Raw genomic sequence first — 230,686 nt, 5'->3', positions numbered from 1 at the left:
AATCTCCAACTTGATTTTCATAAAGTTTTTTGCTTTCGTAAACAACTCCGTTTTTGGCTAAGAGCTTGGTTACTTTTTTTCTTTTATCTAATGTTTTGTATTTATAACAAAAAACCAAAACGGTTGTAGACATCGGATTTTCTACATAATGCTCAATTTTATCAATAGTTCTGGATAAATCCTGTGCTTCTTTGACTATAACCACTTGACGATCTGCCATCATCGGATATCGTTTGGCTGTCGAAACTACATCTTCAATAGTAACATCTCTACCATATAAAACAGTTTGATTGAATCCTTTTTCTTCTTCGGATAAAATATTTTTTTCGATATATTCAGCTAATTTGTCAATATAATAGGGCTCCTCTCCCATCAAAAAATAAATGGGTTTGATATTTCCGGCTTTTATATCATTAACAATCTTTATAACTTCGTCCATATTTTGGGTTTCGGGTTTCGGGTTTAAAGTTTCAAGTTAGATCCTGAATCTTTAAACTTTAAACTAAATTAACTAATTTCGCAACATGCAAAAACTCAATTTTCCTTCTTATTCATTTCGTTTCAAAAATAGCGAAAATAAAGTATCTATTTTTGATAGTATAAGGAAAAAATTCATCATCCTTACGCCAGAAGAATGGGTTAGACAACATGTAGTTCACTATTTATTAGAAGAGAAAAAGTTTCCAAAATCCCTTATAAACGTTGAGAAAGTATTAATGGTTAACGGTTTGCGTAAACGGTATGATGTAGTTGTTTATAATTCTAATGGTTCTATTTTTTTATTAATCGAATGTAAAGCTCCTGAAGTAAAAATTACTCAGGCTACTTTTGATCAAATAGCAAGATATAATATGACAATGGAAGCTGAATTTTTGATGCTTACCAATGGACTAAATCATTATTTTTGCCAAATGGATTTTGAAAATGAAAAATATACTTTCCTCGAAAATCTGCCAAAATATAACCATAAAAGTATTTAGATTCTAAAAAACTAAATACCCAATATCTAAAAATCTCGAATGAAAATAGCCGTAGTTATTTTGAATTGGAATGGCATAAAACTTTTAGAACAGTTTTTGCCATCAGTTATTCAATTTTCACCAGAAGCAACTGTATATGTTGCCGATAATGCATCAACTGACGAATCAGTTGCATTTGTAAAAAAGAATTTTCCTTCTGTAATGATTGTGCAAAATAAAACCAATCAAGGGTTTGCAGGTGGCTACAATGATGCCTTGCACTCTATTGATGCAGATATTTATGCATTGGTGAATTCAGATATAGAAGTGACTAATAATTGGTTAAAACCCATTTTAGAAACATTTGAATCTGAAACGGAAACGGCTATTATTCAACCTAAAATATTGGATTTCAAAAAGAAAAACTATTTTGAGTATGCAGGTGCGGCTGGCGGATTTATAGATCAATTTGGTTATCCATTTTGCCGTGGGCGAATTTTTGATACTTTAGAAAAAGACAACGGTCAGTATAATGACAAAGTAGATATATTTTGGGCTTCGGGAGCGTGCTTTTTTATTCGCTCTACTGTTTATAAAGAATTAAAAGGTTTTGACGAAGATTTTTTTGCACATCAAGAAGAAATTGATTTATGTTGGAGAGCAATTAATAAAGAATATAAAATAAAATACATTTCTGATTCGATTGTTTATCATGTTGGAGGCGCCACTTTGCAGCAAGCCAATCCTCAAAAAACCTATCTCAATTTTAGAAATTCATTATTAATGTTAACCAAGAATTTACCGCAAAATACTTTATTTCAAGTACTTATAATCCGAATGTTGCTGGATGGAATCGCAGGTATTAAGTTTGTTTTTGAAGGTCAATTTACTCATTTTTGGGCAGTTATACGTGCACATTTTTCTTTTTACAGCTTATTTTTAAAGAATTATAAAAAAAGAGAAAAAAATCAAGTTAAAATATACTTTAAAACTAGAAGTGTCGTTTTTGAATATTATGTTAAAAATGGCACAGTTTTTGTTGATGTAATTTAACAATAAATTACATTTAAATTTAACATTTAAAAACTAACTTTGTAAATCACATGTTTAATTAAAATATGCATTCTATGAAAAAAATAATGATTACGCTATCCGCTTTAGCACTTCTAACTTCTTGTGTATCCAAAAAAGAATATGCAGCTTTGGAAGCTAAAAATAAGGAAACACAGGATTTGTTAAATACATGTACAGTAAAACTAAATTCTTGCTTAGAAGAAAGAGCTGGTCTTAAAGCTACAGTAGATGGTTTAAAAGAAACCAACCAACATTTGATAAGTACTTCTAAAGATATGACCGTTTTATCAACTAAAGGTGCTGAAAATATTGAAAAAGCTTTAGAATCTATCAAAGAAAAAGATTTGAAAATTAGCAGAATGCAAGATGCATTAACTAAAAAAGACAGTGTTACTCTTGCTGTTGTAACTAGTTTGAAATCAGTGGTAGGATTAGATGATAAAGACATCGAAATTAACGTTGATAAAGGTGTTGTTTTTATTTCAATATCTGATAAAATGTTATTCAAAAGCGGTAGTTATGAAGTTAGCGACAAGGCAAAAGGCGTATTAGCTAAAGTGGCTAAAGTAGTAAACGACAAACCCGATTTCGAATGTATGGTAGAGGGACACACCGATTCTGATGTTTTGAAAGGAAATGGTGTTTTACTTGATAACTGGGATTTGAGTGTAAAACGTTCTACTTCTATTATTCGTTTATTAACAAATGAATTAGGAGTAAAACCAGAGCAATTAATTGCAGCAGGTAGAAGTTCATTTGTACCTTTAGTTCCAAATGACTCTCCTGAAAACAAATCAAAAAACAGAAGAACTCGCATCTATGTAATGCCAAAAATAGATCAGTTTTATGATATGGTTGAAAAAGAAATGAAAAAGCAACCAGGAGCAACTGCAGAACCGGTTCAGAAATAATAAATTCATTTTATTTTATATTAAACGCCTCGATAGTCTCGAGGCGTTTTTTTGTTTAAACCCAGAATCCGCATTAGAAATCTGGGTTAAATCATATTCATTATGACTTTTATTATTATGAATATATTTATTTAAAGATCGTTTGATTTTTTAATACTGTGGATTTTAACCTTTTCATTGCGCCAAAACATAAAATACAAATTATCTATTTTATAAATACCAATGTACATCTACTCAACAAAGAGCATAAAAAAAGCAGAACCGAAGTCCTGCTTTTATGAATCCCTAATTTTTTCTTTAACAACCAATTAAATATAAATTAAGAATTTCATTCTATGAATTCTAAAAAAAAGTATTAATTATTTAAATATTTTACTAATTAAATACATTATTCCGTACAAAACAATTTTTTTGTAAAAAAATTATATAAAATTTAATATATTTTTAAATAATATCAAGACTTCCCTTACCTTCTCTTATCACAATTGGCTCATCTCCAGACAAATCTATAATAGTAGAACCTATATTATCCCCATAACCACCATCGATAACTATGTCGACTAAATTTTGCCATTTTTCAAAAATAAGTTCAGGATCAGTTGTGTATTCAATTACTTCGTCTTCATCTCGAATAGAAGTTGAAACGATAGGATTTCCCAATTGACGTACAATTTCTAACGCAATCGAGTTATCAGGAATCCGAATACCAACAGTGGTTTTCTTTTTAAACTCTTTGGGTAGATTATTGTTTCCTGGAAGAATAAAAGTATAAGGACCTGGTAATGCTCTTTTGAGTAATTTAAAAGTAGAAGTATCAATCTGCTTCACATAATCGGATAAATTACTTAAATCGTGGCAGATAAAAGAAAAATTGGCTTTTTCAAGCTTAACCCCTTTTATTTTGGCTATTTTTTCGAGTGCACGGGAATTGGTAATATCACAACCGAGTCCATATACGGTATCAGTTGGATAAATTATCAAACCACCATCTTTTAAAACCTTAACGACTTTGGCAATTGCCGCTTCGTTTGGTTTGTCTGGATATATTTTTATTATTTGAGCCATATCTTTTTTGTTTAAAGTTTAAGAAGTTTAAAGGCTTAAAGTTCAACTGAATTAAACTTAAAACCTTAAACCTGAAACATTTTCTTATCCAATAATATCCAATTTTGCAAAACGTAACAGCAATTTTTTTAAACCACCTACCTCAAATTTGATTTCTGCTTTTTTGTCAGCACCTACTCCTTCTAGTCCAATTACTTGTCCTTTTCCAAAACGTTCGTGCATAACAATATTTCCCGGAATCAATTTGTTGTCAAATAAATTAGCCGATCCTGCAGCAGTTGGATTACTGACTGATACTGGTTTAAGTTTTCTAATATTTAAATCCGGTTTTACTCCCCCTTCGGTCGTTGGAGGATTTCCCCCTATCGGTTTTGCCAATCGCAATTTTGATTTATCTACATCTCCAAAAATATCACTGTCAATCGTTGGCTTATAGCGGTAATTACTCTCTGCAGGAGTAAGATATTCGAGGTACTGACCATCAATTTCTTCAATAAAACGGGAAGGTTCACTATCTGTCAATTTTCCCCAACGGTAACGTGATTGAGCATATGTCAAATAGGCTTGATGCTCTGCACGTGTTAAAGCTACGTAAAATAAACGACGTTCTTCTTCTAATTCGCTTCGTGTACTCATACTCATGGCACTTGGAAACAAATCTTCCTCCATCCCTACCACAAATACATGAGGAAATTCTAATCCTTTCGCCAAGTGAATGGTCATTAAAGCCACACGGTCTTCATCACTGGTATCGTTATCAAGATCGGTTGCAAGAGCCACATCTTCCATAAATTCGGATAAAGCACCACGCGCGCCATCAATTTCTTTTTGCCCCTCTGTAAAATCTTTGATACCGTTTAATAATTCTTCAATATTTTGAATTTTTGCCATTCCTTCAGGAGTAGCATCTTTCTTTAATTCTTGAACTAATCCTGTTTTTTTGGCCACATGATCAGCTAGGTAAAAAGCATCTTGATTCTCATTAATTACTTGAAAACTTTGTATCATAGTCACAAAATCAAGCAATTTATGTTTTGTCCCTGCATTCAGTTTCAAATCAATGCGCTCTATGTTTAGCATTACCTCAAAAATGGATCTTTTGTAATGATTGGCCGCAATTGTTAGTTTTTCGATGGTTGTATTTCCAATTCCACGTGCTGGGTAATTGATAACACGAATCAAAGCTTCTTCGTCTTTTGGGTTAATCACTAATCGCAGGTAACACAATACATCTTTCACTTCTTTGCGTTGGTAAAAAGACAAACCACCATAAATACGGTATGGAATATCTCTTTTTCGCAATGCATCTTCCATGGCACGGGACTGCGCGTTGGTTCTGTATAAAATGGCAAAGGCACCATTATGTAACTGGTTTTTCATTTTTTGTTCCCAAATTGTGCTGGCAACAAAACGGCCTTCTTCATTATCGGTAATACTCCGATTTACTTTTATTTTTGGACCAAATTCATTGGCTGTCCAAACCACTTTATCCAGTTTTACTTTGTTTTTGTCAATAATAGTATTGGCTGCTTCTACAATATTTTTGGTCGAACGGTAATTTTGTTCTAGCCTAAAAGTTTTTACCCCTTCATAGTCTTTTTGAAAATTCAAAATATTATTGATATTTGCTCCACGAAAGGCATAAATACTTTGCGCATCATCTCCTACCACACAAATATTCTGAAATTTATCCGATAAAGCGCGAACAATCAAGTACTGAGAATGATTGGTATCTTGGTACTCATCTACCAATAAATAACGAAAACGGTTTTGGTATTTAGCTAGAACTTCAGGAAAACGAGTCAATAATTCATTGGTTTTCAATAATAAATCATCAAAATCCATTGCTCCAGATTTAAAGCAACGCTCGACATAATTTTGATATATTTCACCCATTCTAGGCTTTTTGCTCATGGCATCGGCCTCTTGTAAATCAAGGTCATTAAAATAGGCTTTAACTGTAATCAAACTATTCTTAAAGTTCGAAATTCTACTCAAAACCTGTTTCGGTTTGTACACATCCCGATCGAGTTGCATTTCCTTGATTATTCCAGAAATAGCTCTTAAAGAATCTTGTGAATCATAAATCGTAAAATTGGAAGGATATCCCAAATGCTCCGCTTCAGAACGCAAAATTCGAGCAAAAACAGAGTGAAAAGTTCCCATCCATAGATTTTTAGCTTCACTGGCTCCCACGATGTCCGAGATACGTTTCTTCATTTCTCGCGCTGCCTTATTGGTAAAGGTAAGGGACAAAATACTGAAAGGATCCACGCCTTGATGCATCAAATATGCAATCCTGATGGTAAGCACACGAGTTTTTCCTGAACCCGCACCAGCAATAATGATCATAGGACCATCCTTTTGCAATACAGGTTCACGTTGTGCCTCGTTAAGTTGTTCTATATATTTTTGCATGAAATAACTACTGTTTGATGCAAAAATAAGAATTTAAGAATGAATAAACGAGCCTTAACAGAATTCAAATAACATAATTTGGATAGCAGTTTTCTGTAGGTAGTTTTTAGATGGTAAACTCTTAATCCGAATACCGAAATTTACATTTGACCTTTGTATTCTAAAATTATCCATTTATGATTACATTGTTTTAAAATGCAAACAATTATAAAAAATATTCGTATCTATATTCATAGCTTTTTATCGTTATGATTTTCAATTAAATATAAAACAATAAACCCCAATTTTTTGTAAATTAGCAATGACTATTGTCACAATTATTAACTAAAAAATTATTACCATGAAAAAACTAGGTCTATTTTGTTTACTGTTGGTTTGCATTGGGCTCCAAAATTGTAAAAAGAAGGAGACACCAAAAGATATTGAAACTATCAAAGCTGGGGATGAAAAACCAATTAGTGTAACATGCTACAAAGCACTTTATGAACAGGATACAATTGATCTGAAAATGAATACTTTAAAAAATGGAAAAATAAATGGTGATATGGTAATGAAAATTATCGATATGCCTGAAAAATCAGGAAAAATCACTGGTGAATTTCATGGAGATACTTTATTTGTTGACTATACGTTTATTCAAGGAACCAACGATAAAAAAGTATTCAAAAATCCGATGGCATTGTTAAAAAAAGACAATCAGCTCATTTTGGGTAGTGGAAAAATTGAAACTTATTTAGGAAGGTCTTATTTTGTTAAAGATACTCCAATAGATTTTGAAAAAGTAAAATATAAATTTTCTACTGTGGAGTGCGCCATTAAATAATTAAAATTCAATTAGGTTTTATTAGTCCTAGCAATTTTTGATAGTTATCTGATTTTGCTAGGACTTTTTTTTTCGATTAAAAACTTATTTTTTGCATTGTAAAACATCCTACCGATGGAGAAATTCTGATATTAAGATAAGTTCATCGTAGTACCTGCCATAACTTTGAAAATGGTATTGTTTATTTTGATATAAACATTAATGGCGCTTGTATTGGTCACTATATTTTTATCTATCGAGAATTTCAGGTTTCTAAACGCATTGATATAATCAACCAAATCAATTTGTTTGGAGTAATATATTGCTTCATTATTGGCTAATACTTTAAAGAATTTTTCGGTTTCATTCCATTTGTTTTGGTCCGTTCCCATTTCCCAACTGTGTCCCCAAATATCTAATACAGCCAATTCTTTGGTTTGCAAAAAATCTTTAATAACGGTATAAAAATGTGCCATTTCTTGAGCATCTTTCTCTGGTTGGTTGGATTCCCAATACGCCTTCGCAAATTGATGCATCGTTGGAAACCATCTTAAAAAATCTTTTGGGATTTCAAAATTGTATGTATCTCCAACGGTTCTGGCGTATTCAATTCCCAGTCCATTCATGGCATCAATTACAAAATCGTTGGTATTACCAAAAGGATAAGCCATTCCTCTCACGGGATATCCCATCAAGCGTTCGAGCTCTTTTCGATCTTCTACAATTTCATAAATGACGTCTATCTTAGAAATATCAGGTAAATTGGGATGATTAGCCGTATGTACTGAAACTTCGTGACCTTTATAAAGATCCTTCATTTCAGTTCTATCAAGATAACTGGTTGTGCCTAGTTTGTTAGAATTTAAATGAAAAGTTCCCACAAGATGATATTTATTCATCAATTTTACCAATTGTCGGTCTTCGGTTCTGCCATCATCATAACTCAAAATTAGTGCTTTTGTTTTCCCTTCTGGAAAAAGTATTTCAATTCTGGTAGCACTTTTAGCAATTTCAGGATTGGTTTGAGCAACCGTAGAAAAAGCAATCAATAACAGTAATAGGGATATTTTTTTCATAAGTATATAATGTTTGTGTTTAATTATCCAACCATTTTTTGAAATCATTAACGCGATCCCGGCTTACAATTCTAGCATCAGTATCCAGAAATTTTGTAGCAATAGATAAGCGGCTGTTAAAATACGTACTGACTTTCTCTATCGAATGAATATTTAGGATTATTTTCCTGTTGATTCGGAAGAAATTTTTGGGTTGCAACATTGTTTCTAGTTGGTCTAAGGTATAATCAATAAGATGGTGATTTCCTTTTTTCGTAACTAAAAAAGACAAACTTTCTTTGGTTTCAAAATGATGAATTTCATCAATTGGAATAGTATCAATGGTTTGACCAGATTTGACTAAAAAACGTGTTTTAAATTCTTTATTCAGTTGTTGATACGCTGTTGCAATACTCGAAATAAGATCTTTGTTTCCTGATTTTTGTTGCTTTTTAAATTTCGCTATAGCAAATTCTAATTCTTGTAATCCTATGGGTTTTAGCAAATAATCAACGCTGTTTTGCTTAAAAGCTTGAATGGCATAATTATCGAAAGCGGTGGTAAAAATAACAGGAATATCTAGATTTATTTGATTGAAAATCTCAAAACTATTCCCATCCGCCAGATGAATATCCATGAAAATTAAGTCGGCATTTAAGCCTTCTCGGAAAGCTGCTACCGAAGTTTTAATCGTATCGAAATACTCCATTACAATTATAGCTGGGTCTATTTTCTGCAAGAGAACCGTCAAATGTTCTGCTGATAATTTTTCGTCTTCAATAATGACAACTTTCATCTGGTTCTATTTATTGTTTTTTATTGGTCGGATGGAATGTCCAGTTCCTCTTATTTTTTTGACTAATTAATGCAATTGGCATTTCATCTTCTTTGGATTAAAGGTAAAATTACTTTAAAAATTTTGCCGTTGTTAGAAATGATAACTTTGTCATCAGTAAAAAATGAGTAGCGTTTTTCTATATTTTTCAAACCTGTTTTTGTGCTGTCGGCAACGTTGCTTCTTGGCAAAATGGGGTTTTCGATTATTAATGAATTGTTCTCCGTGTAAATTAAAACTTTCAACGGATTGGCTTGCGAAGTTTCGTTATGCTGAATGGTATTTTCGACCAGCATTTGCAAACACATTGGTAATAGAAAATCATTTTTCTTGCTTTCTTCTATTTTTATTTCAAAAAGTATACTTTCTTCAAATCGAATTTTTCGCAGATAGATATAATGATTTATAAAATCCAATTCTTCTTTTAAGGGTACTAATTCTGAATTTTTATTATCCAAAACATAACGATAGACTTTGGATAATTCATTGATAAAATGAGCGGCTTTGTCTTGATTTTTATAAACCAACGAAGTCAAAACACTGAGATTATTGAACAGAAAATGCGGATTCAATTGATTTTTTAAATTTTCCAATTGTGCATTGGCACTTTCTGTTTTGTATTTTTCGACTTCAAGCAAGCTATTTTTTAAGGCATTAAAAAACTCAGTTCCGATTTTTATGGATAAAAGTGCAAGAGTAAAGAGTATGGCTGGAGGAAATATTTCCATCATTTTACGATCGATAATCCTACCATCACCAAATCTTAATTGATGAAGCGTATACATCAATGTAAATAAGGTAATTGAGGTAAAAATAACCGAAAGAAAACTCTGAACAATCAACCTTTTTTTAGCATTTTCAATCCAAGGATGTCTCGTATTTAGAAAACCGTCGATAGCTTCATTTCCTTGCCAAATAATCAGTACAATTGCTGTAATAAATACTAAATCCCACTCAAAAAAATCCTCAATCCGAAAAAAGACAATTTTAAAAAAGAGTGTTATTGCAACCGCAATCCCTAATTTTTGTGTTATTTTAAATTTTGAATTCTTCATTTTTTTCTTGAAACTGCAATTTATAAATAAAATTTGTAAAGAAATCTGGTTTACAGATTAGTTATTTATTGAAAACCTATTTTGTAGTCGTTTGTTAAGCTGTTTTTTACTTGGGAGGATTTCCTTCGTGTGGTGGACGAGTCGATTTTTCGAGTTCGAGATACTTTACAAATACATTTTCAGGGATGACTTTTTTTACTTTGGAATCTCTAATTTTTGCAAGTGCCTCTACTTTCGGTTTTTCCGGCATACGGGGTGGATTAGATTTAAAATCAATTAACTTATCCATTTCTGTAAAAAACTCCTTGTAGGCAACACTTATTTTTGCCGTTTGGTTTTTGTCGAGTTGGAGTGGTTGACAAATTTTTTCGTTTACCATTTTTAATCGTTCTTCAATGGTGGGGGGTTTACGTCCTTTGCCATCAGCTTGGGGCTGGGCAAAGCAAAAACCTGTAAATAACACAGTAAATAAGGTAGTTGTTACAATAATTGATCTCATAATTATTTGATATTTAATTGGTATTGATTTTGGCTCTAAAATTTTACTATAGTATTTGTTATCAGTGGTCTAACTTTCTTTTAAATCCAATTTTGAAACCTCGCCTTAATTAGGGCTGTTTGCGATAGTTTATCGATCACAATTCCGCGAATATTCTGCTTGTTATTTTGAGCAAATGTAGCAGTAGAAAGGAACAGAAGAAAAAGTAATTTTTTCGCCCCAAGTGTAGGCTTTATTCGTTTGAAAAATAGCACAATACTTAACAGTAGCACTATTAATAAACCCCAAAAAAATAAAGGCGACATTGCTTTGTCTGAATTTGCAGCTGTTGATTTCCATTTCCCATTTTCTAAAACCAAATTAATTTCTTGCTTATTTTCGTTATTCAAAACGAAAAGTTGGTTGGGCAAGCCTTTTTTTAAAATAATCAAGGAGCTCTGATTGTGTGGAATATCCATAAAAAGTGTATTTTTAAAATACATCGATGTGATTTTTTTTGGAAAACCAAATACCTCTGCTACCAATTTAGTTTCATGTCCTAACAAAACTTGTGGTTTACCAAATTTAAGCGTGTCTTTTGCATTACAAATAAACAAAACACTTTTGTTGAAATGGGCTATTACTAATGCTCGGAATTCTTCGGGTGTTTTGTATGCATTTTTTGAATATTTATAATCAACCTCACCTTCAAAAGCGGTTAATGAACTGTAGAACTGCAAAAAGCATTTCCCTGTTTCATCTTGATAAATCATTACGGTTGACAAATCCGGCTGATGTGCAAATATTGAAAAACTATAAAAAAGGAACAGAATTCTAATTGTATATTTTTTCGTTGTTTTGGGATTAAAATAATTAGTTAACATAAGCTCCTTTCAAACAATTAATAAAATTATTTGCTCCAGCTTTGTCTACATGATAATGATATCCTCTTATTGCATCACTATGTCCTCTGCATTCATCGAGATCGGTTGATTCAGCTCCTTTTGTATCCAGTCTTGCATACAATCCATGACCATCAATTGCATAACCAATCATAGGTGCATGTCCATCCGTTTGGGCAATTTCTTTCGATTTTCCATTGGCTGCATGATAATGGTAACCCGCTCCCAAATTGATATGTCCACCGGCATCGTCAAATGGTGCTAGTGTATATGCTGCCAAAATAATGCTAACCGGTGCCGGAGCATCAAATCGAACTCCGTTAAAAGCAATTCCTCTTAGACTAGGTCCAGAAGATTGTGGCCCCATTCCGAATTGTATGGAATTAGTTAGTTTAACAGGACTTACTGGGAGATAATAGGTTTGAGTTAAATTAGCAACGTACGAAGGTAAACATTCCACACAAAAATTTTTGTATTCTGGTCCTACACTTGGGTTTGCTGCTGCCTGGCATTCGGCTTGTGTTTTGGTTTTAATCACTTCGCCTGTACTACTTTTGTACATCATCCAAGTAGGATCAGAAAAAAAAGTGGCTAAATTTTTTATAAATGCACCATCCACATCATATACATTTCCGTCTTTTAACCAAATTCCACCAGCATCTGCTCCATCCGAAATATTTGTGGGACACCATGGACCCATCGCATGATCAGTGGGAGTACCTTTGCTAACAATTTTATAACAATCCACAGTTGTTCCATTTGAGAGTGTCTTGGAAACAATACTTATTGGTTCCGCTAATCCTGCAAGAATAAAATTATCCGAATTTACTTTTACAACGGTGCTAACAGTTGTGTCAACTGCATTTTCACTGTCTTTGCTACATCCGAAAGTAATTAATACTATTACAATTAGCACTGCTATTTTCTCGATTTTAAATTTTTTGTTTTTCATATTAAGTTTTTTTAGTAAGTTTCTTTTTCTAAAGTTTTAATATCGTCTAGCATTTGTTGCATTTCCAATTCCAAAGTTCCGTTGTAAATGCCTCTTATTCTTTTGGTTTTATCCACCAAAATAAAATGTTCTGTATGCAGGAATTCCGAGCTGTCTTTACTAAAACCAATGTCTTCTTCGGCAAAATAGGATTTGCGGGCCAAAGTGTAAATGTCATTTTTAGAACCCGTCAGAAAATGCCAATTTGGATTCGATATTTCATTTTTAGCTTTATAATTTTTTAATACAGTCGGTGTGTCAATCCAAGGCGTAACCGAATAGGAGAGCATTACAATATTGGAATGGAATTTTAGGCTGTCGTTTACAATTTTTAAGTTGGTTGTCATTTTTGGGCAAATGCTGCCACAGGTCGTGAAGATAAAATTGGCAATGTGAATTTTCCCTTCAATCGATTTTTGAGAAATCAGAATACTATCTTGATCCCAAAAAGAAAAATTAGCAATCGTGTGTTTGATTTTAGATTCCATTTCGGATTTATCGGTAAGGAATATTGGCGTGAAATCGGGCTCGTTATAATAAGGTAAAGCAATGGCTTCGGCTTTTTTATTCGAACAATTAACCAATATTAAACTACTGAACAACAAAAACACTATCCGATACATTTTTACAATTTTTAGTTCCCAATAAACCATATCTTTTTCCTTTTATAATTACATAGTTGGCTCTAATTTTGCCATTGTCATACCATAATTTTTGACTTCCTTCTTCCTGACCGTCTTTGAAATGTGCCAAATGAATTAATTTTCCATCGAACGTCCATTCGCTCAATTCGCCTTCATATCCATCATTTTTGGCAATGAATTCAAACCGTTTGTTTCCGTTTTCCCAATAAGCCAATTGTTTTCCGTTCTTTTTCCCATTGAAATAAAAACGTGATTCCATCAGTTGTTTGTTGGGATACCATTTTTGGCAAACGCCACTCAATTGACCGTTGATAAAACCTTCTGAAGAAATAGTATCTTGATTGGGATATAATTCAAATAAAAAACCGGAATATTTTTCTTTATTTAAATAGACAACATCATTCAAAACCGTAATTTCTTTGGATGATTTTAGGCTATAGATTTTAGGTACTTTTGACTCATTCTTGGAACAGGAACAAGCCAAAAGAAACAGAAAATAAATTTTGAAAAATTTCATTTATTGTGAAATAGTTCCAGGTGTTCCGTAAAATCCGTTTCCGTTTAAATAGGGTGCTTCATCGGTAAAATGGTAATGATAAATACCATTTGGATAATCAACAGTTGCGTGAGTATGACCGTGATAAACATCTAAAGCGGCATTGGTAACCACCGTTCCGTTCTCTTCTTGTGGGCCATAAACAGGAAAACCATCCAATAAAAATCCTATCAAACCCGATTTTGTCGATTTTACAGTAGTTAAATACAAAGGCTCCACGTGATAATGATACACTCCTTGTTGTTGTGGATGTCCATAATATTTGTCGAAAGTGGCAATTTCGCCTGTCAAAGCTTGGTTGTTAGGTCCTGCATATTGGTTGAAAAGCGCCACTCCATTTATAGCTACACCAATTGCACCTAAAGGCGTAGCAGCATGTGTCGAAGCCACTACAGGATTTAATGGTATTTTGATTGTAGCGGTTTGTTCAATTATCGAATTTGGATTTTTGACAAAAGTATTACCACCAAAAGTGGTTCCAGAATAGGATTCGTATAAGGCATTAGTTGTTGGATAATAAGCACTTTTATGATCTGGCAGATCTTTTGTTTTAATGTAAATATAGGTTCCATCACTGGTAATGCTGGTCGCTCCATATATTTTTTTGTAAACAGATGGGATTTCAGTTGTTGCTGTGGTTGTATTTGTTATGGTATCTTCGCTGTCATTATTACTGCAACTTATAATGCTGCCAAAAGCAATTCCAATTACTAACAAAGCACTCATTTTTATATTTCTCATACTTGAATATTTTAAAGTTTATTCAAAAGTATTTCTTGTATTCGCTTCTAAAAAGTTAGTTTTGGTTGAGTTGTAGAAAAATCGTGTTGAGTCGTTATAAAGACACAGTTTGCAAAATTTGCAAAGGTAGTTTCGAGAATTTTTTTTTTGCAATCCTAACAAAGCAAACTGACAATGTTAATTAAGCACTTTCTTCATTGAATGGGCGTTAATTCGGGTCAAATTTTTGTCAAGTCTAAATTGTGACGACTTTCAAAACAATAATAAAAAATTAATCTTAAATACTTCATCGTCTAGTTGTTATAAAATAAACTATTTAATAACTTTATGGTTGCCATGAAAAAGCTGTCACAATACCGACTATCCAAAGACGAATCGGCTTTCGTCCAAGGACCTTTGTCTCGTTTTAAGGAGTTGGTTTTTACTTTCAAGGTACAATATAACTTTATCAAGGCTTTTCGTAAAATGCACTTTATTGGGCCTTGTGTCACGGTTTTTGGGTCGGCACGTTTTGGTCCGGAGATGGATCATTATCAGGATGCGGAACGAATTGGAGCTGCAATGGCAAAGCTGGGTTTTACCGTAATGACTGGTGGCGGCCCCGGTATTATGGAAGCTGCCAATAAAGGCGCTTATGAAGCAGGTGGCTATTCTGTGGGTTGTAATATTGTACTTCCCGTGGAGCAAAAACCAAATCCGTATCTCCACAAATGGATTTATATTCCGTATTTTTTTGTTCGAAAAGTGATTCTTGTGAAATATTCCTTCGCCTTCATAGTGATGCCTGGCGGAATTGGCACTTTGGACGAATTGTTTGAAGCCCTGACTTTAATTCAAACCAAAATAATTGCCGGATTTCCCGTCGTGATTTTTGATACTGAATATCATAAAAATTTGTGTGAACATATTGATATGATGGTGCAACACGAAAGCATCAGTCCTGCAGATTTGCAATTATTGTTTGTAACGGATTCCGTTCCCGATTTGGTAGCGCATATCGAAAATCACGCCATTAAAAAGTTTGGACTGAGGAAGATTCAGTATAAACCAAAATGGTGGTTTGGAGAGCGTAGCAGGTAATGTATTTGTTTTTTCTTTTTGGAGTAGTAAGGCAATTGGGTGATTTAGCAGAGCTTTCCTAGAATTAAATAGAATTTGTTTTTTTTTAGAAATACTTCGGGGAGTGGGTTTTCAATAAGAATGTAGTTATAGTAGTTTTCTAATGATAAATCTAGGTTTAAGTCTACTTTCAAAATAAGTTTTAATTATTTTTTTAAAAACACATCGTAAGCAAATCGAATTAATGTACCTAATACAACGACTAAAAAGAAGATTCGGATGAATTTATTACCTCGATTGATGGCTATTTTGGCCCCTATCCAACCACCAGTTGCATTACTGGCAGCCATCGGTAAGGCGATAGCCCAGATGATTTTACCTTTGAGCATGAATAAACAGATAGAACCAAAATTTGTTGCCAGATTTACCATCTTGGCATTGGCAGAAGCGTGCAAGAAGTCAAATCCCATTAAGGCGATAAAGGCAACAACAAGAAAGCTTCCCGTGCCAGGACCAATAAATCCATCGTAAAATCCTACCACAATACTGATTCCAACGCCATTCAAAATTTGGGTTCTTGGAGAAATATCTCTAACTTGATGTTGTCCAAAATTTTTCTTTGCATAAGTATAAATTGCCAATAAAGAAAGAACCACCAGTAATAATGGTTTCATGAAATCATTGCTCACATAGGTTAATACTGTCGACCCCAAAAAGGCAGCTGGAAAGGCCAAGAGCATCATGATAATGAGGATTCGCCAATTGATTGTGACTTTTTTCATGTATTGATAAGCGGCGAATGAAGTACCACTAAAGGCTGGAATTTTCAAGGATCCTATCACTGTAGATACGGGAAGATTAGGTAATAAGATAAGTCCCACCGGAGTTTGTATGAGACCGCCACCACCTACAATTGCATCAATAAAACCTGCGAAAAAAGCAGCTAAACAAAGTAAAACGATGATGTAGGTCTCCATATAATTTGAATTCGATTTGGTATTTCTCTCTTGCAGATTAACTTAGAAAATAAGATTTTTTTTTAAAACTTTACGGTTGTTCGATTTTAAGACAGATAACAAAAATACTATTCCACATTCTATTATTGCAAAAAATTAGCTATTGATTTCGTTTCAAAAACATTATTTTTGCTTTTTTAAAAAATAGAACAAAATGGATATTTCAAAAATACTAGAATTATTGAGTTATACTTTACCCGCAATTATCACAGGGATGGTTGCTTATTACTTTTTTAATTTACATACCAAAAATGAAGAAGGAAGGCGTCGCTATTTATTGATGAAAGACGGGCAAAAAAACTCCATGCCTTTGCGTTTACAAGCTTACGAGCGTATGACCCTGTTTTTGGAACGCATTAGTCTTTCTAATTTACTGACTCGTATTTCTCCTATTTCGACCGACAAAAATGATTACGCCAATTTTGTTATTGCTCAAATCGATCAGGAATTTGAACATAATTTGGCACAACAAATTTATATGACCGATGAGTGTTGGACAATTATTACGACTGCCAAAAATGCTACAATCCAAATGATTCGAAAAGCGGCTATGAGTCCAATTGTAAATAATGCGGATCAATTGAGAGAAACTTTGTTGAATGATTTACTAGAAAGGCAAACGCCAAGCAATGCAGCTTTGGGTTATATCAAAAAAGAAGTGAGCCAGATGTGGTAATTTTAGTTGCTTAGATTCTAAGAGGCTAAGTTTCTAAGTTTTTGTTTTAGAAACTTAGATTTTTTTTGTTCTTTTATAAAATTCTTATAGTCATAGTAACTTAGAATCTTAACCTCTATTCTTTAAGTAATCGATCCAATTGAAATTGTTCTTTTTCATTCAAACTAGGCAATATCGTTTGAAAAGAAGTTCTAATTTCAGGATTTTTTAATAATACTCGAATATTTTCTCTCCCAAATTTTGAAAATTGCCACATATGGTGCGTGGTGGCATTGACTAAATTTTTTAAAATTGCTTCATTGATTATATTGAAATTAATTAAGTATTCTAAAGCATTTTGTCTGGTTGTAGCTTCATAATTGGGAGAAGAATAATTGACCAATTCCTGAATGAATTTTTCTTTATTAACACTATATTCGGGTGTTGAAATGGCTAATGATAACCATAAAATCCTCAAATTTAAATCATTAAATCCGATCCAGTTTTTTGATTTGTCTAAATACACATTTCTTTTATTTCCAAAATTATTCCATAAATTATACAATGCGAATTCTTGAGTTTGATACGACTTATCATCGAGTAACGTTTCATATTCGATTCTGAATTCTTCAGGTATTTTTTGAAGAGTACTTGCCACGGCCTGACGAACTTGAATGTTTTGAGTTTTCAACGCCAGTCCCAATAATTGCTTTTTGTCTTCAAAGTTCTCTTTCATAAGTTGGCCTACAATTGCTTCTTTTACGGTGAAAAACACATTAGATTGCAATGTTTTTTCGAAAAAGTTATATTTCTCTGCCAATGGTTTGTTTCTGAGTTTATCAACTTCAAGTTGTACTTGCATTGCTTTGTTTTTGGCTAATAATGTATTGGCTACTTCGCTATTAAAACCAGAAGATTCTAGCCATACTTTACTGAAATTTGCCAAATCATAATCAGAAACTTTCTTAATCTCGTCAAAGAAATTTTGTGTAGTTACATTTTGGTAAGCATACTTATTCAGATAACTTTTTACCGCTTTTTTGAAGGCTTTCTCCCCGATTCCATCTCTTAAAACGTGTAATGCCCAAGCTCCTTTTTGGTAAAATGACAGAGAGCTGGCTTTAGCATTCAACACCGGAATGGTATCCGTTTTGGAGGCCTGTTTGAGTTGCATGGATGATTCGTATAATTTGGAATAAAAATAATCCTCCCCGTAGATTTCTTTTTCGGCTAGCAAAGCATAATAGGTGGCAAAACCTTCCTGAAGCCAATGATCTTTTCCGCTTTGAGCAGTTATTAAATCGCCAAACCATTGATGTGCTAATTCATGTGCATTAACATTGGTATAACTTCTATCTTCAAAACCAACTTCATCGACTACATAACGGGTTGTAAATAAAGTTGCACTAGTATTTTCCATACCAGCATACAGAAATTCTGAGACAGGAATTTGTCTATAAATTTTCCAAGGGTACTTCACTCCTATTTCTTTTTCCAAATAATCAAAAATTTCCTTAGAATAGCGATAAGTAGGTTCTTGTTTGCTAATGTCTTTTGGATTAATGTACATATCTAATGGAATTCCAGATTTAGATTTTTGGTGGCTTTTGTTAAAATTTCCTATTGCAATCATCAACAAATACGAACTCATTGGTTTTTTCATTTGGTAACTCCAATGTGTCATGTCTTTTTCGTTATATTTTTTTTTCAAAACTCCATTGGACAAAATTTGGTATTTAGAATCAAATATTATTTCCATATTAAAAATTACTTTTTCGTTGACATCATCAAAACTAGGAAACCAATGACTGGTATATTTTCCTTGTCCTTGTGTCCAAATTTGTAAGTTTTGGGTTGTTTCTGAACCTACAAAATACATTGTTTGTTTGGGTTTGGCCTGGTATGAAAACTGTAAGTGATTTTTGCCTTTGTGGAAAGGATAAATCAGCAATAATTCTTTTCCGTTGGTTACAAAAGGAATCTTTTTGTTGTTTAGTTCCACTTCAGAAAATGTCATATTTTGTGCATCAATTTTGATGGTGTCAATCGGTTTTAAGACTTTAAAAACATAGGAAACTGCGCCTGTAACACTTTTTGTATTTGGATTGACACTTATTTTACCGTTAACAGTTTTGAAATCAACCGATTTGGTTTGTTGTGCAAATGTAAATAGAGATAGAAGCAGGAAAAGGTATTTCATTATAATTAAATTTGGTACTAAAGATATTCAAAGTTACAAAGGTTTGATTAACAAATCGAACATAATTTGTAAGTTTACTGCCAAAATAAACTAATATAATACCATTGAAAAAGAAAGCCTTATTTAATTGGAGCAGCGGTAAAGATTCTGCTCTAGCATTATACAAAATCTTGCAAGGAGAAGAATTTGAAATTCACTGCTTATTAACCAGTGTAAACCAACAATTTCAGCGTATTTCTATGCATGGTGTTCGAGTAGAATTATTGAAACAACAAGCCAAAAGCATTGGATTGCCACTTGAAATAATGCAAATTCCCGAAATGCCAACTATGGAAGTGTACGAAGCAGTTATGCAAACTACACTTGCCAAATTAAAGGAACAAGGTGTAACGCATTCCATTTTTGGCGATATTTTTCTAGAAGATTTAAGAAAATACAGAGAAGATAAATTGGCTGAAATAGGTTTTGAAGGCGTATTCCCGTTATGGAAAGTTCCTACCCAAAATTTGATTCAGGAATTTATTGCATTGGGATTCAAAACTATTGTAGTTTGTGTCAACGTGCGTTTTTTGGACAAGAGTTTTGTTGGTCGCATCATCGATCAGGATTTTATTAATGATTTACCCGAAAATGTTGATGTATGTGGTGAAAACGGTGAATTTCATACGTTTACTTTCGATGGACCGATATTCTCCAAGCCCATAGATTTTGAAATTGGTGAAACCGTATATCGTAAATATGAAAAACCAGAAAACAAAGAGAAAACTAATACGGCATGTGATACATCAGCTTCTGATGCCTTTGACTTCGGGTTTTGGTATTGTGATTTGTTGAATAAGCAGTAATTAAACCCTTTTTGTATTTGAATATTTGGCTCTTTAAAACGATAAAAGAGTTGTATTATATAGAATTTTAAAAAATAGAAACCATAACTGATAATGAAGAAATGGTTTCTATAGTGTTATAATTAAGATTTAAAACTTAATCTATTTCAGGTAAAATAAAATCATTCAAAACACTTTTTTCAGACATGAGAGCCTCTATTTTATTTGATTTTCTAGGTGCAATTTCAGATAAGTTTATTGGACTTCCATTAGTTACTAAAATATTGTCTTCTATTCGAACAGCAATTCCCCACCATTTTGGATCGCAATTACTGCCAATCGGAATATATATCCCGGGTTCAACTGTAACCACCATATTTTTTTCAAATGTTAAAAATAAACCAGGATCATGAACATCTAGTCCAATATGATGTGTTGTTCCATGTGGGAAGTATTTTCTAGAATCTTCTGCTTTTTTAATAATGCCCAATTGTAATAATCCATTTGTAATCACTTTTCGCGCTGCCTGATCGGATGCTGTAAAAACATTTCCAACTCGTACTGATTCAATTCCTTTTTCTTGTGCTTCGTAAACCAAATCATAAATTATCTTTTGCTCTTCAGAAAATTTACCATTGGCAGGAATAGTTCGGGTTAAATCGGCAGTGTAACCATGATATTCAGCACCAAGATCCATTAATACGAGTTCGTTTTCAACTTTGATTTTACTGTTTTCACTATAATGTAATACGCAACCATTATTTCCTGCACCAACTATTGATGGGTAACCCTCATATTCGCTTCCATATTTTTTGTAAATAAATTCATGAACACCTTGAATTTCTGCTTCAGACATTCCTGTATGCATGGCTTTCATTATTTCGCGTTGTCCCATTGCAGAAATTCGAATGGTTTTTGTTAATAATTGAATTTCTTCATCGGATTTTATTTCACGCAAACTGGCCATGTACGTATTTAAAGTTTTTGTATCTATCTTTGCTTTTTTAGGTACAATTCCATTACTATTTGTATTATTCGTTTCCAAATTTGTAGAGTACCCAATTTGTTTTTTAAATGAATTTACTAATTTAAAAATATCAGCTTCTTCATTTTTTAAATCGCGGTAATCTTCTTTAAATTCTGTAAAAAACACATTGTCAAAGCTATAAAAATTTACACTTTCCTTTAGAAATTCTTTTCCATTGAGAGCATTGTCAAATCCTAATTTTTTTACGGCACCTTCAATTCCTAACCGTATACCGGTCCATTGTTCTGCTTTTGGATTTTTTTCTTGAATATATAATTGTTCGTTATAAATTTTACCAAATTTATCAGTTTGTTTATCTGAAAAAATCAATAAAACACAGTTTGATTCTTTATAACCAGTTAAGTAATAGAGGTTTGGATCCTGATGATACACAAAATCGACATCATTGGCTCTGTTATGTATTGGATTTCCAAAAAATACTGCTACACTATTTTTCGGCATTTTTTTACGCAATGCTTCTCTTCTTGCTTTATGAAATTGAGGTGTTAAATAATCATTAGGATTGCCATTTTGTGATATTGCTGTATATACAATTGTGATAATTAGGATGATAGAAAATTTGATTTTCATTTTAATTGGTTAACTATTAGTAGAGAGGTTTTTTTGTTAGAAAAAATGTAAATATATATATTTTTAGTTATGATTTTTTTCTAAAGAAATGATTTTTGAAATATCACTCAAAAAAAAAAGAGAACAATAAAGTAGCTATACTTTAAAGTTCTCTTATAAGAATGTGCAATAATTGAAATTAACCAAACATCAATTTATTAGCCAAACTCTCTAAACGTATCTTGTTTGAATACTTTTGTGTATTCCAATAAAAAATACAGGTATTTTGAATAGAATAATTAAAACTCAGTTTCAAAATATTTAGTTTAGTTAATAGTATAGATGGCATAATTTGTAAAAGGTTGCGTCAATTTTTATAATTATTATTTTTCTTCATAAATTTTAAACAACTGCGACACAGTATTCCAATTGCGAATAGTTGCCGTTACATTCAGTTTTTTCTCGATGTATTTTTGATCAAATCTTGTTTTTCCCGCTCCTACAGCATACTTAATAAAAATTCGATTTTCATCAATATGTGCTTCATCGGGTTTTACCTGACTCATTTTTAAATCATTGATAGAATCACTTCGCAACGCAATGGAAGTAAAAGCTACATATAATTTTTTAGTGTCAACATCTTTCTCTTTCAGAAATGGATTGTTTTTGAGACTTTTTTCTAAATCCGATTTTCCAATTACAACAATAGGAACTTCATGACCAAAAGCTTTGAAGATTTCTTGTTTGATTTGAAAACCCACTTTTGCAGCATTTTCTTCTTCGGTATCCACAAAAACATTTCCGGATTGTATATACGTTTGCACATTCTTGAAACCAATAGCTTCTAAAGTTGCTTTCAAAGCGTCCATTTTCATCATATTGTGCCCTGAAACATTGATGCCACGAAGAAGTGCGAGATGAGTTGTCATTTTTTTATTTTTAGAATTGTAAAAGTATTGTGTTTATAAGGAACTATATAAAAAGTTTATTAAATTTTTACCTTTACCACCACTTTTTTTACTTTCGAAATTTGATCTGCTTTTACACTAGGCCTGTGAAGATCTTCTGGAAAAAACAACGTAAACATTCCTTCCTCTACTCTAAACATTGACGTTTCTCCTTGATAGAAAGTATAATCTTTTTCTAAATTTTCTTCCACAACCTCCTGATTTGTTAAAGGAGTAAATCCCATAAGTTCGACCCCCTGAATAACATATTGAATGTCAGTGTATTTATGATGTCCTTCCAGAACACAATCTTGAACTTCTTTGGTATCATACTCCTGAACGATTGCAAAAATATCTTCGTTGTCAATTTCGTATTTGCCAGGTTCTATTGCTACTAAATCAGTGTTTGTAATGAATTCAAATCCTTTGGCCAATCTTTTGGTAAGGGTACTGTATAATCTGTAGTTTTCTATTTTGTCAATAACCATTATTTTCGGGTGTGTTTTTTTAATTTAAATCTATTTTGGTTTGCTAAAGTCTATTGGCAAAAATAAGGTTTCTTTTTAGAATAGTATTGCTTGTACTTTCATCTTTTAAATTCAATATTTTTTTTAATTACTTAATTTTCTGCAGATAATCCTGAATAATTTTATAATCTTTATTTTTAACAATTATTCGAAAATCGCCTTTGTCCAAAATTAAATCTAATTTTTCATCTTTATTCGTTATTTAAATAACATCAGCTGGAATTCCTTCTTGCTCGAATTCATCCTTTCGATAAGCCATAACTAGAACAGGATATTCTGAAATTGAATTGGTAGTGAAATGAAAAGCTTTTCTTTGTCCATCTAATATAAGCCAATTTGGTCTTTGATTGATATACGTACTTACTGGGAAAATAATGCTACAATCTCCTCTTTCACTCCCAATTTTACCATTATACAATTTTCCTTGAGCATTTACCATTATTGAAGGTTTTTTTATATCAGCCATTTGAATATAAGGAGTATTAAATTTTAAATCTCCCTTTTCAGAACATGGTATTTGGTCAATTGTAAACGGATTGATTCCTGTTAAATCATGTACTCTAGAAGCCATTGCTTTTTCCCATTCTTTTATACCTGGAATTCCTTCGTTGAGATGATCATAACCGCAGTGAATCAAAAACTTTGCATTGGGGTTTTTGACCATTACTTTTGCAATATTTTCTGCTTCTTCAATTTCTCTATCCTTTTGTGTTTTGCCTTTGACCCATTTATATTCATAATTGAATAAAGTAAAACCTACATCCAATGCTTCTTTGATTAAATTTGCATACTGAGATTCATGGATATACATACTTCCACTCTTTAAAACAGGGAATTTTCTTCGATTTATTAATGTGTCTGCAAGTGCTTCAATTCCCAAAAAACGGTATCCATTTTTATATAATCCTTTTAATAATGATTTAGTGAATACCCTATGTCTGGAATTATTGTGAGCTTCATTAATTATGATAAGCTTTTCATTTTTTGAACAATTTAAAATATATTCTTTAGCATCTTGAGGTTTAAATTCTTTAAAATAAGAACTGTCTTGAGCAGTAAGGGAAGGTACTTTTGACATCGTTTTGTCCCATGTTTGCAATGCCTTTCTATAATTTCCGCATATTGAATAATAAGTTGCTCCATATTGAAATCTCCATGGAACAGTGTCTTTTTCCATACAAGTCTCAATATCGCCAGAGAATTTATAGTTTTCTTTACTTACTTGAGCGTTTAAATTGATGATGAAGATAAGCAAAACTAATACAGTGGTTAGGGTTAATTTCATTTAGGTTATTATATTAAAAATTGTTGTATTTTTCAAATATAATAATTTTCTTATTGTATTTCCTAAACAATCCCATTTCCAAATTTCCAAACAAAAAACTATCTTCGCTTCAAAAATAAAAATCCGTTTTCATCAGCGCTTTTGTATTTGCAAATTTGTTTAATCCGTGTACAAGAAAAATGTCCAATAATCTCCTAGATACTCCCATAGAATTTCTCAAAGGCGTTGGTCCCAATCGGGGCGCGTTGTTGCGTAAGGAATTGGGGATTTTTAAATATGGTGATTTAGTCAATTTTTTTCCAAATCGGTATATTGACCGCACTCGGTACTATAAAATTAATGAGTTGCAAAATAATATTGCCGAAGTACAGATTATTGGTAAAATTATCAATATCAAAACGGTTGAATTTGGTCGTAACCAAAAACGTTTGGTCGCTACATTTGTTGATGATACAGGACAAATGGATCTCAACTGGTTTCAAGGACACAAATGGATTAAAGAGAGTTTGAAGCTCAATGAAGTCTGTGTTATTTTTGGAAAATGTGCCCAATACGGAAATCAATACAGCATGGCGCATCCCGAAATCGAGTTGTTGAGCGAGCACGAAAAAAGTCTGCGTTCGGCCATGCAACCCGTATATCCATCCACTGAAACTTTGGCCAATCGCGGCATTACAAATCGGGTGATTAACAAAATCATGCAGCAATTGTTTCTGGAAACACAGGCCTTATTTAGTGAAACTTTGCCTGCTTATTTAACAAATGAACTTAAGCTGATTCCCAAGAATGTAGCTTTGTTCAATATTCATTTTCCCAAAAGTGCCGAAATTTTGGCGAAATCCCAATTCCGACTCAAATTTGAAGAATTATTTTTTATTCAATTGCAATTGATAACGAAGAATCTAATTCGGAAACATAAAATAAAGGGACATCCTTTTTCAATAGTAGGGCAATTTTTCAACGACTTTTATCAAAATCATTTGCCTTTTGAATTGACAAATGCCCAAAAAAGAGTAATTAAGGAAATTCGAACTGATATGGGAAGCAATGCCCAAATGAACCGATTACTCCAAGGTGATGTGGGTTCTGGGAAAACCATTGTTGCTTTTATGAGCATGCTTCTGGCACTTGATAATGGTTTTCAGGCCTGTTTAATGGCACCAACAGAGATTTTGGCGAATCAGCATTTTATAGGATTGTCTGAATTGGCAGCTTCTTTAAACATCAATATAAAAATACTGACGGGTTCAACCAAAATCGCTACACGTAGAATTATACACGAAGAACTGGAAAATGGTACTTTGCAAATCCTTATCGGTACCCATGCTTTGCTGGAAGACAAAGTAAAATTCCAAAATTTAGGACTGGCGGTTATTGATGAACAACATCGTTTTGGCGTAGAGCAACGCTCCAAATTATGGAAAAAAAATGTTATTCCACCGCATATTTTGGTGATGACGGCAACTCCTATTCCGCGAACTTTGGCAATGAGTTTGTATGGAGATTTAGACATTTCGGTGATTGACGAATTGCCTCCCGGAAGAAAACCTATTCAAACCGTGCACCGCTTCGATTCCAATCGATTAAAAGTATGGAAATTCATTCGGGATGAAATCGCTTTAGGACGCCAAATTTATATTGTCTATCCATTAATTCAAGAATCAGAAAAAATGGATTATAAAGATTTAATGGACGGTTACGAAAGTATTTCTCGTGATTTTCCATTGCCTACCTACTCCATTTCAATCCTTCATGGCAAAATGAAACCCGTCGAAAAAGATGCAGAAATGAAACGTTTCTCCGAAGGAAAAACTAATATTATGGTTGCAACAACCGTAATTGAAGTCGGTGTTAATGTACCCAACGCCTCTGTAATGATTATCGAAAGTGCCGAGCGTTTTGGATTATCGCAACTGCACCAATTGCGCGGTCGTGTTGGGCGTGGTGCCGATCAAAGTTATTGTATCTTGATGACTTCATTTAAATTGTCCAGTGACAGTAAAACCCGTATGGAAACGATGGTGAGAACCAACGACGGTTTCGAAATTGCCGAAGTCGATTTGAAATTACGTGGACCCGGTGATTTAATGGGAACCCAGCAAAGTGGTGTGCTCAATCTTCAAATTGCTGATATTGTCAGGGATAGAGAAATCCTATTATTGGCTAGAAATTATGCCATTCAAATTCTCAAAGACGATGCCCCTTTACAAAAACCTGAAAACGCAATCCTTAAAGCCGTTTTTATAGAATTAACCAAAAAGAAAAACATTTGGAATTATATTAGTTAGTTTTTAAAGTTGCTAAGAGGTTAAGAATCTGAGTTTCTATTATTATAAGAAAATTTTTTTTCAACTCACAACATATTTTTCTAATCTTAGTTTCTCAGTATCTCAATTTTCAATATTTGTATGTACAAACGTTAAATAATAATCAACAATTCTAATATTCCCAATTCTATAACCTAAATTTGCATTTAACTAAAATTTCTGAAACCTAACCCTATTTTTATATCTAATTTATATAAAGATAAATAGCTCTCCCCATGAAAATAAAAAACATCATTTACACCCTATTAATAATTGGATTTGTTGGATTCATTGGTTATAGAATTGCTTCAAATAAAGCAAAAAACAGCGAGCCAAAAGACAAAGAAGGAAAAGATAAACCAATTACAGTAACAGGAATAGTTGTTCATCCTAAAACTTTTGACAATAATTTATCACTTTCCGGTTCTATTGAGGCAAATGAACAAATTGAGATTCGATCAGAAGTATCAGGAATTGTTGAAGGTATTTATTTTCAAGAAGGAAGTAATGTATCCAAAGGGCAATTGTTGTTCAAAGTAAATGATACAGAGTTAAAAGCACAATTAACGCAAACCAGTACCAAAGAAGGTTTAGCCGCAGAAAATGAGAGAAGAGCAAAATTATTGTTGCAAAAAGAAGCGATAAGTCAAGAAGAATATGATTTTGCAAGAGCCGATTATAAATCTGCACAAGCCCAAACCCAATTAATTAAAGCTCAAATTGCCAAAACTGCTGTTCGTGCTCCTTTTTCAGGAAAAATTGGACTTCGTTCTATTTCACCAGGAACTTATATAACTCCAACAGTTTTAGTCGCAAAATTGGTTAACAGCAGTAAATTGAAAATCACTTTTTCGATTCCAGAGAAATATGCTTCCCAAGTAAAGACAAACACAACTTTGAGTTTTACAGTCGAAGGTTCGGATGAAAAATTCACTGCCAAAGTATATGCTATTGAACCTGAAGTTGCTATTACTACTAGAACTCTTCAAGTTAGGGCAATTACCGAAAACAGTCAAGGGAAATTATTGCCAGGAACATTTGCTAATGTACTTTTGCCGCTGAGTGTCATAAAAGATGCAATTGTAGTTCCAACCGAAGCTATTGTTCCTGTTCAAAATGGTAAAAAAGTATATATTTCTAAAAATGGAATGGCCAAAGAGGTTATGGTTGAAACTGCCAATAGAACAGATGCTTCTATCTTGGTGCTTTCGGGCTTAAAAGCGGGAGATACTTTGTTGACAAGTGGAGTAATGTCTTTAAAAGATGAAGCCCCTATTAAGGTGATTTTAAATTCAAAAAATTAGATTTTTGATTTTCGAGAAACAATCCTTTATTTCAAATTTATATGAAGTTGTATATAAAGAATTGTTTTTTTTAATCTAAAATCTTTGTTTATAAATCAAAAGTTTACAACGCACCCAATTGATAACTAGCTAAATTGTGTTTAAGTGATTCAAAACTTAATTCAGCAAATTTTAATAGTTTAAAAAAAGAATATTCATTGCTAGCAGAAACATCATAAATCTAAAATCTGCGTTTTAAAATCTAAAATCTTTTAAATGAGTTTATCTACATTAAGTATAAAAAGACCTGTAATGACAATCGTTATGAATTTAACGATTATTTTATTTGGTATTATCGGTTACACTTATCTAGGTGTGCGGGAATTTCCATCTATAGATCCTGCTCAAATTTCGATACGAACCAATTATACAGGAGCCAATTCGGATATTATAGAATCACAAATTACTGAACCTCTAGAAAAAGCAATCAATTCGATAGATGGTATTCGAAATGTAACATCTTCTAGTATTCAAGGAAGTAGTAATATAACAGTTGAATTTAATTTGAATAAAAATCTAGAGGAAGCTGCTAATGATGTTCGAGACAAAGTATCTCAAGCCATTCGAGATTTGCCGCAGGATATAGATGCTCCTCCAGTTGTTTCTAAGGCTGATGCCAATGGAGATGCAATTATTTCGATGACCGTTCAGAGTGATTCCAGAAATGCCTTGGAACTAAGTGATTATGCAGAAAATGTTATAGGCCAACGATTAGAAACAATACCAGGTGTAAGCGGAATTCAGATTTGGGGACAAAAAAGATACGCTATGCGTTTATGGATTGATCCAGTTAAATTAGCTTCGTATGGATGTACAGTATCGGAAGTTAGAGAAGCATTAAACCAGCAAAATATTGAATTACCTTCTGGAAAATTAACGGGAAGCAACACGGAACTTACTGTAAAAACGGTCGGAAATCTTTCTAAACCAGAGGAATTTAATAATATTATTATTCGCTCAGATGGAGAGAAAATTGTTCGTTTTAGCGATGTTGGTTCTGCAATTTTGGGACCCGAAAATGTAGAAACCAAAATGAGCCAATCTGGTTTACCATTGGTAGGTGTTGCCATCGTACCACTTCCGGGAGCTAATTATTTGGACATTTCTAAAGCTTTTTATAAACAATTTCAAAAGCTTAAAAAAGATTTACCCAAAGATATTAAACTAAATATTGTAATTGACAATACTATTTTTGTCAAACAATCGGTAATTGAAGTAGCTGAAACATTAGGGATTTCGATTATTTTGGTGATTTTGATTATTTTCTTGTTCTTTAGGGATTGGGCAATTGCTTTTAGACCATTAATTGATATACCAGTTTCTCTTATTGCTACATTTTTTATTATGTGGCTTTTTGGCTTTTCTATAAATGTGCTTACTTTATTGGCAATTGTTCTTGCAACTGGTTTAGTTGTAGATGACGGTATTGTTGTAACCGAAAATATTTACAAAAAAGTCGAAGAAGGAATGTCACCAATTGAAGCGGCAATTAAAGGCTCGAATGAAATATTTTTTGCGGTAATTTCTATTTCAATCACCTTAGCTGCGGTATTTTTACCGGTTATTTTCCTCGAAGGTTTTGTCGGGCGATTGTTTCGGGAATTTGGTGTAGTGATTGGTGCAGCCGTTTTAATTTCAGCTTTTGTTTCTTTAACTCTAACACCCATGCTCAACGCTTATTTAATGAAAAGCGGAGAACAAAAAAAATCTAAGTTTTATATACAAACAGAACCGTATTTCGAAAAATTAAATAGTTCATATGCTGATGCTTTGAATCGTTTTATGAAGAAAAAATGGTTGAGTTTTCCCATTCTAATAGCTTGTTTTGGACTGATTTATTTGTTTTTTAATATAATTCAAAAAGAAACGGCTCCTTATGATGACCGTTCGGCTATTGTCATGTCTGTAACAGCTCCAGAGGGTTCTTCCTATGAATATACGGATCGATTTATGCAAGAAATTTCAAAATTGGTAGATGATTCTATTCCAGAAAAAAAAGTCGCTTTGGTGATAACTTCCCCAGGTTTTGGCGCTTCAACCGTAAACAGCGGTAGAGTACGTATTGCTCTAGTGGATCCTTCTGAAAGAAAGTTGAAACAAAAAGAAATTGCCGAAAAATTAACCAAAATCACTAAACAATATTCAGTTGCAAAAACGTCAGTTATTGAACAGCCAACTATTGCGGTAAATAGACGTGGTGGTTTACCCGTACAATATATTATTCAAGCACCAAATTTTGAAAAATTAAGAGAAAAAATTCCATTATTTATGGATGAAGCTGCCAAAAATGAAACTTTTTCTATAACAGATGTGAATTTAAAATTTAATAAACCCGAAATAAATGTTTCAATAAATAGAGAAAAAGCAGAGAGTTTAGGCGTTTCCGTAAAAGATATTGCTCAGACTTTGCAACTTTCACTCAGCGGACAACGTTTTGGATATTTTATGAGAAATGGAAAACAGTATCAAGTTATTGGCCAGTTTGAAAGACAAGATCGTTCTAAACCTTTGGATTTAACTTCAATGTATGTAAAAAATAGCAAAGGACAACTCATTCAAATGGACAATGTGGTTACTATTGAAGAGCAAAGTAATCCGCCACAATTGTATCATAATAATAGATATATGTCGGCGACAGTTTCTGCAGGTCTCGCTCCAGGCAAAAGTATAAGCGATGGAATTGATGCAATGAATGAAATTAAAGCCAAAGTACTCGATGATTCTTTTACAACCGATTTAGGGGGAGAATCTAGAGATTTTGTTGAAAGTAGTTCGAATACTTCTTTTGCTTTCGGATTGGCATTGTTACTAATATTTTTAATATTAGCAGCACAATTTGAAAGCTTTATTGATCCTTTTATTATTATTTTGACTGTTCCAATGGCCGTTGCGGGTGCTTTATTTTCACTTTGGTTGTTCAATCAAACTTGGAATATTTTTAGTCAAATTGGAACCATTATGTTGATTGGATTAGTAACCAAGAACGGAATACTAATTGTGGAATTTGCCAATCAATTGCGTGAACAGGGAAAACCAAAATTAGAAGCAATTCTAGAAGCTTCGGAAGCGCGATTACGTCCTATTTTAATGACAAGTTTGGCTATATCCTTGGGGGCATTGCCTATTGCTTTATCTTTAGGAGCAGCATCAACCAGCAGAATTGGAATGGGAGTTGTCATTGTAGGAGGTACTATTTTTTCATTGGTGCTTACTTTATTTGTAATTCCGGCTTTGTATTTAATGTGGTCTAAAGCAAGAAAGCATTATCCTGAATTTGACCATATTGACGAATATGAAAACGAAGTAAAAAAATAAATTTTCAATTGATTAAAGAAATGGTTTTAATTCAAAAAAAATCAATTCTTTGATAATATAAATGAAAGTAAATAATTATGATAAATACCAAACTATTTTTTAGAAGTCTACTGTTGCTTTTCTTTTGCTTTGCAATAGGAAATGCACAAGGAATTTTAACATTAGAAAATGCCATTAAAATTGCATTGGAAAACAATTATGAAATAAAAATTGCCGACAATAATTTAAAAATGGATAAAACCAATGTTGCCATTGGTAATGCCGGAATGCTAACATCAATTAGCGCCAATGCATCTGATAATAAAAGTGTTCAAAATACTTCGCAAACTCGTTTAGATGGCACTACAGTTGAATTAAAAAATGCTCAGAATAATAATTTAAATTATGGTGTAGGTCTGGACTGGACTATTTTTGATGGTTTAAAAATGTTTGCCCGATTCGATCAATTGAAAGAATTACAAAATTTGAGCGATGCACAGTTAAAAAAGACCATTGTAAATACGGTAAGTAGTGTAAATTCTGTTTATTATGATTTGATTCAAGAACAACAAAAACTAGAAGATTTGGATTCTACAATTGTAATTTCCAAGAAAAGATTAGAATTCACAAAAAATCGTTATACCATAGGAAAAGGTTCAAAACTGGATGTTTTAAATGCTCAAGTTGATTTGAATACCGATCTCGGAAATTTATTAAAAGAAAAACAGATTTATGCCAACGCAAAAACACTTTTAAATAAAATATTGGCTAGAGATTTAAAAAGCGATTTTATTGTTTCTAAGAATATAACTGTTGATAGAAAATTGCAGCTATCAGAATTATTAGCATTGGCAGAAAAACAAAACCCTGAATTGATCATTCAAATCATTAATAAAAAGGTATCAGAATTGGATTTAAAGCAAATTAAAGCGGATCGCTATCCAGTTGTACAAGTAAATACGGGATACAATTTTAATGAATCAACTTCTAGCCTTGGTTTTAATACCCAATCTTCTGCGCGCGGATTGAATTATGGTTTTACAGCTTCATTAAATTTATTTGATGGAAATGCTCAAAACAGAAATGAGAAAATTGCTAAAATGCAAGTAGAAAATTCAAAGTTAGTAATTGAACAGCAAACAATTAACTTGCAGAGTAACTTGACAGTGGCTTTTCAAATTTATTTAACCAATTTAGATTTGATTGATTTAGAAGAAAACAATACAGCCATTTCAAAACAAAATCTTGATATTACAGCTGAAAAATTCAAAATAGGAACAATAACTTCTGTTGAATTTAGAGCCGCTCAATTGAATTATATCAATTCAAAAATTCGTTTGAGTACAGCACAATTTCAAGCAAAATTATCCGAAATTACTTTAAGGGAACTCGCAGGAAATCTTCAATTTTAAGAGATTTTCTTAATTAAAATACACGATTCTTATAACCTTTCTATAGAATTTGATACTTTTTTTGGTTTTTATAGATCGCGTTCAACTACATTAAAAATTAAAAATATAAAAAAACATATTGAGGAAAAAATTTAAATACAGCGTTGAATTTTGTTGTAATAGTTTTAAACTTTGATACAAACTAGCTTTGACCCTCAAGAAACATTGATTATATTTGCAGTCTTAAAAATTTTACAATTTAATTACAATTATTCCAAAACAACCTGGAATCAATAGTAGTGGTACTTATTAAATAAAAAACAAATATTAGCTTCGCATGAAAATATCATATAACTGGTTAAAACAGTTCATTAAAATAGATTGGAAATCAGATGAAACAGCTGCATTGCTTACTGATTTAGGACTTGAAGTTGAAATCGTAGAAAAATACCAATCCGTAAAAGGTGGATTAGAAGGAATTGTAGTGGGACATATTCTTACTTGTATTCCACACCCGGATGCCGATCGATTGAAAATAACCACTGTTGATCTTGGAGATGGAGTTCCTTTGCAAATTGTTTGTGGTGCCAGTAATGTTGACGCGGGACAAAAAGTGCCTGTAGCTACTATCGGTACTGTATTATATGATAAAGATGGAAGTTCTTTTACCATTAAAAAAGGAAAAATAAGAGGACAAGAAAGCCATGGAATGATTTGTGCCGAAGATGAATTGGGTCTTGGCGAAGGTCATGAAGGAATTATGGTGCTTGATAATGCAATTCCAGCAGGTACATCGGCTTCTACAGTTTTTAAAATTGAAAATGATGAAGTTTTCGAAATTGGTTTAACACCAAACCGTGCTGATGCAATGAGTCACTTTGGAACAGCACGTGATTTAAGGGCTGGATTAATCCAAACAGGTATTAATGTAGAATTAATTACTCCATCTGTAAGTAATTTTAGAGTCGATAAAAGAACTCTAAAAATTGATGTTGATGTAAAAGACATTCAATTGGCTCCAAGATATTGTGGAGTAACTATTTCAGGAATTACTGTTAAAGAATCTCCAGATTGGTTAAAAAATAGATTAAAAGCTATTGGAATCAATCCAAAGAATAATATTGTTGACGTCACTAATTATGTATTACATGATTTAGGTCAACCTCTTCACGCCTTTGATGCTGGAAAAATTACTGGAAAAATCATAGTGCAAACCCTTCCGGGCGGAACAAAGTTCACAACATTAGATGATATAGAAAGAACTTTGCATGAAGAAGACTTAATGATTTGTGACGAAAAAGGCCCTATGTGTATCGCTGGTGTTTTTGGTGGTAAAAAATCTGGAGTTTCTGAAACTACTAATTCTATCTTCCTTGAAAGTGCCTATTTTAATCCAGTAAGCATTCGAAAATCAGCCAAAAGACATCAATTAAATACCGATGCTTCCTTTCGATTTGAAAGAGGTATTGATCCAACAATAACAGAATATGCTTTAAAAAGAGCAGCCTTATTAATACAAGAAGTAGCGGGGGGGGAAATTACATCTGACATTGTTAATATATACCAAAAGAAGATCGAAGATTTTGCCGTGTTTTTAAATTTTAAAAATGTAGCAAGAATTATCGGACAAGAATTACCTAAAGATACAATTAAACAAATTTTAGCTTCGTTAGAAATTAAAGTAAATAGTATTTCAGATGCTGGTTTGGGATTGACTATTCCTGCATATAGAGTTGATGTACAAAGAGAAATCGATGTTATCGAGGAAATTTTGAGAGTGTACGGATATAATAATATTCTGTTCTCCAAAAAATTGAATGCTACCGTTTCAAATTCTCCACGAAATGAGGATTATAAAGTGCAAAACATTGTTGCTTCTCAATTAAACTCACAAGGATTTAATGAGATGATGGCCAATTCATTGACAACAGCTTCTTATGTACAACTTTCTGAAATGTTAAAAGAAGAATATAATGTAACAATGCTTAATCCATTAAGTAGTGATTTGGCAACGATGCGTCAATCTTTGCTTTTCTCGGGATTAGAAGCTATATCGTATAACATTAACCGAAAAAATTCCGATTTAAAATTATTTGAATTTGGGAAATCGTATCATAAATTCCTATCCGGTTATGAGGAAATTAAACATTTAACATTATTTCAAACAGGAAATAGAAACCAAGAGAATTGGACAAGTCCCCAAAAACCTTCCGATTTCTTTTTGTTCAAAGGATATATTGAAGGAATTTTATCAAGATTAGGAATTTCAAATGCAAAAAATGTTGCAGTAAATACAGATGTGTTTTCAGAAGGAATTGCTTTAGGAATAGGTAGTGATATTTTGGTTGAATTTGGTGTTGTTAAGAAATCAGTTCTAAAACATTTCGGAATCAAACAAGAAGTTTTCTATGCCGATTTTAATTGGGCTATAGTTTTAAAATTAATGTCTAGTAAAATTAAATACACTGAAATTCCAAAATATCCTGAAGTTCGCAGAGATTTGGCTTTATTAGTAGATCAAAGTGTATCATATGATTCAATTTATAATATTGCAAGACAAACCGAAAAGGCATTGTTAAAAGATATTAATTTATTTGATGTCTACGAAGGACAAAATTTACCAGAAGGTAAAAAATCCTATGCTTTGAGTTTTATCATACAAGATACAACCAAAACGCTAGAAGATGCTCAAATTGACAAAATTATGAATAAACTGAAAAAGAATTTTGAAACAGAACTTGGTGCAAGTTTGAGATAAACTCTTTTTACTATTTATGAAAAACCTAATTTCAATTAAGAAATTAGGTTTTTTTTATATCTAAAAATCTGTGCCAATCTGTGAAATGGGTGTCGTTTTTTTTTGATAAATTATAAATTCTTAATCACAAATTCACTTCTTCTGTTTAATTCGTGTTGCTCTTCATCACAGGAATCTTCTGGAATGCATTTTACAATTGGAACCGATTCACCATACCCTTTGGCAGAAATTCTATTTTTGGGTATTCCTTGTTCCAAAATATAGGTTCTTGTAGCATCTGCTCTTTTTTGAGAAAGATCTTTGTTGAATTTATCATTCCCGCGATTGTCAGTATGCGAACCAATTTCAACCACCATTTCTGGATATTTATTCATCAGTTCCACTACACGATTTAATATTTTTTTGGATTCTTTTCGAATGTACCACATATTATAATCAAAATAAATAGGATCAGTTTTGATGATTAAACGGTCTCTATCTTTTACAACATCTTTCTCGGCGGAAACAATGGCTGCTGTTTTTTCTTTTTTCTTAACTTCTGCAATTTCTTTAGCCTTTTGATCTGCAATCAATTTGTCTTTTTTCAATTGTTGCACTGCTGCTATATCTGCCAATTTCCTCGCTTCAAGTGCAATAGTATCCTCTTTTTTCTTTTGTTTTAGAGCAATGGCATCCGCAATTTTCTTTTCCTGTAAAGCAATTGCATCTACTTTCTTTTTCTTTTCCAAAGCAACCAATTCGGCAGCTTTCAATTGTTTCGCTATAAGTAAATCGGCAGCAACTTTTTTATCCAAAGCCACTTGCTCTTCCTTTTTGATAATTTCAAAGGAACGAATTTCCATAGAACCATCATTTACTTTGTTTCTTTCTCCTGAAATATTGAAGCTTTTTGAATTTTCAGTATAATTTTCTTTGGTAGCAAATACCGAATAATTGGATTCACATCCTATTGCAAAACTAAATTTTCCATCCGATGATGTGTATACTTTTCCAAGCTCTTGATTCGAAGTGTTTTTCAAGATTACAATTGCATTTTCAAGCGCTACATGTGAATCCACATCAGTAATAATACCAGCAATATATTGTTTGCAATCTTCAATGAGTAAATCTTTGGTTTGTTTCAAAGAATAAATATCATCTTTCCCTTTACCTCCTAGCCTGTCGGATGAAAAATAACCTTCCTTGGAGTCTGAATCAATATAATAAGCAAAATCGTCATAACCCGAATTTACAGGTAATCCTACATTTGAAGCTTTGGAATACGAATTACTTTGAATATCGGAAACAAAAATATCTAAACCACCATAACCTTCAAGCCCATTGGAAGAGAAGTACAATTTGTTATCTTTAGAAATAAATGGAAATTGTTCTCTCTTGGATGTATTTATCTTATCTCCTAAATTTATTGGAGTACCAAAACTAAAACCATCAACAGTTACGCTAAAAATATCCAATGAACCCAAAGTTCCAGGCATATCCGATGCAAAATACAATGTTTTTTCATCTGGACTTAAGGCAGGATGTTCGACTGAATAATCTGGGCTATTGAAAGGCAAAGCTTTAATATTGATCCATTTGCCGTTGACTAACTCAGCTCTAAAAATCTGAATATTCGAAATTTTGTCTGCATTCTTTCCTCTTCTTCCATTATTAGAATTGTTTCGAGTAAAATACATTGTTTTGCCATCTTTGGTAAAAATAGCATTGGATTCGTGCATAGGCGATTTTAAATCTTTAGAAAAATAGCTTACTATAGAATCATTTGCATTTATATTTTTTAATGAAACACTAACTAAATTAAGATATGATTCATTATTCCATTTGTACTTTTTGTCCAATAGAGTTGGTTTCTTTTTAACCGCTGCAAATACTAAATTATCCCCCAAAACAACCCCTCCAAATTCTGAATTTTTTGTGTTTAATGCCAAATTTTGAATCGAAAATCGTTCGCCAATAGCAGTCACATTTTTAAGTTCTTTTATATCCCTTTCTAATTTTTCAATCGCTGCTTTATTATTTGAACCCAAATAAAATTTTCGCATTAAATCATTTGCTTCTGCGTATTTTCCCCTGGCTTTCAGCGTTTGAGAATATCTAAAATAATATCCTTCGTCCAAATTTTTGTTTTGAGCTAATAAGGAATATTGTTCTTGAGCTTTATTATAATCATTAGTAAAGTAATAACAATCACCTAGTTTTTGAATTACTTCAACAGTCTGATTTTTAACACTTACCTTTTCATACAAAGGTATAGCAGCGCTATAATAGGTTTTACCAAATAAAACATTTGCCCTTTGCAAATCCTGCTGTTGGGCTTTTGCAAATTGGATTGAAAATACGAAAAGGAGTATGTATATATATTTCATGTTTACTTTTTTAGAAGAACCTAGGTGATTTATCATACCCTTTACCCAATAAATCCAAATTGTATAAGAGTACAATTTCGTGAGAACCCGAATTAAACTGACTTAGATTTGAGGTGGTGTAATCATAAGAATACCCTATTCTTAAACTAGGTGTTACATTGACATTCATTAGTATACTAACCGAATCACCAAATCGATAAGCTGCTCCAAGTTCAAATTTTTCATTGTATAACACATTGGCTGTCAGGTCAACAGAAACCGGAGCACCTTTTACAAAAATAGACATAAAAGCAGGTTTGAATTTGAAGTTTTCATCAATATCAAAAACATAACCTCCAGTAAAATAAGTATGTATTTCTTGTGGTCCAAACGAATTAATTGGAGCTCTTGATTTGATGTGTTCTGCCGAAAGCAAGTTGGGTATCGAAATACCAACATAATAATTATTGGTAAAATAATACCCTCCTACTCCGATATTGGGTACTGTTTCATTTGTGTTTTGAGAAAATGCATCATCGGTAGAAATATTACCACTATTCAATTGAAAGCCATTAAAATTGGTGCTTATGGAAGAAAAACCAGCTTTTAGTCCAAATGAAAGTTTTTGTTTTTCATTCAATTGAAGAATATAAGCAAAATCAGCAAAGAAATTGGTTTCCTTTTTGGCGCCATCACCAATATCATCAGAAATTAAAGAGAAACCTGTTTCTATCTTTTCATTTATCGGTGTATGAGCAAAGAGTGTTACCGTTTTTGGAGCTCCTTTAATTCCAGACCATTGGTAACGGTACAAACTTCCTAGATTAAGTATAGAAGGTGTGTTTGTTACATAGGCTGGGTTTACTGCACTCATATTTGTCATATACTGCGTAAAATGAGGGTCTTGCTGTGCGGATGCCTTTAGTATAGAAAGGAAAAAAAACACTAGAAGTATTATTTTCTTCATTAGAATAAATTTTATAAGTAAAAAATTGAATTATCGGTTTAAATAAAGTTGGCCTTGTTTTGGAGACAAATTGTCTTTATTATAATTGATAACATAAAAATAAACTCCTGTTGGTGCGTCACCATTAATAAAGCTGGAATTGGAATTTTTCCCGTCCCAAGCAGGTTTGTTGATATTGCCTTTAAACATCAAATTCCCATAGCGATTGTAAATTTCTAAAGTATAATTAGGGAATAAAAATTCGATATCAACTATTTCAAAGGTTTCATTTACTCCATCTCCATTTGGTGAAAATCCATCAGGAATCAAGAAGTTATCTTCTGTTGCGGTACAATCGGTTAGAGTAACCGTTGCTACCAATGGATTGGAATAACAGTTTGTATTTGTATCTAAATTAAAACCATAATAAGTTGTTCCTTCCAAAAGTAACTCGCTATTAGCAAGTACTGTGCCATTTGTAGCTGAATCATACCAGGTTAAGTTATTATTCGAATTGGTATTATTGGATAAATTAAGAATAGTAGGTTTATCTATTCCGCAAAATTCTTGTCCGTTTTGATTTAAAGTTGGAGAAGGCACAACATTTATAAGCACATTAATTGAAGCCGCAGCTGATTCACATCCAGTTGTACCATTAGCTTCTTTTACATAATAAATACCTGAAACCAAAAGTTTATTACTAGCCAATGGTGTTGAATTAGAAAGCGAATCGTACCATTTGTATTGATTTCCATTTGGATTTAAACTGGCTACCGTTTTTAAATCTGTCTCGCAAAATTTTTGATCAGTTGCAATTGGAATAGTAGGGATTATATTTATAGCAAAACTTTTGGATATTGGGCTTGGAAATAGTGCCGAACAACTATTTGATACATTGGTTAAATTGTTTATATCCAAAGTATTATTGCCAGTTGCAGAAAGCGAAGATGCTGGAATTATAAAGTTTGTTTTACCCCCGCTTACCGCCAAAGAAACTGTTTGAGAACCTATTGTATTAGTTCCATTTACAGCATAGCTCAATGTAATATTCGTTAAAGTTCCCAATCCAGTAATGTCAACATTTACATCCTGACCCAAACACCCATCTTTGACAGTCACAACCATATTTGTGACATCGGGTACCGCATTGACAACAAAAACTTTCGTTAGAGTAGAACTGTTGGTACAAAGTGTCACTGAGTTTGTGATATTGGTAATTGATATAGTAGTATTTCCTGCATTTGCAATTAAGTTGGAAGCAATTGGAAACAATCCCAAACCTCCAGTGATAGTCAAGATCGCAGATTTGGCAGAAGCAATATTAGCGCCTGTTAAATTGTAAAGAATATCATAATCCCCATCCGCCAAATTGGAAGTTCCAGAAAAATTGACTACCGCATTGAATCCTTGGCAAATAGGTACAATTGTTAATGTTGCAGTGTTGATTTGTGGAGTAGAATTGATTTGCACTGCAATCATTTTTAAAGGAGATTCACATTTTGTCAACGCATTTACTTCTTTTACAAAGTAATTTCCAGATAATAATGGAGTTGTACTTATTAATGGAACTGTACTTACTGCAGAATCGAACCATTGGTATTGTGTACCTTGTGGTTGCAAATTGGTAACTGTTGGAGTATCAGCAGTACAAAATTTTTGGTCTATTGCAACAGGAATTGCTGGAATTGGATTTACAGTAAAATCTTTAGGAAATAATATTGTAATCGAACAACCAGTTAATACATTGGTCACTTTGGTAATGGTAAATGTCGTCAATCCAACATTTGGAATATCTGTCGCTGGAATAGCAAAACTCTTTGTGCCTCCAACAACAGTCAACGCTAAAGTTTGAGTTAATACAGAATTGACTCCAGAAATAGTATAATCTATAGAAATATCCGTCAAAGAACCTAAGCCAGTCAGGTCAATTGTTGCAGGCAGTCCTTGACAAATATCTTTTATGACAATGGCCAAATTTGAAACATCTGGTAAAGGATTTACGGTAAATTCTTTATTCAATGTCGACGAATTGGCACAACCAGTTGCAGTATTAGTGATTTTGGTAATGGTAACAGTCGTTTTACCTGATTTAGGTATTAAACCACTTGGAATTAGAAAAGAAGAAATTCCTCCAATAACATTCATAACACCCGAAACGCTACTTACTATATTTAATCCAGTTAAATTGTATAAAATAGCATAAGTTCCATCGGTAAGATTTGAAGTTCCAGAAAAAGCTACCGTTGCATCTTCATTCTGACATACAGGATTAATCGTTAGTGTCGCATTGTTAATTTTAGGAATTGGGTTAATTTGAATTACTCTCGAAATTAAAGGAATTATATTGTTACAAATGTTAAGTGTTGACCCACTAACAATATTTGTAACGGTTATGGTATAATCTCCAGAAGCAGAAAAATTACTCCTATCAATTGGAAAAGTCAAAACATTATTAAAAAAGCTACTAGTTTTAGTTATTGGTGATCCATTACCCGATATTGTATAGGTCACGGAATAGGTTCCGTCTGGAATATCATTAACATTTTGTATAGTTCCAGAAAATGCAGTTGTTGCAATTTCATTTTCACAAATTGGAGTATTTAAGTTTAAAGTGGCTCCTGTATAATCAAGTAGTTTTTCTATTGTGATATCGACATTCGAGGTTTCATCATCACAAACATTATTATCTGTGAATACCGTATACGTAAAACGATAACTTCCTGGACCTTTGGTATTATAAATATTTTGGATATCAACAGTAGAATCTGTATCGTCGTTATTGTCAATTTCATCAGTTAAGACTTCGGTCCAAACTCCACCTTGGTCTTCACCTGTTAATAGATCATTTAAATTAAAATTGGTATAAGAACTTAACCCATTAGAGCACAATCTTAAATCAGTAGGAATTCCAGGTTCCGGAGAACGATAAATTGTAACAAAAACTTTAGCATCAGGAGGTGCCGCACAAGAACCTATAGCGGGTATTGAATACGTATATTCGTAAGTAGTATCATAATTTAAATTTGTAGCATTTAGAATATTTTTGGTTAAACCCACAGCACTTGTATTTCCAACCCAAGTGCCTCCAGACTGAGGTGCTAGAAAGCTACCATTAAAAGCCTCAAATAAATTATAGGCCATATTGGCATTACAAATCGAAGAATTGAGCGCAGGTACCCCTGTGTATCCTCCAATGGTAACGGTTACAATGGCAGTGTTATCAAGACAACCAGAAACTCCAGTAACGGTATAAGTATAATGATACACACCACTTTTTCTGATTAATTGTGCATTTAGAATACCCGTTGTTTTATCAAATCCTCCTGATTTATCATCATCTTTCCATGTTCCTCCAAGAGTATGACCTAAGTCTAATATTAGATTAAGATCAATATTTTGACTAGCAGGATTTGTAATATCACAAACATCAATGGATTTGTCATTTCCTGCACATTGCGCATTTACTTTTGTAGAGCATAAAAAAAATATATAGAAACTTAAACAAACGTAGCATATAAAATGTTTTGACGAAAATAGTTTTGGAATCATATAAAATGTAGGATTTTCCCAAAAATAAACATTTTCTCATAACTTAACATACATTTAACTTAATATTTAAGATATTTTTTTTTAATAATACATTCTTTAGTGAAATAATTCAAAATAGTAGTTGATATAAATAATTATACTTTCGTCATTTAATAGTAATATAAGAACTGAAATTTATTGTGATTAAATATAGCACAAAAAACAGCCCCACATTGCTGTGGGACCTTCTATATTCAAAAAATCAAGAAATTATTTTTTTTCTGATTTTTTTAAAATTTAGTTTTTTATAAACTTCATACTTGAACTTCCTTTGTCTGATTTTATTTTTATAAAATAATTTCCAGAACTTAAATTAGATACATCAATTTTTGAAGTATTTTTTAAATTAGGAAGCGCAATTACCATTTGTCCCAAAATGTCATAAACAGCAATGGATTGAATTTCGACATTCTGAATTTCAGAAATGTTTAAAACTTCATCTGCTGGAATTGGATACACTTTAAAATAATTAGAAAATTCAAAGTCTTGTGTTCCTAAAGTTGTCGCAAATTTAGTTGTCGCTTTATTAGTTAACACAGGGAAATTATAATCAAAATAGATGTTAGCTTCATTATCAAATGAATCTCCTACTTTCAAAGTCGATTTGGTTTTGATCTTAAAAGCAATATAACCGTCATTGTTGGCATCATCAAAAGGAAGATTAATATTCTCAAAAATAAACTCCACTTTATTGCCGTCAGAAATTTTAGTGATGTACGAATGGCTGGCATCATTTGGAACCAAAGTCGAAATATCGAATTTTGATAAGTCAATCATATCTTTTACAACAATATTCTGTGCAGCATAATTTCCAGTATTTTCAAAACGGATTAAATAATGTACATATTCACCAATTAAACTCGGAGTAATAACATCACCTTCTAAACACGTTTTGTCATTTGGATCTAAAGAACCTACAACTGTATGATTCAAAACAAACATATTGTCATTTGGATTTTCATCAACATCAGCTGAGTTTACTGTTGCTGTATAATGCAAAACAGTGCCGCTATTTACTGCTGGAGTTTCCATCGGACTATTTACATTTAAAGTAAAGGTAATTTCACGAGTTTCAAATGGCTTTAAATCGGAGAAATTCCAAGATAAACTATTTGTGTTTTGACTAGAAACTATAGGATTCGAAACCACTACATCCAAAACAGCATCGTCAAAAGATAAATTAACAGTTCCTGATTGAGCTACATTTCCTTTGTTTTTGTAAACTAGTTTATACTTTGAATCAAAACCAGGTCTAGCCACTTCTAATGGAATTAAGGTGATTTCTAAATCAGGATGTACACCATTTGCAGTAATACAAAAATCTTGAATAAATGGACTCGTTTGTGATGGGAAATCAACATTTACTGTTGAAGGTGATACACTAAAAAATGATGAATTTTCTACAATAATAGGGGTAATAATATGTTTTCCTTCTTGAGGATGAAGGTTGTAGTTTCCTGATTTATCACTTATGAAATCTTGAGTTATTATTCCGTTTGTAATATTAAATTTCAGGAATGGATATATAGGATCTTCATTATCACATCCATTATTATTAGAATCCCATTTCTGACTACCATTTATACTATAAGATATTCCGCCTGGTATAAAAGTACAATAGGAGCTTATCACACATTTACCTCTTAATTCAGGATAGTTATAATCCATTCCAGCCTTCATATTTTCTAATTGAAATTCATCTACACAAATGTATTTTAATAAATTTTCACCTATGTTATTTCCTATATATATACTTTCGTAACTTCCGTTTTTTACAAATACAGAATTTAATAGATAATTATTGGAAAGATAAATGATTTTAGCACTATGCATTTCAGAAGCATCAAGTGTTGTAAGTTGATTGTCTCTACAATCTAAATATTCCAATTTATCAATTCCTGACATTTTTAAATCAGAAATATTTGAACCTCTACAATCAATATCTATTAGACTTGGTAGATTTTGCAATAATAAAGTGGTTGAGATTATATAGCTATTTGATTCATTAAATCCTACACAATGAACTGTCTCCAAGGAAGGTAAATTTGCAATTGTTAAATCGTTAAGGGCATTATGTGCACAATTTAAACTTTTAAGAGCGGTAAGTCCTGTTAAATCTAATTTAGCAATTCCATTATTATAGCAGTTCAAATAAGTTAACTTTGAAAGCCCAGCAAGATCTAACATATTTAAACGAGTAGAATTGCAATCTAAATACTGTAAATTTTTTAAATTTGAAATATTAATTTTTTTAAGGTTAACATTCCCTTGTATTTTAAGAGACCTGAGATTAGTGAAATATTCTATTCCTGTTATATCAGTTATATAGGGATGATTTTCTTCAACAATGCCATACGCATCTAACGCTTCAATAACATCAATTTCTTTGTCCCCATTTTTATCAAGTTTAATATCTTCTCCATTAATACCCTTAACAGCATAATAATTTACAACATTATTTTTAAATGATGCATCGGGAAAATTAATAATCTGTGCACTCAATCCATTAAAAAAACAAAAAGCCAGAACTAAAAAGTAGATTTTTTTCATAAGTAAATATTTAGAAAAGCAAATATATACTTTTGAAATTATTTAACACTTTTTCTTATTAAAAAAAATATAATAATAACAAAAAAAAAGCCCCACATTGCTGTGGGGCTTTCTATATTCAAAAAATCAAGAAATTATTTTTTCTCTGATTTTTCCATTTTAGCTTTCAATGCAGCCAATACATCATTGTTATCTCCTAAAGTTGCAGCTGGTGCGTTTGTAGATGATGCAGATGAAGTATTTTCAGTTACAGCTTTCACGTTTTTCTCTTCTTCTTCACGGAAGATAGCAGTGTGAGATGCAACTACTCTTTTGAATTCTTTGTTGAATTCAATTACTTTGAAATCAGCAGTATCACCTTTTTTCAATTTCTTACCGTCTTCTTTTTCAAGGTGACGAGTAGGAATGAAAGCAACGATATCATCTCCGAATTCTACAGTAGCTCCTTTGTCAACGATTTCAGAAATTTCACCATTGTGGATAGTTCCTACAGCGAAAGAATCTTCGTATTGATCCCAAGGATTAGCAGTAGTTTGTTTGTGACCTAAAGATAATTTACGTCCATCAACATCTAATTCTAATACAACTACGTCTAATTTTTCACCAACATTTACAAATTCAGATGGGTGTTTGATTTTCTTAGTCCAAGATAAGTCAGAGATGTAAATTAATCCATCAATTCCTTCTTCTAATTCTACGAAAATTCCAAAGTTTGTAAAGTTTCTAACGATACCTGTATGTTTAGAACCTACTGGGTATTTAGCAGTGATATCAGTCCAAGGATCTTGAGTCAATTGTTTGATACCTAATGACATTTTACGGTCATCTCTGTCAAGAGTTAAGATAACAGCCTCAACGACATCTCCAACTTTTACGAAATCTTGAGCAGAACGTAAATGAGTTGACCATGACATTTCAGAAACGTGGATTAAACCTTCAACACCTTCAGCAACTTCAATAAATGCACCGTAATCAGCGATTACAACTACTTTACCGTTTACTTTGTCACCAATTTTCAAATCAGCGTTCAAAGCATCCCATGGGTGAGCGTTCAATTGTTTCAATCCTAATTGAATTCTTGTTTTCTCATCATCGAAATCAAGGATTACAACGTTTAATTTTTGGTCTAATTCAAGAACTTCACTTGGGTGGTTGATTCTACTCCAAGAAAGGTCAGTAATGTGAATTAATCCATCAACACCACCTAAGTCAATAAACACACCATAAGAAGTAATGTTTTTAACAACACCTTCTAATACTTGTCCTTTTTGTAATTGACCGATGATTTCTTTTTTCTGTACTTCAATATCCGCTTCAATAAGCGCTTTATGAGAAACAACAACATTTTTGAATTCGTGGTTGATTTTTACCACTTTGAATTCCATCATTTTGTTTACATATACATCGTAGTCTCTAATTGGTTTAACATCAATTTGAGATCCTGGTAAGAAAGCTTCAATACCGAAAACGTCAACAATCATACCACCTTTAGTTCTGCATTTTACAAAACCATTAACGATTTCTCCTGTTTCGTTAGCCGAAATAACTCTATCCCAAGATTTGATAGTACGTGCTTTTCTGTGAGATAATACCAATTGACCAGTTTTGTCCTCACGGATGTCAATTAATACTTCTACTTTATCACCTACTTTTAAAGCTGGGTTGTAACGGAATTCGTTTAATGAAATAACACCTTCCGATTTTGCGTTGATATCAACGATAACGTCTCTATCTGTGATTCTTACAACTACTCCTTCAACTACTTCTTCTTGGTCAGTTGCGATGAAAGTTTTTGATACTAGTTCTTCGAATTCTAATAAGTTTTTCTCATCTACTGCATCGATACCTTCTTCGAAGTTATGCCAGTTAAAATTTGCTAAAAACTCTTCTTGTGATTTTAATTGTTCAGACATGCTGATAAAAAATTTGTATTCTGTTTTTCTTGAGTTTCTCAAAGCGATAGAAAAAACAGAAGTTGTTTTACTTAAATTGTTGATACCTAAAGGAAACTCCTATCCACCAAAAGGTGTGCAAAAGTAATTCATTTATTTAATATGGCAAAATATTTAAAGCGAGATATTTATTAGGAACACAAAAAGAAGCAATAAAAGGTTTTGGAGCGAAAAATTAGGCGTTTTTGGAGGTATAGTTCCCGCTGTCCTTCCAATCTTTTATAAGCTTAGTCAAAGTTTTGAACTTTGACAAAGCTTATAAAAGGATTTTCCCTCCCATCTGGGCTAGTTAGGCAATATTGTGATGTTTCGGCAATAAAAAAAACAATTTCAAAAACGAGAGCATGTTAATTCAGTAATCTTTGTCAAAGTTCAAAATTTTGACAAAATTATCCTTTAGTTTTGAAAAGTCTTAACTAAAAACCCGTCTCGTTTTTTAGAACGAGACGGGTTTATTTGAAATTTTTACTGTTATTTAATGATTTAAATTCTCCATTTCATTTGGATCATGTTTGTGTTTAAACAAAATAGCAAATGCTATAGCAATAATCAATGAATAAATTGCAAATGCCAACCAAATGGTATGCCAATCCTTCATTAATAAAGCCGAATCCAATAATCCATCAGTAGAAATCACTTTGCCTTGACTTTTTACAAATTCTAACATATTCGGATTTGTAACATCTGTTTGTAAAAAAGAAGCTAAGTCAGTAGTCGTGGTAAAAGACTTCGTAAAAAAGCGATCAATAGCCCATCCCGAAGTAAAACTTCCCAATATCGCTCCTACTCCATTGGTCATCATCATAAACATCCCTTGAGCTGAAGAACGATTTTTGGCATCCGTATGTGTTTCCACAAATAAAGAACCAGATATATTGAAGAAATCAAAAGCCATTCCGTATACAATACAAGACAAGATAATCATCCATAATCCATCTACTGGATTCCCAAACGAAAATAATCCAAATCGCAACACCCAAGCCAGCATACTGATCAGCATCACTTGTTTGATTCCAAAACGTTTTAAGAAAAAAGGAATTGCCAATATAAATAAAGTCTCCGAAATCTGAGAAATCGACATGATAATAGTAGAATATTTTACCACGAATGAATCAGTATATTTTGGAAAATGTTTGAATTCATCCAAGAAAACATCTCCATATGCATTGGTAAGTTGTAATGCACCTCCCAAAAACATAGAAAATATAAAAAATAAAGCCATTTTGTAATCAGCAAATAGTTTAAAGGACTCCAAGCCTAAAGTTTCCATCAACGATGCATTCTCTTTGGTCAATCGTTGTGGCTTACATTTGGGCAAACTAAACGCATAAAGACCTAATAAAACTGCTGCTATTCCTGCGATATAAAATTGGTAAGCATTTGCTTTATTTCCTGTTAAGTTGGTAATCCACATAGCGACTATAAAACCAATTGTTCCAAAAACCCGAATTGGAGGAAAACTTTTAACAACGTCTAAGCCATTTGTTTTTAAGGCATTATATGAAATTGAGTTGCTTAAAGCAATAGTTGGCATATAAAAACACATGGCAACCAGCATTATATAGATAAAAGTTGTTGGCGTAGTAACTTCGGGTAAATAAAATAAAACAGCACCATACAAAATATGTAAAACACCATATAATTTCTCAGCATTAATCCACCTATCAGCAATAATTCCTGTAAGAGTTGGCATAAACAAAGAAGCAATTCCCATGGTGCTAAATACCAACCCAAATTGTGTTCCTTCCCAATTTTTGGTGCCAAACCAATAATTTGCAATGGTAATTAACCAAGCTCCCCAAACAAAAAATTGAAGAAAACTCATTAATGTTAACCTATTTTTAATTCCCATAAAATATATTTTTATTATAAAAAAGTATCAGCTTGTAAAACTACTATTTAAAATTAAACTTGCAAGTATTTATTCATTTTGTAATACATCATTTATCAACTCCAAAACAACATCAAATTGTTCTTTGCGATCCAAATAAGAATTATCAACTTCTATAGCGTCTTCTGCCATTATCAAAGGGGAGTCATCTCTGTGAGTATCAATATAATCGCGTTCTACTACATTCTTTAAAACATCTTCATAGGAAACTAAATCTCCTTTTGCCTGTAATTCGTCAAAGCGCCTTTGTGCACGGGTATCTGCTCCTGCCGTCATGAATATTTTCAATTCTGCATTAGGGAAAACTACGGTTCCTATATCTCTACCGTCCATAACAATTCCTTTTTCTTTCCCCATTTGCTGTTGTTGTTCTACTAATTTAGAGCGTACTTCTGAAATAGCGGCTATTGTGCTAACAAAGTTTGAAACTTCCAAAGTTCTAATTTCAGTTTCTACATTAACTTCGTTCAAATACATTTCGGCAAATCCCAATTCAGGATTAAATTTAAATTGTAATCTTATTGTAGGCAATAAATTTATTAATCTGTCTTTATCGAGGAACTCTATTCCGATACAATTATTTTGCATCGCAAATAACGTTACAGCACGATACATGGCACCAGTATCTACATAAACATACCCCAAATGTTTGGCCAATTGCTTGGCCAATGTGCTTTTTCCTGTGGATGAAAATCCGTCTATTGCAATGGTAATTTTTTTCATGTTTTTATTTATATATATGCGAACAAATTGCGTTCAATTTTCTCTTATCTATTTTCTTTACTCTTTTTATAAATATCATTCTCCCAAATTAATCATTAATCCAAATAAACTTGTATTTCCTGCCAATGTATATTTAGAATAGGAATAATTGAATTTTAGTTTGTTTAATTTGAGTCCAAATCCTAAAGAAAGGCCTGAAAAATTACGCTGGTCTTGAATTTGTAATTCGGCTCCTCTTCTAAAATTATATCCTAATCTAAGATTGAATGCTTTTTTAGGGAAAAGTTCTACTCCAAAAATCATATGACGAAGTGTATTGTTCAAAAAAGAAATTTTCTCTTTGGTAACCGTTCCATCTATTGAAGTTTCTGAATTAACTGGATTGGAAAAAGCTAAATTCCATTGTTGTAAATTTTCAACTGTCAGATGCCAACGTATAGGAACATGATCCAATTCCTGAGAAACTCCTGCAATGATTTCAAAAGGTAATTTTTCTCGGGTACCGTCGTAAGTTGTAAATTGGGTACCAATGTTCATTAATGTTAATGCCCAATTCACATCATTTTTCTCATCAATATATACCATTCCAAGATCTACTGCTGCTCCTAAAGAGTTGTAACTTTCTAATGTAGATTCGATGAATTTAGCATTTGCACCTAAATGAATATCGGTATAGGGTATGTTGTAGGCATAGCCCAAAGAAAGGGCAATTTCACTTCCTGTAAATGAAGAAGTAGGTAAACCATTTTCATCATAACCATCAAATTTACCGTAATTGATATAATTTATTCCTGCTTGAAATGTTTGTAAATGCTGATCGTAAGTGTAAGCGTATGAAGCTGTTCCATAAGTTACTTCTTGGTAGTAATTTCCGTAATTAATAGAGAGGTGATTGTCCATTTCTTGATTAATAGAGGCTGGATTAAAAAGTGCTTGATTGACATCTTCATCATAAATTGTAATAACTTTTCCTCCTAATGCTGCTTGTCTTGGTGAAGCAATTAAATCTAAAAATTGATAAGTGTACTTCCCTCCTATTTGTCCGTAAGTCACAGAACAAATTATAACTAAAAAGAAAAATAAAAGTTTTTGGGACATGCCTACAATTGCTATTTTGAATGTATAAAACGCAATTGCGAAGATAAAATTATTAATAGAAATAAAGATACATTCTAAAAACAAATTCCAAGTTCCAATAAAATCAATTGGAACTTGGAATTAGAAAAATAATAAATTTTAATACGTACTATTTCAATACTTTAGCATTTTTTACTTTCTCTTTTGTAATTGCAATTTCTAAAACTTCGCTCATTTCTTTTACATAATGAAAGGTAAGACCTTCTAAATATTCTGGTTTGATCTCATCAATATCACTTTTATTTTCGTGACATAAAATAATTTCTTTGATATTCGCTCTTTTGGCAGCCAATATTTTTTCTTTGATTCCACCAACAGGTAAAACTTTACCTCTCAAAGTAATTTCTCCTGTCATGGCCAAGTTTTTCTTTACTCTTTTTTGTGTGAGCAATGAAACTAACGAAGTTAACATCGCAATTCCAGCGCTAGGTCCATCTTTTGGTGTAGCACCTTCTGGGACGTGTAAATGGATGTTATATTTAGAAAGTAATTCTGAATTTAACCCCACTAATTCAGCATTGGATTTTATGTATTCTAATGCAATCGTTGCTGATTCTTTCATAACGTTACCTAAATTACCAGTAATCGTCATTGATCCTTTTCCTGGTGATAATAAGGATTCTATAAAAAGAATATCTCCACCCACGCTCGTCCACGCTAATCCAGTAACTACTCCTGCTACATCATTATTCTCGTATTTGTCACGTTCTAATCTTGGAACACCCAATACTTTTATAATGTCTTCGTCGGTTACTTTTTTATTGTATTCTTCTTCCATTGCTACCGATTTCGCAGCATTTCGAACGATTTGTGCAATTTTATTTTCCAATCCACGTACACCAGATTCACGAGTATACCCTTCTACAATTTTTTCTAATTGCTTTTTACCAATACTCAAATCTTTGGCTTTCAATCCGTGTGCAGCCAATTGTTTTGAAAATAAATGCTTGCGGGCAATTTCTACTTTCTCCTCAATGGTATATCCTGACATTTTTATGATTTCCATTCTGTCTACTAAAGCAGGTTGAATGGCTGCCATATTATTTGAAGTTGCTATAAACATCACTTTAGATAAATCGTAACCCATTTCAAGGAAATTATCATAAAATGAATTATTTTGTTCTGGATCTAAAACCTCTAATAATGCTGAGGATGGATCACCATTATGGCTAGAGGATAATTTATCAATTTCATCCAAAACAAACACAGGATTTGATGTTCCAGCTTTTTTCAAACTTTGAATGATTCTTCCCGGCATTGCTCCAATATAGGTTTTTCTGTGACCTCGAATTTCGGCTTCGTCTCTTAAACCTCCAAGAGAGATGCGAACATATTCTCGACCCAATGCTTCGGCTACAGATCTTCCAATTGAAGTTTTTCCAACTCCTGGAGGTCCTGTTAAACAGATTATTGGCGACTTCATGTCATTTCTTAATTTAAGAACAGCCAAATGCTCAATCATTCTTTTTTTGACATCTTCCAATCCAAAATGATCTTTATCTAATACTTTTTGAGCATGTTTTAAATCAAAATTATCTTTAGAATATTCGCCCCATGGCAATTCTAAAAATAATTCCAAATAATTTCTTTGTATTCCAAAATCAGGAGCTTGCGGATTCATTCTACGCATTTTAGACAATTCTTTCTCGAAATGTTTTTGCGTTTTTTCGTCCCATTTTTTGGTTTTGGCTTTCTGACTCATTTCGTCCATTTCCTCCTCCTGCGAAACGCCTCCCAATTCTTCTTGGATGGTTTTCATTTGCTGGTGCAAGAAATATTCTCTTTGTTGCTGATCTAAATCAAAACGTACTTTAGACTGAATATCATTTTTTAATTCTAGTTTTTGCAACTCTACATTCATATAACGCAAAGTTTCCAGAGCACGATCTTTTAATCCATTGATGGACAATAAATCTTGTTTCTCTTTTACAGATAGATTCATGTTTGAAGAAACAAAACTGATTAAAAATGAGGGACTTCCAATGTTTTTAATGGCAAAAGTTGCTTCAGAAGGAATATTGGGACTTTCATTTATAATCTGTACAGCCAATTCTTTTACAGAATCAATAATTGCATTAAACTCAGAATCTTTTTTAGCAGGTCTTTTTTCAGGAACTTCTTTAATTTTGGCTTTTAAATAAGGCTCTTCAGAAACTACTTCGGTAATTTCAAAACGCTTTTTTCCTTGCAGAATTACGGTTACATTTCCGTCGGGCATTTTTAAAACCCTTAAAATACGTGCAACAGTTCCTATTTTATGGATATCATCTTTTGACGGATCTTCATCTTCTTCATTAATTTGAGCAACAACTCCAATAACTTTTCCTGCAGCATTGGCATCGTTGATTAATTTAATTGATTTATCTCTTCCTGCAGAAATTGGAATGACAACTCCAGGGAATAATACGGTATTTCGTAAAGGTAAAATTGGCAAAGAATCGGGTAATTCTTCATTGTTCATCTCCTCTTCGTCTTCTGGAGTCAATAATGGGATTAATTCTGCTTCAGAATCAAATTCTTGAAGTGACAGATTGTCAATGGTAAGTATTTTATGATTTGACATAGTATTATTTAAGTCTTTTTGTCATTAATTTTCTAAATCGGAACACAAATATAAGGTAACATATCAATATTCGATACTAATATTGATGCATAAACACATTATAATATTGCAGTGATTAATAAGGCAATCATTATGCCAAATCAATTTTGTTGCTATTTAAATTAAAGTACTTTTCAATTTTAAAGGTAAAAAATCCGCACTAAGGCGGATTTTAAATAAAAAAAAGATCAAATTAATAGGAAACACTAAAAGCTCCATCTGTAACAGTATAGGTTGCTGTAGCAAAAAGAGAAGTATATTTTGTAGTGAAAGTACCCTTAATTATTCTCTTTGCTGTATCATGACTCGTAATTACAACAGAGCCTGCGCCTGTGAAATTTCCAGTAGCAGTCATGTCTTTACTATATTGAAAAATATAATCCATTCCATACGCGTCAACTGCGTAAGTTCCTTGTTTTATTGTACTTGGCAAAGATATTCCAAGAGTCTCAACACTTCCTTTTCTTGCAGATATAGATATTCTACCGCTTTGTAAAATGGCAAATATGTTAGTAGGCACAAAGTCTACTCCATCTAGTTTTGCTGAAAAAGTATTTGAAGTTGGTGTAGGTGTTGGTGTTACTACATCAGCTGCAAACGAAATATTTGTAAAAGAACCCTTTGTGAATTTTTTTGTTTCTCCTTTGCCATTATTGCCCATGAAATCAATTCCTGTAAATTCAAATGTACCAGATATTTTCTTTGTAACATTATCAATAGATGAAATTGTCAAAACTCCAGTATCTGTATAATTTAAAATTCCATCAGCGTCCTCTTTAGGCACACATATATATGCATTTGCACCTCCAGCTGGAGTATAAACCAAAACTAAAGGTTCGTCTATATTGCTAAAATTTTTCCATGTATAAGTTCCCACTTTATTCGTTGGCAAAGTAATTTGGATAAAATCTCCATTTGGTGCTCTAAGTCCTGTTATTGAAATATATGTATCATTTACGATTGCTTGAACTGCTGTTGAAACAAAAGTTTTTCCATCAAAATCAACTTTTAGAGTACCATTTTCTGCCACAGATACACTATCATCAACACTCTCGTCTTTACTACAAGAATTTAAACTTAAAACCAAAACTAAAAGGGATACAAATAAAATACTAAATTTTTTCATTGAATTAAATTTTTTAAATTAAAATGTAAATTTACTACATTTTTAATTTAAAAATGTTTTTTATTTGTAAATTTCTTATTAAAATTATATATAAAAAAAATTAAACAAGAAAAATTATTAGTTAAAGACAAATATCTTATAAGATTTTCTATTTCAAAGTATTTGTTTTGGGAACCTTATTTAATAGAAATACGCCAATTATAAAAAAGACAGCCAATAACACGATAGCAAGTCTTGGACTTCCGGTAATTTGATCGATAGCACCATAAACACACATTCCGATTACAATACCAATTTTCTCAGTAACATCATAGAAGCTGAAAAAGGAAGCAGTATCCTCGGTTTCTGGTAAAAATTTAGAGTAAGTAGAACGAGATAAGGCTTGTATACCACCCATTACAAATCCAACCAATGCAGCCATAATATAGAATTGAATTGGTGTGACAATAAAATATGCTGCCGAACAAAGCAACACCCAAAAGCAATTGATCGCAATCAATGTTGGAATGTTTCCATATTTAGCAGAAGCTTTTGACGTTAAAATTGCTCCAACCACAGCAATGATTTGGATTAATAAAATACATATTATCAATCCAGTTTGACTTTGACTAGGAGATTCCCAAGTTATTTCTTGAGAACCAAAATAAGTAGCAATTAACATTACGGTTTGCACGGCCATACTGTAAACAAAAAAACTAAATAAATATCTTTTTAATGGAATATTTGTTTCTAATTGTCTCCAAACTTTTTTTAATTCTTTGAAACCATTTAAAACGACTGCTTTTGTTACTTTTCGATTAGTATTTTTATTCCCTTTTGGTAAAAAATAATAGGTGTATTGACTAAAAATAATCCACCAAATTCCTACCATAATAAATGAATATCTCATTGCAGCTATTTTTTCTGAATCTTTAGCACCAAGAACCATTATTAAACTCGCAACTAGCAAAATAACACTGCCAATATACCCTAAAGAATAGCCTTTGGCACTTACCGCATCTTGTTGTTCATTGAAAGCGATGTCTGGCAGATAAGAGTTATAAAACACCAAACTTCCCCAAAAACCGATTAAACCCAAAAAGTAAAATAATAAACCAACATAAATATTATCCAAACTAAACCAGTTCAATCCTATACATGATAATGCTCCTAAATAGCAAAAGAATTTCATGAATGATTTTTTATTGCCTACATAATCGGCAATTCCCGATAATAATGGTGAAATAATGGCTACAACCAAAAAAGCCGCTGCAGTAACAAAACTAATTAATGCGGAGTTTTTTAAACTCATTCCAAAAACAGTTATGTAATGATCTCTATCGGCAAATAAAGATTCATAAAAAATTGGAAAAATAGCTGAAGAAATTACTAATGGATAAACAGAATTTGCCCAATCATAAAAAGCCCATGCATTTAATAATTTTTTGCTTCCTTTTGCTAAATCTGCCATATTAATTAGTTTTTTATATTTGCGAATTTATTTATTTTTTTGGTGGAATGACAATAAATAATGCTTTTTCATATATTATTTTTTCAATAATAAATTATTACTATTATTGTGTTTAAGAGGATTCATAAAAAAAGCTATTCCTAAAAAAGAATAGCTTGAATCGTTCAAAAAAATATTTAATAACAGTTGATCGTTATTTATAAAAAGCATTCACTTTTGTAGCAGCTGCTCTTGCTTCTGGAATTAAAGCTTGTAAATTAGCCATTCTTGTAGCATCTGAAGGGTGTGTACTAAGAAATTCAGGAGGCGATTGTCCTCCAGACTGTGTAGCCATTCTTTGCCAAAACACAATAGCTTCATCTGGATTATAACCCGCAATTGCCATTAAAGTAAGTCCTATTTTATCAGCTTCGCTTTCATGATTTCTGCTAAAAGGAAGCATTACTCCTACTTCAGAACCTAAACCATAATATTGTTGCCACATTTGCTGTTTCTCGGCACTTTGTTGACCTGTAGCAACAGCCACTCCTACTGCGCCCAATTCTTGTAACTGAGAGGCACTCATCCTTTGTGCGCCATGATTTGCCAATGCATGTGAAACCTCATGTCCTATAACGGTTGCTAAACCAGCTTCATCTTTAGTTATTGCTAAAATCCCTGAATACACAACAATTTTTCCTCCAGGCATACACCAAGCATTAACTTCTTTATTATCAATTAATTTATATTCCCATTGGTACCCATTCAAATAACTAGTTTGTCCCAGATAGGCCAAATATTTTTCAGCGGCTTTTTTAATCTTTAGTCCAACTGTTTCAACCCTTTGCGCATCAACTGTTCCTAAAATTATTTTATTCTCCTTCAAAAAAGTTCCATATTGTTGAAACGAAGAAGGAAACAATTCGCTGTTTGAAACAAAATTAAGTTGTTTCTTTCCTGTAATTGGATTAGTCGCACAAGAATAACTTAGCCCGATAATGCCTATTATTAATAAATACTTTTTCATGATGTCGTCATTTAATGTTAGTACAAAAATGCAACTTTTATGTTTTTAATATTTATATAATTAATATCAAAAGTATCAACTTTAGTATAAAGGATGTGAACCAAGTATAAGATTTTTGAAAATTTAAATATTCAATAAAAAAATAATAATATTTTATTTTAAACCCTTTGGGTACATTTCTTTTAAACCCTTAGAAATAAAGATTTTCTAAGCTCAAAAAAGAGACTTTTCACTTATTTGGAACACATATAGTGCTCTATGTGAAAGTCATATTTTTTTTTGATATTCTTTTTTTAAATAAAGTCATGTTCTATGTGTTTTATAAAAATTTTATGGATTACACCCAACGAGTTATTTTAAATCTTTTTGAATCAACCAAGAATCTGTATTAGATATTGTTACTAAGCTTAATATTCTATTATGGCAAGATCTCACGGACTATTGTTGACCAAGGATTACTTTTTCCTTTCGATTTTAAAAAAGGAGTAAGTTTTTGGTTTTGAAGAAGAATTCAGATGCAGTTTATTTCTGATGCGGATTCTGGGTTTAGTATAATTCCTTGAGATGCATTAAAAATAAAAACCTATTGAATAAATACTAACCGTAAAATTAATATTTCATTCAATAGGTGTTTTTTTTATTTCAATTATAAAACTAAGATATTTTGAATACTGTAACACTTAATGGAGGGAGTAATAAAGCTGTAGAATATTCTTTTCCATCATAAGGATTAGTTTCAATGCTTATTTTTTTAGTGTTTTTTACACCACTACCTCCAAAAACAGTATCATCACTATTGAATATTTCTACTAGTTTACCTGTTTTTGGCAAACCTATTCTATAATTTTCACGAACTACTGGGGTGAAATTTAGCACTATAATCAAATCATCTTTAGGATTGTTTCCTTTTCGAATAAAAGACATTACTGCATTCTCATGATCTGAATAGTTAATCCATTCAAATCCTTCTTGACTAAATTGTTTTTCGTGTAATGCAGGTTCCGTTTTGTATAATTCATTTAGTTTGGTTATCACTAATTTTATACCGTTGTGAAATGGGTATTGTAATAAATGCCAATCCAAACTACTTTCGAAATTCCATTCACTGCTTTGTCCAAATTCTGCTCCCATAAACAATAATTTGGTTCCAGGATGTGTAAACATATAACCATAAAGTAAACGAAGATTTGCAAATTTTTGCCATTCGTCTCCAGGCATTCTTCCTAGAATAGATTTTTTGCCGTACACCACTTCGTCATGTGAAAGCGGCAACATAAAATTTTCAGTATAGGTATAGGTCATTGAAAATGTCAAATCATTTTGATGGTATTTTCTATAAATTGTTTCTTTTTGAAAATATTGCAAAGTATCGTGCATCCAACCCATCATCCATTTCATTCCAAAACCCAAACCTCCAATAAAGGTTGGTCTTGAAACCATAGGGAAAGAGGTACTTTCTTCAGCAATTGTTTGAACACCTTCATAATTGGTATAAACAGCTTCGTTGAAATCCTTTAAAAAGCTGATAGTATCTAGATTTTCTCTTCCTCCATAAATATTAGGTTCCCACTCCCCTTCTTCTCTGGAATAATCCAAATATAACATTGAAGCAACAGCATCTACTCTTAAACCATCAACATGATAATGTTGTAACCAAAATAAAGCATTACTGATTAAGAACGAACGCACTTCATTTCGTCCATAATTAAAAACCAAACTTTTCCAATCGGGATGATATCCTTTTCTACGATCGGGATGTTCAAACAAATTAGAACCATCAAAAAAGCCTAAACCATGAGCGTCATCTGGAAAATGCGATGGAACCCAATCCAGAATAACTCCAATACCCGCTTCGTGTAATTTATCTACCAGAACCATAAATTCTTGAGGTGTTCCAAATCTAGAAGTGGGTGCAAAATAACCTATTAGTTGATATCCCCAAGAAGGATCGTACGGATATTCCATTACAGGCATAAACTCTACGTGAGTAAATCCTGTTTCTTTTACATATTTAACCAATTCATCTGCTAGTTCTAGATAAGTTAAGAATCGGTTTTCATCTCCTTTTCTTTTCCAAGATCCCAAATGCACTTCATAAACCGAATATGGTTTGTCTAAGTCATTGTGCTCCTTACGGTTTTTCATCCATTTAGCATCTTTCCATTTGTAGTCAAGATCCCAAATTACTGAAGCCGTGTGAGGTGGTTTTTCACAATAAAAAGCAAAAGGATCTGCTTTTTCGGTTATAATACCATTATTGCTAGATTGGATTTTGTATTTATATGTAGTTCCTGCTTCTAATCCTGGAATGAAACCTTCCCAAATACCAGATGAATCCCAACGCACTTGCAATTGATGCTCGCCTTGAATCCAATAATTAAAATCGCCAATAACAGAAACCGTTCTTGCCGAAGGTGCCCACACGGCAAAATATACTCCTTTTACACCATCAACTTCAATAAGATGTGCACCAAGTTTTTCATAAAGTCTAAAATGTTTTCCTGCTTTGAATAAATCAATATCAAAATCGGTAAAAAGGGAATAGGTTTGTACTTTGTTCATTTCTATTTTTTATTTTTTTGTTGAAATTGTTTTCAACTAATTTTTATTTAAAATTCATAATACTGGCAATTCCTGTTAATGGAATTACAGACCATCGAGGTCTAGAATTTAACTCATAACCTAATTCATATATTGCTTTTTCCAAAAGACAGTATTTTAATAAAAAATCAATTTCTTTTTTATATCCAATATTAAGATTTCCACCTTGAGCCACTTCGGTATAGGTATTCAGAAATACTCCTACAAAATATTTATATAATATTTCTCCGGCTTGAAAAAGTTCTTCTTGTTCAAATGGATATTTATCTTTATTATTAAATATACTGGCATATATAGAATAATGAAACGAACGAAACATTCCAGCAACATCTTTTAATGGTGGCTGTTTTACTTTTCGATCTCTAATGGTACTTTCTGGTTCTCCTTCAAAATCAAGTATAAAAAAATCATCTCCGCATACTAAAACTTGGCCTAAATGATAATCACCATGAATTCGGATGCGTTCAGATTTCATTTGTGTCCAATCAAAATCAAGGAATGCTTTTCTAATTTCTTTCTTATGATCTAAAAACTGATTGGCTAATTCTAACGTTAAACCATCTAATTTATGCAAATTATTTTCTAAAATATTCAATCTATTTTGAAACTGATAGGTTAATCTATTTTTTAACCAAACGGAATAATCTCCATTATAAGTTAATGGAGTAAAAGCAGTTTCGTAAATATCGCTTCCTAAAGCAATATGCATTTCGGCGGTTCTTGTTGCCAAAGTTTGAATTTTTAAAAAGATACTTAAACCTGCCCAGTCAATAATTTCATGGGGAACATCGCTTAATTTTAATCTTTTGAATAATTCAATTTGTGGAAGGTTTTTGATAGAAATCTTTTTGTTTTTTAAATTATCAAATATACGATCTACTTCTTCGAGCATATATTTCCAAGCATCTCCTTGATTGGGAACCAATTCTTGCATTAAACCAAGTGTTATATTTCCATCCGATGAAACGATACTTATACTTCCAGTGTAAGCAGGCGAATGTTTGAAATTCATTCTTTCGGTAAGAAATCGACTTATTTCATAATCGGGATTCATACTAATATAGATTCTTCTGAAAATTTTAAGAACCAAATTATCGTTATAAACAATGGATGTATTACTTTGTTCTACACCCATAAAATGAGATGAAATATATTCTTTAGAGTGTAATGCTTTTCCTTTGTGAAAGGTAACCTTTGACTCTTCATTTTTTTTGGAATGGATAATTTTATCAAAAAGTAATCTTCTAAAATCTTCTTGGTGCAATGCATCAACAAGGTATCCTTCCTGCTCGTTCATTTTTACAGGAGCGATAACAGTATTTGTATCTAAATCTTCTTCAGACATGAAAGCCAATGGCATAAAATAGTGTTGATAAAATGCTTCTTTAAAATTAACTTCTAATAAAACTCCATAATAGGTATTCCCAGAAGATTCAAGTTTAAAATAATGTACAACTTCAATATATTTTAATGTACTCGCTTTGCCTCCATACCATCTTTTATTGATAATATAATTTTCTAGAATATCAGATGCGAAAATTTTCACAAAACTTTCATCTTCAAATGCATCTTTCCAATCTATATTAAAAACTAAAGGATTTTGATATTCGGCTTCGTTAATTTTGTCAACCATTATTTCTGGATTTTAAATAAATGAAAAGGCAATTCAGGTGAAAGTTCAACATAATTCCATTCATTATTCCATGAATAGGTATTTCCAGTTATCAAATCAGTAATATCAACATGTTGTTGTCCAATTTTGTCAATAGGAAGTTTTATCATTGCTTTAGCTGTTTGATGTGAGTCAAGACTAACTACCATTAATGTTTCATTATCTTTGTTGTCATCATATTTATAATAAGCTATAACTTGTTCATTATTTGTTTCACAAAAAACAATGTTATTGGTTTGCTGCAATGATAATTGTTCTTTTCTAAGATGATTTACTTTTGTAATAAGTGTGATTAATTTATTTTGAAGAGTCCAATCCCATTTATAACATTGGTATTTTTCAGAATCCAAATATTCTTCTTTACCTGGAGCCATTGGTGTACTAACCATATATTCAAAAACAGGTCCATAAATACCAACATTTGAACTCAAAGTTGCCGCTAGAAAATATTTTTGAAGATGTATCGATTCATTACCGTTTTGCAAAGCAAATGGATTAATGTCTGGAGTATTTGGCCAAAAGTTTGGTCTGTAGAATTCTTTTTGTTCAGTTTGTGTAAGTTCCTCTACATAATCTGTCAATTCTTTTTTTGAATTTCTCCAAGTAAAATAAGTGTAAGATTGACTGAAACCTTGTTTTGCCAATTCGTTCATAATTTTTGGACGCGTAAAAGCTTCTGCCAAAAACAGTACATCTGGATGTTTCTTTTTTATTTCGGTAATTAACCAACCCCAAAAATAAAAGGGTTTAGTATGTGGATTATCAACTCTATAAATTTTGATATTACATTCTTCTATCCAAAATAAAGCAACATCCAGTAGTTCTTTCCAAAGATTTTTCCAATCGCTACTTTCGAAATAAATAGGTTGAATATCTTGGTATTTTTTGGGTGGATTTTCAGCATATTGTACTGTACCGTCTGGACGCCATTTGAACCATTGTGGAAAATCTTTTACATAAGGATGATCTGGTGCAGCTTGTAAAGCATAATCCATAGCTACTTCTATGCCTAATTCTTGTGCTTTCCTAACTAGCTCTTTAAAATCTTCTATTGATCCTAATTCGGGATGAGTTGATTTATGTCCACCATGATGAGAACCAATTCCCCAAGGAGAACCAACATCACCATACTCGGCATTTGTAGCATTATTTTTGCCTTTTCTATTTACTTCTCCTATTGGATGGATTGGTGGGAAATACAAAGTGTCAAATCCCATTTCTGAAACTCTAGGAAGCAATCGTTCACAGTCTTTAAAAGTACCATGTCTACCTTCCTCAGGTGAAGCAGAACGCGGAAAAAATTCATACCAAGTACTAAATAATGCTTTTTTTCTATCTACATAAATTTGTAATTCATTCGATTTATTTTCTAAAAATCGAACGGGATATTTTTTGAATATTCTAATGAGTTCCTCTGATTTAGTTTCATGAACAGCATTGTCATATTCCGACTCAGATGTAAAATAATAAATAAGACGATTTAGATATTCATTTTCATAACTCTCTACACGATCCAAAATAGCTCGAATATATTCGACTCCTTCAAGTAATTCTGATTTTACATACTGATTATCATTGATTTTACGTTCTGTCCCATGTTGCCAATTAAGTGCATAGTCAACCCAACCTTCGACAAAATAAGTATATTGTCCTTGAAGATTTACCTCAAATGTAGCAAACCATTCATCATTGTGCGATGGAGTCATTCGAACCTCTTGCCAATTTTTTTCAGATTCGTGTTTGAATTTTACACAACATTCTATAACATCATGTCCATCTGAAAAAACATCAGCTGATACATTGATTTTTTGACCAATAATTCTCTTTATGGCAAAACTACCACCGTTTAATTGTGGCAAAACATTTTCTATTATAATACGAGTTTGATTTTGCATGATATTAGTTAAATTGAATTTGAAATTTAAGGATTTTATAATAATTAAAGAAATAAAATTTAATAAATGTAAATATTTTACCTGTAGGGAATATAATTCATATTTTGTTGTGAAATAAGAGTAAAACATAGGAAATAATTCATTTTATTTCATGCTAAGCAATTTTTAAACCGATTACTTTTCTATTAAAAAATACAAATTTGATATAAAAAAAATGCCTCATTTTTTGATTATCGTTCAATTGTTGAAAATGTTATTTAAATTTAATGTTTGTAAAAATTAGATGTAATAAAATATTTTAATTACAAAGCAAAAAAAAATAGATTGAACATAAAAATGGACAATCTATTTTTAAATTATTTATAAATATTACTTCAGTATAAAGTTATTTGGAATAATTGCTCCTTTTCGAATAACGATTATTCCTTCTTTTATACAATACAATTCATGATTTGTATCTTCCAATTGCTTTCCTCCTTTTATATAAACATCATTACCAATTCTACTGTTTTTATCTACAATAGCATTGTCGATAAAGCATCTTTCACCAATACCTACAAGTGGTATTTCGTCTATAATATCTTGATTGATATCATCAATATTTTGATAAAAATCATTACCCATTACATAACTGTGTTGAATAACAGTACCTTCGCCTATTCGAGATCTATTTCCTATTACAGATTTTTTGATTTCTTTGGCATGAATGATACAACCGTCCGAAATTAGCGATCTTTCTACCATAGTTTTATGAAACTTGGAAGGGGATAATAATCGAGGTCTAGTATATATTTTATTATTGTCATCAAAAAGATTGAACTGAGGCATATCATCTGTTAGACCGATGTTTGCTTCGAAGAAGGAGTCTATATTACCAATATCAGTCCAATATCCTTCATATTGGTAGCTTAAAAGTTTTTTATTACCAACAGCTTGTGGGATGATTTCCTTACCAAAGTCTTTAGCTTCAGGGTCAGACATTAATTCGATTAATAATTTTCTATTAAAAATATATATTCCCATTGATGCCAAATAATGTTTTCCTTGGCTTTTCATTTCATCACTTACCTCCGATTTCCAATCTGGTAATAATTCTTTGGATGGTTTTTCAATAAAAGATTCTATACAACTTTCTGAATTTGTTTTTAAAATTCCAAATTCAGGTGCGTCTTTGTCATTTACAGGTAAAGTTGCAATTGTTATATCGGCATTAGCTTCAATATGGGCTTCAACCATTTCGTTAAAATCCATTTGATACAATTGATCACCTGACAATATTAAGGCATAATCAAAATCATGATTTAAAAAATGAGGCATACATTGTCTTACAGCATCAGCGGTTCCTTGAAACCAAGTTGGGTTATCTGGAGTTTGTTCTGCAGCTAAAATATCAACAAATGAATGACTGAAAATACTAAAATTGTATGTGTTTTTGATGTGAGCATTCAATGAAGCCGAATTAAATTGAGTCAAGACAAACATCTTATAAATGTCTGAATTTATACAATTCGAAATTGGAATATCTACCAATCTATATTTACCAGCAATTGGCACTGCTGGTTTAGATCTTCTAGCTGTTAACGGGTATAATCTGGATCCTTGGCCACCTCCTAAAATAATAGCGATTACATTCTTTTTTTTAGTTTTCATATCGTCTTGTAATAATTAAATTGTAAAGTTGTAAATATTCTTGGCTTATATTTTTCCAAGAATGGTCTGTATGCATTCCTTTTTTTCTAATTTTAGTAAATTTATCTTTGTTTTTATATAAATCTAAAGCTCTATTTATCGCACAACATACATCGCTAACTGTAGATTCTTGGTGACAAATTCCATTTCCATTTTCTTCAAAATCAACTATTGTGTCTTTTAATCCACCTGTTTTGTGAACAATTGGAATAGTACCGTAGCGTAAAGCATAAAGTTGATTTAATCCACAAGGCTCTACTCTTGAGGGAATTAAAATATAATCGGAACTTGCATATGTTTTGTGCGCTAGTTCTTCATTGTAACCAATATATACATTATAATTTCCTTTAAATATGGATTTTAATTCTAATAATTGGTTTTCAATTACAGGATCACCGTAGCCCAATATGAGAATATTAATTTGTTTTTTTTGTTTTATTAATGAAGTTAAAATAATTTCTGGAAGTAAATCGGCACCTTTTTCATTATATAATCTTCCAATAAAACTGAAAAGCGGTAGCATGGGATTCATGTTAAATTGCAAACACAATTTTTCTTTATTCTTATATTTTCCTTCAGCACTATTTTCAACAGTAAAATTACAATCTAACATTTTATCTTTGTTTGTGTCCCAAACATCAGTATCAATTCCATTAAGAATTCCTTTAGACTTGAATTGTACGCTTTGTAATAAGGTCTCTAATCCGTTATCTGAATAATTGAGTTCTTTTAGGTATGTGGGAGAAACTGTGGTGACTTCATCTGCACATTTTATCCCTGCAGAAAGAGAGTTGATGCAATTCCATCGCTCTATTTCTTTTATATGAATTAAATCAAATTCTGGTAGATAATACAATTTGTTAAATGAAAAAATTCCTTGGTACAAACCATTATGTATGGTTATCAAGGTGTTTATGTTTTTTAATTTGTGGTATTTTGGACAATATTTTTTCATAAAAGGAATTAACCCTGTATGATGATCATGACAATGGATTATATCAGGCAGAGAGTTTCTTCCAATGATCCAATCTAATGTAGCAATTTGAAAAGATAAAAATCGTTCAATATCGTCTTCGTAATTATATATATTTGGGCGATCAAAAAGTTCTGGAATCTCAATTAGATAAAGTTCAAATCCTAATTTATTTGTTGTTTCTTTCAAAACACTAAAAGGGAAATTAAAATTGCCTAATTTTATTTTACCCCAATGAACACATTCAAATTCATTTTCTAATCTAAAAATATTTTGATAACAAGGTATTACAACTCTAACTTGGTAGTTCTCGCTGTTTTGATATTTTGGTAGTGAACCTAACACATCAGCTAAACCACCCACTTTTGCAACTGGGTAACATTCTGCTCCAATGTGAAATATTTCCATTAATTAGTTTTGATTTTAATAAAAAAGGATAAATTATTTAATTCATTTATTTTCTTGCAAAAATTAAAAATATATTACATTTATAGAAAAATAATGAATTAAATTAACATTAAATTTATACTACTTTTAAGTTTTTTAAATTTAGTTAAAAAAAATTGTAATAAAAAGCAATTCTTCAATTTTATTAAAATGACAAAAAACACGTTAAATCATACAAAGCCATTGAAAATTCCAAAAATTATAATACTATCTAGTAAGTTTATTGCTTTTTTGTCAACAAAATGGGTCACATTATATGCTTCTAAATTATTTACAACTCCAATAAAACATAGACTTCCTAAACGAGAAATTAGGATGGATAAGAAAAGTGTTCAAAAAATGCTATTCATTCCATCTATAAATCGAAAGATTAATGTTTATGAATATGGTAATAGTTCGAAAAAAATAATACTAGTCCATGGATGGTCAGGAAGAGGAACACAATTGTGTAAAATTGCCGATGAATTAATTTATCATGGTTATTCTACTATCAGTTTTGATGCACCAGCACATGGGAAATCACCCGGTAATTCAACAATAATGGTTGATTTTATTGCCTCTATTTTGGAAATTGATAAACAATTTGGTCCATTTGAAGTTGCAATTGGTCATTCTTTAGGAGGAATGTCAGTCCTTAATGCTATAAAAGAAGGATTAAAGGTAGAAAAAGCGATAATTATAGGAAGTGGTGATATAGTTCAAGATATAACGGATGATTTTATAGCTAAATTAGAATTGGAGCCTCAAATAAGTAGTTTATTATGTGCACATTTTGAAAAAAAATATGGAGGAAAAATGGATGATTATAGTGCCTACAAAGCTGCACAAACAACACTGATCCCCACTTTGGTTGTACACGACGAGAATGATCCTGAAGTTTCCGTAAAAGCGGGTTTACACATTTATCAGCATTTAAAAAATGGTGAATTAATGATAACCAAAGGACTAGGACACCGAAAAATTCTTGCTGATAATCAAGTAATCGAAAAAATAATTACTTTTATTAAAAATTAATGGTATGATTTATCCTTTGGTTAAAACAGAAAAAGAATGGGAAGAAGAATTAGGTTCTGAGCGATACAAAATTCTACGCCAAAAAGGAACAGAATATCCACACACAGGCAAATATAATTTACATTTTGAAAATGGTGTTTATTGTTGTGGTGGTTGCGGCACTCCTCTATTTGAAAGTAATTCAAAGTTTGATGCACATTGTGGCTGGCCTTCTTTTGACGAATCAATACCTGGAAGAGTTGAGTATATAGATGATTTTACACACGGAATGAAACGCACTGAAATTGTTTGTGCAAATTGTGGTGGACATTTGGGTCATGTCTTTGAAGATGGCCCAACAAAAACGGGGCAACGGTATTGTGTGAATTCTTTGTCTGTAGATTTTAAAGAAAAATAAACATATTTTTCTTTAAAAAAATATATTAAACAAAAAAAGCTTCACATCTCTGGAGGGCACTGAAAAAGTCCCTATTTTCAAAAATCATTAAAAAAAGCGATTAAATAAGGCTTTGATTTTATTTAATCGTCTTTTTTTAGTCAAATTTAATCTTCTTAGATTACAAGGGGCTTATAACAACTAAAAGGAGCGAAACCATAGTGTTTTCGCTCCTTTTCAGTTATTTTCATTTTCCTTATTCGAGAGACTTTTTCAGTGCCCTCCATCTCTGTAAAGCTTTTTTTTGTTTATTCCCTATTCTTCACTAAACTTTGTAATGAAGTTGAATATCGGTTTGATTTTAATGAATTAAAAAGCTACATTCCATTTTGGTAATTTACCTTTTTCATCAAGAAAATTTTGCAAAATTTGACCTTCAACACTAGTTGGAATTGCTTTTGCAGTATCATTAAATGTTTCAAACCATAAAACTTCTAACGCATTGATATTTTCTTTTTTCATTTGTGCTGGCCAAGAATATTTTCTTCCAGTTTTAGCAAATTGATGACCATTTACGATTTTATCATGTAATCCTCCATTTTTACTTTTCAAGGTTCCGTCATTTTGAACCGTACCTGTTGAAGCAACCATAATTAATTCTTTGATATCTTCTGCAATAGCATAAACAAGAAATACTCCACTTCCTGATTCTGATGCATTACAAACTTCTTCTAAACTATCTTCCTGTGTAAAGGTAAAATTTCCTTTTACTGTGAACTTTTCTAATTCTTTGTACATATTTTTAATTTTTAAGTAACTACGATTCTAAGAATCTGTGTTGTTAAGTTTTTGATTACATTCCAGACATTTTAAAAATGTAAAAAAGTCTCAACAAAATATTGAGACTTTTTTTGGAATTTATTATTTAAATAATTGGAAATTATCCAAGTACTTCTTTTACTTTTTTACCAATTTCAGCCGGTGAGTCAACAACGTGAATTCCGTTTTCTCTCATAATTTGTTTTTTTGCTTCTGCAGTATCGTCAGAACCACCAACTATTGCTCCTGCATGTCCCATTGTTCGTCCTGCTGGAGCTGTAACACCTGCAATAAATCCAACAACTGGTTTACGGTTTCCATCAGCTTTAATCCATTTAGCAGCATCTGCTTCTAATTGACCACCAATTTCACCAATCATTACGATACATTCTGTTTCTGGATCGTTCATTAGTAATTCAACAGCTTCTTTTGTAGTTGTTCCAATAATAGGATCTCCACCAATACCAATTGCTGTAGTTATCCCTAATCCTTGTTTAACAACTTGATCAGCAGCTTCATAAGTTAAAGTTCCTGATTTGGAAACAATTCCTACTGTTCCTTTTTTGAAAACAAAACCAGGCATAATTCCAACTTTAGCTTCACCTGGAGTAATTACACCAGGGCAATTTGGACCAATTAGTCTAGCATTTCTATCTTTAACATAACTGTTTGCTTTAATCATATCAGCTACTGGAATTCCTTCAGTAATAGCAATGATCACTTTTATTCCTGCATCTGCAGCTTCCATAATAGCATCTGCAGCAAAAGCAGGAGGGACAAAAATAATAGTAGTATCGGCACCTGCTTGTTCTACTGCATCTTTTACAGTATTAAAAACAGGAAGATCCAAATGTGTAGTTCCTCCTTTTCCAGGAGTTACACCTCCAACAACATTTGTACCATATTCAATCATTTGCGAAGCGTGAAAAGTTCCTTCGCTACCCGTAAATCCTTGAACAATTATTTTTGAATCTTTATTAACTAAAACACTCATGATATATTTTTTATGTAGTTTTTAAAATTGTGACGCAAAAGTAAAGCTTTTGTAATTATTTTGTACTTTTTTTTAAAATAAAAATAATTATATGACTTGACTCATTTGAAATCCTTTATATAATTTATTGTCTTTTATTTCCCAAATAATCATAATATGTGCCAACAACATTTCCTCTCTGGGGTTTTCAATTGTTTTTACATAATGTGAAAACCGTACTGAAACTATATTATCTTCTTCAAGTATGTGACTTATTCTAGCTTTCGTACGAACATAGGCTCTGCTAATTTCATTAGTCAAATTTAATATTTCATCATAATTCATTTGTATGAAACCTTTACTACTGTTCCAATCCAAAATGCAATCAGGATGCAAAAAATCTTTCATAATCGTTGGATTAATGAATGCATCTGACTTATAAAAACTTTTAACTATTTCTTTAGCAGACATATTATTTTAATTTTTCTATTATACCTGGAATTTTTTTAATATTGGCCAATTGCTTTAATTTCTCTCTAGACTCTTCAATTGGAGTACCAAAATAGCTTTTTCCACCTTCTACTGATTTAGTTACTCCAGTTTGACCCATAATAACCGCTTTTGAGCCAATTGTTATACCGCTTGTAGTTCCAACTTGTCCCCAAATAGTCACTTCATCTTCAATTATAACACAACCTGCTATGCCAGTTTGAGAAGCAATGAGGCATTTTTTTCCAATAATAGTATCATGTCCAACATGAACTTGATTGTCAATTTTGGTACCTTCACCAATAGTTGTATCTCCGGTAACACCTTTATCTATAGTACAAAGAGCTCCAATGCCGACATTGTTTTTTATTACTACTCTTCCTCCCGAAATTAATTGATCATATCCATCGGCTCTTTTTTTGTAATAAAATGCATCGGCACCTAAAACAGATCCAGAATGTATTATGACATTATCTCCGATAATTGTATGATCATAAATACAAACATTGGCATGTATCAAACAATTTTCTCCAATAACAACATTATTGCCTATGAAAGCATTTGGCTGGATAATAGTTCCCTTACCTATTTTTGCGGAAGAGGAAACGGCAACATTAGCATTTACAAATGGCATAAAATGTCTTGTCAATACATTGAAATCTCTAAAGGGATCATCTGATATTAGTAATGCTTTTCCTTCTGGGCAGTCCACTTTTTTATTGATTAAAATAATAGTAGCCGCAGAGTTTAAAGCTTTTTCGTAATATTTAGGATGATCTACAAATACAATATCTCCCGATTCTACAACATGAATTTCATTCATGCCATAAACAGGAAACAAAGGATCGCCAATAAATTCACATTGAAGCAAATTTGCAATTTCTTGTAGATAATAAACTTTTGGGAATTTCATATAAAAAAGTATTTAGTTTATAAAGTCAATTTCCAGTTTTTAATAAAAACTAGTATTAAAAACTGGAAAATGAGTTACAAACTATGCTTTAACACGTTCCATGTAAGAACCTGAAGTAGTATCTATTTTTATTTTGTCACCTTCATTAATGAATAAAGGAACATTCACGGTTGCACCAGTTTCAACTGTAGCCGATTTAGTAGCATTTGTAGCTGTGTTTCCTTTTATTCCAGGTTCAGCATAAGTAACTTCAAGAATTACAGATGCTGGCATATCTACAGAAAGAGGTAAATCTGTTTCCGTATTGATACTTACCATAACATTTTCTCCTTCTTTTAATAAATCTGGAGAGTCTAATATGTTTTTATTTAAAGAAATTTGTTCGAAAGTTTCTACATTCATGAAATGAAATAAATCACCTTCTGGATATAAAAATTGAAACTTATGGTTTTCAACTCTTACTTCATCAATTTTATGTCCAGCAGAAAAAGTATTATCTAATACTTTACCATTACTCAAGCTTCTTAATTTTGTTCTTACAAATGCAGGTCCTTTACCTGGTTTAACATGAAGAAATTCAATGATTTTGTATATATCATTGTTGTATTTTATGCACAATCCGTTTTTAATATCTGATGTAGATGCCATTTTACTGTTTGTTTGTTAATTCGTTAATTAGTTGAATGCGATCAATCATTATTATAATTTGTTTTTCGATTAAACGAATTGACAAATATAGATTAATCAATTTTGTTAATAGTTTCCAGAATACCCTTTCATTACTCCCCTAGAAGAATTTCGTATAAAATCCAATATTTCGTCTCGCTCAGGAGTTGCTTCCATTTCGGCCTCAATAATGTCCATCGCTTGAGTAGTATTGTAATTTTTTTGATATAGAATTCTATATATTTCTTGGATTTCTCTAATTTTTTCGGTCGTAAAACCTCTTCTTCTTAATCCTACAGAATTTATTCCAACATAAGATAAAGGTTCTTTCGCTGCTTTTGTAAAGGGAGGCACATCTTTTCTAACCAATGATCCACCTGAAACCATGGCGTGATCTCCAATATGAATAAATTGATGAATAGCTGCTAATCCTCCAATTACAGCATATTTACCTACTATAACGTGACCTGCAAGAGCAACACCATTTACAATAATAGCATTATCTCCGATATGGCAATCATGAGCAATATGTGCAGTGGCCATTACCAGACAATTATTACCAAGAGTTGTTTGACCAGATGCAATAGTCCCTCTGTTTATTGTAACACATTCTCTAATGGTACAATTATCTCCTATTATTGCTAAAGAATCTTCTCCACCAAATTTCAAATCTTGAGGTACAGCAGAAATTACAGCCCCAGGAAAAATGTTACAATTTTTTCCAATTCGAGCTCCCTCCATAATTGTAACGTTTGAACCAATCCAAGTTCCATCTCCAATGACCACATTGTTATGAATAGTTGTAAAAGGCTCAATTACAACGTTTTTGGCTATTTTCGCGCCTGGATGAACGTATGCTAACGGTTGATTCATCTGCTATTTTTTTAATTAATATTATTATGATTTTAGCGTTTATTAAGCTTTAATCAAAAAATTATTGTTTTCTTGCTATTTGTGCCATTAATTCAGCTTGAGCAACTAATTTACCATTAGCGTATGCATTCGCTTGCATGTGACAAATACCTCTTCGTATAGGAGTTATCAAATCACATTTGAATATAAGTGTATCACCTGGTAATACTTTTTGCTTAAATTTTACATTATCTATTTTCATAAAGAATGTTAAATAATTTTCAGGATCTGGAACCGTACTTAATACAAGAATTCCACCTGTTTGCGCCATGGCTTCCACAATTAATACACCAGGCATAACCGGTGCATCCGGAAAATGTCCTACAAAGAAATTTTCATTCATTGTGACATTTTTCATACCGACCACATGACTGTCAGACATTTCAATAATTCTATCAATCAGTAAAAATGGTGGTCTATGTGGTAAAACCGCCATTATTTTATGAATATCCATTAATGGCTCAAGGTTCAAATCATAAGTTGGAACGTAATTTCTTTGTTCATTCTTAATAATTTTAGCCATTTTCTTTGCAAATTGAGTATTTACAAAATGACCCGGTTTATTGGCTATGATTTTTCCTTGAATTTTTGTACCAATTAAAGCCAAATCCCCAATTACATCTAGTAATTTATGTCTTGCAGCTTCATTTGGATAATGTAAAGTAAGATTGTCTAAAATTCCATTAGGTTTTACCGAAATTTCGTCTTTACCAAAGGCTTTCTTTAAGCTTTCCATTGTTGTTTCAGAAATATCTTTATCAACATAGACAATGGCATTGTTCAAATCCCCTCCTTTAATTAATCCATTTTCCAAAAGAGATTCTAGTTCGTGCAAAAAACTAAAAGTTCTTGCATTGGATATTTCAGATTTAAACTCAGAAATACTTTTCATAGTAGCATTTTGAGTACCTAATATTTTAGTTCCAAAATCGACCATCGCCGTTACACTATAATGATCACTTGGCATAACCATAATTTCACTTCCGGAAGCTTCATCAGTAAATGAAATTACTTCTTTTACAACATAAACATTTCTATTTAATTCTTGGTCCACTATACCGGCTTCCTCTATGGCTTCCATGAAATACTTTGAAGAACCATCCATTATTGGTAATTCAGAAGCATCTAATTCAATTATAATATTATCAAGATCGCAACCCATTAATGCAGCTAAAACATGCTCAGGAGTTTGAATTTTTACTCCTAGTTTTTCTAGATTCGTGCCTCTTTGAGTATTTACTACATAATTGGCATCAGCCTCAATAACTGGTTGTCCTTCGAGGTCTACACGAACAAACGTAAATCCATTATTAACAGGAGCAGGTTTAAAAGTCATTTTAACTTCTTTCCCTGTATGTAATCCAACTCCAGTAAGTGAAATTTCTGTTTTGATGGTCTTCTGTTTAACCATTGTTTCCATTTTTTTGGTTTAATATTTGTTTTTTTAACTCTTCTATCTCTTTTACCAATTTAGGTAAATTTTTAAAATGCACATACGATTTATTGTAATCCGAATATTCAAAAGTAGGCGTGCCTTGTAAAACGGCATTATCTTTTATGTTTCTAGCTACACCAGACTGAGCTTGTATACGAACATTGTTACCAATAGTTAAATGTCCTACGATTCCTACTTGCCCACCTACCATACAATTTTCTCCTAGTTTTGTAGAGCCAGCTACACCAGATTGTGCTGCAATAACGGTATTTCGTCCAATTTCAACATTATGTGCAATCTGAATTTGATTGTCTAATTTTACTCCTGCTCTAATTATAGTGGATCCTAGTGTTGCTCTGTCAATTGTTGAATTGGCTCCGATATCAACAAAATCTTCAATTATTACATTTCCAATTTGTGGAATTTTGCTGTATGTTCCATCTTCATTTGGTGCATATCCAAAACCGTCTGCCCCAATAACTGTTCCAGAATGAATCGTACAATTATTACCAATTACTGTTTCTGAATAAATTTTGGCGCCAGCAAAAATAATCACATTATTCCCAATATTTACATTGTCACCAATAAAACTTCCAGGATATACTTTTACATTGTCTCCTAACACCACATTATCACCTATATAACTAAAGCTTCCTAAATATAAGTTTTCACCATATTTTGCACTTTTTGAAATAAAGGATGGGGTTTCGATACCGCTTTTGTTTAACTTCACTTGATTATAAAACTCCAATAATTTTGAAAACGCTTTATAGGCGTCTGCTACTTTAATAAGTGTTGTTGTTATTGGTGATTCTGGCTCAAAAGTATCATTAACGATTGTAACAGAAGCTTTTGTAGTATAAATATAGTTTGTGTATTTTGGGTTGGATAAAAAAGTAAGTGACCCTTCGGTACCTTCTTCGATTTTAGACAAACGATACACTTCAATGTTGGGATTACCAACAATTTCACCTTCTAATATGCCTGCTATTTGTTCAGCTGTAAATTTCATCTTATTGTATTGTATTTTTAAAAAGTATAAGATGGAACATACAAATGTTTGTTCTCACGATATAAAATAAAAATAGATTGATACGTTTTATATCGACAAAAATATAAAAAATAGGTTTTAAATGTTAATTTTAAAGCAGTTGTTTTGGAAAACAAATATAATACTTGGTAACTAATTTTGATAACGATTTCAAATTCAGCTGGTCAGAGGCTTCTACAACATCTTCAATTGTCCTGTCTTTATTCAAAATTCGGATTGGTTCTGCTATTTTACTATAAGCTTGACTTTTGATTTTTCCTTTGAAAATAAAATAACTGGACTCAGCCAATGAAATTTTATTCTGAATCGAAAATCGTTCCTTTTGAATATGTATTTCTTCTAATGGAACTTTTTCATTAGTTAATTTGATTTTCAAAAGATCTCTATTGATTATCATTTTACTTAAAGATGAAAGTATAAAATCATCTTGGTTTTCCCATGCTTTCAAAGCGCTTATAATGTCAAAATCATCTAATTTGGTAAACAATTTTAATGTTTTTTCGTCAAACGTGTCAATGGTGACCTTATTTTGCATAAAAAACAACAATGGTTCACTGCAAGGTAGTAGAATACCTCTTTCGGTTAGTTCTTTAGCGCGTTTTAAAACTTTGGTCAAAATTAATTCGGCAACAAGACTTGTTTTGTGAAGATACACCTGCCAATACATCAATCGTCTGGACATCAGAAATTTTTCTACAGAATAGATGCCTTTTTCTTCAATAACTAATACATCATCTACTACATTCATCATCTGAATCAATCGTTCCGAATTGACATTTCCTTCAGAAACACCAGAATAAAAGCTATCTCGTTTTAAATAATCCATTCTATCCATATCCAACTGACTCGATATCAATTGCAACATAAACTTGCGATGGTATTCCCCTTTAAAAACTTGAATAGCAAGACTCAATTTACCATCGAATTCAGTATTGAGTTGATTCATTAATAATAATGAAATCTCTTCGTGGTGTACATCTTCAACGATACTACTTTCCATAGCGTGCGAAAAAGGTCCATGACCTATATCATGTAATAATATGGCAATATACAAAGCATTTTCTTCATTTGGACTTATAGTCACCTCTTTGAAACGCAAAACTTCAACCGCTTTTTGCATCAAATGCATACATCCTAAAGCGTGATGAAAACGGGTATGATTGGCTCCTGGATACACTAAATAAGACAAACCCATTTGGGAAATACGTCTTAATCGTTGAAAATAAGGATGTTGAACTAAATCGTAAATTAAAGCATTTGGAATTGTAATAAACCCATAAATTGGGTCATTGAATATTTTTAATTTATTTATTTGAGACACTATCATTTTTTTTAGGTTAACAAATATAATTAAAATAGTACTAGTATTAAATGGTATAGAAAATCAAAAAAAAATGTTTTTTAGGGCAAAAAAAAACTTCTCAATTTCTTGAGAAGTTTTGTGGGCGATGAGGGGTTCGAACCCCCGACCCCCTCGGTGTAAACGAGGTGCTCTGAACCAGCTGAGCTAATCGCCCTTTCGGATTGCAATGTCTTTCGTTATTGCGAGTGCAAATATACAACTAGAACTTGTAATTGCAAGCATTTTTTTAAAAAAAATGAATTAAAAATACGTGGTTTTTCTTTGTGCACTCAAATACAGTGTTTTATTATAATCTAAATCTATATTTTTTTTTGGATATCAACTTTTTATAACCTTACATTTGTATCATAAAACAAATAAAATGGCGAGATACAAAGAAAATGATTTACCAAAATCAAAAATTAATGCAAGTTCACTTCAAAAAGCAATTCTGATTTTTAAATATGCCAATAATCATAAATGGAAATTTTATGTAGGATTGGTTTTCTTGCTACTTACAAGTGTTACAGCCCTTGCATTTCCAAAATTTATGGGAATGCTTGTAGATTGTGTAAATAAAAAAGATGCCCATTTGGCCAATCAAATTGCTTTAGGATTAGGATTGGTTCTTTTATTACAATCACTATTTTCCTTTTTTAGACTTTATCTGTTTGTTAATTTTACCGAAAATACTTTAGCAAACGTTCGTTTGGCACTATATACCAACTTGGTTAAATTGCCAATGTCTTTCTTCTCCCAAAAACGTGTGGGAGAATTGAATAGCAGAATAAGTAATGATATTACTCAAATACAAGATACTTTAACTACTACAATTGCTGAGTTTTTAAGACAATTTATATTGATTATCGGGAGTTTTGCAATGCTAGCTAGTATCAATATCAAATTGACTATAATGATGGTTTCAGTAGTGCCATTAGTTGGTGTAGCAGCTGTTATTTTTGGACGCTTTATTAGAAAATATTCTAAAAAAGTACAGGATCAAGTAGCTGAAAGCCAAGTGGTAGTAGAAGAAACGATGCAAGGAATTAGTATTGTTAAGGCATTTGCCAATGAATGGTACGAGATTGCCCGTTATAAAGAAAAAATTAAGGAAGTTGTTAAAATGGGGATTAAAGGCGGACAATTCAGAGGTTTTTTCGCTTCCTTTATTATTATTTGTTTATTCGGAACAATTGTAGCTGTAGTTTGGTATGGAGTACAATTGAGTATTGCTGGTGAAATTACAGTTGGTCAATTATTTACCTTTATATTGTACTCGAGTTATGTAGGTGCATCTTCTGGAGGAATTGCAGAGTTATATGCGCAAATGCAAAAAGCAATTGGTGCAACCGAAAGAGTTTTTGAATTATTGGATGAAACACCAGAAAAAATCAATTCAAATTTACATATTCCTTCTATAAATAAATTAAAAGGAGAAGTTACCTTTAATAATGTTACTTTTAGTTATCCCTCCAGAAAAGAAGTTCAGGTTTTAAAAGGGATTAATTTTACAGCCAATTTTGGTCAAAAAATAGCTCTTGTTGGACCTAGTGGAATGGGAAAATCTACAATTGCATCTTTATTATTGCGTTTTTATGATATTGATGGAGGGGAAATTTTAGTAGATGGAAAAAATATTTATGATTATGATTTGGAAAATCTTCGTGGTAATATGAGTATTGTTCCCCAAGATGTTATATTATTTGGTGGAACTATTAAAGAAAATATAGCTTATGGAAAACCAAATGCTACAGAAGAGGAAATAATAATTGCTGCTAAACAAGCTAATGCATATATGTTTATCGAAGGTTTTCCGGAGAAATTTGAAACAATCGTCGGAGAGAGAGGAATTAAACTTTCAGGAGGTCAAAGGCAACGAATAGCAATTGCACGTGCATTGTTAAAAAATCCATCCATATTGATTTTAGATGAAGCTACTTCCTCTTTAGATAGCGAAAGTGAAAAGCTAGTTCAAGAAGCGCTTGAGATTTTAATGGAAGGAAGAACGAGTATTATTATTGCTCACCGATTATCAACGATTCGTTCTGCTGATCAAATTTTAGTTCTTGACAATGGAAAAATAAGTGAACAAGGAACGCATCAGGAATTAATTATCATTGAAAACGGTTTGTATAAAAATTTGAGTAATTTACAGTTCAGCAATTCTTAGTTGCAATTATTAACCTTAAAAAAAATCCATTTGTTAAACTTAACAAATGGATTTTTTTTATAAAACATATAAAATTTTTAATTCTTAAAATGAATTCTATTTCCCTTTTCTTCTATTTCGTTCTGCTTTGATCATAGAAAGTTCTCTGCTTGTTTGTCCAGCAACTGAAGTGTTTTCTTCAGCACGACGTATCAAGTATGGCATGACATCTTTTACAGGTCCGAATGGCAAATATTTTGAAATATTATAACCGTTGGCAGCTAGATTGTAACTGATATTATCACTCATTCCGTAAAGTTGTCCAAACCAAATTCGATCCTCATTAGTAGCAATTCCTTTTGCTTTCATCAACTCCATTAATTTATAGGTACTCTCTTCGTTATGTGTTCCGGCAAAAATGGACATCATATCTAGATTTTCTGCCATATATAGGACAGCTGCATCGTAATTCAAATCGGTAGCTTCTTTAGTAGCACATATTGGTGTTGGGTATCCTTTTTCCTGAGCACGAAGATTTTCTTTTTCCATATAAGCACCACGAACTAATTTCATTCCTATATAGAAACCTTCAGCTTTAGCTTTTGTATGTAAATTTTTAAGAAAATCCATACGATCCCAACGATACATTTGTAAAGTATTAAAAACAATTACTTTTTCTTTGTTGTATTTTCGCATCATTTCAGTAACCAAATCATCGGCGGCATCTTGCATCCAGCTTTCTTCAGCATCAATTAATAAGGCAACATTTTTTTTATGAGCTTCACTGCAAACTAAATCAAAACGAGCCACTACTCTATCCCATTCGGCTTGCTCTTCTGAAGTTAAGGTTTGTTTTTCACCTATTTTTTCATATAAATCCAAACGACCTAATCCTGTAGGTTTAAAAACAGCAAAAGGAATAGCTTTTCTTTCTTTAGCAAACTCTATCGTTTTTAGTGTCATCTCTAAATCTGCTTCAAATTGATTTTCTTCTTCCTTTCCTTCAACAGAATAATCCAAGACGGAAGAAACTCCTTTAGTATACATTTTATCGACAACTGATAGGCAGTCATCTTCCGTTACACCTCCGCAAAAATGATCAAAAACAGTTGCACGAATAAGACTTTCAACAGGAAGATTTGCCTTAATAGCAAAATTGGTTACTGCTGTTCCTATTCGAACTAAAGGTTGATTGTTAATTAATTTGAAAAGAAAATAAGCTCTATCGAGTTCTGTATCACTTTTTAATGCAAACGCAATTTGTGTGTTATTAAATATATTACTCATTATTTGTTATATTTTTTATGCAAATATAAAGAGAGTAAGCGAGTATAATTAGCAAAATTTACCTTATTTTGCGCTTTCAATAAAATTAAAATCATGCAATCTATTCAAGCCAATAATTACCCAGTACATTTTAATGAAAATGGATACGAAAAACTAAACCAACATATAAATGAGAATAACTATTCGAATTTATTTATAATTGTTGATAGCAATACCAATGAATATTGTTTGCCAAAATTACTTTCGGTACTGGAAACAGAGTTGTCAATTGAAATTATTGAATTTGAGGCAGGAGAAATCAATAAGAACATTGAAACCTGTATCGAAATATGGAAAGTTTTAACAGAGTTGGGCGCTGACCGTAAAACATTGATTATTAATATAGGTGGTGGTGTTGTGACTGATTTAGGAGGTTTTGTGGCTTCTACATTTAAAAGAGGTGTAGATTTTATACATATCCCAACAACATTATTATCAATGGTAGATGCATCAGTTGGAGGTAAAAACGGAGTTGATTTGGGTAATTTAAAAAACCAGATTGGCGTTATAAATACACCTAAAATGGTGCTAATTGATACGCAATATTTAGAAACTGTTCCTCAAAATGAGATGCGTTCCGGTCTAGCTGAAATGTTGAAACACGGATTGATTTTTGATAAAGCCTATTGGGAATCTTTTTTAGATTTAAAAGCAATTGATTTTGCAGATTTTGATGCACTAATTTACCGTTCAGTTGAAATAAAGAACAACATTGTTATGCAAGATCCAACTGAAAAAAACATTAGAAAAGCATTGAATTTTGGTCATACGTTAGGGCATGCAATCGAAAGTTATTTCTTAGAAAATGAGAATAAAACTACTTTGTTGCATGGAGAAGCAATTGCGGTAGGTATGATTTTAGAAAGTTATATTTCTTTGCGAAAAAATTTAATTACACAAGAAGAATACAATCAAATTAAAATGACTCTAAAATCAATTTATGATACCATTATTTTTGAAGAAAATGACATAGATCCTATTCTTGAGTTGCTAATTCATGACAAAAAAAATGAGTATGGAGCGATTCAATTTGCCTTGATTGAAGGCATCGGTCAAATAAAAATCAATCAATCTGTTGAGAATGAATTAATTTTAAAAGCATTTCAGGATTACAAATCTTAGATTTTTTTTAATAAAAAATGATTGCTTTACGTCTATTTTATTTTTTACATTTGTTCCAATGAATAAAAATCAAAATACTAAAAAATTTTCTGCTAAAAGAAATAGAAACAACAGGTCCTTTTTGAGCCTTTTGAAACGTTTCTATGGTATTAAAGGGAATTTTAGTTTTGATCTATTTCAATATTTTAAGGCAGACTACGATAAGCTTCAGATAATTTATGCAAATATTAGAGTTTGAATTACTTTTAATTTTATTTTTTCTAAATACAATTAATACAAAACTCTACAAAAACAGATGAACACTAAATATTCGGATTTAATAAATCAAACCTATTATTTTCCTCAGGAAGAATTTAAATTAAACAAAGACAACCTTCAATTTCATAATATTGATCTTATGAAATTGGTTGAAACTTATGGTACACCATTAAAATTCACCTATTTACCTCAAATTTCCAACAACATAAACAAAGCCAAAAGTTGGTTTCGAAAATCGATGGAAAAAAACAAATATGAGGCCAAATATTATTATTGCTATTGCACCAAAAGCTCGCATTTTGAATATGTAATGAACGAAGCTTTTAAAAATAATATTCACATTGAAACATCTTCTGCTTTTGACATCAATATTGTCGAAAATTTATTAGATAAAGGAAAGATTAATAAAAGTACTTACATCATTTGTAATGGTTTCAAAAGAGATCAATACATTGAAAATATTGCTAGATTAGTCAATAATGGTCATAAAAATACTATTCCCATTATTGATAATTATGAAGAATTGGATTTATTACAAGGTCAAATTAAAGGAAAATTCAAAATTGGAATTAGAATAGCTGCAGAAGAGGAACCTAAATTTGAGTTTTATACTTCAAGATTAGGCATTGGATACAAAAATATCGTTCCTTTTTATAAGAAAGAAATAAAAGAAAATAAAAAATTGGAACTTAAAATGTTGCACTTTTTTATCAATACAGGTATAAATGATAACGCCTATTATTGGAATGAATTAGTTAAATGTATCAAGGTTTATGTTGCTCTTAAAAAAGAATGCCCAACACTTGATGGATTAAATATTGGTGGAGGCTTCCCCATCAAAAATTCATTGGCTTTTGAATATGATTACCAGTATATGATTGATGAAATTATCAATCAAATTAAAATTGCTTGTGATGAAGCCGAAGTTGATGTTCCAAATATTTTTACCGAATTTGGATCATTTACAGTTGGAGAAAGTGGTGGCGCGATTTATCAAGTTTTGTATCAAAAACAACAAAATGATAGAGAGAAATGGAATATGATTGATTCCTCTTTTATCACAACATTACCAGATACTTGGGCCATAAACAAACGATTTATTATGTTGGCAATCAATAGATGGAATGATACTTATGAAAGAGTTTTGTTAGGAGGAATGACATGTGATAGTGATGATTATTACAACTCAGAACAGAATATGAATGCTATTTATTTACCAAAATACAACAAAGAAAAACCTTTATATTTAGGTTTCTTTAATACTGGAGCTTATCAAGAAACTATTGGAGGATATGGCGGCTTGCATCACTGTTTGATTCCACAACCGAAGCATATTTTGATAGATAGAGATGAAAATGGAATTCTTGCCACAGAAGTTTTCTCCGAACAACAAACATCAGAAGATGTACTAAAAATATTAGGTTATAGTAAATAATCATTAATTTTTTGAGAATTTGGAAATTTGATATGTATAATTTTCTTTTATTTGTATATCCAAATCTCTAAATAACCTTTTGAACATTAAATAAAAAAAAAGAAAAGAATATGAGTAAAGGACCAATCAGTCAGTTTATTGAAAAGCATTATCTGCATTTCAATTCTGCATCTTTAGTTGATGCTGCAAAAGCATATGAACAGCAATTAGCCAATGGTGCGAAAATGATGGTAAGTATGGCCGGCGCAATGAGTACAGCTGAAATTGGAAAGATTTTTGCCGAAATAATTCGTCAGGATAAAGTTCAAATTATATCTTGTACAGGTGCCAATCTGGAAGAAGATATTATGAATTTGGTTGCACATTCTCATTATGAAAGAGTTCCAAATTATCGTGATTTGACTCCGCAGGATGAATGGGATTTATTAGAAAGAGGATTAAATAGAGTTACAGATACTTGTATTCCTGAACACGAAGCTTTTCGTCGTCTTCAAAAACATATTTATAAAATTTGGAAGGATGCTGACGATAAAGGAGAAAGATATTTTCCACATGAATTTATGTATAAAATGCTTCTCTCTGGTGTTCTTGAAGAATATTATGAAATTGATTTAAAAGACAGTTGGATGTATGCAGCAGCTGAAAAAAACTTACCTATTATTGTACCTGGATGGGAAGATAGTACAATGGGTAACATTTTTGCATCCTACGTTATAAAAGGAGATTTGAAAGCTTCAACTATGAAATCGGGTATTGAATATATGGTATTCTTATCAGATTGGTATCCAAAAAATAGTGCTAATGGAGTAGGTTTCTTTCAAATTGGTGGTGGAATCGCTGGAGATTTTCCAATATGTGTAGTGCCAATGTTATACCAAGATATGGAAATGCATGATATCCCATTTTGGAGTTATTTCTGTCAAATTTCAGATTCTACAACTAGTTATGGATCGTATTCCGGAGCAGTTCCTAATGAAAAAATTACATGGGGTAAATTGGATATAAATACTCCTAAATTCATTATTGAATCCGATGCTACCATTGTAGCGCCATTAATTTTCGCCTATTTGTTAGATTTATAAAAATTATTTATGAAAAGAGTAATAGTTGATTACGCAAAACTGACCAACGAAATTTTAAATCTTTTGGTCGAAAAATTCCCTGATGGATATGATGATTCGGATATCATTAGATTTAGAAATGCCAAAAATGAATTAATTGAAGCAGTAGAAGTTCGTACTGAAGATACCATATATTTAGTAAAAGTAAGTACTAAGTTAGCAGACAGAATTGGTAATTTTGATGAAGATGATGAAATTGATGATGTTGTTGAACCAATAAGTGGTTTAGAATTGGATGTTGATGATGCAGATGATGATGACGATGATGATGACAATCTAGACAAACCAGATATTGATAGTGACGACGACGATGAAGATACTGAGGATAAAGATATTATCGACGAAGACGATGACGACGATGATGAAGATTAAATTTTAATTGTATAAAAAATAGTAAGGAACTCAAATTGAGTTCCTTTTTTTATTAGATTTATCTTTTTAATATAAGCCAAAATGACAACAGAAATATTACACGCCAAACTCAAAGAGAGTTTTGGGTTTGAAAAATTCAGACCCAATCAAGAAGATATTATCAATTGTATCCTTTCAGGAAAAGATACTTTGGCAATAATGCCAACTGGAGGAGGAAAATCAATTTGTTTTCAACTACCAGCATTAGTATTACCAGGAATCACAATAGTTATTTCACCACTAATTGCCTTGATGAAAGATCAAGTAGATAGCCTAAAAGCCAACGGAATAGCAGCTTGTTTTATTAACAGTAGTCAGTCTGGTGATGAACAACAATCGCATATTCAAAATTTAAAAGACAATAAATTAAAGTTGGTTTATGTAGCTCCAGAGAGTTTGTCTTATTTAGAAAATGCTTTTGCTCAAATTACTGTCAGCCTAATTGCTATTGATGAAGCCCATTGTATTTCAGCTTGGGGTCATGACTTTAGACCAGCTTATACGAATTTGGGGTATTTAAAAAACCGCTTCCCTTCTACTCCAATCTTAGCGTTGACTGCAACAGCTGATAAAGCAACACGTACGGATATTTGTAATCAATTAAATTTAAATAATCCCAAAACTTTTGTTGCTTCATTCGATAGAAAAAATTTAAGTCTGGAAGTTAGACCTGCTTTGGATCGAGTGAAACAAATCATTGATTTTATTAAAACCAAACCTAATGAATCAGGAATTGTTTATTGTTTAAGCAGAAAGACTACCGAAGAACTTGCTGCAAAATTGCAAAAAATCGGCATTAAAGCAAAAGCCTATCATGCAGGTTTAGAAAACAATATGCGTTCTATAACTCAAGATGAATTTATAAATGATGATTGTCAAGTGGTTTGTGCTACTATTGCTTTTGGAATGGGAATCGACAAATCGAATGTCCGATGGGTAATACATTATAATTTGCCTAAAAATATTGAGGGTTATTATCAAGAAATTGGAAGAGCTGGTAGAGATGGCTTACCATCCGAAACTGTATTGTTCGAAAGTTACGGTGATATGATTCAGTTGCAAAAATTTGCATCCGTAGGATTGAATGCAGATGTACAATTGGCAAAATTAGAAAGAATGAAGCAATATGCTGATGCCTTGAGTTGTCGTCGAAAAATATTGCTTTCTTATTTTGGAGAATTGGTTTCTGAAAATTGTGGAAACTGTGATATTTGCAAAAATCCTCCAGCTTTTTTTGATGGGACAATTATTGCACAAAAAGCATTATCTGCAATTATCCGTTTACAGGAATCGGAAGCGTTACCCGTAATTGTTGATTTTTTGAGAGGATCTAAAAATGCTTCGATTTATGACAAAGGCTATCAAAATTTAAAAACCTATGGAGTTGGTACTGATATTTCTTGGTATGATTGGAATCAATATCTTATTCAATTAATTAATTTGGGATATTGTGAAATTGCCTTTCATCAACAGAACAAAATAAAATTAACTCCTTTTGCAAAAAAAGTATTATTTGATGGAGAAAAAGTACAATTGACTACTGTACAAAAAATGGATAAACAAAAAACTGAAATTAAAGAACGAGTAAGTAAAACTGTTGCAAATTCTCTTTTTGAAGTTTTAAGAAAACTACGTTCAGAAATTGCCAAAGAAGAAGAAGTTCCTGCTTATATTATTTTTAATGATGCCACTTTGAAACAAATGGAAATTCATCGACCAATGAGTGATGATGAATTTCTTGCAATAGATGGAGTTGGAAAAGCTAAACTCGAAAAATATGGTGATGCCTTTATAAAAGCAATTATTGAATTTCAAAAAAATAAAACTATCAAACCTAAAAAAGAAAACTCTACTTACAAAGAAACTTTAGAATTATTTCAAAGTGGGATGACCGTTGAAGATATTGCATTGAAAAGAAAATTGGGAGTACCAACTATAGTTTCTCATTTAGCCAAATTATACAGTGATGGTCATCCAATTGATTTAAAAATTTATATTAATGAGCAAGAGATTTCAAAAATCGCTGAAGCAAAAATTAAATTAGAATCACCAACAACTTTAAAACCATATTTTGATTTTTTTGAAGAACAACTTTCTTATGATAAAATTAGAGTTGGTTTAGCGATTTTGGAAAAAGAAAATGTTATGCTTTAATTTATGACGATACACTCTTTTCCATATTTCATCAATTCAAAAACTGAAATTTTAATTTTAGGAACTATGCCTGGAGTTTTGTCATTAACCAAACAAGAATATTATGCAAATCCGAGAAATCATTTTTGGAAAATAATGCATACCCTTTTTGACATATTACCAATTCCTGAAACTTTTGAAGAAAAAATTCAATTGCTTCAATCTAATAAAATTGGTTTATGGGATGTTTTAGAAAATTGTGAAAGAAAAGGAAGTTTAGACATTCACATCAAGAATAAAAAGGAAAATGATTTTGAAATGCTATTCAAAGAATTTCCATCTATTACCAAAATAATTTTCAATGGAAAACAAAGTCATGCTTTTTTTTATAAAAGATTCGGACAAATAAAAGGCATCACGTATTATGTGATGCCTTCTACTAGTCCTGCAAATACAATACTTTTTGAAAAAAAGTTGAAAATTTGGTCAACTTGCTTCGAGTAATTTACAAATATCTTTCTGCAAAAACTTTTTGATGATGTTTCATGTGACCAATAATCAAAAAACCTAATGCTCTTACCGAAACTTCATTTTCCGAGGCAATTCCAATTCTAGCTAATTGTTCTCCTGAAAAACTTTTGAACATTAATAAGTTAGAATGTCGTACCGCTGAAAATTCTGTTAATAATTCTTGAATACTTCTACTTTTTGCATTAGTATTGACAACATAATCATTTTCTTCAAATCCTGGTAAAGGTGTTTTGTCGTTTCTAGAAATTCTTAGTGCTCGATAAGCAAAAATTCTTTCGGCATCAATAATATGCTGAATTATTTCTTTAATCGTCCATTTGCCTTCAGCATAACTATAATCAAATTTATCCAATGGAATATTTTGGATAAATTTGATGAAATCGTGTAAACTTATTTCTAATTCTTCAAATAATTCAACATTATCAAGAGCTTTTATATATGTTGAATTGAATTTTGAATATTCATTAATTGGCAATTGATTTGAATTCATAAATATAGAATTTAAATATTAAGCTGAATTTCTACTAGCATTTGTATTTCCAAAAAGAGATCGAGTTACTATTTTTTCATATACACCAATCAAGTCTAAATCAGGGTTCTCTTTTTTATTTAATTCATTAATTTTCAACAAAGCATATTGTTGTATTGTCAACAATGGCAATACAATACGCTCTCTCATCTTAATAGAAGCTATACCATCAGGATAATTTTCCATAAGTTCTTTATGTCCTGCAATTTTCAATAACAAACGTTTGGTTTCTAAAAATTCATCATAAATAATTTGCCAAAAAGCTCCAAATTCAGGATCCTTACTCATATAAGCTGTTAAAGGAAAAAATGATTTAGCCAAAGACATCATACTATTTTCTAACAATGTTTTTACAAACAAAGAATTATTATATAAATCTTGAACCTTATCCCACTGATTTGTATCTTCAAAATATTTTAAAGCTGATCCTACACCAAAAAATCCAGGAACATTTTGTTTTAATTGACTCCAAGATCCAACAAATGGAATAGCACGCAAATCAGCAAAATCGAGATTATCAGATTTACTGCGTTTTGATGGACGGCTACCAATATTTGTTTTGGCATAATATTTCAATGTACTCATTTGTTCCAAGTAAGGAATAAATTTTGGATGGTTTTTGAAACTTAAATATTTATCATAACCTAAATCAGCAATTTGGTCTAAAGTTTCTTTTTCTTCAGAAGTCAGTTTGTTTTGTCCTTTATTGAAAACTTGATTGGCGACACCAGCACTTAATAGATTTTCTAAATTATAGCGACAAGAATCTAAAGTTCCAAAATTTGAACTAATAGTTTGTCCTTGAATTGTAATTTGAATTTCATTATTTTCAATATTAGGTCCAAGAGAAGCATAAAATTTATGTGTTTTTCCTCCTCCTCGAGCTGGTGGTCCACCACGTCCATCAAAGAAAATAGCATGAATTCCGTATTTTCTAGAAATTTCAGTAAGCGCTTCTTTGGCTTTATAGATACTCCAGTTTGCCATTAAATATCCACCATCTTTTGTACCATCAGAAAAACCAAGCATTATAGTTTGTTTGTTTTCTCTATGAACTAAATGTCTGGAATATTCAGGATTTGAATATAATTTTTCCATTACCAAATGGGCATTTTGTAAATCATCAACTGATTCAAACAAAGGAATCACATCGACAGTTGCATGTTCCCAATCACACAGTTTAAATAATGAAAAAGTTTCCATAACATTTAAGGCACTTTCATTATTGCTTATGATATATCGGTTTGCACCAAATTCACCATTTTTTTCTTGTATCGTTTTTATAGCATGAATAGAGTCAATTGTAGATTTTGTCATTTCATTTTCAAAATCAGCAGAATCCAAATTTCCTTTTACTCCAGAAAGTACTTCTATTTTTTCATCTTCTGATAATTGAAAGTAATTATTAGGAAATATATTGGTTTTAGATTTTGAATAGTAATCTACAATGTCATAAAATACAGATTGGTGAATTTTGCTATTCTGTCTTATATCCAAAGAAGCAAAATGAAATCCAAACAAATTCAATCGAATAAGAAGTGCATCAATTTGGTCTACATATAAAGACTGATGTTGTTCGACTATTATGGTTTTAATTTTGTTTAGCTGAGTTTCAAATTCTTCTAAAGTTATAAAAATCTCTCCTTTAGAATAAAAAACAGATCGGTATAGCTTTTGTTCCAATTCCATAACTAACGTGTCTACAACAGGAAAGGTAAGTTTACGTTTTAGATTACGGATTTCGATATAATAACATTTCAAAATTGAAGTCCTTAATCTTTCGGCTACTTTTAAAGTAATTTCGGTTGTAACAAATGGATTTCCATCGCGATCCCCACCAGGCCAAAAGCCAAGTTTAATCAATGGATTTTTTATAGATTCGCCTTCAAAAACATTTTTTTGCAAATAATGAACCATCTCACCCGATGTATTGTAAAAAACATTTTCGAGATACCAAATTAAACTAATAGCTTCGTCATAAGGATTGGGTTTCTCATTTTGAATAAAAGGAGTTTTTCCTAGTTGCGCTAATAATTGCTTGATATCTAGTAAGTTGTTGCTTCTAATAGCATCGGTTAAATCGTTTATGATACCTAAAACTGGTCCAGGATAAAACTGAGTTGGATGCGCAGTTAATACAGTACGAACATTAAAATTTTCTAAAAAGTGAATCAACTCTTCTTTGTTATTTTTTACATCGGATCTTTCTTTGATATCACGAAGTGATCCTCTACCTTCCATATTATTTACTACTGGAAAAGCGGCATCTTCGATTGCATCAAACAAAACAATCTGACGTTCAATGTATTGAATAAAATAAAACATCAAATTTATTTTATCTTTTTCAGTGGCATCTGTCAAATATTTTTCAGAAAAGAAATCAAAAATTTCCGTTGGTGTTTCTTGTTTTTTGAATCCATTATCACATAAATCACTGAAAATAGGTAATAACACACCTGTATTGTCAACAGAATCAAAAGGTAATGTTATAAAAACACTGTTGTATATATGGTATTTTGATAAAACATTTTGGTTAAAACGTTCTATTTTTGGTAATGTGTACATAATGATACATTTATATAGTTTGGTTAATTTATCATAAAAAAACCCCAAGAATTCACTTGAGGCTTATTTATTCATAGCATTCAAGGTTTGTTTACATTTCTTTAAAAATAGTATGCATCAAACGCTTTTTATCATTTATACTTTCTTCAAGAGAAATCATAGTTTCTGTTCTATAAACACCTTCGATATCATCTATCATGAAAATTACATCTTTAGCATGTTTTGTGTCTTTTGCTCTAATTTTGCAAAAAATATTGAATTTACCAGTAGTAACAGATGCAACAGTTACAAAAGGGATTTCATTGATTCGCTCTAAAACAAATTTTGTTTGAGAAGTATTATTAAGAAATACACCTACATATGCTATAAATGAATATCCTAATTTATCGTAATCAAGAACTAAAGAAGACCCCATTATAATACCGGCATCTTCCATTTTTTTAACTCTAACATGAACCGTTCCAGCTGAAATCAATAATTTTTTAGCGATGTCAGTAAACGGAACTCTTGTGTTGTCTATCAACATATCTAAAATCTGGTGATCTACTTCATCTAAACGAAACTTACTCATAATTCTTTAATTATATGGTTATTTTATATCAAAAAAGTTAAAATTATAAATAAAAATTAAATTAACAGATAATAAATTATTTTTTTAATAACCCATTAACGAAAAATACTTTTTTATCAAAATTGAAATTTGCTATTTGATTTTCTTTTGGATAATTTGAAAATGCATCAAAATAAGTTGCTTCTTTCGCATCATACTCAAAATGTCCAAAATATCCTTTCAAATCACCTACTTCAACTATGTAAGCATTAAAAATTATTTTATTGTCAATTAACTCTTCTTTATATTGAGCTACAAAATTCGTGATTATTTCGATACCATCATAATTTATTTTGACATTTTTATACATAAAATCAAAAAAAACGACATTATTCTGAGGAATGTTCAAATATTTATCATTTCTATTGCTAACTACATCGTTTTCGCTAAGAATGAGAAAACTTGAAATCAAAGATATGAAGATGCATTTTCTTGTTATTTCTCTATCGTAATCATTAGGAAAGTGTCCAGCTTCAAATAAAACCGTAGGTACACCCATATATTGAAATGTATCTCCAATACAATTAAGGTTAAAAGAATCATCAAAACGGCCAACTTGACCAGGAATGTATTTTTGCAAGACGTCATTTATACCTGCAATTAAATTAATTGCTTTCAATCGAGAATCATTAATTTCTCTTTCTTCATTATAGGATGGTGCTAAAAACGAAACTGTTGCAGGTTTTCCGGTATCATCAACACCAAAAATTGTACGTTGATCATGAAGATTGAAACAATAATCAGGTTTAAATTCTTCAAAAACACTTCTTAAAACTTTACTTTCAGGTTGAGTAAGATTTTGAGAATCACGATTCAAATCTATATTATTAGCATTTACTCGTGTATATGCTTTAGCTCCATCCGGATTAAGCATTGGAATACAATAAAAAGTAAAAGTCTCCAATAGTTTTTTAGCTAAATCGGAACCATTATTTAATACGTTTATAAAGTCAAAAAGCGCTTTTGTCGTTGTGCTTTCATTTCCATGCATTTGTGACCAAAGATAAATTTTAATCAGACCGCTTCCTTTTTGATAACTATAAATGGGTTGGCCCAAGACGGATTTACCAATAATTTTCACATCCTTTTTTAAGGATTCTTTATTCAATAATGGTTCGATATTTTCTAATGTAATATAACGACCTTGAATTGTATTTTCTTTATTTTGATCGAATAGTTGTTCTAAATTCATGGTATAATGTTTAATTTACAAAAGTAAACATCTTTATATTTACAATTGTAAATTTTATAAAGTCAGTAAAGATTAAGTTTGTAAACAGTGTTTATTACGATTCATGGATTTCAAATATAGTAGAATAATTTGGAATTATCAACTATCATTCAAATATGCAATTACTAGTTAATCATGTATTTACGTGGATTTTTCTATATTTTTACTTTAAGTAAAAAAAGGCTGACTAGTGAATTTAACATTGTATATTAGGTTACTTCACTCCTATTAATTACATTTGTAAATACATCAATTTGAAATACAATTTACAATGGTAAACACGGATGATTTCATAAAAAGATTGGAAATTATACTTGAATATTACAGTCTTAATGCCTCTTCATTTGCAGACAAAATTGGCGTACAACGTTCTAGTATGTCTCACCTTCTCTCGGGTAGAAACAAACCTAGTTTAGATTTTATACTAAAGATTATCGATTTTTTCCCCGATGTAGATTTATATTGGATACTAAATGGTAAGGGAACTTTTCCTAAAACAGTTGCTATTGAAAATTTAAGTAATGACATTACAGATATCGATACTTCTACTCCAATTGATTTGTTTACACCTATTTTGGATTCACATGAACCAATTGTTGATCAATCAAAATTTAAACAAATGATAAGACCTGATGTAAATGAAAATAAGGATGAAATAGATAAAATTGTATTCTTTTATAAAAATGGTACATTTAAAATATATTCATCCCATTTATCCTGAAAACGGAATTCAATGCTATAATTGGTAAATGCCTGAGAATTGAATATTTTGTACAATATGTTATAAAAAATATTTTAAGCAATTCTCAGGAGGTTAATTTTTAAGTTACTTTAAATCCTTTTTCTGGAATTTTACCTTTTGCATTAACAAAGTGTTTCTTCAAAATTAATAAATCGGAATCTATTGAACCAGTAGGATAAAATGGATTTCCTATTGCTACTATTTTTTTTTCAAAATTTATGGATATTGGAATGATTGGAACATTTGCGGTAATAGCAATATAATAGAAACCAGTTTTAAGGTGTTCTACTTTTTTGCGTGTTCCTTCTGGTGATACACCCAAACGAAATGTTTCTCTTGACTTATATATATTTGCTATGGATTCTACTTTATTTAAGCCTCCTGTTCTATCTAAAGGTGCACCTCCTAAATATTTAAAAAAATAACCGAAAGGAAAACGGAATAATTCTTTTTTGCCTATCCAATTAATATCAAGATCTAAAGCCCCTCTACAAAACATAGCTACATAAAAATCATGCCAACTAGTATGTGGCATTACCATTAATACAGATTTTTTTATTTCTTCATCAAGACTTCCTTCTATTTTCCAACCCATTACGTTGTGAAAAATCCATTTGTAAATTTGTTTCTTCATTAGCCATAAATTTTGTACAAATTAAATAATTATTATCTTATTTTTGATAAAAACATAAAATAATGCTTCGAAAATTATTAAGTTACCTAATACCAATTAAAATATACAAAACTAAATCAACTTTGAGTAAAACCATTGAAGTTACATGGGCGAATGGTGAGTTGGTCCTCGATTCTGAAAATACTAACTATTCTTATGGAAGTTTGCAACGAATTTTAAGAAAAGGGTTATTGCATTTTGGATTTGAAAAAATTTCTAAAATGGAGCATGCCTTGGTTTTAGGAGTTGCTGGCGGGAGTGTCATTAAAACACTGGTAGATGAAATCCACTTTGAAGGGCAGATTACAGGTGTAGACATTGATTCGGAAATTATTAAAATTGCCAATGAATATTTTAAACTTGATGAAATCAAAAATCTAAATATGGTTATAGATGATGCTTTTGAGTTTGTGCTAAAAACAAAAGATCGTTATGATCTAATAATCATTGATATTTTTCAAGACACTACTATGCCAAATTTTTTGTTCGAAAAGTTTTTTATCAATCGAATTTGTTTTTTACTTAAGAGCAAAGGATTGGTACTTTTTAATACGATGTGTTTGACAGCAGGGGATAATTTTAGAAATCAAAATTTCATTAAAGATTTTGATGATGCCAATTTCAAAATTCAGTCTATACCTAGAATCGAATTGCACAATGAATTGATTATTATTGAAAAATTGGAATGATATTGTTTCTTTTTGATCTTTTAAAATTTTACTTTTACTAGATATATTTAATGGCATTATTATGAAATCAATACTAAAGAAGTTATTATTGGGTAAAGCTGTTAGAGAAACGAAATCTAAATTTAATCCTTTAGAAAAACGATTTCAAAACATTAAGGCGATTTGGAATAATGATCATGAAGACGATAATGGATTGGAAAAAATTGTACGATTATTTCTTTCTTCTTCTCAATTGCTTTTTCCTGGAATTTACATTAAATATTTTGCCCATAAAAAAGGAGTTGAGTATGAAGATTTAGCATTGGATTTTTATGTATTACTCAAAGTTTGTTTTCCATTAATGATTTTAATCAACCATTGGCAAGAATATCATTGGGTTGTTGTGATTTTAGTATATGTCTTTTTGGAGACCGTTTTTTACATTCCAACACTTATTTTTGCTTCCGATATGTTTTCAAGACCACGTTCTTATAAACGTTCCATGCTTTTGCTATTTTTTAATTATCTGGAAATTTCGTTTGCTTTTGCTGTTTTATATTCTTGTGGTAATTATTTAAACAAACCTTTTTATCATTGGTTTGACGCCATCTATTTTAGCATCATAACCTCTTCTTCCATTGGATATGGAGATTATCATCCCGTAACAACCATTGGTAAATTTCTAGTAACTACACAAGCTTTATTATTTCTGTTTTTTGTAGTACTTTTTCTTAATTTTTTCTCTGCAAAGATTAAATCTAAAGGCTATTTTGATCATGACAATCAAGATTGATTCAAATCATCTTTCTCGCTTTTTCCAAGTCTTCAGCAGTGTCAATTCCTATTCCAATATGAGTGGTTTCAACCATTTTGATACGTTTTCCAAATTCGAGATAGCGCAATTGCTCCAGTTTTTCGGAGGCCTCCAATGATTTCATCGGTAAACTGTAAAAATCCAACAATGCTTGTTTTCTAAAAGCATAAATACCGATATGTTGCATATAACGAACGCCTACATTTTTTTCTCTTGGATACGGAATTACAGAGCGTGAAAAATACAATGCAAAACTGTTTTGATCGACAACTACTTTAACATTATTTGGGTTGTTGATTTCGTTCTCCTCTTTTATTTCACGCATTATAGAAGCCAAATCAACTTGTTTTGATTCATCATTTCTAAAAACCTCGATAACTTTTGCCAAAGGTTCTTTGTCTATAAAGGGTTCATCCCCTTGTACATTTACGACAATATCTACATCCAAATTCTCAACAGCTTCAGCAATTCGATCGCTTCCGGATTCGTGCTCTTTGATGCTTCGAATGGCTTTTCCACCGTTGGAAACAATTTCATTATAAATTAAATCTGAATCGGTTACTACAAACACATCATCAAACAATTGAGTGTTTATGGCTGCTTCATAGGTTCTTAAAATTATCGTTTTACCTCCTAAATCCTGCATCAATTTTGCTGGAAATCGTGTAGATGCGTAACGGGCGGGAATGACTGCTATTATTTTCATTTTTTATTTCAATTTTTTGTTTTCAACTTCTTTTAAAATGCTCATTTGCTGTATTGCTATTTTATTAAGTTTTACTAATCGTTCTTTTTGCGGTAAATTTTCGTTGATAAAATGAGCATTAAAATTTTCAAGATTTGATAAACAAATCAATTCATTTATTGAGGCATAATCTCGAATATTTCCTTTCAAACCAAGATTTTGTTCGCGCCATTGTTTAGCAGTTGCCCCAAACAAAGCCATATTTAATACATCGGCTTCATTAGCATATACCATTGAAATTTGCAAATCAGAAAGTATTTGGGGTATTAAATTATGCTTAATAGCATCTGTATGAATATGATAGTTTATTTTTGTTAATTCCCTGTGCACGGACCAACCAATATGTTTTTGTTCTTCTTCTTTTAAACGCTGAAATTCTTTAACAATATAAAGTTCAAACTCAACTGAAATCCAACTGGCAAATTTAAAGGCGATATCTTTATGTGTAAACGTCCCGCCGTATCGTCCTGATTTTGAAATAAAACCAATGGCACCAGTTGTATTTATCCATTTTTGTGGCGACATTGTAAAAGCATTCAGACCTGCCTCTTTTTTAAACCCCTCGAATTCGAGGGGTTTAAAATTGGGGTTATATAATATTTCCCAAAGCCCTAAAAACTCTAATGTATTTCTATTTCGCATCCAATTTCCAATAGTTGCACTTGTATCGTCAGTTTTGTGTTTTGCAATGTCTGTAATAGAAATATAATCATTGTCATTGATTGAAACAATAGTAATTTCGGTGTCTTTAACTTTAATTTTAGCCATCTATTGCGTTTTCTAAATTATATTTTTTCTCAAATATAAGATTTTTCTATAAAATCAATCTACACAATTTTAACCGATGTCATGCTCAAAGAACCAGCTACCAATTTATCATTAAATAAACTCAATTCCTCTGATTTTCCTTTTAATCCCAAGGTATAAATCAATGGCAAATAATGTTCTGGTGTCGGAATTGACAATTGGAAAGCTTTACTCTGTTTTTCGAAATCAATAAGTGGTTGAAAATTTCCATCGAGCAAATAGTCATTGATATCAGATCTAGCTTCAACTGCCCAATCGTAACCATAATTATCCGTATTGATATTTCTAAAATCGACCATTCTCAAATTATGAATGATATTTCCACTGCCTACAATCAGGATTCCTTTGGTTCGTAAAGCACTTAATTTTTGCGCCAATTCAAAATGGTATTGTCCTGATTTTGTATAATCGATACTCATCTGAATTACAGGAATATCGGCATCGGGATATAAATGTTTAATTACACTCCATGCACCATGGTCTAATCCCCAATGTTGATCCAATTCTACTTCGGTTGGAAGCAATAATTCTTGAGTTATGGTTGCCAATTCAGGGCTTCCTTTGGCAGGATATTGCACTTCAAATAATTCTTCCGGGAAACCTCCAAAATCATGGATGGTTCTCGGCATTTCCATTGCTGTAACTTTGGTTCCGTTAGTAAACCAATGGGCCGAAATACACAAAATAGCATTGGGTTTGGGTAATGTTTTGGCCAAATCACGAAAACCAGTCACAAACTGATTCTCTTCAATAGCGTTCATAGGGCTACCGTGTCCCAAAAATAAAACCGGCATTTTTTCGGTATTCGAAAAAGAGCCTGATATTTTATGTAAGTCGTTTAGCGTGTTCATAATAAAAACATTTAGTATTGTTTTTTAACCATTAAGAAATTAAGGCAATTAAGATTTTAATATTTATGCTAAAGGAAACTTAATTTCTTAATAGTTCAATTTTTGAATGTTATTCTGTAAAACTTTCATCTTTAAAGCCTATCAAATATAGCTTATTTTTGGCTCTTGTCATAGCAGTGTACAACCATCGGATGTAATCTCTGTCAATACCATTTGGCAAATACGGTTGTTCTATAAAGACCGTATTCCACTGCCCTCCTTGCGATTTATGACAAGTAATAGCATACGAGAATTTGACTTGCAAGGCATTGAAATATTCGTTTTCCTTTACTTTTTGAAACTTTTTGTATTTGGTAGTTTCGTTTTCATAATCTTTCATCACTTCTTGATACAAACGATTGGATTCCTCGAAAGTCAATGACGGAGATTCACTTTTTATAGTATCCATCAAAAGTACGGTTTCAAAAGGTTTCTGATTGGGATAATCAATCATTCGGATTTTTACTTTTGCAAATTTAAAACCGTATAATTCTTTTATGCCAAACATTTCTAGAACTTCGATAATATCACCATTGGCAATAAATCCGGCTTCATCCGAATCTTTTAACCAAAAATAATTATTCTTCACCACCATCAGGAAATCGCCTGTAGACAATTCACTTTCTTTATCAAGGATTTTGGTTCTAATTTGCTCATTGTATTGATTCGCCCTTTTATTGGAACGAACAATAAAAGCGGTGTCTTCAATGCTGAAATTACTGTAAGCCGAATGAATAGCATCCTGAATATCATACCCGTCAACCAACCGAACAATGTCTTTGAATTTTCGAACATTGAATTTAAACTCGGTTATAAAAGTATCCTTTAATAATTCACGCAGTTCGGTAGCATTATGCAAAATTCCTGAATTTTCTTCCTGACGCATTACTTCGTCGAGTTCAATGTATTCAACTTCTTTGTTGTAATTTATACTCAGCGTATGAATATCCAAAGCGGGGCTTATATCTAAATTCACAGGCGGTAATTGCGCTGTATCTCCCAAAAGTAGCATCTTGCAATTGGTTCCCGAATATACATACGAAATCAAATCATCAAGTAAGGATCCATTTTCATACAATTTGGAATCCGAATTGGTGTCTGAAATCATCGAAGCTTCATCGACAATGAAAATAGTGTTTTTATGCTTGTTTTGTTGTAAAGTAAAAGATACGCCTCCCCCTGAATTTTTCTTTGGGAAATAGATTTTTTTGTGAATTGTAAAAGCGGGTTTGTTCGAATAATTGGCAATTACTTTGGCCGCACGACCAGTTGGGGCCAGCAAAACATATTTTTTATTAATCTCCAATAAACTGTTTACAATTGTAGAAATGACCGTTGTTTTTCCCGTTCCTGCATATCCTTTCAGTACAAAAATCGTTTCATTATGGGTATCAGTCAAAAAAATAGCTATTTTCTGAAAAAAAATATCCTGATTGTACGTGGGTTGAAAAGGAAATTTTTTCTGTAAATGGCTATAAAACAAGGAAGAATTCATTAGGTGTATTTTGATTGCAAAGTAAGGCTATTTCGATGGCAATTTCAATGGCAAAATTCAATTTCAATGGCAATGGCAAATTTTAATGGCACTATTAATAACAAAAATTCCAATTGTTTACTTTTAGCCCTGATAGAAGCGGAAATCTTTTTAATTTTTCTTTAAAAATTAAAAAATTGTAGCGAATAGCAGGTTCCATATTTACAAAAAATGCCTTATGTTTCTGCTTCTGAAATTTATAATAAAACTCCCTTTTTTTGAAATTTGATTATCTGTTCATTGAAATTTGAATTTGCCATTGATTTTTGCCATTGCCATTGACATTGCCTTTTTAATTTGTAAGTTTGCAATGTTGAAAAAAATACTATGAATACTATTATAACCGATAAGAAATACAAAAAACTTTCTATTCAAGTTTCACTCACTGGACTTTCCTTTTGTTGCTTTGACACGCTTCACAACAGGATTGTATCTGTAAATGAAATTCGTTTTGATACTTTTCATAAATCAACCAAGATTGAGGAATTGTTTTCGGATGCTTTTCGAAATTATCCAGAACTGAATGACAGTTATGATGAAATCCAAGTGATTCATAACAACAATCTTTCAACATTTGTTCCCACTGCCCTATTCGATGAACATTTTTTAGGCAGTTATTTGCAATACAACACCAAAGTTTTTGAAACCGATTTTTTTGCATTTGATGAAATCACCAATTATCAAATGAATGCGGTTTACATTCCGTATGTGAATATCAATAACTTTTTTATAGACCAATTTGGCGCTTTCGATTACAAACACGCCAATACCATTTTGGTTTCCAAACTTTTGGATGCTTCCAAAAACAATGACACTAAGAAAATGATTGTTCACTTTAACCCTGGACATTTTGAAATTATCGTGATTCAGAACCAAAAATTACTGTTATTCAATTCATTTGAATATAAAACAGCCGAGGATTTTATTTACTATTTGCTTTTTACAGCCGAGCAGTTAAATATGAACCCTGAGAGTTTTCAATTGGAATTATTAGGAGCTATTTCTGAAGATGATGATTTTTATAAAATCGCATTTAAATACATTCGCAATGTATCTTTCTTTGATGTAACTGATTTGCAAAAAATCAATTCGTTTTCAACTGCACAAAATCAGCAACATTTTATACTTTTTAACTCATGAGAATCATATCTGGAAAATACAAAGGAAGACGCATTTTTCCGCCAAAAGGATTGCCCGTTCGACCTACAACTGACATGAGTAAAGAAGCTTTATTCAATGTTTTGAATAATCATTTCAGTTTTGAAGGCTTGAAAATACTAGATTTATTCTCAGGAACGGGAAATATCAGTTATGAATTTGCTTCTCGAGGATGTACCCCAATCACGTCTGTAGATGCTGACTTTGGTTGTGTAAAATTCATCAAACAAGTAGCTACTGAATATGATTTTAATATTGCTGCTACCAAGAGTGATGTTTTTTCCTTTTTAGAAAAAAACAAAACGAGTTATGATATTATTTTTGCCGATCCTCCTTATGCTTTAGACCAAAAGACTTTTGAGAAAATTGTTTTATTGATTTTCGAAAAAGAATTGCTAAATGAAGAAGGAATGATGGTTATCGAGCACTCAAAATATACCAAATTGGATCACATGATTAATTTTTCGTTCCAGAAAAGTTACGGCGGTTCCATTTTTAGTTTCTTTGAATTGGATTCATCCGAAGAGGAAGAAATGAATGATGAGTCAAATCGAAAAGATACGGAAGAAGACGAAGGGTAATATATACAAGGTCTATGTGAATTGAGCCTTTGCTATTGCAAGGACTCAATTAATTTTACCAGTTTTGGTTATTAAAACTATTTCCCTATTACCCAGCCCAAAGAAAAATTAAGTACAGGAACAAAACCACTATCTTCAGAGTAACTGTTTACAGTGTATCCAGCTCCAATATTGAGTCCTAAATTAAAATTGCCTTTGTATGTTCGCTGAAATCCCCAAAGTGGTGCAATAGTAAAAGAAGTTTCGGTTGAGGAATAGGAATCATTGCTCGAAATTGGTCTAAAATTATAATTAGCATGTAAAGCAATAAAACCTCCTGAATTATTAGTAGTCACTTTTCCTTTATTGGTTCTTTTTTCTAAATTATAATAATGACGAAATTGTTCAGTAATGGATGGATAAAAAGACCAACTAGATCCATTAAAACCACTATCTCTATATCCAACACCAAAACTTAGTTCTGAATAAAGCGTGTTTTTTGTATCAAAGCCGTGCTCATATGCAACACCAAGTAATAGCATGTTTATTTTAAATAAGTTTTTCTCAACAGAAGGGTTTTCTTGAGCAACGACATTAAATAAAGGAGTAAAAAGTAAAAAAAGAACAATAGAGAGAGACAATTTCATAAATAAAAGTATAGATATTAATTAGTCTCAAATGTAATACTATTATTATATTTAAAAAATAGAAGCAGTTATTTAGTACTTTTTAAATCATAAATAAGCAATATGAACTTTTATCGGATCCTATTAGAATTATCATCAATATTTTTTTCTTTGAACTCAGTAGATTTTATTTTGCCAAATGAATATTTAATAGCTATTGAAAATTCATGTGCATCAACCAAATATCTGGCTGTTGAACTAATACTGTTTATCGTAAAACTTTCTTTGTAAATCGTATTTCTAAAAATGTCATTATAGCTTAAAGTGCAATTCCAATAGGTAAAAAATGATTTTGAAACTCCTAAATCCATAATAAACAGTGATTTTCTTTTAAAAACTCCTTCTTTTTGTTCCGTTAATCCCCAAGTTGAAATCACAAATGTGTAGCCTTTTAGTAGTTTAAATTCATTGCTTGAATAATAATATAAATACGGTTTTGTTTTGATAAATTCAGCAGAATCATCTTCTATTTTATTCAGTATACAGCTTAGGCTGTTGGTAGAAGTCCAAATTTTATAAGTAAAAGGCAAGGTGAATTCTAAATTAAAACCTGTTTCTTTTTCGAAATTAATTTCTTTAAAAGTGAGTATACTATTTTGATTGTCAAATATAAAACTGCTGTAAACAGGATCTGTATTTTTATAATAAGTTAGTTTTACTGATTTATCGTGATATTGAAAACTAGATGAAATCTGATTGTTAATAGTTGGATCTAAATTGATATTTCTCGAATATAAAAAATATGGATTAATATAAGTCGACCCCTGACTTGTAGATGAATAATTGGGTCTCGAGATGCTTTTGGAATAATTTACGGTTATCGATTTGGTGCTGTCAATAGGTATGTCAAACTGTGCTTTCGGAAAAAAATCAGTGTAATTTTTGTTAATTAATGGTACATTATCATTCTTGAATTCTCCAATAATATTAGTGTTTTCGACTCTTAAACCAACTGAATAGCCAATTTTTTTCAGGCTTCCTGATAATTGTGTATAGCCTGCGCTGTTTTTCTCTTTGAAATTATAAATCGATCTGATTGTATTATTGGTCTCATAATTTAAGATTTCAAAATCTGTTTTTGCTTTTGCAGACAAATAAAGCCCGCCGTATTCCAATTTTATTTCATTTTTAAATTTCTTTTCAAAATCTGCCCTGCCAGAAAAAACAGCTACATTAAATTTTTGATTACTTTTTTGGGCCAATTCAAATTGAGTGTTATTAAAATTATTCTGAGCCAACGACTTTGAATCCTGATCAAAATTAGAATATTGAAAACCAGTAAATAATTGTGTGTTTATTGATTTTATTTTCTTGGAATAATTAATAAAAGAGTTAATAAAATCCTTTTGGCTCTTATTATCACTGTGTGTTATAACATTATTTTCTACATTTCCATTCTTATTGTAGGTTGTAGTGTTTATATCAAAAGGTTCGCTTTGCAGTTTACTGTTGATACTAATTGAGAAATAATCTTCCTCATTGATTTTATAAAACAAGCTTCCACCAAAAATAAACTGCTTTCTTTTGGTATTTGCGGTAGCAACGTTATAATTCGAAATGATATCCGCATCTTGAATTTGATAATCAATACTATGGCTTTCCCAGGGACTTAATTTATTGTAATTAAAATTCGCTTTCCATTCCCATTTATTCTTTTTGAAACTTGAATTTATCCCCAGATAATTATTGAATTCTTTCTTGAACGAAGCCACCTCGGAAACATTGGTCTGCGAACCTTCTTTTTTGCTGAATTTTCGCGTTATCAAAATAACGACTCTTCCTTCGGCTTCATATTTAGAAGATGGATTATTTATAATTTCAATGGTTTTTATTTCGTCTACAGACAAGGCATTCAAATCATTCATACCTACTTTTTGATTGTCAATATAAATCAATGGGTTTCCTTTTCCTATGACTGTTATATTCTCCTTGTCGGCGCTGATGGTAATATTGGGCAATTTAGAAAGCAAATCTATTGTATTTGGAGTTGCATTCAGAATCGAATTGGCCACATCAACTTTGATATTTCCATTTTTATTGGTAAACATTTTCTTTTCTTTTGTAATCACTACTTCGCTTAATTTATTGGAAATACTATCAGTTGCTGTCGTATTTTGTCCGTAACCAAAAGCTGAAATAATGAGACAGATTATAATTTTTGCATTCTGAATTCTTAATTTTTTTTTCATTAAAATAGTATGTTTTGTGATTTTGAAACACTGCAAAAATGAATCTAAATACCCGTTTTGTGAGTTAATCGAAGGTTAAAGCGGCGTTAATGGCTAATTTGAATAATAAAAGAATTATTTTTGAATTCAATTTTCATCAAATGAAGCAAAGAATCAATTTATTAATCGCATTTTCTATTATTGCTCTGATTACCTTATCGGTTGTGCAATGCTATTTGGTTAAAACAGCTTATGATTATAAAGTAGCCCAGTTTCACTCGGAGATCAAAGAGGATATTGCCAAAATAACGAATGATTACAGCGATATTGATTCGGCTTACGTGAATAAAAAGGAAAGACTTTATAAGCTATTGGCACAAAATTATGTTTTAGATAAGAAGTCAAAATCTGCAATTAAAAATACTTTAATTTTAGATGAATCTAATGACACATTAACTCGAAAAATACAGCTTAGATTCAAAAGAGATTTCCCAAATATTGACATTGATTTTGCTATTGTCCTGAACAAATTTGTCATTTATAATAGCCATAAAAAAAGTGATACTGTTTTTTCTGAAAAGCCTCTTATACAGAATAAAATCTATGGTAATTTAAAGTCTTTAAATAATGCCTTTTTGGTTCGGAATTATGTCAGTACAACAAATGGTTCATCCCAAATGCAAGATTATAAATTACTTACCGAAGATTCAATGTACGTGTCCGTGATTGATTGGGAAATGATCATTTTTGAAAGAATGAGAATTATTTTGTTATTATCACTCCTATCGATTCTAACTCTAATAACTCTTTTTGTTATAGCCATTAAAGCATTAATAAAACAAAAAAAAGTGAGCGATGTCAAAACCGATTTTATCAACAATATCACACACGAACTTAAGACTCCTTTGACTACTTTGGGAATTTCTACAAAAATATTGGAACGTATCGATATCCGTAACAATGAAGAGCAATTCAATAGTGTTTTGAATACTATTTCCCGACAAAATCATCGATTGCAAAATTTAATTGATGAAGTAATGGCGAATTCCTTTGGGGAAAATGAAATTGAACTTCAAAAAGAAAAAATAGATGCAGAATTATTTTTAAAAGCTATCGTTGACGATTTTGAGGTTACATTTCCTAAAGTAAATATCGAAACTCATTTTAACACAAAAGAAACATCTTTGGTTTTAGATAAATTTCATTTAACAACAGCTATTTTAAATGTACTCGAAAATGCTGTGAAATATGGAAGTAACACTATTACAATTAATACCGAATTAATCAAAAGCCAATTTAATATCAGTATTAAAGATGATGGAATTGGAATTTCAAAAAACAAACATTCCTTTTTGTTTGATAAGTTCTACAGAGTCGAAGAAGGCAATTTGCATAATGCAAAAGGATTAGGTTTGGGGCTTTTTTATGTAAAGCAAATTATAAAAGCACATCAGGGTACAATTGATGTTATAAGTGATTTAGGTAAAGGTTCGGAATTTACAATTGTGTTTAAAGTTTAATAATCTGCCATTGAAAAAAGTACTTTTAGCCGAAGATGATGCTGATTTTGCAAGCGTTCTCAAACAATATTTAGAATTATACCAATATGAGATCAGTTGGGCAGAAAATGGTGAAGAAGCATTGGCTATTTTCCAAACTGAAAATTTTGATATCTGTGTTTTTGATGTTATGATGCCCAAAATGGACGGATTTACCCTTGCTGAAAAAATCATCAAAATCAATCCCGAAATTCCTTTTGTTTTTCTAACTGCCCGAAAATTAAAAGAAGACAAAATCATTGGATTAAAATTGGGTGCTGATGACTATATTGTAAAACCTTTTGAAGCCGACGAACTTGTTTTACGCCTGAATAATATTTTAAAAAGAAGCAATCAAAAACAGACTCATTACCCAATAGCAGATGAATTGAAAATTGGGGCTTATTTATTTGATACCAAACGTTTAGCTTTAAAAAATAACACTATAACACAACAACTTACCGAAAAAGAAGCGGCTCTTATTCATTTTTTTTATACTCATAAAAATCAAATGGTAAAACGAGAACAAATTTTGAAAACGATTTGGGGAAGCGACGATTTTTTTTCGGGAAGAAGTATGGATGTCTACATCAGTAAAATTCGCAAGTATTTCAAAGATGATTCTCGAATAAGCATCGAAAGTGTTCGTAACATTGGGTTGGAATTTAAGATCAACAACTAAATTATATAGCTTGTTGTGATAATTTCTCCAATACCTTTTGGTATGTTGGTGTGTCAATTTCATATTTCAAACCTTCATTTACCACAAATTCAGTCAAGGAGGCAAGTTCTATTTTTCGTCCTGCCATCAAATCTCGATGCATGGAGGAAGTAGCTTCTTGAGGGGATTTTTCTAGTTTTAATATAGTTTGAAAAACAATGTCATTCGGCAAATCGAGCCCTTTGACAGCAGCAATCATGGTAATTTCATTCAATAAAGAAACATAAAATTTCCTGCTTGATTCACTATTTAGCAACTCACCAATGTTTTGGTTTAAATACGAAGTTGCTGAAGCCAAAGCCGAAATAAAGATAAACTTCTCCCAAACCGTTTCTTCGATAGCATCGACTAAATAACTTTCGATTGAAGCATTTTTGAAAATGGTTTGCAAAGCATTCATTCTAGAAATGGAAGCCATATTCGATCCAAAAAATAATTTTTCGTAAGGACCAACTTTTTTAATCACACCAGGTGAAACAATCATCGAAACAATATAAACGCAACCTTGCAAAACTTCATTATCTGGAAAAAGAGTACAGATGCGCTCTGGAGCATCTACACCATTATACAAAGGAAGAATTACAGTGTTTTTTGTAATCACATTTTTTATAGAAGTCAGGCTTTCTTCTATATCATACGTTTTTGTGGCACAAATCAGGTAATCTAGTTTACCTATTATTTCAGGATTATCAGAAACTAAATCTGGGAAAACAATTTTCTCACCATTATCAGATAGAATTTTTAATCCGGATTCCTTAATGTTTCTTAGTGTCTCGCCACGAGCGATGAAGATAATTTCGACGGTTTTTGATTTAGCGTATTCTTTGGCTAATAATCCTCCAAAATAACCACCTACACCACCTAATCCTAGAATTCCAATTCTTGTTTGCATAGAAAAAAGTATTTCTCAAAAATTTAAAAAAATGCAGACCTATAAGCCGGATTCTGTCTCCAATAAATCGGAGCCTTATCATTTATCTAGATCCCGCATTGCTACGAGACTCAAGCTATCTACCCTTCAGCAACGGACGGGAACCCTTGAATGCTGATATACTTGATATTTCACCGCATAGAGTTTACCTGGTTTCACTACAGCATTACCTGTACATACTTTCTGTTGCACTTGTCCTAATCTCGCCCGTAAAGACGAAACCGACGGGTGTTACCCGCTATGCTTCCCTATGGTGTCCGGACTTTCCTCCCTCCCGATGAATCGGGACGACGATAAGGCGGTCTGCGGTGCAAAAATAGGTTTTTATGACGTAATATCAGGAATTAACTTTAAAATAGAATACACGAAACCCCTATTTATGCATTAAAAAAGAGTTTCAGGTCTGTTGTCGTGAGGTTTAGGAATTGGAAATCCAACCAAATTTGCCTGATACGGAAAAGCAAAATCCTGTATAGCATTTGAAGCATCCAGCCAAGCGTTTTCGTCTTTTCGATTCAAAACAATAGGCATGCGTTGTTTGGTGTTGTGGATGTATTGCATTAATTCGTTAGCCTCGGTGGTGAGCATCGTGTATGTAAAAATGGTTTCACCTGTTTGAGGCTGTACCCAATGGCTGTACAATCCTGCAAATGCAAAAAGAGCTTCTTCTTGAGAGTAGATTTGGTATTTGTCTTTGGATTTTCCTTTGGGATCATTCCAGTGCCACTCGTAAAAAGCGGTAGCCAGGATTAGGCAACGATTGTTTAAACTATTTTTGAAAGAAGGTTTCTCTCCTACCGTTTCTATTCTGGCATTCAAGGTGTTTTTTCGGACACTTTCGTCTTTGGCCCAAGTAGGGATGAGTCCCCAACTGTAATTGGTAGAAATGATTTCGGGAGATTTATCTCGAATTATAGGTGTTTTCAAGTGTGCAAAACCACTAATAGTATCCGATTCTAGAAACTGCAACGGGTTATCTACTTTGGCTTTGAAGCGAGTTTCGGCTTTTTTGACATTGGTTTTTAGTTGGATTGTGAAGCACATATTACTGACAATTTATCGTGATAATGTCTTTTAGATTAGTCGAATAGCAAGGCGAAAGATGTTCTTGGCGCATTTTCCATTTTCGTTTTAAATCTTGTCCGCCAAATTTGACCTTCTCCCCCATTTTCACATTCATTTTATCGAGCACTTGCATCAGGACTTTATGCTTCGGATTTTCGTATTCAAACATTGATAATTGTTGGGTTTGATCTTGTGTAATTCCCATCAAAATGACGCCTGCTTTTTTGTAATGAAATCCAGGTTTAAAAATTTCATTCAGTGCTTTTTGAGCGTATTTATTTAACTCAAAAGTAGAAGAGGTTGGGAACGGCAATTTAACGGTTTTATACCCACTGTATTGTGGTAAATCTTGCCGAAATCGGTTGGTGTAAATGAACACTTGAATGAGTTCGCAATTGCTTTTTTGGTTGCGTAGCTTTACAGCTGCTAGGGACGAAAACGTAGCTATTCGTTCTCGTAATTCCTCTTGGGTTTGCATCATCACATCAAAACTTCTAGTGGTTGCAATGTTTTGTTTGGGTTTAATATCTTCAAACTGGATGGTAGGCTCGCCTTCTAGGTCTTTTTTGAGTCTTAATCCTACTACACTAAAGTATTTTCGAACATAGGAATCACTCAATTGTGTAAATTGGTACGCATTGATCACCCCAATGGATTGGAGTTTTTTAGAGAATTGTCTGCCTATGCCCCAAACATCTTCGATCTTGGTCCATTTTAAGGCTTTGATGCGTTTTTCTTCGGTGTCGATGATGTAGTAGTTTTGGGTGCGTTCTGGGTAATTTTTGGCAATTTTATTAGCTACTTTGGCCAAGGCTTTGGTGGGAGCAAATCCGATAGAAATTGGGATTCCAATACCTTTTTTTATAATGCGGTGCATTTCTAGTCCAATTTGATCAAAATTGGCATAGTGATGACCGTTGAAGTTTATAAAAGCTTCATCTATACTGTAGACTTCGACATCGGGAGAGAAGTTTTTGATTAGGGTCATCACGCGATTAGACAAATCGCCGTAAAGCGTATAATTGGAAGAGCGAACTACAATATTGTGTTGTTTTACAAAGTCTTTTATTTTGAATATTGGAACTCCCATTTTTACGCCCAACGCTTTGCTTTCATTGGATCGTGCCACAACACAGCCGTCATTGTTGCTCAGGACAACAATGGGTTTGTTTCGTAAGCTAGGCTTGAACACACGTTCACAACTAGCATAAAAGTTGTTGCAATCCATTAAAGCGTACATGTCTTATCTTTTTCGATGGTATTTGAGTGTATTTATGACGATTCCCCAAATTTGGAACGAATCATTATCGGTGATTTGAATGGGTTTGTAATTGTCATTTTCGGGCATCAACCAAACGCAATCTTTCTCTACACGCAAGCGCTTGAGTGTAAACTCATCGTGGATTAAACAAACGGCAATATCACCGTCTTCGGGATCTAATAATCGATCGACAGCAATGATATCATTGTTTGAGATTCCAGCTCCTTCCATAGATGAACCGCTCACACGTGCACAAAAAATGGTCGATGGAGAACTGCCAAATACTTCCTTGTCGAAACTGATTTTGAGTTCTTGAAAATCATCGGCAGGGCTTGGAAAACCAGCAGATATTCCTTCGTCAAAATAAGGCACTTCATTGATAGAAGTCATATCGGAGGTTAGGAATTCAAGAGAAACAGTATTTGGAATTCGGATTGGCATTTTACTGGTATTTGAATTACAAAGTTAGTTAAAATGAAAAATTGAAGGTCTAACAGCAACGTTAATGTTGATAAAAAAATGAAGCCTGATTGTCAGGTTTATACAAAAAGGAATTAATAACGAAACACTTCTTTTTTAGCAGGAATTGCGTGAGGGATAGCGCCAAATTACCGAAGTAATGGCAATAGCCCGACCCCATGAAACAAAGGGGCTGTATGAGCGGCATGCTAAGTAAGCCCCTTTGCTTCATGGGGTCACGCCCAACTCTTTTAGTAGTTTATTTGTGAAAGCACTATTAGAACAATAGCGATCAAGGCCAATAAAAGCCCTGCAAAATTGAGTCGAGATATTTTTTCCTTGAAAATAAAGATTCCTACAAGACTGCCGATTACGATGACACCCATATTCATTCCGGCAAAAACGGTGGAGGGATTTTGAGCAAATGCTTGATGAGCTTTGAGGTAGAAAAAAATATTACAGAAGTTGAAAATTCCAACTAGTATACCCCAAAAAATATTTTTAGAACTGAATTTTTCCTTTCGAAAAAGGATGGTGAATAAGGCGTAAAGTCCCATTATTACTAAGGCGATTGCAAAAATAACGAACAAGGAGGTCGTAAATGGCAGTTTGGTATACAATGCGATTTGCTTGAACAACACATCGATTGTTCCAAAGCCGAGTACTACCATAACAGGATACATCCACTTGTTTTCTTGGTTGGATGTAGGCTTGATGAGTAGCAATACGAGTGCTGGAAAGCCAATCAAAATTGCAGCAATTTTCAGGGAATTGAATTGCTCGTCAAAAATAAACCAAGCGGCCAAAATGGGAATAAAAAGAGATAAACGTTGGGCAGCATCGGTTTTTACGATTCCCATATGTTGTATGGACAGCACCAAAACGATAAACACGGTTGGTAATAAAACACCAAGAAGGGTATAAATAGGCCAAGCCGATGAACTGGCTAATGCCTTGAAATCGGGGCTGAAAAAGCAATAAGAAAGTAAAAGAGCTGTTGCATAATTGAATGTTATGATTTGAATACTACTCGATTGATTTTTGTGCGCGATCTTGAAGAGCACGCCCACTGTAACACTACAAATAATACTCAGAATAAGAAATAGCATGGTCCTAAAATTTATCCCACAAAAATAGTGTTTTAATTTTTTAAAACTACTTTCTTCTAAAATTACCGATCACTCTTCAGCCAACCTGTAATGCTCATTCGGGTATGTTGAGTAACGAGCACTTCGTGAACAAGCTCATCACTTTTGAAGAAGACCGTTTTGCCTTGCGTAGGGCTTATTTTTTGGTTGTTATTGTCTTGATGAATCAGCAGTTCTCCTCCATGACTTTGTTGCCAATCACTGTTTAAATAACTAATGATTGAATATTTTCGACTTGGATTGTTTTTGAATTGATCTAGATGCTTTAGATAAAAATCGCCTTTCTCGTAAAGGGAATAATGGAACTCATAGCCTGTAATTCCGGCATAACAACTCTCATTTAAGTATAAAATAAAAGCTTCCATTTGAGCAAAGAATTCATTTTCGAAAGCGTTATTGTGTTTTTTGTCCAACCAATAAATAGAATCACTGCGAATAGCACCATCATAAGACAGTTTCTCAGAATTCCCGATTCCAGCAGCCGATAATTGACTGTTGTCGTTTAAATTATGTAGATTTTGTTTTAAGTTATTGGCTAATTCTGCACTCAAAAAATGTTCGGATATGCCAACTCTATTTTCGATATAAGTGGTAATCAAATCTTCAAAACTGTTTTCCATATTCCATTTTGATGGACTGAAAATAGCGCCAACGGGGCAAGATAGACTATTAAAAATGGGAAAGGTCACAAAATAAAATAAATAAAAATATTCTGATTGATTTGATTTCTTTTTAATCAAAATAGTACTCTTGTAATTTTTAATTTTAGAATATAATTGGTTAATTTTAATACGCCATTTTGCAATAAATAGAAAAAATGTCGAATATGATAGAACCTGATTTAATAAAAATTGAAGCCATTCAAATTGCGGAAGCTTTCAATATAAAGAAAATCCGAACAGAATTTGAAGTTGAAACGTATTCCAGTTCGATTTCGGAACTTTTTTATGCTTTTAAAAGCAAAAATCAGTACCTCTACATTTTTGATTATGGCGTAATTGTTTTTGCAAATTATACGGTATCCGATAAAAAAGAGTTTATTGAATTCATCAAAAAATATGCTATTGAGATTGTAGATTTAAACCTGTTTGAAGAATACACAATTGAGATTGACAAAACACTTTTGAAAACCTATGTCAAAAACAATTCGGTAACAGTACCTTTTGTCGATTCATCTGTATTGAGAATTGTGATGCTTAATATTGCTCAATCTGTGGCACTTGAGTTTTACGAAACACTTTCTGATGATCTTATTACATCCTCGAAGGAGTATATTCTTGAATTGGAAAAGCGAGGTCGCTTAAGCATTTCAAAAACCAATCTGCTGAAATATATTGGAAAAGTATTGAATGTAAAAAACAGTATAGTTGATAATTTATACATTCTTGACGACCCAAATTTGGTGTGGGATCATGAAGATTTAAATTTATTGAATAGAAGTCTTAAAACAAATTTTGATATTATACCTAGATTTAAAGATTTGGATTATCGATTGGGTATTGTTGAAGATAATCTAAAACTCTTTACGGATGTTTTAAATGTTCGGGAAAGCTCACGACTGGAGTGGATTGTGATTATTTTAATAGCAATTGAAATTTTTATTGCTTTGTATTTTCATTGATAAAAGAAAAAAAAATAGGGCTTAGAAATTCTAAACCCTATGTTCAATTATAATTTACTGATATAACTTCCGTAGATGTCCTTAAACTGATACCCTTCGGAAAGGCGATCTTTGCTGAGTTTTTTGTATTCTACTAATGCCCAAAGAATGAATTCTTTCATAAAATAGCTATCGTTTTTTTCTAATTGTGGTTGGTATTTTTTGATTAAAATTTCCAAAGGAGTTACACTATCCAAAATTCTTTTATATTCCTCATCAGAACAATCGTCCAGTAATTCGAATCCGCTTTCTGTAAAAAACCAATCTAAAGTGTCTGAATAAGCCGTTTTTTCACCTTGTTTTTCTAATTTTTCGATTTTAGGGAAATAGGCTGGAAAAAAGGTATGAATAGAATCTCCTATTAAATGTTGTGCAACTATAGCAGCTCCCTCCTGTTCTCCTTCATAAACCAATTCTACTTTACCAGTAATCGATGGAATAATTCCCATAAAGTCGGACAATCTCAAAGTAGTTATATCTGCTCCGGATCGCAAAGCACGACGTTCGGCTGTACTCAATAAGTTTTCGAAAGCAGTAATACTCAAACGAGCACTTACACCGCTTTTGTTGTCAATATATTCACTTTCGCGCGCTTCAAAACTGATTTGCTCCAATAAATCTTTGGCCAATGAAGGAACATACACCAACTCACTTTGTGTTTGATCTAATTTGGCTTCTTGCTCTGTTATTGTTCTGGCAATTTTGATGGTATCGGGATAATGCGTCAAGATTTGAGAACCGATTCTGTCTTTCAAGGGCGTTACAATACTTCCACGATTGGTGTAATCTTCGGGATTGGCGGTGAATACAAATTGCATGTCCAGCGGCATTCTTAATTTGAATCCGCGAATCTGTATGTCTCCCTCTTGCAGTATGTTAAATAACGCTACTTGAATTCTTGCTTGCAAATCCGGCAATTCGTTAATCACAAAAATACAACGGTTGGCACGGGGAATCATTCCAAAATGTATCACGCGGTCGTCTGCGTAAGAAAGTTTTAAATTAGCAGCTTTGATAGGATCAACGTCACCAATCAAATCGGCTACTGTAACGTCTGGTGTTGCCAGTTTTTCAAAGAATCGTTCGCTTCTGTGCAACCACGAAATTGGGGTTTCATCGCCTTTTATTTCAATGATATCTTTGGCAAAACGCGAAATGGGTTGAAAAGGATCGTCATTGATTTCGGATCCCGTCACAAACGGAATATACTCATCCAATAATTCGACCATTTTGCGAGCCAATCTGGTTTTGGCTTGACCCCGAAGTCCTAGTAAATTAATATTATGACGGGACAAAATAGCGCGCTCTAATTCGGGGATAACGGTGTTTTCAAAACCATGAACTCCCTCAAAAGTGGGTACTCCTGATTTAATTTTCTCTCTTAAATTATGACGCAATTCATCTTTAATACTTTTGCTTATGTATCCTGATTTCTTTAATTCTCCAAGTGTATTTATATTTTCTATTTTCATATTTTTTTTACAATTTTATTTTTTGAACCATTAAGGGATTAAGATAATAAAGCCATATTTTGCTTAATTTTAATGGTTTTATATTTATACTTAGCTGATCACTAAAAACTGACCACTGAATACTTATTTTACTCTCTTTTTTCTATTGGTTTCATAATCTTCAAAAATCATTTCGCCCAAACCTTTTAAACCGGTATAAAAGGCTTTCCCTTGATTGGCTTCGGTAAAATGATTGACAAATTGCTGTAAATAAGGATCATTGGCAATCATAAAAGTGGTAATGGGAATATGCAATTTTCGGGCTTGTTGGGCTTGATTGTAACATTTGTCCACAATGTACTGATCGAGTCCGTTGCTGTTCATATAATAGGAACCGTCTTTTTCGCGAACACAACTTGGTTTCCCATCGGTTATCATAAAAATTTGTTTGTTGGTATTGCGCTTTCTGCGGAGTAAATCCATAGCTAATTGCAAGCCAGCAACGGTATTGGTATGATAAGGCCCCACTTTTAAATAAGGCAAATCTCGAATGGCAATTGTCCATGCATCGTTACCGAAAACTATAATATCCAGTGTGTCTTTTGGGTAACGAGTAGTGATTAATTCGGCCAAAGCCATTGCTACTTTCTTGGCTGGTGTGATTCGATCTTCTCCATACAAAATCATACTGTGACTGATATCAATCATCAAAACGGTGCTCATTTGAGATTTGTATTGAGCATCTTCGACTACAAGATCATTTTCTGTCAGCATAAAATCGGCTACACCATTGTTGATTTGGGCATTACGTAAACTTTCGGTCAGGGAGATCCTTTCTAAGCTGTCTCCAAAATGAAATTCTCGAAACTCACCCGTGTGTTCATCGCCGTTTCCAGCATATTTGGTTTTGTGGTCGCCACTTCCCGATCGTTTTAAATTTCCAAAAATATTGTCCAAAGCTTGTTGTCGAATGGCGCGTTCGGTTTTGGCGGTTATGCCAATTCCCGATGTTCCATCGTCTTTGAGTTCCTCCCGGATGTATCCTTTTTTCTTTAAATCTTCAATAAAATCATCGATGGTGTACGCTGAATCTGTGAGTTTGTATTCTTTGTCGAGCTCACGCAACCATTCTATAGCTTCATCAAAATCTCCCGAAGTATGCGTGATAAGCTCTTTGAAAATAGCAAAAAGTTTATCAAATGGAGATTGAAACGGAGCCTCGTAGGTCTTGAAATAAAATCCTTTTTTGATAGTGTCCTTCATAAATATAAAAATACATCATTTTTAATCGAAGCTGCCTCAAACATTCTATAATTTTACGTTAAAAACCTTTAAATAGGAAATATAAAATTCAGTGACTCTAAAAAAAGCAACCATTAAGAAATTAAGATTCATTAAGTATTAATTCTAAATGATTCTTATTTTCTTAATGGTTAAAAATATAAATTAATAGTTTAAAACGGCTAATCTACTTTTCTAAATACAACTTCTACACCCGATGGATTGGTAAGTGTCAATCGCATGTTTTCTACTTTATAGGTTGTTGTACTTTGCAATGCTTTCAAGAACTCGTTTTCTTTATTATTTGGTCCGCAAGCCATTCTTGTAGTGATGATATTATTAAAACGAAGTAATCCATTTTCGAAAAACACTTTACCATTCATGCGATTGCAACCTGCAAATCCCATGAATTGATTGGTTGAACTATTGATTTCTAGATTGGGTAAATCTTTCATAAAGTGGTCCAAACTCGCTTTTTCTCCGTTTAGTTTTTCTAAAACCCAAATATCGTGCAAACGAGGATCGGTAATATAGTTTCCGCAACCACTTAAAAATGTGGAAACAGTATCTTTTACAATTTCTATTCGAACCGAATACGTTGATTTTTCACCAGACATGGTATTGATGCATTCTTGTTGCATGATCTGAATATTCAATAGTCCAGCTGAAGTTTCAACTCGGTACATTTTCACATTGGCATCCATCGCACGAATGGGTTCCACGTGTGCACCACTCAATGATTCAAAGCCAGGTTTCAAAGAGTTGAATTCAATGGTTTTTTCAGAAATTTTCAAACTCCATTCGGGTTCATTTCCTACACCTCTAAAATAAATACCCTGATCTAAATTTTCCATTTGTTGTTTATATTCGGTAGTTGGTTCAGTTTTTGCAACTTCTTTTGTTTTTGCAGAAACACTTTTGCAACTTGAAATTAATAAAAAGACTGAAAGTAATAGAATACACTTTTTCATAGTTTTTATAAATTAACCGCTTTATTTAAACGTTCCATCCAGATAAAACCATTTGCCATTTTCTTGTTTAAAAGTAGAAAACTCATAATGTACTTGGTTTACATTAGTAGCATCTAAAAAATAGGCTTTAAATTCAACCGTATTTTCAGTTGAGGAAATAATCTCCAATTTTTGCCATTTATTGGCTGTTGCCCAAAGTAAAATATCTTCTCTGGAATACTTTTTTCTTTCCGAAATATGTGTAGTGGCCAGTAAATAATCTGCTTGATGGGTTGCATAAGCCGAATATCTTGATTTCATCAATGCCAAAGCAGTTGGAGCAGTTTGAATTCCATTAATAAAAGGAGAGCAACAACTTTCAAATGATTTTCCAGAACCACAATAACAGGATATATTTTCCATAATAGTTATTCAGAATCTGTTGGATTGATTTTAATATGCAATTGATTCAATAATACCTGAAAATGACTAATCTGCATTAAATCTTCATCATCGTCTGTGTGATCTAGAATCTCATCTAGTTTTTCACTCACTTCAAGTAATTTATTATTGGCTTCTTTGGTTTGCTTACTGGCTATCAAGTCAATAATTTCTTGAACGCCACTTTTTAAATTTTCCAAATCTAAGTTTATCATAATCTATGAGTTAACAATTATCCGAAGCTTTACCCTCATTGAACTTTTTAGTAATCTGTTTTAGTTTTTCTTTACGATCCATCGCTGCTTTTTTGGCTTTATCTTGTGCTTTGTGCAGTTTGTCGTTGTGTTTCTTGATATTTCCTTCGTTATTTCTGCTCATTGCATTTCTCTTTTTGATGTTCCTTATCTTTTATATGAAATATGAATTTTATAATAAATCATTTTCAATATAAAAAGAGTACAAAGTTCGGTTTTATTATTGAAAAGGAGTCTGTTTTATACTGATAAATCGCCCTTTAGATTTTCTAAAAATAAAATTAAACTGATTTTTTCATACTTTTCTAAAATTGATTTTATATCTTTAATTTAATAATTAAAATTATTCTTATAAATTTTTAACTTTCTAGGATTTTTCGACATATTATGGAGTTTACAAATAAAAGGCTTAAATTCTTACGTTGGTTCATAATGAACCCCAAGACGACAGGTTTTTTTATTTTTTTAATACTAAGTCTCGGAGTTGCAAATGCAATTCAACAAAGGATTGAAATTATCAAAGAAAATGAGCGTCGAGAAATGCAAACAATTCTAGAAAGGATTGACCAAAATATTGATCAGTGTCTCAAAAGTTCGTACACAACTACTCTTACCCTTGCATTAACTATAAATGACAAAGGTATACCAGATAATTTTGAGACCATAAGTAAGAAACTAATTGAATCCAATGATTGGATTAGTATCGTTCAACTAGTACCAAATGGAGTTATTAAATATATATATCCTCTAAAAGGAAATGAATCTGCTTTAAATCTTAATCTTTTTACTACTCCAACTATTAAAAAAGAAGCCGTTCAATCTATCACGAATGGAAGAATGTTTTTTGCTGGTCCTTTGAACTTAAAACAGGGCGGAACTGCAATTATAGGAAGGTTGCCTATTTTTAAAAAAAATAAATTTTGGGGATTTTCTGCTGTTGTTATCAATTTTGATCATTTAGTAAAACAATCAGGAATAAATGCAATTGATACTTCAAAATATAGTTTTCAATTTTCAAAAATAAATCCTAATAATAAAAAAGAAGAATTTTTCTTTCCTTTAACAAATAATACACATAATAAAATTCAAATTTCTTCAACAATCATTGATGGCAATTGGAAAATTTATTTGATTAAAAAGAAGGATCCTAACCATTATTCAATACTAATTTTACCATCAATTTTAGGAATATTACTTTCATTAATGATCGGAGTTTTTACAACCCTTATGTTGAATAGACCAAAACAATTGCAAGAATTGGTAGCTATTCAGTCCGAAAAGCTTTTAAATAGTGAAATAAAATTTAAAACTATTTTTGATCAGGCTCCTTTAGGAATTGCTCTTGTAGAAGCTAGCACAGGTAAATACCTAGAGGTAAATAAACAATACTGTAATTTATTAGGTTTTACAGAAAAAGAAATGAAATTTAGAAGTTTTCAATCATTTACACATCCTAAAGATATTGAAATAAGTGAATTGAATTTTAAAAAACTTGCTGAAGAAAAAATCAATGAATATCGCATTAAAAAAAGATACATTGCCAAATCCGGAAAAATTATCTGGGTAAATTTAAATGTATCATCATTAACTAATTTAAAAGTAGAATCAAAAACAAATATTGTTATCGTTGAAGACGTTACATTGCAAAGGCAAAATGTAGAAAATCTTAAAAAAAGTGAAAATCAATTTAAAAGTCTATTCAAAAGTTCTCCAATTCCGTTATGGGAAGTTGATTTTTCACTGATAAAAAATCACCTCAAAAAATTTGATCTTATTAGTAAAGATAAAATTTTTGTCGAAAAATATTTAAAAGAAAATTCAGAAATCGTAAAAGACTGTATTCCTCTAATCAAAATTATAGCGATAAACTACGAATGTTTACAAATGCTTAAGTTAAAATCAAAAGAATCAGTTATTTCTAATTTAGAGCAAATACATAATTCTGAATCTATAAATGATTTTATAAAACAATTGATAGCTGTAACACAAAACAATTATCAATTGGAATATGAGTCTAAAATAAAAAATAGTAACCAAGAGTCCATAGATATTCATTTTAGATGGAATGTAGTTCGTAGATACGAAAAAACTTTCGAACGTATTATTGTTTCTACTGAGGATATTACTACCAGAAAAAGAAACGAAAAAATAATTCTTAATTCTCAACAAAAAATTAAATCTATCATAAATACCATTGATGGAATTGTATGGGAATGTGATATCGAAACCTATACCTTCACTTTTGTTAGTAAAAAAGTAGAACAAATTTTAGGTTATACTTCTGCCGAATGGATAAACGAACCCGATTTTTGGAGAAATCATATTCATCCCGAAGACAGAGAATGCGCTATGGAATATTGTAAAACTAAAACCAAAGAACTATCAAACCATGATTTTGAATATCGAATGATATGCAAAGATGGAACTGTCATTTGGATACGGGATATGGTAAATATAGTATATGAAAACGGCAAAGCTGTTAGCTTGCATGGAATAATGATTGATATTACTAAATCTAAAAAAATTGAAAAAGTATTAAGCAACTCATTCCATTTAGTTTCCAAACAAAACGAAAGGCTTTTAAACTTTTCCTATATAATATCACATAATTTAAGATCACATACTAGTAATATAGCCTCAATTGTATCATTAATACAATCCTCTGAAACTGAACAGGAAAAAGAACAAATGATGCAGTTATTAGTTTCAGTATCCAACCTACTTAATGAAACAATGTTGCATTTAAACGAAGTGATCAATATACGCACCAATGTAAACTTAGCCACTGAGTCTTTAAACTTAAAAGAGTATATTGATAATGTTATGAAAATATTTTCAAAACAAATCATATCCAAAGAGGTAAAAATCTCTAATTTAATCCCAGATGAATTAACGATAGATTACAACCCTGCTTATTTAGAAAGTATTCTTTTTAATTTAATTTCAAATGCAATTCGTTATAGTCATCCAGAGAGAAAAATTAGTATTGTTTTGAAATGGGTCATAATCAATGATAAAAAAATCCTTGAAATATCAGATAATGGAATTGGAATTGACTTAGTAAAGTATGGAAGTAAAATTTTTGGAATGTACAAAACTTTTAGCAATGACCCAACCTCAAAAGGTGTTGGATTATTCATTACAAAAAATCAAATAGAAGCAATGGGAGGAACTATTACGGTAGAAAGCAAACTCAATGTAGGGACAACATTTAAAATTGAAATCGTATGAGTCTAAAAACGATATGGGTAATAGATGACGACCCGATTTATCAAATTATTGTGAATAAAATCATCAAAAAGTCAGAGTTATTTGTAAGTGTATCCAGTTTCAAAAACGGGAAAGAAGCCATTTATGCGTTACAAAATGCTATAGAAAATACAGCAGAACTCCCAAATGTAATACTTCTAGATATAAATATGCCCATTATGGACGGCTGGGAATTCATGGAAGAAATGGTACTCCTAAAACCTCAAATCAAAGAACCGATAAGTATATATATAGTAAGTTCCTCTATTGCTTTAGAAGATAAAAGCAAAGCCAAAAAGTATCCCGAAATTATCGCATATTTATCAAAACCTGTAAACAACAATGATTTGATATTGATTTCAGCAAATAATTAAACAAATTCTCTTTTTATTTCCTCCAAAGTTTTATTGGTAAAAATTAATTCGTCAATAATTTCCTTGCGCAATAAATCAATATCGTCATAATCAAAATACTTGGCCCAAGAAGTCAACTCAAATAAATTCCGAATCTGTTTAATTCTTTTTGTAGTAAAAAAACTCGTTCTTAAAATGGCCTTAGAATCATAATTAGGATTATTTCGATGTTGGTAATTAACAGTTCTCTTGGCGTAATTGGCTACCAAGTAATATAATTCTTCTTCCGCATTATCAGGATAAAATTCGTTCCAAGCTGCAAAACCTAATTTAAATTTGAATGGGGTTTCAGGTTCCAAAGGTTCCAAGCGCCACTTACTATTGGCTAATCTCCCCCAATGATTAGAATAGCGATACATACCCTCCGTTGTATAATAATATTTACTACCCGATTTACTATCATATTGAACTGGCATTCCAGATATACGATCAGGCAAAATTTCCTGAAAAACACAAAAAGTATTTTTAAATGATTTTGGACTCGGTCTAAATATTTTTTCCATAAATCAAAGGTAAACACAAACTGAGGTAAGTACCAAATCTATTCATAAAACTACTTAATTTTACTATTTTGGGCGTGACCACATTTGCAAAAGGGCCCCAACATACAAACCGCTTATTTGGCCCCTTTTGCAAATGCGGTCGGGCTATCACGAGCGCTATGGCGCCTTGTTCTATCCCTCACGCTTTCGCTATCAACTCTATCCTTACACAAAAAACTCAAAGTATTCCGTACACCATTTCAAATTCAAATTCAGTATAAGTTCCTAATAATTGCTTAACTTTGCAGCCAGAATTATTTTAAAATAAAGAGATTATGACCAAAGCATCAGAAGAAAGAATGTTACAAAAAGGCGTTTTTACAGGAATAATGGAGCAAGATGAAAACAACAATTATTTTTGTGGGATCTATCTTTTAGACTTCAAAATGGCTCAAAAACACAATCTTGGGGATTGGATTACCATTAAAAGTATTATCGAAAACCCAAGCGACATCAGCTACAATAAATATCCCAAAAAATCTAAAAACTTCGACAAAGCCAATATGAAGCCTGAACAATAGGCTTTTATATCCCAAGATAAATTATCAAAAATCAAAAAATATTTCTTTTTTTGATTTTTTTTTTGCTCTAAACTGAAAAGTTAAAAAAAAGTGTACCTTTGCAAAAAATTGTCGATTTTCAATGAAATAATTTTTATTGAATAGTAAAAGACAAGTAGTTACAATATTTATGAAAAAAATAGTTGAATTTCGCAAACTGCTTAATGTAGAAAAAACAGTAGAGCTAAAAGAATTAAAAACCATTTATCGCAATGCGATGAAAGATGCACATCCAGATAAATTTCAAGGAGATGATGCAGGTCTAAAAGCTGCCGAAGAAAATAGTAAAAAAATTATTGAAGCGTATCATTTTTTGGTAAGCATCAATCCAGAGACTGTTAAAGCAAACTTACCTGAGTATACAGAAACAATCGCTACATCAACAATAACTGATTATAAATTTGTTGAAGGTCGTTTAATAATTAATTTCTCAAACGGGAGTGTTTACGAGTACATAAGTGTACCTAAAGCAACTTACGTAAAAATGGTAAACGCTGATTCCCCAGGTCGATTCGCAAAAAGACATATACTTAATGCATTCACTTGGAGAAAAACTACTAATCAAGAATAGTTTTTTTTAAACGCTCAATATGGTATTAAAGCACTCTAAAATAGAGTGCTTTTTTTATTTTATTTTTTGGATTGTTAAAAATATTAGAAAATTTTAATTAAAAAATATTGATTTTATTAACGTTTTTTTAACAGGTTTTTTAATAAATTAGCCTACCCAAAGTATATAACTAAAAAACAAAACCATGAATGAATCAGACAACATTTACCGAAAACAATACAAGAATGCACATCGAACGTATGAAAAACTTAAATTAATTCAATCTGAAATAGATTTTAAACTTAAATCAAATCCTGTTTGTTCGCATTTACATAAAGACTTAAGAGAAGTTAATTTAAATATTAAAATAACTTTAAATGAAATTGAACATATTGAATCGCATCTTTTAGAAAACGAAGGATATAAAACCCAACAATAAAACCAAAAAAAAGTCCTTTTTAAATTATTTTTTTATAACCTATTATTAGGAAAAATATACGGTTTATTTCCTAACGATATCAATATTTTAACCCTAAGAATTAATAGGTTTTTAATAACTCTAAATACTAGAAAATTATAACATAAATTTAGCGACTAAAGTTGTTATTAATTTATAATTTTAAATACTTTTGTAACCTTTAAACAATTAACTAATAAAAATGAAAAAAATTATTTTATTTCTTACTACAGCTGTATTACTTACTTCTTGTAACAAAGACAAATACACAATCTCAGGAACTGCGAAAGGATTTGAAAACGGAAAAACAGTTGTTCTAGAAACTCAAGATGACAAAGGGATGTTGATCGCTGTAGATACTGTAAAAATTGAAAACGGAAAGTTCGAAATTAAAGGAAAAATTACTGAACCAGCTTTTCATACTTTACAAATTGAAGGTGCACAAGCAAAAGTTCCTTTCATCTTAGAAAATGGTGATATTGCAATTGTTATAAACAAAGATACAATTCAAAAATCTAAAGTTTCAGGTACTTATAATAATGATGAGTATGTAAAATTTAATGACGAAATCACTAAAATCCAAAAGCCTTTGATGGATTTCCAAACATTAAATATGCAAAAAATGCAAATGGCACAACAAGCTAAAGATACTGCAACTATCAATGCTTTAATGAAACAATACACACAAATTCAAACTGAAATTGGTGCAACTTCAAAAACTAAGTATGTAGACTACGCTAATACACATCCAAAATCTTTTATTAGTGCATTAATTATTCAAGGAATGAGCAGTGATCCAACTGTTGATTCAAAAAAAATTGAAACAATGTACAATACACTTGATGAGGCATTAAAAAACTCTAAACCCGGTAAAGCAATTAAAACAAAATTGGCAGAATTAAAAACACCTTCTGTTTCTTCAGCTTCAGGTACTCCTGCAGCTCCAGTAGCAAAATGAAGGACAGATTTCGCTGCTCCTAATCCGCAAGGAAAAACAATTACTCTAAAAGAGAGTTTAGGAAAAGTGACAATTGTAGATTTTTGGGCATCATGGTGTGGTCCATGCCGAAAAGAAAATCCAAATGTAGTAGCTATTTATTCTGAATTACATACGAAAGGCCTAAATATAATTGGTGTTTCCCTTGACGAAGATCCTGTAAAATGGAAAAACGCTATTGCAAAAGACAAATTGATCTGGACACAAGTTTCTAATCTTAAAGGCTGGGAAGATCCTATTGCAAAACAATATAAAGTCGAATCCATACCTGCTACTTTTATTCTGGACAAATCCGGAAATGTAGTTGCTCAAGATTTAAGAGGCGACGAATTAAAAGCAAAAATCATAGAATTATTAGGGAAATAATACCTTTTACTTCTAAAAAACAAAAAATCTCCCTAGTGGAGATTTTTTATTTTATTCAATACCAATACATTAAAAATAATAATAAAATAAAGTGCAAAAAAAGTTTGTAAAACTAAAAACTGTCTCTATATTTGCACCCGGATAACGCAATAAGCGTTACCAAATAAGGCTCGGGGAGATACTCAAGCGGCCAACGAGGGCAGACTGTAAATCTGCTGTGTGAACTTCGCAGGTTCGAATCCTGCTCTCCCCACAAAAAACGCTTCAAGAAATTGAAGCGTTTTTTTTATTCAAATTCCCAAAAAAAATCCTATCTCATCAAAAAAATAAAATAGGATTCAATTTGAGAATATTCAGTAATAAAATGAAGCATCTTTAATTTATTCCAATTTAAAACTTACACTAACATTGGCAATAATTTCAATTTCTCCTACTGCCAATGTCTCTCTTGGGGGAGCTGCCGCAGATTCATCCATAGACATTGTTTTCATAGTTGCATATACCGGTTGAGGGTAATATGTTTGTGAATTATCATTTATAGTGATTGCTATTCCGACTTTTTGTCCCAAAACCGAAACATAATCGTCTGCCTTAGTTTTAGCTTCTCTCATGGCCAATTTTCTAGCCTCAGACTGATATTGCGTCAACTTTGAAGATTGAAAAGTAACATTATCTATTCTGTTAATTCCTTGTGTAACTAAACCCTCCATCAATTCATCATATTTAGATAAATCTCTCAAAAGTATTTCTATCGTTTGTGTTGCATTATAAGAGTGTTTCTTTTTTTCATAATCATATTGGGGATTCAATGAAACTCTTTTGGTTTTATAATCGGATGGTGCTAGATTCATACTTTTTAGTAGTTTTAAAACAGCATCCATTTGAATGTCATTTTGTTTTTTGACCTCTTTAGCATTGTTCCCTTTTGTTTCTACAGTTGCTAAAATAACAACCTGATCTGGAACTACCTTTACTTTTCCTTCTCCCATGACGCTTATTTGGGGAATTGGTTTAACCTCTTGGCTATAGGCCAAAACTGTAAACATACAAATAACAAACAAAATTAATTTTTTCATAGTATTGATTTTATATATTGATTTTAATTTTTAAATTTTCCCTGTTTTAGCCATCACAAAAAGAATAACTATTGGTATTGCTAACAAAATGGTCATTAAAGCATGTTCTTGTATTAAATCCGGATTTCTCATTATAGTAATTAAATACCCTCCTATTGCACCTCCAAAATGTGCAGTATGACCAATATTATCATTCTTTGCTCTCATTCCGTAAATGGAATACAATAAATATAAAATTCCGAAAATATAAGCCGGAATTGGAATAATAAAAAACAATCCTAACATCATATCAGGTTGTAATAATATTGCTGAATACAAAACTCCCGTCACTGCTCCAGAAGCGCCAACTGCTCTATAATTATAATCATCTTTATGAAATAACATTGTCAACAAACTTCCAAATATCAAACTTCCAAAATAAATCAATACAAATGAAAATTCCCCCAAGTAGTTAAAAACAACAGGTGCAAAGAAATAGAGTGTCAACATATTAAAAAACAGATGCCCCATGTCAGCATGAAGGAAACCAGATGAAATCAATCTAATTTGCTCTCCAGCACGAATACTGCCAATATGAAATTCATATTTTCTAAAAAAATAAGGATCATTAAATCCTTTATAACTTATCAGTACATTGGCAACAATAATTGCAATTAAAATGGCATTCATAAAAAAGTAGGTTTATAATTTTACTGTAAATCTAATTATTATTATAATTCTAAATCCTAATGAACTCACAAACTATCAAACAAAAGTGAATATTTATTTTATCTTTACCGAAAATTTTTGATCAATGCAATATCTTAATTACTTAATTGCCTACCCATTTATTTGGGCAATTTCAATTCTTCCTTTTCGCATACTTTACTTATTTTCAGATTTAACTTATATCATTGTTTATTATTTGATTGGATATCGAAAAAAAACGGTTAAAGAAAATTTAGTTTTAGCATTACCTCATTTAACAGATAGTGAAAGGCTAATTATCGAAAAGAAATTTTATAAACACCTTTGCGATATGTTTCTGGAAATGATTAAAACGATGAACATCTCAAAAGAACAAATTACCAAACGTTTTGTTTTTACCAATTTGGATCTCTATAAGGATTTAGAAAAACAAGGAAAAAGCATCGCATTAATGGGGGCACATTATGCAAGTTATGAATGGTCGCCCGCAATTAATTTTTATTCTGATTTTCAAGTTTATCCCATATACAAACAAATTAAGAACCCTTATTTCGAAAAGTTAGTTCATAGGATTAGATCTATATTTAATGTAACCCTAATTACTACCAAAAAAACGATTCCAACTATTATAGAAAATAATCAGAAAAATAAAAAAGGCCTTTATTTATTTGGTAGTGACCAGACACCAAAAATCAATTCCGCTCAACATTGGACAAGTTTTATGGGGGTAGAAGTACCAGTTCATACTGGAGCCGAAATGCTTGCTAAGAGATATGATATGAATGTACTTTTCTTGAAAACTAAAAAAGTAAAACGAGGATATTATGAAGCTTCTTTCGAAATACTTTCTCAAAATGCTGTAGAAACCCCAAATTATCAAATCACAGATCATTTCATAAAATTAGTAGAACAACAAATTTATGAAGCACCAGAATATTATTTATGGACACATAAACGTTGGAAACATAGAAAAGATCAAAAATAAAGCATACTATAATTTCCCTTAAAAGTTAAAACTTTTGATCAAACAAAATTATTTAATATATATTTACAGAAATTATATTTAATGCAATATATCCTATATTTACTTGTATACCCTATTTTATGGAGTATTTCAATTTTACCCTTTCCAATACTTTATCTTTTATCTGATTTTGTTTTTGTAATTATATATCGAATAATTGGTTATCGAAAAAAAGTCGTTAGAGAAAATATGGCTTTGGCATTAACCCATTTATCCTATGAAGAACGACTGATTATCGAAGAAAAATTCTATCGGCATTTATGTGATATGTTTTTGGAAATGATCAAAACAATGACCATTTCTAAAGATGAAATTTGCAAAAGATATGTTTTTAATAATTATGAAGTATATGCCGAACTTGAAAAACAAGATAAAAGCGTTGCAATTATGTGTGCACATTATGCAAGCTACGAATGGGTAGTTTCTATGAATTATTACACTAAATTTCAAGGTTATGGTATTTATAAAAAAATCAAAAATCCTTATTTTGATAAATTAGTACATTCTATTCGGTCCAAATATAATGCCTCATTAATAACAACCAAAGAAACAATTCCCACAATCATAACCAATCACAGAAATAAAAAACTCTCTGTTTATGGCTTTGCCAGTGATCAATCACCAAAGGAAGGAGCTGCACATCATTGGGCAAAATTTATGGGAATAGAGGTCCCAGTTCATACCGGTGCCGAAATGTTGTCCAAAAAATACAACATGAATATAGTTTTTCTTAAAACTAAAAAAGTAAAAAGAGGTTTTTATCAAGCCACTATTGAAGTACTGACTGAAAATGCTAATCTAGTTCCTAATTATGAAATTACGGATCAGTTTCTTAAACTCGTAGAAAAGCAAATTATAGAAGCACCTGAATTTTATTTATGGACCCACAAGCGATGGAAACACAAAAGATAACAACTTAAAATTAAGTGCTTTACAGATTTTATTTTAAATCAAGAATCACCTATTTTATTCAAGAAAAAGATTATTTATTTATATTTGTAAAAATTTTAAATAAATGCAATACTTCATATATTTATTAGTTTATCCTATAATTTGGTTAATTTCAATTTTACCGTTTCGATTACTATATATATTTTCTGATATTGTTTATTTTCTCGTATATCGAATTGTAAAATATCGTAAAAAAACAGTAAAGGAAAACCTAGCCTTAGCCTTACCTCATTTATCAGACGAAGAACGCTTTATTATAGAAAAAAAATTTTATCACCACATGTGTGATGTGTTTTTGGAGATGATAAAAACTTTAAATATCTCAAAAAATGAAATTTGTAAAAGATTTGTGTTCAAAAACATTGAAGTTTATAAAGAATTAGAAAAGCAAGGCAAAAGTATCGCTATTGTTTGCTCTCATTACGCTAATTATGAATGGATTATATCTTTGAATTATTATTCAGAATTTTCATCATATGGGATTTACAAACAATTAAAAAACCCCTATTTTGACAAATTGGTTCATAAAATACGTTCCAGATTTAATGCTAAATTAGTCACAACTAAAAAAACAATTCCTACCATAATCGAAAACAGTAAGAATAATATATTGTCTGTATATGGTTTTGCCAGCGATCAATCACCTCATATTAAATCTGCTTTTCATTGGGAAAAATTTATGGGTATTGAAGTTCCTGTGCATACTGGAGCCGAAATGTTGTCCAAAAGATATAATATGAATTTGGTTTATCTTAATACTAAAAAAATAAAACGTGGATATTACGAAGCCACTTTAGAAACTATTTCTACTAATCCAAAAGAAGCTCCGAATTATCAACTTACTGATCAATATTTAAAACTTTTAGAAAAACAGATTTATGAAGAACCTGAATATTATTTATGGACACATAGAAGATGGAAATACCGACGTTGATTTTTTTAAAATACGTGTAAATTTTAGTTTTTTATAAAGTTGAAAAAATAAAAATTCACCCTTTTAGAGAATAAAACTTTAAAATGAGTGAGTTTTTTTAATTGTCTATTATTGATTTATAATTTTTGAAACGTAGATTTTTTATAAAGTAAACCAATCGTGAACTAATGAATCTTCAACAGCAATAGCATTTTTATGAATAAACTCGTTGGTTTCTTTATTATAATTATAGTCTAAAGCCCAATTTTTATGATTTTCGACTAAAGATTTGATACTATTGCATACATATTCTATTTCATTGGTTGTCGTTGTAGGATGAATAGACATTCTAATCCAGCCTGGCTTTCTTATTAAATCTCCCAAACTAATTTCGTCAATTAATTTATTGGAAGCTTCCTGATCTACGTGTAATAAAAAATGGCCGTAAGTCCCAGCACAACTGCAGCCACCACGAGTTTGAATTCCGAATTTATCATTCAATAATTTCACGCCTAAATTAAAATGTAAATCTTCAACAAAAAATGAAATTACACCCAATCGATTATGATGTTGTCCAGCAAGAATTTTTAGATTAGAAATATTTCCTAAAGAGTCAAAAACATACTCCACAATTTCCTGTTCGCGTTTTAGAATATTATCAATTCCCATTTGCTCTTTCAATTGAATAGCCAATGCTATTTTGATAACTTGAAGAAATCCAGGAGTTCCACCATCTTCACGATCTTCAATATTGTCAATGTATTTGTGCTCTCCCCAAGGATTTGTCCATGAAACTGTACCTCCACCTGGACAATCAGGAACCATATTATGGTATAATTTTTTATTAAAAACCAATACACCAGATGTTCCTGGTCCCCCCAAAAATTTATGGGGCGAAAAGAAAATGGCATCCAAATAGGATTCGGAATCTTCGGGATGCATATCAATTTTAACATAAGGCCCAGAACAAGCAAAATCAACAAAGCAAACACCATTGTGTTGATGCATTAACTTAGCAGCTTGATGATAAGGTGTTTTTAAACCTGTTACATTAGAACAAGATGTAATAGAAGCTATTTTATAGGTTCTTTCTTTGTGTTTTTCTAGTAAAATGGAAAGATTTTCTAAACTAAAAAGACCATCTTCACAAGATGGAATTACTTCTACATCAGCAATTGTTTCAAGCCACGAAGTTTGATTGGAGTGATGTTCCATGTGTGAAATAAAAACAATTGGCTTTTTCTCCGCTGGAATATTGATAAAATCCTTTAGGTTTTCGGGAACCTTTAAACCCAATATTCGTTGAAATTTATTGACTACGCCTGTCATTCCGGTTCCATCTGTAATTAAAACATCATCTAAATTGGCATTTACATGTTTTTTGATAATGTGACGGGCATGGTGATAGGATTTTGTCATTGCAGTTCCAGAAACAGTAGTTTCAGTATGGGTATTGGCAACAAACGGTCCAAAGTCATTAATTAGTTTTTCTTCTATTGGTCGATACAAACGACCACTAGCAGTCCAATCCGTATATATTATTTTTTGCTGACCATAAGGGGATTCAAACTCTTGATCAATTCCTATTATATTATTACGAAATTGTTGAAAATATTGTTCTAATTGTGTTTGAACTTTAATTGTACTCATTGCATTTTTAATTTGGGATCAAATATATTGCTTTTTGTTTTAACTGAAAATTTTCTAATCTTTTCATTTTTTAAAGAATATATTTTTATGAAATTATTTTATACAATTAACAATTTCATCAATGCTTCTAGCATTAATATTTAGTCACATAAGTATCTTTTGTATTTAAATACATATTAGTACAAATTCCATTTTCCATTTCTAATTCGAATCGTCCACCGGCATATATTTTAGACTTACTAGCATGTGGTGCACCCCAACTCCAGTATAATTCAAGATCACAAATTCCGTTCTTACAATTAATTGGCAAAGTGTATTTACTGGCTATTGGAAATAATTTTGTTACAGTTGTTGCTCCTCCTTCGCAAGTTATTTTTGCCGTTACATCACTTATTAATTGTACATGATTATTTTCTTTTGACAATTCCCTTTTAATTTCTTGAGAATTAATTTCATCATTATGTATTGCAGTTTTAGCATCAATTTCTTTTATAATCACAAAAGGCTTATGTAGTCTCTTTTCTGATGAATTTGTGATTGCATTGTCTTTTGTGCTACCAGTATTTATATAATCAACAGTGCAACTCCCATCCGCACATTTTAATATAATATTGCAATAAACTTGCTTCAAATTGTCTTGAGGTGCTTTGTTGTTTTGAATATTACTTCTGCTTTTGCCAATTTTGGTAGCATTTATTTCAGAATTTTGGGCATTTATAAAATTTGTAAAACTTCCAAAAACAGTTAAAAACGTTATTTTAAAAAATATATTTTTCATAATTAGCATTGTGTTTATTTAGATTATTCTTTGAGTATTTTGTTTTATAGATCATAATTTATATTTAAATGAACCCTAAAGTTACGATATTAATAATTGTTTTTACCATCAAAATATCAATTTAATTAGTTAATTATTGAATGCTTCTTTTGACATACATTGAACTTCATTTCTTTATTTAAAATAGTTTACAAGACTAAAATTTTATTAAATAATTTGGCTTCGCAATGAAATAATACCAATTTGAAATTCAAAATAGTTTATTTTGATTTTCCTCGGTGCAACCCTATTGTAACAAAAAGGAAATTGAATTATTATATATTTATAAATTCAATGTGGATTCTTTGCATAAACTATCCATGAAAAAGCAAGCGAATATTTCTTTTATTTTATATAAAAAAATATATTTGCATTTAGAAATAATCGGGATGTAGCGCAGCCAGGTAGCGTACTAGCATGGGGTGCTAGGGGTCGCTGGTTCGAATCCAGTCATCCCGACAAAGCATAAAAAAAACCGACATTTATGTCGGTTTTTTATTTTTTATATTCCAGCTACAGCTTTTATTTCATCAATAATTCGCAAGGCCAAATCATCTGCCAGTTTCTGACTAGATGCTTCGGTATAAATTCGAATAATAGGTTCCGTATTCGATTTTCTTAAATGAACCCAATTATCTGCAAAATCGATCTTCACACCATCAATGGTAGTAATGTCTTCATTTTTATATTTATCAGTCATAGCGACAAGAATTGCATCAACATCAATTTGTGGTGTTAACTCGATTTTGTTTTTGCTCATATAATATTCAGGATACGAAGCGCGTAAAGCCGAAACAGACATTTTTTTGTTGGCCAAATGAGTCAAAAACAAAGCCACACCTACCATACTATCACGACCATAATGTGACTCTGGGTAAATGATTCCGCCATTTCCTTCACCACCAATGATTGCGTTGTTCTTTTTCATCAACTCTACTACATTTACTTCACCAACAGCGCTGGCCTCGTAAGTACCGTTATGTTTGTTGGTCACATCACGCAATGCACGAGAAGAGGACATATTGGAAACTGTATTTCCTGGCGTTTTACTCAAAACATAATCAGCACAAGCAACCAAAGTGTATTCTTCACCAAACATTTCACCGTCTTCACAAATAAAAGCCAAACGATCTACATCTGGGTCAACAACTACACCTAAATGCGCTTTTTCTTTAACTACCAACTCTGAAATATCAGTTAAGTGTTCTTTCAAAGGTTCTGGATTGTGAGGAAAATGTCCGTTGGGTTCACAGTATAATTTTACCACTTCAACACCCATTAATTCTAATAATTTTGGAATAATAATCCCTCCTGATGAATTAACACCATCAACGACTACTTTAAATTTAGCCGCTTTTACTGCTTCAACATCTACTAAAGGTAAGTTCAAAACTTCGTCAATATGAATGTCCATATAGGCGTCATTTTGAGTAATTTCACCCAAATTATCAACATCTGTAAAATCAAAAGCTTCATCTTCGGCAATTTGAAGAATTTTTTCCCCTTCAGCACCATTCAAAAACTCTCCTTTTTCATTCAATAACTTCAATGCATTCCATTGTTTTGGATTATGAGAAGCTGTTAGAATAATTCCACCATCGGCTTTTTCCAAAGGAACCGCAACTTCTACAGTTGGAGTTGTAGACAACCCCAAGTCAATCACATTTATTCCTAATCCTATAAGTGTATTGATTACCAAATTATGAATCATTGGTCCCGAAATACGAGCATCACGACCTACAACAACAGTTAATTTATCTTTTTTAGAATAATTTTTTAGCCAAGTTCCATACGCTGAAGCAAATTTTACAGCATCAACAGGGGTTAAATTATCCCCTACTTTCCCTCCTATTGTTCCTCGAATACCGGATATTGATTTTATTAAAGTCATTTTTTAAAATTAATGGTTATTTTAATACAAATATAAAAAAGTTGCGGGGTTTCTGAGGTGCTGAGACGCTAAGTTTTATAAAAATAGGTTCTTGAATTCTTGAGTTTCTGATAATATTAAGAATCATTCCTTAACTCTGATGTTTTATTTTATGAAATAAACAGTAAAAAAGTTTATACATTTACGAATGTAAACTTAGAAGCTCAGCATCTAAGAAACTTAGTAACTTAATAAAAATGAACTTCCTTGCACACATTTATTTATCTGGTGATAACGATTTGATAAAAATCGGAAACTTTATGGCGGATGGAATAAGGGGAAAACATTTTGAAAAATATCCTCTAGAAATCCAAAAAGGAATTGTTTTACATCGCTTTATTGATACTTATACCGATGCACATCCTGTTTTTAGAGAAAGTACCAAACGTTTGCATCAAAATTATCATCATTATGCAGGCGTAATTGTAGATGTTTTTTATGATCATTTTTTGGCCAAAAATTGGAGTAATTTTTCAGGTGAATCCTTAGTAGACTTCACTGAAAATTTTTATCAATCTTTACGTGATAATTATGATATTTTATCCGAAAGAACCAAGGGCATGATGCCTTATATGATTGAATACAATTGGTTAGTAAGTTACCAAACCGTTGAGGGAATCAGTAGAATTTTGACACAAATGGATAGTAGAACTAAAAACGAGTCGAAAATGCGGTTTTCTCCAAATGAACTTGTTGCATATTATTCCGAATTTGAACAAGAATTTACAACTTTTTTCGAAGATTTAAGAATTGAATCCAAACTAAAATTAATAACGTTATGAAAAAAAGTATTCTTCTTTTTTTAATCAGCATAAGTTTAAACTGTTTTGCTCAAAAGGTGATTAATAGCAGGAATGGACTCGTTGTTGACAAAGCAATGGTGGTTTCAGCACGAGAAGAAGCTTCTAAAATTGGAGGAGAAATTATGCAAAAAGGAGGAAATGCTTTCGATGCCATGGTAGCCACCGAATTGGCTTTGGCAGTTGCCTATCCGTACGCAGGAAATCTTGGTGGTGGCGGTTTTATGGTATTTCGAAAAGCCAATGGAGATATTGGCTCACTAGACTATAGAGAAAAAGCACCTTTGGCCGCTACCAAAAATATGTTTCAAGATAAAGACGGAAATGTTATTAAAGGAAAAAGTACCGAAACGGCTCTTGCAATTGGTATTCCCGGAACCATTGCTGGAATTTTTGCCGTTCATGATAAATATGGTTCAATGTCAATGAATGAAATTTTGAGACCCGTTATTGCATTGGCCGAAAAAGGGGTTGTTGTTACCCGAAGACAAGAAAAAAGGCTGAATGATTACAGAGAATCTATTATTAAAGCAAATGGAGTAAATACCAAATTTGCCACTGTTTACAAAGAAAAGGACACCATTAAATATCCTGTTTTGGCCCAAACATTAAAAAGGATTGCCAAAAATGGTCGAAATGAATTTTACAAAGGACAAACCGCCAAAACTTTAGTAAAATACCTTCAAGGAAAAGGTTCAATTATAACGATGAAAGATTTGGCAAAATATGAGGCTAAATGGAGAACTCCTCTTTCTTTTAAGTATAAAGATTTAAACGTAATTTCGATGTCCCCACCAAGCAGTGGCGGTATTTGTCTGGCACAGATTTTTAAAATGATTGAGCCTTATGACTTATCCAAGATGGGGCACAATTCGGATGAATCAATTCAACTTATTGTAGAAGCCGAACGCAGAGCCTATGCCGATAGAAGTTATTTTCTAGGCGATCCTGATTTTGTAAAAATTCCGTTAAAAGCTTTGATGGCTGATGATTATTTAAAAGAAAGAATGTCAAGTTTTAATGTAAGTAAGGCAACTTTATCCTCTGAAATTAAAGAAGGGACAGTTAACTATAATGAAAGTACAGAGACAACCCACTACTCTATTGTTGATCCTTTTGGGAATGCAATTGCAGCAACTACAACTCTAAATGATGGATATGGTTCCAAGTATTATTGTGACGAATTGGGCTTTTTTCTAAACAATGAAATGGACGACTTTAGTTCTAAACCCGGCGAACCCAATATGTTTGGATTAGTAGGAAATGAAGCCAACAGTATAGCTCCGCAAAAAAGAATGCTGAGTTCAATGACTCCCACAATAGTCGAAAAAAAAGGAAAATTGTTTATGATTGTGGGATCACCTGGAGGATCAACTATTATAACTTCTGTTTTACAAACTATTCTCAATGTATACGAATACAATTTAGGAATGCAAGAAGCGGTAAATGCACCGAGATTTCATCATCAATGGCTACCAGATATTATTACTTTTGAGCCAAACACATTTGATACGAATACTTTTGAAAAATTAAAAGGCAAAGGATACATCATCAACGAAAAAACGACTCCTGTAATCGGAAAAGTTGATGCTATTTTAGTTCTTCCAGATGGTAAAATAGAAGGAGGTGCCGATTTTAGAGGTGATGATAAAGCCGTTGGATTCTAGTCATTGGATTGTATAAAGGACTGCAATTTTATACATTGCTTGGTTATAAAATTGCATTAGATTCTTGACTCTGCACAATAAATTCTGTGTTTCTTTGAGTAAAAAATAATTTCAGCTAACAGTTTAAAATTTAGAAATTTCAAATTATAATAAACTTTTCTGTTTAACTTGAAAGTGCAAACATTTAGTATACAACTATTTAATTAAAATTAAATTCTTTTTTTCAATTAAAACAAAATAGCTTTTATTTAGTGGGTTTTCTTTTATTAAATTTGCTTTTAAAAATGGAATAAAATGTCTGAAAATCAATCTTCAAAAGATAATAATGCAAGTACTTCTCAAAACAACAATAAAGCTAGAAATAAAAAAATTGCTTTACTAATTGGCGGATTATTTGTCCTTGGTTTAATAATCATCCCAAGGGTTTGGGCAAAATTTCATAAAAAAGAAATTGTATGTCTCAATAATCAAACTGCCATTTATGAAAAATACAAGGATGCTGTGGTTCTTGTCAAACATACATATGCTTTGGAAATTTCTATTAAAGGATCTGAACCATTTCAAATTACAGTGGATGATAGTTCATTACAAGAAAAAACAATTTCTGGGACCGGTTTTTTTGTTTCTGAGGACGGAAAAATTGTTACCAATCATCATGTAGCCGAACCATGGAAATATACTGAAAATAAATCGGAAGATTTTAGTGAATTAAAAGACCACATTGCTGCTGTTCTACCAGATTCTATTGATAAAAATGACTATAAAACGTATCTCGAATCCCATTGGAATGAGTATTATGGAAATGAAGGAGAGGAAGATTATTCTGAAGAAGATGCTCCTGTAGCAACAACTACACCAGTTGCCAATGTGGACTCTTCAAGTGTAAACACGGAAGTAAATGACTTAATATCTGATAATCAATCAGAAGAAAAAGCAATCACAAGCCAAATTACCTATACAAAACTTGAAGATGTAGAGATTGTTCCTAAAACAGTTGAAATAAGTGTGGCATTACATGGTTCTAAAGATGATTGGTTGCAATGTAAAGTCCTAAAAATTGCTGATGGTGATGAAGTTGATGTAGCAATTTTACAACTTTCAAGCGAAACCTTACCTGCTTCTGTATCCGATATTGTCGATTTGGATAATGCCGTAAAAGATGATGCTTCATTAAAACCTGGCACCAATGCTATTTTAATTGGTTACCCAATGGGATTACAACTGGCCAATACCCGTAGAGGAATTAAAGTTCAAGTTTATGAAGGGCAAATCAATAAAGAGTCTGATGGTGTAAGTATTCAATATAATGTTACCTCTACACATGGAGCTAGTGGTTCACCTGTTTTTAATGAATGTGGACAACTTATTGCTATCAATTATGCTGGATATGACGAGGCGCAAGGATATAATTTTGGAATTGTTGCAAAACACGCCATGTCTTTGATGCAATAACTACACTTTTTCAAAACAACTTTAAACAAAACAATTTAGAATACCGTTAACCCGATTTCAGAATTAGACTTTATTTCGAAGCTACATTATGCAATAAAAAATTACTGCCCGTGTACTATTTATATAAATGCAAGACGTTTGTCTTTACTATTTAAAAATAATACAAAGTGCCATGTTTTGAATATGATTCCGGACATTGTAGTCTTCTCTTGCAAATTTTAGATTAAAAAATAGCTATAGATTTAAACGGTATTTTATTTACAAAAAATAATATTTTTCAAAAGATTATACTTTTTTAGGTAATCATAAAAATAAAAATACTAATTTCATTAGTGAATTTATTTTTCATAATAATTAAATTCTAATTTTTTAAACCAACACAATGTACTCCAATATAAAAAGATTATTCGATATTCCTGTCTATCAAAAAAACAACAAGGCCTTACTTCATGCTTTCAATACAAAAGAAAATGGAGTTTGGCAAAGAGAATCTACAATCTCTTTTTTAGAAAAAGCACAAATATTGAGTAAAGCATTATTAGAAATTGGAGTACAAAAAGATGATAAAATAGCCATAGTAACACATTTAAATTGCACACAATGGCATCTTGTGGATATGGCCGTTCAACAGGTAGGTGCTATATTGGTACCCATCTATCCTACTGTTTCAAATGCCGATTTTGAATATATTCTAAATCATGCCGAGGTTAAATTTTGTTTTGTATCAGATGTGGAATTATTAGATAAAATTGAAGAAATTAAAGGTTTAGTTCCTTCTCTTCAGGAAATTTTTGGTTTTAAAAAATTCAAAAATTGTAGAAATTTAGCAGTTTTACATCAAATAGGTAAAATTAGCACTCGTGACTCTGAGCTAGAAAATATAAAAAACTCAATTCAAACGGAAGATTTAGTAACCATTATATATACTTCTGGAACAACTGGAAAGCCAAAAGGAGTAATGCTATCACATCGTAATTTGATTTCAAACATTATCTATATTTCGGATTGCATGCCCAAAAATGTAAAAAGAGCATTGAGCTTTCTACCTATTTGTCATGTTTTTGAACGAATGGGATTGTATCGTTTTCAATTGGATTCAGTCGAGATCTATTTTGCCGAATCAATTGATAAAATAGGAGAAAATGCTCAGGATATAAAGCCCGAAATAATGACAGTTGTTCCTAGAATGATTGAGAAAATTTATGACAAAATCCTTTCTAAAGCCAATGAACTAGGAAAAATAAAAAGATTAATTTTTGACTGGTCTTTGCACTTAGCCAATCAATACGAGCCATTTGAAGAAAAATCATTTTGGTATAATTTTAAATTAAAGATAGCTAGAAAACTAATTTTCCAAAGATGGAAAGATGCTCTTGGTGGAGAAATCAAAGCATTAATTTGCGGAAGCGCACCATTACAAACCAAATTAATTAAAATTTTTGATGCTGCTGGTATTCCTATTTTAGAAGGATACGGAATGACCGAAACGGCTCCAATTATTTCTGGACCGCAATGGAAAAAAGGTGAATATAAAGTAGGATCTGTTGGTAAACCATTAAAGAATATGGAATTACGAATAGCAGATGATGGTGAAATTTTAGTTAAAGGAGAAAATGTAATGATGGGATATTACAAAGAAAAAGAATTAACTGCTGAAAACTTTACTGCAGATGGTTTTTTTAAAACTGGAGATATCGGACATTTAGATAGTGAAGGATTCCTGAAAATTACCGATAGAAAAAAAGAAATGTTCAAAACCTCAGGAGGTAAATATGTTGCGCCACAAGTTATTGAAAACAAATTAAAAGCATCCAACTTTATCGAAGAAGCTATTGTAGTTGGTGCTGGCGAAAAAATGCCATGTGCTTTAATTGTTCCCGATTTTGATTTTATCAAATCATGGATTATTACAAAAAAATATGACACTATTGACGTTACTTCTTTTCAAAGTATTGTTGAAAACAAAATTATAAAAGACAGAATTAATGAAGAAATAGAATCAGTAAATTCTAATTTAGGCAATTGGGAACAAATAAAAAGGCATACTTTATTACCTGCAGTTTGGTCCATTGATACTGGTGAATTGACACCAACTTTAAAATTAAAAAGGACAGTTATTATGGAAAAGTACAAAGCAATTTATGAAAAATTGTATGGTCGCTATTAGAAATTAATATTTACAATTCTTATTGCTTTTTTTAATAATTTTATAAAGATCAATTTTTGTGTAAAACAATCTTCAAAAAATAAATGTTTAAAAAATATATTTCAAAAATAGAAAACATTATTGCTTTATCACAATCGTTATTAACACCGAAGCAATTTATATTTTTATCCAGTGTTTTAGTTGGAATTTCATCTGCTTTGGCAGTAATTATTCTAAAAACTTTTGCGCACTGGGTTTTTAGATTTGCCACTTATGTCACTATTCATACAAACTTTCTTAAAGTTGGTTTTTTAAAAATAATGTTGCCAATTATTGGGATAATGCTGACTGTATTTGTTGTAAAACGGTTTTTGGGAGGAACTATAGAAAAAGGAACATCACAAATCTTATATGCTGTAGCCAAAAAAGCAAGTATTATCCCAAGAAAACAAATGTACGCTCAAATTCTTACCAGTTCCCTTACTGTTGGTTTAGGAGGTTCAGCGGGACTTGAAAGTCCCATAGTTATTACTGGAGCTGCATTTGGTTCTAATTATGCCCAAAAATACAAATTACATTATAAAGACCGAACCTTACTCATAGGTTGTGGTGTAGCCGCTGGGATAGCGGCAGCTTTTAACGCGCCGATCGCAGGAGTACTTTTTGCCGTTGAAGTTTTATTGGTAGATGTTAGTATTTCGGCGTTTACACCAATTATGATTGCTGCCGCAACAGGAGCATTAGTATCGGCAATTGCTTTAGACGAATCCATATTATTAAATTTCACCAGTCGTCAAACTTTTAATTACCACAACACACCCTATTATATACTTCTTGGCTTGTTTACAGGATTTGTAGCTGTATTTTACGCACGTAATTTTCAAAGGACAGAACATTTTTTTAGTCACATACGATTATCTACCTACAAAAAAGCTCTTTTTGGCGCATCCATATTAGCCCTTTTGATATTTATTTTTCCAACACTTTTTGGTGAAGGATACGAAAGCATACGATCATTATCAGATAGTGACCCTGGTGAATTATTAGAAAATACCCTTTTTAGAGGATTTAGAAATAACAGTTGGGCATTATTGGCATTTGTTGGATGTTCATTTTTGCTAAAAGCCTTTGCAACCGGCATAACGTTGGGGAGTGGCGGTAATGGAGGGAATTTTGCTCCTTCCCTATTTTTAGGTTCTTACGTTGGCTTTTTCTTTTCTAAATTTTTGAATTTAACAGGTTTAACCAATTTACCCATTAGTAACTTTACCATGGTTGGTATGGCAGGTATTTTGAGTGGATTGTTTCATGCACCACTAACGGCCATTTTCTTAATAGCCGAAATTACAGGAGGTTACGGATTAATGATCCCCTTAATGATAGTATCATCCATAAGTTTTGCCATTTCAAAACGATTTGAAGTACATTCTCTGGATGTTAAGGGATTGGCCAAAAAAGGACATGCTTTTACGAGCAATAAAGACGCCAATGTACTATCGACTTTAGACACAAACGCCATTATACATAGAGATTATCTTACCATATCACCCGATGAAAATCTTGAGAAATTAGTAGATTTAATATCGCATTCCAATCAAGTTATTTTCCCTGTAGTTTCAAAAGAGAATAAACTATTAGGAATCGTACATTTTAATGATGTTCGGGAAATTATTTTCAATTCGTATCGTGTAAAATATACTTTGGTGAAAGAAATTATGGTGCAACCTACTGCCGTTATTTACCCTTTCAATAATATGGAAGTAGTTATGAATAAATTCGAATCCTCAAGAAAAGCCTATCTTCCTGTTATTAGTGACGATAAATATTATGGCTTTATATCCAAATCCGAAGCTCTGGAAGCCTATAGAACCAAGTTAAAATCGATGACAATAGAATAATTTGGGCGTGACCCTGTTGTGTACATGGGCTAATATTCGTGCCGCTTATAGGCCCATGTACACAACAGCGTCGGGCTATCACGAGCGCTATGGCGCCTTGCTCTATCCCTCACGCATACCTAAGACCTTTACAACAAACAAAACGATTTTCTTTATTTCAAGAACATAGAAATCGTCAATCTTAAATCAAAACGCAACCCTGTTTTTTAACACAATCTTCCATACTGTTCTATTAAAAGTAGCAATCAAAATGGTAACTTTGCTTTTTTGCAAAAATTATGCTAGATACAAACAATACGATTGAAGTTCAAGGTGCCCGAGTTCACAATCTTAAAAATATAGATGTTTCCATTCCCAGAGAAAAACTGGTAGTTATTACCGGACTTTCGGGCTCGGGAAAATCCTCTTTGGCATTTGATACTATTTATGCCGAAGGGCAACGCCGTTATGTAGAAACATTTTCGGCTTATGCGAGGCAATTTCTTGGTGGTTTAGAACGTCCCGATGTCGACAAAATTGATGGCCTCTCCCCTGTTATTGCTATTGAACAAAAAACAACCAGCAAAAGTCCACGTTCTACAGTAGGAACGATTACCGAAATTTATGATTTCCTGCGTTTGCTTTATGCCCGTGGTGCCGATGCTTACAGCTACAATACCGGCGAAAAAATGGTTTCGTATTCGGATGATCAGATTAAAGATTTAATTATTCAGGATTTTACTGGGAAAAGAATAAACATACTTGCTCCGGTCATCCGTGCCAGAAAAGGACATTATGCGGAACTTTTTCAGCAAATAACCAAACAAGGCTTCCTCAAAGTTCGTATAAATGGCGAAATCAGGGAAATTACAACAGGAATGAAACTCGATCGCTACAAAACCCATGATATAGAAATTGTAGTTGATCGTATCGAGGTAGCTCCCCTTTCGGGGGCGGCTGAGGAAAAAAGGCTGTCCGAAAGTATTAATACAGCCATGCATCACGGCGAAAATGTATTGATGGTTTTAGACCAAGATACCAATGAAGTACGCTATTTCAGTCGGAATTTGATGTGTCCAAGTACTGGAATATCCTATCAAAATCCGGAGCCCAATTTATTTTCGTTCAATTCGCCAAAAGGGGCCTGCGAGCACTGCAACGGATTGGGAACTGTCAATCAAATTAATGTTGACAAAATTATTCCAAACCCTAAATTATCCATCAAAGCTGGTGGTTTTGCACCTTTGGGCGAATACAAATCATCTTGGATGTTCAAGCAATTGGAAATAATAGGTGAAAAATATAGTTTTAAATTGACCGATGCCATCGAAAAAATTCCTGCAGAAGCAATGGAAATGATTTTGAACGGTGGGAAAGAAAAATTCACCATCAATTCTGAAATTTTAGGAGTTGCCAGAGATTATAAAATTGATTTTGAAGGGATTTCCCATTTTATAAAAAACCAACACGATGAAAGTGGTTCAACAATAATAAAACGATGGGCTTCGGCTTTTATGGATGAAGTAAAATGTCCTATTTGCGAAGGTTCTCGTTTGAAAAAAGAAGCCAACTATTTTAGAATCTACGAAAAAAGCATATCCGAATTGTGTGATATGGATATTTCGGATTTAACGGTTTGGTTTTTGGAATTAGATCAACATTTATCCGATAAACAAAAAAGAATTGCAACCGAAGTAATCAAGGAAATCAAAGATCGATTGGCTTTTTTGATGAATGTAGGTTTGGATTATTTGGCTTTGAGTCGAAGTTCCAAATCGCTTTCGGGTGGTGAGGCACAACGCATACGATTGGCGACACAAATTGGGTCACAGTTGGTCGGCGTTTTGTACATTTTGGATGAACCAAGTATAGGATTGCACCAAAGAGACAATGACAAATTGATTCATTCCTTGGAACAATTGCGCGACATCGGAAATTCTGTAATTGTGGTAGAACATGATAAAGACATGATCGAAAGAGCCGATTATGTAATTGATATTGGTCCCAAAGCAGGGAAATTTGGAGGAGAAATCATCAGTATTGGAACTCCTGCCGAAACATTGGCATCGGATACGATAACAGCTCAGTATTTGAATGGAAAAATGAAGTTGGAAATACCGACAAAACGTCGTGAAGGAAATGGTAAATTTCTAAAACTATCAGGAGCCACAGGAAATAACCTAAAAAATGTGACGGTTGATTTGCCGTTGGGCAAAATGATTTGTGTGACTGGCGTTTCTGGTAGTGGCAAATCGACTTTGATCAATGAAACCCTCTACCCTATTTTGAACGCCTATTATTTTAATGGCGTAAAAATTCCAAAACCTTATAAAAAAATTGAAGGTTTAGAACATATCGACAAAGTGATTGATATTGACCAAAGTCCGATTGGACGAACACCGCGTTCGAATCCTGCTACGTACACTGAGGTTTTTACCGAAATCCGTAATTTATTCACAATGACCCCCGAGAGTATGATTCGAGGATATAAAGCAGGTCGTTTTAGTTTTAATGTCAAAGGCGGGCGTTGCGAAACTTGTGAAGGTTCTGGAGTTCGAACCATAGAAATGAATTTTTTGCCCGATGTCTATGTAGAATGTGAAACCTGCCAAGGTAAACGTTTCAATAGAGAAACATTGGAGATTCGCTATAAAGGGAAATCCATTTCGGATGTATTGAATATGACTGTTGATGAGGCAGTTCCGTTCTTTGAAATGATTCCAAAAATTTATAGAAAAGTAAAAACGATTCAGGATGTTGGTTTGGGTTATATTACACTTGGACAACAAAGCACTACACTTTCTGGTGGTGAAGCACAACGCATCAAACTAGCAGGAGAATTATCCAAGAAAGATACTGGAAACACGTTTTATATTCTGGACGAACCAACAACAGGTTTGCATTTTGAAGACATACGAGTGTTGATGGATGTGATCAACAAATTGGTAGACAAAGGAAATACCATCTTGATTATCGAGCATAATATGGACGTTATCAAACTAGCCGATTATATTATTGACATCGGTCCCGAAGGCGGAAAAGGTGGCGGACAGCTTGTCGCCAAAGGTACGCCAGAGGAAATTATAAAAAATAAAAAAAGCTATACAGCGCAGTTTTTGAAAAAAGAGTTAGCTTAGTGTTTAGCTTTGTCAAAGTTTTGAACTTTGACAAAGATTAATTTTTAAACCAAAAGTTAAATTGAAAACGGATGCCCTAGCCCAGATAGAAACGGTATCCTTTTCTTGTCTCGTTTTTTTTTAACGAGACAAGAAAAGATACAAGTGGATAGCTGGAAATAGCTCCTAAATAAATAATTAAATATGAGATTAGAAGATTTTGATAATGATGAAGATAAAGTAATTCAAGATAAACTGAAAAGAAAAACTTGGAATGAGATACGAACCAATGATAGTTGGGCAATTTTTAAAATCATGTCCGAGTTTGTAAATGGATATGATACGATGAGCCGCATAGGGCCTTGTGTGACTATCTTTGGATCGGCGAGGATAAAACCAGAAGGCCAATACTATTTACTGGCTGAAAAAATTGCTTTCAAAATCAGTAAAGCAGGCTATGGAGTGATTACTGGTGGCGGTCCAGGAATTATGGAAGCGGGTAACAAAGGAGCGCATTTGGGTGGTGGAACTTCGGTGGGATTGAATATCGAATTGCCATTTGAGCAACATTTTAACCCTTATATTGACCGAGATAAAAATCTAAATTTTGATTATTTCTTTGTTCGAAAAGTGATGTTTGTCAAATATTCGCAAGGATTTGTGGTGATGCCTGGAGGTTTTGGAACAATGGACGAATTATTCGAAGCGATTACTTTAATTCAAACCAAAAAAATAGGTAGATTTCCAATAATATTAGTAGGAACAAAGTTTTGGTCGGGATTAATCGATTGGATAAAAACAGTGCTGATAGAAAGAGAACATACAGTAAGTGCCGAAGATTTGAATTTATTTAAACTCGTGGATACCGAAGATGAAGTAGTTGATGTTTTGGATAAATTCTATAAAAAATATGATTTGAGTCCAAATTTTTGATAGAGAGAGCCGTTATAAAGATGGCTCTTTTTTTTGCAATATTTTGACTAAAAATACTTAACTTTTCTTAATATTTTGTAAATTGTATTAGTTTTATAACTTTTCGGTTAACTTATACATCCCCAAATTGAAAACTTGCCATAAAATCGTATTCCTTATTGTTTTATTGGTTTTCCAAAAACAATATGCACAGCATCACTCCAAGATGTCTGTTGTTGTAGATATGGATGCTAAAACACTAACAATTGACCAAGAAATTACTTTTTACAATCAGACAAATGATACTTTAACGTCTATACTATTAAACGATTGGAATAATGCTTTTTCTGAAAAATACAGTCCACTTGGAAAACGTTTTTCGGACGAATTTTATAATAAGTTTCATATGGCGCTTGAAAAAGATTGCGGAGGAACTATCAATTTATACATAGAGGATGAAGATAAAAATGCTTTTGTATGGGAAAGAATCAAACAAAATCCTGATTATATTAAAGTCCTATTAAAAAGAACAGTACTTCCAAACCAAAAAATAAAACTGCATCTTTCGTATGTATCAAAAATTCCTAGTGAAAAATTCACCAAGTATGGTCATTTTGAAAGTTACGGAATGCATCTCAAGAACTGGTTCCTTACACCTGCCCGTTATGAGGAACACCAATTTGTAAAATACAGTAACGAAAATCTTGATGATATTGCCAATGCAGTTTCTGATTTTGATATTGATATAAAAATACCACTAAAAAATGCAATAACTTCGGATTTAGCAATTACCAATTTGGCAAAAACAGAATTTGAAACACATGTCAACCTATCGGGTAAAAACAGAGCTGATATTGATATTATTATAGAAAAAGAATCCAGTTATAAAAGTTATACAATTGGTGACTTGGAAGTCATGACTAATATTAGTTCAGGGAGATTTAGTGACTCTTTGAAGTTTGCAATCATTAAAAAAGTTGTTGATTTTACAAGTAATAACATCGGAAAATTTCCGTTTGAAAAAATTATCATTTCAGAGGCCGATTATGAAAAAAATCCATTTTACGGATTGAATCAATTGCCTAAATTCATGCGTCCTTTTAACTCTGATTTTATATTTGAGATTAAATTTTTAAAAACCTATTTGAATAATTATCTTAGAAATAGTTTACGCATAGATGCCAGAAAAGACAATTGGATTTTTGATGGAATTCAAGTCTATACCATCATGAATTATATTGACCAATACCATCCCGAAAGTAAAATGATGGGATCGGCATCAAAATACTATTTACTCAAAGGATTTAAAATGGCCCAAACTGATTTTAATGAACAGTTTAGTTATTATTCTATGCTGATGTCAAGAAAAAATTTAGATCAACCACTTAATGCTCCAAAAAATACATTAATTAAATACAATGTTCAGATTGCCAATAAATACAAAGCAGGCTTAAGTTTTGAATACTTAGATGATTATCTGGGGCAAAATTTAGTTTCTTCGGGTATTCAACAATTTTATGCACTTAACCAACAAGGGCAAACAAGTAGAAAAGATTTTGAAAACATTTTAAAATCAAAAGCCTCCAATAACATCGATTGGTTTTTTAAATATATTGTTGATAGCCGTGAGCTAATTGATTATAAATTTGGTGATGTAACGAAGACCAATGACAGTATTACTTTCATCGTGAAAAACAAAAGAGTCCCTTTGGTTCCAATGCCGATATTTGGAATTAAAGACAAGCAGGTTATTTTTAAAAAGTGGCTGGAACCCAATGAAATCGATACTACATTGACATTCGACAGAAAAAGTATTGACAAATTAGTTTTGAATTACAACAATGAAGTACCCGAATTCAATTTAAGAAACAATTGGAAATCATTGAAAACCTATTCGTTAAACCGTCCTTTGAAACTAACTTTTTTTGAAGATTTGGAAGATCCGCATTATTCACAATTATTTTATGTTCCTACTTTATTTTTCAATAAATATGATGGTTTTGCTCCTGGAATTAGTTTTTACAATTACAGTTTTTTTGACAAACCGTTTATGTTTGTTTTAAATCCAATGTATTCTATCAACACCAAATCGATTGTTGGGAGTTATTCATTGGCAGTAAATCAATATTTACGTGAAGGAAGACTGTACAATATTCGGTATTCCCTAAATGGTTCCTATTACCATTATGCTCCAGATGCAGCCTATTTGAAATTATACCCTAGTGTATCACTTTTTTTGAGAGAACCGAGCTATCGAGACAACAGAAAACAGGCTATAACTCTCAAATACAACATTATAAATAAAGAACCATCAGCCATTGTGATTGATAGTACAGATAATTATTCGATCTTGAATCTAAAATATTTTAATATAAAAACAGAAGTTACCAGTCATGTAAAATTTTTAACAGACGTCCAATTTTCAACTTATTTTGGTAAACTTTCGGCAGAAATGGAATATCGCAAATTATTTAATGACAAACGCTATTTGAATATTAGAGTATTTGCTGGAACTTTTTTATATAATACTAATGATACTCAAAAATATAATTTTGGTGTTTCAAGAGTTAATGATTATTTGTTTGATTATTCCGTTTATGCTCGATCTGATACAACAGGAATTTTGAGTCAGCAATATTTAATAGCGCAAGGAGGTTTTAAATCATTTGTAGAATCTTCAGAATCGAATCAATGGTTAGCAACCACAAATATCAGTTATAGCTTACTGTGGAATTGGGTTGATGCATATGCTGATTTTGGTGTTCTAAAAAACAAACGAGAACAAAATGAGTTTATTTATGATAGTGGAATACGCCTAAATTTGGTTCAAGATTACTTCGAATTGTACTTTCCGGTATATTCATCGAATGGATTTGAAGTTACTCAAAATAATTATAGTGAAAAAATACGATTTATCTTTGTTTTTAGCCCAAAATCATTAATTAATCTTTTTACCCGAAAATGGTTTTAATTCAAAATAAAAACTTTAATTTTTTGAACTATTAGTTGATTAATTAAGTTTAAATTTATTATATCGCAAAAATACATTCATTTTAGTGGAAATTATTTCATAAATAATTACAAAAATACAGAATCGTATAATGATATATACGTAGTTTTTAATTAGATTTGCACCACTAAAGTGATACTTTTAAAATTATGATAAAAGAGAAAGTCAATACTAGTTTAACATTTGAAGATTTTAAAACCGAAGTCTTAAATGATTACCGAATTGCCATAATAAGTCGAGAATGTAGTTTATTAGGCCGTAAAGAAGTATTAACTGGAAAAGCCAAGTTTGGCATATTTGGAGATGGAAAAGAAGTTCCACAACTTGCCATGGCCAAATGCTTTAAAAATGGAGACTTCCGCTCCGGTTATTATCGTGATCAGACTTTTATGATGGCAATTGGGGAATTAACCATAGAACAATTTTTTGCTGGTTTATATGGTCATACTGATATTGATCTTGAACCAATGTCAGCAGGAAGGCAAATGGGAGGTCATTTTGTAACCCATAGCTTAAACAAAGACGGTTCTTGGAAAAATTTAACACAACAAAAAAATTCCAGTGCAGACATCTCTCCTACTGCGGGTCAAATGCCTAGATTATTGGGATTAGCACAAGCTTCAAAAATATACCGAAACGTTTCTGGAATTCCTAATGCTGATCAATTTTCAATAAATGGAAATGAAATTGCATGGGGAACTATTGGAAATGCCAGTACTTCAGAAGGTTTGTTTTTTGAAACCATAAACGCTGCTGGAGTATTACAAGTGCCAATGGTAATGAGTGTTTGGGATGATGAGTACGGTATTTCAGTACATGCAAAGCATCAAACTACTAAGGAAAGCATTTCAGAAATCCTAAAAGGATACCAAAAAGAGGAAAACTCAAATGGTTTTGAAATATTAAAAGTGAAAGGTTGGGATTATGTAGATTTAATTGCAACTTATGAAAAAGCAGCCGAAATAGCTCGTGAAAATCATATTCCTGTTTTAATTCACGTTGATCAACTTACACAACCACAGGGACATTCCAGTTCTGGTTCACATGAACGATATAAAAATGCTGCCCGTTTAGCATGGGAAAAAGATTTTGACTGTATTCGTCAAATGAAATTATGGATGATTGCCATTAATATTGCATCACCAGAAGAAATTGATGCTATTGATTTAGATGCTAAAAAGGAAGTCTTTGAAGGCAAAAAAGCGGCTTGGAATGCTTTTATTAGTCCAATTATTGAAGAACAAAATGAATTAGTGGCAATCTTGGAAAGAATAGCTGTAACAAGCTTCAAAAAAGATGAAATTCTAAAAACCGTTTCTAATTTAAAGAGTATTAAATCTCCTTTGAAAAAAGAAATAATAGTAGCTGCTCGTAAAACATTACGTTTACTAATCAATGAAGAAGATAAATTAGAATTATCGCGTTGGATCACTTATTACATCAAAAAAACACAACCTAAATTCAGTAGTAATTTATTTTCAGAATCCGATAAAAATGTGTTTTCGGTAAAAGAAGTTTTACCAGAATATTCAAATAATGCTGTCGCGGATACAGATGGTAGAATGATTTTAAGAGATAATTTTGATGCCATTTTTTCAAAATATCCTGAAACTTTAATTTTTGGTGAAGATGCTGGTAACATTGGAGATGTAAACCAAGGTCTTGAAGGAATGCAAGAAAAATATGGAGAATTACGCGTTGCCGATGTAGGAATTCGTGAAGCAACTATATTAGGTCAAGGAATTGGAATGGCATTAAGAGGCTTACGACCAATTGCCGAAATTCAGTATTTAGACTATCTTTTATATGCTATCCAAATCATGAGTGACGATTTGGCGACCTTACAATACAGAACAGTTGGTAGACAAAAAGCACCTCTTATTATTCGTACGAGAGGCCATCGATTAGAAGGAATTTGGCATTCAGGTTCACCTATGGGAATGATTATCAATGCTATCCGAGGAATTCACGTGTTAGTACCGAGAAACATGACACAAGCTGCCGGTTTTTATAATTCATTATTAGAATGTGACGAGCCAGCTTTGGTTATTGAATGTTTGAATGGTTACCGATTAAAAGAAAAAATGCCTTTGAATTATGGTGAATTCAAAACACCAATTGGTGTAGTCGAAACATTAAGAAAAGGAACAGACATAACACTTGTATCTTATGGATCAACACTCAGATTAGTAGAACAAGCTGCCAAAGAATTATTTGAAACCGGAATTGATTGTGAAGTTATCGATTTACAGTCATTACTTCCTTTTGACATCCATAGTGATATTGTAAAAAGTATTATAAAAACCAATCGTTTGTTGGTAATTGACGAAGATTTACCTGGAGGAGCATCAGCATATATTTTGCAACAAATTTTAGAAAAACAAGATGCTTACAATTATTTGGATAGCAAGCCCCAAACTTTGACAGCCAAAGCACATAGACCTGCTTATGGTACAGATGGTGATTATTTCTCTAAACCTTCTGCCGAAGATATTTATGAAAAAGTATATGAAATGATGCATGAAGTAAATCCCTCAAAATATCCAAGTTTATACTAAGAATAAAATATAATATTCAAAATCCCAATCTGCACCGGTTGGGATTTTTTTTATCTTTATTCAAAATTAGCACTATTCCAAAATGACTTCATTAGAAAATTTATTTTTAGATCTAAAAGACATCAAAGTTTTAGACAAAACTATTCCTTATACCCAATATACGCCTTTGAGCTTATCGGAATCTAATTTGGAATTATCCCAATTAGACATTTCAAATGCCTCAAAATTTGAAAGGTTCATCGAAAGCCATTTGGATAAAAACAAAGCAAGTGTAGCCTATGGTGGTTATAACGAAACACGAAATTTGTACAAACGAAGTACCGTATTTAAAAATAATAACTCGGAGGAACGAAACATTCACATTGGTTTGGATTTATGGATAAAAGCAGGAACCCCCGTTTTAGCAGCTCTGGATGGAAAAATTCACAGTTTTCAAAATAACAATAACTTGGGCGATTATGGTCCAACAATTATTCTGGAACACCAATTAAAAGATTATGTATTTTATACTTTATACGGTCACTTATCAGTAGAAAGTATTGCAACCCTTCGAGTTGGTGATGTTTTTACCAAAGGACAACAATTGGCAACATTAGGAAATGCTTCTGTAAATGGTGATTATGCTCCTCATTTGCATTTTCAAATCATTAAAAATATAGAAAATAACTTTGGAGATTATCCCGGTGTCTGTAGTACTTATAAACTACCTTATTATTTAAAAAACTGTCCAGATCCAAATTTGTTATTAAAAATATACTAAGCTATTTGCAACTTCCATTTATTGATACACTATAAAAAAGAGACAATCAAATTAGTACATTCGATTATTCCCCACTATTTCCTTTTTTATCACTTGTTTTTCAATAAATTAACGTCCGCTTCATTCTTGTTCATTTATAAAGATAAGTCCTTTATTAATAGTTATTGGCATTGCTTATCACTACATTTGGTATGGATATTCCCTATAAAGGGATGTGCTATAGAGAAAACTTCTTTTTAGTCCTATATTCCAAAGTAAATATTGGTACAATGAAATCAATTCAGAACATAGACCACAATGATTTACTTACTCCCTTTGAAGAAACCACTATAAAATTTAACAAAGACATTTCATTTAATAAAACACTTACAAAAAAAGAAAGCGTTTCTAAAAAAGTTAAAAAAAATGAATCTTTTACAGTTGTAGCCATAGGTGCATCGGCTGGTGGTCTGGAAGCAGTCACTCAATTACTTAAAAATATTTCTCCTACTACAGGTATGGCTTTTATTTATGTCCAACACCTTAGCCCTGATCATAAAAGCTTACTCGATGTACTGTTGTCAAAAGTTACTCAAATGGAGGTTCAGGTCATTGACAATATGGAAATGATGAAACCCAATAACGTTTATGTAATTCCAAATGATAAAGAAATCGAAGTTACAGACGGTCATATCAAACTAGTCCCCAGACCCATTAACCGTACCTCAAATTTCTCCATTGATCTCCTTTTTTCCTCATTGGCAGAAACCCATCATGAAAATGTCATTGGTATTATTTTATCGGGATCAGCCAATGATGGCACCAGAGGATTGAAAGAAATAAAACAAGCAGGTGGAATTACCTTTGCTCAGGACGATTCAGCTAAGTTTAGCAGTATGCCCAAATCAGCAATTGCCGAAGGTATTGTAGATTTTGTTTTATCACCAAAAGAAATTGGAATAGAGTTAACACGAATCAGTCAGCATCCATTACAAATCATTGTACCCTTAAAAAAAACACAAGAAACAGAAATTGAAAATAGTAATCCAGAGTTGAAGGTTATTTTGCAACTTTTGCATAAAAACAAAAAGGTTGATTTCAGTCACTATAAAATGAATACCATAAAAAGACGAATGCTTCGTAGGATGTTAATTCATAAAATTAAAACTTTAAAAGAATATTCCGAAATACTTACGAATCAAAGTAATGAAATTGAAATACTATATCAAGATTTATTAATTAATGTTACTGCCTTTTTTAGAGATGCTGAGCCTTTTTTGTATTTAAAAAAAATTATTTTTCCTAAATTACTGGAGGCTAAAGAAGCGGGAGAAACATTGCGTATATGGGTAGCTGCATGCGCAACTGGTGAAGAAGTTTATTCTATTGCTATGATTTTGTTTGAAATACAAGAAAAAAATCGCAATAACATTCCATTTCAAATTTTTGCCTCCGATCTTAGTTCAGATGCCATTCGGATTGCTCGAATCGGAGAATATTCTGCCAGTCAAATCCAAACCGTTTCTCCTGAAAGACTACAGCGTTTTTTTACAAAATCTAAAAAAAAATACCGAATTTCAAAAGAGCTTCGTGACGTTTGTGTATTTGCAAAACACGATATTTTGCGGGATCCTCCATTTTCAAGAATGGATTTTATTAGTTGCAGAAATATGTTGATTTATTTGGACACGATAGCGCAAAAAAAAGCCATTTCTACATTTCATTATGCCCTAAACGATGGAGGCTGTTTGATGCTTGGCAAATCAGAAACTATCGGAACAACCGCACAACTTTTCACCATTTTAGATAAAAAATACAAATTCTATTCTCGAAAAAAAAATTCGGGATTGCGAACCATTCCAGATCTTACTTCACACCTTTCTCACACTACCATGCCAGATAAAAATACAACACCAACCGCTACATTCAAAAAAACGCCATCCTCTATAAACGGTACAATTGGGATCGCTTTTGATGCAGTATTATTAGATCAACATGTACCAGCCAGTGTAATTATCAACTATGATTTGGAAATCCTTCAATTTAGAGGATCTACTTCCTTGTATTTGCAACATTCCCCTGGTAAAGCTAGTTTTAATATTCTAAAAATGGCACATATCGAAATCACATTTGAATTACGAAATGCCATTCATCATGCCATTAAAACAAAACTTCCTATACGAAAAATGGGAATTGAAATGAATCGGAATCCAATAGACAATACCATTCAAATCGTGAATATTGAAGCTATTCCTCTTAATATTGAAGGAGAAGAACCTTTATTGATAGTCATTTTTACAGGATACATTCAACACGAAACAGAAGAAGAATCTATAAAAGGACAGCAAAATAATACGATTGCCAAAGACCGTCGAATAAAAAAATTGGAAGAAGAACTGGCTTCAGCTCGTGCAGATATGGGGTCAATTACGCATGATCAAGAAGCTGCCAATGAAGAATTACAAAGTGCCAACGAGGAAATTGTATCAAGTAATGAAGAATTACAAAGCTTGAATGAAGAACTAGAAACGTCCAAGGAGGAAATAGAATCGACCAATGAAGAATTGGTAACCAGTAATCAGGAATTGCAATCCAGAATTCAGCAAGTAGAAGAATTGAACCATTATAATGAAGCTATACTTTCAACAGTACATGAACCTGTACTTATTTTAGATAAAAACATAAAAATAAAATCAGCCAACAAATCATTTTGCAAAACATTTCATGTAAACGAAGAAGAATGCATTGGGAAATCATTGTACAAATTAGGCAATAACCAATGGAATATTCAAAAATTAAGAGAGCTAATAGAAGAAATCGTCCCTAAAAACAACCGCTTTCATGATTTTGAAGTTGAGCATGTTTTTCCAGTTATTGGCAAAAAAATAATGTTACTCAATGCCCATCGTATCATTCAAGCTCGTGAAAATGAAGAATTAATTGTGCTAACAATCACAGATATTACCGATGTTAGAAACCTTGCTATTGAACTCCAAATTAAAGAAAAAAAAGTTTTGGAAGTACAGCTTGAGATGGGAAAAAAAGCAATTAAATCTATAGAAGACAGCAATAAACGTTACAGCATGATGCTATTGCAATCGCCTTTCTCTTTTGCGATATTAAAAGGAAAAACAATGGTAATTAGTCTAGCCAACGATAGCATAAAAGAACTTTGGGGAAAAGGAAATGAAGTTGAAGGAAAATCAATTTTTGATGTTTTACCTGAATTAAAAGACGGTCCTATTCCGAAAATGCTACAAGAAGTATACGCTTCAGGTAAACCTCAAGAAGGATATGAACTTTTAATTCCATTGAATCGTAAGGGAAAATTAGAAAATGTATATTTCAATTTTGTTTATCAACCGTATCTTGATGCTGATGAAACCATTTTGGGTGTTACCATAATTGCTTATGAAGTAACGGCACATGTTAATCTGAAAGACGAGTTAATTGAAGCGAGACGAATTGCAGAAGAAAAAACTAAGATTGCCGAAAATGCCTTAAAATCAAAGCAACAATTTTTATCGAATATGAGTCATGAGATTCGTACACCAATGAATGCAATTATTGGTTTTACAAATGTGGCCCTAAAAACCGATTTGAATAAAGAACAAAAAGAATTTATCACCGCTATTAAATCTTCAGGAAGTGCGTTGATTGTTTTAATTAATGACATACTTGACCTTGCCAAAGTAGATGCTGGTAAAATGACATTTGACAAAAAGTCTTTCAATATTTTGGAATCTATTGCTGATATCTTTTATTTATTTGAATCGAAATGTTCTGAGAAAAATATAAAATTAGAGCAACAATATGACAAACGAATTCCAGAATATATTGTAGGGGATTGTATGCGTTTGCGTCAAATTATTTTAAATTTAATAAGTAATGCAATCAAGTTTACTTCAAAAGGAAAAATCATATTGAGTGTTAAAATGTTGAATGAAGATTCCGAAAAAACCACAATTGAATTTACCCTTTCCGATACTGGCATCGGAATTCCAAAAAACAAACTGGAACATATTTTTGATAATTTTGAGCAAGCCTCTACCGAAATTTCTAGGTTATACGGAGGCACTGGTTTAGGACTTGCAATAGTCAAACAACTTGTTGAACACCAAGGTGGTACATTACTTGTAAAAAGCAAAGAAGGCAAAGGCTCCACTTTTGGATTTATTATGGATTTTGAAAAACTTTGTGCCGAAATTCCGTTAGAAACAGAAAACTGCATCCATACGATTGAAGGAATAGAAAACATAAAAGTTTTAGTAGCCGAAGATATACCACTAAACCAACTATTAATTAAAATCATTTTAGAGGAATTTGGTTTCCAATGCGATATTGCCGAAAATGGAAAAGTAGCTATAAAAAAACTAAAAGAAAATAATTATGATATTATCCTAATGGACATTCTTATGCCCGAAATGAATGGTTTTGAGGCCACAGATTACATTCGCAATACTTTGAAATCTAAAATTCCAATTATAGCGCTTACCGCCGATGTAACCACTGTTGATGTTCAAAAATCTAGAACCGTTGGAATGAATGATTACATCTCTAAGCCAATTGATGAAAAGCTTTTATATGAAAAAATCATTAAGCAACTCAAGAAATCAATACCTAAAAAATAGGACATTGTAAAAAAGTGAATAATCAAATTACAACTAACTATTCATTATTTACTTGCAATAAATAAATTAATAATCAGTGAATTATACAACAAATTAATAAAGTAGTATAACATCTTTTTTTGACTTGCTTACGACCTTTACTCTATCTCTTAAACAAGAACAACTTGAAATTATACATCAAATATATGGTAAGTAATCGCTGCAAAATGGCAGTGAAAGAAGAATTGAAAAAACTTGGCCTTCACTTTATAGTGGTAGATTTAGGCGAAGTGGAAATCATGGAAACTATTTCTATGTATCAACGCGAACAACTCAAATTGGCTTTATTGGATTCTGGTTTAGAATTAATGGATGACAAAAGAGCCATGCTTATTGAGAAAATAAAAAATGTAATCATTGAATTGGTTCACCATACCGATGAAAATATTAAAATCAATTTTTCGGACTATTTGCATGAAAAATTAAATCACGATTACACCTATATGTCCAATCTTTTTTCAGAAGTACAAGGGACAACAATAGAACAATTTATCATTTCGCACAAAACCGAAAGAATCAAAGAGTTAATCATTTATGGCGAACTCAATATCACCGAAATTGCATGGAAAATGGGATACAGCAGTGTAGCCCATTTGTCAAGCCAGTTCAAGAAAGTTACCGGATTATCCCCTACCCATTTTAAAAAATTAAAAGACAAAAGACGAAGCCCAATTGAGGAAATCGGAAATTAACGTAAGCATAGTTTTGGAAATCCAATCCTAATAATTAACAAACAATACCACGCCTCCCCATGCAAGAATCACAATATGCCAGAAGTTTAATTGAAGCCAGTTTGGATCCTTTGATAACCATAAGCACTGAAGGAAAAATTACGGATATGAATGAGGCGTTGACGCATATTACCGGAATATCTAGAGAAGAATTAACGGGTACTTATTTTAAGAATTATTTTACAGAACCCAACAAAGCCCATGACGTTTATCAAGAAGTCTTCGACAAAAATTCTGTTTCAGATTCTCCACTTACCTTACGTCATATCAATGGTACATTAACTGAAGTTCTCTTTAATGGATCTGTTTATAAAGATAATCAAGGAAATATAAAAGGAATTGTAATAGTGGCTCGAGACATTGCCGAGCAAAAATGGGCATTAGAATTGCGAAATGCGAACAAAGAATTGGCTTTTCAAAATGATGAAAAAGAGAAACGTGCCGATGAATTAGGCATTGCCAATAAAGAATTGGCTTTTCAAAATGAAGAAAAAGAAAAACGCGCGGCAGAATTAGGTATTGCTAACAAAGAACTGGCTTTCCAGAATGATGAAAAAGAGAAACGAGCCGATGAATTAGGCATTGCTAATAAAGAATTGGCTTTTCAAAATGAAGAAAAAGAAAAACGTGCAGCAGAATTATTTATTGCCAATAAAGAGTTAGCCTATCAAAATGATGAAAAAGAAAATAGAGCCGCAGAATTGGTCATTGCCAATGAAGAATTGGCCTATCAAAATAAAGTAAAAGAAAAAAGAGCTGCAGAATTAGTTATTGCAAATAAAGAATTAGCTTTTCAAAATGACGAAAAAGAAAAACGAGCAGACGAATTATATATAGCCAATAAAGAACTTGTTTTTCAAACAGGTGAGAAAGAAAATAGAGCTGCCGAACTCGTTATTGCAGATCTTGAACTCGAATTTCAAAATAAAGAAAAAGAGAAACGTGAAATTGCCAACAAAGAATTAGAGGCACATAGTTATTCGCTCAAATTAGCTTCCCAATATTCTTTGAGTTTAATTGAAGCCAGTCGGGATCCTTTATTTACCATTTCACCTAAAGGGAAAATTACGGATACTAATGATGCAACTGTACAAGTAACCGGTGTATCACGTGAAAATCTTATAAGTTCCGATTTTTTTGATTATTTCACCGAGCCCCAAAAAGCACGAGAAGGATATAAAAAAGTTTTTTCAAAAGGTTTTGTTGTTGATTATCCATTAACCATCATGGATGGAAAATTTACCGATGTGTTGTTCAACGGTTCGGTATACAAAGATGATTTAGGAAATGTTGTAGGCGCTGTGATGGTTGCCAGAGATATTACGGAACAAAAAAGAATCGCAACAGAATTATTTGAAGCTAAGGTTTTTGCAGAATTAGCTACAGCACTTGCCGAAGAAGCTAAGAGTAAAGCAGAATCTGCTACACAAATTGCCGAAAATGCAGTAAAAGCTAAACAGCAATTTCTATCAAATATGAGTCATGAAATTCGGACTCCAATGAATGCAATAATTGGTTTTACAAAAGTAGTTTTGAAAACAGAATTAACCGCCAAGCAAAAAGAATATCTAATGGCAATAAAAATGAGTGGTGATGCTCTAATTGTACTGATAAATGACATCTTGGATTTAGCAAAGGTAGATGCTGGTAAAATGACTTTTGAACAAACTCCATTTAAAATACAAAAATCATTATCCTCGATGCTTCATTTATTTGAAACCAAAATCCAAGAAAAAAATTTAAAATTAGTATCGGATTATGATAACAATATTCCGGAAGTTTTACTGGGTGATCCTGTTCGATTGCACCAAATCATTTTAAATTTAGTAAGTAATGCAGTCAAATTTACAAATAAAGGTGTTATTACCGTAAGTGTTCATTTAATGTTTGAAGATGACGAAAAAGTCATTATTGAATTTGCCGTCAATGATACGGGGATAGGAATTTCGGACAATAAAATTGATCGGATTTTTGAAAATTTTCAGCAGGCATCAAGCGGAACTTCCCGATTATATGGAGGAACCGGACTTGGACTCGCTATTGTAAAACAATTGGTAGAATCGCAAGGGGGCAGTATTAGGGTTAAAAGTAAAATAAATGAGTATTCTCGTTTTAGTTTTACTTTACCTTTTCTAAAAACAAAAAAAGAAGCAGCTATAGAAAACGAAATCATGGAATTGGATAATGAAATTAAAGGCATTAGAGTATTGGTTGTAGAGGATATGGCACTGAATCAGTTATTAATGAAAACGGTATTGGATGATTTCGGATTTGAACGAGACATTGCTGAAAACGGAAAAATTGCCATCGAAAAACTCAAAACAAATCAATACGATATTGTATTGATGGACTTACAAATGCCTGAAATGAATGGTTTCGAAGCCACTGAATACATTCGGACAACGTTGAAATTGACTATTCCGATCATTGCATTAACTGCAGATGTAACTACGGTAGATTTGGCAAAATGCAAAGCTGTTGGCATGAATGATTACATTGCAAAACCTATTGACGAAAGAGTTTTGTATAGTAAAATTGTAAGTTTGATTCAAAAGCCACAAAATTCAATAGCAAATACGAATAAAACTCCTGAAATCACAATTATTGAAAGAGAAAAATGCATTAATCTAGATTATTTGAATCATCGTACAAAATCCAATCCTAAATTGATGATCGAAATGATTGGCCTTTATTTGCAACAAACACCAGAACTCATCAATACCTTGAAAAAAAGCTTATTGAATCAAGATTGGAGTTTGCTAAATGCCGCCATTCACAAAATGATTCCTTCTTTTTCAATTATGGGAATTCATTCCGATTTTGAAATTATGGCAAAAAAAATTCAGGAATTTGTAGTCATTCAGCAAAAAAATGAAGAAATGGAAGATATGGTTTTGCAACTTGAGAATGTATGCCTACAAGCCTGCAAAGAATTAGAGCTAGAATTAGAAATATTAAAAAAATCAATAAAATGAATACCACCAATAAAATAAAACTGTTCTTGGTTGATGATGATGCTTTGTTCTTAAAATCTCTGGAAATTGAATTCTTGGATCATGCCGATTTTGATATAGAAACCTACTCTACCGGAGAACTTTGCTTGGCTAATCTAGCCAACAATCCCGATGTAATTATTTTGGATTACCATTTGGATGGAATTGATTTGAATGCAATAAACGGTATTGATACTTTGGATAAAATAAAAGCATATAATTCTGAAATTGCGGTCATCATGTTATCCTCACAAGATAAAATAGAAGTTGCAATTGATTGTATGCACCATCAAGCCTATGATTATGTAGTAAAAAGTGAAACTGCATTTGTGCGTTTGCAAAAAATAATTTCCTCGCTTTTTGAATTTAGAAAAATTAAAAAAGAACTTAATTGGTATATGGAAAGAATGTAAAAAACATTTAAAATGAAAAATAAAGCACAAAATTCAAAACCAGGTAATCTTCCTAAAGAAAAAGAAGAACCTTATACATTGTCAGATTACCCTGAAAGTGAAGATATTTATAACAAATTACCCAAAGAATCTGATGTAGATCCAGAGGATATTTCTAAAATGAAAGAAATCCAAAAAATCCAACCCGTTGAAAAAAGAAATGAGAAAGATTTCAATGACGATAAAACAGGTAGTGATTTAGACATTCCAGGTTCTGAACTGGATGATATTCAAGAAGAAATTGGTAATGAAGATGAAGAAAACAACTATTACAGTTTAGGAGGAGATGATCACAACGATTTGGATGAAGATCTACAAGAATAAAAACAAAAGTACAAACGACTATAAATTATTTAAAAATTAAAATTATGAATATCAAAAGAATTTTTGGTGCATTATTGACGGCTCTAGGAATTGGAGGACTAATCTATGATGCGGTTATATTTACTAATACATCAGGAAGTGACAGAGATATAAAAGCACTTGTTATTTTTGGTGTTTTGGGAACGGTTTTCTTTATGGCTGGCATTAGTTTAATCCGAACCACAAAAGACGAATCATAAATTTGTCAACTTATTACCACTTCCTCAAAAATAAATGGCAATAAAAAAAATACTTTTTCTGATTTGCCAGGTTGGCACAATGGCATCAAGAACATAGAAGTTTTCCAACCTTCCGTCTATGACCAACGAAATGGTACACGAGCTTGATACCCATTAATCAGTGATTGTATTTCTTTTTTGAACTATTTACACTTCCAAATTTATCCGCTAAACACTTGTAATTCATTTCAATAAAATTTAAATTCTAATAATGAATGACCGTCTTGGTCTAGCTAAGGAATTTAGCAACCTACTATTTTTTCTACTTTAAAATAACAATACTAGTTCTCTTTAACATCTTCTATTCTACTTCTATTCAGTTTTGTTTTAGTTTATCATAAATCATAAAATATTGATTTTAAACAAACTAAATATCCCAAAGAACTGTAAATTCTATAATTATTATCAAAAGTTATGTAACCCAATTTCCTTATCAAGTTACCATCTTTGTGTTGTACTATTTTCTGAATTTGGATTGACTAAATCAGAAAAATTAAATTAACAAATATAAAACACAAGAAAATATGGAACCACAAATTGGAATTAGTAAACAAAATTTACAAAAAAGCATTGCATTTCTATCTTCAATTTTGGCAGATGAAATGACACTTTACATTAAAATTAGAAAATTTCATTGGAATGTATCGGGTAATAGTTTTATGGAATTGCATAAATTATTCGAAAACCAATACAAACAATTGGAAGCATCAATTGATGAAATTGCAGAACGCATCAGTAAATTGGGCGGTAAAACAATTGGTACTATGAAAGAGTTTTCGGAACTAACCAGACTCAAAGAAAATCCAAATCAGTATCCTTCACAAAAAGATATGATTCTTGAACTGTTAGAAGACCAAGAAACTGTAATTGTTCAATTAAGAGAAGATATTAAAGTGTGTTCTGTAGAAAATAAAGATGCTGGTTCGGCTGATTTTATGACTGGATTGATGGAAGAACATGAAACTATGGCTTGGATACTTAGGCGATATTTGAGTTAATACAATACTAAAGTTTAAAATTATTAAAATGAAAAAAGTAGAAGAAAAATTGATGTCCAGTTCTAAAAGTAATTGCAAAGTAGGGAAAATTACGGTTCCCAAAAATGGAGCAGGTGATTCATGTGCTTTACAAATTGATTTTAAAACAGCTGATTTCAAAAAATCAAATATTGCTTTTACGGAAAAGGCAAAAAATCTCTAGAAATCAATTTATCATATAATCTTTAAAAATAATAGACATGTATCATATTTCAATTATATCCTCAAGTATCAGGACTGATCGAAAAAGTCATACTGTTGCATTGTACTTGAAAAAGTTTGTAGTTGAACACAAATTAGCTACAGTTGAAATAGTAGATTTAAAAACCTATAATTTTCCATTATTTGAAGAACAATTACAATTTCAAGAAAAACCAGCAGCTATTTTTATTAAAGAATTGCTTTGGTCAATAAAATTGGTTAAAAATGAATCGCATCCATCGCTTGTAATTCGTTTTTAAAAAATAAAAATAACAATTCGAGTGTTATCACGCGTGAATTTTCAGGCAAGATAACACTCGAATTTTCATTTAAAATAACTCCAACCCTATTAAATTTTACTATAAATACTAGAAAAATGACCACCTCTTCAACAACTGTCTCAAAGAAAATATTTTTGTTATTTCTTATCATTGCTGCCTTATATTATGGCCAAGTATTTTTAATGCCTTTTGTAATTGGAGGAATTTTGGCCACTTTATTTTTACCTTTTTGCAATTGGCTAGAGAAAAAGAATTTTCCAAAAGGATTAGCTGTCTTTCTATGTTTTTTGGCATTATTACTGGTTGTTTTGGGATTAATCACGCTCCTTAGTTGGAAAATATCCGAAGTAATTAATGATGTTGCACTCTTAAAAGAAAAAGCTGTAGATACTGTTGCTTATCTTCAAAAATACATTTTCAATCATTTTAATATTTCAATTGATGAACAATTTAAAATCCTAAATGAAGAAAAGCCATCGTATACCAGTATAGTACAAATTCTATTGGGTTCACTAGTTATAATTGTTACCAATATCATTTTGGTTACAGCTTATTTTTTATTTTTATTGTATTATCGTTCCCATATTAAGCAATTTGTACTAAAACTCACCGCCATTTCAGAACAAAAATCAATGAAGCTAATTTTGCATAAGATTGCAAATGTATCACAACAATATTTGGTTGGACTTTCAAAAATGATTTTTTGTTTATGGATTATGTACTTTGCAGGTTTTAGTTTCATCGGTTTAGAAAACGCATTCTTTTTTGCTATACTTTGCGGATTTTTAGAAATTGTTCCTTTTGTGGGCAACATCACTGGAACGTCACTTACTGTTTTGATTGCTGCTATGCATGGCGGAAATCTTGCACTTTTGGGAGGTATTGTTATTACCTATGGAATAGTTCAATTCATACAAGGTTGGTTACTTGAACCTTTAATGCTTGGACCTCAAGTAAAAATTAATCCTTTATTTACCATTATTGCATTGGTATTAGGGGAACTTTTATGGGGAATACCAGGAATTATTTTGGCCATACCATTAACGGCTATGTTAAAAATCATCTGCGATCATGTTGAAGCATTACAGCCATACGGATTTTTGATTGGAGAAATTGAAACAAGTAAACCTTCAAATTCAATTTTATTAAAGAAATTAAGGTCTCTTTTTAAAATTAAAAATAAAGCTAAAAAAATATAATTGTTCTAAAAAAACTTTTACAACACTACCCTTAATTTTCTCAACAATTCCCATTGCATATTAAACTAAAATCGTAATACTATGCCTTTTGCAAAGGTGTGAATGATGCAACATTTAACAAAAGTTTTGTAACTACAAAGCTTGATATCTGAATGACCTTTGTCTAAATAATTTAACAAAAACACAAAATGAAAAAATTACTATTTTTATGTACGTGCTTAGCATTTACATTTATTATGAATGCACAAACCGAAGACCGAAAATGGAATATTGGAATATCAGGTGGTGCAACACAGTATAACGGAGACCTAGGAAATGATTTTTATAAAACCGATATGACGTTTTATGGAGTTGGAGGTTTGTCTGTTTCAAGATATTTAGGAAAATATTTTGATTTGAACTTAGCTGCAAATAAAGGAACTGTTGCTTATAACCGTCCCGATGGTTATTTCAATAGTGAATTTTCATCACTTGCATTGAACTTAAAAATTAATTTTTTGAATCCAGAATACGTGGTTAGACCTTATGTATTTGGTGGTTTAGGAGTTATGCTTTTTGATAAAAAACTAGATGTAAATAGTAAAAAAATCGATTACCTGTTACCAACAGCGGGTGGTGGATTAACGTTCAGATTGAGTCCAATTGTAATGCTTAATATACAAGAAACTTTCATGTTTACAGATGGTGATGATAGAGATGGAGTTACTGGAGGAAGTAAAGATTCCTTTTTGATGCATACAGTTGGATTGTCATTCAACTTAGGGGAGAAAAAAGATGCCGATAAGGATGGTGTTTCAGATAGAAATGACAAATGTCCAGATACTCCAACAGGTATAGCTGTAGACAAAAACGGTTGTCCACTAGACAAAGACAATGATGGAGTTGCAGATTATTTAGATGAATGTCCAGATGTTGCAGGAGTTCCTACATTGAATGGTTGTCCAGATAGAGATAAAGACGGTGTAGCAGATGCAAAAGACCGTTGTCCTGATGCGGCTGGCCCTGTTGCTTTAGCAGGATGTCCTGATGCTGATAATGATGGTGTTGCAGATATTGATGATAAATGTCCAAATACACCGGCAGGTCAACAAGTAAATGCTGCTGGTTGCCCTATGGATAATGACAAAGACGGTGTGGTTAACAGTGAAGACCGTTGTCCTGATATTGCTGGTCCAATCGCATTAAAAGGTTGTCCTGACACTGATGGAGATGGTGTTGCTGATATTGATGACCGTTGTCCAACAGTAAAAGGAAACATTATAAACAAAGGATGTCCTGAAATTGCTCCCAAAGATGTTAAAAGAATAGCTTATATCGCAGGTAAAATTTTCTTTGAAAATGCCAGTGCTAAGCTAAAAACATCATCTTATGTTGAGTTAAACGAGTTGGTACTTATCTTAAACCGTTATGATGGAACCAAATTACAAATTGAAGGTCATACTGATAGTAACGGTAGTGATGCTTACAACATCAAACTATCTCAAGAACGTATGGATTCTGTAAAACAATATCTTATAAGCAAAGGTATTCCTGAGTCAAGATTGCTTGCTTTAGGATTTGGGGAAGGTAAACCAATAGCAAGTAACAAAACTGCTTTGGGTCGTGCTAAAAACAGAAGAGTTGAGTTGAAAACAACATACTAAAAATTTAATTGGTTTAAATATTTTTTTTTAAAGGGGGCTGTTCTAACAAACAGTCTCTTTTTTTTAAAAAGAAATAAAAATCTGTTAATTCTATAACTTATAAAAATAAAAGTGTAATCCTGATCAGCTGTATAAATAGATCTTTGCAGTGTAATAAAATTGTAAAAGCAATACGATTTACACTATAATAAGGAACACATTTACAATCGTATTTTGAATATTATATAAGTAAATAAGAGTTCATTTTTTAATATAAAGTAGGTTTGGGGCGAAGGGGGCTGTTGGAAACAACAGCCCTTTTCTATTGATATAAAATAATTTTCTAAAGAAAAAAATCATTCTATTCATTTGCCATGTGTATATAACTATTTATAAAACTGTAAATAATATAATTTAAAATAAAAGTATTGTAAGAATTTCGAGTACTATATATTGACCTTTATATATCTAAACTTTATGCATTAAGCCAAATATAAAATCATGATAGCAGTAAAAAAAGAAGGTATCCTTATACAAAAAACTGAACTTAATTTTGAGAATGAAGGAGTATTGAATCCTGCAATAATAAGAGATGGTGATTACGTTCATCTTTTTTACAGAGCGGTCAGTTTAGGGAATTTTTCCAGTATAGGATATTGCAAACTCAAAGGACCTTTATCTGTTGAAATAAGGGATATTGCTCCTGTAATTGTTTCAGAATTCAGTTATGAATCCCATGGTTTAGAAGACCCTAGAATTGTAAAAATTGAAAATATTTATTATCTCTCTTATACAGCTTATGATGGTGTAAATGCATTAGGAACAATGGCAACATCGACTGATTTAGTGAACTGGGACAAAAAAGGAATAATAGTCCCTCAAATTACCTACGATGAATTTGATGCCATTACATCAAACAATAAAATAAACGAAAAATACTTTCGATATAATAATCATGAAGGAGTAACTAAAAAACAAGGTGAAAAAGTATTGATGTGGGATAAAAACATCATATTATTTCCTAGAAAAATAGATAATAAATACGTTTTTCTGCATCGTATAAAACCAGATGTTCAAATTGTTGTTGCTGTAAAAAGTTTAGATGAATTGAATCCTCAATTTTGGAAAAACTATTTTATCAAATTTGATGAATGCATCGTAATGAAGCCCAAATACGAACATGAAGCTAGCTATATTGGTGGTGGTTGTCCGCCTATTGAAACAAAATTAGGCTGGCTTATTATTTATCATGGAGTTCAAGATACAATCAAAGGATTTGTATATTCTGCTTGTGCAGCCTTATTGGATTTGAAAAACCCTATGAAAGAGATTGCAAGATTGCCCTATCCCCTTTTTAAACCTGAATTAATATGGGAATTGAAAGGCGAAGTCAATAATGTATGCTTTCCTACTGGAACTGCTTTATTTAATGATACCCTTTATATTTATTACGGAGCCGCTGATGAGCGAATAGGTACGGCCTCTGTAAGTATATCCAAATTATTAGAAGAACTAATGCTTAATACCCTTAAAAATGAGAAATAGAATTCCCGCACAAAATAGTACTATGCTTCCAGTTGGATTAGTAAGTACAGAAATTAGATCAACTGTTACTAATCATTTGGTACTTGAAAGTTCTAAGAAAATTTCAGAAATTTTGTTCATAACCTCTTTTCCTCCAAGAGAATGTGGCATTGCAACCTATTCACAAGATTTGATTAAAGCATTAAATAATAAATTTAAAAATTCTTTCGACATAAAAATATGTGCAATAGAATCAGATACTGAAAGACATCACTATCAAGAACCCATAAAATATATCCTGAATACGGATCAACCAAATGCTTTTTATAATTTATCCGAAAAGATAAATGCAAATAGTTCAATTAAAATGGTATTGATTCAACATGAATTTGGATTTTTTAGAAAAAATGAGGCTAATTTGATACAGTTTTTATACAAAATTACAAAACCTGTAATTATCGTATTTCACACTGTTCTACCTAATCCTGACAGCTCATTTAAAGTAAATGTACAAGTGATAGCCCAATTGGCTCATTCAATAATTGTCATGACCCATTCTGCAGAACAAATTTTAAAAAATGATTATGAAGTGGATCCCAATAAAATAACAGTGATAGCTCATGGAACTCACCTAGTGCCTCATTCTGACAAAGAACTTTTGAAAGCAGAATATAATTTGTCTGGAAAAAAAGTGCTTTCTACTTTCGGTCTTTTAAGTTCCGGAAAAAGTATCGAAACAACTCTGGATGCCATGCCAAGCATTATCAAAAAAAATGAAAATGTTTTGTTTTTAATAATTGGAAAAACACATCCTTCGGTCATGAAAGAAGAAGGTGAAAAATACAGAACGATGTTAGAGGCCAAAATTGAAACGTTACAACTACAAAATCATGTATTGTTTGTAAATACATTTTTGCCTTTAACCCAACTTTTAGATTTTTTGCAACTAACAGATATTTATTTATTTACATCAAATGATCCAAATCAGGCTGTGAGCGGAACATTCTCCTATGCAATTAGTTGTGGTTGCCCCATTATTTCTACACCTATACCCCATGCTTCTGAAGTATTAAGTGATGGTGCTGGAATCATAATTGATTTTGGAAATTCTAAACAATTAGGTGAGGAAGTCAACCATTTGTTATTAGATAAAAATTTGAGAAATAATATAAGTTCAAAAGGACTTCATAAGATTGCGCCTACTGCCTGGGAGAACTCCGCCATTGCCCATGCTTTATTATTCGAAAAAACAGGAAATAAAAACATGAATTTAGAATATAAAATTCCAGAAATCAATTTAGATCATATCAAAAAATTGACCACGGATTTTGGTATGATTCAATTTTCGATTATCAACCAACCCGACATTGAATCAGGATATACTATAGATGACAATGCCCGTGCCATGGTGGCTATGTGTGAACACTTTGAATTAACAAAAGACAAAACAGATTTAGATTATATCAAAATATATTTAAATTTCATTAGTTCCTGTTTGCAAGAAAATGGTAGTTTTCTAAATTATGTAGATGAAGATGGTGATTTTACGGAACAAAACAATGAAACCAATCTCGAAGATTCCAATGGTAGAGCAATTTGGGCCTTGGGATATTTGATTTCTTTGGAATCAATTTTACCAACAACATTGGTTGAAATAGCAAAATCAACTTTACTTCATGCAACGGTAAATGTGTCTAAAATTCATTCGACAAGAGCAATGGCATTTATCATAAAAGGACTGTACTATGCCAATTCCAAAGAGAAATCAACTACTCATATTGGAATAATAAAAAAACTGGCCAATAGAATGGTTGAGATGTACAAACACGAATCTAATGCTGATTGGATTTGGTTTGAAAGTTATTTAACTTATGGCAACAGCATTTTACCCGAAGCAATGCTTTGTGCGTATTTAAGTACTGGTGATACTACCTACAAAACGGTCGCTAAAATTTCTTTTGATTTTCTTTTGAGTAAAATATTCAAAGAAAACAGTATTAAAGTAATATCTAATAAAGGATGGTTGCTCAAAGAAGACAACACTGACAAACAAGTAATTGGAGGAGAGCAACCTATTGATGTTGCCTATACAATATTGGCGCTAAGCAAATTTTCTATTGCTTTCAATAACAAGGAATATAGTCAAAAAATGAAAATTGCTTTCAGTTGGTTTTTGGGAAATAACCATTTACATCAAATTATTTATAATCCTTGTACAGGTGGATGCTACGATGGTCTAGAAGATACTTATGTTAATTTAAATCAAGGTGCAGAATCAACAGTAAGCTATTTGATGGCTCGTTTGGCTATTGAAAAAAACAATAGAAGATCTATAAAATTGCAGACTTTAAGCCAAATTAAAAAAGAAACAACATTGAAATTAAGTCGTCCAAAACTTTTGGTTTAATATGTAAATATTATAAAATTCACTAAAAATTATGAAACATTTAGAGAAGCTAAAGTATTGAACTTTGTCTATTAATAAATAGCATTTCTAATTTTCAATAATAACCTTAATTTGAATTCGATGAATACAAAAAAATCTATTAGTGTTTTAAATACTTTTATCGGAATCAATAACAATCGGTTTGAAAGTTATATAAAAGCATCAAAGCAAACGAATGAATCCGACTTAATAATATTGTTTCTTGGGTTTCAAGAAAAAAGCCAAAGATGCACAGCTGAATTGGTTTCTGAAGTTCAAAAATTAGGAGGAAAACCATCAAAAAACTCCTCTCTCAAAATATATTTTTCCCGAATTTGGTTGCAAATCAATTTAAAATTCAAAATTAATGATCGGGAAGATCTACTAAATCGATGTGAATATGATGCTGATATTACCCTAAAAAAATACCTGGCCGTATTGCGTAATAACACAGCGCATTTATCTCCAAAACACCAAAATATATTACATGCACAACATCAATCCATAAAAAAAGAGCATGATACTTTAAAAGGTCTTGGCGATTTATTGGTAACCTGTAGAAGATTCAACTTAGATGCCTAAACAATACTCTTCATAAACTAGGGTACATTCTAAATCAACATTACAACTCCTTTTTAAACCATGAAAAGTCCTGTAAAGATTACAAAAGCTTCAAATACAAAATCCTATCTAAAAAATATTTTTGAAGATATCGGGAAAGCAACGCTATTTACAACGCGCTTTTTCAAAGAAGTTGCAAAAGGCCCTTTCGAATTCAAAGAATTTATTTGGCAATGTTACGCAATTGGTTATAAATCCTTACCAATAGTTAGTATTACTGGTTTTATAATGGGTTTGGTTCTTACCATACAATCTCGTCCTACAATGGCAAAATTTGGTGCAGAATCCTGGCTACCCAGCATGGTAGGACTTTCATTAATTCGTGAGATCGTTCCCGTAATTACAGCCTTAATTTGTGCAGGAAAAATAGCCTCAGGAATTGGAGCCGAATTAGGTTCGATGAAAGTTACCGAACAAATTGATGCCATGGAAGTTTCGGCAATAAATCCTTATAAATACTTAGTTGCAACCAGAATTATGGCCACCACAATTATGATTCCAATTTTAGTTATTTATGCTGATTTTATTGGAATTTATGGTGGATATATCGGATACAATATCCATGAAAACATGGGCTTTTACCGTTATTTCTCCAATGTTTTAGAACATCTTGAGTATTTGGATATACTACCGGCTATACTAAAGACCTTTTTCTTTGGTTTTGCAATTGGTTTGGTGGGCTGCTATAAAGGATTTAATGCCGAAAACGGGACCGAAAGTGTTGGAAAAGCGGCCAATACGGCTGTAGTTACTGCATCATTAACCATATTTATCATTGATATGATTGCCGTTCAAATAACTGATTTATTTTACTAAACATGATACAGCATAAACCAGTGAAGGAAAAAAAAACAAGCACACAATCAACAGAAACAATTCTAGAACTAAATAATGTTTGCAAATCATTTGGGGATAATGCAGTCCTGAAAGGCATTACTCTTTCTGTAAAAAAAGGAGAGAATTTAGTGATTTTAGGCAGGTCTGGATCTGGAAAATCAATCACCATAAAATGTTTGGTTGGTTTAATTCATGCTGATGAAGGTGAAATCAAAATTTTTGGAACCGAAATCACCAAACTTAATGAAACTGATCTAAATGATATAAGAGTACGTATTGGTTTTCTTTTTCAAAATGGTGCCTTGTATGATTCGATGACTGTTAGACAAAATTTGGAATTTACCCTAAAACACCATTCTCCAAATGCATCATCGGAGGAAATCGAAAAAGCCATAATAGAAGCACTAGAAAGCGTGGGTCTAGAAGAAGCCATTGACAAAATGCCATCTGAATTGTCTGGTGGAATGCGAAAAAGAATCGGACTTGCAAGAACCGTTATTATTAAACCCGAAATCATTTTGTATGATGAACCTACAACTGGATTAGACGCAATAACATCTAGAGAAATAAGTGAATTGATTTTGTTTGTTCAAAAAAAATACAAAACAACCTCTATTATTATAACTCATGATATGGCCTGTGCCAAAATAACAGCAAACCGAATTATGATTATCAAAGATGGTGTTATCTGTGCAGAAGGCAGTTATGCCGAATTAGAAAAAAGCAAGGATGAATGGGTTCGATCTTTTTTTATTTAATTAATAAAATACTCAAATTATGTATAAAGAATCAGGATTCACATGGAAATTAGGAATGTTTGTAACTATAGGGTTGATTCTCTTTGTTGGAACCATATACTTTGTTGGAAAACAAAAAAATTTATTTGGATCTACTTTTACCCTACAATCACAATTTAAAACAGTAACTGGATTAAAAGTTGGAAATAATGTCCGCTTTTCTGGAATAAATGTCGGAACAGTAAGTGAAATTACCCTTATCACTGATTCAACTGTAGCCGTAAAATTAATAATTAAAGATGAAGTGCGACGCTTTATAAAAACAGATTCCAAAGCTAGCATCGGCTCTGATGGATTAATGGGTGATAAAGTACTTACTATCTCACCTGGGACAAAATCCAATAAAAGCGTAAAAGACAATGCAATTATAGCTTCAATCAAAGCAATCGAAATTGAAGACATCATGAAAGGTGTAAAAACCACAGTGGATAATGCTTCGATAATAACTGATCAACTTGCCGAATTCAGTTTTAAAATCAACAATGGAAAAGGAACTTTATCCAAATTGTTAATGGATGAAAATATGGGTAAAAAACTAAATGCAACAATGTCTAATCTAGAGACAGGAACGAAAGGTTTTAGTGAGAATATGGATGCCGCTAAACACAACTTTTTATTGAAAGGTTATTTTAACAAAAAGGAAAAAGCCGCAGCCAAAAAACAAGAAAAAATTCAAAAAGATAAAGACAAAGCTGCTGCAAAAAAAGAAAAAGAAATTCAGAAAGAATTGGATTTGAAAGACAAAAAGGAAAATCCGTGAATTATGATATTTTTTATAGTAATAGTATAACATCAAAATATGTTTTCAATATGATCTTTGTAAAATCAAAATTAAAAGAGGAAAAATAAATTTTCTCTTTGAAATGAAGATGTCAAAAAAAATGAAAACAATAAAACTAATTGCCCTAGCCCTATTCTTGTTTACGTCTACAGCAAACCATGCCCAAGTTTCTATTAATGTAAATTTTGGAACACCTCCACAATGGGGACCAACTGGTTATTCTGAAGTATCTTATTATTTTTTGCCAGATGTTCAATCCTATTATGATATACGTGCCCAACAATTTATCTTTTTGAATAACGGAGTTTGGATAAGATCTCATAATTTACCTAACCGTTATAGAAACTATGATTTATACAATGGATATAAAGTAGTGCTAAATGACTACCACGGTTCAAGACCTTATGGCCATTATCAAGAGCATAAAGTAAAATATTATAAAGGATATAATAATGGACATCAAGAGAACTATAGATCGGTTGCGAATTATAAAAAAAATGAAAATAGAAGCTACAATAACGGCAACCAAGGTAATAGAGATAATGATAATCATCATGATAAAGAAAACAATGGTCATAAAAACGGTAAACATTAATTCCTAATGTAATGGAGACTATAAATGAGTTGAATAATCAAATTATGAATACTACAATTGTAATACGAAAGGATTATCCTGAGTTATCTAAATACCTTCTTGAAATGCCAGAAACTATTCCAGATATTGAAAATCCGGAAATAAACAGAAAAGTGCTAAATGAATATCTAAATTCCTTAAAAGAAATAGTAGATAAATATGCACCAAATCATAAAATTGACTTTCCAAGTAATATAAAAAAAAGAAAATGAAAACAGTAAAAAATTTAGGTATTTGGATGGATCATTCCATTGCTCATATCATTGAATTTACAGATCAATGGAAAGAAGCGAAAACTATTGAATCCAATTTTACGCATCAAGATAAAGTAGAAAGCCTTGTAAAAAGTGAATCAATAATGCATAATAAAGAACAACAGTTCCAAGCAGGATTCTATAAAAAACTAGAAGATCTTATTTTAAATTATAATAATGTCTTACTTTTTGGTCCAACCAATGCAAAAAATGAACTGTTTAATAGTATCGAAAAAGATCATCGCTTTGCAAATATCAAAATAGAGATTAAAGAAGCCGACAAAATGAATATTAATCAGAAAATCGCATTGGTAACGGATTACTTTGATGGGGCAAAAAAATAAGTATTCTAATAAAAACTTAAATTTAAGACTACGGGAACGTTTGTCAAAAATTTGGTTCAAGCCCTGCTATTAAAATGGTGGGGCTTTTATATTATTTTCAAAAAATTAAATGTTATGAAATTGCCATCATTGAAGCTGTCGCAATTGAAAATCATCGAATACCAAAACAAATATTATCTACATATGAATAAAATATACAGCCATACTGAAAATCTTTTCGAAAAATTGGTCTCTTTAGCAACTACTATATTAGGAAATTCTATTTCATTTCTAATAGCTTTATGCCTAGTGTTGTTTTGGTGGATCAATAGTTTGTTTATTAACAACGACACTCATCTTATTATTGGTGACATCATTTTTGGGGTTACTTTCTTAAGTTTATTTATTATCCAGAAATCTTTCAATCGATTCTCAGCTTCTTTACACCTTAAAATAAACGAATTGGTTTCATCACATGAACCTGCCAGCAATGCAGTAATGAATGCTGAAATTAAAACAGAAAGAGAAATTACGGAATTATCAAAAGAATATTCGGAACTAGCAGAGCAAATTAAAGATTTGAACGAAGAAATTAAAGAGGAATTTAATAGGGAATTGGATAAAACTCTAAATGAAGATGAAAATCAAATAAAAGAGTAATCAAAATGAAATAATAAGAAGACAAAAACTGTAAATGATATAACTCTTTGCGAGAATTTTATAAGCCTTTTTTGACCGTATAATCCCATCTTTGTATAGATGTGAAAATGCTTTCACACTTAATTATAACAAAATGAACACAACAGAACTAAACGGAAATTGGGACGAGCAAAAAGGTAAATTGAAACAAAAATTTGCTGCGTTGACAGATAATGATTTATTATTTGTTGAAGGAAAAAAAGACGAAATGATGGGTAAACTTCAAATCAAATTGGGAAAAACTAAAGAAGAACTTCACAAAATTATTCAAGCACTATAAATAGCTGCTGTAAAATGTATCCATTTAATCAGTAATTTTTTTAAATGGATACATTTTTATTCAAAAAAAATATCAATTTCAAATATAATTACTATGAAAAAATCAATTTTTACCCTTGCACTTGCCACTTTTGTTATTGGATCTTCCATTACTAGTTGCAAACCAAATACCGAAAAAGTTCAAGACGCACAAGAAAATGTTGACAGCGCAAAAGTTGCCGTAACAGTTGCCGAAAACGATTTGGATCAAGCAAAAAGAGTCGCTACCGCAGAAGAATGGCAAGCATTCAAAGATGAAACGAACGCGAAAATAAATGAAAACAATGCCAAAATTGATGAGTTAAAATTAAAACTTAATAAAACGGGTAAAAATATCGATAAAACATACCAAGTAAGTATCGATGCAATGGAACAAAAAAATAGGGATTTAAAAATAAAAATGGATTCTTATAAAAACGATGTCAACAGTGATTGGAAATCTTTTAAAAGAGAATTCAACCATGATATGGATGAATTAGGTCAAAGTTTAAAAGACTTTACAGTGAACAACAAAAATTAAATAAATACGTTATATTGTTGTAATAGTGAATGATTGCAACACATTCTTAATTTTAAATAAAAATCAAAAAAAAATGAGCAATCTTCTTTATACAATCGCAGTTATACTAGTTATTTTTTGGGCAATCGGGTTCTTTGCTTACAGCGCAGGATCCATTATTCACATATTACTTGTTATTGCTTTAATAGCAGTAATATTAAGAATAATTCAAGGTAGAAAAGTTTTATAATTATTAAAAAATAATCACATGAAAGCAAATAAAATCGCATTAGGAGTCTTGGGTGCAATTGCCACAGGAGCTGTATTGGGAATATTGTTTGCCCCTGCGAAAGGAGCAGACACCAGAAAAAAAATTCTTCGAAAAGGAAATAATTATGCCGATGATTTGAAGGATAAATTCGAAAATATATCAGAAACATTAAAAAGCAATTATGAAAAAATGTTCCATGAAGGAAAATCAAAATTAGATAATTTAAAAAACGAATTAAAAAACAGCAGTATTTAATTTTTATTTTAAAGTGTTAAAAGCCAAATTGTAAAAAACAGTTTGGCTTTTTTTATGGCATTAGATAAGTGAAAAAAAATCAATCATGAACGTAAATGCAAACTAAAAAGTAAAGCCAAATTATAAGTCAATCCGTTTTTTGTAAAAAAAATGACTAATTTAACTTTCAAAATTGATTAATAATGAACCCAAACGAACAAATACTATTTAAATTCTATTCTGCTTTTGCAAATGGTGACGCCAGCACAATGGGTGAATGTTATCATGAAAAAATTCAATTTCAAGATCCCGCTTTTGGTATATTAAAAGGAGAAGATGCCCGCCAAATGTGGAAAATGTTAACCGAAAAAAGTAACGGAAACAGTACGATTGAGTTTTCAGACCTAAAAGCTGATGATTATTCAGGAACAGCCAAATGGATAGCAACTTATATTTTTAGCAAAACCAACAAAAAAGTAGTGAATGTAATTCATTCTGAGTTTAAATTTCAGGATGGCCTCATCATTAGGCATATCGATAACTTTGATATCTGGAAATGGTCCAAACAAGCATTAGGTTTCAAAGGTTTACTATTGGGATGGACGGGATTTATGCAAAAACAAATACAAAAACAAGCTTTGTTTGCATTAAAAAATTATAGAATTAAAAATTCCTAAAGATGATAGAAACTTTAATCACTTTGTTTAATAGAGATCTCAATAAACTAAAAATTGAGATTCAATCATACCAAAATGAAAGCAAAATTTGGTACACACAAAAAGAAATCTCTAATTCTGCTGGAAATTTATGTTTGCATATAATAGGAAATTTAAACACATATATAGGATCCCAAATAGGAAAAACAAATTACATTAGAAATAGAGAACTTGAATTTTCGAATAAGAATGTACCAAAATCAGTGTTATTAACGCAAATAGATGAAACAATTATAATGCTAAATCATTCTTTAAAAATGGTATCAAATGAAGATTTAATTAAAGAGCACCCTATTTTAATTTTTGAAAATAAAACATCAACAGAATTTCTATTAATTCACCTTACAACACATTTGGCATATCATCTAGGTCAAATTAATTTTCATAGAAGATTACTTGATAGTTAATACTTTTTTGGTTTATTGTAATTTTTTAGGCTATAATCACTCCATTTAATTGCATAATAATCAAATATAAATTTGAAAAATAAGCCAATACAGAATCTTTTTATTTCATATTATTTAATTTTTTTTGTTCAAAAAAGTAAAATTTCAGCGTAAAATAGAAGAAAATAAATATTTTAACAAGAAATAACTCATTAAAAAATTTTACTATAAATTTTATCTATAACGTAATAGCTTCTTGGAATCGTCATCAAAATAAAGAAATATCAAAAAAATGATCTACATATTTTTGAATACTTTAATTATTACTTAAAAATGAAACTTAGCGTTTTTATAAACCCAAAAATCCGTAATTTTACTAGTATAAATAAGCTTTTAAAAGCTAAACGTTAACTAAATAATTTTTTTAAAATGAAAAGTACGACTGAAACATTATATTTTAAGACTGGAAATTGGAATAATGCTATTGATGTTTATGACTTTGTATTGAAAAATGTCACTCCTTATGAAGGAGATGATTCTTTTTTGGCAGGGCCATCAAAAAAAACAACTGTCTTATGGGATATTTGTAAAGAAAATTTACTTAAAGAGCGCCAAAAAAACGGATGCTTAGATATTGACACCAATATTATTTCAAATATAACATCTTTTGGACCTGGATATATTAGCAAAGAAAACGAAATCATTGTTGGATTACAAACCGATATGCTTTTAAAAAGAGCAATGAAACCGTTTGGAGGTATAAAATTAGTAGAATCAGCTGTTGCTGAAAGAGGTTTGAAAGTTTCTGATGAGGTAGTCAAAATTTTCAATTATGCTAAAGACCACAATCAAGCTGTTTTTAGTGCTTATGATAGCGAAATCAGAGCTTATCGTTCAAAACATTTATTAACTGGGTTACCAGATAATTATGCTAGAGGTAGAATTATTGGTGATTTTAGAAGACTGGCACTTTATGGAGCCGATCGATTAATTGAAGCCAAAAAAGAAGATTTTAGTGCTGTAGTTGGAGAAATGTCCGATCACAAAGTACGATTGAGAGAAGAAATATTCGATCAAATAAAAGCATTGCAGGATATGAAAATCATGTCTAATTCGTATGGAATTGACATTTCTAATCCAGCATTGAATGCACAAGAAGCCGTACAATTTACCTATTTAGCTTATTTAAGCGCTGTAAAAGAACAGGATGGTGCAGCAATGTCTCTTGGAAATGTATCTTCTTTCTTAGATGTATATATCGAAAATGATTTGCAATCAGGAGTTATTACTGAGGAAGAAGCTCAAGAATATATCGATCAATTTGTTATGAAACTTCGTTTGGTACGTCATTTGCGTCCAGGCGCTTATGATACTATTTTTGGTGGAGATCCAACATGGGTTACTGAAGCAATTGGTGGACAATTTAATGATGGAAGAACAAAAGTGACCAAAACCTCATTTAGATTCTTACAAACATTATATAATCTAGGACCATCACCTGAACCTAATTTGACTATTTTATGGTCTCAAAATTTGCCAAAAGGATTTAAAGATTTTTGTGCAAAAGTTTCAATTGATACTTCATCTCTACAATATGAGAATGATGATTTGATGCGTACCAATAGAGGATCTGATGATTATGGTATTGCATGTTGTGTATCTTACCAAAAAATTGGTAAAACAATTCAACATTTTGGAGCACGTGCCAATTTGCCAAAAGCTTTACTTATGGCCTTGAACGGTGGTAGAGAAGAGGACAAAGGTACTATCGTTATTAAAAATATTCCTCAAATGGAAGACGGTGTGCTTGATTATGATAAAGTGATGAACATGTTCAAGGTAACTCTTGCAGAAGTAGCTAGAGTATATGCAAAATCGATGTACATTATTCACTATATGCATGATAAATATTATTATGAGAGAGCTCAAATGGCTATGATTGATACCGATCCTAATATTGATATCGCTTATGGAGCTGCTGGAATTTCTATTATCGCCGATTCACTTTCTGCTATCAAATATGCAAAAGTTACTCCAGTTAGAAATGATATTGGCTTAACTGTAGATTTTAATATAGAAGGAGAGTTTCCTCAATTTGGAAATGACGATGATAGAGTTGATGGTATAGCTAAAGAAATTACTAGCATCTTTATTGATGAATTAAGAAAACATACTGCTTACAAAAACGCTACCCCTACTCTTTCATTATTGACTATTACTTCAAATGTAATGTACGGTTCGAATACTGGTTCTACTCCAGATGGACGTAAAGGCGGAGAAGCTTTTGCACCAGGAGCCAATCCAATGCACGGTAGAGACGTAAATGGAGCAATTGCTTCTTTGAACTCTGTAAGTAAATTAAATTACGAAGATGCACAAGATGGAATCTCTTATACTTTTACAATGGTACCAAAATCTTTGGGATCTGATAAAGAAGAGCAAGTTTCTAATCTAACGACAATTTTAGATAGTTATTTTGGAAGAAATGCCCATCACTTAAATGTAAATGTCTTGGATAAAGAAACATTAATGGATGCTTACGAACATCCCGAAAAATATCCTCAATTGACTATTCGAGTTTCAGGATATGCCGTAAACTTTGTTCGATTATCAAAAGCGCATCAACTTGAAGTGATTACTAGAACATTTCATGAAAATTTGTAAATAATCTACAACACTAAATTATAATAAAACCACAATAAACTGTCTAAAGTAAAATTTATTTTTCATTTTAGACAGTTTTTAATTTTTGAAATAATGTATTTTCCAAAGCAAAAATCTAAAGAAGAATCAATTGATATACTTCATTCTGACTCTATACGAATTCATTCTATTGAAACACTAGGCACACATGATGGCCCTGGAATACGAATGGTGGTATTTGTTCAAGGATGCCAGTTTAGATGTTTGTATTGTCAAAATCCAGATACTTTAGATATTCATGGAGGTACTTTTATCCCCATTGAAGATATAGTTGGAAAAGCATTGCACCAAAAATCATATTTTGGAAAAAAGGGAGGTGTTACTGTTTCTGGTGGCGAGCCTTTATTACAACGTGATAAACTGATTCAACTTTTTGATCAACTCCATGAAAATGGAATTAAAACCTGTTTGGATTCTAATGGTAGAGTTTTGGATGAAAAAACAAAGATTCTATTAAATAAAACCGACTTATTACTTTTGGATGTTAAGCATATCAACAACGATTGGCACAAAAAACTAACCGGTTTAAAAAATAAAACAACCCTTGCTGTTGCAGAATATAGAGAAAGCACTGGAAAACCAATGTGGTTGCGATACGTACTTGTGCCGGGTTGGACAGATCAAGAAGAATATTTACACGAATGGGGCCAATATTTCACCAATTATACAACAGTTGAAAGAGTAGAAATCATTCCTTTTCATCAATTAGGAAAACACAAATGGGAAATATTAGGTTTTGAATATCAATTAGAAAACACCCTTGCTCCAACAATTGAAGAAAAAAATAAAGCATTTGAGATTTTTAAACTTTACTTCAAGAATGTAAAACTCAAATAATGCTTTAATAAATGTATTTCTAAGTAATTAAAGTATGTAAGAATATTTTAATTGTTTTAAAATAGCTGTTGAATCCATTTATTCTTTATAAAAAGGATTTTTTAAAAATAACAAAGAAATGAGAAAACTATACATTTTAATTCTTTTGGTGACAATGGTGTCCAATAAAGGATTTTCACAAACACAAAAAATAGAAAACAACAATTCAGTTCCTACAGAAAAAGAATGGGATTATAATTTTTACGGTTATATTAGAACCGATTATATTTTTGACACTAGAAAATCATTTCAAGTGAGGGAAGATAATTTAAATTATTATCCGCTAGATAAAGTTTTAGACATCAATGGAGATGATTTAAACGCAACGGGTTCTTATAATTTTTTATCAATTGATTCTAGATTTGGTTTAAAAATAAAAGGTCCTGAAATTTGGGGAGCAAAAATTTCAGGAAATTTAGAAGGCGATTTTTTTGGTAATACAGAAGCCTCAATTGGTTTAGTACGATTGAGACATGCTTTTGTAAACATGGATTGGAAAGAAACTTCATTGACAGTCGGGCAAACATGGTATCCAGCATTTATTCCTGAACTATTTCCTGGTGTCGCTAATTTTAATACTGGAATAATGTTTAATCCATTTGGTTGGGCGACACAAATAAAAGTAAAGCAAAACTTTACAAAGGAATTATCATTTGCATTAACATTGTATAAAGAACGAGAATTTGCCACTGGAACAGCTATTGGCGGCACACAAAATTCTGCTTCTATCAATTCACCTATTCCTTCTATTCACGGACAATTTCAATTTAAAAATGCAAATTGGCTGGCTGGTTTTGGTGCAGAATTTAAATCACTGCAGCCATTAACTGAATATTCTCCAACTGCTACAACCAAAGCAAAAACTACTGAAAAAGTAACCAGTACCTCTTTTATTGGTTTTTTAAAATATTCTGACGACCTATTTTCAGTAAAAGCGTATGGTATAACAGGAGGAAATACAATTAATTTTTTAATGTTAGGTGGGTTCATAGGCTATACAAATCCGTTGCAACCTGAAAAATACAAAGCCACTAAAACCAGTTCTTTTTGGATTGATATAGCCAGTAATGGTAAAAAAATAGCGCCTGGAATTTTCGTAGGATATACTAAAAATAATGGAAACTCAAAAGACGGCCTTGCTCCTGGGGAAATTGTAAAATACTACATTAGAGGAATATCTGGGACAAGGGTAGTTGACGATGTTTGGAGAACATCTGGTAGGATTGAGTTTAAACACAAAAAATTTAAAGTTACTCCAGAATTAGAATATACCGCTGCAACTTGGGGAGATTTAGATCTTAATTCTAACGGAAAGGCAGATTTAAATAAAGTTGATGTTGGTAATTTACGTGGATTAATTTCATGTAGTTTAACTTTTTAAATAATAAAAAAAACACTAGAGAATTGATAAAAAAATGAAATATAAATGAAATAATATCGATTTAGCATTACTAGAAGTTAAACCAAAATAAATCTATTTTCAATATATATAATCAAAAATAAAAATTATGTCGAGTAATAAATATTTAATTGTACTAGCAGGTATGATTATGCAACTTTCAATTGGATCCATTTATGCATACAGTAAATGGATTGAACCTTTATCGAAAGAATTAAACTGGGAGGCTCATGATACTAAAACTGCTTTTAGTTTAGCCATTTGCTTTCTTGGATTAACAGCTGCTTTCGCAGGAAAATTTGCTCAAAAAATTGGACCAACAAAAGCGGGATTAATTGCAGCTCTTTTTGTAACAATAGGATTATTGGGAAGTGCTTTGGCAGTCAAAATAAATTCTATTCATTTGTTTTACTTAACATTTGGTGTATTACAAGGTGTTGGTTTAGGATTTGGGTATGTTGTTCCAGTTTATACCGTTGTAAAATGGTTTCCTGATAGACCAGGTTTAGCTTCTGGAATAATAATTATGTCTTTTGCTCTTGGATCTTTGTTGGCTTCTTTTTTAATTGGACCGCTCTATGCCTCTTTAGGATTGTCAGGCGCATTTACAACTTTAGCAATAGGCTATGGAATATGTATGTTATTAAGTGCCTTGTATTTAGCAAATCCTATAAATTTAAAAACATCACTTCATACACATGTCGATTTAACTGCGAAACAAATAGTAACAGACAAACGTTTTATTGCACTTTGGTTATTATTATTTTTGAATGTTTGTGGCGGAATAGCTATAATTTCAAAAGCAGCTATTTTGGGAGAAGAAGTTGTCGGAATGACAGCTACACAAGCTACCATGTTTGTTGCAATTATTGGTTTGTTTAACGGTTTAGGTCGTCTGTTTTGGTCAAGTATTTCAGATAAAATAGGTTGTTGGGCAACTTTCATGATTTTTATTAGTATAAATGTTATTTGTTTTGCTTTAATACCAAGTTTTTCTACAAATCAAACTTCGTTTCAAACCCTAACTTACATCATTATTGCAGGTTACGGAGCTGGTTTTGCAACAATGCCATCATTTGTAAAAGATATTTTTGGCCCTGAAAAATATGGTCAAGTACTCGGATATGTTTTAACCGCTTGGTCTGCAGCAGCATTTGTTGGACCGATATTGCTTGGATTGACCTCACAAATCACAATATTTTATTTATTTGCTGGATTATTAGTACTAGCGTTGCTTGTCGGAATATGGTTGAAAGGATTACTCAAAGCTTCTGCTCTAGAATTGAAATCATAAGATATTCCTAGAATATATAAAAAAAAGCCAACTTAATTATTTTAGATTAAGTTGGCTTTTTTTCTTTTTATCAAGAAAACATATTATACTTTTCCATAATACATGGCTTTAACAATACCATCAGAAAGTCCAATTTTTGGAACAAAAATTTGCCTTGCACCACTCCATTTCATTGCGTTTAAATAAATTCGAGTCGCTGGTACAATAACGTCTGCACGATCGGGATTTAATCCTAACTGAGAAATTCTTTGCTCATAAGTAAGTGAACTCAAATACGCATATTGTGCATTCATATAAATATAGGACAAAGGCTTTTCTTGTACTTTTCCAGACATTTTAAATAATTTATTGATATTTCCTCCAGAACCAATCAAAGTGACTTCTTCAAAGTCGGCAGTATTAATTTTTATCCATTTCTCAATTTCATCCCAAACTACATCACATACCATTTCATTTAGCAAACGAACGGTGCCCGCTTTGAAAGATCTTGAATTGACCATTCTACCATTTGAAAACAACGTAAATTCGGTACTTCCACCACCTACATCTACAAAAAGATACGTTTCATCCGTTTTTAATAAATGATGTAAATCTGTAGAAGCTATTATTGCTGCTTCTTTTTTGCCATCAATAATTTCTATTTTTATATCAGCTTTCTTTTTAATTAAGGCAACTACTTCTTTTGCATTATAAGCTTCTCGCATTGCTGAAGTTGCAAATGCCATGTAACGCTCTACTTTATGTACTTTCATTAATAAATTAAAAGCTTTCATTGCATCAACCATTCTTTCGATATTCTCTGAAGAAATTTCTCCTACCGTAAAAGCATCTTGTCCCAAACGTATAGGAACCCTAACTAAAGAGCTTTTATTGAATTGAGTTTCTTTACCATCTTCTTCTACTATATTGGTAATTAATAAACGCATGGCATTCGATCCAATATCAATAGCAGCATATTTTTTAATTTTAATCATTTTCTTAAGTATGCAATTTTTCTATTAGTACTTTTAATTTTCATTTAATTCTTCTACAAATTCAACTTTTCTTTGATAATATTTGTAGGTTTCTAATTGAGCTCTAAAAACAGGATCATCATTTCGTATTCTATATTTATTATCTAATTTATAAGAATGGTATCTTGCTTTAACATTTCCTTTCCAACCAATGTCAAAATTCTCTATCAATTCCTGTTTTATTTCTTCATTATATATAGGACATGTAACCTCTACTCTAGCGTCTATATTTCTTGTCATCAAATCTGCTGAAGAAATATATACTTCTGTAATTCCAGCATTTCCAAAAATATAAATCCTTGAATGTTCCAAATAATTATCTACAATACTTATTGCTTCAATATTTTCACTTAATCCCTTGACACCTGGAATTAAGGAACAGATACCTCTTACTTCTAATTGAATTTTCACACCTGCATTACTGGCTTCATATAATTTATCTATCATAGCCAAATCAGACAAACTATTCATTTTCAATTTCATATAAGTTCTTTTTCCTGCAATGGCGTGCGCAATTTCCCTATCAACTAATTTTACAAAACGATGTCTTGTGTATTGTGGTGAAACAATTAAGTGTTTGTATCGTTGTGCTTTATAGTTAATATCAAAAAATTCAAATATTTTAGTTATATCTTTTAGAATTTGAGAATGACAAGTAAATAGCGTTACATCAGTATAAATTTTTGCAGTAGATTCATTAAAATTTCCTGTCGAAATAAAACCGTAACGTTTTATTTTATTTTTCTCCATTCTTTCAATTACACATACTTTGCTATGAACTTTCAAACCTTTAATCCCAAAAACCAGCTGAATTCCTTCCGTTTGCATTTGTTCTGAATAGGATATATTTGAAGCTTCATCAAACCTGGCCTGTAATTCAATTTGAACAATAACTTTTTTTCCGTTTTTTGCGGCATTAATCAAGGAACTAATAATCTGAGAATTTTTGGCTAATCTATATAAGGTTATTTTTATAGAGGTTACTTTTGGATCTAATGCTGCTTCTCGAAGAAACTTTATTAAATAAGCAAACGACTGATATGGTGCATGCAACAAATAATCCTTTTCGGCAATTTTTTCGAGTATGCTTCCTTCTAGACTTAGACCAGGAATTGGAAGTGGATCATTTTTTTTATAAAGTAAATCAAATCTTCCTAAATTAGGAAAATCCATATAATCTCGCCTATTGTGATAACGTCCACCAGGTATAATACTATCTGTAGAATCTATGTTCATTTTATCCAGAAAAAAACTGAGTGTATCTCTATCAATTTCCTGATCATAAATAAAACGGACCGGTTCTCCTATTCTTCTGTCTTTTACACTGGAAGATATTTTTTCGAGCATACTTTTACTTAGATCACTATCAATGTCTAATGAAGCATCTCTGGTAATTTTGATCATGTGGGCAGAAACACTTTCATAATTGAAAATATTAAAAATACTACTCAAATGTATTCGTATTACATCATCAATAAGAATAACATATTGCTTATTATTAGATTCAGGCAATACCACAAAACGATTCAGCATTTTTGGCATTTCAATAATTGCATAACGTACTTCCTGATCTTTTTTCATTACCATTTTAACGGCTAAATAACCTAGTGAATCCTTCAATACTGGGAATTCTGCCAAATCATTTAGTATAATAGTAACTAGTTCAGGACTTAATTTTTGAATAAAAAAATCTTTTAGAAATATTTCTTGGTCTTTATTTATACCATTTTCATTTACAATAAAAATATTTTCTGATTCTAATTGTAGCTCAATAATATTTAAAATTCGTAAACTTTCTGATTGTTGTTGAATTACTATCTCGGTTATATCCTTAATCAATTGTTGAGCAGTAACACCTCCAAAATATTTTTCACCAGAAATACCACTTAAACTTAATCGTCGTATAGCAGCAAATCGTACTCTAAAAAATTCATCCAAATTATTGGAAAAAATTCCTAAAAATCGTAGCCTATCTAATAATGGAACACTATCATCTGCAGCCTCTTGCAATACCCTAGCATTAAAAGCCAACCAGCTTTTTTCTCTATCAATATATTTTTGTTCTAACACTTTTTTGCTTATTTTAAATCTCTGGGGAATAGTATTTTTTTTGTCTTTCCTTTACTAATTGATTCCCAGCTTTCATTATCAAATTCAATATGAACAAATCCAGCTGTAGGAACATTATCTATGTAAACGTCTCCAAATTTATTAACAAAATTTGTAATAGCCTCGTTATGTCCGAATATAATTATGTTATCAAATCCATTACTGTATGTTTTAATAATTTTTTCTAATTTTCTTTCATCAAAAGTATAAAGTTCATCTTTATAAAGTATACTCTCCAAAGGAAAATTGAAATTCTGCGCAAATATAATTGCTGTTTCTATTGCTCTTTCAGCAGTACTACTCCAAATACTATATATTTTAGGTAAATATTCAATACAATTTGAAGAAATAAGATGTGCACTTTGCATTCCTTGAGATGTTAAGGGTCTATCTTTATCATGTAAAGGTGCTTCCCAACTTGATTTTGCATGCCGAATTAAAATTAGATTTTTCATACTTCTCAATTATTTTTTATTAAACTACTTCTCTAACAAATAGATAGAATAGAATTCAGAAAATTAATGACTTGGAAATGAGCGATAATTCAAACTATAAAATTTGAATTCTAAATCATAAGGGAGCTACAATTTACAAAAAAAAATACAGTAATTGCATTAATTTTTGAATCATAAAAAATATTAACTCAAAGTCTATTTTATTCTTTACTTTTTTAATTTGAAAAAAAGAATAATTAAACTTTATAAAATATAAAAAAAGCTGCCAAATATTGACAGCTTTCTTACAAACATATAAACAAACAATAACTTACATTTTAACAAAAATATTAGTATAATACTTTCTACCATTTATTGGGTTCTCTTTTATAGCTATACCAAAATGTGTAAAATCACCTTCAATGTTTTCTCTATGATGTGGGCTTTTCATCCAAGCATCAAAAGCTCCTAGTGCGCTATTATAATTGTAAGCAATATTTTCACTTACTTTAATTGCTCCTAATGCTTTGATGATATTATTGGATCTTTCAACAAATGCATCATGATTAACTACATTATTTTCTATCATATAAATATCATGTTCTTCAGATTTATAGGAAACATGGTTAATTTTCTCTAAAGCATTTAGACCTATACTTAATCTATAGTTATTAATTATAGTCATTGTTTCTAGTTCAATTGGACTATACTCATAAACCGTTACAATTGGCAATCTCTCTTCTGTTTCATTTGAATTATCTTCGGGAGAGCAAGAAAATGTTGTTGCTACCAATGTAAAAATACCTAACAAACGGAGTGCTTTACATAACATGATACATTAGTTTTAAGTTTAAAGAAGATTGTGGGGCAATATCCTTAACTGATAAATTTAACAGTCAATCAAATTTACATTAAATCCGTTTAAGTGCAAAATATAATCGATGTAATGCATCTATTTTAATATTAAATAAGAATAATTCTTATATTTAATTTTTTATTATTGTATTAATGAAGATCATATCAATTTAATAATTGAGTAGTACTACGATTCGTTATATTTAAAATTAAATAATGAAACTCGTTGGGTGTAATTCATAAAACTTTTATAAAATGCATAGAAACATAGACTTTATTTTAAAAAAGAATATCAAAAAGAAATATATTTCTTTCACATAGAGCACTATGTGTGTTTAAAATAAGTGAAACGCCTCTTTTTTGAGCTTAGAAAATCTATGTTTATACGTGTTTAAAATAATTACATCCTACGGGTCAAAGAATTAAAAAAGTATAAAGTTTTAATAAAAATTATACTATTTATACAAAATAATTGAGGAGAATTTCACTTTAACTTTTCCATTTAACCATTTAAAAAAATGGTTAAATTTTAAAAAATAAAATAAGTAATCATTAGACATTGACTGCAAAAGCCAAAAATATATAGTAAGTACACTATTATTTATTAAGATTAAACTTTTGATTTTCAATAGTTCAAGCTTTTTTTTGTTTAACAAATTGTATAATTCAAAAAAAACTTTTAAAAACATCTTTATCACGTAAAGTCTAAGATTTATTACATAATAGAATATAAATAGCTCTTTTTTTTTGGGGAATTGTTTTAAAAAACTAAAAATTTATAAAATACAGTAATTTAATATTGTAATTTAATTCAAAATCCGACTACTTAAATAAAAATATAGCATTAAACAAAATAAAAATATTTCTAAAATTCTTAATAATTATATTCCCTTTTTAACTTTTCAACGAGTATTTAGGTTATTTAAAGACATTGATAATATAAATTGAACATTCTTTATAAATTTGAATTATAAATATGAATGTATTTTAATTTTTACCCAAATCGTAATTGAAATATTAAATATTTATAATAGAACCTACTCTATTTATATCAGCTTAAAACCTGATTTTCAAGGCAATTGATTTAAAACCCCAATTTAAATCAAAATTAAGATATAAAACCTACAAGAAAATTTAGTGATACCTTATACAAATTTTGAGGTATAATTGATATTCAAAAATTGATTCAACCCCCTTTTTGAATCAATATTAATTAGAAGAAACCTACTACATATTGACTTTAAATGTCGCATTTTAAGAACATTTTATAAAGTAAGTAAAATTTAATTTTGATCAATCCCCCATTTTAAAACAAAATTAAAATAATTGAAACCTACACCAAGTATCACAATGCTTTTATTATTGGTATATGAAAGTATTTGACTTTCTAAATAATAGTAAAGAAGTTTAAAAAAATATTTTAATTAAAAAAAAATCAAATATGAAACCTAAAACTACATTAAACCTATCTAACGATTGTTATCCGAATGCAATTCAAAAATTAATCTTATTATTTTTGAATAACTTTGATAGAAAAGCATCAATAGCTACTTATAATTTTGTACTTGTTTTTGTTTTTATGTTCATCACTCTCCAATCATTCTCACAGTCAAGTAAAGCAACACTTCAAGTTGAAAAAAATAGATTTACACAAAGTGTACCACCAGAAGGGACAATTTATAATTTACAAATTTCAAATTTAGGAACAGCCACTTCAAACTATACTTTAAGTGTATCAAATGTGAATAACGGTTGTTCAAATAATGATGGAAGTAGTTCCTCAAGTAATGTAAATCTTGCTTTTTCATTCACAGATATCAACCAAAATTCAATATCTGAAATTTCTTTAAGTCCTGGAGAAACTGCAACTTTTTTCACAATTGTAAAAGTTCCTATTGGAACTTCATACAACAAATGGAATTGCACCGAAATTATTGCAACTTCTAAAGAATATCCATCCTACAAAGTGAGTACTGTTCTACATACTTTAGTTAGTGATCCTAATCAAGAATAATTAGTTAAGATTCAAAACTCATAATACTAGGTTATTCACCTTAATATAGTAAAAAATGAAAAAACTTTTACACTTCAGCAGTTATATACTAGAATTAAAAAAAGAATTATTTACCAGTCTTTTAATTCTCACTTCTTTATTAAGTATTTCACAAACAATTACACCAACAAAAACGGTTACAGTTCGACCAGGTGTTTGTGGAAAAATAGATGTGGAGCTAAAAATACAAGGAGCAAATCCAGTTTCAAGACCTCTTGAAGTTGTTTTGGTTATTGACGTTTCTGGTAGTATGGGAGATGGTAATAATCCAAAACCTTTGGCACATGCACAAGATGCAGCAGTCGATTTTATAAACAAAACTTTTTTAGCAGCAAATAATCCAACTGGTAAAAATAAGATTGCAATTGTGAAATATAGCAGCACTGCAACAATTGTAAAGCCATTAACTTTATCAAGTGGACAAACCGATTTGATAAATGCTATAAATGCATTGACTGCGAATGGTAGTACCAATATACAAGACGGTATTAAAAAAGCAGATGATGAACTAACAGCACATGGCACTTTTGACTGTGTCACTTCTAGAAGTATCGTATTATTGACAGATGGTGTTGCAAATAGAGTTGGAAATGATCAATCGTGTACATCAGGTCAAGGTGGAGATTGTATTCAATTTGCAATAACTGCCGCTACAAATGCAAAAACAACTCCAGTAGCGGGTGTAACCTATAATAATCAAATATTTTGTGTAGGCCTTTTTGGAGCTATTTCCGGAACAGATCAAACTAATGCAGAATATACTCTTAATAATATTCAATCTGCTGGCTCTTATTTTACAGAAAGTGGTGCTGATTTAACTGGAATATATGGACAAATATTCACCCAACTATCTTGGATTGCTCAACAAATAACAGGCACTCCATTTGATAAAGAAACAGTTAGTGCTGATTTTACGATTGGCACAATTACCCCATCAAAAGGTACTACTTCAGTGTCTGGACAAGTTATCTCTTGGAATATTGATTTTCTAAATGTTGAAACCATAACTTTAAAATATGAATTGACTCCAAAAGCCAATGTATGTGGTACAAAAACTGTCAGTAGTTCACATCTTGATTATAAGAACTCGGCTTGTGCAACTGCTGCAATGGATATTACAACTCCTTCTACCAATGTTCCATGTCCTTCTGTTAGTTTAGCCTCCCAAACTAATGTTAAGTGTTTTGGAGAAACCACAGGTGCAATAACAATTAATGGAGCAACTGGCGGAACAGGTCCTTATACATATGCTTGGAAAAAAAATGGATCCCCATATGCCACTACTCAAAATTTAACAGGATTGGGAGCAGGAACCTATATAGTTATTGCAACTGATGCTAATGGATGCGCATCAAGTGAATTATCAGTAACCATTACACAACCTACTTCGGCTTTGGCTGTGGCCAAAACTTCTCAAACTGATGTTTTATGTTTTGGAGCTTCCACTGGAGCCATTAACATTACGGCTTCTGGCGGAACAGGTGCTTACACTTACGACTGGGCTGATTTGGTTGGAACCAATGATGTTGAAGACCGCACAGGATTAGCGGCAGGAACTTATACCGTAACTGTAAAAGATGCCAATGGTTGTAGTACTGCTGCATTATCAATAATCATTACACAACCTGCTTCGGCTGTGGCTGTGGCCAAAACTTCTCAAACAGACGTTTCATGCTTTGGAGCTTCTACTGGCGCCATTAACATTACGGCTTCTGGCGGAACAGGTGCTTACACTTACGACTGGGCTGATTTGGTTGGAACCAATGATATCGAAGACCGCACAGGATTAGCGGCAGGAACTTATACCGTAACTGTAAAAGATGCCAATGGTTGTAGTACTGCTGCATTATCAATAATCATTACACAACCTGATTCGGCTGTGGCTGTGGCCAAAACTTCTCAAACAGACGTTTCATGCTTTGGAGCTTCTACTGGCGCCATTAACATTACGGCTTCTGGCGGAACAGGTGCTTACACTTACGACTGGGCAGATTTGGCAGGAACCAATGATATTGAAGACCGCACTGGACTAGCAGCAGGAACTTATAACGTAACTGTAAAAGATGCCAATGGTTGTAGCACTACTGCTTTGTCAGTAATTATTACTCAACCTGCTTCGGCTGTGGCTGTGGCAAAAATTTCTCAAACCGATGTTTTATGTTTTGGAGCTTCCACTGGAGCCATTAACATTACGGCTTCTGGCGGAACAGGTGCTTACACTTACGACTGGGCTGATTTGGTTGGAACCAATGATATCGAAGACCGCACAGGATTAGCGGCAGGAACTTATACCGTAACTGTAAAAGATGCCAATGGTTGTAGTACTGCTGCATTATCAATAATCATTACACAACCTGCTTCGGCTGTGGCTGTGGCCAAAACTTCTCAAACTGATGTTTTATGTTTTGGGGCTTCTACTGGGGCCATTAACATTACGGCTTCTGGCGGAACAGGCGCTTACACTTACGACTGGGCTGATTTGGTTGGAACCAATGATGTTGAAGACCGCACAGGATTAGCGGCAGGAACTTATACCGTAACTGTAAAAGATGCCAATGGTTGTAGTACTACTGCTTTGTCAGTAATTATTACTCAACCTGATTCGGCTGTGGCTGTGGCCAAAACTTCTCAAACCGATGTTTTATGTTTTGGAGCTTCTACTGGCGCCATTAACATTACGGCTTCTGGCGGAACAGGTGCTTACACTTACGACTGGGCTGATTTGGTTGGAACCAATGATATCGAAGACCGCACAGGACTAGCGGCAGGAACTTATACCGTAACTGTAAAAGATGCCAATGGCTGTACTACTGCTGCATTATCAATAATCATTACACAACCTGCTTCGGCTGTGGCTGTGGCCAAAACTTCTCAAACTGATGTTTTATGTTTTGGGGCTTCTACTGGAGCCATTAACATTACGGCTTCCGGCGGAACAGGTGCTTACACTTACGACTGGGCTGATTTGGCAGGAACCAATGATATCGAAGACCGCACAGGACTAGCGGCAGGAACTTATACCGTAACTGTAAAAGATGCCAATGGTTGTAGCACTACTGCTTTGTCAGTAATTATTACTCAACCTGCTTCGGCTGTGGCTGTGGCCAAAACTTCTCAAACAGACGTTTTATGTTTTGGGGCTTCTACTGGCGCCATTAACATTACGGCTTCTGGCGGAACAGGTGCTTACACTTACGACTGGGCTGATTTGGTTGGAACCAATGATATCGAAGACCGTACTGGACTAGCAGCAGGAACTTATAACGTAACTGTAAAAGATGCCAATGGTTGTAGCACTACTGCTTTGTCAGTAATTATTACTCAACCTGCTTCGGCTGTGGCTGTGGCCAAAACTTCTCAAACCGATGTTTTATGTTTTGGAGCTTCCACTGGAGCCATTAACATTACGGCTTCTGGCGGAACAGGTGCTTACACTTACGACTGGGCTGATTTGGTTGGAACCAATGATGTTGAAGACCGCACTGGACTAGCGGCAGGAACTTATACCGTAACTGTAAAAGATGCCAATGGTTGTAGTACTACTGCATTATCAGTAATCATTACACAACCTGCTTCGGCTGTGACTGTGGCCAAAACTTCTCAAACAGACGTTTTATGTTTTGGAGCTTCTACTGGGGCCATTAACATTACGGCTTCTGGCGGAACAGGTGCTTACACTTACGACTGGGCTGATTTGGCTGGAACCAATGATATAGAAGATCGTACAGGACTAGCGGCAGGAACTTATACCGTATCTGTAAAAGATGCCAATGGTTGTAGTACTGCGGCATTATCAATAATCATTACACAACCTGCTTCGGCTGTGGCTGTGGCCAAAACTTCTCAAACTGATGTTTTATGTTTTGGGGCTTCTACTGGAGCCATTAACATTACGGCTTCTGGCGGAACAGGTGCTTACACTTACGACTGGGCTGATTTGGCAGGAACCAATGATGTTGAAGACCGCACAGGACTAGCGGCAGGAACTTATACCGTAAGTGTAAAAGATGCCAATGGTTGTAGTACTGCGGCATTATCAATAATCATTACACAACCTGCTTCGGCTGTGGCTGTGGCCAAAACTTCTCAAACTGATGTTTTATGTTTTGGAGCTTCTACTGGCGCCATTAACATTACGGCTTCTGGCGGAACAGGCGCTTACACTTACGATTGGGCTGATTTGGCAGGAACCAATGATATCGAAGACCGCACAGGACTAGCGGCAGGAACTTATACCGTAACTGTAAAAGATGCCAATGGTTGTAGTACTACTGCATTATCAGTAATCATTACACAACCTGCTTCGGCTGTGACTGTGGCCAAAACTTCTCAAACAGACGTTTTATGTTTTGGAGCTTCTACTGGGGCCATTAACATTACGGCTTCTGGCGGAACAGGTGCTTACACTTACGACTGGGCTGATTTGGCAGGAACCAATGATATCGAAGACCGCACTGGACTAGCGGCAGGAACTTATACCGTAACTGTAAAAGATGCCAATGGCTGTAGTACTGCGGCATTATCAATAATCATTACACAACCTGCTTCGGCTGTGGCTGTGGCCAAAACTTCTCAAACCGATGTTTTATGTTTTGGAGCTTCCACTGGAGCTATTAACATTACTGCTTCTGGCGGAACAGGTGCTTACACTTACGACTGGGCTGATTTGGTTGGAACCAATGATATCGAAGACCGCACAGGATTAGCGGCAGGAACTTATACCGTAACTGTAAAAGATGCCAATGGTTGTAGTACTGCTGCATTATCAATAATCATTACACAACCTGCTTCGGCTGTGGCTGTGGCCAAAACTTCTCAAACAGACGTTTCATGCTTTGGAGCTTCCACTGGAGCTATTAATATTACTGCTTCTGGCGGAACAGGCGCTTACACTTACGACTGGGCTGATTTGGTTGGAACCAATGATATCGAAGACCGCACAGGACTAGCGGCAGGAACTTATACCGTAACTGTAAAAGATGCCAATGGCTGTAGTACTGCGGCATTATCAATAATCATTACACAACCTGCTTCGGCTATGGCTGTGGCCAAAACTTCTCAAACTGATGTTTTATGTTTTGGTGCTTCTACTGGCGCCATTAACATTACGGCTTCTGGCGGAACAGGCGCTTACACTTACGACTGGGCTGATTTGGTTGGAACCAATGATATCGAAGACCGCACAGGATTAGCGGCAGGAACTTATACCGTAACTGTAAAAGATGCCAATGGCTGTAGTACTGCGGCATTATCAATAATCATTACACAACCTGCTTCGGCTGTGGCTGTGGCCAAAACTTCTCAAACAGACGTTTCATGCTTTGGAGCTTCCACTGGAGCTATTAATATTACTGCTTCTGGCGGAACAGGTGCTTACACTTACGACTGGGCTGATTTGGCAGGAACCAATGATGTTGAAGACCGCACAGGACTAGCGGCAGGAACTTATACCGTAACTGTAAAAGATGCCAATGGCTGTAGTACTGCGGCATTATCAGTAACCATTGGTCAACCAGAAGCGGTATTAACTTGTTCCATTATACAAAACAAAGCAGTTTCTGCTAATGGTTTAAGCGATGGCCAAGCAACTGTTACTCCTCTTGGCGGAAATGGCGGATACACTTATCTTTGGGACAACGATGAAACAACTGCAAAAGCAGTGGCATTAAACGCTGGATTGCATACTGTTACCGTTACCGATTCCAAAGGATGTAAAACTACTTGCGAAATTACCATCACTCAACCTGATGTATTGTCTTGTAGCATCACTCAAGATGCGCCTGCCAAATGTTATGGTGATAGTAACGGTAAAGCAACTGTTACTGCCATTGGAGGAAATGGGGATTACACTTACTCTTGGGATAACGGTGAAACAACTGCTCAAGCGGTTGGTTTAAATGCTGGTTCACATACTGTAACCGTGACCGATAAATTAGGATATAAAACAACTTGTAACGTAACCATTGGTCAACCAGAAGCGGTATTAACTTGTTCCATTATACAAAATAAAGCAGTTTCTGCTAATGGTTTAAGCGATGGCCAAGCAACTGTTACTCCTCTTGGCGGAAATGGCGGATACACTTATCTTTGGGACAACGATGAAACAACTGCAAAAGCAGTGGCATTAAATGCTGGATTGCACACCGTTACCGTTACCGACTCCAAAGGATGTAAAACTACTTGCGAAATTACCATCACTCAACCTGATGTATTGTCTTGTAGCATCACTCAAGATGCGCCTGCCAAATGTTATGGTGATAGTAACGGTAAAGCAACTGTTACTGCCATTGGAGGAAATGGAGACTACACTTACTTATGGGACAACGGTGAAACAACTGCTCAAGCGGTTGGTTTAAATGCTGGTTCACATACTGTAACCGTGACCGATAAATTAGGATATAAAACAACTTGTAACGTAACCATTGGTCAACCAGAAGCGGTATTAACTTGTTCCATTATACAAAATAAAGCAGTTTCTGCTAATGGTTTAAGCGACGGTCAAGCAACTGTTACTCCTCTTGGCGGAAATGGCGGATACACTTATCTTTGGGACAACGATGAAACAACTGCAAAAGCAGTGGCATTAAATGCTGGATTGCACACTGTTACCGTTACCGACTCCAAAGGATGTAAAACTACTTGCGAAATTACCATCACTCAACCTGATGTATTGTCTTGTAGCATTACTCAAGACGCACCTGCCAAATGTTATGGTGACAGCAACGGTAAAGCAACTGTTACTGCCATTGGCGGAAATGGAGACTACACTTACTTATGGGACAACGGTGAAACAACTGCTCAAGCGGTTGGTTTAAATGCTGGTTCACATACTGTAACCGTGACCGATAAATTAGGATATAAAACAACTTGTAACATAACCATTGGTCAACCAGAAGCGGTATTAACTTGTTCCATTATACAAAATAAAGCAGTTTCTGCTAATGGTTTAAGTGATGGCCAAGCAACTGTTACTCCTCTTGGCGGAAATGGCGGATACACTTATCTTTGGGACAACGATGAAACAACTGCAAAAGCAGTGGCATTAAATGCTGGATTGCACACCGTTACCGTTACCGACTCCAAAGGATGTAAAACTACTTGCGAAATTACCATCACTCAACCTGATGTATTGTCTTGTAGCATCACTCAAGATGCGCCTGCCAAATGTTATGGTGATAGTAACGGTAAAGCAACTGTTAGTGCCATTGGCGGAAATGGAGATTATACTTACTTATGGGACAACGGTGAAACAACTGCTCAAGCGGTTGGTTTAAATGCTGGTTCACATACTGTAACCGTGACCGATAAATTAGGATACAAAACAACTTGTAACGTAACTATTGGTCAACCAGAAGCGGTATTAACTTGTTCAATAATTCAAAACAAAGCAGTTTCTGCTAATGGTTTAAGCGACGGTCAAGCAACTGTTACTCCTCTTGGCGGAAATGGCGGATACACTTATCTTTGGGACAACGATGAAACAACTGCAAAAGCAGTGGCATTAAATGCTGGATTGCACACCGTTACCGTTACCGACTCCAAAGGATGTAACACTACTTGCGAAATTACCATCACTCAACCTGATGTATTGTCTTGCAGCATTACTCAAGATGCGCCTGCCAAATGTTATGGTGATAGTAACGGTAAAGCAACCGTTACTGCCATTGGAGGAAATGGGGATTACACTTACTCTTGGGATAATGGCGAAACAACTGCCCAAGCGGTTGGTTTAAATGCTGGTTCACATACTGTAACCGTTACCGATAAATTAGGATACAAAACAACTTGTAACGTAACCATTGGTCAACCAGAAGCGGTATTAACTTGTTCCATTATACAAAATAAAGCAGTTTCTGCTAATGGTTTAAGCGACGGTCAAGCAACTGTTACTCCTCTTGGCGGAAATGGCGGATACACTTATCTTTGGGACAACGATGAAACAACTGCAAAAGCAGTGGCATTAAATGCTGGATTGCACACCGTTACCGTTACCGACTCCAAAGGATGTAAAACTACTTGCGAAATTACCATCACTCAACCTGATGTATTGTCTTGTAGCATCACTCAAGATGCGCCTGCCAAATGTTATGGTGATAGTAACGGTAAAGCAACCGTTACTGCCATTGGAGGAAATGGAGACTATACTTACTTATGGGACAACGGCGAAACAACTGCTCAAGCGGTTGGTTTAAATGCTGGTTCACATACTGTAACCGTGACCGATAAATTAGGATACAAAACAACTTGTAACGTAACCATTGGTCAACCAGAAGCGGTATTAACTTGTTCAATAATTCAAAACAAAGCAGTTTCTGCTAATGGTTTAAGCGACGGTCAAGCAACTGTTACTCCTCTTGGCGGAAATGGCGGATACACTTATCTTTGGGACAACGATGAAACAACTGCAAAAGCAGTGGCATTAAATGCTGGATTGCACACCGTTACCGTTACCGACTCCAAAGGATGTAAAACTACTTGCGAAATTACCATCACTCAACCTGATGTATTGTCTTGTAGCATCACTCAAGATGCACCTGCCAAATGTTATGGTGACAGCAACGGTAAAGCAACTGTTACTGCCATTGGCGGAAATGGAGACTATACTTACTTATGGGACAACGGTGAAACAACTGCTCAAGCGGTTGGTTTAAATGCTGGTTCACATACTGTAACCGTGACCGATAAATTAGGATACAAAACAACTTGTAACGTAACTATTGGTCAACCAAGTGCTCCTTTAAGTGGTACAGCGGTTATTGTAAACAACAATAATTGTGTTGGATGTAGTAATGGTTCTATTGACATTACTGTTACTGGAGGAACAACTCCTTATACTTTCTTATGGTCTAATGGAGCTATTACTGAAGATATTTCAAACTTACCAAATGGTACGTATAATGTTGAAATTACCGATAAAAATGGTTGCAAAGCCAATTATACTTATGTGATTTCAGAATCAAGTATCAATATTACTAAAGATGGAACTTATGTAGATTCCAATCAAGATGGTATTACCAATATAGGTGATGTGGTGACTTATAATTTTGTGATAACAAACACAGGAAGTGTACCTCTAACAAATATTACAGTATTCGATAACAATGCAGTTATCACAGGAGGGCCTATTGATATTTTGGCTCCTGGAGCAACAGATTCAACTACATTCTCAGGTAGTCATATCATCACACAAGATGATATCAATACAGGTTATGTGTACAATTTAGCAACTGTTACTGGTAAAGATCCAGAAGATAAACCTGTAACGGATACTTCTTCTGATCCTACGCCTTGTACTACTTGTCCAATCAATCCAGAATGTCCTGATTGTACCATTACTCCACTTGAACAAACTCCAGGTATCAATATTACCAAAGATGGAACTTATGTAGATTCCAATCAAGATGGAATTACAAATGTTGGAGATGTAGTAACTTATAATTTTGTAATAAAAAATACAGGAAACACCACTTTAACGAATATAACTGTTACAGATAACAATGCTACAATCACTGGAGGACCAATAGCATCGCTTGCGGTAGGTGCAACTGATTCTAAAACATTCTCAGGTAGTCATGTAATAACTCAAGAAGATATCAATACAGGTTATGTGTACAACTTGGCAACAGCTACTGGTATAGATCCAAAAGGAAATCCTGTAACGGATACTTCTTCTGATCCTACGCCTTGTACTACTTGTCCAATCAATCCAGAATGTCCTGATTGTACTATAACTCCACTTGAACAAACTCCAGGTATCAATATTACCAAAGATGGAACTTATGTAGATTCCAATCAAGATGGTATTACGAATATTGGAGATGTAGTAACTTATAATTTTGTAATAAAAAATACAGGAAACACCACTTTAACGAATATAACTGTTACAGATAACAATGCTACAATCACTGGAGGACCAATAGCATCGCTTGCGGTAGGTGCAACTGATTCTACAACATTCTCAGGTAGTCATGTAATAACTCAAGAAGATATCAATACAGGTTATGTGTACAACTTGGCAACAGCTACTGGTATAGATCCAAAAGGAAATCCTGTAACGGATACTTCTTCTGATCCTACGCCTTGTACTACTTGTCCAATCAATCCAGAATGTCCTGATTGTACTATTACTCCACTTGAACAAACTCCAGGTATCAATATTACCAAAGATGGAACTTATGTAGATTCCAATCAAGATGGTATTACGAATATTGGAGATGTAGTAACTTATAATTTTGTAATAAAAAATACAGGAAACACCACTTTAACGAATATAACTGTTACAGATAACAATGCTACAATCACTGGAGGACCAATAGCATCGCTTGCGGTAGGTGTAACTGATTCTACAACATTCTCAGGTAGTCATGTAATAACTCAAGAAGATATCAATACAGGTTATGTGTACAACTTGGCAACAGCTACTGGTATAGATCCAAAAGGAAATCCTGTAACGGATACTTCTTCTGATCCTACGCCTTGTACTACTTGTCCAATTGATCCAGAATGTCCTGATTGTACTATTACACCACTTACCCAGTCACCTGGATTAGTAGTTATTAAAACGGCTACAACTTCAAGTTATAGCGTTGTTGGGGATGTAATTAATTATACCATTATTGTAAAAAATACAGGAAATCAAACATTGCATCAAATAACAGTAAAAGATCCATTGACTGGATTAGATACAATAATAGAAACATTAACACCAGGTGCCAATTCTGAGTTTACTCAAAGTTATACAGTAACTCAAGAGGATCTGAATAAAGGATCTGTTACCAATGTAGCTAAGGCTGATGGATTTACACCAAATGAAACTCCAATTAGTGCTTCAGATGATGAAATTGTAAATGAAAAAACAAATCCAATTGATGCTGTAGATGATAACGCCGGTATAATTGTTGGTGTGAATCAAATTACTCCAAATGTGATTAACGTATTTACAAATGATACTTTAAATGCATTACCGGTAAATCCTGCCGATGTCATCCTTACAACTGTAACTTCAAACCCATTCCTGCAAATGAATCCTGATGGTTCAATTGATGTATTGGCAGATGCTCCAGTGGGAACACAAACAATGACTTATCAAATTTGTGAAAAATTAAATACAACTAACTGTGATACCGCAATAGTCACTGTTACGATTGAAGCTCCAAGCATAACTGTAGCAGGAGAAGGTACTTGCACAAATGACGTTCCATATTTTAGCTACACCACAACTGCTAATAATTTCACTCCAGTAAATGGATTGACTTTAACTTGGACAGACAGTAAAAACAATGTTGTTGCTACAATGACAAACTTACCTTTAAGCGGAAAAGTATTATGGCCGGGTGCTGTAGTTGATGCAAATGGCAATGGAATCGATTGGCCAGGCTGGTTATTAGTTGATGGTAAATGGATAGAAGGTTCTGATGGGTTCGAAAACCTAAGACCAACTGCATCCGTAACATTTACTGTAAATCCAAGTGAAACCATTACAGTAAATTACCCACCATCAACTCCATACTGTACCGCTAGACCAGTATTTACAATTGATGCTGTTGATGATACTGCAGGGCCAATAGACGGTATAAATGGCGCTACAAATGTTCTTAACGTATTCAAAAATGACACTTTGAATACCGTTGCAGTAAACCCTACAGACGTTACTTTAACTTTAGTAACAGCTGATCCAACAGGATATATGACAATGAATACTGATGGCTCAATAGATATTAAAGATGGCACTCCTGCTGGAACCTATATTTTGACTTATCAAATTTGTGAAAATGCAGACGAAGGAAATTGCGATACAGCCACTGTAACCATAACCGTTATTTGTACTGATAAAACTAAAATATCAGGTATTGTTTTCAATGCAGGTACAAACACTCCTTTGGCTAATGTTCCAGTAAATTTAGTACCACAAGGAACTACTACTGGACCAATCCAAATAAAAATTACCGATGCTCAAGGGTATTATAATTTTACAGGAATGGTTCCTGGAGATTATTTGGTTCAAGTACAAGATGCCAATTTGAATGCTGCATATCAATTATATCCAATAAATTCAAGTTTATTTTTTACCACTTTAGAAAATTGTAAATATCAAACTCACGATTTTGGATATGACAAATCCGATCTACCAGTATTAGGAGACTTTGTTTGGTACGATGTAAATAACAATGGAATTCAAGATGAGTGGTTTGATGCAAACAATGACGGATTAGTAACTAAAAATATTCCAGATGCAAATGGAGGTTTTGATTACAGTAAATGGGAATGGATAGATCTAAATGGTGACGGAAGCTATAAAGGATCTAATAATGTTGGAGAGTTGAATGCGGCCGGTTTTGGTAATGCAAAATCTCCAAATCTATTTGTAACGGGGCCTAATGATTATAATAAAAGTGTAATCATTGGTATTCAAGGTTTCTGGAGAAACCGACCACCAGTTGGAGCATTTGGAGATTACAAAGTGGAATTAAAAATGGATGCCAATTTAGAAGCTCAATCTTCAGCATTGGGAGCTACAGGATTGGTAAAAGTTTTACCAAATACAAGTAAAAAAGAAAATACTAAAAATACTGGCAAACCAACAAGTTTCGAAGTTTGCGGCCCTACTAATGGCAACCCACAAACAGTTGCTGTAACAGCACTCGATCCAGTACACTTGGATATTGACTATGGTATAAGTTGCAAAATGTTTGACGACATACAAGCTACCAATGACGTCTTTAATGTAACACAATGTTCTATTCTAAACGAATTAAGAAATGCATTAACAAACGATTTAATAAATGGATCTACTGCCAATTTAAGTGATTTTAAATTTAAATTATTAACGGCAATTAAACAATTTATTACAATTGATGAAAATGGAAATATAAAACTTATTGACGGAATAGCTACTGGACAATATACATTTGACTATCAAGTGTGTGAAGCATCAAATACTGCAAATTGTAGTACTGCAACAATCACCATAAACGTTGGTGGAATTGAACCGGCAACAATTTCTAGCACAACTTGTAATGCAGATACAACTCCATTAGATCTTAACACATTATTGCCTGCTGATGTTGCAAGAACAGGAACTTGGATTGATACTGATAATATAGGTGGCCTAAATGGTTCTATTTTAAATGCTTTTGGACTCCCTATCAATAAGTACAAATATGAATACAAACTGGCAGGCGATTGTCCACGTAGTATCTTCTTAGTTTTAGATGTTAATGATGATTGTAAAGTATTGGCGTGTAAATCGATTATTATACACAATGCGTTCTCAGCAAATGAAGATGGTATAAATGATTATTTCAAAATTGAAAACTTAGAAGATAATCTTTGTTATAATAACTTTAGAGTTGAAATATACAATAGATGGGGTGTTCTCGTTTTTGAAAAAGATAATTATAACAACGAAGGTAATGCATTTAGAGGACGATCTGAAGGTAGAACAACTATTAATAAAAACGAAGGATTACCAACAGGAACCTATTTCTACATTATTAGTTATGATACTTTTGACGGACAAGGAAAAACATTAAAAGTGAAAAAAGATGGTTATTTGTATTTAGTCAAATAAATCCAAATTAAAATACTCTGAGAAACAAAAAACCTCAGAGTATTTTAAACTATCGCTAAATAAAAGATTAACACTAAATTGAAATACCCTCAAAACTAAGCTATTAAAGCAAATAGCCATTTTAAACCAACAAAAAGCTAACTATGAAAACAAAATTATTTTCAATCGTTTTGATGTTTACAGCTATTGTGAGTTTTGCGCAACAAGATGCTCAGTATACACAATATATGTACAACACAATAAATGTAAACCCAGCTTATGCAGGATCAAGAGGAGCTTTGAGCTTTTTTGCTTTGCATCGTACACAATGGGTTGGGCTTGATGGTGCACCAATTTCTAACACTATTTCGGTTAATACTCCATTCAACAACAGTAGACTTGGTCTAGGTGTATCACTTGTAAATGATGAAATTGGACCATCAACTACTAATTCAATATCAACAGATTTATCATATACTATTCCTGTTTCTGAATCCTATAAATTATCATTTGGTGTTAAAGGAACTATTAACTTATTTAATTTAGACATAAACAAATTAAATCCAAGTGATCAAGGTGATCTCCAATTTCAAAATTTTAACAACGATGTTTCACCAAATGTGGGTGCTGGAATTTATCTACATTCTGACAAAGCTTATTTAGGTTTTTCTGTTCCTAATTTCATAGAAACAAATACCTATAATGATAATGATGTTGCTATTTATAAAGAAAAAATAAACTATTACTTAATTGGAGGATATGTTTTTGATTTAAGTCCTACCATAAAATTCAAACCTACATTTATGACAAAACTTGTAGAAGGATCTCCCTTACAAGTTGATGTTTCAGGAAACTTTATGTTCAATGAAAAACTTACAGTAGGTTTGGCATATAGATGGAGTGCAGCCTTAAGTGCCATGGTTGGTTTTCATATATCAGAAGGTTTGTATATAGGATATGCATATGATTTTGAAACTACAGAATTAGACAATTACAATTCAGGTTCACATGAAATATTCTTACGTTATGAAATATTCAAGAAAAATAATAAAATAACAACACCTAGATTCTTCTAATATTTTCATTTAGTAAGAAGATTTGGTAAAACATTGGATATGCAACTTTTAAAAACAAAATTATAGTTGTTTACTCTTAATAACAGATGTCATGAAAAATATAGAAATCCTTTGTTTCTTACTTACTAGTATATTTTCATCCAATAGTTGGGGACAAAATACTGCTATTGATATAAATAATAAAAAAGTAAGCACTACACAAAGTAATATTTTGATGATGAAAGATAAAACATATACTCCAAATAAGAGGATTAAATATTATCATGTTGAAGAAATTACGATGATGAAATTTGGAGGATATAAAACAGTTTATGATGTTTCAAATCCAAAACTAATTAGGACTTATGATTTGGGTACTAATAATAAAAGAATAGTAACACCCATATTTGTTGATGGAGACCAATTAGAAAAATCAATTTTAAATTCGGATACTTTACTTAGAAGTAGCATTCCAAGTAAAATATTATTTTCTGATACTCCCAAAAAAGCAGATTCGTATGCATCCATAGACATTATTAAAACCTATGAAAGGGTAGCAGAAAAAGGTTTTGAATCTTTGGATATGATGAAAAAGCTAGCTAATTCCTATTTTTTTAATGATGAATTTGATAAAGCAGAAAAATATTATACTAAAATTTTTGCCAAAACCACTGATATAGAACCCGAATATTATTATCGATATTCAATCACATTAAAAGCGGTAGGAAAAATTGAAAAATCGAATGAATATTTAAAAAAGTTCAACCAATTATCTAGTAACAGTACTAGATAAATAACTAATAGTAATCAAAAAAACAGTACAGATTTCTAAAAAACTATTATTATGAAAAACATTACAGTACTTTGCCTAACGATACTTTCCTTTTTTACTCTAAGCACTAATGCGCAAAAAGCTAAAGTATTGAATGCGGATAAAAAATACGATAAATATGCCTACGTAGATGCCATAAAAACATACGAAAGATTAGCCGAAAAAGGGTATAAATCTCCTGAAATGTATGAGAAATTAGGAAATGCTTACTATTTCAATTCTGAATTAGACAAAGCGGCAAATTGGTATGAACAATTATTTGCATTAAATTCTAATGTCGATCCAGAAATCTATTACAGATATGCTTTTTGTTTACGATCTATTGGTCAAAATGAAAAAGCCAATGAGATGCTTAAAATGTATATTGAAAAATCGGATAATTCTACCAAAGGAGAAGAATACATAAAAGAAGTGAATTACATGGATAAAATTAAAGCTAATTCTGGTAGATATAACGTTTCTGATGCAGGAATAAACTCAAAATATTCAGATTATGGCAGCTCTTTTTACAATGACAAATTGGTATTTACTTCTTCAAGAGATACTGGAAGTTTAGGCCAAAGAAAACACACTTGGACAGATCAATATTTTACTAATTTATATGAATCCAAATTGACGCCAGATTCATTATTAACAGATAAACCAAAAAAGTTTTCAAAAGGTGTAAAATCCAAATTTCATGAAGCAAGTGCCATTTTTACAAAAAATGGGAATACTATGTATTTCACCAGAAATAATTATTTGGAAGGAAAAAAAGGTAAAAATGAAGAAAATGTAACCTTGATTAAGTTATACAAAGCCAGTTACATAAACAATGACTGGAAAAATATTACCGAATTACCTTTTAATAGCAACAACTATAGTACAGCACATCCCGCATTAAGTCCAGACGAAAAAACATTGTACTTCGTTTCGGATATGCCAGGCACCATTGGCGAATCTGATATTTTTAAAGTAAGTATTAATGATGATGGCAGTTTTGGCACACCTGAAAATTTAGGAAAAACCATAAACACTGCCGGAAAAGAAACATTTCCTTTTGTTACAGATGAAAATGAAATCTATTTTGCCTCAGACTCCCATTCTGGACTTGGTGGTCTTGATATTTTTGTTTCTCAAATAAATCCAGACGGCACTTTTGGAGAAGTTCAAAATGTTGGAGCAGATGTCAATTCCACAAAAGATGATTTTGCCTATTTAATCAATACCAAAAACAGAATTGGATTTTTCTCTTCCAATAGAGATGGAGGAAAAGGGTATGATGATATCTATCGTTTCAAAGAAATAAAAAGACTAGCAAAAAAATGTGTTCCAGAAATAAGCGGAATTATATCTGAATCTAAAGATGGTAAAAGCATTCCAAATACTAAAGTGTCAAATGCAAAAGTATCTTTATTCAATGATAAACATATATTGATTAGTTCTAAGGAAACCGATGAAAATGGCTATTATCTTTTTAATGTAGAAAGTAAAAACACGTATAGTATCAGAGTTGAAAAAGAAAAATACGATACGGCAGAAAAAACAATAACAATCCCTGTTAATGAATGCAAAATACAGTTAAACTTGTCTATACAACCCACTATTTGTAAGGTAACTATTGGGGATGATTTAGGAGGATGTTTTGGTATAAAATGGATTTATTTTGACTTAGATAAATCTAATATTAGACCAGAAGCTGCCTTAGATTTGGCCAAAATTTTGGATGTATTGAATCAATATCCAACAATGAAATTAGACATTCGTTCCCATACAGATAGTCGTGCTTCATTTAAGTACAATGATGGTTTGTCTGAACGAAGAGCAAAATCCACTAGAGAATGGTTGATCAAAAATGGTGTTGCACCAGATCGATTAGGAAGTAAAGGATACGGTGAAACTCAATTAGTCAACAAATGCTCTGATGGTGTACAATGTACTGAAGAAGAACATCAACAAAACAGACGTAGTGAGTTTATTATAACTGGATTATAAAATATTTTTTTAGCAAAAAAAACTACCTGTAATATGGTAGTTTTTTTTTGCTTTATAGAAATCTCAATTTTTAAATTTTTACAAAAATATTAGTATAATATTTTTTCCCATTTGCTGGATTTTCTCTTATCGAAATACCAAAATGTGTATAATCACCTTCAATATTTTGTTTATGTCCTTCGCTATTTAGCCAAGCATCGAAAGCTCCTTGAGCACTATTGTAATTATAAGCAATATTTTCACTTACTTTTACTGCACCCAAAACTTTTATAATATTAGAAGAACGAGCTTCAAAATCATTATGATTTACAACATTGTTTGCAATCATATAATTATCATGTTCTTCCGATTTGTAGGAAACATGATTGATTTTTTCTAATGCTTTTAACCCAATACTAACACGGTAATTATTAATCAAAGTCATTGTTTCCAATTCTACAGGACTATAATCGTAGTTTAAAACGAGAGACGAAGTTTGATCTGATTCTGTTGAAGTAGTTTCCTCAGAAGTACAGGAAATAAAAAATAAAATTGCAATAAATGAAGACACACGAAGTAATTTCGAACTCATATAAATAGTAGTTTAAATCTAAAGTAGATTGGGGGCAAACTCCTTTATTGTTAACAGCTTAGGCTAATTATTAATCCAAATAAACTGACTTAAATCCAAATCACCAAATATAATCGACGAACTACATCAAAAACACAAAAGATAATACAACATTCTTACATTATGGGGCTAGACGTGAAATTTTCCAAGAATAATCTTCTTCAAGTGTATATCGAATTCGATCATGCAAACGGTTAGGCCTTCCTTGCCAGAATTCAACTTCTTTAGGAAAAACAATAAAACCACCCCAATGTTTTGGTCTTGGAATTACTGAACCTTCGTAATCTTTTTCTAATTGTTTTAAATTTTCTTCCAAATAATTTCGAGAAGGTACAACTTCGCTTTGATTGGAAACTATGGCTCCTAATTTACTTCCATCAGGTCGGGATTCAAAATAGCCATCTGAATTGTTTTCTGATGTTTTTTGTGCTATTCCTTTGATTATGACTTGTCGCTCTAAACTTTCCCAGAAAAACGAAAGACAAACATTTGGATTATTAGCTATCGCCCTACCCTTTTCAGAATTATAATTGGTATAAAAAATAAAACCTTCCTCGTTGAATTTTTTTAAAAGCACTACGCGCGATTTTGGAAAACCATCTAAACCAATTGTTGAAACAGTCATAGCATTAATTTCACCAGTACCTTCAAAATCTTCTACTTCATGAAACCATCTGTTAAAAAGATTAATTGGGTCTTCTGGAATTGAAGATTCTAATAATTCACTTTTTTCGTATGACTTTCTATAATTACTTAAATCGCTCATTTTATTTAGTTTTATACTATTTTATTTTACTATTAAAATTCAAAACTTTTTCCATCATCAGCTAATAATACATTTTTAAAAACAGTTTCGGCTTCCTCTTTAAACAATTGAATGCTATCATACCGAGTAGAATAATGCCCTAATATTAATTGATTTGCATTGGCTTTCAAAGCGATTTTTGCAGCTTCTTTGGCAGTAGAATGCATGGTTTTTGAGGCTAATGATTCTTCGGATTGCAAAAAAGTAGATTCGTGATACAAAACAGTAACATTTTCAATTAGTGGAATTACATCTTCACTGTATTTTGTATCCGAACAAAAAGCGTAACTCAATGCAGGAATTGGATCAAATGTTAGTATTTCATTTGGGACTATTCTACCATCTTCCAGAGTGATGTTTTTACCATTTTTTAAATTCTGATAATAACAGGTTTCTATTTCATAAGATTGTATTGCTTTCATATTGAGTCCACGTTCACCAATTTTTTCTTGAAATAAAAAACCGTTGGTATATACGCGATGTCTTAACGGAATTGTCTTGACTATTACTTTATCATCTTCATAGATAATTTCACTTTTCTTTGATTCCAATTCATGAAAAAACAATTGATAATTTGTCCATGAATTGGACAATCGCAACTGCAAATCAATTATTTCTTTGATTCCTTTTGGTCCATAAATATGCAAATCATTTGTTCTCCCCAGAAGGGCAAAAGTAGAAATCAAACCGATTAATCCAAAAAAATGATCCCCATGCAAATGAGAAATAAAAACATGATTGATTTTTGAAAACTTCAATTTGTTTTTACGCAATTGCACCTGAGTTCCTTCGCCACAATCAATCAAAAAAAGTCTGTTTTTAATTTCTAAAACCTGTGAAGTAGGATTGGTCAATGTACGAGGAGTTGCGGCATAACAGCCAAGAATTGTTAGTTTCAAATTTATTTTTTAGAGTTAAAAAAGTTCAAATTGGAATATATTTTTGAAAACACCTTTTTATTCAATTATTTAATGATGAGAACAAAAAGGTCTTGAATGACCGCGAGCGCGTGAGGGATAGAGCAAGGCGCCAAAGCGCTCGTGATAGCCCGACCGCATTTAGAAAAGGGGCTGAATGAGCGGTTTATATATTAAGCCCCTTTTCTCAATACGGTCACGCCCAAATAATTATATTTTAAAATAATAAAGTATTAACAAAATAATAAGGTATTAAGTGTTTTTTAGACTTTTTAAAAACCCAAATCTCTTTCAATTTCATCCATTTCAATTAAATCTTGCGCTTCCAATTGAGTAGGAACAACGATTATAGACGTAGGAACTTTGTTGTAATCAATATCGCTAACAACAAAAACAATTGATTTTTTTTCTTTTTTATGTTTTTTGGCTAAATCAGAAAAGATTTTGATTGATTTTACATCGACTGATTTGTCATGTGAGATATCTAAAATAAGATTATGCTCTTTGAAACTATTGTACTGGCTATTTATTTTATCTAAAAATGCCACAATATCTCCTTCGGTATCTTTAATTATAACCGTATGACCTTTTGTTGTTACTTTCATTGATATTGTGTTTAATGGTATTTTTTATTGAAGTTTTGAAGCCAATAGATAAATGACTGCCATCCTGATTGCCACTCCATTTTCTACCTGATTTAAAATTACAGATTGTTGAGAATCGGCTACATCGCTAGTAATCTCAACACCTCGATTAATAGGTCCTGGGTGCATAATTACAATTTCTTTATCGAGAGAATTCAATAAATCTTTATCAACGCCATATTGTTGTGCATACTCCCTAGTTGATGGAAAAAAATTGATATCCATTCTTTCATTCTGCACTCTTAACATATTAGCTACATCACACCATTCTAATGCTTTACGCAAATTAGACTCAACCGTTACTCCAAGTGATTCGATGTGTCTTGGGATAAGGGTTTTGGGACCACAAACCTTAACTTCGGCACCTTGCATTTGCAAAGCATAGATATTAGAAAGCGCTACTCTAGAGTGTAAAATATCCCCAACGATTACTATTTTTTTACCAGCTACATCTCCCAATTTTTCTCTAATTGAATAGCTATCTAGTAAGGCTTGAGTGGGATGTTCATGAGCGCCATCGCCTGCGTTTACAATACTTGCCTTTACATTTTTGGACAAAAAATAGGCGGCTCCAGGATTGGAATGTCTCATGACAACCATATCCACTTTCATCGATAGAATATTGTTTACGGTATCTATTAAGGTTTCACCTTTTTTTACTGAAGATTGAGCTGCAGAGAAACTAATAACGTCTGCTGATAATCTTTTTTGTGCCAATTCAAACGATAATTTTGTTCGGGTACTATTTTCAAAAAATATATTAGCAATAGTAATATCTCTTAAGGAAGGCACTTTCTTAATTGGACGGTTTATGACTTCTTTAAAATGATCGGCTGTTTCAAATATTAGGTTAATATCATTTTCATTAATGTACTTAATTCCTAATAAATGATTTACACTTAATTCGCTCATTATTATTTTATTTTCAGATTTTAATTTTATGCAAGTGAATTTGAAATGGAGGTATAAAAACCAGATTAATTGGTTAACAAATACACCCCATCTTCTCCATCTTGTTCTGTCCAACACACTTTGACCTTTTCTCCATTTATAGCGTCTACTTGGCGGCCTCTATAATCTGGTTGAATTGGTAAATCTCTACTAAAACGACGATCTATTAACGCTAACAACTCAATTCCAGAGGGCCTACCAAAAGATTGAATTGCAGTTAGAGCTGCACGAATACTTCGCCCGGTATACAAAACATCGTCTATGAAAATGACTTTTTTATCTTCAACCAAAAAATCAATTTGTGTTTTATTGGCTTCCAAAGGTTTGTTGGTTCTACGAAAATCATCTCTAAAAAAAGTAATATCCAAATAGCCTAAAGATACATTTGGAATGTGATATTCTTTTTCTAATAAAGTTTTCAAACGTTCTGCCAAAAAAGTACCTCTAGGTTGAATTCCTATCAAAACAGTATTCGAAAAATCAAGATGTTTTTCAATTAATTGACAAGCCAAACGATTCAAAATAATATTGACTTCTTTTGAATTGAGTAACACTTTTTGATTCATATTCTAGAAATTATTTATTTAAAAGATATAAGGTTGTTTATGCTTAGTTTTAAAATTCACCAATCGGCTTTAAAACTAATTTGGTTTGGTTAAGCAAATATACAAATTCCGATTTAGGATTTATTCATTACAAGTCTAGAAAAAAATATTTATTATTTTCTAAAAGAAATCCATGTTGCTTTATGCCAAATATACTCCAAAGGGCCTTGCTTATGCATTATTAACCACCATGTACAAAATGCTAATTGAAGTACAAATAAAACAATTCCGATTAGTAAACAATAAGTAGCTCCAGTATATTCAACAAGTCCCAATCCGTAACGGTAATAAATAAAAGAACCTACAATGGATTGCATGATATAATTGGTTAAACTCATTTTCCCAAAAGGAATGAGCTTAACCAAATAATTATTTAAAGATTCTTTTTGATATAACAATAGGAAAGTAGAAACCAAAATAATCATAAATGCACAGTTTGACCATGAAGTTACAATTATTGAAAGACTATTCATAGTTGCTTTTCTTGCTATAATGTCTGGCAAATATATTTTTAATAAAAACAAAGGAATAAAAAGGGTAATGGCATATTGCAATGCTTTTTTCCAAAACAAATTACTTTCAATTGATGCAATAAAAAGTTTTTTGCGTCCAATAAGCATCCCTAAAAGAAATAAAGAAGGAGCTTGAAAAAAACGACCATTTTCCCAAGACCAAAAAACAGATGCTAATCTTCCGATTCTAATATTTCCGATTGCATAATCCAAAAAGGAATTGCTTTTAAAATACTCGCCCATTAGGCCAAAATAATGATCCGATACATTAGGAGCTGGTACAAATTCGGGATGTAAAAGCATATAAAAATACCTAACCCATTCAAATGGTTGTAACATCAAAATTATTGCCGTTATAAAAACAGCTTTGTCATTCCATTTACAAACAGGAATTAATGCAATTCCCAATACAGCATAAATCATTAGAATATCACCTTCGTAAAAAATAGTATTTACAAACCCAAATCCTAATAATAGCAATAAACGCCAAAGAAATCGACCTCTAAAATCATTTCCTTTTTTTTGCTGATTATCATTTTGGATATAAAAACTAAAACCAAAAAGTAATGCAAAAATGGCATACGATTTTCCACCAAAAAGAAAAAACAAGGTCTCCCAAATTATTTTATCTAAAAATTTTATCCATTCTGGCAGGGCTTCTGGAAAATTATAGTAATCAAAATGTTCAATATTATGCAACAACATAATAGACATGATTGCAAAACCTCTTAAGGCATCAACTACTTCAACTCTAGGAGTTTTTAAATTAAAAGAACTGTTTGACATAGGGGCTTAAAACATAGAATTATTTTCTCAAAAGTATCTCAAATTTCAATTAAAAACTAAAAATCGATTTCTAAATTCATTATAAATTAGATATACTTTCTAATGTTATTTTTCAAAAAAAAAAAGCTCCTACAAGTAATGCAGGAGCTTAATATTTAAAATATTATATCTTAAGAATACATTTTCGTTCTTAATTCTTGAACTTTTTCATCGTCTAAATATTCATCAAAAGTCATGTAACGATCAATAGCACCGTTTGGGGTTAACTCCACTACACGATTACCAACTGTTTGAGCAAATTCATGATCATGAGTTGTAAAAATAACTGATCCCTTAAAGTTTTTTAATGAATTATTGAAAGCTGTAATCGATTCTAAATCCAAGTGATTCGTTGGTTCGTCTAGCATTAAAATATTAGCGCGTTCCATCATCATTCGAGACAACATACAACGTACTTTTTCTCCTCCAGATAATACTCTGCTGGTTTTTAAAGCTTCTTCTCCAGAGAAAATCATTTTCCCAAGAAAACCTCTAATAAAAACTTCATCACGTTCTTCCTCCGTTTTGGCCCATTGACGCAACCAATCAACAAGAGTATAATCATTTTCAAAAAACGAATGATTTTCAACAGGTAAATACGCTTGGTTAGTTGTAACTCCCCAATCAAATGTACCAGAATCTGGTTGTTGATTTCCGTTTAATATCTCATAAAATGCGGTAGTAGCACGTGAATCTTTGGAGAAAAGAACAATTTTATCCCCTTTGGCCATATTCAGATCTACTCCTTTAAATAAGACTTCTCCATCAATCGAAGCGCTTAAATTTTGAACATTTAAAATTTGATCACCAGCTTCGCGATCCTGATCAAAAATAATGGCAGGATAACGACGGCTCGAAGGTCTAATCTCAGAAATATTCAATTTAGAAATCATTTTTTTACGAGAAGTAGCTTGTTTAGATTTGGCCACATTTGCAGAAAAACGACGTATAAATTCTTCTAATTCTTGTTTCTTTTCTTCGGCTTTTTTGTTTTGTTGTGCACGTTGTTTCGCTGCTAATTGACTGGATTCATACCAAAAAGTATAATTCCCGGAATAATGGTTTATTTTACCAAAATCTATATCGGAAATATGTGTACAAACAGAATCTAAAAAGTGTCTATCGTGAGAAACTACAATAACTGTATTTTCATAGTTTGCTAAGAAATTCTCTAACCAAGCAATAGTTTCAAAATCCAAGTCATTGGTAGGCTCATCCATAATAAGTAAATCTGGATTTCCAAAAAGGGCTTGCGCCAAAAGTACTCTCACTTTGATTTTCCCTTCCAAATCACCCATCAAAGTATAATGATTGTCTTCAGAAATACCAAGATTCGAAAGCATTGAAGCAGCATCAGAATCGGCATTCCAACCATTCATTTCTTCAAATTGAACTTGCAACTCCCCTATTCTATCAGCGTTTTTATCATTGTAATCAAGATACAAAGCATCCATTTCTGTTTTCACAGCATAAAGAATTTTGTTTCCCATCATTACGGTTTCCAATACCGTATGTTCGTCAAACATATTGTGGTTTTGGTTTAAAACCGACATACGTTTTCCTGGTTCCAAATGAATATGACCCGAGGTTGGATCGATATCACCTGCGATTATTTTAAGAAAAGTTGATTTTCCAGCACCATTGGCTCCAATAACTCCATAAATATTTCCGTGTGTAAAGGTTGTATTTACTTCGTCGAACAAAATTCGTTTGCCAAACTGAACTGATAAATTATTGACTGTTAACATGAATGTCTTTTTATTAAAATTTTGTGCAAAAGTACAAAAAAATGTCGATTTTTTTTATTCTGAAACAAGAATTAGTTTATCCCGATAATTTAAATCATTTAAACTTACACACATTATTTATTAAACAAAAAACATTAAAACGAACAACCCTGAAATAATAAAACCTGATAACGAATCATCAGGTTTTGACTATTGTTTTCCTAAAAAAACAAGAATAATTCAAAATAAAAAAACCATATTAAAATACAAATAACCAAACTCAATCTTAACGATTATAACTTTTATTTTTGAATTGAAATTAAGCTTGAACTAACTTTTTCAAGCTATTATATACCGCTAATTCAACATCGGCATGTTCTTTAGAATTACATTTTTCCAGTAATTCATTCAATATAGAAATGTCTATATTTTGTTTTTTATTTATTTTTAACAAAAGCTGTTCCGCTAAATCATTTAAACTTTTAGACAAAGGCAATAAGGGCTGAATCAATGGCGCATTTTGACTTAGGACATTCAAATCAGAATTCATTTTGGTCCATTTATTCAAATAACCAACAACAACTCTTTCATTTTCAATTGATTTATCACTCAAATAATTTGTTACCACTTTATTAAATTCCAAAGCATCTGAGGCATCTGGAATGCAAGCATCAGCAAACAACGTAAAAGGGGAATACGTTTGATATTCTGTTCCCTCAGCATTTCTTGAATATTTTTTAAGCGGTTCACATATATTTGAAAAATCTACTAAAGATTCATTTTTTTGATTGTTACTGATATTCCTTAGCAAAGCTTCTCTGCTTTTAATATGATTTAATCCCAACTCTTCCAATCTAAAGGAGAAAACATTCATTCTTTTGCGTAAGCTAATCATGTCTGTTACACTTTGATCAGACCATAAACGCTCTGCAATGGCGGCTGTTCTAGGCCAAATTCTGGAATCGATAGTTGTGGGAGTAACCAATTCGGACCACATGGTGGCTTCACCTCCAAGAATTCTTGCTTTTTCTTCTTCAGACAAAGTAACATTTTTAGGCATTGGATCCACTGTATAATGATCTTCAACGCCATAAACCAAATCAATATAATACCCATTAGACAATACCGTTTTGTACCCTCCTTTTACTGCATCAACAAGCGATTTTCCTGCAGGAACACCTTCATTAATCCCTTTCCAAGAATGAATTATGGCATCTTTAGACATATTTTTGGTCATGATTTCCTCCCAACCCATTAATTCTTTATTGTGCTTTTTGAGCATTGGAATCAGTTGCATGGTGAAATACGTTTGCAATTCATGGTTGTTTGCTAAATTATGTTTCTTTTTAAAAACTTGAATTGCTGGATTACTGTCCCAATCTTTACCTTCGTTTTCATCTCCACCAATGTGAAAAAATCTCCCTGGAAAAAGAGGACAAACTTCATCAAAAAACTCACTAATCAGTTGGTACGTTTTGGGATTAGAAGGATCTAGTGTTGGAGTAAAAATACCTGAATTTCTTTCGAGGTTATACGATTGAATTTGAGTGAATTTTTGCTCTTTCTCGCCCGAATTAATATTTACATCAACAACTTTACTTCCTATTTCTGGGTAAGCTGTGAGTATTGCCGTTCCGTGACCTGGCATATCAATTTCAGGAACAATCAAAATCCCTCTATCTTCGGCATATTTCACAACATTCTTTATCTCTTCTTGAGTATAATAATTCCCATCAGATGCCATTTGAATCAGTTTCGGATGTTTTTTCATTTCGATTCTCCATCCTTGATCGTCTACTAAATGCCAATGAAAAACATTCATTTTTGCAGCGGCCATCGCATCTAAATTTCTTTTTATTACATCGACTGGCATAAAATGTCTTGCAGCATCTATCATTAAACCTCTCCATGTAAATCTTGGAAAATCGGATATTTTTGAGATTGGAAAATAGAATGATTTACTATTATTTTGCACCAATTGTAGCAACGTTTCCAAGGCATGCAATGCACCAAGATCCGAAGTAGCATTAATTGTAATTTTATTTTTAGTAATATCTAATAAATAACTTTCATCTTCATACAATTCAATTTTTCCGTTATGGACACAATTAATTTGAAGTTCAGCTGAAGGAACTTCATTTAAACCTGTTACGAAACCTTGGTTAAAAAACAAACCAGTTCGACCATCCAATCGTCTCAAAAAATTAGTAGCACCACTAAAAACTCTTGAATTTGGAGCTCCAGTAATATTTACTTTGAAGTTTTTTGTTAAAGCAAAACTACCTTCTGATAAAGAAATATTTTGTGGCCAAGGCATAATATTTAATTGCTCTGTGGTAATTTGAGCATAAGATATAAAATTGGCAAATAAAAAAAGTACGATGTATTTCATTTTAATAAAGAAAGTAGATTTTGAATCTTGGTTAAAAAATCAATTGATAACAAACGCTAAACTCAAGAATTTAAACTCAGCAAAAACTTATAGTCTAGCGTTTTACTTAACAATCAAAACAAAAGTGGTATTTAGTACTCAAAACGTTTAAAAGCTTCAATGGCTTCATATTCGGCTAGTCCTAATTTATCATATAATTTGGCTGTGTTTTTATTTCGATCCTCGGCACGTACCCAAAATTCTCTGGAGTCATTACCTTGAAACATTACCCTGTCTTTTTGAGATTGATGATACAAAATAGCCTGTCTTTTTAAGAGTACTTCGTCTGGACTCAAAGGAACAGCCATATCAATTTCATGAATATCCCATTCGTGCCAAGCACCTCTATACAACCATAACCAACAATCGTTCATGAATGGTTTCGATTTTAATGCTTTCATGGCAGCAAAAATAGCATTCAAACAAACTTCATGAGTACCGTGAGGATCAGCAAGATCACCTGCAGCAAATACTTGATGAGGCTTAATTCTTTCTATGATTTCTTTTACGATTGCAATATCCTCAGGTCCTAATGGTTTCTTTTGAACCATACCTGTTTCATAAAACGGCAAATCTAAAAAATGAGTATTTTCATCTTTCAAACCGATGTATCTTGTTGCGGCATAAGATTCACGTCTTCTAATTAATCCTTTTAATTTACGAACTTCATCAGAATCATTTTGACCTTTTGCTTTTGAATTTATAAAATCTATTACGGATTGGAAGTTGATTCCAGATGTATCTTCACCAACAAAATCATTGCATACTTCGGCAAATTTGAGTGCTTCATCATCTGTAACCGCAATATTTCCAGAAGTTTGATACACTACATGCACATCATGACCTTGTTTAATCAATTTTGCAAATGTTCCTCCCATAGAAATAACATCATCATCAGGATGAGGACTAAACAGAATTACTCTTTTCTTGGCAGGATTAGAACGTTCCGGTCTATTAGCATCATCTGTATTTGGTTTTCCTCCAGGCCATCCTGTGATGGTATGTTGTAATACATTGAACATATTGATATTCAAATCATAAGATGAGCTACCCGCTGCCAATAAATCGGACATTCCATTGTTGTTGTAATCTCTATCCGTTAATTTTAGAATTGATTGATTTGTATGTTGACAAAGCCAAACAATTGCTTTGTTTTTCAATTGTTCCGTCCAAATACACTCCCCTACTAACCAAGGAGTCTCCAATCGCGTTAACTCGGATGCGGCCCCTTCGTCTAAAACGAAAGTCGTGTTGTTATGATTTTGTAGAAACGTTGCAGGTACTTCTGAACTGATATCGCCTTGAATGGTTCTTTTTATAATTGAAGCTTTATTTTGTCCCCAAGCCATCAATACAATCCTCTTGGATCTAAGAATGGTTGAAACCCCCATTGTGATAGCTTTTTTTGGTACATTTCCTATTCCATTAAAATCACCTGAAGCATCCACTTTAGTAATATGATCCAATGTTATGATTCTTGTACCAGAATTGATATGTGAACCTGGCTCATTAAAACCAACATGGCCTGTTCGACCAATTCCTAATAATTGAAAATCAAGTCCACCCGAACTTTTAATTTTCAATTCATAATCAACACAAAACTGATTTAAGTCTTCTAATGCAACTGTACCGTCAGGAATATTTATATTTTCTGGTCTAATGTCAACATGATTAAAAAGATGTTGATGCATAAAGTAATGGTAACTTTGATTACTTTCCTTTGGCATCGGATAATATTCATCTAAGTTAAAAGTAACTACATTATCAAAACTCAATCCTTCCTCCCTGTGCATGCGTACCAATTCCTGATATACTTTTATAGGTGACGAACCTGTTGCCAAACCTAAAACACATTTTTTATTTTTTTCTTGTTTGGAACGAATTAAATCTGCAATCTCTTGAGCAACGATTATCGAAGCATCCATTGAACTTTTAAAAATTACATTGTGTATTTTTTCAAAACGGGTGTCTTCAAATTGACCAGCAGGCTTGTAACTGATGTCATTAACTAAGGTTGTTGTAGTTCTCATGTTATTTATATTATGTATTTTAAATCTAGAAGAATAGTGGTTTAAATTGTAGTTAATTATTATTTTAACAAATGACTAAATACTTAGAACACTTGTTTATTTTGAATCAATACAGTAGCTGTTTTGATTTATATGTAAATTTTATTTTCTTAAAAAATAAAAATAAATTTCAATTTTAGTAAGCTATTAAAAAAAGCGATAACACTTTACAAATCGGAGCGATTGGTTATATACCCTTTGAATTAATTAAAAAAATCTTGCAACATCATTTTTCAATTTTTCTTTTTTTTATGTCCAGACAAGCTTTCACTTGTCTGGAATAAAAAATAACTAATTTAGTATTTTAGAAATTAGAATTTATTAACACCCGTGTCCCACCAAAGTCTAGTAGCTCCAGTATCAACGCCTCCTAAAAGACTAACACCTTGAGCATATCCTGCTGGGTTGGTAGTTTTCTCATTTACATAGAAATTCAATCTTCTTACAAAAGTTCCAGCAGGAATTTTTCCAGCAGAAAGATTATTTGCTGGCAAAAACAATTTTGGATATCCAGTTCTTCTAGTTTCTGCCCATGCTTCTTGTCCATCAGGAAATCCTGCAATCCATTTTTGAGTAATAATTTTTTGTAGTTTCACTTCATTTGATGCCACATCAGACCATTTAACAGTAACTAAGTTTTGTGCAACTATATTATTAGTAGCATTCAATGGATCTACATAATTAGCAGCCATCAAAACATCATCATTAGTATATGTAACAACATCTCCAACTCCTAATTGAGCAAAAGAAGTTGCAATTCCTGATTCATAAAATGACTGAGCAGAACCACCAACATTCCATCCTTTTAATGCAGCTTCAGCTTTTAAAAAATGAGATTCAGCAGCACAAAACCAAGGAATCATTCCATTTTCTACGATTGAACCAACTTGAGAAAATTGATCTGCTTTTGCAAATCTATAATCATCATTAACTAAAGTTCCCATTCTGATACCTTGATAAGTACCAATAGAAGTAGTTTTAAAATAAACGGATCTTCTAGGGTCATTATAACCATTCATAATAGATGTAATTGCACCACCTGCATTAATATCAGCCCAAGGTCCAGTATACGTTTTTACTGGATGTTCTCCTTTATAAAGCATATTATCTGCATTTGAAGTAATAACTCCATAACCTGCCAATGCTGCTTCAGCTTCAGCTTTAGCTTTTACTTGATCAATATTAGATATTCTCATTGCCAAACGTAATCTTAGTGAGTTAGCGAATTTAATCCACTTTACAATGTTTCCTTTTGCAGTTGTTCCATCAGTAGGATCATTTGCATCTGCAAAAAAGTTAACATCATTACTTGTAGCCTTAGTATTTAAGATATCAACTGCTGTTTTTAACTCTACAAAAAATTTATCATAAACTGCTTTTTGAGAATCGTAAGGAGTAGTTCCGTCTTCATTTCCAAAACCTGAATAAACAATTGGTCCATAATAATCAGTAGTCTTATGCATCGCATATACTTTTAAAATCAATGACCACGCATAAAATTGAGGATATTTATCTTTCGTTAACTTTTCAAGGTTATACGCATTAACCATCTCTTTTTGGTATTTCTGAACCCATTCAGCACCATTCCAACCATCTACAAGAGCATATGTAGAGTTGTTACTATTCCCAGCAAAATCATGAGGTGTTCCCATATAACCTGAAAAAATATCAGCATTTAGATTAAACTGAATATCACCTTGCCAGTCATCCTCAACCAAGATATACATCCCTCTCTCCATTGCCTTTATAGGAGCTTTTACTTGGTTAAAATCTTGTTCTATTTGAGTATTATCAAAATTTGCATCATTGGTATTAATATCCTCAAAGTTATTAGTACAACTGCCTAATGAAAGAGCTAAAATTGTACTTAACATTAATAATTTATTTTTCATTTGTGAGTTTTTATTGTTAATTAAAATCCTTTTATTGACTTATAAGTAATCCCGTTTAGGGCAAAATTGTTTGATGTCTAGTTTAAGTATTTCGTATTCAATCTACAAACAAAGTATCTTACAGAAACCAAAAGGTTGAGTCTTTTATATACTATTATTATTAGAAAGTTAAATTTAAATTAACACCCATGCTCCTTGTTGATGGAGCACCAAATATATCAACACCTTGCAGACCTTCGCCAGAGCTTAGAGTTACGTTTGGATCAAATGGAGCATCTTTGTAGAAAAAGAATAAGTTTTTACCAACTAGAGAAATATTAACAGCATTAAAAACAGTTTTTTTGCTGAAATCAAAAGTATAACCCAATGAAATCTCACCTAATTTTACATTTGTAGCTTTATACATGTATTCTCCTGTAGCCCCACTTCTATCACCAACTTGATTATAATAATCTTTAGCAGACATTGTTGTTACTTTCGTCCCGTCAGGTTTAACTGCATTTATAGCAACTCCACCTGCATCTCTTGCATCACCAGATGCTTTAGATACACCATAAAAATCTAACATTGATTCTGTCAAACTCATTACTTTACCACCAAATCTTCCATCAATAAGTACATTTAAGAATATTTTTTTGTATTTGAAAGTATTAGAAAAACCTAACATAAAATCAGGATTTGAACTTCCAAGATCAACAAAATCTGATTTTTGAATACGACCATCAGCATCTAATAAAATTTGTCCTTGATCATTTCTAACGATATTTTTTCCTTGAATCATACCAAATGGTTTTCCTTCTTCCAAAATATATCTATAGCTATTTGGATCCCCATTAGTTAGAACAACTATATTAGATTCATCTCCAAGAGATTTTACTGTATTTTTATTTGAAGCATAGTTCAAAGCAGCATCCCAAGAAAAGTTATCATTAGTAATTACTTTACCAGATAAAGTAATCTCAAAACCTTTGTTTTCAATACTTCCAGCATTAAATGCATAGTTTGCAAATCCTGAAGTGTTTGGTACTGGAGCAGGAGCTGTAATTAATTGGTTTCTTGTTTCATTTTTATAGTATGTGAAATCAAATCCAATTCTATTGTTAATGAATCTAAATTCTGTACCAATTTCAAAAGAATTTTGCATTTCTGGTTTCAAAGATTCCCCTGGTTTAGGTCCTACTGATGGAGCTGTGACAACACCATTAACCAAAGTATTTGTTGGTGTAGTTAAAAATGGAGTTATGTCATTACCTACTTGAGCATAAGAAGCTCTAACTTTTGCAAAACTAATTGCTTCTGGCAGTTTCACCATTTGACTAACAATAGCTGTAAGACCAACTGATGGGTAAAAGAAACTTAAATTATCAGTATTTACTAATGTTGAAGACCAATCATTTCTTCCTGTTACATCAAGAAAAAGTTCGTCTTTATATCCAAATGTGGCACTTGCAAAAACGGATTGTATTTCTTTTTTAGCCCCAACCGTTTGAGAATTTTTTGAAGTAGAAACAAAGTTATTTGTATTAAACCAGTTTGTATAGATTAATCCTTTAGAGCCAGAATCACTTACTATAGCATCATTAACTGTAGATTTTGTAATACTGGCACCGAAGTTAGCATTAAAAGAAAAATCCTCATTAATTTTTGTAGTAACTGTTCCAATTAAATCACCATATAATTGTGAACTTTCACTATCTGAATAAATATACCTACCTGTTTCAGCTGCTAAAGTTGTATTTGTACCTGCGTATATTTTTTTATCAAATATATTATACAATTTATTGTATCCAGCTCTAGTTTTGAAACTTAACCAATTATTAGCCTTATAATTTAAAGCTAAAGATGTAATTAAAGATTGGTTTTTATCTATAGATTTGTTTCTATTTTGAATCCAATAAGGATTCTGAATAATATCACTCGTTCCTGTTGGCCAGTTTTGAGTCATTATGTTTCTAGAGGGATCATAAACTTCGAAATTATTTTTATAATTATTAAAATCATTACCTCTTGGAAATAAATACACACCTGTTAATGGATTGTAATACAAAGCATTTGTTGGCTTGTTATTAATTTTTTGATCCGCAAAAGATAAAGAAGCGTCTATTGATAATTTATCATTAAACATTTTTATGCTTTGGCGAAGTCCAAAATTATTTTTTCTCAATTCATTTTGTGGTATAATACCTGAAACATTTGTATTTGCGAAAGTAAGACTAGTTGACACTTTATCAGTTCCTCCATTTACAGAAATCGAATTAATATAAGTCATTCCAGTATTATAAAAATCTTTTACATGGTCTGGAGAACTTTTTGCAGCTCCCCATGTAGTTGTAGCACCAGCATCAGCTCCATAAGAAGTTTGAAATTCAGGTAATGAAATTACATTATCTACAAAAATATTTGAGTTATAGTTTGCTGTTACTTTACCTTCTTTACCTTTTTTAGTTGTTACCAAGATAACACCGTTTGCACCTTGACTACCATATAAAGCAGATGCCGAAGCTCCTTTAAGAACTGTCATCGACTCAATATCATCAGGATTCATCATAGATATTGCATCTCCTCCATCTCTATTTCCACCAGCGGTATCACCAAAAACACCGTTTCCTTGTGCTGAAGAAGAATTTAACAATGGAATACCATCAATTACATACAAAGGTTGATTACTTGTTGCTGATGAATTTCCACGAATTGTTACTTTAACTGACCCTCCGGCTCCAGAAGAACTTTTACCTACAATTAAACCCGCTACTTTACCAGATAAACTGTTCATAAGATTCGCATCTTTAACACGAGTTACTTCGTCCCCTTTTAACTCTTGTGCAGCATAAGTCAAAGACTTTTTAGATTTCTTGATACCTAATGAAGTTACTACTACTTCGCTCAATGCAGTTGAAGATTGCGAAGTCAATTTTACTTGAATTTCAGATGACTCTCCCACTGTTATAGTTCTTGAGTCATATCCAACATAGGAAATCACTAATCTCGAACCGACACTTGCATCGATAGTAAATTTACCATCGAAATCTGTAGAAGTCCCATTTGAATCTCCCTCTACTTTAACATTTGCTCCCGCCACTGCAGTGCCAGTTGCATCAGAAACAAAACCCTTGATTGTTTTCACTTGAGCAAGGGAAACCTGCGCAGTGAAAAGAACCATTACGATTAAAAAAACTTTTCTCATTTTAAATTATTTTTGTTAGTTATGGTGTAAATTTATCGTTAACGTTTTCACAAAAAAAAAAAATTAAACCAACAGCATTGTTTTTTAAACCAACGACATGTTTTTTTCAATATTACGTTTTTCGAAAACGTTTTCATCACTTTATTTTTAATCGATATTCGATATTTTTAGATTTTTATTCAACAAATAAGCATTTTTAATAACAAAATGATTATTGTTGCAAAATATATACGAATTAACAATTGACTTTTAAAAGTAAAACATCTAAATGAAAAAAATCAATTTTCAAATTAAACTAAAATACCATCTTTGGTTTTGGATTATTTATTTCCTTCTTAACTTTTTGCGTTGGGGAGCTTATTTCAATGATTACAGCTACTCTTTAAAATCCAATTTGATTGAATTTGCACTTCATATTCCTTTAGTATATTTCAATTTGTTTATACTTGTTCCTTTGTTTGTTTTAAAGTCAAAATATTTTAAATACACCTTATCACTAATCTCAAGTTTAAGTGTGGTTTATTTATTTAAAACCGGTCTAACTTACTTTATTATTTCAAAAAATATTTGGCCAGAAGCCAACCGTGATTATAAACCCTTTGAAATTAATCATATTGTTGCAGTTTGTATTGGTGAATTATATGTTTTGGCTATAGCCACATCCATTTATTTAATGCTAACTTGGTTAAAAGAAAGAGAACGTAATAAATCAATATTAGAGAATCAGAATAAAATAAAATTGAAATATTTAAAAAACCAAATTCAACCACATTTTTTCTTTAATACGTTAAATAATCTCTACGCTCTTTCATTAGAATCTTCAAATAAAGTCCCAGATGTAATTATTAAACTTTCAAAACTAATGGAATATGTGTTGTATGACATTGAAAACACAAAATATGTTCCATTAATAAACGAAATTGATTACATTCAAAATTACATCGAAATAGAAAAACTTAGATTTGAAAATGTTGAAGTTTCCATAAACTTAGAATCCAATATCGATAACATAACCGTACCGCCATTACTTTTTATTTCACTAATAGAAAATGCGTTTAAACATGGAGGATTAAACAACGAAAATCTCAAGATAAAAATTAATTTTCGAATCATTAAATCCAACCTAGAATTTGAAATAATAAATAATTTTGTAATTTCACAACCTGTAAAATCCAAAAAAGGAATTGGATTATCAAATACAAAAAAACGACTCAAACTCATTTATAAAAATGATTTCATCATAACTCAAATGATTAAATTTAATTTTTATGTTATTAAAATACAAATACCTTTAAATAATGAAGATTAAATGCGTACTAATTGATGACGAACCTTTGGCAATAAAAGTTTTGCTCAATTATTTTGAAAATTTTTCTGATTTTGAAGTATTGGCAACGTTTAATAATTCATTGGATGGATTAGAATTTATAAATTCCAATAAAGTAGATGCAGTTTTTCTTGATATAAATATGCCAATGATGACTGGATTTGAATTAATCCGATTACTTGAAAACAAAACACGAATAGTAATAACTACTGCATTTAGAGAATTTGCTGCCGAAAGTTACGACCTCGAAGTATTGGATTATTTAGTCAAACCTATTCCATTGCCTCGCTTTATAAAATGTATTCATAAAATTGAAGGAGAATTCAATTTAAAGAATAATATAAAAACAGAAAATCATCGTGCGGAGCCGCATATCTTTATCAAAGTAGATAAAAAAATGGTGAAAATTAATATTGATGAAATCTTTTTTATCGAAGGGATGAAAGAATATATAAAAGTAGTTACCTCAGACAAAACATACATAACCCATAAATCATTAACTTCCCTTACCGAAGAATTACCAACTGAACGATTTATGCGCATTCATAAATCATACACTATTGCTTTAAACAAAGTAAAATCAATAGAAGGAAATCGAATCCAAATCTCCTCATATACCATTCCAATTGGGCGAAATTATAGTAAAGAAGTTAAAAACAAAATTCTAGAATAAGTTCTAGTTAATAATTCGTTTTATTATATAAATATCAAAGCAAATTCGCCATTTGTTGAAGAAATATTGTTGTTTATATAAAAATTAAAAACTTTATATCAGAAAATTTTTTTTTAAAACTCTTAACAAATATATTTACAGTCTTGCAGCATCAAAAATTAATAATTAACAATAAATAATTAAATTTTTAAATTATGAGTTCAGAAAATTCACAAACAAAGTGGGGTCAATTCATCCCCCTAGTTATCGTATTCTTCTTCTGGGGATTTGTAGCCGCAAGTAACGACATTTTAATTCCTGTTTTCAAAAAAGCATTTGATTTAACCCAAGGCGAAAGCCAATTGGTTGCTTTTGCATTTTATATTGCCTACACCGTTGGATCACTTATTTACATGGGCGTTTCATTTTTAATCAAAGAAGATTTAGTAAACAAAATTGGATATAAAAACGGATTGTCACTAGGGTTACTTATTTCAGCCTTAGGAACATTATTGTTTTATCCAGCGGCAAACACTGGATCTTTTGCATTAATGCTTGCAGGTCTTTTTATAGTTGGTTTGGGATTTTCACTACAACAAACAGTAGCAAATCCATTGGCAATCGCATTAGGTCCAATCAAAACAGGCTCACAACGTTTGACATTAGCTGGTGGTATCAACAATTTAGGTACAACAATAGGTCCACTAATTGTTAGTTTTGCTATATTTGGTTCAAGTACAAATTCAAATACAACTGCTAGTATTGAAAGTGTAAAAATCCCTTACTTAATACTAGGATTTGCCTTTTTATTGGTAGCAATTTTATTAAAATTTTCATCTTTACCTGAAAGACCAGCATTAATTGAAGAAACAGCATCACATGATGGAAGTGTAGTAAAAAATTCAGCTTTGCAATACCCTCAATTAGTTATGGGAATGATTGCAATATTTCTTTACGTTGGTGTTGAGGTATCTACTGCTAGTAATTTACCTGCTTATATGGAAAGTAAATTAGGATTCTTAACCAAAGATGTAGCGCCGTACATTTCATTATACTGGGCCAGTTTAATGATTGGTCGTTGGACAGGAGCCGTTGAAGCTTTTACAGAAAACATGAGTTTATTAAAAATTTTACGTTTTCTTGCTCCTTATTTAGCTTTTGGAGTGTTTTTAGCAGTAAATGCTATTGCCAAACATGATTTAACTCCTTTTTATATTTATGGATTAGTAATTTTGGTTTTAATTGCAGCTGACATGGCAAGTAAAGGAAATCCAGCCAGAATGCTTCTTATCTTTTCTTCTTTAGGTATTTTAGCTACTGTAATTGGTATGACAACAAGTGGTATGGTAAGTGTATATGCCCTTACTAGTGTGGGTTTATTTTGTAGTACATTATGGCCATGTATTTTCACTCTAGCAGTAAGTGGATTAGGCAAAAACACAAGCCAAGGAAGTAGTTTTTTAATTATGATGATAATGGGTGGAGGTTTCGTTAGTGTTTTTCAAGGTAAAATTGCTGAAATTATTGGAATACAAAATAGTTATATTGTAGGCGTTCTTTGTTTTGCTTATTTAGTATTTTATGCTTGGAAAGTAAGCAGCATTTTAAAATCTCAAGGAATTGATTTTGACCAAAAATTATCTGGAGGGCATTAGAAAAGTGTTCAGTATTCAGTTTTTTTTTAGTATTCAGTAAAATGGATACAAATAAAAATCCCATTTTGCAATTAGCAGAATGGGATTTTTTTTAGAATAAAATTTTGATTCTTTTGATTAAAATCAAATCGCTGAGAATAGCATATTTGATTTTTATATGAACCTGGTTCCAAATATAGAATTCTCATTCATTTTGGAATTAAACTTAAAAAGTCCCATTTCTAAATGAAATAGGACTTTTATTATTTAAATTTCTTCACTGATCACTTAAAACCTGATCACTGAATCTTCATCTTACTTATTCCCTTTTTCAAAATCAGCAACAAACTGAGCCAAACCAATATCTGTTAATGGGTGTTTTAATAAACCGTAAATTGCAGATAATGGACCTGTCATTACATCAGCACCAATTTTTGCACAGTTTACAATATGCATTGTATGACGAACAGATGCAGCAAGAATTTGAGTTTCATAACCATAGTTATCATAAATCAAACGAATCTCTTCAATAAGAGCTAAACCATCTGTAGAAACATCATCCAAACGACCAATAAATGGAGAAACATAAGTAGCACCCGCTTTGGCAGCCAATAAAGCTTGACCTGCTGAGAATACTAAAGTTACATTAGTTTTAATTCCTTTATCAGAAAAATATTTTGCAGCCATTACTCCCTCTTTGGTCATTGGTAATTTAACCACGATTTGTTCGTGTAAATCTGCCAATTCTTCCCCCTCTTTAATCATTCCGTCGTAATCCAGCGCATTTACTTCTGCACTTACATCACCTTCAACCAAATTACAGATGTCTACATAATGTTTTAAAATGTTGTTTTTTCCTGTAATTCCTTCTTTAGCCATCAAAGATGGATTAGTCGTAACTCCGTCTAAAACGCCTAATGCTTGTGCTTCTTTAATTTGAGCTAAATTAGCTGTGTCAATAAAAAATTTCATAATATATTTATATTTAATTGTGTGTTTAAAAATTTCGGTGCAAAATTACGAAATCAATATTAATAAGGATTGAAATTTCAAAAATCAATTTTAAAAAAATAAGAATAATCAAACCAATTTTATAAAGTATACCTTATACTAAAGTTTATAATGATTCATTAGCATTTTTTCATATACTTTATCTGGAAGAATCCTTTTTAATACAATAGAAAATTTTTGCATAAAAGCACCTACTTTATAATGAATCTTAGGGTTTGGATTTTGAATAATTGAATAAACCGCTTCCGCCATTTCATTTGGATTACTACCGCTATCAACATGTTCATCCATAGCTTTAAGTGTATTACCATAAGCCAACTCATAATCTGAATTTTTTAAAACTGGAGCATGATAACGTCCTGCTGCAATATTGGTAGCAAAATCACCCGGCGCAATATTGGTGATTTGAATTCCAATTGATTTCACTTCCATACGCAAGGCTTCGGTAATTAGTTCTAATGCTCCTTTTGAGGCCGAATAAACACTTCGGTAAGGCAATCCCATATAACCGGCAATCGAAGTAATATTGATAATCAATCCAGATTTTTGAGCCCTCATTTGAGGTAAAACCGCTTTCATTACTTCAATTGGACCAAAAAAATTCGTTTCAAAATTATTTCTAATTTCATTCATTGGAATTTCTTCCAAGGGACCAGTGATTCCAACACCAGCATTATTAATTACTACATCCAGCCTTCCGGACTTAGCTATAACTTCGGCAACAGCCAAATGAATTGAATCTGCATTCCGAACATCCAAAGCAATTAAAGGAAAAACCGAATTCAAAACTTTTTCAGGATTCCTGCTAGTTCCATACACTACAAATCCTTTTTGATGCAAAAACTCTCCAATGGACTTCCCTATTCCTGAAGATCCTCCTGTAATTAAAACTACTTTATTCATTGTATACCGTTATGAATTATTTTAATTGTAACTATTTTTATACTTCAAATCTAGTCCATTTAAATTAGAAACGACCTAAAATAAAAAAATCCTCCCGAAGGAAGACTACTTTTTGTAATTTTATAAAAAATGGCAAGCGACCTACATCGCACCGCTCAACCACGTACCCTTGCTATGTTCCCATCCTGGGGGAGTCTGCAGGAGCTGGTCGTGTAGGACTTGCCGGTGCAAATATACAATCTTTTTATATTTTTGCAAGTGCTTTGTACCTTAAAATTATCGTTGTATATTGGCTTTTTAAAATATTAAAACTATGAAATATTATAACTTCCTATTTATCATTTTATTAGGAATCACTTTGATTAATTGTGGAGATACAAAAAATGTTGAAAATTCCATTTTTACTTTTGATAATTCCAGTTTCAAACCACAATTCCTGTCTGATGACGCACTTTCTTTGAGTATTTTAAACCCAAGCAACAAAGAAATAGACAGCATAATCTATTTTGTTAATGATAAAAAAGTTGGCGCTAAAAATGGAAATATAAAATTAAACTTCGCCTTGAAAGAACAAAAATTAGGGTATCAATACTTAAAAGCAATAGTTTATTTTGAAGGTAAAAATTCCGAAGCCACAGAAAGAGTCGAACTGGTTTCGAATGTAGTGCCCAAATTATTAAAATATAAAATAATAAATACTTTTCCGCATGACACAGCTTCGTTTACGGAAGGATTCGAATTTCATAATGACACATTATGCGAAAGTACTGGTCAATACGGTAAATCCTATTTTAGAAAATACGATTACAAAACAGGAAAGATATTCAAACAAATAAATTTGGATGCCAAATATTTTGGAGAAGGTATCACCTTTGTAAATGGCAAATTATTTCTACTCACTTATAAAGAGAAAACAGGTTTTGTCTATGATGCCAAAACATTGAAACTTGAAAAAACCTTTACATACGACAAAGATATCGAAGGCTGGGGAATGACTAATGATGGTACATACATTTATCAGACAGATGGAACTGAAAAAATCTGGAAAATGGATCCAAAAAACCAAAAAATGATAGAATACATCAATGTTTATTCTGGCAGTTCTAAAATTAAATCCATAAATGAATTAGAATTAATAAATGGAAAGATATATACCAATGTTTGGCAAAAAGATGCTATTGCTGTCGTAAATCCTTTATCGGGTGCTGTAGAAGGAATTTTGGATATGTCAGCCTTAAAAAAATTAGTAAAAAATGCAAATGCTGATGTTCTGAACGGAATTGCCTATAATCCAAAAACAAAAACCATTTTTGTAACTGGTAAAAATTGGGATAAAATGTTTGAAATAACAGTTTCGGAATAAATTCATGACAACCTTAATTATAAATATCAAAGAACTTCTTCAAATACGAGAAAGTTCGATTTTAAAAGTTTCAGGAGCTGAAATGGCCATTTTACCTACAATCAAAAATGCTTTTTTACTTATAAAAAATGATTTGATTGCCGATTTCGGCTCAATGGACAATTTGCCAAAAGTAGAAGCTGATAAAACTATTGACGCCAGTGGAAAGATTGTACTTCCTTCTTGGTGTGACAGTCATACACACATTGTTTATGCTGGTAATCGTGAACAAGAATTTGTAGATCGAATTAACGGAATGACCTACGAAGAAATCGCCAATCGAGGTGGCGGAATCTTAAATTCAGCAAAAAAACTGAATGAAACCTCTGAAGAAGAAATCTACAATCAATCGAAAGTACGTCTCGAAGAAGTTATGCGTTTGGGAACAGGAGCCGTCGAAATCAAATCGGGTTATGGACTTACTGTTGAAGGAGAACTCAAAATGCTTCGTGTAATTCAACAATTATCTAAGAACTACCCTATAACCATAAAAGCGACTTTTCTGGGCGCACATGCCTTCCCTACTCTTTTTAAAGAAAACAGAAAAGGATATATAGATTGCATTATACATGAAAT

Annotated in this window: 182 protein-coding genes, 3 tRNA genes and 2 other RNA genes (2 of these 187 only partly in view); 92 read left to right on the top strand and 95 right to left on the bottom strand. The window is 32.0% G+C overall.

The window, feature by feature from the left end; genetic code table 11:
* Positions 1 to 439, bottom strand: the start of a protein-coding gene (gene holA, locus OZP06_RS16615) for a DNA polymerase III subunit delta (protein WP_281323999.1). It extends 566 nt beyond the left edge of the window; only the first 439 of its 1,005 coding nucleotides appear in the window; its start codon is at positions 437 to 439; the stop codon falls past the left edge of the window.
* An 85-nt stretch (positions 440 to 524) separates the two neighbouring features.
* Here holA and OZP06_RS16610 point away from each other — a divergent pair, with 85 nt between their 5' ends.
* The 3 genes from OZP06_RS16610 to OZP06_RS16600 all read left to right on the top strand — a co-directional run bounded on the left by OZP06_RS16610 (position 525) and on the right by OZP06_RS16600 (position 2,944).
* Positions 525 to 980, top strand: coding sequence for a type I restriction enzyme HsdR N-terminal domain-containing protein (locus OZP06_RS16610; protein WP_269222857.1), 456 nt, complete (start codon positions 525 to 527; stop codon positions 978 to 980).
* Positions 981 to 1,019: 39 nt separating this feature from the next.
* A complete protein-coding gene (locus tag OZP06_RS16605) occupies positions 1,020 to 2,012 on the top strand; it encodes a glycosyltransferase family 2 protein (protein ID WP_281323998.1) in 993 nt (330 codons plus the stop codon).
* 74 nt (positions 2,013 to 2,086) lie between these two features.
* The gene (locus tag OZP06_RS16600; protein ID WP_269222856.1) at positions 2,087 to 2,944 is read left to right on the top strand and encodes an OmpA family protein; all 858 of its coding nucleotides are present in this window, start codon (positions 2,087 to 2,089) and stop codon (positions 2,942 to 2,944) included.
* A gap of 444 nt (positions 2,945 to 3,388) precedes the next feature.
* On the opposite strand, the gene OZP06_RS16595 is transcribed toward OZP06_RS16600, so the two are convergent.
* Both OZP06_RS16595 and OZP06_RS16590 read right to left on the bottom strand, forming a co-directional pair.
* Positions 3,389 to 4,009 (bottom strand): L-threonylcarbamoyladenylate synthase, encoded by a 621-nt coding sequence (locus tag OZP06_RS16595; RefSeq protein WP_269222855.1) that lies wholly within the window; start codon positions 4,007 to 4,009, stop codon positions 3,389 to 3,391.
* 84 nt (positions 4,010 to 4,093) lie between these two features.
* Positions 4,094 to 6,427, bottom strand: coding sequence for a UvrD-helicase domain-containing protein (locus OZP06_RS16590; protein WP_281323997.1), 2,334 nt, complete (start codon positions 6,425 to 6,427; stop codon positions 4,094 to 4,096).
* A gap of 340 nt (positions 6,428 to 6,767) precedes the next feature.
* Between OZP06_RS16590 and OZP06_RS16585 the strand changes: the two genes are divergently transcribed.
* Positions 6,768 to 7,250 carry a hypothetical protein gene (locus OZP06_RS16585; protein WP_269222854.1) on the top strand — a complete coding sequence of 161 codons (483 nt, stop codon included), beginning with the start codon at positions 6,768 to 6,770 and terminating at the stop codon, positions 7,248 to 7,250.
* A 131-nt stretch (positions 7,251 to 7,381) separates the two neighbouring features.
* Here OZP06_RS16585 and OZP06_RS16580 read toward each other — a convergent pair whose 3' ends face one another.
* The 9 genes from OZP06_RS16580 to OZP06_RS16540 form a co-directional block, all read right to left on the bottom strand.
* Complete coding sequence (locus OZP06_RS16580; RefSeq protein WP_281323996.1) at positions 7,382 to 8,305, bottom strand: polysaccharide deacetylase family protein; 924 nt, start codon at positions 8,303 to 8,305, stop codon at positions 7,382 to 7,384.
* A gap of 19 nt (positions 8,306 to 8,324) precedes the next feature.
* On the bottom strand, positions 8,325 to 9,080 hold the full coding sequence (locus OZP06_RS16575) for a LytTR family DNA-binding domain-containing protein (protein ID WP_281323995.1): 756 nt from the start codon (positions 9,078 to 9,080) through the stop codon (positions 8,325 to 8,327).
* Between the two features lie 83 nt (positions 9,081 to 9,163).
* Entirely contained in the window at positions 9,164 to 10,174 is a 1,011-nt protein-coding gene (locus OZP06_RS16570) for a sensor histidine kinase (RefSeq protein WP_269222852.1), read from the bottom strand.
* Positions 10,175 to 10,280: 106 nt separating this feature from the next.
* Positions 10,281 to 10,673, bottom strand: a complete 393-nt coding sequence (locus OZP06_RS16565; RefSeq protein WP_281323994.1) for a hypothetical protein — start codon at positions 10,671 to 10,673, stop codon at positions 10,281 to 10,283.
* 80 nt (positions 10,674 to 10,753) lie between these two features.
* Entirely contained in the window at positions 10,754 to 11,536 is a 783-nt protein-coding gene (locus OZP06_RS16560) for a hypothetical protein (protein ID WP_281323993.1), read from the bottom strand.
* Complete coding sequence (locus tag OZP06_RS16555; protein ID WP_281323992.1) at positions 11,526 to 12,506, bottom strand: YHYH protein; 981 nt, start codon at positions 12,504 to 12,506, stop codon at positions 11,526 to 11,528. The genes OZP06_RS16560 and OZP06_RS16555 overlap by 11 nt, the downstream gene beginning before the upstream one ends.
* An 11-nt stretch (positions 12,507 to 12,517) precedes the next feature.
* Positions 12,518 to 13,198: an SCO family protein gene (locus OZP06_RS16550; protein ID WP_269222845.1), complete on the bottom strand. Its 681-nt coding sequence runs from the start codon at positions 13,196 to 13,198 to the stop codon at positions 12,518 to 12,520.
* Entirely contained in the window at positions 13,137 to 13,706 is a 570-nt protein-coding gene (locus tag OZP06_RS16545; protein WP_269222844.1) for a toxin-antitoxin system YwqK family antitoxin, read from the bottom strand. The genes OZP06_RS16550 and OZP06_RS16545 overlap by 62 nt, the downstream gene beginning before the upstream one ends.
* Positions 13,707 to 14,486 carry a YHYH protein gene (locus OZP06_RS16540; RefSeq protein WP_269222843.1) on the bottom strand — a complete coding sequence of 260 codons (780 nt, stop codon included), beginning with the start codon at positions 14,484 to 14,486 and terminating at the stop codon, positions 13,707 to 13,709.
* 336 nt (positions 14,487 to 14,822) lie between these two features.
* Between OZP06_RS16540 and OZP06_RS16535 the strand changes: the two genes are divergently transcribed.
* Positions 14,823 to 15,566, top strand: a complete 744-nt coding sequence (locus OZP06_RS16535) for a TIGR00730 family Rossman fold protein (protein ID WP_269222842.1) — start codon at positions 14,823 to 14,825, stop codon at positions 15,564 to 15,566.
* Positions 15,567 to 15,751: 185 nt separating this feature from the next.
* On the opposite strand, the gene OZP06_RS16530 is transcribed toward OZP06_RS16535, so the two are convergent.
* The gene (locus tag OZP06_RS16530; protein WP_269222841.1) at positions 15,752 to 16,522 is read right to left on the bottom strand and encodes a TSUP family transporter; all 771 of its coding nucleotides are present in this window, start codon (positions 16,520 to 16,522) and stop codon (positions 15,752 to 15,754) included.
* Between the two features lie 193 nt (positions 16,523 to 16,715).
* Between OZP06_RS16530 and OZP06_RS16525 the strand changes: the two genes are divergently transcribed.
* Positions 16,716 to 17,237, top strand: coding sequence for a hypothetical protein (locus OZP06_RS16525; RefSeq protein ID WP_269222840.1), 522 nt, complete (start codon positions 16,716 to 16,718; stop codon positions 17,235 to 17,237).
* Positions 17,238 to 17,352: 115 nt separating this feature from the next.
* On the opposite strand, the gene OZP06_RS16520 is transcribed toward OZP06_RS16525, so the two are convergent.
* Positions 17,353 to 19,416 carry a M1 family metallopeptidase gene (locus OZP06_RS16520; RefSeq protein WP_281323991.1) on the bottom strand — a complete coding sequence of 688 codons (2,064 nt, stop codon included), beginning with the start codon at positions 19,414 to 19,416 and terminating at the stop codon, positions 17,353 to 17,355.
* A gap of 104 nt (positions 19,417 to 19,520) precedes the next feature.
* On the opposite strand from OZP06_RS16520, the gene OZP06_RS16515 reads away from it, so the two are divergent.
* Positions 19,521 to 20,261 carry a diphthine--ammonia ligase gene (locus tag OZP06_RS16515; RefSeq protein ID WP_269222839.1) on the top strand — a complete coding sequence of 247 codons (741 nt, stop codon included), beginning with the start codon at positions 19,521 to 19,523 and terminating at the stop codon, positions 20,259 to 20,261.
* Between the two features lie 136 nt (positions 20,262 to 20,397).
* Here the strand turns inward: OZP06_RS16515 and OZP06_RS16510 are convergent, their stop codons facing one another.
* The 4 genes from OZP06_RS16510 to OZP06_RS16495 form a co-directional block, all read right to left on the bottom strand.
* Positions 20,398 to 21,858 (bottom strand): aminopeptidase P N-terminal domain-containing protein, encoded by a 1,461-nt coding sequence (locus OZP06_RS16510; RefSeq protein ID WP_281323990.1) that lies wholly within the window; start codon positions 21,856 to 21,858, stop codon positions 20,398 to 20,400.
* Positions 21,859 to 22,220: 362 nt separating this feature from the next.
* Positions 22,221 to 22,766: a DUF1697 domain-containing protein gene (locus OZP06_RS16505; RefSeq protein ID WP_269222838.1), complete on the bottom strand. Its 546-nt coding sequence runs from the start codon at positions 22,764 to 22,766 to the stop codon at positions 22,221 to 22,223.
* A 59-nt stretch (positions 22,767 to 22,825) separates the two neighbouring features.
* Positions 22,826 to 23,272, bottom strand: coding sequence for a YhcH/YjgK/YiaL family protein (locus OZP06_RS16500; protein ID WP_269222837.1), 447 nt, complete (start codon positions 23,270 to 23,272; stop codon positions 22,826 to 22,828).
* Between the two features lie 241 nt (positions 23,273 to 23,513).
* A complete protein-coding gene (locus OZP06_RS16495; protein ID WP_269222836.1) occupies positions 23,514 to 24,596 on the bottom strand; it encodes a hypothetical protein in 1,083 nt (360 codons plus the stop codon).
* 179 nt (positions 24,597 to 24,775) lie between these two features.
* Here OZP06_RS16495 and recG point away from each other — a divergent pair, with 179 nt between their 5' ends.
* The 5 genes from recG (at position 24,776) to pheT (ending at position 35,688) form a co-directional block, all read left to right on the top strand.
* Complete coding sequence (gene recG, locus OZP06_RS16490; protein ID WP_281323989.1) at positions 24,776 to 26,884, top strand: ATP-dependent DNA helicase RecG; 2,109 nt, start codon at positions 24,776 to 24,778, stop codon at positions 26,882 to 26,884.
* A gap of 254 nt (positions 26,885 to 27,138) precedes the next feature.
* Positions 27,139 to 28,206, top strand: a complete 1,068-nt coding sequence (locus OZP06_RS16485) for an efflux RND transporter periplasmic adaptor subunit (protein WP_269222835.1) — start codon at positions 27,139 to 27,141, stop codon at positions 28,204 to 28,206.
* Between the two features lie 255 nt (positions 28,207 to 28,461).
* Positions 28,462 to 31,560 carry an efflux RND transporter permease subunit gene (locus tag OZP06_RS16480; RefSeq protein WP_281323988.1) on the top strand — a complete coding sequence of 1,033 codons (3,099 nt, stop codon included), beginning with the start codon at positions 28,462 to 28,464 and terminating at the stop codon, positions 31,558 to 31,560.
* 77 nt (positions 31,561 to 31,637) lie between these two features.
* Complete coding sequence (locus OZP06_RS16475; RefSeq protein ID WP_269222833.1) at positions 31,638 to 32,951, top strand: TolC family protein; 1,314 nt, start codon at positions 31,638 to 31,640, stop codon at positions 32,949 to 32,951.
* Between the two features lie 316 nt (positions 32,952 to 33,267).
* On the top strand, positions 33,268 to 35,688 hold the full coding sequence (gene pheT, locus OZP06_RS16470) for a phenylalanine--tRNA ligase subunit beta (RefSeq protein WP_281323987.1): 2,421 nt from the start codon (positions 33,268 to 33,270) through the stop codon (positions 35,686 to 35,688).
* A gap of 110 nt (positions 35,689 to 35,798) precedes the next feature.
* On the opposite strand, the gene OZP06_RS16465 is transcribed toward pheT, so the two are convergent.
* The 17 genes from OZP06_RS16465 to OZP06_RS16385 all read right to left on the bottom strand — a co-directional run bounded on the left by OZP06_RS16465 (position 35,799) and on the right by OZP06_RS16385 (position 66,242).
* A complete protein-coding gene (locus OZP06_RS16465; protein ID WP_269222831.1) occupies positions 35,799 to 38,054 on the bottom strand; it encodes an OmpA family protein in 2,256 nt (751 codons plus the stop codon).
* Positions 38,055 to 38,064: 10 nt separating this feature from the next.
* The gene (locus tag OZP06_RS16460) at positions 38,065 to 39,000 is read right to left on the bottom strand and encodes a type IX secretion system membrane protein PorP/SprF (protein ID WP_281323986.1); all 936 of its coding nucleotides are present in this window, start codon (positions 38,998 to 39,000) and stop codon (positions 38,065 to 38,067) included.
* Positions 39,001 to 39,030: 30 nt separating this feature from the next.
* Positions 39,031 to 42,528 carry a gliding motility-associated C-terminal domain-containing protein gene (locus tag OZP06_RS16455; protein WP_281323985.1) on the bottom strand — a complete coding sequence of 1,166 codons (3,498 nt, stop codon included), beginning with the start codon at positions 42,526 to 42,528 and terminating at the stop codon, positions 39,031 to 39,033.
* A 276-nt stretch (positions 42,529 to 42,804) separates the two neighbouring features.
* Positions 42,805 to 45,117, bottom strand: coding sequence for a T9SS type A sorting domain-containing protein (locus OZP06_RS16450; RefSeq protein WP_269222828.1), 2,313 nt, complete (start codon positions 45,115 to 45,117; stop codon positions 42,805 to 42,807).
* A gap of 134 nt (positions 45,118 to 45,251) precedes the next feature.
* Positions 45,252 to 47,030, bottom strand: a complete 1,779-nt coding sequence (gene rpsA, locus OZP06_RS16445) for a 30S ribosomal protein S1 (protein ID WP_269222827.1) — start codon at positions 47,028 to 47,030, stop codon at positions 45,252 to 45,254.
* A gap of 514 nt (positions 47,031 to 47,544) precedes the next feature.
* Positions 47,545 to 48,921, bottom strand: coding sequence for a nucleoside permease (locus OZP06_RS16440; protein ID WP_281323984.1), 1,377 nt, complete (start codon positions 48,919 to 48,921; stop codon positions 47,545 to 47,547).
* Between the two features lie 69 nt (positions 48,922 to 48,990).
* Positions 48,991 to 49,683: a (d)CMP kinase gene (gene cmk / locus OZP06_RS16435; RefSeq protein ID WP_281323983.1), complete on the bottom strand. Its 693-nt coding sequence runs from the start codon at positions 49,681 to 49,683 to the stop codon at positions 48,991 to 48,993.
* A gap of 75 nt (positions 49,684 to 49,758) precedes the next feature.
* On the bottom strand, positions 49,759 to 50,781 hold the full coding sequence (porQ, locus tag OZP06_RS16430; protein WP_269222826.1) for a type IX secretion system protein PorQ: 1,023 nt from the start codon (positions 50,779 to 50,781) through the stop codon (positions 49,759 to 49,761).
* A gap of 148 nt (positions 50,782 to 50,929) precedes the next feature.
* Positions 50,930 to 53,383: an endopeptidase La gene (lon, locus tag OZP06_RS16425; RefSeq protein ID WP_281239708.1), complete on the bottom strand. Its 2,454-nt coding sequence runs from the start codon at positions 53,381 to 53,383 to the stop codon at positions 50,930 to 50,932.
* Positions 53,384 to 53,615: 232 nt separating this feature from the next.
* Entirely contained in the window at positions 53,616 to 54,548 is a 933-nt protein-coding gene (locus OZP06_RS16420; RefSeq protein ID WP_269222825.1) for a DUF6252 family protein, read from the bottom strand.
* Between the two features lie 148 nt (positions 54,549 to 54,696).
* Complete coding sequence (locus OZP06_RS16415) at positions 54,697 to 55,998, bottom strand: MFS transporter (RefSeq protein ID WP_269222824.1); 1,302 nt, start codon at positions 55,996 to 55,998, stop codon at positions 54,697 to 54,699.
* Between the two features lie 193 nt (positions 55,999 to 56,191).
* A complete protein-coding gene (locus tag OZP06_RS16410; RefSeq protein ID WP_269222823.1) occupies positions 56,192 to 57,004 on the bottom strand; it encodes a M48 family metallopeptidase in 813 nt (270 codons plus the stop codon).
* A 654-nt stretch (positions 57,005 to 57,658) separates the two neighbouring features.
* Positions 57,659 to 59,566, bottom strand: coding sequence for a 1,4-alpha-glucan branching protein GlgB (glgB, locus tag OZP06_RS16405; protein WP_269222822.1), 1,908 nt, complete (start codon positions 59,564 to 59,566; stop codon positions 57,659 to 57,661).
* Between the two features lie 43 nt (positions 59,567 to 59,609).
* Entirely contained in the window at positions 59,610 to 61,238 is a 1,629-nt protein-coding gene (locus tag OZP06_RS16400; RefSeq protein ID WP_281239712.1) for a trehalose synthase, read from the bottom strand.
* Positions 61,238 to 63,172, bottom strand: coding sequence for an alpha-1,4-glucan--maltose-1-phosphate maltosyltransferase (locus OZP06_RS16395; RefSeq protein ID WP_281323982.1), 1,935 nt, complete (start codon positions 63,170 to 63,172; stop codon positions 61,238 to 61,240). Before OZP06_RS16395 ends, OZP06_RS16400 begins: the two co-directional genes overlap by 1 nt.
* A gap of 369 nt (positions 63,173 to 63,541) precedes the next feature.
* Positions 63,542 to 64,822: a glucose-1-phosphate adenylyltransferase gene (locus OZP06_RS16390; RefSeq protein WP_269222821.1), complete on the bottom strand. Its 1,281-nt coding sequence runs from the start codon at positions 64,820 to 64,822 to the stop codon at positions 63,542 to 63,544.
* The gene (locus OZP06_RS16385; RefSeq protein WP_281323981.1) at positions 64,812 to 66,242 is read right to left on the bottom strand and encodes a glycogen/starch synthase; all 1,431 of its coding nucleotides are present in this window, start codon (positions 66,240 to 66,242) and stop codon (positions 64,812 to 64,814) included. Before OZP06_RS16385 ends, OZP06_RS16390 begins: the two co-directional genes overlap by 11 nt.
* Positions 66,243 to 66,431: 189 nt before the next feature.
* On the opposite strand from OZP06_RS16385, the gene OZP06_RS16380 reads away from it, so the two are divergent.
* Positions 66,432 to 67,295: an alpha/beta hydrolase gene (locus tag OZP06_RS16380; RefSeq protein ID WP_269222820.1), complete on the top strand. Its 864-nt coding sequence runs from the start codon at positions 66,432 to 66,434 to the stop codon at positions 67,293 to 67,295.
* A gap of 4 nt (positions 67,296 to 67,299) precedes the next feature.
* On the top strand, positions 67,300 to 67,692 hold the full coding sequence (gene msrB / locus OZP06_RS16375; protein ID WP_269222819.1) for a peptide-methionine (R)-S-oxide reductase MsrB: 393 nt from the start codon (positions 67,300 to 67,302) through the stop codon (positions 67,690 to 67,692).
* A 348-nt stretch (positions 67,693 to 68,040) separates the two neighbouring features.
* On the opposite strand, the gene OZP06_RS16370 is transcribed toward msrB, so the two are convergent.
* The 10 genes from OZP06_RS16370 to OZP06_RS16325 form a co-directional block, all read right to left on the bottom strand.
* Complete coding sequence (locus tag OZP06_RS16370; protein WP_269222818.1) at positions 68,041 to 68,469, bottom strand: hypothetical protein; 429 nt, start codon at positions 68,467 to 68,469, stop codon at positions 68,041 to 68,043.
* A gap of 142 nt (positions 68,470 to 68,611) precedes the next feature.
* The gene (gene sucD, locus OZP06_RS16365; protein ID WP_269222817.1) at positions 68,612 to 69,484 is read right to left on the bottom strand and encodes a succinate--CoA ligase subunit alpha; all 873 of its coding nucleotides are present in this window, start codon (positions 69,482 to 69,484) and stop codon (positions 68,612 to 68,614) included.
* 87 nt (positions 69,485 to 69,571) lie between these two features.
* Positions 69,572 to 69,934 carry a nuclear transport factor 2 family protein gene (locus OZP06_RS16360; protein WP_269222816.1) on the bottom strand — a complete coding sequence of 121 codons (363 nt, stop codon included), beginning with the start codon at positions 69,932 to 69,934 and terminating at the stop codon, positions 69,572 to 69,574.
* A gap of 1 nt (position 69,935) precedes the next feature.
* Positions 69,936 to 70,865 carry a UDP-3-O-(3-hydroxymyristoyl)glucosamine N-acyltransferase gene (locus OZP06_RS16355; RefSeq protein ID WP_269222815.1) on the bottom strand — a complete coding sequence of 310 codons (930 nt, stop codon included), beginning with the start codon at positions 70,863 to 70,865 and terminating at the stop codon, positions 69,936 to 69,938.
* 81 nt (positions 70,866 to 70,946) lie between these two features.
* Positions 70,947 to 71,513, bottom strand: coding sequence for an elongation factor P (gene efp, locus OZP06_RS16350; RefSeq protein ID WP_269222814.1), 567 nt, complete (start codon positions 71,511 to 71,513; stop codon positions 70,947 to 70,949).
* Between the two features lie 105 nt (positions 71,514 to 71,618).
* The gene (gene lpxA / locus OZP06_RS16345) at positions 71,619 to 72,404 is read right to left on the bottom strand and encodes an acyl-ACP--UDP-N-acetylglucosamine O-acyltransferase (protein WP_269222813.1); all 786 of its coding nucleotides are present in this window, start codon (positions 72,402 to 72,404) and stop codon (positions 71,619 to 71,621) included.
* Positions 72,405 to 72,465: 61 nt separating this feature from the next.
* Positions 72,466 to 73,854 (bottom strand): bifunctional UDP-3-O-[3-hydroxymyristoyl] N-acetylglucosamine deacetylase/3-hydroxyacyl-ACP dehydratase, encoded by a 1,389-nt coding sequence (locus tag OZP06_RS16340; RefSeq protein ID WP_281239718.1) that lies wholly within the window; start codon positions 73,852 to 73,854, stop codon positions 72,466 to 72,468.
* Complete coding sequence (gene lpxD / locus OZP06_RS16335; protein ID WP_281323980.1) at positions 73,847 to 74,890, bottom strand: UDP-3-O-(3-hydroxymyristoyl)glucosamine N-acyltransferase; 1,044 nt, start codon at positions 74,888 to 74,890, stop codon at positions 73,847 to 73,849. The genes OZP06_RS16340 and lpxD overlap by 8 nt, the downstream gene beginning before the upstream one ends.
* A gap of 130 nt (positions 74,891 to 75,020) precedes the next feature.
* Positions 75,021 to 76,250, bottom strand: coding sequence for an HD domain-containing protein (locus OZP06_RS16330; protein WP_269224631.1), 1,230 nt, complete (start codon positions 76,248 to 76,250; stop codon positions 75,021 to 75,023).
* A 121-nt stretch (positions 76,251 to 76,371) separates the two neighbouring features.
* A tRNA-Val gene (locus OZP06_RS16325) sits at positions 76,372 to 76,446 on the bottom strand.
* Positions 76,447 to 76,653: 207 nt separating this feature from the next.
* On the opposite strand from OZP06_RS16325, the gene OZP06_RS16320 reads away from it, so the two are divergent.
* Entirely contained in the window at positions 76,654 to 78,441 is a 1,788-nt protein-coding gene (locus OZP06_RS16320) for an ABC transporter transmembrane domain-containing protein (RefSeq protein ID WP_281239729.1), read from the top strand.
* A 96-nt stretch (positions 78,442 to 78,537) separates the two neighbouring features.
* Here OZP06_RS16320 and OZP06_RS16315 read toward each other — a convergent pair whose 3' ends face one another.
* Positions 78,538 to 79,707, bottom strand: a complete 1,170-nt coding sequence (locus OZP06_RS16315; protein ID WP_269222812.1) for a proline dehydrogenase family protein — start codon at positions 79,705 to 79,707, stop codon at positions 78,538 to 78,540.
* Positions 79,708 to 79,800: 93 nt separating this feature from the next.
* Between OZP06_RS16315 and aroB the strand changes: the two genes are divergently transcribed.
* From aroB to OZP06_RS16285, 6 genes are all read left to right on the top strand, one after another.
* Positions 79,801 to 80,868 carry a 3-dehydroquinate synthase gene (gene aroB / locus OZP06_RS16310; protein WP_269222811.1) on the top strand — a complete coding sequence of 356 codons (1,068 nt, stop codon included), beginning with the start codon at positions 79,801 to 79,803 and terminating at the stop codon, positions 80,866 to 80,868.
* A gap of 295 nt (positions 80,869 to 81,163) precedes the next feature.
* Complete coding sequence (locus OZP06_RS16305) at positions 81,164 to 82,561, top strand: arginine decarboxylase (RefSeq protein WP_269222810.1); 1,398 nt, start codon at positions 81,164 to 81,166, stop codon at positions 82,559 to 82,561.
* 110 nt (positions 82,562 to 82,671) lie between these two features.
* Positions 82,672 to 83,643: a deoxyhypusine synthase family protein gene (locus OZP06_RS16300; RefSeq protein ID WP_281239732.1), complete on the top strand. Its 972-nt coding sequence runs from the start codon at positions 82,672 to 82,674 to the stop codon at positions 83,641 to 83,643.
* Between the two features lie 9 nt (positions 83,644 to 83,652).
* Entirely contained in the window at positions 83,653 to 84,054 is a 402-nt protein-coding gene (locus tag OZP06_RS16295; protein WP_269222809.1) for a DNA primase, read from the top strand.
* A gap of 81 nt (positions 84,055 to 84,135) precedes the next feature.
* Positions 84,136 to 86,247, top strand: coding sequence for a DNA helicase RecQ (recQ, locus tag OZP06_RS16290; protein WP_269222808.1), 2,112 nt, complete (start codon positions 84,136 to 84,138; stop codon positions 86,245 to 86,247).
* A gap of 3 nt (positions 86,248 to 86,250) precedes the next feature.
* Positions 86,251 to 86,730, top strand: a complete 480-nt coding sequence (locus tag OZP06_RS16285) for a DNA-deoxyinosine glycosylase (RefSeq protein ID WP_269222807.1) — start codon at positions 86,251 to 86,253, stop codon at positions 86,728 to 86,730.
* Between the two features lies 1 nt (position 86,731).
* On the opposite strand, the gene OZP06_RS16280 is transcribed toward OZP06_RS16285, so the two are convergent.
* The 4 genes from OZP06_RS16280 to OZP06_RS16265 all read right to left on the bottom strand — a co-directional run bounded on the left by OZP06_RS16280 (position 86,732) and on the right by OZP06_RS16265 (position 91,653).
* Positions 86,732 to 87,247, bottom strand: coding sequence for a DinB family protein (locus OZP06_RS16280; RefSeq protein WP_269222806.1), 516 nt, complete (start codon positions 87,245 to 87,247; stop codon positions 86,732 to 86,734).
* A gap of 18 nt (positions 87,248 to 87,265) precedes the next feature.
* Complete coding sequence (locus tag OZP06_RS16275) at positions 87,266 to 89,851, bottom strand: phosphoenolpyruvate carboxylase (RefSeq protein WP_269222805.1); 2,586 nt, start codon at positions 89,849 to 89,851, stop codon at positions 87,266 to 87,268.
* Between the two features lie 91 nt (positions 89,852 to 89,942).
* A complete protein-coding gene (locus OZP06_RS16270) occupies positions 89,943 to 90,422 on the bottom strand; it encodes a winged helix-turn-helix transcriptional regulator (RefSeq protein ID WP_024981770.1) in 480 nt (159 codons plus the stop codon).
* A gap of 76 nt (positions 90,423 to 90,498) precedes the next feature.
* Entirely contained in the window at positions 90,499 to 91,653 is a 1,155-nt protein-coding gene (locus OZP06_RS16265; protein ID WP_269222804.1) for a M14 metallopeptidase family protein, read from the bottom strand.
* A 310-nt stretch (positions 91,654 to 91,963) separates the two neighbouring features.
* Between OZP06_RS16265 and OZP06_RS16260 the strand changes: the two genes are divergently transcribed.
* On the top strand, positions 91,964 to 92,413 hold the full coding sequence (locus OZP06_RS16260) for a helix-turn-helix transcriptional regulator (RefSeq protein WP_269222803.1): 450 nt from the start codon (positions 91,964 to 91,966) through the stop codon (positions 92,411 to 92,413).
* Between the two features lie 100 nt (positions 92,414 to 92,513).
* Here OZP06_RS16260 and OZP06_RS16255 read toward each other — a convergent pair whose 3' ends face one another.
* Positions 92,514 to 93,068, bottom strand: coding sequence for a 1-acyl-sn-glycerol-3-phosphate acyltransferase (locus OZP06_RS16255; RefSeq protein WP_281323979.1), 555 nt, complete (start codon positions 93,066 to 93,068; stop codon positions 92,514 to 92,516).
* A gap of 62 nt (positions 93,069 to 93,130) precedes the next feature.
* Between OZP06_RS16255 and OZP06_RS16250 the strand changes: the two genes are divergently transcribed.
* Together OZP06_RS16250 and OZP06_RS16245 are read left to right on the top strand one after the other, a co-directional pair.
* On the top strand, positions 93,131 to 93,796 hold the full coding sequence (locus tag OZP06_RS16250; RefSeq protein WP_269222802.1) for a methyltransferase domain-containing protein: 666 nt from the start codon (positions 93,131 to 93,133) through the stop codon (positions 93,794 to 93,796).
* Positions 93,797 to 93,857: 61 nt separating this feature from the next.
* Positions 93,858 to 94,568: a potassium channel family protein gene (locus OZP06_RS16245; protein ID WP_269222801.1), complete on the top strand. Its 711-nt coding sequence runs from the start codon at positions 93,858 to 93,860 to the stop codon at positions 94,566 to 94,568.
* A 1-nt stretch (position 94,569) separates the two neighbouring features.
* Here OZP06_RS16245 and kdsB read toward each other — a convergent pair whose 3' ends face one another.
* The 4 genes from kdsB to OZP06_RS16225 all read right to left on the bottom strand — a co-directional run bounded on the left by kdsB (position 94,570) and on the right by OZP06_RS16225 (position 98,526).
* The gene (gene kdsB / locus OZP06_RS16240; RefSeq protein ID WP_281323978.1) at positions 94,570 to 95,295 is read right to left on the bottom strand and encodes a 3-deoxy-manno-octulosonate cytidylyltransferase; all 726 of its coding nucleotides are present in this window, start codon (positions 95,293 to 95,295) and stop codon (positions 94,570 to 94,572) included.
* A 3-nt stretch (positions 95,296 to 95,298) separates the two neighbouring features.
* Positions 95,299 to 96,102, bottom strand: a complete 804-nt coding sequence (locus tag OZP06_RS16235) for a KilA-N domain-containing protein (RefSeq protein WP_269222800.1) — start codon at positions 96,100 to 96,102, stop codon at positions 95,299 to 95,301.
* A gap of 59 nt (positions 96,103 to 96,161) precedes the next feature.
* Positions 96,162 to 96,992, bottom strand: a complete 831-nt coding sequence (gene ygiD / locus OZP06_RS16230; RefSeq protein ID WP_269222799.1) for a 4,5-DOPA dioxygenase extradiol — start codon at positions 96,990 to 96,992, stop codon at positions 96,162 to 96,164.
* 109 nt (positions 96,993 to 97,101) lie between these two features.
* Positions 97,102 to 98,526, bottom strand: coding sequence for an AAA family ATPase (locus OZP06_RS16225; RefSeq protein WP_281323977.1), 1,425 nt, complete (start codon positions 98,524 to 98,526; stop codon positions 97,102 to 97,104).
* 366 nt (positions 98,527 to 98,892) lie between these two features.
* Between OZP06_RS16225 and OZP06_RS16220 the strand changes: the two genes are divergently transcribed.
* Both OZP06_RS16220 and OZP06_RS16215 read left to right on the top strand, forming a co-directional pair.
* On the top strand, positions 98,893 to 99,705 hold the full coding sequence (locus tag OZP06_RS16220; RefSeq protein ID WP_269222798.1) for a DUF3822 family protein: 813 nt from the start codon (positions 98,893 to 98,895) through the stop codon (positions 99,703 to 99,705).
* The gene (locus OZP06_RS16215; protein ID WP_269222797.1) at positions 99,702 to 100,304 is read left to right on the top strand and encodes an RsmD family RNA methyltransferase; all 603 of its coding nucleotides are present in this window, start codon (positions 99,702 to 99,704) and stop codon (positions 100,302 to 100,304) included. Before OZP06_RS16220 ends, OZP06_RS16215 begins: the two co-directional genes overlap by 4 nt.
* A 77-nt stretch (positions 100,305 to 100,381) precedes the next feature.
* On the opposite strand, the gene OZP06_RS16210 is transcribed toward OZP06_RS16215, so the two are convergent.
* Both OZP06_RS16210 and OZP06_RS16205 read right to left on the bottom strand, forming a co-directional pair.
* Positions 100,382 to 100,930 carry a DUF3575 domain-containing protein gene (locus tag OZP06_RS16210; protein WP_269222796.1) on the bottom strand — a complete coding sequence of 183 codons (549 nt, stop codon included), beginning with the start codon at positions 100,928 to 100,930 and terminating at the stop codon, positions 100,382 to 100,384.
* A 110-nt stretch (positions 100,931 to 101,040) separates the two neighbouring features.
* Positions 101,041 to 103,158, bottom strand: a complete 2,118-nt coding sequence (locus OZP06_RS16205; RefSeq protein ID WP_281323976.1) for an outer membrane beta-barrel protein — start codon at positions 103,156 to 103,158, stop codon at positions 101,041 to 101,043.
* Positions 103,159 to 103,298: 140 nt separating this feature from the next.
* On the opposite strand from OZP06_RS16205, the gene OZP06_RS16200 reads away from it, so the two are divergent.
* Positions 103,299 to 104,657, top strand: coding sequence for a HAMP domain-containing sensor histidine kinase (locus tag OZP06_RS16200; RefSeq protein WP_281323975.1), 1,359 nt, complete (start codon positions 103,299 to 103,301; stop codon positions 104,655 to 104,657).
* A gap of 10 nt (positions 104,658 to 104,667) precedes the next feature.
* Complete coding sequence (locus tag OZP06_RS16195; protein WP_269222792.1) at positions 104,668 to 105,357, top strand: response regulator transcription factor; 690 nt, start codon at positions 104,668 to 104,670, stop codon at positions 105,355 to 105,357.
* A gap of 1 nt (position 105,358) precedes the next feature.
* Here the strand turns inward: OZP06_RS16195 and OZP06_RS16190 are convergent, their stop codons facing one another.
* The 7 genes from OZP06_RS16190 to OZP06_RS16160 form a co-directional block, all read right to left on the bottom strand.
* Entirely contained in the window at positions 105,359 to 106,288 is a 930-nt protein-coding gene (locus OZP06_RS16190; RefSeq protein ID WP_269222791.1) for a 2-dehydropantoate 2-reductase, read from the bottom strand.
* 26 nt (positions 106,289 to 106,314) lie between these two features.
* Positions 106,315 to 106,637: RNase P RNA component class A (rnpB, locus tag OZP06_RS16185), an RNA gene on the bottom strand.
* Positions 106,638 to 106,711: 74 nt separating this feature from the next.
* Positions 106,712 to 107,371, bottom strand: coding sequence for an SOS response-associated peptidase (locus tag OZP06_RS16180; protein WP_269222790.1), 660 nt, complete (start codon positions 107,369 to 107,371; stop codon positions 106,712 to 106,714).
* A gap of 1 nt (position 107,372) precedes the next feature.
* On the bottom strand, positions 107,373 to 108,632 hold the full coding sequence (locus tag OZP06_RS16175; protein ID WP_269222789.1) for a Y-family DNA polymerase: 1,260 nt from the start codon (positions 108,630 to 108,632) through the stop codon (positions 107,373 to 107,375).
* Between the two features lie 3 nt (positions 108,633 to 108,635).
* Positions 108,636 to 109,094 (bottom strand): translesion error-prone DNA polymerase V autoproteolytic subunit, encoded by a 459-nt coding sequence (gene umuD, locus OZP06_RS16170; protein ID WP_269222788.1) that lies wholly within the window; start codon positions 109,092 to 109,094, stop codon positions 108,636 to 108,638.
* 269 nt (positions 109,095 to 109,363) lie between these two features.
* Positions 109,364 to 110,221: an EamA family transporter gene (locus OZP06_RS16165; protein ID WP_269222787.1), complete on the bottom strand. Its 858-nt coding sequence runs from the start codon at positions 110,219 to 110,221 to the stop codon at positions 109,364 to 109,366.
* Positions 110,222 to 110,283: 62 nt separating this feature from the next.
* Entirely contained in the window at positions 110,284 to 110,880 is a 597-nt protein-coding gene (locus OZP06_RS16160; RefSeq protein ID WP_269222786.1) for a 2OG-Fe(II) oxygenase family protein, read from the bottom strand.
* Positions 110,881 to 111,077: 197 nt separating this feature from the next.
* On the opposite strand from OZP06_RS16160, the gene OZP06_RS16155 reads away from it, so the two are divergent.
* Positions 111,078 to 111,881, top strand: coding sequence for an RMD1 family protein (locus OZP06_RS16155; RefSeq protein ID WP_281323974.1), 804 nt, complete (start codon positions 111,078 to 111,080; stop codon positions 111,879 to 111,881).
* 47 nt (positions 111,882 to 111,928) lie between these two features.
* Here OZP06_RS16155 and OZP06_RS16150 read toward each other — a convergent pair whose 3' ends face one another.
* The 6 genes from OZP06_RS16150 to OZP06_RS16125 all read right to left on the bottom strand — a co-directional run bounded on the left by OZP06_RS16150 (position 111,929) and on the right by OZP06_RS16125 (position 116,421).
* Positions 111,929 to 113,392 (bottom strand): magnesium chelatase, encoded by a 1,464-nt coding sequence (locus OZP06_RS16150; RefSeq protein ID WP_269222784.1) that lies wholly within the window; start codon positions 113,390 to 113,392, stop codon positions 111,929 to 111,931.
* Between the two features lie 123 nt (positions 113,393 to 113,515).
* The gene (locus tag OZP06_RS16145; protein ID WP_269222783.1) at positions 113,516 to 114,634 is read right to left on the bottom strand and encodes a VWA domain-containing protein; all 1,119 of its coding nucleotides are present in this window, start codon (positions 114,632 to 114,634) and stop codon (positions 113,516 to 113,518) included.
* A gap of 200 nt (positions 114,635 to 114,834) precedes the next feature.
* Positions 114,835 to 115,623 carry an META domain-containing protein gene (locus tag OZP06_RS16140; RefSeq protein WP_269222782.1) on the bottom strand — a complete coding sequence of 263 codons (789 nt, stop codon included), beginning with the start codon at positions 115,621 to 115,623 and terminating at the stop codon, positions 114,835 to 114,837.
* A 21-nt stretch (positions 115,624 to 115,644) separates the two neighbouring features.
* Positions 115,645 to 116,025: a YchJ family metal-binding protein gene (locus tag OZP06_RS16135; protein ID WP_269222781.1), complete on the bottom strand. Its 381-nt coding sequence runs from the start codon at positions 116,023 to 116,025 to the stop codon at positions 115,645 to 115,647.
* A gap of 5 nt (positions 116,026 to 116,030) precedes the next feature.
* Complete coding sequence (locus tag OZP06_RS16130) at positions 116,031 to 116,258, bottom strand: hypothetical protein (protein WP_269222780.1); 228 nt, start codon at positions 116,256 to 116,258, stop codon at positions 116,031 to 116,033.
* A 10-nt stretch (positions 116,259 to 116,268) separates the two neighbouring features.
* The gene (locus tag OZP06_RS16125; RefSeq protein ID WP_269222779.1) at positions 116,269 to 116,421 is read right to left on the bottom strand and encodes a hypothetical protein; all 153 of its coding nucleotides are present in this window, start codon (positions 116,419 to 116,421) and stop codon (positions 116,269 to 116,271) included.
* A gap of 263 nt (positions 116,422 to 116,684) precedes the next feature.
* Here OZP06_RS16125 and OZP06_RS16120 point away from each other — a divergent pair, with 263 nt between their 5' ends.
* Both OZP06_RS16120 and OZP06_RS16115 read left to right on the top strand, forming a co-directional pair.
* On the top strand, positions 116,685 to 119,528 hold the full coding sequence (locus tag OZP06_RS16120; protein WP_281323973.1) for a PAS domain S-box protein: 2,844 nt from the start codon (positions 116,685 to 116,687) through the stop codon (positions 119,526 to 119,528).
* Positions 119,525 to 119,920 carry a response regulator gene (locus tag OZP06_RS16115; protein ID WP_269222776.1) on the top strand — a complete coding sequence of 132 codons (396 nt, stop codon included), beginning with the start codon at positions 119,525 to 119,527 and terminating at the stop codon, positions 119,918 to 119,920. Before OZP06_RS16120 ends, OZP06_RS16115 begins: the two co-directional genes overlap by 4 nt.
* On the opposite strand, the gene OZP06_RS16110 is transcribed toward OZP06_RS16115, so the two are convergent.
* Positions 119,917 to 120,462, bottom strand: a complete 546-nt coding sequence (locus tag OZP06_RS16110) for a hypothetical protein (protein ID WP_269222775.1) — start codon at positions 120,460 to 120,462, stop codon at positions 119,917 to 119,919. The genes OZP06_RS16115 and OZP06_RS16110 overlap by 4 nt on opposite strands.
* Positions 120,463 to 120,776: 314 nt before the next feature.
* On the opposite strand from OZP06_RS16110, the gene OZP06_RS16105 reads away from it, so the two are divergent.
* From OZP06_RS16105 to OZP06_RS16080, 6 genes are all read left to right on the top strand, one after another.
* The gene (locus OZP06_RS16105; RefSeq protein ID WP_269222774.1) at positions 120,777 to 121,022 is read left to right on the top strand and encodes a hypothetical protein; all 246 of its coding nucleotides are present in this window, start codon (positions 120,777 to 120,779) and stop codon (positions 121,020 to 121,022) included.
* Positions 121,023 to 121,191: 169 nt separating this feature from the next.
* A complete protein-coding gene (locus tag OZP06_RS16100) occupies positions 121,192 to 121,632 on the top strand; it encodes a KTSC domain-containing protein (protein ID WP_269222773.1) in 441 nt (146 codons plus the stop codon).
* A gap of 184 nt (positions 121,633 to 121,816) precedes the next feature.
* Positions 121,817 to 122,050, top strand: a complete 234-nt coding sequence (locus OZP06_RS16095; RefSeq protein ID WP_269222772.1) for a hypothetical protein — start codon at positions 121,817 to 121,819, stop codon at positions 122,048 to 122,050.
* A gap of 220 nt (positions 122,051 to 122,270) precedes the next feature.
* Positions 122,271 to 123,026: a DUF4369 domain-containing protein gene (locus OZP06_RS16090; RefSeq protein WP_281323972.1), complete on the top strand. Its 756-nt coding sequence runs from the start codon at positions 122,271 to 122,273 to the stop codon at positions 123,024 to 123,026.
* A gap of 66 nt (positions 123,027 to 123,092) precedes the next feature.
* Positions 123,093 to 123,431, top strand: a complete 339-nt coding sequence (locus tag OZP06_RS16085; protein ID WP_281323971.1) for a TlpA disulfide reductase family protein — start codon at positions 123,093 to 123,095, stop codon at positions 123,429 to 123,431.
* A gap of 172 nt (positions 123,432 to 123,603) precedes the next feature.
* Positions 123,604 to 123,684, top strand: a tRNA-Tyr gene (locus tag OZP06_RS16080).
* Between the two features lie 127 nt (positions 123,685 to 123,811).
* On the opposite strand, the gene OZP06_RS16075 is transcribed toward OZP06_RS16080, so the two are convergent.
* A complete protein-coding gene (locus OZP06_RS16075) occupies positions 123,812 to 124,507 on the bottom strand; it encodes an SIMPL domain-containing protein (RefSeq protein WP_281239764.1) in 696 nt (231 codons plus the stop codon).
* A 30-nt stretch (positions 124,508 to 124,537) separates the two neighbouring features.
* The gene (locus OZP06_RS16070; protein WP_269222769.1) at positions 124,538 to 125,176 is read right to left on the bottom strand and encodes a rhomboid family intramembrane serine protease; all 639 of its coding nucleotides are present in this window, start codon (positions 125,174 to 125,176) and stop codon (positions 124,538 to 124,540) included.
* Positions 125,177 to 125,300: 124 nt separating this feature from the next.
* Here OZP06_RS16070 and OZP06_RS16065 point away from each other — a divergent pair, with 124 nt between their 5' ends.
* The 3 genes from OZP06_RS16065 (at position 125,301) to OZP06_RS16055 (ending at position 128,103) form a co-directional block, all read left to right on the top strand.
* A complete protein-coding gene (locus OZP06_RS16065; RefSeq protein WP_281239766.1) occupies positions 125,301 to 126,179 on the top strand; it encodes a lysophospholipid acyltransferase family protein in 879 nt (292 codons plus the stop codon).
* An 81-nt stretch (positions 126,180 to 126,260) separates the two neighbouring features.
* Positions 126,261 to 127,130, top strand: coding sequence for a lysophospholipid acyltransferase family protein (locus OZP06_RS16060; RefSeq protein WP_269222768.1), 870 nt, complete (start codon positions 126,261 to 126,263; stop codon positions 127,128 to 127,130).
* Between the two features lie 103 nt (positions 127,131 to 127,233).
* Entirely contained in the window at positions 127,234 to 128,103 is an 870-nt protein-coding gene (locus tag OZP06_RS16055) for a lysophospholipid acyltransferase family protein (RefSeq protein ID WP_281323970.1), read from the top strand.
* Between the two features lie 141 nt (positions 128,104 to 128,244).
* Here OZP06_RS16055 and OZP06_RS16050 read toward each other — a convergent pair whose 3' ends face one another.
* A complete protein-coding gene (locus tag OZP06_RS16050) occupies positions 128,245 to 129,732 on the bottom strand; it encodes an aminotransferase class V-fold PLP-dependent enzyme (protein ID WP_269222767.1) in 1,488 nt (495 codons plus the stop codon).
* Between the two features lie 133 nt (positions 129,733 to 129,865).
* On the bottom strand, positions 129,866 to 130,510 hold the full coding sequence (locus OZP06_RS16045) for a hypothetical protein (RefSeq protein WP_269222766.1): 645 nt from the start codon (positions 130,508 to 130,510) through the stop codon (positions 129,866 to 129,868).
* A 424-nt stretch (positions 130,511 to 130,934) separates the two neighbouring features.
* Between OZP06_RS16045 and OZP06_RS16040 the strand changes: the two genes are divergently transcribed.
* Positions 130,935 to 131,008: transfer RNA gene (locus OZP06_RS16040), tRNA-Pro, on the top strand.
* Positions 131,009 to 131,051: 43 nt separating this feature from the next.
* On the opposite strand, the gene glmM is transcribed toward OZP06_RS16040, so the two are convergent.
* On the bottom strand, positions 131,052 to 132,440 hold the full coding sequence (glmM, locus tag OZP06_RS16035; RefSeq protein WP_269222765.1) for a phosphoglucosamine mutase: 1,389 nt from the start codon (positions 132,438 to 132,440) through the stop codon (positions 131,052 to 131,054).
* Between the two features lie 236 nt (positions 132,441 to 132,676).
* On the opposite strand from glmM, the gene OZP06_RS16030 reads away from it, so the two are divergent.
* From OZP06_RS16030 to OZP06_RS15830, 41 genes are all read left to right on the top strand, one after another.
* Complete coding sequence (locus tag OZP06_RS16030; protein ID WP_269222764.1) at positions 132,677 to 133,261, top strand: acyl carrier protein phosphodiesterase; 585 nt, start codon at positions 132,677 to 132,679, stop codon at positions 133,259 to 133,261.
* Positions 133,258 to 134,946 carry a gamma-glutamyltransferase gene (gene ggt, locus OZP06_RS16025; protein ID WP_281323969.1) on the top strand — a complete coding sequence of 563 codons (1,689 nt, stop codon included), beginning with the start codon at positions 133,258 to 133,260 and terminating at the stop codon, positions 134,944 to 134,946. The genes OZP06_RS16030 and ggt overlap by 4 nt, the downstream gene beginning before the upstream one ends.
* A gap of 294 nt (positions 134,947 to 135,240) precedes the next feature.
* Positions 135,241 to 136,398 (top strand): serine protease, encoded by a 1,158-nt coding sequence (locus OZP06_RS16020; RefSeq protein ID WP_281323968.1) that lies wholly within the window; start codon positions 135,241 to 135,243, stop codon positions 136,396 to 136,398.
* Positions 136,399 to 136,780: 382 nt separating this feature from the next.
* Positions 136,781 to 138,565: a long-chain fatty acid--CoA ligase gene (locus tag OZP06_RS16015; protein ID WP_281323967.1), complete on the top strand. Its 1,785-nt coding sequence runs from the start codon at positions 136,781 to 136,783 to the stop codon at positions 138,563 to 138,565.
* Positions 138,566 to 138,648: 83 nt separating this feature from the next.
* Positions 138,649 to 140,442, top strand: a complete 1,794-nt coding sequence (locus OZP06_RS16010) for a chloride channel protein (protein WP_281323966.1) — start codon at positions 138,649 to 138,651, stop codon at positions 140,440 to 140,442.
* Between the two features lie 278 nt (positions 140,443 to 140,720).
* Positions 140,721 to 143,558 (top strand): excinuclease ABC subunit UvrA, encoded by a 2,838-nt coding sequence (gene uvrA, locus OZP06_RS16005; RefSeq protein ID WP_281323965.1) that lies wholly within the window; start codon positions 140,721 to 140,723, stop codon positions 143,556 to 143,558.
* 183 nt (positions 143,559 to 143,741) lie between these two features.
* Positions 143,742 to 144,470, top strand: a complete 729-nt coding sequence (locus OZP06_RS16000; RefSeq protein ID WP_269222762.1) for a TIGR00730 family Rossman fold protein — start codon at positions 143,742 to 143,744, stop codon at positions 144,468 to 144,470.
* A gap of 127 nt (positions 144,471 to 144,597) precedes the next feature.
* Positions 144,598 to 147,420 carry an aminopeptidase gene (locus OZP06_RS15995; RefSeq protein WP_348651436.1) on the top strand — a complete coding sequence of 941 codons (2,823 nt, stop codon included), beginning with the start codon at positions 144,598 to 144,600 and terminating at the stop codon, positions 147,418 to 147,420.
* Between the two features lie 188 nt (positions 147,421 to 147,608).
* Positions 147,609 to 150,017: an alpha-ketoacid dehydrogenase subunit alpha/beta gene (locus OZP06_RS15990; protein ID WP_269222758.1), complete on the top strand. Its 2,409-nt coding sequence runs from the start codon at positions 147,609 to 147,611 to the stop codon at positions 150,015 to 150,017.
* 82 nt (positions 150,018 to 150,099) lie between these two features.
* Positions 150,100 to 150,777, top strand: a complete 678-nt coding sequence (locus OZP06_RS15985; RefSeq protein WP_281323964.1) for a peptidoglycan DD-metalloendopeptidase family protein — start codon at positions 150,100 to 150,102, stop codon at positions 150,775 to 150,777.
* 269 nt (positions 150,778 to 151,046) lie between these two features.
* Complete coding sequence (locus OZP06_RS15980) at positions 151,047 to 155,387, top strand: CheR family methyltransferase (RefSeq protein ID WP_281323963.1); 4,341 nt, start codon at positions 151,047 to 151,049, stop codon at positions 155,385 to 155,387.
* A 185-nt stretch (positions 155,388 to 155,572) separates the two neighbouring features.
* Entirely contained in the window at positions 155,573 to 156,118 is a 546-nt protein-coding gene (locus OZP06_RS15975; protein ID WP_269224628.1) for an AraC family transcriptional regulator, read from the top strand.
* A 59-nt stretch (positions 156,119 to 156,177) separates the two neighbouring features.
* The gene (locus tag OZP06_RS15970; protein ID WP_269222754.1) at positions 156,178 to 159,132 is read left to right on the top strand and encodes a PAS domain S-box protein; all 2,955 of its coding nucleotides are present in this window, start codon (positions 156,178 to 156,180) and stop codon (positions 159,130 to 159,132) included.
* Positions 159,129 to 159,563, top strand: a complete 435-nt coding sequence (locus OZP06_RS15965) for a response regulator (protein WP_269222753.1) — start codon at positions 159,129 to 159,131, stop codon at positions 159,561 to 159,563. Before OZP06_RS15970 ends, OZP06_RS15965 begins: the two co-directional genes overlap by 4 nt.
* A 12-nt stretch (positions 159,564 to 159,575) precedes the next feature.
* The gene (locus OZP06_RS15960) at positions 159,576 to 159,926 is read left to right on the top strand and encodes a hypothetical protein (RefSeq protein ID WP_269222752.1); all 351 of its coding nucleotides are present in this window, start codon (positions 159,576 to 159,578) and stop codon (positions 159,924 to 159,926) included.
* Positions 159,927 to 159,970: 44 nt separating this feature from the next.
* On the top strand, positions 159,971 to 160,165 hold the full coding sequence (locus OZP06_RS15955) for a hypothetical protein (protein ID WP_269222751.1): 195 nt from the start codon (positions 159,971 to 159,973) through the stop codon (positions 160,163 to 160,165).
* Between the two features lie 563 nt (positions 160,166 to 160,728).
* Positions 160,729 to 161,202, top strand: a complete 474-nt coding sequence (locus OZP06_RS15950) for a DNA starvation/stationary phase protection protein (RefSeq protein ID WP_269222750.1) — start codon at positions 160,729 to 160,731, stop codon at positions 161,200 to 161,202.
* Positions 161,203 to 161,230: 28 nt separating this feature from the next.
* Positions 161,231 to 161,404: a hypothetical protein gene (locus tag OZP06_RS15945; protein ID WP_269222749.1), complete on the top strand. Its 174-nt coding sequence runs from the start codon at positions 161,231 to 161,233 to the stop codon at positions 161,402 to 161,404.
* A gap of 37 nt (positions 161,405 to 161,441) precedes the next feature.
* Positions 161,442 to 161,702 carry an NAD(P)H-dependent oxidoreductase gene (locus tag OZP06_RS15940; RefSeq protein WP_269222748.1) on the top strand — a complete coding sequence of 87 codons (261 nt, stop codon included), beginning with the start codon at positions 161,442 to 161,444 and terminating at the stop codon, positions 161,700 to 161,702.
* Positions 161,703 to 161,818: 116 nt separating this feature from the next.
* Positions 161,819 to 162,922 (top strand): AI-2E family transporter, encoded by a 1,104-nt coding sequence (locus tag OZP06_RS15935; protein WP_269222747.1) that lies wholly within the window; start codon positions 161,819 to 161,821, stop codon positions 162,920 to 162,922.
* Positions 162,923 to 163,110: 188 nt separating this feature from the next.
* A complete protein-coding gene (locus OZP06_RS15930; protein ID WP_269222746.1) occupies positions 163,111 to 164,565 on the top strand; it encodes an OmpA family protein in 1,455 nt (484 codons plus the stop codon).
* Between the two features lie 480 nt (positions 164,566 to 165,045).
* A complete protein-coding gene (locus OZP06_RS15925; RefSeq protein WP_269222745.1) occupies positions 165,046 to 166,089 on the top strand; it encodes a pesticidal protein Cry7Aa in 1,044 nt (347 codons plus the stop codon).
* The gene (locus OZP06_RS15920; RefSeq protein WP_281323962.1) at positions 166,079 to 168,475 is read left to right on the top strand and encodes a glycosyltransferase; all 2,397 of its coding nucleotides are present in this window, start codon (positions 166,079 to 166,081) and stop codon (positions 168,473 to 168,475) included. Before OZP06_RS15925 ends, OZP06_RS15920 begins: the two co-directional genes overlap by 11 nt.
* A 120-nt stretch (positions 168,476 to 168,595) precedes the next feature.
* On the top strand, positions 168,596 to 169,075 hold the full coding sequence (locus OZP06_RS15915) for a PA2169 family four-helix-bundle protein (RefSeq protein WP_269222742.1): 480 nt from the start codon (positions 168,596 to 168,598) through the stop codon (positions 169,073 to 169,075).
* 60 nt (positions 169,076 to 169,135) lie between these two features.
* Positions 169,136 to 169,930: an ABC transporter permease gene (locus OZP06_RS15910; protein WP_281323961.1), complete on the top strand. Its 795-nt coding sequence runs from the start codon at positions 169,136 to 169,138 to the stop codon at positions 169,928 to 169,930.
* Between the two features lie 2 nt (positions 169,931 to 169,932).
* On the top strand, positions 169,933 to 170,709 hold the full coding sequence (locus tag OZP06_RS15905) for an ATP-binding cassette domain-containing protein (protein ID WP_281323960.1): 777 nt from the start codon (positions 169,933 to 169,935) through the stop codon (positions 170,707 to 170,709).
* A 19-nt stretch (positions 170,710 to 170,728) separates the two neighbouring features.
* Complete coding sequence (locus OZP06_RS15900) at positions 170,729 to 171,508, top strand: MlaD family protein (protein WP_269222740.1); 780 nt, start codon at positions 170,729 to 170,731, stop codon at positions 171,506 to 171,508.
* Between the two features lie 121 nt (positions 171,509 to 171,629).
* A complete protein-coding gene (locus OZP06_RS15895; RefSeq protein WP_269222739.1) occupies positions 171,630 to 172,124 on the top strand; it encodes a hypothetical protein in 495 nt (164 codons plus the stop codon).
* Between the two features lie 11 nt (positions 172,125 to 172,135).
* Positions 172,136 to 172,375: a hypothetical protein gene (locus tag OZP06_RS15890; RefSeq protein WP_281239793.1), complete on the top strand. Its 240-nt coding sequence runs from the start codon at positions 172,136 to 172,138 to the stop codon at positions 172,373 to 172,375.
* Positions 172,372 to 172,761, top strand: a complete 390-nt coding sequence (locus OZP06_RS15885; protein ID WP_269222737.1) for a hypothetical protein — start codon at positions 172,372 to 172,374, stop codon at positions 172,759 to 172,761. Before OZP06_RS15890 ends, OZP06_RS15885 begins: the two co-directional genes overlap by 4 nt.
* A 114-nt stretch (positions 172,762 to 172,875) precedes the next feature.
* A complete protein-coding gene (locus OZP06_RS15880) occupies positions 172,876 to 173,400 on the top strand; it encodes a low affinity iron permease family protein (RefSeq protein ID WP_269222736.1) in 525 nt (174 codons plus the stop codon).
* Positions 173,401 to 173,533: 133 nt separating this feature from the next.
* The gene (locus OZP06_RS15875) at positions 173,534 to 173,719 is read left to right on the top strand and encodes a CsbD family protein (RefSeq protein WP_269222735.1); all 186 of its coding nucleotides are present in this window, start codon (positions 173,534 to 173,536) and stop codon (positions 173,717 to 173,719) included.
* Positions 173,720 to 173,812: 93 nt separating this feature from the next.
* Positions 173,813 to 174,277, top strand: a complete 465-nt coding sequence (locus OZP06_RS15870) for a peptidase M23 (RefSeq protein ID WP_269222734.1) — start codon at positions 173,813 to 173,815, stop codon at positions 174,275 to 174,277.
* Positions 174,278 to 174,350: 73 nt separating this feature from the next.
* Positions 174,351 to 174,506 carry a lmo0937 family membrane protein gene (locus OZP06_RS15865; RefSeq protein WP_269222733.1) on the top strand — a complete coding sequence of 52 codons (156 nt, stop codon included), beginning with the start codon at positions 174,351 to 174,353 and terminating at the stop codon, positions 174,504 to 174,506.
* Positions 174,507 to 174,524: 18 nt separating this feature from the next.
* Complete coding sequence (locus tag OZP06_RS15860; protein WP_281323959.1) at positions 174,525 to 174,782, top strand: YtxH domain-containing protein; 258 nt, start codon at positions 174,525 to 174,527, stop codon at positions 174,780 to 174,782.
* 182 nt (positions 174,783 to 174,964) lie between these two features.
* A complete protein-coding gene (locus OZP06_RS15855; RefSeq protein WP_269222731.1) occupies positions 174,965 to 175,438 on the top strand; it encodes a nuclear transport factor 2 family protein in 474 nt (157 codons plus the stop codon).
* Positions 175,439 to 175,440: 2 nt separating this feature from the next.
* Complete coding sequence (locus OZP06_RS15850) at positions 175,441 to 175,884, top strand: DUF1572 family protein (RefSeq protein ID WP_269222730.1); 444 nt, start codon at positions 175,441 to 175,443, stop codon at positions 175,882 to 175,884.
* Positions 175,885 to 176,292: 408 nt separating this feature from the next.
* Entirely contained in the window at positions 176,293 to 178,527 is a 2,235-nt protein-coding gene (gene pflB / locus OZP06_RS15845; protein WP_269222729.1) for a formate C-acetyltransferase, read from the top strand.
* A gap of 93 nt (positions 178,528 to 178,620) precedes the next feature.
* Positions 178,621 to 179,403 (top strand): pyruvate formate-lyase-activating protein, encoded by a 783-nt coding sequence (pflA, locus tag OZP06_RS15840; protein ID WP_269222728.1) that lies wholly within the window; start codon positions 178,621 to 178,623, stop codon positions 179,401 to 179,403.
* Between the two features lie 118 nt (positions 179,404 to 179,521).
* Positions 179,522 to 180,823: a hypothetical protein gene (locus tag OZP06_RS15835; protein ID WP_269222727.1), complete on the top strand. Its 1,302-nt coding sequence runs from the start codon at positions 179,522 to 179,524 to the stop codon at positions 180,821 to 180,823.
* A gap of 127 nt (positions 180,824 to 180,950) precedes the next feature.
* Positions 180,951 to 182,135, top strand: coding sequence for an OFA family MFS transporter (locus OZP06_RS15830; RefSeq protein WP_281239801.1), 1,185 nt, complete (start codon positions 180,951 to 180,953; stop codon positions 182,133 to 182,135).
* A gap of 83 nt (positions 182,136 to 182,218) precedes the next feature.
* Here OZP06_RS15830 and OZP06_RS15825 read toward each other — a convergent pair whose 3' ends face one another.
* The 4 genes from OZP06_RS15825 to OZP06_RS15810 form a co-directional block, all read right to left on the bottom strand.
* Entirely contained in the window at positions 182,219 to 183,109 is an 891-nt protein-coding gene (locus tag OZP06_RS15825) for a rod shape-determining protein (protein ID WP_269222724.1), read from the bottom strand.
* A gap of 33 nt (positions 183,110 to 183,142) precedes the next feature.
* Complete coding sequence (ppk1, locus tag OZP06_RS15820; protein ID WP_269222723.1) at positions 183,143 to 185,218, bottom strand: polyphosphate kinase 1; 2,076 nt, start codon at positions 185,216 to 185,218, stop codon at positions 183,143 to 183,145.
* Between the two features lie 8 nt (positions 185,219 to 185,226).
* Positions 185,227 to 185,712, bottom strand: a complete 486-nt coding sequence (locus tag OZP06_RS15815; RefSeq protein WP_269222722.1) for a histidine phosphatase family protein — start codon at positions 185,710 to 185,712, stop codon at positions 185,227 to 185,229.
* Positions 185,713 to 186,022: 310 nt separating this feature from the next.
* Positions 186,023 to 186,523 carry a CAP domain-containing protein gene (locus tag OZP06_RS15810; RefSeq protein ID WP_269222721.1) on the bottom strand — a complete coding sequence of 167 codons (501 nt, stop codon included), beginning with the start codon at positions 186,521 to 186,523 and terminating at the stop codon, positions 186,023 to 186,025.
* Between the two features lie 1,464 nt (positions 186,524 to 187,987).
* Between OZP06_RS15810 and OZP06_RS15805 the strand changes: the two genes are divergently transcribed.
* The 5 genes from OZP06_RS15805 (at position 187,988) to OZP06_RS15785 (ending at position 206,009) form a co-directional block, all read left to right on the top strand.
* The gene (locus OZP06_RS15805; RefSeq protein ID WP_269222720.1) at positions 187,988 to 188,560 is read left to right on the top strand and encodes a hypothetical protein; all 573 of its coding nucleotides are present in this window, start codon (positions 187,988 to 187,990) and stop codon (positions 188,558 to 188,560) included.
* 55 nt (positions 188,561 to 188,615) lie between these two features.
* Positions 188,616 to 202,169, top strand: coding sequence for a gliding motility-associated C-terminal domain-containing protein (locus OZP06_RS15800; RefSeq protein ID WP_281323958.1), 13,554 nt, complete (start codon positions 188,616 to 188,618; stop codon positions 202,167 to 202,169).
* A 143-nt stretch (positions 202,170 to 202,312) separates the two neighbouring features.
* Positions 202,313 to 203,224 carry a type IX secretion system membrane protein PorP/SprF gene (locus OZP06_RS15795; protein WP_269222716.1) on the top strand — a complete coding sequence of 304 codons (912 nt, stop codon included), beginning with the start codon at positions 202,313 to 202,315 and terminating at the stop codon, positions 203,222 to 203,224.
* 91 nt (positions 203,225 to 203,315) lie between these two features.
* Positions 203,316 to 203,996 carry a hypothetical protein gene (locus tag OZP06_RS15790; RefSeq protein WP_269222715.1) on the top strand — a complete coding sequence of 227 codons (681 nt, stop codon included), beginning with the start codon at positions 203,316 to 203,318 and terminating at the stop codon, positions 203,994 to 203,996.
* Between the two features lie 51 nt (positions 203,997 to 204,047).
* Entirely contained in the window at positions 204,048 to 206,009 is a 1,962-nt protein-coding gene (locus tag OZP06_RS15785; protein ID WP_269222714.1) for an OmpA family protein, read from the top strand.
* A 70-nt stretch (positions 206,010 to 206,079) separates the two neighbouring features.
* On the opposite strand, the gene OZP06_RS15780 is transcribed toward OZP06_RS15785, so the two are convergent.
* The 12 genes from OZP06_RS15780 to OZP06_RS15725 all read right to left on the bottom strand — a co-directional run bounded on the left by OZP06_RS15780 (position 206,080) and on the right by OZP06_RS15725 (position 223,181).
* Entirely contained in the window at positions 206,080 to 206,580 is a 501-nt protein-coding gene (locus OZP06_RS15780) for a CAP domain-containing protein (protein ID WP_269222713.1), read from the bottom strand.
* A gap of 160 nt (positions 206,581 to 206,740) precedes the next feature.
* Positions 206,741 to 207,385: a pyridoxamine 5'-phosphate oxidase gene (gene pdxH, locus OZP06_RS15775; RefSeq protein WP_269222712.1), complete on the bottom strand. Its 645-nt coding sequence runs from the start codon at positions 207,383 to 207,385 to the stop codon at positions 206,741 to 206,743.
* Between the two features lie 32 nt (positions 207,386 to 207,417).
* Positions 207,418 to 208,323, bottom strand: a complete 906-nt coding sequence (locus OZP06_RS15770; protein WP_269222711.1) for a ribonuclease Z — start codon at positions 208,321 to 208,323, stop codon at positions 207,418 to 207,420.
* A gap of 290 nt (positions 208,324 to 208,613) precedes the next feature.
* Positions 208,614 to 208,946, bottom strand: a complete 333-nt coding sequence (locus OZP06_RS15765) for a ribonuclease Z (RefSeq protein WP_281323957.1) — start codon at positions 208,944 to 208,946, stop codon at positions 208,614 to 208,616.
* Positions 208,947 to 208,970: 24 nt separating this feature from the next.
* Positions 208,971 to 209,897, bottom strand: coding sequence for an aspartate carbamoyltransferase catalytic subunit (locus OZP06_RS15760; RefSeq protein WP_269222710.1), 927 nt, complete (start codon positions 209,895 to 209,897; stop codon positions 208,971 to 208,973).
* Positions 209,898 to 209,962: 65 nt separating this feature from the next.
* Complete coding sequence (pyrR, locus tag OZP06_RS15755) at positions 209,963 to 210,502, bottom strand: bifunctional pyr operon transcriptional regulator/uracil phosphoribosyltransferase PyrR (protein WP_281323956.1); 540 nt, start codon at positions 210,500 to 210,502, stop codon at positions 209,963 to 209,965.
* A 152-nt stretch (positions 210,503 to 210,654) separates the two neighbouring features.
* Positions 210,655 to 211,839, bottom strand: a complete 1,185-nt coding sequence (locus OZP06_RS15750) for a DUF418 domain-containing protein (RefSeq protein WP_281323955.1) — start codon at positions 211,837 to 211,839, stop codon at positions 210,655 to 210,657.
* 170 nt (positions 211,840 to 212,009) lie between these two features.
* Positions 212,010 to 213,626 (bottom strand): ABC-F family ATP-binding cassette domain-containing protein, encoded by a 1,617-nt coding sequence (locus tag OZP06_RS15745; protein WP_281323954.1) that lies wholly within the window; start codon positions 213,624 to 213,626, stop codon positions 212,010 to 212,012.
* A 298-nt stretch (positions 213,627 to 213,924) separates the two neighbouring features.
* Positions 213,925 to 215,997 (bottom strand): beta-N-acetylhexosaminidase, encoded by a 2,073-nt coding sequence (locus OZP06_RS15740; RefSeq protein WP_269222707.1) that lies wholly within the window; start codon positions 215,995 to 215,997, stop codon positions 213,925 to 213,927.
* 131 nt (positions 215,998 to 216,128) lie between these two features.
* Positions 216,129 to 218,066: a glucosamine-6-phosphate deaminase gene (nagB, locus tag OZP06_RS15735; RefSeq protein ID WP_269222706.1), complete on the bottom strand. Its 1,938-nt coding sequence runs from the start codon at positions 218,064 to 218,066 to the stop codon at positions 216,129 to 216,131.
* A 350-nt stretch (positions 218,067 to 218,416) separates the two neighbouring features.
* Complete coding sequence (locus OZP06_RS15730) at positions 218,417 to 219,997, bottom strand: SusD/RagB family nutrient-binding outer membrane lipoprotein (RefSeq protein ID WP_269222705.1); 1,581 nt, start codon at positions 219,995 to 219,997, stop codon at positions 218,417 to 218,419.
* A gap of 160 nt (positions 219,998 to 220,157) precedes the next feature.
* Positions 220,158 to 223,181: a SusC/RagA family TonB-linked outer membrane protein gene (locus OZP06_RS15725; RefSeq protein ID WP_269222704.1), complete on the bottom strand. Its 3,024-nt coding sequence runs from the start codon at positions 223,179 to 223,181 to the stop codon at positions 220,158 to 220,160.
* 268 nt (positions 223,182 to 223,449) lie between these two features.
* On the opposite strand from OZP06_RS15725, the gene OZP06_RS15720 reads away from it, so the two are divergent.
* The 3 genes from OZP06_RS15720 (at position 223,450) to OZP06_RS15710 (ending at position 226,815) form a co-directional block, all read left to right on the top strand.
* Complete coding sequence (locus OZP06_RS15720; RefSeq protein ID WP_269222703.1) at positions 223,450 to 224,490, top strand: histidine kinase; 1,041 nt, start codon at positions 223,450 to 223,452, stop codon at positions 224,488 to 224,490.
* Positions 224,480 to 225,181, top strand: coding sequence for a LytTR family DNA-binding domain-containing protein (locus OZP06_RS15715; protein ID WP_269222702.1), 702 nt, complete (start codon positions 224,480 to 224,482; stop codon positions 225,179 to 225,181). The genes OZP06_RS15720 and OZP06_RS15715 overlap by 11 nt, the downstream gene beginning before the upstream one ends.
* A 194-nt stretch (positions 225,182 to 225,375) precedes the next feature.
* Positions 225,376 to 226,815, top strand: coding sequence for an MFS transporter (locus tag OZP06_RS15710; RefSeq protein ID WP_269222701.1), 1,440 nt, complete (start codon positions 225,376 to 225,378; stop codon positions 226,813 to 226,815).
* Positions 226,816 to 227,109: 294 nt separating this feature from the next.
* Here the strand turns inward: OZP06_RS15710 and fsa are convergent, their stop codons facing one another.
* From fsa to ffs, 3 genes are all read right to left on the bottom strand, one after another.
* Positions 227,110 to 227,766 carry a fructose-6-phosphate aldolase gene (gene fsa / locus OZP06_RS15705; RefSeq protein ID WP_264564496.1) on the bottom strand — a complete coding sequence of 219 codons (657 nt, stop codon included), beginning with the start codon at positions 227,764 to 227,766 and terminating at the stop codon, positions 227,110 to 227,112.
* Between the two features lie 138 nt (positions 227,767 to 227,904).
* Entirely contained in the window at positions 227,905 to 228,708 is an 804-nt protein-coding gene (locus OZP06_RS15700) for an SDR family oxidoreductase (protein WP_281323953.1), read from the bottom strand.
* A 127-nt stretch (positions 228,709 to 228,835) separates the two neighbouring features.
* Positions 228,836 to 228,933: signal recognition particle sRNA small type (gene ffs / locus OZP06_RS15695), an RNA gene on the bottom strand.
* 88 nt (positions 228,934 to 229,021) lie between these two features.
* Here ffs and OZP06_RS15690 point away from each other — a divergent pair.
* Positions 229,022 to 230,071, top strand: coding sequence for a glutaminyl-peptide cyclotransferase (locus OZP06_RS15690; protein WP_269222699.1), 1,050 nt, complete (start codon positions 229,022 to 229,024; stop codon positions 230,069 to 230,071).
* A 4-nt stretch (positions 230,072 to 230,075) separates the two neighbouring features.
* On the top strand, positions 230,076 to 230,686 hold the beginning of the coding sequence (hutI, locus tag OZP06_RS15685) for an imidazolonepropionase (RefSeq protein ID WP_269222698.1). It continues 634 nt past the right edge of the window; only the first 611 of its 1,245 coding nucleotides appear in the window; it begins with the start codon at positions 230,076 to 230,078; its stop codon lies off the right edge, out of view.

This window comes from Flavobacterium sp. IMCC34518, from assembly GCF_027111095.2.
GTDB lineage: Bacteria > Bacteroidota > Bacteroidia > Flavobacteriales > Flavobacteriaceae > Flavobacterium > Flavobacterium praedii.
Note: the sequence above shows the minus strand (reverse complement) of the source record. Positions and strands in the feature narration are given on the sequence as shown.

Coding starts and splice junctions, on each gene's coding strand:
- OZP06_RS16610 (WP_269222857.1), top strand. CDS start 525: ATGCAAAAACTCAATTTTCCTTCTTATTCATTTCGTTTCAAAAATAGC.
- OZP06_RS16605 (WP_281323998.1), top strand. CDS start 1,020: ATGAAAATAGCCGTAGTTATTTTGAATTGGAATGGCATAAAACTTTTA.
- OZP06_RS16600 (WP_269222856.1), top strand. CDS start 2,087: ATGAAAAAAATAATGATTACGCTATCCGCTTTAGCACTTCTAACTTCT.
- OZP06_RS16595 (WP_269222855.1), bottom strand. CDS start 4,009: ATGGCTCAAATAATAAAAATATATCCAGACAAACCAAACGAAGCGGCA.
- OZP06_RS16590 (WP_281323997.1), bottom strand. CDS start 6,427: ATGCAAAAATATATAGAACAACTTAACGAGGCACAACGTGAACCTGTA.
- OZP06_RS16585 (WP_269222854.1), top strand. CDS start 6,768: ATGAAAAAACTAGGTCTATTTTGTTTACTGTTGGTTTGCATTGGGCTC.
- OZP06_RS16580 (WP_281323996.1), bottom strand. CDS start 8,305: ATGAAAAAAATATCCCTATTACTGTTATTGATTGCTTTTTCTACGGTT.
- OZP06_RS16575 (WP_281323995.1), bottom strand. CDS start 9,080: ATGAAAGTTGTCATTATTGAAGACGAAAAATTATCAGCAGAACATTTG.
- OZP06_RS16570 (WP_269222852.1), bottom strand. CDS start 10,174: ATGAAGAATTCAAAATTTAAAATAACACAAAAATTAGGGATTGCGGTT.
- OZP06_RS16565 (WP_281323994.1), bottom strand. CDS start 10,673: ATGAGATCAATTATTGTAACAACTACCTTATTTACTGTGTTATTTACA.
- OZP06_RS16560 (WP_281323993.1), bottom strand. CDS start 11,536: ATGTTAACTAATTATTTTAATCCCAAAACAACGAAAAAATATACAATT.
- OZP06_RS16555 (WP_281323992.1), bottom strand. CDS start 12,506: ATGAAAAACAAAAAATTTAAAATCGAGAAAATAGCAGTGCTAATTGTA.
- OZP06_RS16550 (WP_269222845.1), bottom strand. CDS start 13,198: ATGGTTTATTGGGAACTAAAAATTGTAAAAATGTATCGGATAGTGTTT.
- OZP06_RS16545 (WP_269222844.1), bottom strand. CDS start 13,706: ATGAAATTTTTCAAAATTTATTTTCTGTTTCTTTTGGCTTGTTCCTGT.
- OZP06_RS16540 (WP_269222843.1), bottom strand. CDS start 14,486: ATGAGAAATATAAAAATGAGTGCTTTGTTAGTAATTGGAATTGCTTTT.
- OZP06_RS16535 (WP_269222842.1), top strand. CDS start 14,823: ATGAAAAAGCTGTCACAATACCGACTATCCAAAGACGAATCGGCTTTC.
- OZP06_RS16530 (WP_269222841.1), bottom strand. CDS start 16,522: ATGGAGACCTACATCATCGTTTTACTTTGTTTAGCTGCTTTTTTCGCA.
- OZP06_RS16525 (WP_269222840.1), top strand. CDS start 16,716: ATGGATATTTCAAAAATACTAGAATTATTGAGTTATACTTTACCCGCA.
- OZP06_RS16520 (WP_281323991.1), bottom strand. CDS start 19,416: ATGAAATACCTTTTCCTGCTTCTATCTCTATTTACATTTGCACAACAA.
- OZP06_RS16510 (WP_281323990.1), bottom strand. CDS start 21,858: ATGAAAATCAAATTTTCTATCATCCTAATTATCACAATTGTATATACA.
- OZP06_RS16505 (WP_269222838.1), bottom strand. CDS start 22,766: ATGACAACTCATCTCGCACTTCTTCGTGGCATCAATGTTTCAGGGCAC.
- OZP06_RS16500 (WP_269222837.1), bottom strand. CDS start 23,272: ATGGTTATTGACAAAATAGAAAACTACAGATTATACAGTACCCTTACC.
- OZP06_RS16495 (WP_269222836.1), bottom strand. CDS start 24,596: ATGAAATTAACCCTAACCACTGTATTAGTTTTGCTTATCTTCATCATC.
- recG (WP_281323989.1), top strand. CDS start 24,776: ATGTCCAATAATCTCCTAGATACTCCCATAGAATTTCTCAAAGGCGTT.
- OZP06_RS16485 (WP_269222835.1), top strand. CDS start 27,139: ATGAAAATAAAAAACATCATTTACACCCTATTAATAATTGGATTTGTT.
- OZP06_RS16480 (WP_281323988.1), top strand. CDS start 28,462: ATGAGTTTATCTACATTAAGTATAAAAAGACCTGTAATGACAATCGTT.
- OZP06_RS16475 (WP_269222833.1), top strand. CDS start 31,638: ATGATAAATACCAAACTATTTTTTAGAAGTCTACTGTTGCTTTTCTTT.
- pheT (WP_281323987.1), top strand. CDS start 33,268: ATGAAAATATCATATAACTGGTTAAAACAGTTCATTAAAATAGATTGG.
- OZP06_RS16465 (WP_269222831.1), bottom strand. CDS start 38,054: ATGAAATATATATACATACTCCTTTTCGTATTTTCAATCCAATTTGCA.
- OZP06_RS16460 (WP_281323986.1), bottom strand. CDS start 39,000: ATGAAGAAAATAATACTTCTAGTGTTTTTTTTCCTTTCTATACTAAAG.
- OZP06_RS16455 (WP_281323985.1), bottom strand. CDS start 42,528: ATGATTCCAAAACTATTTTCGTCAAAACATTTTATATGCTACGTTTGT.
- OZP06_RS16450 (WP_269222828.1), bottom strand. CDS start 45,117: ATGAAAAAAATCTACTTTTTAGTTCTGGCTTTTTGTTTTTTTAATGGA.
- rpsA (WP_269222827.1), bottom strand. CDS start 47,030: ATGTCTGAACAATTAAAATCACAAGAAGAGTTTTTAGCAAATTTTAAC.
- OZP06_RS16440 (WP_281323984.1), bottom strand. CDS start 48,921: ATGGGAATTAAAAATAGGTTAACATTAATGAGTTTTCTTCAATTTTTT.
- cmk (WP_281323983.1), bottom strand. CDS start 49,683: ATGAAAAAAATTACCATTGCAATAGACGGATTTTCATCCACAGGAAAA.
- porQ (WP_269222826.1), bottom strand. CDS start 50,781: ATGTCCCAAAAACTTTTATTTTTCTTTTTAGTTATAATTTGTTCTGTG.
- lon (WP_281239708.1), bottom strand. CDS start 53,383: ATGTCAAATCATAAAATACTTACCATTGACAATCTGTCACTTCAAGAA.
- OZP06_RS16420 (WP_269222825.1), bottom strand. CDS start 54,548: ATGAAAAAATTTAGTATTTTATTTGTATCCCTTTTAGTTTTGGTTTTA.
- OZP06_RS16415 (WP_269222824.1), bottom strand. CDS start 55,998: ATGGCAGATTTAGCAAAAGGAAGCAAAAAATTATTAAATGCATGGGCT.
- OZP06_RS16410 (WP_269222823.1), bottom strand. CDS start 57,004: ATGAAAAAGTATTTATTAATAATAGGCATTATCGGGCTAAGTTATTCT.
- glgB (WP_269222822.1), bottom strand. CDS start 59,566: ATGAACAAAGTACAAACCTATTCCCTTTTTACCGATTTTGATATTGAT.
- OZP06_RS16400 (WP_281239712.1), bottom strand. CDS start 61,238: ATGGTTGACAAAATTAACGAAGCCGAATATCAAAATCCTTTAGTTTTT.
- OZP06_RS16395 (WP_281323982.1), bottom strand. CDS start 63,172: ATGCAAAATCAAACTCGTATTATAATAGAAAATGTTTTGCCACAATTA.
- OZP06_RS16390 (WP_269222821.1), bottom strand. CDS start 64,822: ATGAAAACTAAAAAAAAGAATGTAATCGCTATTATTTTAGGAGGTGGC.
- OZP06_RS16385 (WP_281323981.1), bottom strand. CDS start 66,242: ATGGAAATATTTCACATTGGAGCAGAATGTTACCCAGTTGCAAAAGTG.
- OZP06_RS16380 (WP_269222820.1), top strand. CDS start 66,432: ATGACAAAAAACACGTTAAATCATACAAAGCCATTGAAAATTCCAAAA.
- msrB (WP_269222819.1), top strand. CDS start 67,300: ATGATTTATCCTTTGGTTAAAACAGAAAAAGAATGGGAAGAAGAATTA.
- OZP06_RS16370 (WP_269222818.1), bottom strand. CDS start 68,469: ATGTACAAAGAATTAGAAAAGTTCACAGTAAAAGGAAATTTTACCTTT.
- sucD (WP_269222817.1), bottom strand. CDS start 69,484: ATGAGTGTTTTAGTTAATAAAGATTCAAAAATAATTGTTCAAGGATTT.
- OZP06_RS16360 (WP_269222816.1), bottom strand. CDS start 69,934: ATGTCTGCTAAAGAAATAGTTAAAAGTTTTTATAAGTCAGATGCATTC.
- OZP06_RS16355 (WP_269222815.1), bottom strand. CDS start 70,865: ATGAAATTCCCAAAAGTTTATTATCTACAAGAAATTGCAAATTTGCTT.
- efp (WP_269222814.1), bottom strand. CDS start 71,513: ATGGCATCTACATCAGATATTAAAAACGGATTGTGCATAAAATACAAC.
- lpxA (WP_269222813.1), bottom strand. CDS start 72,404: ATGAATCAACCGTTAGCATACGTTCATCCAGGCGCGAAAATAGCCAAA.
- OZP06_RS16340 (WP_281239718.1), bottom strand. CDS start 73,854: ATGGTTAAACAGAAGACCATCAAAACAGAAATTTCACTTACTGGAGTT.
- lpxD (WP_281323980.1), bottom strand. CDS start 74,890: ATGAAATTTACAGCTGAACAAATAGCAGGCATATTAGAAGGTGAAATT.
- OZP06_RS16320 (WP_281239729.1), top strand. CDS start 76,654: ATGGCGAGATACAAAGAAAATGATTTACCAAAATCAAAAATTAATGCA.
- OZP06_RS16315 (WP_269222812.1), bottom strand. CDS start 79,707: ATGAGTAATATATTTAATAACACACAAATTGCGTTTGCATTAAAAAGT.
- aroB (WP_269222811.1), top strand. CDS start 79,801: ATGCAATCTATTCAAGCCAATAATTACCCAGTACATTTTAATGAAAAT.
- OZP06_RS16305 (WP_269222810.1), top strand. CDS start 81,164: ATGAACACTAAATATTCGGATTTAATAAATCAAACCTATTATTTTCCT.
- OZP06_RS16300 (WP_281239732.1), top strand. CDS start 82,672: ATGAGTAAAGGACCAATCAGTCAGTTTATTGAAAAGCATTATCTGCAT.
- OZP06_RS16295 (WP_269222809.1), top strand. CDS start 83,653: ATGAAAAGAGTAATAGTTGATTACGCAAAACTGACCAACGAAATTTTA.
- recQ (WP_269222808.1), top strand. CDS start 84,136: ATGACAACAGAAATATTACACGCCAAACTCAAAGAGAGTTTTGGGTTT.
- OZP06_RS16285 (WP_269222807.1), top strand. CDS start 86,251: ATGACGATACACTCTTTTCCATATTTCATCAATTCAAAAACTGAAATT.
- OZP06_RS16280 (WP_269222806.1), bottom strand. CDS start 87,247: ATGAATTCAAATCAATTGCCAATTAATGAATATTCAAAATTCAATTCA.
- OZP06_RS16275 (WP_269222805.1), bottom strand. CDS start 89,851: ATGTACACATTACCAAAAATAGAACGTTTTAACCAAAATGTTTTATCA.
- OZP06_RS16270 (WP_024981770.1), bottom strand. CDS start 90,422: ATGAGTAAGTTTCGTTTAGATGAAGTAGATCACCAGATTTTAGATATG.
- OZP06_RS16265 (WP_269222804.1), bottom strand. CDS start 91,653: ATGAATTTAGAACAACTATTCGATCAAAATAAAGAAAATACAATTCAA.
- OZP06_RS16260 (WP_269222803.1), top strand. CDS start 91,964: ATGGTAAACACGGATGATTTCATAAAAAGATTGGAAATTATACTTGAA.
- OZP06_RS16255 (WP_281323979.1), bottom strand. CDS start 93,068: ATGAAGAAACAAATTTACAAATGGATTTTTCACAACGTAATGGGTTGG.
- OZP06_RS16250 (WP_269222802.1), top strand. CDS start 93,131: ATGCTTCGAAAATTATTAAGTTACCTAATACCAATTAAAATATACAAA.
- OZP06_RS16245 (WP_269222801.1), top strand. CDS start 93,858: ATGAAATCAATACTAAAGAAGTTATTATTGGGTAAAGCTGTTAGAGAA.
- kdsB (WP_281323978.1), bottom strand. CDS start 95,295: ATGAAAATAATAGCAGTCATTCCCGCCCGTTACGCATCTACACGATTT.
- OZP06_RS16235 (WP_269222800.1), bottom strand. CDS start 96,102: ATGGCTAAAATTAAAGTTAAAGACACCGAAATTACTATTGTTTCAATC.
- ygiD (WP_269222799.1), bottom strand. CDS start 96,992: ATGAACACGCTAAACGACTTACATAAAATATCAGGCTCTTTTTCGAAT.
- OZP06_RS16225 (WP_281323977.1), bottom strand. CDS start 98,526: ATGAATTCTTCCTTGTTTTATAGCCATTTACAGAAAAAATTTCCTTTT.
- OZP06_RS16220 (WP_269222798.1), top strand. CDS start 98,893: ATGAATACTATTATAACCGATAAGAAATACAAAAAACTTTCTATTCAA.
- OZP06_RS16215 (WP_269222797.1), top strand. CDS start 99,702: ATGAGAATCATATCTGGAAAATACAAAGGAAGACGCATTTTTCCGCCA.
- OZP06_RS16210 (WP_269222796.1), bottom strand. CDS start 100,930: ATGAAATTGTCTCTCTCTATTGTTCTTTTTTTACTTTTTACTCCTTTA.
- OZP06_RS16205 (WP_281323976.1), bottom strand. CDS start 103,158: ATGAAAAAAAAATTAAGAATTCAGAATGCAAAAATTATAATCTGTCTC.
- OZP06_RS16200 (WP_281323975.1), top strand. CDS start 103,299: ATGAAGCAAAGAATCAATTTATTAATCGCATTTTCTATTATTGCTCTG.
- OZP06_RS16190 (WP_269222791.1), bottom strand. CDS start 106,288: ATGCAAACAAGAATTGGAATTCTAGGATTAGGTGGTGTAGGTGGTTAT.
- OZP06_RS16180 (WP_269222790.1), bottom strand. CDS start 107,371: ATGTGCTTCACAATCCAACTAAAAACCAATGTCAAAAAAGCCGAAACT.
- OZP06_RS16175 (WP_269222789.1), bottom strand. CDS start 108,632: ATGTACGCTTTAATGGATTGCAACAACTTTTATGCTAGTTGTGAACGT.
- umuD (WP_269222788.1), bottom strand. CDS start 109,094: ATGCCAATCCGAATTCCAAATACTGTTTCTCTTGAATTCCTAACCTCC.
- OZP06_RS16165 (WP_269222787.1), bottom strand. CDS start 110,221: ATGCTATTTCTTATTCTGAGTATTATTTGTAGTGTTACAGTGGGCGTG.
- OZP06_RS16160 (WP_269222786.1), bottom strand. CDS start 110,880: ATGGAAAACAGTTTTGAAGATTTGATTACCACTTATATCGAAAATAGA.
- OZP06_RS16155 (WP_281323974.1), top strand. CDS start 111,078: ATGTCGAATATGATAGAACCTGATTTAATAAAAATTGAAGCCATTCAA.
- OZP06_RS16150 (WP_269222784.1), bottom strand. CDS start 113,392: ATGAAAATAGAAAATATAAATACACTTGGAGAATTAAAGAAATCAGGA.
- OZP06_RS16145 (WP_269222783.1), bottom strand. CDS start 114,634: ATGAAGGACACTATCAAAAAAGGATTTTATTTCAAGACCTACGAGGCT.
- OZP06_RS16140 (WP_269222782.1), bottom strand. CDS start 115,623: ATGAAAAAGTGTATTCTATTACTTTCAGTCTTTTTATTAATTTCAAGT.
- OZP06_RS16135 (WP_269222781.1), bottom strand. CDS start 116,025: ATGGAAAATATATCCTGTTATTGTGGTTCTGGAAAATCATTTGAAAGT.
- OZP06_RS16130 (WP_269222780.1), bottom strand. CDS start 116,258: ATGATAAACTTAGATTTGGAAAATTTAAAAAGTGGCGTTCAAGAAATT.
- OZP06_RS16125 (WP_269222779.1), bottom strand. CDS start 116,421: ATGAGCAGAAATAACGAAGGAAATATCAAGAAACACAACGACAAACTG.
- OZP06_RS16120 (WP_281323973.1), top strand. CDS start 116,685: ATGGAGTTTACAAATAAAAGGCTTAAATTCTTACGTTGGTTCATAATG.
- OZP06_RS16115 (WP_269222776.1), top strand. CDS start 119,525: ATGAGTCTAAAAACGATATGGGTAATAGATGACGACCCGATTTATCAA.
- OZP06_RS16110 (WP_269222775.1), bottom strand. CDS start 120,462: ATGGAAAAAATATTTAGACCGAGTCCAAAATCATTTAAAAATACTTTT.
- OZP06_RS16105 (WP_269222774.1), top strand. CDS start 120,777: ATGACCAAAGCATCAGAAGAAAGAATGTTACAAAAAGGCGTTTTTACA.
- OZP06_RS16100 (WP_269222773.1), top strand. CDS start 121,192: ATGAAAAAAATAGTTGAATTTCGCAAACTGCTTAATGTAGAAAAAACA.
- OZP06_RS16095 (WP_269222772.1), top strand. CDS start 121,817: ATGAATGAATCAGACAACATTTACCGAAAACAATACAAGAATGCACAT.
- OZP06_RS16090 (WP_281323972.1), top strand. CDS start 122,271: ATGAAAAAAATTATTTTATTTCTTACTACAGCTGTATTACTTACTTCT.
- OZP06_RS16075 (WP_281239764.1), bottom strand. CDS start 124,507: ATGAAAAAATTAATTTTGTTTGTTATTTGTATGTTTACAGTTTTGGCC.
- OZP06_RS16070 (WP_269222769.1), bottom strand. CDS start 125,176: ATGAATGCCATTTTAATTGCAATTATTGTTGCCAATGTACTGATAAGT.
- OZP06_RS16065 (WP_281239766.1), top strand. CDS start 125,301: ATGCAATATCTTAATTACTTAATTGCCTACCCATTTATTTGGGCAATT.
- OZP06_RS16060 (WP_269222768.1), top strand. CDS start 126,261: ATGCAATATATCCTATATTTACTTGTATACCCTATTTTATGGAGTATT.
- OZP06_RS16055 (WP_281323970.1), top strand. CDS start 127,234: ATGCAATACTTCATATATTTATTAGTTTATCCTATAATTTGGTTAATT.
- OZP06_RS16050 (WP_269222767.1), bottom strand. CDS start 129,732: ATGAGTACAATTAAAGTTCAAACACAATTAGAACAATATTTTCAACAA.
- OZP06_RS16045 (WP_269222766.1), bottom strand. CDS start 130,510: ATGAAAAATATATTTTTTAAAATAACGTTTTTAACTGTTTTTGGAAGT.
- glmM (WP_269222765.1), bottom strand. CDS start 132,440: ATGACTTTAATAAAATCAATATCCGGTATTCGAGGAACAATAGGAGGG.
- OZP06_RS16030 (WP_269222764.1), top strand. CDS start 132,677: ATGAACTTCCTTGCACACATTTATTTATCTGGTGATAACGATTTGATA.
- ggt (WP_281323969.1), top strand. CDS start 133,258: ATGAAAAAAAGTATTCTTCTTTTTTTAATCAGCATAAGTTTAAACTGT.
- OZP06_RS16020 (WP_281323968.1), top strand. CDS start 135,241: ATGTCTGAAAATCAATCTTCAAAAGATAATAATGCAAGTACTTCTCAA.
- OZP06_RS16015 (WP_281323967.1), top strand. CDS start 136,781: ATGTACTCCAATATAAAAAGATTATTCGATATTCCTGTCTATCAAAAA.
- OZP06_RS16010 (WP_281323966.1), top strand. CDS start 138,649: ATGTTTAAAAAATATATTTCAAAAATAGAAAACATTATTGCTTTATCA.
- uvrA (WP_281323965.1), top strand. CDS start 140,721: ATGCTAGATACAAACAATACGATTGAAGTTCAAGGTGCCCGAGTTCAC.
- OZP06_RS16000 (WP_269222762.1), top strand. CDS start 143,742: ATGAGATTAGAAGATTTTGATAATGATGAAGATAAAGTAATTCAAGAT.
- OZP06_RS15990 (WP_269222758.1), top strand. CDS start 147,609: ATGATAAAAGAGAAAGTCAATACTAGTTTAACATTTGAAGATTTTAAA.
- OZP06_RS15985 (WP_281323964.1), top strand. CDS start 150,100: ATGACTTCATTAGAAAATTTATTTTTAGATCTAAAAGACATCAAAGTT.
- OZP06_RS15980 (WP_281323963.1), top strand. CDS start 151,047: ATGAAATCAATTCAGAACATAGACCACAATGATTTACTTACTCCCTTT.
- OZP06_RS15975 (WP_269224628.1), top strand. CDS start 155,573: ATGGTAAGTAATCGCTGCAAAATGGCAGTGAAAGAAGAATTGAAAAAA.
- OZP06_RS15970 (WP_269222754.1), top strand. CDS start 156,178: ATGCAAGAATCACAATATGCCAGAAGTTTAATTGAAGCCAGTTTGGAT.
- OZP06_RS15965 (WP_269222753.1), top strand. CDS start 159,129: ATGAATACCACCAATAAAATAAAACTGTTCTTGGTTGATGATGATGCT.
- OZP06_RS15960 (WP_269222752.1), top strand. CDS start 159,576: ATGAAAAATAAAGCACAAAATTCAAAACCAGGTAATCTTCCTAAAGAA.
- OZP06_RS15955 (WP_269222751.1), top strand. CDS start 159,971: ATGAATATCAAAAGAATTTTTGGTGCATTATTGACGGCTCTAGGAATT.
- OZP06_RS15950 (WP_269222750.1), top strand. CDS start 160,729: ATGGAACCACAAATTGGAATTAGTAAACAAAATTTACAAAAAAGCATT.
- OZP06_RS15945 (WP_269222749.1), top strand. CDS start 161,231: ATGAAAAAAGTAGAAGAAAAATTGATGTCCAGTTCTAAAAGTAATTGC.
- OZP06_RS15940 (WP_269222748.1), top strand. CDS start 161,442: ATGTATCATATTTCAATTATATCCTCAAGTATCAGGACTGATCGAAAA.
- OZP06_RS15935 (WP_269222747.1), top strand. CDS start 161,819: ATGACCACCTCTTCAACAACTGTCTCAAAGAAAATATTTTTGTTATTT.
- OZP06_RS15930 (WP_269222746.1), top strand. CDS start 163,111: ATGAAAAAATTACTATTTTTATGTACGTGCTTAGCATTTACATTTATT.
- OZP06_RS15925 (WP_269222745.1), top strand. CDS start 165,046: ATGATAGCAGTAAAAAAAGAAGGTATCCTTATACAAAAAACTGAACTT.
- OZP06_RS15920 (WP_281323962.1), top strand. CDS start 166,079: ATGAGAAATAGAATTCCCGCACAAAATAGTACTATGCTTCCAGTTGGA.
- OZP06_RS15915 (WP_269222742.1), top strand. CDS start 168,596: ATGAATACAAAAAAATCTATTAGTGTTTTAAATACTTTTATCGGAATC.
- OZP06_RS15910 (WP_281323961.1), top strand. CDS start 169,136: ATGAAAAGTCCTGTAAAGATTACAAAAGCTTCAAATACAAAATCCTAT.
- OZP06_RS15905 (WP_281323960.1), top strand. CDS start 169,933: ATGATACAGCATAAACCAGTGAAGGAAAAAAAAACAAGCACACAATCA.
- OZP06_RS15900 (WP_269222740.1), top strand. CDS start 170,729: ATGTATAAAGAATCAGGATTCACATGGAAATTAGGAATGTTTGTAACT.
- OZP06_RS15895 (WP_269222739.1), top strand. CDS start 171,630: ATGAAAACAATAAAACTAATTGCCCTAGCCCTATTCTTGTTTACGTCT.
- OZP06_RS15890 (WP_281239793.1), top strand. CDS start 172,136: ATGGAGACTATAAATGAGTTGAATAATCAAATTATGAATACTACAATT.
- OZP06_RS15885 (WP_269222737.1), top strand. CDS start 172,372: ATGAAAACAGTAAAAAATTTAGGTATTTGGATGGATCATTCCATTGCT.
- OZP06_RS15880 (WP_269222736.1), top strand. CDS start 172,876: ATGAAATTGCCATCATTGAAGCTGTCGCAATTGAAAATCATCGAATAC.
- OZP06_RS15875 (WP_269222735.1), top strand. CDS start 173,534: ATGAACACAACAGAACTAAACGGAAATTGGGACGAGCAAAAAGGTAAA.
- OZP06_RS15870 (WP_269222734.1), top strand. CDS start 173,813: ATGAAAAAATCAATTTTTACCCTTGCACTTGCCACTTTTGTTATTGGA.
- OZP06_RS15865 (WP_269222733.1), top strand. CDS start 174,351: ATGAGCAATCTTCTTTATACAATCGCAGTTATACTAGTTATTTTTTGG.
- OZP06_RS15860 (WP_281323959.1), top strand. CDS start 174,525: ATGAAAGCAAATAAAATCGCATTAGGAGTCTTGGGTGCAATTGCCACA.
- OZP06_RS15855 (WP_269222731.1), top strand. CDS start 174,965: ATGAACCCAAACGAACAAATACTATTTAAATTCTATTCTGCTTTTGCA.
- OZP06_RS15850 (WP_269222730.1), top strand. CDS start 175,441: ATGATAGAAACTTTAATCACTTTGTTTAATAGAGATCTCAATAAACTA.
- pflB (WP_269222729.1), top strand. CDS start 176,293: ATGAAAAGTACGACTGAAACATTATATTTTAAGACTGGAAATTGGAAT.
- pflA (WP_269222728.1), top strand. CDS start 178,621: ATGTATTTTCCAAAGCAAAAATCTAAAGAAGAATCAATTGATATACTT.
- OZP06_RS15835 (WP_269222727.1), top strand. CDS start 179,522: ATGAGAAAACTATACATTTTAATTCTTTTGGTGACAATGGTGTCCAAT.
- OZP06_RS15830 (WP_281239801.1), top strand. CDS start 180,951: ATGTCGAGTAATAAATATTTAATTGTACTAGCAGGTATGATTATGCAA.
- OZP06_RS15825 (WP_269222724.1), bottom strand. CDS start 183,109: ATGATTAAAATTAAAAAATATGCTGCTATTGATATTGGATCGAATGCC.
- OZP06_RS15815 (WP_269222722.1), bottom strand. CDS start 185,712: ATGAAAAATCTAATTTTAATTCGGCATGCAAAATCAAGTTGGGAAGCA.
- OZP06_RS15810 (WP_269222721.1), bottom strand. CDS start 186,523: ATGTTATGTAAAGCACTCCGTTTGTTAGGTATTTTTACATTGGTAGCA.
- OZP06_RS15805 (WP_269222720.1), top strand. CDS start 187,988: ATGAAACCTAAAACTACATTAAACCTATCTAACGATTGTTATCCGAAT.
- OZP06_RS15800 (WP_281323958.1), top strand. CDS start 188,616: ATGAAAAAACTTTTACACTTCAGCAGTTATATACTAGAATTAAAAAAA.
- OZP06_RS15795 (WP_269222716.1), top strand. CDS start 202,313: ATGAAAACAAAATTATTTTCAATCGTTTTGATGTTTACAGCTATTGTG.
- OZP06_RS15790 (WP_269222715.1), top strand. CDS start 203,316: ATGAAAAATATAGAAATCCTTTGTTTCTTACTTACTAGTATATTTTCA.
- OZP06_RS15785 (WP_269222714.1), top strand. CDS start 204,048: ATGAAAAACATTACAGTACTTTGCCTAACGATACTTTCCTTTTTTACT.
- OZP06_RS15780 (WP_269222713.1), bottom strand. CDS start 206,580: ATGAGTTCGAAATTACTTCGTGTGTCTTCATTTATTGCAATTTTATTT.
- pdxH (WP_269222712.1), bottom strand. CDS start 207,385: ATGAGCGATTTAAGTAATTATAGAAAGTCATACGAAAAAAGTGAATTA.
- OZP06_RS15765 (WP_281323957.1), bottom strand. CDS start 208,946: ATGAAAGTAACAACAAAAGGTCATACGGTTATAATTAAAGATACCGAA.
- OZP06_RS15760 (WP_269222710.1), bottom strand. CDS start 209,897: ATGAGCGAATTAAGTGTAAATCATTTATTAGGAATTAAGTACATTAAT.
- pyrR (WP_281323956.1), bottom strand. CDS start 210,502: ATGAATCAAAAAGTGTTACTCAATTCAAAAGAAGTCAATATTATTTTG.
- OZP06_RS15750 (WP_281323955.1), bottom strand. CDS start 211,839: ATGTCAAACAGTTCTTTTAATTTAAAAACTCCTAGAGTTGAAGTAGTT.
- OZP06_RS15745 (WP_281323954.1), bottom strand. CDS start 213,626: ATGTTAACAGTCAATAATTTATCAGTTCAGTTTGGCAAACGAATTTTG.
- OZP06_RS15740 (WP_269222707.1), bottom strand. CDS start 215,997: ATGAAATACATCGTACTTTTTTTATTTGCCAATTTTATATCTTATGCT.
- nagB (WP_269222706.1), bottom strand. CDS start 218,066: ATGAGAACTACAACAACCTTAGTTAATGACATCAGTTACAAGCCTGCT.
- OZP06_RS15730 (WP_269222705.1), bottom strand. CDS start 219,997: ATGAAAAATAAATTATTAATGTTAAGTACAATTTTAGCTCTTTCATTA.
- OZP06_RS15725 (WP_269222704.1), bottom strand. CDS start 223,181: ATGAGAAAAGTTTTTTTAATCGTAATGGTTCTTTTCACTGCGCAGGTT.
- OZP06_RS15720 (WP_269222703.1), top strand. CDS start 223,450: ATGAAAAAAATCAATTTTCAAATTAAACTAAAATACCATCTTTGGTTT.
- OZP06_RS15715 (WP_269222702.1), top strand. CDS start 224,480: ATGAAGATTAAATGCGTACTAATTGATGACGAACCTTTGGCAATAAAA.
- OZP06_RS15710 (WP_269222701.1), top strand. CDS start 225,376: ATGAGTTCAGAAAATTCACAAACAAAGTGGGGTCAATTCATCCCCCTA.
- fsa (WP_264564496.1), bottom strand. CDS start 227,766: ATGAAATTTTTTATTGACACAGCTAATTTAGCTCAAATTAAAGAAGCA.
- OZP06_RS15700 (WP_281323953.1), bottom strand. CDS start 228,708: ATGAATAAAGTAGTTTTAATTACAGGAGGATCTTCAGGAATAGGGAAG.
- OZP06_RS15690 (WP_269222699.1), top strand. CDS start 229,022: ATGAAATATTATAACTTCCTATTTATCATTTTATTAGGAATCACTTTG.